This is a genomic window from Streptomyces sp. JH34, from assembly GCF_029428875.1.
Taxonomy (GTDB): domain Bacteria; phylum Actinomycetota; class Actinomycetes; order Streptomycetales; family Streptomycetaceae; genus Streptomyces.
This window is the reverse complement of sequence record NZ_JAJSOO010000001.1, coordinates 4386297-4615888: the sequence shown is the minus strand read 5'-3', so window position 1 is coordinate 4615888 and position 229592 is coordinate 4386297. Positions and strand designations below refer to the sequence as shown.

Sequence of the window (229592 nt, the reverse complement as noted above, 5' to 3'; positions counted from 1 at the left end):
CGTTGCCACGCCCGCTGTCCTCCGGAAGTTCGAGGCCACATTCGACGCGTACTGGAGCGAGCAGGCGTTTGAGCCGTATGACCCCGATACCGATGCCAAGCGGCTCGACGAGGCCCTGTCCCACGCTGGCGGTTCACAGCAGGACCGCGGCACGATCACACTTTCCGGTCTAGAAGTTCGCCCCTACCCGCATCAACGCGACATGCTCGAACGCCTTGAGGTTGAGCGAACCGTTCATGACCGCCACCGCAATCTTCTCGTGGCTGCGACAGGCACGGGAAAGACCGTGATGGCGGCTCTGGACTTCAAGCGTCTACGCCAGACACTGGGCCGGGAGCCCCGACTGCTGTTCGTGGCCCACCGCAAGGAGATCCTCGAACAGTCGCTGCGGGTTTACCAGAACGTATTGATCGACGCCAATTTCGGCGAACTCTTCTACGCGGGTGAGATACCAGACAACTGGACTCATGTCTTCGCCAGTGTCCAGTCTCTGAACACTCCTGTGCTCGAGCGCTTCGATCCTGGTCATTTCGACGTCATCGTGATCGATGAGTTTCATCACAGCACTTCACCCACTTACCGCAGGATTCTCGACCACTTCGTCCCGCGGGAGATGCTCGGTCTCACGGCGACACCTGAGCGCATGGACGGACTGAACGTCCAGGATGAGTTCTTCGACGGAAGAATCGCGGCGGAGATGCGCCTCTGGGAGGCGCTGGAGAACGAACTACTCAGCCCTTTTCACTACTTCGGTGTCGCCGACAACACTGACATGCGCGCGATCGGGTGGAAGCGCGGAGCATACGACTCATCTGCCCTCAGCAATCTTTTCACCGGCGACGACGCCCGCGCACGCCTGGTCGTACAGGCAGTGATCGACAAGGTGGCCGACCCGGGCTCCATGCGGGCCCTGGGATTCTGCGTCTCGGTGGCGCATGCGCACTTCATGGCCAACTTCTTCCACCGTTCCGGACTCAATGCGCGCGCTCTCTCCGGTGAAACCTCACGCCACGAGCGGAAGGCGGCCCTCGACGATCTGCGATCGGGTCGGCTGCAGGTGATCTTCTCGGTGGACCTTTTCAATGAAGGGCTCGACATCCCCGATGTCGACACCTTGCTCTTGCTGCGTCCCACCTCCAGCGCCACCGTCTTCCTGCAGCAACTGGGCCGCGGACTTCGCCGCACCGAAGACAAGGCCGTACTCACGGTTCTGGACTTCATCGGGCAACACCGCAGGGAGTTCCGTTTCGAGGAACCGTTCCGCGCGCTCACCAACCTCACCAGGAACCGCCTACTGAAGAACATCGAGCAAGGCTTCCCGCAGCTCCCCTCCGGCTGCCAGATCATACTTGAATCCAAAGCAAAAAATCTGATCATAGAGAACATTCGCAACCAGATCAGCGTCAACGTAACGCAACTGGCCAAGGAGGTGTCTCAGTACGCTGAGCCACGTATCACCGAATACCTCAAGGAGAGTGGCCGAGAAATCAAGGAGCTTTACCGAGGCAGCGGGAATTCCTGGACGGGTCTGCTCCGCAGGGCAAATATCCTCAACGGCGTGGCTCCAGATGGCGAAGCCGCACTCTTGAAGCGCGTCTCTGCCTTTCTGCATGTAGACGATCCTCTGCGCGTCGCCGCGTACAGCAAGCTCCTGGCCGACGAGGCCCCGACCTACGACCAGCTCTCTGAGCAAGAACAGGCGTATGCGCGCATGTTCTTCTTCTCGCTCTGGCCGCTGGGCGGAGGTTTCACCAGCTATCAGGAGGGGTTCATCACTCTCGCCACCCAAAAGGCCTTCCGTGACGAGTTGCACCAGGTACTCGCGCACGTCCTCGAACAGGCAGACCACGTCCCCCTCCCCCTCCTTGGGAGGCACACCGGTCTCCCCTTGACTGTTCACGCGTCGTACAGTCGCGAGGAGATTCTTCCTGCTCTTGGCCAGTCCACCGTAGGCGGCTTCATGCCGGGGCACTTCCGCGAAGGGGTGAAGTGGTGCGAAGGTATCCAGACGGACGCCCTTCTCATCACCCTCGAGAAGGACGAGAAGGACTTCTCCCCCGAGACCCGGTACAAGGACTACGCCAGGAGCGACTTCCTGTTCCACTGGGAGTCTCAGAACCAGACCTCAGAGTCTTCACCCACTGGCATCCGTTACCAGACACACAAGGAACGGGAAACACACGTCCTGCTGTTCGTCCGTCGCTACAAGAAGACGGATATAGGGGGCCCACAGCCATGGATGCTGCTCGGTCCAGCTGACTACGTGGAACACAAGGGCAGTAAGCCCATGGGAATTGTGTGGGAGCTTCGTCACCAGATGCCTGCCGACGTACTGGCGTACTCAGCTATCGCCGCCGGGTGACCACTCGGTGCTACGTGCCTCAACTGGCAGAAACCACCGCGGTCACCCTGTCACGCCGTGCGTCGGAGTCACTCCGAGGCCAATAAATGGAATCTGGCTGTCCAGGGCCTCGAAAAGGCTCGTGGCCGCGCACTCATGAACCGTTCCTAGCTTTGCAGCAAGCCGATGGCTATCGCTGTTCGGAGTTTCAGTCGCTGATGGCGTCCGAGTGCTCTTAGACCCGGCAGATCGCCCCTTGCGCCTGTCCCGCGAGAACGAATAAATCAGGCAACGATTGCGCTGTCGCTTACTTCGTGTAGGCGTTCTTCGGCCGCAAGCTCCGTGAATGCGGACCATGCCCGAGGAGAGACCATCAGCGCCGGCCGCCGCGTGTCCTTTGAATCCCGGACCCGTACAGCCTCAGGGCCAACCGCGATCTCGACGCAGTTGCCTCCGCCGCCACCGCTGTAGCTGCTCTTGAACCAAGCAAGTTCAGTGGTGCTCATAGCGCTCCTCGCATCTGCTCCAGCAGGCTCGTGGTGGCTTGATGGCTCAGAGCCTGCGAGCGCATCTTGCCATAGCGCTGGAGCATGGCGCCTGCGGCTTTCGGGTCCGTGATCAGCCTGCTGCTGTCATGCGCCTCGACGTATCCGACCCATCGGTTCTCCACCGTCTCGGCAAGTGAGAGTGGGCCTTCGAAGCCCGAGTGGTCCTCCTGGATCAGCGGCATCGCCTGGACCTCAACGTTCCGCAGGCGGCCCACCCTGAGCAGGTGGTCGAGGAGCGCCCGTGTCACCTCGTCGCCTCCCATGCGGCGTTCCAGCAGGGCCTGTTCGATGATGAAGCTGAATGTGGTGCCCGGCCGCTCCACCAGCAGGCGTTGCCGCTCCAGTCGGGCACACACCTGGTGCTCGAACTGCTCGTCCGCGAGAGGTGGGAGACGCCTGTCGAAGAGCGCACGGATGTACAACTCGGGTTGCAGGAGTCCCGGAATCACGCTGGATTCGTACGAGAGGAGTGAGATCGCCTCCTCCTCGACAGCCGCCCACTGCTGGAACCATGACGCCAGCCCCACCTTCCGCGTCAGGCTTCGTGACGCCGCCGCGAGCACCCGCGCCGCTGTCGCCCCAAGCACCTCCTCCGAGCGGTCGAGCAAGTCTCGTGGAGGGAACCGTTTGCCCTGCTCGATCTTCGCGATGTACGCCGTCGAGTACTGCACCAGCGGGGCGAACTGCTCCTGCGTGAGGCGGGCCTCGTCGCGCAGGGCCTTGAGCACCGCCCCGAACGTCCTGAGGCTGTCGGACATCTCCGGCTCACCGCAGTTTCCGCCGACGCCCCCACCAACGTTGCCCGAAGTCATTCGCAGCCGCCTCTCCCTGCGCCGCGCCCGTCGCGCGGGTCACCGTGCCATGCCGTGCATCGCCGACGCTGTTCGTCGACCCCGACCGCACCCATGATTACGCAAGGTGAAGGTTCAGCTCCAAGGAGTGCACCAGTACAGGCCGATCTGTATCGGCTCCGTGCCTGCCGCCAGGATTTGACGGCCCTCCAGGCTGAGCCCATGTCAGCTCCGGACAACCAGACCGCCGCCGGGTTCCACGTGTTCGCCCAGCGCTTCTCCGCCACCCGCCGCGGAGCCCGCCTCGCTCGCCTGCTCAGCGCACTCCAACTCGTCGAGTGGGGCCACCCACGCGGCACGGGCGAACATGACACGGCGACGATCGTCGTGGCCGAACTCGCTGCGAACGCGGTGTCGCACGGGCGCGTCCCCGGCCGCGACTTCGCTCTGCTGTTGATGCACGACAGCCACCGGGGGGTCATCCGTATCGAGGTGTCCGACACCCACCCCGGCCGGCCCGCCCTCCTCACGCCCTCCCCGGAGACGGTCTCCGGCCGTGGGCTGGTCATCGTCGATGCCGTCGCCACCCGTTGGGGCGTCCGAGAGCGTGTCGGCCCGGGCAAGACCGTCTGGGCGGAGTGTGCGTTGTCCGCGGCCCCCACCACGCCCGCGTGCGGAACCATCGCCGCCAGGAGCGCCTCTCGCCATCACACCGTGGGCCTGTGATGCGGGCCCGGGATCCTCGGCAACCTGGGCGAGGCCGAGAAGCTCGGGGAGGTACCGGGCAGGCGCTTCGCCGGCCGGGCGTGGGCTCGCGGCCCACCCGGTCCCGCCTAACCCCGCCCGGCCGGTCCGAAGGTGGGTGGCCTCAGGTCGTCTCCCGGAAGGCCGAGGTCGCTGTCCTTCCACTTGGGGTCGTAGGCGCAGGGCACACTGGCGCCGCCCCTGAAGTACTCACGGTCCGGGGCCCAGGTGAAGGACATCCGCTCGTCCCCGTCGTCCCGCTGGACGAGCAGGTCCCAGTCGCCCTTCGCGCCGCCCTCACGAAAGGACGTGATCTCCCAGCCGTCGTCCTCGAGGTGCTGGTGCAGCCGTCGTATGCCGGGGACGGCCTGGCTCGCCGGCACGTGGTCCAGCGCCCAGCTGTGGCTCATCCGGTAGGCGCCGTCGACGGTCTCGTCGCTGATGCCGCCGCCGTAGCAGTAGCCGGAGCCGAGCGTGTTCTCCGTGCTCACGCCGTGGTCCTCGACTCCCGGAGCCACGGTGCGGGTGAACTCCAGGACGTCGTAGGCCTCCTGCGAACGCTGGAAGGCCCGGTCCGCCATGTCCTCCGGCGCCGCGCGGGGGAAGTCCGTCGATCCTCCTGCGAGGTTGAGGACCAGGACGGCGCATGCGACCAGGAGCACGGCACCGCCCCATCCGAGGGCCTTGAGGACGGGGGTCCGAGGCCTGGGCTCGTTCGGTACGGGGGTGGCTGAGGCGGTCTCTGTGGGCATACGAGGACGGTATGCCCGTGGAGAGCGCAGCGGATGGGTGCGGTGGCTCTACAAGGAGTGGGTACGCGTACTCAGTTGGCCAGCGGGTTCCCCCGGGGACACCGGCGCCCCGCACACCTCGACGCCCCATCGGCGCCGGAGCGGCCCGCCCCGTGACCGCAGGTCGGCATCCGCGCCCGCGTCCAGGAGCACCCGGGCCGTCTCGTAGGAGTCCGCGGCCACCGCCGCTCCCAGCGCGGTGATGCCGTCCCCGCCCGTACTGTTCACGTGCGCTCCGGCTTCCAAAAGCTCCCTCACCGCCTGCGGGTCGTCGCCGCGTGCGGCCGTCAGCAACCGTGCGTCGAGCCCCTCCGACGGTTCGCGGCCCCGTTCACGATGCTCCATACCTGTCCCCACCTGTCCCCCCGTGATCGACCGTGCTCATTCCCGTACGCGCGTGGCCTGGACAGCTGTCGATCGTGGCCATGGGCCGGTCACCTCGTCATCTGCCCGCGAGCGACGCCATGGCGGAGGACGGACCGCCTGTACGTCGTTCCCTACGGCCCGCGACGGCCGAGGTACCCCACGCGAGTATCCTGCTGCGGAAGTTGTAGGTGACACGGACGAGCGGACGCAGTTCCGGCCGGGGGGGGCGACGTGGTACGCATGCTGAGGACGGTGATCCCGGCCCTCGCGCTGGTGGCGGTGGTGGCAGGGTGCTCCTCGTCCGAGGGCGACGACGAGCAGCGGCTGACCGAGCAGCAGCGGAGCTACTGCACGCAGTTGGGGAAGTGGCAGAGGGCCCAGAGCACCGCGGACACCGAAGCACCGGATGCGTCGGGGTACGACGAGGTCGGGGACATCGCTCAGGACGTCTTCCTCGCCATGCGGCCACTCCGGGACGAGACCGTCGGCGAAGGCGGCGCCCTGGGGGACGAGACGGTGCTGGCGATCAACAACGACGACGGCTACGCGGAGTCGCACATCTCGAAGTACTGCGATGACGCCGGCTTCGAGACGTTGATGCGCTAAGGGCTGTCCGCCGGATGAACCCAGGCGGCAGGCCGGCCCCGGTGCATTCCTCCCTCAGGTCCGGGCCGTGCAGCCGCTGTGTCAGAGCCAGCCGTGCTCCCTGGCCATGCGCGCCGCCACGTGCCGGTTCTCCGCGCCGAGCTTCATCGCGGCGGAGGAGAGGTAGTTGCGGACCGTCCCGCTGGACAGCGAGGCGCGGGTGGCGATGTCCGCGACCGGTGCTCCGTCCTCGGCGTACGACAGGAGTTCCGCCTCGCGGGGGGTCAGGGGTGATTCGCCGGCGGCGATGGCGTCGGCGGCGAGTTCCTGGTCGACGTAACGGCCGCCGGTGTGCACCGTGCGGATGATCTGGGCCAGCTCGTGCGCCGACACCGTCTTGGGCACGAAGCCGCGCACCCCCACACTCAGCGCGCGTTTCAGGGCTCCCGCCCGGGCGTGGCTGGTGACGATCATCGAGGCGCAGGCCGGCAGCGAGTCGCGCAGTCGCGTGGCGACCGCGATGCCGTCGAGGCCCGGCATCTGGAGGTCGAGCACGGCGACGTCGGGGCGGTGCGCGACGGCCATGGCCAGTGCTTCGTCACCGGTTCCGGCCTGGGCGACGACGGTGATGTCGTCCTCCAGGGTGAGGAGCGAGGCGAGCGCACCGCGGATGAGGTGCTCGTCGTCCGCGAGCAGGACCGTGATCATGCGTCTTCTTCCCAGGGGATGCGTGCGGTGAGGCGGAAGATCCCGCCGGGTCGTTGTTCGGTGGTCAGCGTGCCACCCGGGCCGGTCAGCCGTTCCCGCAGCCCCGCGAGGCCCGTGCCGCCACCGGGTGGGCCGTCGGACGCGCCGTCGTTCTCCATCACCAGCAGCGCCGTGCTCGGGCCCGCAGTGCGCAGTGCCATCGTGCAGCGGGTCGCGGCCTGTGCGTGGCGCAGGACGTTCGTGGTCCCCTCCCGCACCACCCAGCCGAGGGCGGACTGCGCGTCGGGGGGCAGGCGGTCCGCGGGGCCGTACTCGATGCTGCAGTCGATGCCCGCGGCCTCCAGGACGGAGCGTGCTCCGACGAGTTCGGTGTGGAGGTCGGCGGTGCGGTAGCCGCGTACCACCGACCGGATCTCGCGCTGCGACTCCCGCGCGATGCGCTGCACCTCCACCATGTGCTCCTCCGCCTCGGGCAGTCCGCGCCGCGCGAGCTGTGCCGCGAGTTCGCTCTTGAGCGCCACGACAGCGAGGTTGCGGCCCAGCACGTCGTGCAGGTCACGGCCGAAGCGCAGGCGTTCCTCGGCGACGGCCAGGCGGGCCTGTGTCTCACGTGCGGCGGCCAGTTGCTCGATCAGCCGGACGCTCCAGCCGGACGCCCGGGACGCGACCGCCATGAACGGCACCATCAGCACGCTGGCGCTGACGGCGAGGACCAGGGACGGGCCGGGCAGCCCCGCCACTCCCGCCCCCACCAGGGCGGCGGCCGCGACGACCGCCACCAGGGCCGCTCCCCGGCGGGGCGACAGGGCGAGGGCGGGCGGTCCGGCCCAGAACATCAGCAGCCACACCAGGTAGGACGTGAGGTCGCCGTCGTCGATGCGTCCGGACGACAGCAGTACGCATCCCAGAGCGGCCATGACCACGGTCAGGGCCGTGTACAGCGCCACGAGCCGGGCGGGCCGTGGCCCGGCGGCCAGGTAGTGGCGCAGGGCGCGGCGCCACAGTACGAACTGGGTCGCGGCGTGTACCGCGCCCAGCACGGCCACGGTGGCGAGCACGGCGGCCTCGCCGTCCGACTGGGCCACCCAGATCGTCCAGAGACCCACTTCGCTCAGGGCGAGAAATCCGACGCTGCCCACCGCGTACCTGCGGTACCGCTCGGGGCCGTCCCGGCCGCCGAGCCGCTCCACCCAGTCCTCCACGCTCACGCTCATGATCCCCGACTTCCCCGTCCGGCGGCCGTCGCACCACGTGGGCGGCACCGGGTGCGCGGGGCTCAGCCGCGCGGGCCCCAGCGGAACCACCGCCGCACGCCGAGGGCGGCCAGTCCCGTCCAGGCCAGGGCAAGGAGCAGGGCGCGGCCCTGGTCAGCGGCGCCGAGGTCGCCCGTCCAGCCGCCCCGCAGCAGGTCCATCACCGGTGAGAAGGGCAGCCAGGCGCTGATGTCGGCCACGACACCCGGCAGTACCTCACGCGGTACGAACATCCCGGAGCCGGCCATGCTCAGCAGCCAGAACGGCAGGAACGTCAGCTGCGCGCTCTCCGCCGTCCGGGTGACCGCGGCGGTCAGCGCGCCCGCGGCCACGAGCATCGCGCCGCCGGTCAGCAGCCCAAGGACCATCAGGTGCGGGGCCGCCGGTGCGGGGGCGTCCAGGAACACCGTCAGGCCGATGACCAGGAGTGCGCACTGCACGTACGCGAGCAGCAGGGCGGGGAGCGCTCCCCCGGTGAAGATCTCCCAGTCGCGCACCTCGCCCGTGCGCAGCCGCTTGAGCACGAGGCTCTCGCGGCGTGTGACGTAGACGCCGACGAGGTTCGTGTAGACGGAGAAGATCAGGGCCAGGCCGAGCGAGCCGGGCAGGAGGACGGTGGCGATCGACAGGCCTGTGCCGTCCAGGTCCAGGCCGTTGACCAAGCCTCGCATCGAGAAGGTCGTGATGGCCGGGACGAGGAGGGCGGTGATGAGTGCGGCCCGGCTGCGCAGGAGCAGGGTCAGTTCGGCGCGGCCGAGGGCGGCCATGCGGGACGCGGAACCGCTTCGCACGGACGGGGCCGTGTCCACGGGGCGGGAGGGCGCGGTGGTCGTCATCGTGTCTCCTCGTGGTCCAGGCCCTTGGCGATCTCCATGAAGGCCTCTTCGAGTGATGCGGACCGGGCGTCGAGGCCGTGCAGCGTGACGCCGGTGTGGTGGGCCCAGGTGAGCAGTTCGGTGGCTGTGCGCTGGAGGTCCCTGGTCTCCAGGCGGACCGTCCCGCCCACGGTCTCGTGCCGGGTCACGCCCATGGCCGGGAGCGGGGGGAGCTCACCGAGGAGGCGGTCCTCGGGCAGCCGGAAGCTGATCCGGGCGGGCCGTTCGGCCACCACGTCGGCCACACGCCCGGTGGTGGCGATGAGCCCCTGGTGCATGATCGCCAGCCGGTCGGCGAGCTGTTCGGCCTCCTCCAGGTAGTGCGTGGTGAGGAGCACGGTCGTGCCCTGGAGCTTCAGTTCGCGGATCAGTTCCCAGGTGTCCCGGCGGGACTGCGCGTCGAGGCCGGTGGTCGGCTCGTCGAGGAAGAGCACCTCGGGGCGTCCGAGGAGGGCCAGCGAGAGGTCGAGGCGCCGGCGTTCGCCACCGGAGAGCTGCTTGACCCGGACCTTGCGCCGGTCGGACAGGTTGGTCAGTTCGAGGGCCTCGTCGGCGGGGCGTGCGCCGCTGGTGCAGCCCGCCCACATCCGCACGGTCTCCAGGACCGTCAGCTCCGGCGGGAAGCCGCCTTCCTGCAGCATGACGCCGATGCGGTGCCGCACCGCCGACCGGTCACGGTACGGGTCGTGCCCCAGCACCCGGACGGATCCGCCGGTGGGGGTGGCCTGGCCTTCGAGGAGTTCGAGTGTCGAGGTCTTACCGGCGCCGTTGGTGCCCAGCAGGGCGAACAGCTCTCCGCGAGCGACCGAGAAGTCGATGCCGCGTACGGCGTCGAAGTCGCGATAGCTCCGTTTCAGTCCGACGGTTTCGATGACGGGGTTCATACACTCCACACTCCCGGCGATACGGGGCCGGGGGCAGTGCGCTCTGTCATCGGACGTGCATGACACCTGTAATGCAGGTCCATGACATACGGCACCCCGTGGGCGCGGCAGCCGAGCGGTCGGGAGAAGCCGCGGGCCCGGTGGTCCCGGTGCCGGCGTGGGACCTCAACGCCGCGCGTGGCGGATCCGCAACCGCCCGAACCCCATGGCCCCGGTGATCCGGATCCTCGGCCCACCGGGCCGGGAGGGCGGCCGGAATCGATAGCGGACGTCTTTCCATCCGGTGTGCAGATCGCCGACATCGACGACCGCGTCGCGAGGCACCGTGATCTTCGCCCTGCCGGTGCCGAGCTGCAATTCGATGTCCACCTCGGGATACTCGATGACCGCCCGGGAAAGGTCGAGGTGCACCTTTCCGAATTCGGACGCGACTTTGAGGATCCGCGGCACCTGCCACGCGCCGCGCCGCCGGATCCGCCCGGAGGCGGCCGCGATCGTGGAGGTGGTGGGCGCCTTCTCCGCCGGCAGCGAGGCCAGGGGCGCCGCCAGCTCGCTGTTCGTCCTGGCGGAGAGCACCTGATGGAGGCCCTCGTCGAGTGCCTGGTGGGAGATGTGCCCTTCGGCGTAGGCCTCCTGGAGGCGCCGCGTGGCACCGTCGCGGTCGTCTTCGCTGATCAGCGAGGACGGGTCTTCCGGAAGAGTGGGCACCGTCTCACTCTAGCGCCGCGCCGACCATGCAGACATGGCAAATCCCATGGATCACCGGCCAGTTGGGCCGCTGCGAGCCAGGAGTGAGATCCAGGAGCCGTCGAACACGACAAATCCCCGGCCGTAATTGCGGACCGGGGATTTCCTCACGTATATTGGGTCGTTCTGTGCACCCACAGAAAAGGCCCCTCAAAGGGGGCCACTAGAAACACCATATCCGGCAGGGAGCGATTTTGTCAACTCGCGAAAACGTCGAATTGCAGAAGGAGCAGGAATTCATCGACCGGCTCTACGACCGTGTCGACGCGCTGCGCGGGGACACCGCTCAGCGCATCGAGGACGCGTTGACCCCGGTGGGGAACGGCTTGCAGGCCCGGCTCGAACGCGATGTGCTCGTCGCCGAGCGTTCCGGCCTGCTCGCCGCCCTGAACGCGGTGGACGGCTCGCTGTGCTTCGGCCGGATCGATCTTCGCGACGGCGCCGCGCACCACATCGGCCGGATCGGTATCCGCGAGGACGACACCGAACACACGCCCCTGCTGATCGACTGGCGTGCACCGGTGGCACGGCCCTTCTACCTCGCCACCGGGCACACGCCCATGGGGCTGCGCCGGCGCAGACACCTCACCACCGAGGGCCGCGCGGTGACCGAGCTGCACGACGAGATCCTCGACCTCGGGGACCGCGAACGCACCGGCTTCGAGGACCCGAGCGGCGACGCCGTGCTGCTCGCCGCCCTGAGCTCCGCCCGCACCGGCCGCATGGGCGACATCGTGCGGACCATCCAGGCCGAGCAGGACCGCATCATCCGTGCCCCGCACCGCGGTGTCCTCGTCGTCGAGGGAGGGCCCGGCACCGGCAAGACGGCGGTCGCCCTGCACCGGGCGGCCTTCCTGCTGTACGAGCACCGGGAGCTCCTGGCCAAGCGCGCGGTCCTGGTCGTGGGCCCCAACCCGGCCTTCCTGCGCTACATCGGCGAGGTACTGCCCGCGCTCGGTGAGACCGGAGTCATGCTCGCCACGCAGGCGGAACTCTTCCCGGGCGTCCACGCCCGCGGCACCGACACCCCCCGCGCGGCGGCGGTCAAGGGCGGTGCGGGCATGGCCGAGGCGCTGGCCCTCGCCGTGCGCGATCGGCAGGCGCTGCCCGAGCCCGGCGCGCCGCTGATCGTCCCGCACGACGACGGTGACCTCGTCCTGGACTGGGAGATCGCCTACGAGGCACGGCAGGCGGCCCGCGAGACCCGGTTGCCGCACAACCTGGCCCGGCCGTACTTCACGTTCCACGTCATCGACGCCCTCACGAAGCAACTGACCGAACGCATCGGCGCGGACCCGTACGGCGGCCCCAACTTCCTCGGCCCGGACGACGTCGCCCAGCTCGGCAAGAGCGTCGCCACGAGCGAGGAGGTGCACGCGGCCGTCGGCGGACTGTGGCCGCTGCTCACCCCCGAGGGGTTCCTCGCCGACTACCTGGACGAGCCGGTGTACGTACCCGACGAGGACGCCGAGGCCATCCGGCGCGCCCCCGGCGACGGGGAGTGGACCCCGGCCGACGTTCCGCTGCTCGACGAGGCGGCCGAGCTGCTCGGCGACGACGACAGCGCCGCGCGGGCCGCCGCCGAGGCGGAGCGCCAGGAGCGGGTCGCCTACGCGCAGGGTGTGCTGGATCTGTCCCGGGGCTCGGAGACCTACGAGTTCGAGGACGAGGAGGACTCGGAGGTCCTCGCCGCGCACGACATCATCGACGCCGAGCGGATGGCGGAGCGGCAGGAGGAGGCCGACCACCGGAGCGCCGCCGAGCGTGCCGCGGCCGACCGGACCTGGGCGTTCGGCCACATCATCGTCGACGAGGCGCAGGAGCTGTCGCCGATGGCCTGGCGGCTGCTGATGCGCCGGTCACCGACCCGGTCGCTGACCCTGGTGGGTGCCCCTGCGCAGACCTCGGAGGAGGCGGGCATCGGCTCGTGGGACCGGATCCTGGAGCCGTACGTCGGTGACCGCTTCGAGCATGTGCGGCTGGGGGTCAACTACCGTACGCCCGCCGAGATCATGGACCTGGCGGCGAAGGTCGTGCGCGCCCAGGACCCGTCGTTCGAGCCGCCCGGCTCGGTGCGCTCCACCGGTGAGGCGCCGTGGACGCGGGACGCCGGCGCGGATCTCGCGGGCGCGGTGGTCCGGGCCGTCGAGGAGCTGACGCCCGAGGAGGGGCGTCTCGCGGTGATCGCGCCGCGGGAACTGCACGAGGAGATCGCGGCACCGCTCGACGGGATCACGGCCGGCGCCGAACCCGACCTCACCCGTCCCGTGGTGCTGCTCGGCCCGCGCGAGGCCAAGGGGCTCGAATTCGACCACGTCCTGGTCGTGGAGCCCGGACGCTTCGGGACGAGCGACCTGTACGTGGCGTTGACCCGGGCCACACAGCGCCTGGGCATCGTCCACCGGGAGGACCTGCCCGAGTCGCTGCGCTGAGGGCGAGCCGGGGAAAAGGGTGCGGGTCCGGGCGGCATACACCGCCCGGACCCGCGTCGATCAGGCCGTCAGCGGGCCATCAGTGCGAAGACCCCCCAGCCGAGGTATTCGCGCTGGTACCGCGTGTAGCGCGCGGGTTCGGTGGTGAGCTCGGAGCGCACCTCCGCGGCCAGCTCGTCATCGGGATTCCGGTCGAGCCAGCGGCGGAGGTTGAGCCACTGAGCCGCCTGGTAGCGGTCCCAGCTGTGCCCGTCGGCCAGCACCATCTCCACGACGTCGTACCCGAGGTCGCCGAACTGCTCGACCAGCTCCGGAAGCAGCCGGAACTCGGCCTTGCTGCCGGCGTGGCAGGCCCGGGCGGTCTCCTCGTCCGGCACCTCCCGGCGCCAGTAGGGCTCGCCGATCAGCATCAGGCCGCCGGGGCGCAGACTCCTGCCGAGCAGCTCGATCGTGCCGGCCGCGCCGTTTCCGATCCAGGTCGCGCCGAGGCAGGCGGCGAGATCGACCGGCTCGTCCGAGACATGGCCGACGGCGTCGCCGTGTACGAAGCTGACCTGGTCCGCGACACCGAGTTCGGCGGCGCGGGCGCGGGCCTGCTCGGTGAACACCGTGCTGATGTCCACCCCCGTCCCGGTGACACCGTGGTCACGGGCCCAGGTGCACAGCATCTCGCCCGATCCACTGGCGAGATCGAGCACACGGGTCCGGGGCGCCAGGTGCAGCGCCTGGCCCAGGGCGGCGAGCTTGCCAGGGGTGAACGGGTTGTGGATGCGGTGGCTACTTTCGCGAACGGTGAAAATGCGTGGAAGATCCACGAGAGGTGTTCCTTCGGTTCGATGAGGTCATGGCGTCTTCGGAGGACAGCCGACCGGAGTCGACCGCCGCGGATCGGACCGTCATCAAAAACACCTCGTTCGAACGTACGGATCTACGACCCGGCAACCGTAGACCTTCCGGATGCACGTCTCCACCGGTTTCCGCGAGGTCGCACGGCGCGCCTTCCCCGGACGTGCCGCTCCGCGGAACCGGCCGACCCGCGCCCTCCCGGGGACGTGCCGCTCCGCGGAACCGGCCGCCCGCCCCGGCGCTCGGAGCTCGGGTCCCGGGATCCGAGCTCCGCCCCGAGGAGGTTCACTCGTCCGGGGCCCGGAATGAGGTGTTCCGCCCGGCACCCGAGCTTCGGGACCCGGGCGCCGGGATCCGAGGTCCGGGATTCGAGCGATGCCTTCAACCGGTAGGGAAAAGAAGGGTTTCGGGAAAACCTCCCCACCCTCCCCGACCCGTCACGGCCAGCAAGTATGACTAATCGTGACCAACTTGCGGCGGAGCGTGGCGACTGCCTACGGTGCGAGAACAGAACGACCCCGACGAGGTGTTGGTCGCACCGGGCCGGGGTCTCACCGCAAGATCGAAGGACGACGATCCCGTGGCTGTTCAGCACAGTAGCCCCGCCCTGCGCGCCCCCGCATCCTCGCGCCCGTACCCGATGGCCAAGTCCGGCTACGGCAAGCGCTCCATGCCGGACCAACGCCCGCGCAGCGCCGTTGACTTCTCCCTGCTGCCCGCCCGCGAGCGGTACGTCGCCGGGTTCGTCGACCAACTGCCCGACGGCGCCTCCATGGACGTCAAGAGCCTCGCCAAGCAGCTGCCGCTCTACGGTCAGCAGGCCGTCGGCTCCGCCCTCAGGGCTCTGGCCGCCGCCGGGCATCTGCGCCGAGTGCGGTGCCTCGTCGGCGAGTCGGGCCAAGTGCGCTGGGTGTCCCGGACGTTCTGGTCACGCACGGCCCGCGACAACGAGTGGTGGGCCGCCACCGAGGTCACCGCCACCCTGGCCGCCGCGCCCGCGATCGCCCCTGCCCCCGCGCCCACGCCTCCCTTGGTCGCCGTGGAGGACGCTGAGCCGGTGCACGCCGAGCCCACGCCCCCGCCGGTGCCGCCCGCAGCCCCGGCGCCCGCCGCGCCTGTCGCCCCCGCCGCGCACACCGTGCCGCAGCAGCGGGCCCCGGGAAGCGGCGAGGGCCGCGAGGCCCCCTCCCCCGCCTATCTCGCGCTGGCGCGGCTCGGCCGGGTCGACTCCCGCCTGGCCCTGTCCGCCGCCGACTGCGCCGCCCTGGAGGCCAAGGCGGCCGAGTGGCTCGCCCGTGGCGTCGACACGGACTACCTCACGCAGGCCCTGACCGCCGGACTCCCCGACCGGGTCGACTTCCCCGTCGGCCTGGTCCGCCGCCGCCTCGCCGACAAGATCCCGCCGCACGCGCCCACCGCACCGACACCTCCCCGCCCTGGCGCGCCCGTACACCGCGTGATGCTGGAGTGCACCCGGTGCGGCACCCCGGGCCGCCCGGAAGCCCTCCCCGACGGTCTCTGCCGCCCGTGCCGCCGCCCGGGCGGGGACACCGCACCCGAGGCGTCCGTCGCCCGCCCCACCGAGGAGGACGTCCGCGCCTTCGCCGCCGGGCTCAGGGACATGCTCAACTCGCCCTGACCAGCCAGCCGTTCACCGGTCTCGGCAGCCGCGTCAGCCGCCGTAGGGGCGGGGCTGGACCAGCCCGCTCTGGTAGGCGACGACGACGAGCTGGGCACGGTCGCGGGCGTGGAGCTTGTTCATGGCGCGCTGGATGTGGCTGCGGACCGTCAGCGGGCTGACGACGAGCCGGTCGGCGATGTCGGCGTTGGACTTCCCGTGGGCCGCCAGCGCCATGACCTCGCGTTCGCGCTCCGTGAGAGCGGCCAGGCCCTCGGGCGGGGCGAGCGGCGTGTCGTCGGGGGTGGCGAGGAAGCGGGTGATGAGCGCGCGGGTCGCCGTGGGGGAGAGCAGGGAGTCACCCGCGGCCACGGTGCGGATGCCGGTCAGCAGGACGTCCGCTCCGACGTCCTTGCCGAGGAAGCCGCTGGCACCGGCGCGCAGGGCCTCGGCGACGTTCTGGTCGTTCTCGAAGGTGGTGAGGATCAGGACGCGGGTGGCCGCCAGTTCGGGCCGGGAGCAGATGTCGGTGGTGGCGGCCAGACCGTCGGTGCCCGGCATGCGGATGTCCATGAGGACCACGTCGGGACCGAGTTCACGGGCCAGGTCGATCGCCTCCCGGCCGTCGGCGGCCTCGGCGACCACGGTCATGCCGGGGTCCGAGTCGATGAGGATGCGGAACGTCGCCCGCAGCAGGGCCTGGTCGTCGGCGAGCAGGACACGGATGGTCATGAGGCGGTGCTTTCGTCGTGGGTGTCCGGGGGGAGTGAACCGTCCAGGGGCAGGGTGCAGGTCACGTCGAACCCGCCGTCGGGGAGCGGCCCGGCGTGGAAGGTGCCACCGGCGGCGAGGGCCCGCTCGCGCATCCCGAGGAGCCCGAAGCCGTGACCCGGGCCGGGCCGGTCCGCGGGGCGGGCGGCGGGGGCGGTGCCGTTGGCGACCGTGACGGTCAGAAGACGGGGGGTGTACCCCAGCCGTACCCGGGCCGTTCGGGTGACGGCGTGCTTGGTGACGTTGGTCAGGGCTTCCTGGACGATCCGGTACGCCGTCAGGTCGAGGCCCGGCGGCAGGGGCTGCGGCTCTCCCTCCACGGCGACGGAGACCTCCAGGCCGGCCGTCGCGCAGGCGGCCACGAGGTGGGGCAGTTGTTCCAGACCGGGTGCGGGAGCCAGACCGTCGTCGGTGTCGGCATCGCTGTCCTGACGCAACAGGCCCACGGTGGACTTGAGTTCACGCAGAGCGGCGGCCGTGGTCCCGGAGAGCTTGTCCAGGATCGCGTACGCCTGTTCCGGATCGGTCCGCGCCAGGTGGGCGGCGGTACCCGCCTGCGCGTTGGCCAGGGCGAGGTGATGGGCGACGACGTCGTGGAGTTCCCGCGCGATGCGCATGCGCTCCTGGACGACGCGGTGCCGCGCCTCCTCCTCGCGTTCGCGGGCCGCGTGCTCGGTGCGCGCCGCGGCGTAGTCGCGACGGACGCGCACGTAGCTCCCGAGCGCGGCGGAGAGCAGGATCCAGGCCGCCGGGTTGACGACGCCGATGATCCAGCCGCTGTGGAGTTCGCTGTGCCCGACGACGGACACGATCGTGGCCGCCGCCGCCGCGACCGCCGTGCTCCAGGCGGTCACACGGTTGACCCGCAGGTTGGTGGTGTACTGCGCGGTCAGCAGCGGGCTGAACAGGAGGGGCGTCATCAGGTAGCCCATGGTGCCCTCGGTGACGGCGCACAGGGTGGTCAGCGCGAGGACCGGAAGAGGGTGACGACGGCGCCGGATCAGCGCCGCGGCGCCGACGGCGGAGAGGACGACCACGGGCCACAGGGAGCGCGAGCCCGGCATCGTCCAGTGGCTGAGGAGGCCTCCGCCCACGGCGGTCACGAACACCAGCACGATCTTCGCGGCCTCGGTGGTGCGGGGGCTGCTCGTCGCCCGGCGCTGCCAGGTGGTGCTCATCGTGTGCTCTCCGGGGTCATGTCCAGGTGCGGCCATCGTGACAGACACGGACCGCGGAGCCGCCGAAGACGGCTCCGCGGTCCGCCGGGCGCGGGCCCGCTCAGGTGCGGGCGGGTTCCTGCGGGCGGGTACCGGTGCCCGTGGGGTCCTGCGCGGGCGGGGCCGGGGTCCGGGTGAGACCTGCCCCCTCGACGTCGACGTGGGGCAGGATCCGGTCGAGCCACCGGGGCAGCCACCAGGCCTTGTCCCCGAGCAGCGCGAGGACGGCGGGCACGAGCGCCATGCGGACGACGAACGCGTCGAACAGCACGGCGACCGCGAGGCCGAAGCCGATCGTCTTGATCATCGACTCGCCGGCTCCGACGAACCCGGAGAAGACCGCGATCATGATGACCGCCGCGGCGGTGACGACACGGGCGCTGTGCCGGAAGCCGGTCACCACCGCCTGCGGCGGCCGCTCCCCGTGGACGTACGCCTCCCGCATCCGGGCGACGAGGAACACCTCGTAGTCCATGGCCAGTCCGAACACGATGCCCACCAGGAAGATCGGCATCAGGCTCATGATCGGCCCGGCCTGCTCCACGCCCAGCAGTCCGGCGCCCCAGCCCCACTGGAAGACGGCGACGACCGCGCCGAGCGACGCGAGCACCGACAGCAGGAACCCGAAGGCGGCCTTGACGGGCACCAGCACCGAGCGGAAGACGACCATCAGCAGCACCAGCGACAGGAGCACGATCACGATCAGGTACGGGACGAGGGCGTCCTGAAGTGCCTGGGCGACGTCGATGTTCATCGCGGTCGAACCGGTGACCTCGAAGGTCGCCCCGGTCTCCGCCTCCAGCGCGGGCCGCTCGGCCCGGATGGTCTGCACGAGGTCCTTCGTGGTCTCGTCGCTCGGCCCGGTGGACGGCACGACCGAGAGGAGCGCGGCGTCGCCCGCGGGGTTGAACCGCGCCGGGGACACGGACACGACACCGTCGGTGCCCTTGATCTGCTCGGCGATCGTCGCGGCGGCGGCCTTCGGATCGGCCGCGCCCTCGACGTCGGCGACGACCGTCAGCGGGCCGTTGAAGCCCGCGCCGAACCCGTCGGCGAGCGCGTCGTAGGCCCGGCGCTCCGTCGAGGAGACCGGCTTGGCCTCGGCGCCCGGCATACCCATCTGCAGATCGGCGGCGGGCAGGGCGATCACGCCCAGGCCCGCGACGCCGGCCAGCAGCACCGGCACCGGGCGGCGCAGCACGAAACGGGCCCACCTCGTACCGCCGTTGCTCTCGGCCCCCGCGGAACGGCCGGCCGGTCGCCGCCGCGCCTTCCGGGACAGGACGGCGTCCGGCCACATCCCGAGCAGCGCGGGCACCAGCGTCAGCGCGACGAGGACAGCGAGGACGACGGCCCCCGCGGCGCACAGGCCCATCTTCGTGAGCATCGGTACGCCGATCACGGAGAGCCCGGCCAGCGCGATGACGACCGTGAGACCGGCGAAGACCACGGCGGACCCCGCCGTGCCGGTCGCGACTCCCGCCGCCTCCCGGGGCTCGTGTCCGTTCGCCCGTTCCTCCCGGTAGCGGGACACCACGAGCAGGGCGTAGTCGATGCCGACGGCGAGGCCGAGCATGGAGGCGAGCGTGCCGGTGGTCATCGACAGCCCGAAGGCGCTGCCGAGGGCGAGGATCGCGCACATGCTGATCCCCACGCCGACGACGGCGGTGAGCAGGGGGAGCCCGGCCGCCGCGACGGAACCGAAGGTGATCAGCAGGACCACGGCGGCGAGTCCGATGCCGACGGCCTCCCCCGCCCCGCCCGCGGCCGGCTGGGTGGCGAGCGCGGTTCCGCCCGTCTCCACGGTGAGACCCGCGTCGCGGGCCTCTTCGACGGCGCTCTCCAACGCCTGCTTGTCCGCGTCGGTGAGATCGCCCGCGGCGACCTTGTAGCTGACCGTCGCGTACGCCGTCGAGGCGTCCTCGCTCACCGCTCCGGCCTGGAAGGGACCGACGGCGCGGGCGACCTGCGACTGGCCGGCGGCCTCCTCGACCAGTGTGTCGATGGCGGCGCGAGGGCCGGCCGCGGTGACCTTCTGCCCCTCGGGCGCGATGAACACGATCCGCGCGTCGGCACCGTCGGCGTCCGAGCCCGGGAAGCGCTCGCCGATGAGGTCGAAGGCCTTCTGCGCCTCGATGCCCGGCATGAAGGAGGTGCCGTCGTCGCCACCGGCGGGTGCCTGGGCGGCGCCCGCTCCGACGGCGCCGAGGAGCACCGCCCACAGCAGGACGACGAGGCCGCGCCGCCGGAAGGCGGCGCGGCCCATGCGATACAGGAAGGTAGCCACGAGTCTGAGATCTCCGCATCCGATGTGGGGTACTGCTCAAGACTCGCGAAACGGGACGTCCCCGGCGTCGTGCGCCTACCGTCACTTCTGCCTGGTGCCGTGGCACGAGGCGGGGAGCCCGGTCGTCCTCCGGGACGAGGAGAGCCCCGCCGTGCGGCCGCGCGGTCGGGGACGGTGTCGGCGCCACCTGCATCGCCGCGGGTGCCTGCTCGCGCGGCCCCCTCGCAGGGCCCCGCCGACCCCACCGCACCGGGCACAGGATGTCGGGTCAGGCGGGGTGGGCCCCTCCTACCGTGAGGAAGGACAGGGGAAGGAGTCCGGAATGCTGGAACGGCTGAACCAGGCCATGGAGCACATCGAGTCCCACCTCGACCAGCCGCTCGACGTGGCCGGCCTGGCACGCGTCGCGATGACGTCGGAGTACCACTTCCGGCGCATGTTCTCCGCGCTGGCGGGCCTACCGCTGTCGGAGTACGTACGGCGCAGACGGCTGACCGTGGCGGGCGCCGAGGTGCTCGCCGGTGAGCGGACGCTGCTCGACATCGCGACGCGCTACGGATACGGCTCGGGTGAGGCCTTCGCCCGCGCGTTCCGCGCCGTGCACGGTGTGGGGCCGGGCGAGGCCCGGCGCACGGGTGCGGCACTGCACTCCCAGCAACGGATGTCCTTCCGTCTCATCGTCGAAGGGACCAGCAGCATGCGATACAGGATCGTGGACAAGGCCGCATTCCGCGTGGTCGGCAGGAAGGCCCGCGTACCACTCGTCCATGAAGGGGCGAACCCGGCGATGGCGGACTTCATCCGGGGCATCGGCCCCGACGTGATGCGCCGCATCGCCGCACTGGCCGACCAGGAGCCGTCCGGGATCGTCGGGGTCAGCGACCAGCTCGACCCGAGCCGGGCCGAAGGGACCGAACTCGACTACTACCACGGGGCGGTGACCGGCGCCGAGGTGCCCGAGGACATGGACGCCCTGGACGTCCCGGCCGGTCAGTGGGCCGTCTTCGAGAACTCCGGCCCGTTCCCGCAGTCCCTCCAGTACCTGTGGCGCGACGTGTTCACGCAGTGGTTCCCGTCCAACCCGTACGGGAGCAGGCCGGGGCCCGAGATCCTGAGCGTGCGGCTCTCCCCGGACGGGGACCGGGCGGACGCCGAGCTGTGGATCCCCGTGGAGCGGTCCGCGGCCTGAGGTGCACCGGTCCCGGGCTACCCGTCGTCGTCACCCAGCTTCCCCCTGAGCCAGGTGAGTCCGAACTCCACGACCTCACCCGCTTCGAAGAGCAGGCTGTCGGCGGCGCCGACCCTGCCCCGGCGACCGGCGCCGGTGGCCAGCAGGTCCCGGACGATCGTCTCGAACGAGTCCTGGCCGGCGGGCGTGACGGAGGAGTAGTCGAAGGCGCCCTGAGAGGAGTCGATGTCGCGGAACCGGCGCCAGACCCGCCGCCCGCCTTCCAGGACCGGCTGCTCGTACTCCACGAAGCGCTTGCCCGGCACGTCGGACAGCGCCTCCGCGTGATGCAGCAGGGTGAGGGTCTCCAGCGGTGCGCCCAGCATCAGCACCCTGCCGCCCAGGGCGACCAGCCGGGCGAACGGACTGCCGGGGCCGTGCGGGTCGTCCCACGGGTGGTCGGCCGTCAGCTCGACGGCCGCGGCACCCAGCGCGGCCACGCTGACGTCGGGGTGCCGGCTGCGGACCGCGCCCGGCCACCGGCGCAGTGCCTCCGGGAGACGCCCGTTGTCGTGGTCCGCCTCGCTCAGCACCGGGTCGTACGCGAAGGGTTCGGCCCGTACGGCGTCCTGCCAGGGGCGCGGCCAGTCGGAGAAGCCGTACGGCAGGGCGTCGTTCCAGCCGCAGGTCACCATCAGGGTCCCCCGCTCCCCCACGGCCTCGCCCAGGGCGCCGATGAGGGTCGGGGGGCCACCGACCACGTATCCGATGGCGGACATCCGCGTATGGAACATCACGGTGTCGCCCTCGGCGAGCCCGAGCGCGCGCAGGTCGGCGACGAGCCGGCTCCGGGTGACGGGGCCGTCCGCGCGGGCGAGCAAGGCGGCCTGATCCGGGTGTGGTCCGTCCATGGTGGCGACGCTACCGGTCGCAGCGGCGGAGGTCAGCCGGCCGCACTGCACGTGGGCCCCGGGGCGCCGGGCGTCCGTGCGGTCGGCTGTCGGTGGAGCCCCGCAGAATGCGTCCATGAGGCACGGGCGCGCGGCCTGCCGTCGCCGGAACCGATCTCGAGGGACCGCCGGGCGGGTGACCCGTGCCGGAGCCCGCGAACGAACGGAGAGACCTGCCCGCGCCGCACCCGTCGGCGCGGGGCGGGCAGCGCACCGCGCAGGACCCCGAAGTATGCGCGATCTCTTGACGTGCCCCTGCCGAGATGGCTTTATGGGAGCGCTCCCACGTCCCCATCCGATGCGTGCGTCACCCGGCACCCACTTCTGGAGTCGCAGTGAGATCAGCAACGAAAACGGCACGAACGAGCCCCTTACCCCTCCTCCTCAGGGCCATGGCAGCCCTTCTCGGAGTCGTCCTGCTAAGCGCGCTCGGGCCGGCGGCCGCCCAGGCCCGGCCGGCGCAGGCTGAGGCAGCGGCGACCGGTCTGCACATCAGCGACGGCCGCCTGCTGGAGGGCAACGGCAACGACTTCGTCATGCGCGGCGTCAACCACGCGCACACCTGGTACCCGGGCGAGACGCAGTCGCTGGCCGACATCAAGTCCTTCGGCGCGAACACCGTCCGCGTCGTCCTCTCCGACGGCCACCGCTGGACGCGCAACGGCCCCGCCGAGGTCGCGGGCATCATCGCCGACTGCAGGACCAACCGGCTGATCTGCGTGCTGGAGGTGCACGACACCACCGGCTACGGGGAGGACGCCGCCGCGGGCACCCTCGACCACGCGGCCGACTACTGGATCAGCCTCAAGGACGTCCTCGCCGGCCAGGAGGACTACGTCATCGTCAACATCGGCAACGAGCCCTGGGGCAACACCGACCCCGCCGGCTGGACCGCGCCGACGACCGCAGCGGTGCAGAAGCTCCGCGGCGCGGGATTCGCCCACACGATCATGGTGGACGCGCCCAACTGGGGTCAGGACTGGCAGGGCGTCATGCGGGCCAACGCCCAGGCCGTGTACGACGCCGACACCACGGGCAACCTGATCTTCTCGATCCACATGTACAGCGTCTACAACTCGGCCCAGGCGGTCACCGACTACCTGAACGCCTTCGTCGACGCCGGACTGCCCCTCCTCATCGGCGAGTTCGGCGGCCCCGCAGACCAGTGGGGCGACCCGGACGAGGACACCATGATGGCCACCGCCGAGCAGCTCGGCCTCGGCTACCTGGCGTGGTCCTGGAGCGGCAACACCGACCCGATCCTCGACCTCGCCGTCGACTTCGACCCGAGCCGGCTGAGCTCCTGGGGCGAGCGCGTCTTCCACGGCGCGAACGGCATCGCCCAGACCTCCGAGGAGGCGACCGTCTTCGGTGGCGGCACCCCGGGCGACACGCAGGCCCCGACCGCCCCCGGGACCCCGACCGCCTCCGCGGTGACGGCCACCTCGGCCACCCTGTCCTGGACCGCCGCGACCGACAACGTTGCCATCGCCGGTTACGACGTCGTCCGCGTCAACGGGGCCTCCGAGACCTCCGTCGCCTCCTCCACCACCACCGCCGTCACCGTGACCGGCCTCACCGCGGAGACGGCGTACTCGTTCGCCGTCTACGCCCGCGACGCCGCCGGCAACCGCTCGGCACGGTCCGCCACGGTGGGCGTCACCACCGACAGGACCACCCCCACGCCGGGCGTGGGCTGCTCCGTCGGATACCGCGTGGTCGGCGAGTGGCCGGGCGGGTTCCAGGGTGAGATCACCATCCGTAACACCGGTACCGCCGTCATCAACGGATGGAACCTCGGCTTCAGCTTCGCCGACGGGCAGACCGTGTCGAACATGTGGGGCGGCACCCCCACGCAGAGCGGGGCCGAGGTCGGTGTCGCCCCCGCCGCGTACACGGCCCAGATCGCCGCGAACGGCTCGGTCACGGTCGGCTTCACCGGCACCAGGGGAGCCACCAACACGACCCCGACCGCCTTCACGCTCAGCGGCACCGCCTGCACGACGGCCTGACCCGCTCGTCGCACCGCCCGGCAGGGGCCAGCACCCCTGCCGGGCGGCCCTTTTCCCGGACCCCGCCGCCACGGTCACCCGCCCGCGACGGGCCACCCCAAAAACGTCCCACGCCCCCACCCGAGGGCCATGATGACGGCATGACCTCCCGAGCAGACCATCCGCACCCGACTCACCTCGAAGCCCTCATCGTTGTCGACGTCCAGCGTGCCTTCGTCCGTGGTGACGGGGCGCTGCCCGAGGCGGCGCGTCTGGTGGACCGGACGGCGCAAATGATCGCTCGGGCACGGGAGGCGGGGGCCCTCGTCGTGCACGTCCAGAACGACGGGCCCGCCGGGGCGGCCGACGAGCCCCACACCGCCGGCTGGGAGCTCCACCATCCCGTCGAGGCGGGACGCGGGGACGTGGTGATCCGCAAGACGCACGACGACGCGTTCCAGGAGACGTCCCTGGAGGGGCTGTTGACCTCGTCCGGGGTGCGGTCACTGGCCGTCTGCGGCCTGATGTCCGAGATGTGCGTCCAGGCGACGGCGCGCACGGCCGTGGCGCTGGGACACCGCGTGGTCCTGCCGTACGACGCCCACGCGACGTACGACATACCGGCGGAGCCCGGAATCAGCGCGGTGGTGCCCGCGGCCATGGTCTCGCGGGTCGCCGCGTGGCCTCTCAGCAGGGACGCCGATGTCACCGCCCGCTCCGCCGACGTCGGGTTCACGGCCCCTGCGGCCCCGGGCACCTGAGCTGTCGCACACCGTCGCGCCACAGCGCTCCCAGCGGCTGCCGCACGTGTGCCTTCCAGCAGCGGACGGCCTCGCTGACCCCGCCGGGCGCGAGGTGGTCGCGGCTCAGCTCCAGCCGGGTGATCTCGGCCAGGGTGCGCGAGGACAGGCCGTCGGTCACGGTGCTGCCACGACCGCGCACAGCCGTCCCCGGCATTTCCGGTGTCCCCAACTCGTCTACAGCGCACACCGATTACTTTCTCGGTGTGCGGCGGTCTTCACAGCCGTACACCAGAGCGGAAAGAGGACCGAGGATCATGCGCATCGTCATCAGTGAGTTCATGAGTCTGGACGGCGTCGTACAGGCCCCCGGCGGGCCCGAGGAGGACACCGAAGGCGGCTTCACACAGGGCGGCTGGTCGCACCCCTTCTTCGACGAGGTGGTGGGCGGCGCGTTCGACACCGCGCTGAAGGACGCCGACGCACTGCTCTTCGGGCGCCGTACGTGGCAGACGATGGCCGCTGCGTGGCCGGAGCGGGCGGGCGACCCCTTCGCCGACCGGATGAACGCCATCCCCAAGCACGTCGTCTCCGGCACCCTGGGCGAGGACGAACTGACCTGGTCCCACACCACCCTCGTCCCGGGCGCGACGGCCCTCACCCGTATCCGGGAGCTGCGCGCGGCCGAGGGCCGCGACCTGCTGGTCATGGGGAGCGCCACGCTCGCGCGGACCCTCCTGCGCGAGGGGCTGGCCGACGAGCTGCGGCTGATGGTCATGCCGGTGATCGTCGGCGGCGGCAAGACGATCTTCCCCGGCGACGGTGCGCTGCGCCCCCTCGAACTCGTGTCGACGGCGATCAGCGGCACGGGCGTGCACGTGTGCACCTACCGTGCGGTCGACCCGGCGTAGGGGTGGTGCCACCGGGCCCCGTGACGTGACGGCGTAGGCGTGGTGTCTCCGGGCCCGGTGACGTTACTGCTGAGAGGCTGCGGCCATGGCCTCTCTGCCCCTGATCGCCCCGATGCTCGCCACCCCCGGTCGTCTGCCGCCCGCCGCCGTCGACGAGCAGTGGGCGTACGAGGTGAAGCAGGACGGTCAGCGTGCCATGGCCTATCTGCCGGGGGACGGCTCGCTCAGGCTGCTGGCCAGGTCGGGAGCCGTCATCACCCCGGCGTATCCGGACCTGGCCGCCCTCGGGCCCGCGCTCCGGGGCGTGCCGGCGGTACTGGACGGTGAGATCGTCGCGCTGGACGACCAGGGGCGCAGCGACTTCGAGCGGCTGCAATCGCGCATGGGCCTCTCGGGGTCGCCCGCGAAGGCCGCCCGCATGGCGCAGCGGGTACCGGCGCACCTGGTGCTGTTCGACGCCGTGTTCCTGGGCGACCGGAACCTCGTCCGGCTGCCCTGGACCGAGCGGCGGGCGGCGCTCGAAGGGCTCGGGCTGGACGGTCCGCACTGGTCGACGCCCGCCGTCGTCGTGGGGCACGGCGAGCAGGCGCTGACGATGACGCGGGAGGCCGGTCTCGAGGGGCTGGTCGCGAAGCGGCTGAGCTCGGTGTACGAGCCGGGGGTCCGCGCCCGTACGTGGATCAAGATCCGCCATGCCCACACGGTGGACGTGGTCGTCGGTGGCTGGGTGCCCGGGCGGGGCCGGCTGGGCGGTCTGCCGGGGGCGCTGCTGGTCGGTGAACGGCACCCGGGCGGCCTGCGCTACGCGGGCAGCGTCGGCACCGGGTGGAGCGACGCCGAGAGGACCCGGCTCGCCGGGCTGCTCCGCGTCGCCGCCGTCGACACCTGCCCGTTCGACGAGAAACCCCCGGTCGCCGGTGCGCGGTGGGTGCTGCCCCGACTCGTCGGCGAGGTGCGCTACTCGACCCGGACGAAGGCGGGGCGGCTGCGGCAGCCCTCCTGGCACCGGCTGCGGCCGGACCTCGCCCCGGACGACCTCGGGTGACGGACCTCCCCCGGGGCGCACGCCGGCCCCGGGGCGCTCAGGAGGCGGTGCGCTTCTTCGCGGCCGTCTTCGCGGCCGGCTGCTTCCTCGCCGCCGTCGTCTTCTTCGACGCGGTCTTCTTCGCCGCCGCCTTCTTCCCCGCCGTCCTCTTCGCCGCCGTCTCCTTGCCCGCCGGGGCTGCCTTCTTCCGGGCGCGGGGCTTGCCCGGCGTCATCTCGTGCACGGTCGCGTCCTCGCCCCGCGTCTCCCTGGCCTCCTTCACGGACGCGTTCAGGGCGGCCATCAGGTCCATGACCTTCCCCGGTTCCTCCTCCTCGGCCCCCGCGGCAGCCGGAAGGGCCTTGCCCTCGGACTTGGCCGCGAGCAGTTCCTCCAGCGCCTCCCGGTAGCGGTCGCGGAAGCCGGAGATGTCGTCCAGGGCCATGCTGTCGGTGAGCTGCACGGCACGCTCGATCTCGTCCTCGTCCAGCTCGGTCTCCCGCGGGGCGAGGGTCTCCGGGCTGCGGATCTCGTCCGGCCAGCGCATCGAGTGGAGCACGATCGCGTCCTCCCGCACCCGGAGCAGACCGAGGCGCTCACGGTTGTGCCAGGCGAACTTCGCGACGGCGACCTTGTCGCTGCGCTCCAGTGCCTTCCGCAGCAGCGCGTACGGCTTCGCGGCGACCTGGCCGTCGACAGCGAGGTAGTAGCTGTCGCTGATCCGCACGGGGTCGATGCTGTCGGCCTCGACGAACGCGACGATCTCGATGGCCTTCGCCGTGGGCAGCGGCATCCGGTCGAGCTCCTCGTCCGTGACGGGCACGGTCCGGTCCTTGGCGACCTCGTAACCCTTGCCGATCTCCTCCTGCGACAGGACCTCGCCGTCGAGCTCGCACACCTTGCGGGTGCGGATCCGGCCCATGTCCTCGCGGTGGTACTGGTGGAAGGAGATCGAGTGGTTCTCGGTGGCGGACACCACCTTGATCGGGATGGTGACCAGCCCGAAGCTGATCGCTCCCGTCCACAGGGGCCGTGGCATCCGTCACCTCCAGACCCCCCTGACCGTCAGGCCGGGAGGCGGACCGGTGCGCCTGGAAGGGAGAACCGGCCCGAGAGGGCCTTGGCGCGAACCGGGCCACCGCCCGTATCCCCGATCCTCGCGCCCCCGGCCACGGACCGCATGTGGATCACCGGGGACGGGTCACCCGCGGGGCAGGTCCAGCTCGCCGACGACCTCGTCCTCGCTCATCTCGCCGGTCTTCCGGAACCCGAGCCGCAGATAGAACTCCTCCGGCCCGTGCTCCCCCTCCCCCCAGGTCACCGTCACCCGGCTCCCGCCGCGCCGCCTGATCTCCTCGCACACCGCACCCACCGCGAAGCGGCCGTACCCACGGCCCTGCTCCCCGGCGGCGACGGCGAGGCGCCAGAGTCCGGAGCGGGGCCGGTCCTCCGGGTCCGCGGGATCGAACCGGACGTCGAAGAAGGCCATCACGAAGCCGACCAGCCGCTCGCCGTCGAAGATCAGCCGGGGCCAGGCCGTGCCGGGATCGGCGTAGGCCTCGGCCAGGGACCTGGCCACCGGCGAGACGAACCGTTCCTGCTCGGGTGCGACCTTCAGCCGGCAGGCGTCGAGGACGTTGGCCGGGGTCACCTTCTCCAGGCGGAGCTGCGTAGTCATGCGCGCACCGTACGGGCGCACCCTGACGCCCGGCCATCGAAATACCGGCCCGGCCCGGGCACCGGGTTCACCAGGCGGCGGGGCCGGCCGCGTCGAAGAACCCGCCGGTCGGGCCGTCCGCCCCGATCAGGGCCATGCGCACGATGATGTCCGCTCCCTCCTCGACCGTGTTGTGCCCGGTGTGACCGTTGAGGTCGGTGGCTGTGTAACCGGGGTCCACGGCGTTGAACCTGATGCCGGGGTAGGCCTTCGCGTACTGCGAATTCACCATGACCAGGGCGGTCTTGGACGAGTTGTAGTCCAGCGCCGCCACCGTGTACTCGATGCGGTTCGGGTCATTCGTCGCCGCCAGTGAGCCGAGACCGCTCGCCACGTTGACGACGACCGGAGCCTGACCCGCCTCCAGCAGCGGAAGGAACGCCCTGGTCACACGTACGGCGCCGAAGACGTTGGTCTCGTAGGTGTTGCGCATGTCCGTCCCGGTCATCTCGCCCACCGGCTTGCGGGCACCGCTGATCCCCGCGTTGTTGACCAGGACGTCCAGCCGGCCGGCGTCCTTCTCCACGAAGGCCGCGGCGGCCTCGACGGAGTCCTCGTCGGTGATGTCGAGTTGCACGAAGCGCGCCCCGAGCCGTGCCGCGGCCTCCTCGCCGCGCCCGGCGTCACGGGCCCCGGCGTAGACGGTGTGCCCCGCCTCGACGAGGCGGCGGGCGGTCTCGAAGCCGAGGCCCTTGTTCGCTCCGGTGATGAGGGTGGTGGTCATGGCGGCGCTCCTGTGTCCGTCGGAAGAGGTCGTGCCTCCACCGTCCTCGTGTCTCCGGGGCACAGGGAGTACCCGCCGCATCGGGTGGACTGCCGGTACCAGGCTGTGCGGCGGCCCCGCGCGGATACTGGAGGGGTGAGCGCATCCGAGGAGTCACCGCCCCGGGCCCCGGCCGGGAACCGGTCGAGAGGCCCTGGCACCAACGACCTGGGCAACGCCCTGCACGGCTGGCGCGACCGGCTCTCCCCCACCACGGTCGGCCTGCCCGCCGGCGGGGTCCGCCGGGCTGCAGGGCTCCGGCGCGAGGAGCTGGCCCAGCTCGCCGCCCTGTCCGTCGACTACATCACCCGCCTCGAACAGGGCCGGGCCACGTCCCCCTCGCCGCAGGTCCTCGCCTCCCTGGCCCGCGCCCTGCGGCTGACGGCGGACGAACGCACCTACCTGTACCTCCTCGCCGGACAGCCCGAACCCGGGCCCGGCCACGTCCCGACCCATATCCCGCCCGGACTCCGCAGGCTGCTCGACCAGCTGAACGGTGCCCCGCTGAGCGTCCACGACGCCGCGTGGAACCTCGTCGAGTGGAACCCCTCCTGGGCGGCGCTGCTCGGCGATCCGTCCGCACTGCGCGGCCGCGAACGCAACATCGCCTGGCGGCACTTCACCGGTCGCCACGGCCGGATCAGCCAGACCCCCGAGCAGCGCTCCGCCTTCGAGGCGGCCGTGGTCGCCGACCTCAGGGCGGCGACCGCCCGCTACCCCGCCGACCTGGGACTGCGCTCCCTGGTCAAGGAACTGCGGGAGACCGGAGCGGTGTTCGCCGAGCTGTGGGACTCGGGCATCGTGGGCACCCACGAGTCGGCCACCAAGACCGTCAACCACCCGGAGGCCGGGGCGCTCACCCTCGACTGCGACGTCCTGGTCGCCGCGGGCAGCGACCTGCGGGTCGTCGCCTACACCGCCGCCCCGGGCAGCGAGGCCGCCGCCCGGCTCGCCCTGCTCGACGTCATCGGCACGCAGGCCATGAACTGAACCACCCCGGGGTGCTCCGATGCACCGGGGGCACGCGGACGGCCGGGCCGCAGGATCTCCACCTCCAAGACGCCCACACCCCTCCTCCACATCTTCATCACAATTTCGCCTCCTTTTCGTGGAGGACACCGTCCGGCCCGGCCGCCGCTGCGAGCATCCCCTCGGCTGCACAGCACCACAGAGCACCTTGGGGGGCACATGAACACACGCGCGACACGGGGCAGGCTGACGACGTCGGCGGGGGCCGCGGTCCTGGCACTGGTCCTGGCGGGATGCGGGAGCGACGGGGGAACGGGCCCGGACGCGAAGCCCGCGGCCGCGACGGCGTCACCCACCGCGGAGCGGACGCTCGCGCTCGCCGACGACACGGCGGGCGCGGAGGCCGGGCAGGAGATCACGATCGCGGCACTCGCCAACGACCTCGTGAAACTGGAGGACGGAACCGACGCCGCGCTCCTCGCCACGTACGGGGCTGCCGACTTCACCCTGACCACGAAGAGCCCGGCCGCGCACGGCACCGTCACCGTCGAAGGGAGCGCCTTCGCCTACACCCCGGCCGACGGGTACGCGGGCGAGGACGAGTTCACGTACGAGGTGGCCCTGAAGGGCAGGAGCAAGGGCCCGGCGGATGACAGTGCCGTCGTACGGATCACCGTCTCCGAGCCGACTCCCACACCCACCCCGACGCCCACGCCCACGCCGACCCCGACGCCCACGGTCGCGCCGGCTCCCAAGGCGAAGGCCACGAAGCCCGCCGAACCGTCCGTGTACTACGAGAACTGCGACGCCGCACGGGCCGCCGGGGCTGCGCCAGTCCGGCGCGGTGAGCGCGGTTACGCCGCCCACCTGGACCGGGACGGCGACGGCGTCGGCTGCGAGCCGTACGGATCGTCGGGTTCGAGCGGCGGATCCTCGGGCGGGAGCTCGGGCGGCGGTTCCACCGGCGGTGGCAGCACCTCCTACGCCAACTGCACCGCCGTGCGCGCCGCGGGGGCTGCCCCCATCCACCGAGGGGATCCCGGATACGGATCCCACCTGGACCGGGACGGCGACGGAGTCGCCTGCGAGTAGCCCGCTACTCGCTCGCCACCACCGCAGAGCAGCCGCCTCCAGTTCACCGGAGGCGACTGCTCTGCTCCCTGGCCCCTGCGGGGCGCTCCGTCAGCCCTTCAGGGCGTAGGCCGAGTTCGGCCCCGCCTCGATGGAGCTGACGCCCGACTGCACGGAGCTCGGAGCCGTCCGTCCGCTGCCCCAGGCGATGACCTTGCCGTTCTTCAGCGCCAGGCTGTACCACTCGCCGGCGGAGATCGCCGAGACTCCGGACTGGGCCTCGACGGGCACGGTGGTCTGCTTGTAACGGTTGTCGCCCCACGCGATGACCTTGCCGCCCTTGAGCGCCAGGCTGTGGAAGATGCCGGCGGCGACGTCGTCCACACCGGACAGCGCCTCCGCGGGCACCGTGGTCTGGCCGAAGTAGTTGTCGCCCCAGGCGATCACCCCGCCGTTCTTCACGGCGAGCGCGGTGTAGACGCCTCCGTCCAGCGCGGTGACGCCCGACTGGGCCTCGGCGGGCACGGTCGACTGTTCAGCGCTGTGCTGCCCGAACACGATCACCTTCCCGTCCTTCAGCGCCAGACTCACCCAGGCCCCGGCCGCTATCGCGTCGACACCGGACCGGGCCTCGGCGGGCACGGTCGACTGGCCGTACTCGTTGCCGCCCCAGGCGATGACCTCGCCGTCCTTGAGCGCCAGGCTGTGGTCGTTGCCCGCCGCGATCGCGTCCACGCCGGACAGCGCCTCGGCGGGCACCGTCCGCTGACCGTCGAAGTTCGCCCCCCAGCCCAGCACCCGGCCGTCCTTCAGGGCCAGTCCGTGGAAGTAACCGCCGGCGATCGCGTCGACGCCCGACTGGGCCTCGGCCGGGACCGTTCCTTCGCCCCAGTCGTTGTTCCCGCCCCAGGAGACGACCGAGGTCGCCGCCGACGGCGCGGCGGACGGTTCGGCCGCCGTCGCGGGGACGGCGGACAGCGCGGACAGGAGACCGCTCATCACCAACGCCGCTCCGAAGCGGTGGAGTCGGACGATTCCGTTCGGCATGGATCAACCCTCGCAAGGTCGTCGTGGAACCCGTGTGTGATCGCCATCCAAGTACAACGTCCGCCCTGTCAGGGGGAGTTAATCAGCCAACCACCGGCGCGAGAGAGGACCGAGAGCGTGCGGGCCGCGCCTTCACGACCGCACGGACAGCGCAACCGCTCTTTTCCAACATGCTTCAAACAAGCTATCAATGAGCAACTTCGAGCACCATTCGCCGGGGTTCACGCAGCCCGCACCCGCGAAGGACGCCCATGCCGCTCATATCCACCGGCGAGATCACCCACGGTGCACGGACCGACGCGACCGGCGTCGGGGCCTTCAACGTCGTGCAGATCGAACACGCGCAGGCCATCGCGAGCGGGGCGCACCGAGGCGGCCGACCCCCGCAAGCACCTCGGGCCGGCGCGCGACGCCGTCGCCGCGGAGGTGGCACGCCTGCTGGACGTCCTGGCCCGTCCCGGGCGATAGGGTTCACTGCGAGCCAGGGCGTGCGAGCCCAGCCTGATCCGCACGAGAGGCCCCGGGGAGGACCAGGTGGCGGCACACACACGATGGACCCGGCTGCTGGAGATCCTCGGCGACCAGGGCCAGATCGACGTGCTCGAAGCCGCCGAGCAGCTCGGCTGTTCCGCGGCCACCGTCCGCCGCGACCTGGACGAGCTCGCCCGGCAGAACCTGCTGACGCGCACCCGGGGCGGGGCCGTCGCGAGCACCGTCGCCTACGACCTGCCGCTGCGCTACAAGGCGGCGCGCAGGGCCGACGAGAAGCAGCGCATCGCGAAGGCCGCGGCCGAGCTGATCCCGACCGGCTCCACGGTGGGGCTCAACGGCGGGACCACGACATCCGAGGTCGCCAGGGAGCTGGCGCTGCGGCCGGAGCCCCCGGGCGGCGGCGTGGCGCTGACCGTGGTGACCAACGCGATCAACATCGCCAACGAGCTGGCGGTCCGACCCCAGGTGAAGATCGTCGTCACCGGCGGGGTCGCCCGGCCGAACTCGTACGAACTCGTGGGCCCGCTGGTCGACTCCGTCCTGCGCACCCTCGCCCTGGACTACACGATCCTCGGCGTGGACGCCGTGCACGCCCGGTTCGGTGCGGCCACCCACGACGAGTCCGAGGCCGGTGCCAACCGTGCCCTCGCCGAGTGCGCGGGCACGGTCGTGGTGGTGGCCGACTCCTCCAAGCTCGGCCGCCGCGCCTTCGCCCAGGTCTGCGAGACCAGCGCGGTGTCGGTACTGGTCACTGACCGGGACGCGCCCGAGGACGTCGTCGAGGAGTTCACCGCCCTGGGCATCGACGTCCTGCGGGTGTGATCCTTCGCAGGTGTCAGCGGTAGTCCTCCGGGTGGCCCTGCATCCAGCTGTTGACGCGGTCCCGCGTGCCGGTCAGCTCGGTGCGGTGCTTCTCCAGATTGGGCGTGGACACGTCGCCGTCCAGCGTCGTGCGCAGCGTGCCGATCCAGGCGACGGGCTCCTCGAAGTGGCCCGGGCCCTTCTTGTCGGCCTTCATCGCCCTGTCGAGACGGTTCAGTTCGCTGTTGACCCGGCCCAGGAAATAGGCGCAGTTCCCGTCCCCGGGGGTGCAGCCGTCCTGGTAAGTGGCCTGGAGCCCGGCGAAGGCGTCGCGGACGAGCTCCGGCGCGTCCGGGTCCTCCTGGATGACGAGTGCCGGCGTCGGTGAGGGCGTGGCCATCGGGGACGCCTTGTCGGCCTCCGCCGCCGCCGCGACCGCCGCGGAGGGGTCCACGTACGGGACGCCACCCCCCGGGCCGTCTGTGGTGCTCGCCGCGCCGCAGCCCACCAGGAACGCCGCCAGTGCGGCGGCCGGCATCACGGCACGCAGGCCGGTACGGATCAACATGAGGCCCCCCTCGTCGCTTCGGAGTCGGACCATACCGCTGCCGGTGGGTCAGCCCGCCACCAGAGCCTGCAACGCGGGGGCGTACAGGTCGGCGAGGTGCTCGGGCGTCGCGAGGGGGCCGGCCCCCTCGCGGTGGAGGCTCAGGGTGGCGCCCAGGCCGATGAGATGACCCGCGATCAGCTCGGCGCGCAGGGCGGGTTCGCGGCCGGGGAGGCGGGCGGCCGGCGGCCGGCGGCCAGGAAGGTCGGCAGCGGGACGACGATCGTCTGCATGATCGCGACCACGACTCCGCAGAAGGCGAGGACGCCGGTGGCGAGGCGTGGGTGGTGCGGGGCGGCGGCCGGTGCGGGTGCGGTCATCGGGGCCCCATGACGGCATTTGCATATACATGCGAGCGAGTGCATACTCTTCCTATGTCTAAGGTCCTCACCTCCCTGCCCACCGGCGAGCGCGTCGGCATCGCCTTCTCCGGCGGCCTCGACACCTCGGTCGCGGTCGCGTGGATGCGCGACAAGGGTGCCGTCCCGTGCACCTACACCGCCGACATCGGCCAGTACGACGAGCCCGACATCGCCTCGGTGCCCGGCCGCGCCAAGGCCTACGGTGCCGAGATCGCGCGCCTGGTCGACTGCCGTGCGGCGCTGGTCGAGGAGGGCCTGGCAGCACTCGCCTGCGGCGCGTTCCACATCCGCTCGGGCGGCCGTGCCTACTTCAACACCACCCCGCTCGGCCGCGCCGTCACCGGCACCCTGCTGGTGCGGGCGATGCTCGAGGACGACGTGCAGATCTGGGGCGACGGCTCCACCTTCAAGGGCAACGACATCGAGCGGTTCTACCGCTACGGCCTCCTCGCCAACCCCCACCTGCGCATCTACAAGCCGTGGCTCGACGCCGACTTCGTCACCGAGCTGGGCGGCCGCAAGGAGATGTCGGAGTGGCTGGTGGCCCACGGGCTGCCCTACCGCGACAGCACCGAGAAGGCGTACTCCACCGACGCCAACATCTGGGGCGCCACCCACGAGGCGAAGACGCTGGAGCACCTCGACACCGGCGTGGAGACCGTCGACCCGATCATGGGCGTCCGGTTCTGGGACCCCTCGGTCGAGATCGCCACCGAGGACGTCACGATCGGCTTCGACCAGGGCCGCCCCGTCACGATCAACGGCAAGCCCTTCGCCTCCGCCGTCGACCTGGTGATGGAGGCCAACGCCATCGGCGGCCGCCACGGCCTGGGCATGTCGGACCAGATCGAGAACCGCATCATCGAGGCGAAGAGCCGCGGCATCTACGAGGCGCCCGGCCTCGCGCTCCTGCACGCCGCCTACGAGCGCCTCGTCAACGCGATTCACAACGAGGACACCCTCGCGCACTACCACAGCGAGGGCCGGCGCCTCGGGCGGCTGATGTACGAGGGCCGCTGGCTGGACCCGCAGGCGCTGATGGTCCGCGAGTCGCTGCAGCGCTGGGTCGGCTCCGCCGTCACCGGCGAGGTGACGCTGCGGCTGCGGCGCGGCGAGGACTACTCGATCCTGAACACCACCGGCCCCGCGTTCAGCTACCACCCGGACAAGCTGTCGATGGAGCGCACCGAGGACTCGGCGTTCGGCCCGGTGGACCGCATCGGCCAGCTCACCATGCGCAACCTCGACATCGCCGACTCGCGCGCCCGGCTGGAGCAGTTCGCCGGCCTCGGCCTCGTCGGCGCGGCCCAGCCGTCCCTGATCGGCGCGGCCCAGGCGGCGGCGACCGGTCTGATCGGCGCCATGCCGGAAGGCGGCGCCCAGGCCATCGCCTCGCGCGGCGAGGTCTCCGGCGACGACGAGCTGCTGGACCGCGCCGCGATGGAGTTCGGCACCGACTGACGGGTGCCCCGGCCGGCACGCCGGCACGGAACCGTATCCTCGGATCCACGGCGGACACGCCGGCGTACCAGGCAGGAAAGCGAAGGTGGCGGCAATGGCGAAGGTCCCGGCAGCGGCAGTGGCGGCGGGCGGTCTCCTCGGCGGTTACGGAATCGCCCGCTGGACCGGGAAGCGCCCGCTGGGCGGCGTCGCCCTGGCCGCCGCCGGGTCGGTGGCGGCGTACGAGTGGAACCGGCAGGCCGGGGCCCGCGCCGCCACCGGGCTCACCGTCGCCTACGTCGCCGCCTTCGCCGGCTCGCACCCCCTGGCCAAGAAGGTCGGCGCCTGGCCCGCCGTGTTCACCGTGGCGGGCGGGGTCGCCGCCGCGTCCTGGGCGGTCACCCGGCGCAGCGCGCGATAGCCCCGGCACGGCGTCCCGGCCGGGCCCCCGGACGGGGCCCCGCGGGAAGAAGTCCGGGCCCCGGGGATCGGACACCGGCGGGGTGCGTACTGAAGGACAACTCCCCGCGTGACCCGGGGGTGTGCCCGTACGACAGGACGGACATGCCCCCGGTCAGCCCCCGAGCGCGTGCGACACCGAATAGATCGCCAGCCCGGCCAGCGCGCCCACCACGGTCCCGTTGATCCGGATGAACTGCAGGTCACGCCCGATGTGCGCCTCGATCTTCTTCGACGTCTGGTCCGCGTCCCAGCCGGCCACCGTGTCGCTGATCAGCGAGGTGATCTCCGTGCGGTAGGTCGTGACGACATACGCCGCCGCGTCCTCCAGCCAGCCCTCCAGCTTGGCCTGCAGCCGCTCGTCGGAGGCCAGCCTGGCGCCCAGGGACATCAGTGACGACCGCGCCCGCGTCCGCAGCTCGCTCCGCTCGTCCTCGGCCGCCGCGATGATCATCGAGCGGACGGACGACCAGGCGGACGCGATGACGTCCTGGACCTCACCACGCCCCAGGATCTCCGACTTCAGCCGCTCCACCCGGGCCCGGGTGTCCGTGTCCGTCTGGAGGTCCGCGGCGAAGTCCGTCAGGAACGTGTCGATCGATCCACGCGCCGGATGGCCCGGCATGTCCCGCATCTCCGTGACGAAGCGCAGCAGTTCCTTGTAGACCCGCTCCCCCACCCGCTTGTCCACGAACCGCGGCGTCCACCCCGGCGCCCCGCCCTGCACCGCGTCCATCACGGAGTCCCCGTGCAGGACCAGCCAGTCGTGCGCCCGTACGCAGACGAGGTCGACGACCCTGCGGTGACCGCCGTCCGAGACGATCTTCTCCAGCATCTTCCCCATCCCCGGACCCACTTCCGCCGCGTCCGCCCGCCGGGTGATCGCCTCCCCGACGACCGCCTGCACGTCGGAGTCCCGCAGGACCGTCAGCGCCCCGCGCAGCGCGGTGGCCAGCTCGGCGGTGACCCGGTCGGCGTGTTCGGGCTCCGCCAGCCAGGTCCCGAGCCGCGAACCGACGCCCAGAGCGTGAATTCGGTCACGAACGACGTCTCCGGAGAGGAAATTCTCGCCCACGAAGGAACCGAGTGACTCCCCCAACTGGTCCTTCTTGGTAGGAATGATGGCGGTGTGCGGGATGGGCAGGCCGAGCGGACGCCGGAAGAGCGCCGTGACGGCGAACCAGTCCGCCAGCGCACCCACCATTCCGGCCTCGGCGGCCGCAGCGACGTAGCCCGGCCAGCCGCCCACACCCTCGTTCTTCGCCCAGGTGGCGAGGACGTACACGAGCGCGACGAGCAGGAGCAGACCCGTGGCGGTGGTCTTCATACGGCGCACACCGCGCCGCTTCTCCTCGTCGGCGGCGGTGTACGCGAACCCGCCGAGCGTCGGCCTCGGCCGGACGGCCCCGGGGCCGTCCGTCCCGGGCGCCGTTCCCTGTCCCGCGTCCTGTTCCATCCGCTCCACCCGTCCGCGTACGCGTCACGCCGTGCCGTACGCATTGTCCCTACCTCACCTACTCCCGGGCCGCACGTCGAGTTCCCCGCGGCCTGTCGCATCATGAGAGCAACCCGGACACCGGGCCGAACACCGCAAGGAGAATCACCGCAGATGCCCAGGCGCCAGGGCTACGCCCTGCTCATCGCCCTCGTAGCAGGCACCGCGACGCTCGCCACCGCCGTCGCGTTCGGCACATCGCTGATCACCGACGAGCGGCGGACACCGCTGAGTGGACCCCAGAGCCACACGGCGGCCCGCAACCCCGCCGCACCGGCCAACTCCACCGGCACCTGGGTCGCCACCTGGACCGGTGCACCCGTCAGTGCGGAGCCCGACGCGGGACGGGGCTACCCCGGCCGCGTCATCCGCAACATCGTGCACACCAGTGTCGGCGGTGACGCCGCCCGCATCACCGTGTCCAACCTCTTCGGCACCGCACCGCTCGTCATCGACCGGGCCGCCGTCAACACCCGCCCGGTGACCTTCCAGGGGCGGCCCACCGTCACCGTCGCGGCGGGCCGGCAGGTCGTCAGCGACCCCGTCGTCGTGCCCGTCGCACCCGACGCCGACCTGGAGGTCACCTTCCGCACCCCGTACGCCGCGGGGCCCGTCACCCAGCACCCCAACACCCACCAGACCTCCTTCCTGGCCGACGACCACGGCACGTGGAGCACCACCCGGTGGCGCTACCTGACCGCCGTCGACGTCCGGAACACGACCTCGCCCGGTGCGATCGTCGTGATCGGCGACTCCCTCACCGCCGGCAGCGGCTCCACCACCGACGCCAACGCCCGCTGGACGGACGTCCTCTCCGACCGCCTCCGGCACGCCTACGGGATCGCCAACCAAGGCATAGCGGGCAACCGCCTCCTGCGCGACAGCCCGCTCGCGCTGAGCGGTGTGAAGAACCTGGGCGGCCTGAGCGCCACCCACCGCTTCGAGCGGGACGTCCTGTCCGTCTCCGGAGCCAGGACCGTGGTCATCGCGCTCGGTATCAACGACGTGCAGCAGTTCCCGCAGGAACCGGACCCCGAGCGCATCACCGCCGGGCTCCGCGCGCTCACCGAGCGCGCGCACGCCCAGGGCCTCCGGGTCGTCGGCGCGACACTGACGCCCTTCCAGGGCTATGCGACCTGGTCGCCCGAGCGCAACGACGTGCGCCTCGCGGTCAACAGGGAGATCCGCTCCGGCCGGATCTTCGACGCGTTCGTCGACTTCGACCGGGCCGTCCGCGACCCGTACGCGCCCAACCGGATCCTGCCCGAGTACGACTCGGGCGACCGGCTGCACTTCAACGACGCCGGCTACCGCACCCTGGGCCGCGCCATCGACCTCGGCGCCGTCGACGGGACACCGAAGGCGGACGCCTTCTGACCCACGCACGACGCGAAGGCCCGGCGGGCGCCCGGCCTTCGCGCACCGCCGGGATCAGCCGAGCTCCTCGCGCCCGTCCCCCGTGTCCGGCTTCCGCAGCCGCTCCTGTTCCTGGAGCCGCCGCTTCTCCGCCCTGCTCCGCTTGCGCTCCACACCGACCCCGCCCATCAGCGCGAACCCGGTGATCCTCACCCGGGGCGCGTCCGGGGCGGGCTCCGGCTCCTCGTCCAGCTTCGAGTGCTCCCCGAAACCACCCATGATGCCGAGGCCGTTGACCTGGACGTTCAGGTCCGGTGGCACCGTCACCTGCATACCACCCATGATCGTGAAGCAGCGGATCACGACGTCCCGCTCCGCGAAGTGCGCCTCACGCAGATCGATCTCCCCACCGCCCCACATCGCGAACGCGGTGAACCTCGGCCCCACCGTCCAGCGGCCCTTACGGCTGAAACCGCCCCAGAAGGCGAACGCCCCCGAGGACGTGGGGGCCCCACCGATCCGCGCGGGCCACCCGGCGGACGATCCCTTCCGCCCGGCCACCGCACCGGCCACCGGCCCGGCCGGCACCGGAAGATCGCGTACGAGCGGCACCAACTCCCCGTGCGTACGCGCCTTGAACGCCGCGTCGAGCCTCTGCTCGAACTCGTCCATCTCCAGCCGGCCCTCGGCCACGGCCTCCCGCAGGGTCTCGGCGACCCGCTCGCGTTCCGCGTCGGAGGCACGCATGTCCGGGTTCTCACTTGTCATACGGCGCACCCTATAGAGCAATCACGGGACGAGCCCAAGGGTTGTCCCGTCACGAATCACGGATTCGCCGACGGCCCACGCCGGCCGTGCTCCCTCCGGCAGGAGTGGCGGCAATTCCCCGCAAGGAATGGCCCGTGGCCCCCCGCCACCGTTACAACAGGCCGGTGGACTTCCCTCGCACGCTTCGCGAACGCCGTACCCGCCGTCATGTCAGCCAGCTCGACCTGGCGTTGCGGGCGGGCACCACCCAGCGCCACCTCAGCTTCATCGAATCCGGCAGGTCCGTCCCGGGACGGAACATGGTCGTGCGCCTGGCCGAGTCCCTGGAGCTGCCGCTGCGGGAACGCAACGAGCTGCTGCTGGCCGCCGGGTACGCGCCCGTCTACCCGGAGAGCTCGCTGGACGATCCGGTGCTGGCCCCCGTGCGCACGGCCATCGACCACATCCTCCGCGGGCACCTGCCGTATCCGGCGCTGGTCGTGGACCGGAGCGGAGACCTGATCGCCGCGAACACCGCGTTCGACGTCATCACCGAGGGCGCGGCCCCCGAGCTGGTGGGCCCGGGAACGAACGTGTACCGCCTGGCGCTGCACCCCGACGGCCTGGCCCGCCGCATACTCAACCTCGCCGAGTGGGCGCGCCACATCCTGGTACGCCTCGGCCACCTCCAGGAGTTGCGCGCCGAGCTCACCGGATACGTTCCCGAGCTGGAGCAGTCCGCCGGGCAGCTCGGTTTCGCGGTGCCACTGCGCCTGCGGTCCCCGTACGGCGAACTGCGCCTGATGACCACGGTGACGACCTTCGCCACCGCCGTCGACGTGACGCTTGCCGAGCTGAAGCTGGAGGCGTTCCTGCCGGCCGACCCGGCGACGGCCGAGGCTCTCTCAGCAGCAGCCGCGACCAGGGCTCGCACCGCCGCCGGTCACGAGCCCGGGAACATGTAATCGGCCTTGATACGGCCGTCGTCGTCGAGTACCAGCATGTCCGAACCACCACCCACCACGTCGCCGGTCCCGGACACCACCTCCCAGCCGATCCTGACCACGCCCTCGAGACGTGTCGCGCCCGGTCGCGCCCGGAAGACCAATCCCTGCTCCTCGACGAACCGCTCGTAGCTACGCGCCACGCGGATCTCGATGGCGTCGTGTCCCCGGGCCCGCAGAGTCGGGTGGTCGAAGCCGAGTTCCGCGGCGGTCCGTCGCATCTCCGCAGGGGGGTGAAGGACGTGGGTGCCGTCCTCGGCCCAGAGTCCCTCGACGGCCGCGCGGCGCTCTGCGGCGTCGCGCACATTCCATTGAGCGATGTAGCGGTCGGCCAGTCGCTGCGGGTCGGTCTCGGCCATGTTCGTCTCCTTGCCCGGCGGTTCCGTCGGGACCAGATCCTGCGGGGCGCGGTGGAGACCGGCAATTCCCTCCCGGGAATGGCCTTCAGGCGGCGGGATCCGACACGTACATCTTCGCGATGACGGACTCGATGTCCGGCTCCCGCACCGAAAGGTCGACCAGCGGATAGTCCGCCGCGATACGCGCCACCAGCGGAGCGGCCGACGCCGCGGCCGGGAACGCCAGCCACTGCCGGGGGCCCTCCACCTTCACCACCCGCACCGAGGGCTCCGACCCCAGCTCGATCGGCGGCAGTTCCCGCTCCAGGTCCACCACCAGCGTGCGCTCGCTCTCACCCACCTCGTGCAGCCCGGCCAGCGCACCGTCGTACATCAGACGCCCGTGGTCGATCACCATCACGCGCTTGCACAGCTGCTCGATGTCGGTCAGGTCGTGCGTCGTCAGCAGCACCGTCGTCGAACGCTCCGCGTTCAGGTCCCGCAGGAACCCACGCACCTTGGCCTTCGACACCACGTCGAGCCCGATCGTCGGCTCGTCCAGGTACAGAACCTCCGGATCGTGCAGCAGCGCCGCCGCGATGTCCCCCCGCATCCGCTGCCCCAGGGACAGCTGACGCACCGGTACCTCCAGCAACGCGCCCAGATCCAGAAGTTCGACGCACCGGTCCATGTTCTCCCGGAACCGGCTGTCCGGGATCCGGTACATCCGGTGCATCAGCCGGTACGAATCACGCAACGGGAGGTCCCACCACAGCGTCGTACGCTGCCCGAACACCACACCGATCCGGTGCGCGAGCTTCGTACGCTCCCGGGTCGGGTCGATGCCCGCGACCCGCAGCCGGCCCCCGCTCGGCGTGAGAATGCCCGTCAGCATCTTGATCGTCGTCGACTTGCCGGCCCCGTTCGGCCCGATGTAACCGACCATCTCACCGCGCGGCACCCGGAAACTGATCCCGTCCACCGCCCGCACCTCGCGCCGCTCACGGCGCATGAAGCCCGTCCTGCGACGCACGTCGAAGACCTTCTCGACACCGTCGAGCTCGATGAAGTCCATGTCGTCCACGCCCACTCCTCAGCTTCCCGTACTGCGGTACGCCCGCAGTCCCACCCGCCACGCCAGCCCCGCGATCACCCAGCACCCCACGGCCACCACCGGCGGCAGGAACGCCACCCACCGCGGCAGATCCAGCGGATAGTCCCGGCCCAGCACGTACAGGGCCGGCAGCCAGCTCACGAACGCCAGCGGCACCACGAACGTCACCCCACGCACCAGGTCCTTCGCGAACACCGACGGCGGATACTGCAGCAGCGTCGTCCCGCCGTACGTGAACGCGTTCTGCACCTCGGAGGCGTCCTGGGCGAAGAACTGGAACGCCGCCCCCACCACGAACACCGCCCCGAAGACGGCCGCCCCGCTCAGCACCATCATCGGCAGCATCGCCACCTTCAGGGGCGTCCACTCGATGTCCAGCACCAGCAGCGCGTAGCCCAGTACCAGCAGCCCCTGGGTGATCCGCCCCAGCCTGCGCAGCGCGAACCGGTCGGCGGCCACCTGCGCCAGCACCGGCACGGGACGCACCAGCAGCGTGTCCAGCGTCCCGTCCCGCACCCGCCGCCCCAGCCGGTCCATCGACCCCAGCACCAGGTCGGCAAGCCCGAACGCGGTCGCCGACGCGCCGTACAGCAGCGCGACCTCCGGCAGCGTGAAGCCGCCCAGCACGTCGACGTGCGTGAACATCAGCATGATCGTGACGAAGTCGAAGCCCGTCGCCACGAAGTTCCCCACGGCCGTCATCACGAACGACGCGCGGTACGCCATCGTCGAACGCAGCCACATCCCCACGATCAGCCCGTACCCGCGCACCCCCTCGACCAGCCGCGACCTCTCGGCGGACACGATGCCCTGCTCCGCCGCGACGACGCCCTCCACCCGGACCTCAGCCACCCTGGACCACCACCCTCCTCGTCGCCACCGACTGCAGGAGCCGTCCCGCGAGCAGCAGCACCACCGCCCAGCCGGCCTGGAAGGCGTACGCACCCGCAAGGTCCCAGCCCGCGTACGTACCGAGGAACACATCGGCCGGAACCTGCAGCAGGGACGACCACGGCAGTGCGCGGGCCACCTCACCGAGCGCACCGGGAAACAGGTTCAGCGGCAGCAGCATCCCCGAGAAGAACAACCCGGCCAGCCAGGCGATCTGCATCGCCCCGGCCCCGTCCATCAGCCAGAAGGCCGACAGCGCCACGAGGAAGCGCACCGCGAAGCTCACCACCACCCCCAGCACCACCGACACCAGGAAGGCGAGCCAGGTCCACGGGGAGCCCGGCAGCGCCAGATCGAAGGCCAGGGCGCCCAGCACCATCGGCACGATCCCGCGCCCCAGCAGATGGAACGCGGCCCGGCCCAGGTCCCCCGCCATCCACCACAGCTGCAGGTCGGCGGGCCGGTACAGGTCGACCGCGATGTCGCCCGTACGGATCCGCTCCATCAGCTCGTCCTCGAAGCCGCCGCCCATCATCGCGCAGGTCATCAGCAGGGCCTGACCCAGCCACACATAGGTCAGCGCCTGCGACATGTCGTACCCGCCGAGGTGCGGACGCTCGTCCCACAGGGCGATGTAGGTGTACGCCATGATGAAACCGAAGACGGTGTTGGTGAACACCCCCGCGAGCGTGGCCACCCGGTAAGTGGTGTACCGCCGGAATCCCCCGGCCGCCACCACGGCATAGAGCCGCACCTCGCTCCCCCCCTCTTTCCGCCAAAGCGCACGACCTTAGTCGAGGCCCATCGGCCGCCGCGACCCTATTTCCGTCGAAGGGATCCGAGGGTTATCCGCCCGAAAAGTGCACTATAGGAAAATCATCCGCAGTCGAGGAGCCTCACAGTCATGAGCCAAGAGCCACCGCAGGACGGCGGAGACCCTGGTCAGCAGGGCTCCCAGGGCTGGGCCCCCCGAGACCACTCGGCCACGGCCCCCACCCCGGACCCCCAGCACCCGAACGGCGCAAAGGACTCCAAGGGGCGCACGAAACGCCCCAAGCGGCCCAAGCGCACCGGCTGGCGACGCGCCGTCCCCACCTGGCGCATGGTCCTCGGCGGCGTACTCCTCCTCGCACTGCTCCTCGTCGGCGGATTCATCGCCGGCTACCAGATCGTCGACATCCCAGCCGCGAACGCCAGCGCGACCGCCCAGTCCAACGTCTACCTGTACGCGGACGGGAAGACCGTCATCGCCCGCGACGGCGAGATCAACCGCGAGAACATCCCCCTCCGCCGCATCCCCCGCACCATCCAGCACGCCGTACTCGCCGCGGAGGACCGGGACTTCTACTCCGAGGACGCCATCGACGTCAAAGCCACCCTCCGCGCCGGCTGGAACACCGTCACCGGCAAGGGCAGGCAGGGCGGCTCCACCATCACCCAGCAGTACGTCAAGAACTACTACCTCGGCCAGGAACAGACCGTCGTCCGCAAGGCCAAGGAATTCTTCATCTCCATCAAGCTCGACCGCGAACAGAGCAAGGACGAGATCCTCGAGGGCTACCTCAACACCAGCTACTTCGGCCGCAACGCCTACGGCATCCAGGCCGCCTCCCACGCCTACTACGGCAAGGACGTCGAAGACCTCGGCGCAGGCGAAGGCGCCTACCTCGCCTCCCTGCTCAACGCCCCCAGCTCCAACGACGTCGTCGCCCACCCCGAGAACAAGAAGGCCATCCTCGCCCGCTGGGACTACGTGCTCGACGGCATGGTCCAACACCACTGGCTCACCCCCGACGACCGCGACGCCATGACCTTCCCCGTCCCCGGCAAGGCCAAGCCCGCCACAGCGCTCTCCGGCCAGCGCGGCTACATCGTCCAGGCCGTCGACCACTACCTCGCCGCCAACAAGATCCTCGACGAGAAGACCCTCGCCACCGGCGGCTACCGCATCACCACCACCCTCCAGAAGAAGAAGCAGGACGCCCTCGTCGAAGCCGTCAAGGACAACGTCCTGTCCCGAACCAGCGACGAACGCGACGCCGACCGCAACGTCCGCGCCGGCGGCGCCTCCGTCGACCCCGGCACCGGCCACGTCGTCGCCCTCTACGGCGGCGTCGACTACACCAGACAGTTCGTCAACAACGCCACCCGCCGCGACTACCAGGTCGGATCCACCTTCAAGCCGTTCGTCCTCGCCGCCGCCCTCGCCAACGGGTCCACCACCCAGAAGGACCGCGCGATCACCCCCAACACCCGCTACGACGGCACCAACGAACGCACCGTCCAGAGCGCCACCGGCTCCACCGACTACTCCCCCGCCAACGAGGACGACGTCGACTACGGCCACATCACCGTCCGCGAAGCCACCGACAAATCCGTCAACGCCGTCTACGCCCAGATGGCCCAGGACGTCGGCCCCCAGGAGGTCAAGGACACCGCGATCGCCCTCGGCATCCCCCAGGACACCCCCGACCTCACCGCCTCACCGTCCATCGCACTCGGCCCCGCCACCGCCAGCGTCGTCGACATGGCCTCCGCCTACGCCACCCTCGCCGACCACGGCAGGCAACGCCCCCACACCCTCGTCTCCGAGATCAGCAAGAACGCCGAGGAACTCGACCTCCCCGAGAGGACCACCCGGCGCGCCGTCAGCCGCGAAGCCGCCGACACCACCACCTCCGTCCTGCGCAGCGTCGTCGACGGCGGAACCGGCACCGCGGCCCAGGGCTCCGGCCGCCCCGCCGCCGGCAAGACGGGCACCGCCGAGGAGGACAAGGCCGCCTGGTTCGCCGGCTACACCCCAGACCTCGCCACCGTCATCGCCGTCATGGGCCAGGACCCCGAGACCGGCGTACAGAAACCCCTCTACGGCGCACTCGGCCTCGCCCGCATGAACGGCGGCGGCGCACCCGCCGAGACCTGGGCGGACTACACCAGAGCCGCCCTGGAAGGCAGCCCCGTACAGGACTTCGACCTGGAGGCCGACGAAGGCCCCGAGGAACCCGACCCCGAGGAGAGCGGAGAGCCGGACGAGAGCGGGGACCCCGACGACACGGAGGAAGCCGGAGGCACCCGGAAACCGAGGGACCGCGAGGACACCGACGCACCCGGCACCGCGGACTCCCGCGAGGAACGACGCGGAACACGCACCCCCGACTCCCCCTCGGAAGCGACCCGCGCCCCCGACGGGCCCCGCGCCACCGACCCCGCCGCCGCACCCCCGCACACCGACGGCCGGGACCGCCGGACCGACGCCCGCGCCCCCGGCACCCACCGGCCCGGAAAGGAACCCGCCCACCGCGAACCGGTCCGCCCCGGCGCAGGCCCCCCGGCCGACCCGCACGACAGGGACGGGCAGGACCCCCAAGGCCCCACCCGCCCCTGAACACACGACGGCGGCGCTCCCGGACCCGGGAGCGCCGCCGTCGCCGTACAGCTCAGTGACCGGACGTCGCCTTCAACCCCACCACCGCCACCAGCAGCAGACAGACGAAGAAGATACGGGCGGCGGTCACCGGCTCGTTCAGCACGACCATGCCCAGCACCGCCGCACCGGCCGCACCGATCCCCACCCACACGCCGTACGCCGTACCGATCGGCAGCGTCTTCGCCGCCTGCGACAGCAGCATCATGCTGGCAACGATCCCGAGGCCCGTGAACACACTCGGCCACAGCCGCGTGAACCCCTCGGTGTACTTCATCCCGATCGACCAGCCCACTTCCAGCAGACCGGCCACGACCAGCAGAACCCACGCCACGACGGCACCTCCACGACGAAACACGCGAAACGCGTGACCAACACGGGTGCGTCGTCTTTGCGGAAACCCGGTACGGCGCGTCTCGTCGGGGTCCCACCACCGTAGCAAGCCCACAGAACAGCAAAAAGGCCTGGTGACCACAGTCACCAGGCCCACTCGACCCACACCTGCCTACAGATACAGCCCCGTCGAATCCACCGAACCCTCGAACCGGTCCGCCGCCACCGCGTGCAGATCCCGCTCACGCATCAGCACGTACGCCACACCCCGCACCTCGACCTCGGCACGGTCCTCGGGGTCGTACAGCACCCGGTCACCCGGCTCCACGGTCCGCACGTTCTGGCCGACCGCGACCACCGCGGCCCACGCCAGACGCCGGCCGACCGCCGCCGTCGCCGGAATCAGGATCCCGCCGCCCGACCGCCGCTCACCCTCGGGTGAATCCGACCGGACCAGCACACGGTCGTGCAGCATCCGGATCGGCAGCTTGTCATCGGTGTTGCTCATGCCGTTGTCGCTCACGCGCAGAAACCTACCTGCCCCGAACCGCTCCACACGCCCGGGGCCGCACGGAGACCGCCCTCAGCGCCTCTTGCGCCACCCGGACCGCGAGGGCCCGGACGACCGGGAGGTCGACACCGTCAGCAACGCCACCGCACCGACCACCACCAACGCGGCCGGAATCACCCGCTCCAGCCGCGGCGAACCGTCCTCCGCGACGAACTGCGCCTTCACGTCCGAAACCGAACGATTCACCGCGACGTACGCACGCCCCGCCGTCCGGTCCACCGTCGACGCGACCTTGGCCTTCGCGTCACCGATCATCGTCTTCGGGTGCACCCGCACCCCGATCTCGTCCAGCACCACCGCAAGCTGCGCGCGCCTGCTGATGATGTCCGCCTCGATCTGCGCAGGGGTCCTGGTATCCGACACTGCGCCGCCTCCGTGGTCGTCTCGGGTAAACCTTCATCGACAGTCTGTCAGCTCGGCCGCCCCCGCACCCGGCGGCACCCCCTATTACGCTCGGTGCCACACAGCACACGTGCCACTCGAGGAGAGACATGAGCGAGCGACTCCAGACCGGCGACACCGCCCCCGCCTTCACCCTTCCGGACGCCGACGGCAACGATGTCTCGCTCGCAGACCACAAGGGCCGCAAGGTCATCGTCTACTTCTACCCCGCCGCGCTTACCCCAGGCTGCACCAAGCAGGCCTGCGACTTCACCGACAACCTGGAGCTCCTGACCGGCGCCGGCTACGACGTCATCGGCGTGTCGCCCGACAAGCCGGAGAAGCTCGCGAAGTTCCGCGAGAAGGAGAACCTCAAGGTCACACTGGTCGGCGACCCCTCCAAGGAGACCCTGGAGGCATACGGCGCGTTCGGCGAGAAGAAGCTCTACGGCAAAGTGGTGACAGGGGTGATCCGCTCCACGATCGTGGTCGACGAGGAGGGCAAGGTGGAGAAGGCCCTCTACAACGTCAAGGCGACCGGGCACGTCGCCAAGATCATCAAGGACCTAGGGATCTGACTCGATCCAGGGGGTCCTGGCCGAAAAACGTGTGACCGAGGTCGCAATCTCCCGTTGATTCGGTTTGCAACCGCCATGTCTGCGCAGAAGCCTTTCCTGGAACACCGTTCGACGAAAGGAACCGGCCATGGCGGCCTCCGACCCCCACCAGGCGGCCGACCCTGATGCGGTCAAGCGCCACCCGGCACTCTTCCGGGCCATCCGGAAGCGTCAGAACCCCCGGCTCCGTCGGACGGACATCACCATCACCGACGACCAGGCGGTCAAGCGTGCCGTGAAGGCGGCGTCGCTCGGTAACGCCATGGAGTGGTTCGACTTCGGCATCTACTCCTACCTGGCCGTCACCATCGGGCACGTGTTCTTCCCTTCCGGGAACGACACCACCCAGCTCCTCTCGTCGTTCGCGACCTTCGCCGTGGCCTTCCTCGTCCGGCCTCTCGGCGGCATGTTCTTCGGCCCCATGGGCGACAAGATCGGCCGCAAGAAGGTCCTGGCCCTCACCATGATCCTCATGGCGGTCGGCACCTTCGCGATCGGCCTCATCCCCTCACACGACACCATCGGCGTCTGGGCCGCGGTCCTGCTGATCTTCTTCCGGATGCTCCAGGGCTTCTCCACCGGCGGTGAGTACGGCGGCGCCTCGACCTTCATCGCCGAGTACGCCCCCGACAAGCGCCGCGGCTTCTTCGGCAGCTTCCTCGAATTCGGCACGCTGGCCGGATACGTCGGCGCCGCCGGACTCGTCACCCTGCTCTACGCCGTCCTGGACACCGGCCAGATGGAGTCCTGGGGCTGGCGCATCCCGTTCCTCGTCGCCGGCCCCCTCGGCCTCGTAGGCCTCTACCTGCGGCTCCGCCTGGACGAGACCCCCGCCTTCCAGAAGCTCGAGGGCGGCACCGCCCACGCCACGGAGGCCGCCGACCACGTCGAGGCCACCGCCAAGGGCGACCTCGCGAAGATCTTCCGCCAGTACTGGCCGACGCTGATCCTCTGCATCGCCCTCGTCGGCGCGTACAACATCACCGACTACATGCTGCTGTCGTACATGCCGACGTACCTCTCCGACGAACTCGGCTACAGCGAGACCCACGGCCTGCTGATCCTGCTCGGCGTCATGGTCTTCCTGATGCTGATCATCAGCCGGTTCGGCAAGCTCTCGGACCGCTTCGGCCGCAAGCCGCTCCTGATGACCGGCATGCTCGGCTTCCTCTTCCTGTCACTGCCGGCCTTCCTCCTGATCCGCCAGGGCAGCATCCCGGCGATCATCATCGGCATGCTGATGCTGGGCCTCTCCCTGGTCTGTCTGCTGGGCACGATGTCCGCCGCGCTCCCGGCCCTGTTCCCGACCAACGTGCGCTACGGCTCCCTGTCGGTCGGCTACAACCTCTCGGCGTCGATCTTCGGCGGCACGACCCCGCTGGTGATCACCGCCCTGATCAGCTGGACCGGCTCGAACCTCATGCCGGCGTACTACGCGATGGCCGCGGCCCTGGTCGGCGTGATCGCGGTGGCCTGCATGAAGGAGACCGCCAACCAGCCGCTGGCCGGCTCCCCGCCCTCGGTGGAGACGGAGGAGGAAGCGGCGGACCTGGTCCACGCGCAGAGCCCGGAACCGAAGTTCTGACGCACGCTCGGTGCCGGAGGGCCGTATCGGGGAGTACCCGGACGGCAGGGCTTCCCCCCGCGCCTGCGGCCCTCAGCCGCGCATGAGGTCCTGATTGACACGTTCGACGTGTGCGTGCAGCGGCCCCTCGGTGACGACACGCTCGCCCTGGCCGCGCCTCCAAGGATCCACCTCGATCACCGTGACCAGTGCGTTGCCCAGCCCGATCACCACCCACCAGTCCCGGCCATCCGCATGGACCCGCCAGGTCGACTTGACCCACTTGCCGGTATCGGTGCGTACGTCGGCCGAGACCAGGTCCCAGTTGTCCGGGTCGAACGCCGTCAGCTCCTCGACGGGCGCGTTGCGCTGCTGGAGACGCTCGATCACGTGAGCGCCCTGGGCCTTCAGCCGCGTCGGCTCGCGCAGGATGTGGCGCACGCGGGTGAACAGGGAAGCCGGCCCGGACTCGGAGTGGAAACGGGCTGTCTCGAAGCGGGGTGCCATGGTGATTCCTTGGGCAGGTCGGTCAGGTGCTGTGTTGGAAACGCACCGGCGCGCCCAGCGCGGACCGGGCGCCCTCGAAGCCGGCCGGACGGGCCGCCACCGTGGCGACGGCGAGGCGTTCCGGCAGGGCGGCGGAGAACTTCAGGCCGCGTACTGCGCGGGGGTCGACGTCGGGCAGCACGAGCTTCTCACGCAGGCGTAGTCAGCAGTCGGTGGGCGTTGCAAACGACCAGGACGGCGGGGCCGGGGCGGCGGCCGGTCAGGTGGTCGAGGACCAGTTCGTGAACGGCCGGCAGCGATGGGGCCGCGGCGACGCCGCCCGTCTTGTCCTCGTCCGGCGGAGCCGTCTCACTGGGGCGTGGACCGCAGCAGTACGACGCGGCGCCTGCCCCCGCCGTCCCCCGTCAGGGAGTCGGCGAGGGAGGGGGTTGTGCAGCAGCTCGACCAACTGACGCAATGGTGTTGATCCCATTGCCCTATCGACTTGTCGAGTGTCCGGGAACTGCCTGGGCTTACGAACTCGTCGCATGGCATGCTCATTGATCTTGCTACAACGCGGTTATCTGCTGAATATCGGGGGTTGAGGCATCGTGGGGTACACGATTCCTGACGGCGTCGACACGATGCTCGATGTGGTTGGTGTGGGCTGGCCGAACGTCGACGAGGACGCCTACCGCGACATGGCGGACGCACTGCGGGAGTTCGGGGACGACGCGGACGACGACGCGTACGCCGCCTACCAGCACATCCAGAAACTTCTGGCGACCGGGCAGAGCGAGTCGCTGACCGCGCTCGACAAGCACTGGTCGAAGGTGCAGGGCAAGCACAAGGATCTGGCGAAGGCCGCGCGGCTCGTCGCGGGTGCGCTGGACCGGGTCGCGGACATCATCGTGGCCCGAAAGATAGCCGCCGTGGCCGAACTGGCTGACCTGTGCGCGACGGTGGGAATCACCCTGGCCTTCGCACCGCTGACCGCCGGGCTGTCGACGCTGCTCGCCGGCGCGAAGATCGCGGCGACCCGTATCGCCTTCAAGCGGATCCTCAAGGAGATGGCTGAAGCCGCCGTATCGGAGATCGTCGCGACGCTCACCGAGCCGGCGGTCGCCGCGATCGAGAACATCGTGGCGGATCTGGCGGTCCAGACGGCGCTGAACGTCGCGGGTGTGCAGGAAGGCTACGACCCAGGCCAAACGGCACAGGCGGGCAAGGACGCGCTGCAGATCAACTCGGTTGGCGGGTCCGGTGGCCCGGGTCCGCGCGGTGGCCCGGTGATCGACCACGATGCGCACAGCAAGGCCGGGATGCACCTGGCCGGTGTGCAGATCACGATGCGCGAGAAGACGGGCGGCAAGCTCGGCAAGGCCAAGGGGCACCACGGCCGGGCCAAGGGCAAGGACTCCCTGACCGCTGTACTCGACACCACGATCGAGGGGGTGGTGGAGAAGCTCGGCAAGGCACTGGGTGATCTTGGCGACCACGTCGGCAAGACGGTTCCCGACGGCATCACCAGGAGTTCCAAGACGCACAAGGACACCGACCACGACATCCGCGACGGAGTCCAGAAGATTCATGCCCGGGTAGGCGAGGACAAAAGCGGCTCCGGCGGGGGCGGTGGAGGCGGAGGGGGAGGGGGAGGGAGAGGGGGCAGGAATGGCGGCGGAGACCCCGACGGGAAGCCGATAAGTCCTCAGCCGGGCTGGCACGGGAAGAGCGCCGGTAAAATGAAGCACCACCGACGTGACGCGTTGGACGTGAGCCACCTGAGCCCGGAACAGCAGCGAGATGCCCTCCGTCGGGAAACGCGCGGACTTGCGGACGATGCCCAGAAACAGGCACCTGGCCATCACCCGACCGGCAAGGATCGCCTGGTGAAATCATGTGCAGGAGCTTTGCTGCACGAGGGAACTCTGACGAGCCACTCGAGCTCCACCAAGCGGCACGGTCAAGTGCTCCTCGACACCCACCCGGCGCTCAAAAATGTCGTCGATCAGGTGGAGAGAGACATCCGAGCAGATAACGAGAACCCGGGCGCAGGGCATGGCAAATGTGCCGAGGTTGCACTCATATCCGACCGTCTGCACGGCATAGAGAAAAGAGACAACATAAAGATCAGTACACCCGACGACATTCGCAGGGCCATGAGCGGCGCACTCGCATACTCCCTGCAGATCGGGGAGCAGGATTCTCCCACCGGACTCAAGAAGCACGGGGACTACAAAGAGCCCTGCCGGTCATGTTCAAGAATTCTTCCGCTGGTCGGCGTCACAGCACACACATAGGCAAGGGAAATATGTCAATTCTTTCCACAGCAGAAGAAGTGGATGCGTGGCTGTCAGAGGCCGGATGGCATCCGGGGCGCAACGTCGGAGACGAGGCATCCGAAGCAGTTTCGGCCGTCGTCGAGCGATATCGCTCCTACGGCGTGGAGATCGAACCTTCTGCCCCCGCCCTCGCCTTCATTCGGGAGCATGCATTCCTTCGGGCGGTCATCGATACCGCACCAGAGAATTTCGCCGTATTTACCCCGCATCTCGTATTCAAAGGGGATGCCGAGGAAATCTCCGAACTCGCCACAGACCTCGGTGTACAGCTTTTCCCGGTCGGGTACGACACCTACGATGGTTCCACCCTGCTCATTGACACGAACGGGCGATTCTTTTTTTCGCATCACACAGGAGCCTACTATCTGGGGCGCGAAAAATACGAGGCACTGATGAGCCTCATGAGTAGCGAGATGGAAGATGCGGAGAACTACTTTGTCTGACCTCGTCCCCGGAGTGGCGGCTTCACTACTCGTCAACGGCCAGATCTTCAGTCAGACCAATCTCGGTGGTGATGGACTGCCTGACCTTCACCCTGCGGTGCGGGACTTCTTCGACGCCCTCCCCACGGAGAACCGCGAGTACTTCGTCGGGCACTGCGCCGAGTCCGCCTTGGTCTCGGACCAGTTGTGGGGGCTGGACCGTAAGCGCCCCGACGGGGGGACGACAACCCTCGACGAGGCCGCATCCCACTTCACCGGGGCTGCCCTCGTCGCGAAGAAGATTCGCAGCCAGGGCGACCCCGACCACGGCTCCCCGGCTCAGGTATGCCGTTCCTGCTCGGCGCTGCTCGAGCGGCTCGGCATCGACGTCATCAGCTCATGACACGCGGCGAGGATGTACTGGCATCCGCCGGGTGGCACCAAGGCCGTGATGTCGAATCGGAGGCCTTGTCAGCTGTCTTCAGGGCTGTCGCGCTCATAGAGCCGGCGCCCGGCACCTCGCCGTGGGTGCTGTTCCCCGCTGCCGAGCAGGCACTGCGCGCATTTCACGGACTGCGCTCGCGTCCGGCCGGGCCTGGTCAACAGGTCGCGCCCACGGGATGGGTGATCGACCCCGTGGTGGTCCGGCATGCCGGACATCCGCTGTCGCGTCTCACGGAGAGCACGGGATCCCGGCTGTTTCCGCTCGGACGCACGGACGCCGACGCAATCCTCGCCGTAGACGAAGAGGGGCGACTCTTCTCGATCGATCACGGAGGACAGTGGCAGCTCGGTGACACGGTCCGTGAAGGCCTCGCCGCGTTGACTGAAGGACGTGCCCCGTACAGGATCGCCGCCCGGCAGTGGACTTGGACCGTCTCGTCGCCGAACGGGGAGCCGCTGGCCGACGTCATACACATGGCGCTTGTCGCTGTCTACGTGCTGCACCACCGGCAGGTATTCAGCGCCCGACACCTTCGGCTGATCGTCACGCCCCTACGTGGCATAGCTCCGGTCGCCCTGGACCGTACTGTCCCCTTGCCTGGCGGTTCTCTGGAGGACGGTGCAGTGCCCCTTGCGGCAAAGATGGAAGCCCTGATCGAGGCTGAGGGTGTGACGACACGAGGAGCAGAACTCAAGGTGGAGGTGCCTGCTCCGCGTAACGCCACCGCTCAGCAGTCGTCCGTCAGCTGCGCTGTGCGCACGGGACACCTCGCGAAGACCCCTGCGACCGTGGAGCTGCATCTCGCCGCAGGTGCGGCTGCCTCGATCGGCCGTCTCCGGACAGCCGTTCAAGCGTGTTCCGAGGACCTGGCCCGACAAGCCCCGGCCCTCTCTGCCTGAGAGAGGCCCGTCACCAGCCGCGAGTCCGAACACGGCCAGGACCGGCCCGCCCATGGGACGGCCAACCAGGCAGGTCAGCGAGTTCCAGAACAGGGCCTGGTGTGGTGACTGCGTCGGTTCACCGGGTTGCTCGTTGTGCTGGTGGAAAGTGACGATGCTTTCGACCAGCAGGGGAGGCGGAATGGCAGCACCGGTCAGGGCCCAGCGGCTGACGAAGCAGGCCCTCATGACCCGCACCACCCCGCCACGCCCCCTCGACGTAGAAGCGATCTTCCCTGCCCTGGCAGCCCACTGGCGCACAACCACACGGCTCCACCCTCGCCACGGCTCTCCCAGGCCCCAGGAAGCTGAGCGACGGCCGCATGGAGAATCTGCGGCTCCTGTGCCCGAACTGCCATGCGGTGACCAGTACGTGGCGCCGAGGGGCGCACGCCGAACGGGGGCCCTGGAGACTCCCTCACCAGCTGAGCCGGCAGGCCGGTACGATGACAGACGGCTAGCGGCGGTGGTGCAACTGGCGACACAGCAGACTTAGGATCTGTGGCCCGTGAAACGGCTTGAGGGTTCGAATCCCTTCCGCCGCACCGCAAACGGCCTGCGAATCGAAGGATCGATGCGCAGGCCGTTTTTGCGTCCAGCCTCAGCCCACCAACTCCCGCACCACCGGCACCAGCGCCCGGAACGCCTTCCCCCGGTGGCTGATCGCGTTCTTCTCGTCCGGTGTGAGCTCCGCGCAGGTCCGGGTCTCGCCGTCCGGCTGGAGGATCGGGTCGTAGCCGAAGCCGTAGGCGCCGGCCGGGGAGTGGCGCAGGGTGCCCGTGAGGCGGCCCTCGACCACGCATTCCGTGCCGTCGGGGAGGGCCAGGGCCGCAGCGCACGCGAAGTAGGCGCCGCGGTGCGGGCCGTCGATGTCGGCGAGCTGGGCGAGGAGCAGGTCCAGGTTGGCCCTGTCGTTGCCATGGGCGCCCGCCCAGCGGGCCGAGAAGATGCCGGGGGCTCCGCCGAGCACGTCGACGCAGAGGCCGCTGTCGTCGGCGACGGCCGGGTGGCCGGTGGCCCGGGCCAGGGCGTGGGCCTTGAGGAGGGCGTTCTCGGCGAAGGTGACGCCGGTCTCCTTGACGTCGGGGACGTCGGGGTACGCGTCCGCGCCGACGAGGTCGTGGTTCAGGCCCGCGTCGGCGAGGATCGCGTGGAGTTCGGTGATTTTCCCGGCGTTGCGGGTGGCGAGGATCAGGCGCGTCATGCGTCGATTATCGCCGCCCGGTCAGGGGGTGCAGACCTTGCCGATCTCGGTGGCGGCGTCGGTGACGGGGGTGATGTCGGGGGTGGCGTCGCCCTTGTCGATGGAGTCCCGGACGGTGGTGACACCGGCCTGGAGGTCGTCGACGGCCTTGCTGAGGTCGGCGTTGTCTGTGGTGTCGCCGAGGTCCTTGAGTTCCTTGTCGATCTGGTCCAGGGCTTCCGAGGCCTGCGTGGGGTCGTCGGAGGCTGTGGATATCGCCTGCTGGAGGTTGTCGACGCTGGTGGCGATGGCGTCGGCGGTGCGGACGCAGTCGAGGGCCTTGTCGACGGCGCCGCAGCCGACGGCTGCGGTGAGGGTGAGCAGGGTGGCCGTGACGGCGAGTGCGGTGCGGTGGTGGCGGCGCGAGGCCATGGTGCGGTCCCTCCCCGGGGGCGGATACGTGGACGGACGCACGGTTCGACCCGTGCGCCCGTATCCGCTACGACGCTGTGCGCTGCGTGTTTGGTTGCTTCTTTACCCGCCTTTACTCGCCGAGTGTGCGGGCGAGTGCCTCTTCCTGGAGCTTGGCGAGGTCGGTGCAGCCGGCGGTGGCGAGGTCGAGGAGGGCGTTGAGCTCGTCGCGGTCGAAGGGCTCGGCCTCGGCGGTTCCCTGGACCTCGACGAAGCGGCCGTCGCCGGTGCAGACGACGTTCATGTCGGTCTCGGCGCGGACGTCCTCCTCGTAGCAGAGGTCGAGGAGGGGGGTGCCGTCGACGATGCCGACGCTGATCGCGGCGACGGTGCCGGTGAGGGGCTTGCGGCCGTGCTTGATGATCTTCTTGCCCTGGGCCCAGGCGATGGCGTCGGCGAGGGCGACGTAGGCACCGGTGATGGCGGCGGTGCGGGTGCCTCCGTCGGCCTGGAGGACGTCGCAGTCGAGGACGATGGTGTTCTCGCCGAGGGCCTTGTAGTCGATGACGGCGCGGAGCGAGCGGCCGATGAGGCGGCTGATCTCGTGGGTGCGGCCGCCGATCTTGCCGCGTACGGATTCGCGGTCGCCGCGGGTGTTGGTGGAGCGGGGCAGCATGGAGTACTCGGCGGTGACCCAGCCCTCGCCGCTGCCCTTGCGCCAACGCGGGACGCCTTCGGTGACGGAGGCGGTGCAGAAGACCTTGGTGTCGCCGAAGGAGATGAGTACGGAGCCTTCGGCGTGCTTGCTCCATCCGCGTTCGATGGTGACGGGGCGGAGCTGTTCGGGGGTGCGGCCGTCGATACGAGACATGGCGTCGAGCCTATCGGCTGAGGGGGCCGGGTCCGTTCGGGTGTGCGGCGGACGGACGGCAGGTGCGGGGCCGCTGGGCGGCGGGGGTGGGGAGCTGGTGCGGAGCGGACGCACGGCAGGCCCCGCTCCGTGCCGGTCGGGGGCGGAGCGGGGCCTGCGCGTGGGATCTTGGTGGGCCGGCCGGGTCAGCCGGTCACATCATGTCTTCGATGTCCGCGGCGATCGGGTCGGCGTCGGTGCCGATGACGACCTGGATCGCGGTGCCCATCTTGACGACGCCGTGGGCTCCGGCGGCCTTGAGTGCGGCTTCGTCGACCTTGCTGGGGTCGTGGACCTCGGTGCGGAGGCGGGTGATGCAGCCTTCGATCTCGTCGATGTTCTCGATACCGCCGAGGCCGGCGACGATCTTCTCAGCCTTGCTGGCCATGTCCTTCTCCCTGGTCTGTGCGTGCGTGGGGCGGCCCACCGTGGGTCCGTTTCGTCACGGTAACGCACGGTTGGCCCAACTTCACGGGCGGGTAACCGCGCTGTCCCCAATGATGACGATCACCGGCGCCCCGCCTTACGACGGGGCTCCGCACCGTATCGCAACTGGTCTACACCAGTTTGCGACAACCTCCAAACCTCGTGTGTGCCGGGAGGGCTTGCCGATGAGTTCGAGCGCGGCTGCAGCACCGCAGCGGAAGTGGTGGAACGGGCCGGTCCAGGGCTTGCAGAAGGTCGGCCGGAGCCTTCAGCTGCCGGTGGCCGTGCTGCCCGCGGCGGGCCTTCTGGTCAGTCTGGGCAACCTCTTCGACTCCTCGCTGCACGGCGCCTTCTGGGACAAGTTCGCCAAGGTCCTCCTCAACGGCGGGACGGCGATCCTCGACGGCGAGGTGGGGCTTCCCCTCCTCTTCTGCATCGGTGTCGCGATCGGGTTCGCGAAGAAGGCGGACGGCTCGACGGCGCTGGCCGCCGTGGTCGGCTTCCTCGTCTACCGGGGCGTGCTGGCGGCCTTCCCGGTGGACGGCACGATGACCGCGGCGACGCCCGACGGGGTGCCGCAGAACCCGGGGGTCCTGGGCGGCATCATCATCGGGCTGTTGACCGCGGTGGTCTGGCAGCGCTACCACCGCACGAAGCTGGTCGACTGGCTCGGTTTCTTCAACGGGCGCCGCCTGGTGCCGATCCTGATGGCGTTCCTCTGCGTGATCCTGGGAGTGCTGTTCGGCCTGCTGTGGCAGCCCGTCGGTGACGCGCTGACCTGGTTCGCCAAGCAGCTGATCGATCTGGGTGCCTGGGGTGCGGCGATCTTCGGTTTCGCGAACCGGCTGCTGATCCCGATCGGCATGCACCAGTTCCTGAACACCTTCTTCTGGTTCCAGGCGGGCGAGTTCACCGGGTCCGACGGCGGCACGGTCCAGGGCGACATCTCCCGCTTCTTCGCCGGGGACCCGTCGGCGGGCCAGTTCACCTCGGGATTCTTCCCGATCATGATGTTCGGCCTGCCCGCGGCGGCGCTGGCGATCGCCCACACCGCGCGCCCGGAGCGGCGCAAGGAGGTGTCCGGGCTGATGCTGTCCGTGGCGCTGACGTCGTTCGTGACGGGGGTGACGGAGCCGCTGGAGTTCTCGTTCCTCTTCGTCGCACCCCTGCTGTACGGGGTGCACGCGATTCTCACCGGCGTCTCGATGGGGGTCACCTGGGCGTTGGGCGTGCACGCGGGGTTCAGCTTCTCGGCCGGACTGATCGACTACGTCGTCAACTGGCACCTGGACACGAAGCCTTGGCTGATCATCCCGATCGGGCTGTGTTTCGCGGTGGTCTACTACGCGATCTTCCGGTTCGCGATCACGAAGTTCAATCTCCAGACCCCGGGGCGCGAGCCCGTCGAGGAGGAGGAGAAGATCGAGGAGGACCTCACGAAGTAGGGCCTCCCAGGCTCTCGGTGGAGCCCCCGGACCGCGAGGTCCGGGGGCTCCTCGGCGTCACCGAGGGTGGTGGAGGCGCTACGGGGCAAATTGAAGGTTCCTTATCCAACCCTCACCGTGCTAAAACTGGTCTACACCACTCAGTGGTCCAGACCACGCGGCCGTTCCTGCCGCCGCGTTCCTCGAGTCGCCGCCCCCCACCAACTGTCCCCGGCGGCGCCTTGCCTACTGGAGGAAGTTGATGAGTACGGACACCGCTGCCCCGGCGGCACCCGCGAAGAAGCGGGGTTCCGGCGTGTTCCAGGGCCTGCAGAAGGTCGGGCGCAGCCTCCAGCTGCCGATCGCCGTCCTGCCTGCGGCGGGCATCCTGCTCCGCCTCGGCCAGCCCGATGTCTTCGGGGCCGAGGGCCTCGGCTGGGGCAAGGTCGCCACGGTCTTCGCGACCGCCGGTGACGCGGTCTTCGCGAACCTGCCGCTGCTGTTCTGCGTCGGTATCGCCATCGGCTTCGCCAAGAAGGCCGATGGTTCCACGGCGCTCGCCGCCCTGGTCGGCTTCCTGGTCTACAAGAACGTGTTGACCGCGTTCCCGACCTCCGACGCCGTCGTCAACACCACGGCCAACAAGGGTGTCGACGTCGCTGCGACGTACAACGACCCCAAGGTCTTCGGCGGCATCATCATGGGCCTCCTGGCCGCCGTCATATGGCAGCGGTTCCACCGCACCAAGCTGGTGGACTGGCTCGGCTTCTTCAACGGCCGCCGTCTCGTCCCGATCATCATGGCCTTCGTCGGCACCGTCATGGGTGTTCTCTTCGGTCTGGTCTGGGAGCCGATCGGTGACCTCATCACCAACTTCGGGGAGTGGATGACCGGTCTGGGGGCTGTCGGCGCCGGCGTCTTCGGCGTCGTCAACCGCGCTCTGCTGCCGGTCGGCATGCACCAGTTCGTGAACACGGTGGCCTGGCAGGAGATCGGTTCCTTCAAGGACTCCGCCGGTGGCATGTGGCACGGCGACCTGCCGCGCTTCTTCCACGGTGACCCCACCGCCGGTCAGTTCATGTCCGGCTTCTTCCCGATCATGATGTTCGCGCTGCCGGCCGCCGCTCTGGCGATCACGCACTGCGCCCGCCCCGAACGCCGCAAGGCTGTGGGCGGCATGATGATGTCCCTGGCGCTGACCTCGTTCGTCACCGGCATCACCGAGCCGATCGAGTTCGCGTTCATGTTCATCGCGCCGCTGCTGTACGTGATCCACGCGTTGCTGACCGCCCTGTCGATGGCCGTCACATGGGGCCTGGGCGTACACCACGGTTTCAGCTTCTCCGCAGGTGCGATCGACTACTTCCTGAACTGGAACCTGGCGACGAAGCCCTGGATGATCATCCCTATCGGCCTGGTCTTCGCGGCGGTCTACTACGTGGTCTTCCGGTTCGCCATCACGAAGTTCAACCTCACCACCCCGGGCCGTGAGCCCGAGGAAGAGGTCGAGGACCTCACCAAGGCGTAACCCCTGGCAGGCGCACGGCACGACGAAGCCCTACCTCCCGCGGGAGGTAGGGCTTCGTCGTGTCGGAGTTCCGGCTCCTAGACCTCGTACACCGCGCCCGGGGCCGCCAGCTCGACCGGGCCGTCGTAGACCTCGCGGGCGTCGGCGAGGTTGCGGTCGGCGTCGGTCCACGGCGGGATGTGGGTGAGGACGAGGCGTCCCGCTCCGGCGCGGGCGGCGTACTCGCCTGCCTCGCGGCCGTTGAGGTGGAGGTCCGGGATGTCCTCCTTGCCGTGGACGAACGATGCTTCACAGAGGAACAGGTCGGATCCCTCGGCGAGTTCGGCCAGCGCCTCGCAGGTGCCGGTGTCGCCGGAGTAGGTGAGGACACGTCCGTCGTGCTCGATCCTGATGCCGAAGGTGTCGACGGGGTGGCGGAGCTTCTCCGTGCGGACCGAGAAGGGGCCGATCTCGAACGACCCGGACTTCAGCGTGTGGAAGTCGAAGACCTCGCTCATCGCGTGGTCGGACGGGGTGTCGGCGTGGGCCGTGGTGAGCCGCTGCTCGGTGCCCTCGGGGCCGTACACGGGGATGGCGGCGGGGCGTCCGCCGTCGAAGCGGTAGTACCGGACGACGAAGTACGCGCACATGTCGATGCAGTGATCGGCATGGAGGTGGCTGAGGAAGATGGCGTCGAGGTCGTAGAGACCTACGTGGCGCTGCAACTCGCCCAGGGCGCCGTTGCCCATGTCGAGGAGCAGCCGGAAGCCGTCGGCCTCTACGAGGTAGCTCGAGCATGCCGAACCCGGTGAAGGGAACGAGCCGGAGCAGCCGACGACGGTGAGCTTCATGGAGCGTGAACCTCCGAGGCGTGGGAACGGGGAGGGTTCGTGCGGTCCGTCGAGCGTAAGGCGCGAAACCACTGGTCGCTCCTCCACGGCCTGCCGTTGTGGGGGAACTCACCTGTGGTGTCACCGGTTCGATGGAAGGCGGGGTGCTGTGCGGCGCGCCGGTACGGTCGGTGCATGAACTCGTGGTGGTGGGCGGCACTGGCCGTCGTTGTCCTGCTGGCGCTCGTGGCGACGGTCTCCGATGCGCGGGGCCGGGGCGGGCGTGGTCCGCGGCGTCCTGGCGGGCGGACGCGTCCGCCGGGGCGTGCTCCGGAGAGGAAGAAGAAGGGCAGGCCGCACGGTGGGCCGCGGCCCGGGGAGATCTGGTGGGCGGACGTGCCGTTCGAGGACGGGCCGGGGTCGAAGGACCGGCCGTGTCTGGTGCTGTCGGTGCGGGGCGGTACGGCGGTCGTGGCCAAGATCACCAGCAAGCACCATGAGGAGCGGCCGGGGGTGATCGCGCTGCCCGCGGGTTCGGTGGGTGACGCGCGGGGCCGGCAGAGCTTTCTGGAGACGGACGAGTTGCGGGACGTCGCGCTGTCGGGGTTCCGGCGGAAGGCGGGCGAGCTGGATCCGGGGGTGTGGGGGCGGGTGCGCGACCTGGGGTGAACGTGCGTGAGGCGCGGGCGGGGTGTTCTCCCGTCCCGCGCCTCCGGTGCGCGTGGCTGTTGTTCCCGCGGGTGGCCCGGGGGCCGTCAGGCCCAGAGCTGGCCGTGCAGGGTCTCGATGGCGGCTTCCGTCGTGGGGGCGGTGTAGACGCCGGTCGACAGGTACTTCCAGCCGCCGTCGGCGACGACGAAGACGATGTCGGCGGACTCCCCCGCCTTGACGGCCTTGCGGCCGACTCCGATGGCGGCGTGGAGTGCGGCGCCGGTGGAGACGCCCGCGAAGATGCCTTCCTGCTGGAGGAGCTCGCGGGTGCGGGTGACGGCGTCGGCGGAGCCGACGGAGAAGCGGGTGGTGAGGACGGAGGCGTCGTAGAGCTCGGGGACGAAGCCCTCGTCGAGGTTGCGCAGGCCGTACACGAGGTCGTCGTAGCGGGGTTCGGCGGCGACGACGCTGACGTCGGGCTTGTTCTCGCGGAGGTAGCGGCCGACGCCCATGAGGGTGCCGGTGGTGCCGAGGCCCGCCACGAAGTGCGTGATGGAGGGGAGGTCGGTGAGGATCTCCGGTCCGGTGGTGGCGTAGTGGGCGCCGGCGTTGTCCGGGTTGCCGTACTGGTAGAGCATGACCCAGTCGGGGTGCTCGGCCGCGAGCTCCTTGGCGACGCGGACGGCCGTGTTGGAGCCGCCTGCCGCCGGGGAGGAGATGATCTCGGCGCCCCACATGGTGAGCAGGTCGCGCCGTTCCTGCGAGGTGTTCTCCGGCATGACGCAGACGATGCGGTAGCCCTTGAGGGTGGCTGCCATGGCGAGCGAGATGCCGGTGTTGCCGCTGGTGGGTTCGAGGATGGTGCAGCCGGGTGTCAGCCGGCCGTCCTTCTCCGCCTGCTCGACCATGTGGAGCGCGGGGCGGTCCTTGATCGAGCCGGTGGGGTTGCGGTCCTCGAGCTTGGCCCAGATGCGGACGTCCTCGGACGGGGACAGCCGCGGGAGGCGGACCAGGGGGGTGTTGCCCACGGCCGCCAGCGGGGAGTCGTACCGCATCAGCGCATGCCGCCGGCGACGGCCGGGAGGATGGTGACGTTGTCGCCGTCGGTGAGCTTGGTGGAGATGCCGTCGAGGAAGCGCACGTCCTCGTCGTTGAGGTAGACGTTCACGAAGCGGCGCAGCTGCTCGCCGTCGACGATGCGCTCGCGGATGCCGTTGTGGCGGGTCTCCAGGTCGGTCAGGAGGTCGGCGAGGGTCTCCCCGTTGCCTTCGACCGCCTTGGCGCCGTCGGTGTAGGTGCGGAGGATGGTCGGGATGCGGACCTCGATGGCCATGGCGTGGGCTCCTGTCGAAAGCGGGGAGGTGGCGTGGGGCGCGCGTTTGTGTGCCCCCGCGCGGGGGTGGTGCGTACGTGGTGCGCTCGGGCCGCGGCTCAGGCCGGGCGGTTCACGGGCAGGCGGCAGCCGGACACATCGCGCTGGAAAGTCTGCACAGGTCGACGTGCAGCCGCGCGACGAGCAGCATGCCCGGCGTCTTGTCGCTCACGTCATGGAGAACCATGGGCTCATCGTATCGATTCCCGACCCGGTTTCCGGAGTGTGATCCCACATCGTGGATGGTGAGCGTTCGCGATGTGGACAGACGGTGGGGGCGGGGGGTGTCCTGGGCCGCCCCCGCGCGTCACACCGCGGCGGGGTAGGCCTCGACGATCTCGACCTCTTCCTCGGTGATCTCGCCGTCCACGATGCGGTAGGAGCGGAACTGGAAGGGGCCGGCGTCGTCGGCGTCCGCGGTGGAGACCAGCACGTAGTGGGCGCCGGGTTCGTTGGCGTACGTGAGGTCGGTGCGGGAGGGGTAGGCCTCGGTCGCGGTGTGGGAGTGGTAGATGATCACCGGCTCCTCGTCGCGGTCGTCCATCTCGCGGTAGAGCTTCAGCAGGTCCGTGGAGTCGAACTCGTAGAACGTGGGTGAGCGCGCGGCGTTGAGCATGGGGACGAACCGTTCGGCGCGGCCCGTTCCGGCCGGACCGGCGACGACGCCGCACGCCTCGTCGGGGTGGTCCGCGCGGGAGTGCGCGACGATCTGGTCGTGGAGCGCCTGGGTAAGGGTCAGCATGGCCCCCAGGATAAGCAGAGGGGCCCCCGCGTACCGAGGAGTGGTACGCGGGGGCCCGTATGCCGGACAGAGCCGTTGGGGCGGCGGTGTCCCGGGGGCTGCCGTCGCGCGGGTCAGCGCTTGGCGAAGGCCTTGTTGTCGGGGTTGCGGGCCTTGAGCACCAGGTAGGAGACGCCCAGGATGAGGCCCCACAGCGGTGCGCAGTACAGCGAGATCCTGGCGTCCTTGTCGATGGCCATCATGGCGATGACGAGGCCGATGAAGGCGAGGGCGAACCAGCTGCTGAAGGGCGCTCCGGGTGCCTTGAAGGTGGACTGGGGCAGCTCGCCCCGGTCGGCCTTGGAGCGGAAGCGGATCTGGCAGACCAGGATCATGATCCAGGCCCACATGCCGGAGATGGTCGCGAAGGAGACGACGTAGTTGAACGCTTCGCCGGGCCACTGGTAGTTGATCCAGACGCCGACGAGCATCAGCGCGGCGGAGAAGGTGGTGCCGACCAGCGGGAGGCCGTTCTTCGTCAGCTTGGTGAAGGCCTTCGGGCCCTGGCCGTTGATCGCGAGGTCGCGCAGCATGCGGCCGGTGGAGTACATGCCGGAGTTGCAGGAGGAGAGCGCGGCGGTGAGCACGACGAAGTTGACGATCGCCGCGCCGATCCCGAGGCCCATCTGCTCGAAGGCGGCGACGAACGGGGAGACGCCCGGCTTGAAGGTGCTCCAGGGGACCACCGAGAGGATCATGATCAGCGCGCCGACGTAGAAGACCGCGATGCGCCACGGCACGGTGTTGATGGCCTTGGGCAGGACGGTCTTGGGGTCCTTGGACTCACCGGCGGTGACGCCGACGAGCTCGACGGCGAGGAACGCGAACATCACGATCTGGAGGGTCATCAGCGTGCCGCCGATGCCTTCGGGGAAGAAGCCGCCGTCGTTCCACAGGTTGGCGACGGTCGCGGTGTCACCGGCGTCGGAGAAGCCGACCGTGAGCACACCTGCGCAGATGAGGATCATGCCGAGGATCGCGGTGACCTTGACCATGGAGAACCAGAACTCGAGCTCGCCGAAGAGCTTCACGGAGATCAGGTTGGCGCCGTAGAGAATGACGGTGAAGACCAGTGCGGACAGCCACTGCGGGATATTCCACCAGTACGTCATATAGGTGGCGGCAGCGGTGACTTCGGTGATTCCGGTGACGACCCAGAAGAGCCAGTACGTCCAGCCGGTCACGAATCCGAAGAAGGGGCCGAGGAATTCGCGTGCGTACTCCGAGAAGGAGCCGGACACCGGGCGGTACATGAGGAGTTCGCCCAGGGCGCGCATGATGAAGAAGATGACCAGGCCCGCGATGGCGTAGGCCAGGATGAGACTGGGTCCGGCCCTGTCGATGGCTTTGCCCGCACCGAGGAAGAGCCCCGTGCCGATGGCCCCGCCGATGGCGATCATCTGGATCTGACGGGCTCCCAGGCCGCGCTGGTAACCCTCGCCCGCCGGGGCGTCGACGGCCTTCGGGCCGTCCGCCTGTCCGTTGTCGACCTGCGCCGATGTCATGGTGGTGCGCCTTTCTCCACGCCGATCCGCGCCGTCGTCGGCGTCGGATCAGGTCCTGATCCCCCCGGATATGGATGGAGTGCCGCCGGCGTTCGGCCGGCTTGTAGCGCCCCCGGGGACAGGGGTGGCGTCCCCGGGCGGTCGTGAAGATTTATCACGGCCGCCGGGCGAGCCCGACGGACATTATGTGGCGCACACCACAGGAAAAAGCGGACAAGCGTTTCCAGGCGCTGCAAAGAACGCCATTCAGGTGACGGGATCGTTATTCGGATTTGAGCATCCGTTGAGCGAAGCCGCGGACCCCGGTGACCTCAGTCGGGCATCAGCGTTTCGATGAGGGTTTCCTGGAGCGCGCCGAGCCAGAGGTAGGCCATGACCATCGGCTTGCGTGGATCGCTGTCGGGGAGCCGGTAGAGCGAACCGTCCTGGCCCTCGTCCTCGTCGGACACCTCCAGGCGGGTGCCGATGGTGAGCCGGAGGTCGTTGAGGGTACCCAGCCAGTGGTGGCACTCCTCGGCGGCGAGGGAGAGCACCGCACCGCCGTCCGGCACGGGCGCGAGGGCGTCGAGCGACCGCACGACGGCGACGGCGTCCTCGCGCTTGCGGGTGCGCAGGTCGTTCTCGGTGAAGCGGCGGAACTCGGCGGACGCCTCGCGCAGCTGCTTGTCCTCGTCGCCGTACGCCTCGGGGAAGAGCCTGGCCAGGGCCGGGTCGGAGGGCGGTTCGCTCGGTCCCTCCGCGAAGAGCGCGGCGAGCGGGTCGTCGCCCTCGGCGGGTTCGTCGCCGGGGCCGATCAGTTCGAGCAGCTGGACGGCGAGCGAACGCAGGATGGCGATCTCGACCTCGTCGAGTGCGACGGACGCGCCGCCGCCTGGGGTGGCCTCGAAGTGGCCGGCCATGAATTCTCCGATGACGGTTCGGACGGAGGGCAGCGGTGGTGGGTCAGTTGCGGTCCTGGGTCAGCGTGGCCCAGAGCCCGTATCCGTGCATGGCCTGGACGTCGCGTTCCATCTCCTCGCGGCTGCCGCTGGAGACGACGGCGCGGCCCTTCTGGTGGACGTCGAGCATCAACTTGTGCGCCTTGTCCTTGGAGTAGCCGAAGTAGGCCTGGAAGACATACGTCACGTAGCTCATGAGGTTGACCGGGTCGTTGTGCACCAGCGTCACCCATGGGACATCGGGCTCAGGGACGGCGAAGGTCTCCTCGGCCGATTCGGGACGTTCGATCTCTACGGGGGAAGCAACGCTCACCTACCCCATGCTGCCACCAGAGAGGGGCCCGCGCACAAACGGCGCCCCCATCTCGTCACTTTGACGAATAGGGAGTAGCATCCCTGGCATGAACTCAGCGGACCTTGGGCGACGGGTCGGTGTGCCGTCGACCGCGCTCTTCACCGACCAGTACGAGCTCACGATGGTGCAGGCCGCACTGAAGGCCGGCACCGCGGACCGGCGCTCCGTCTTCGAGGCCTTCACCCGCCGGCTGCCCGAGGGGCGGCGCTACGGCGTCGTCGCGGGCACCGGACGCGTGCTCGACGCGGTGGAGAACTTCCACTTCGACGACGAGATGCTCGCCTTCCTGCGCGACCAGAACGTCGTGGACGCCCCCACCGTCGACTGGCTGGCGGACTACCGCTTCAGCGGCGACATCTGGGGCTACCCGGAGGGCGAGGTCTACTTCCCGGGCTCGCCGCTCCTGCGGGTCGAGGGCTCCTTCGCGGAGTGCGTGCTGCTGGAGACCGTGATCCTGTCGATCCTGAACCACGACTCGGCGATCGCCGCCGCCGCGTCCCGGATGTCGGCCGCCGCGGGCGGACGCCGGCTCATCGAGATGGGGGCCCGGCGCACGCACGAGCTGTCGGCGGTGGCGTCGGCCCGCGCCGCGTACGTCGGCGGCTTCCACACCACATCGGACCTCGCCGCGGGCTTCCGCTACAACATCCCGACGGTCGGGACGAGCGCGCACGCCTTCACCCTGCTGCACGACAGCGAGCGGGACGCGTTCCAGGCCCAGGTGGACTCGCTGGGCCGGGGGACCTCGCTGCTGGTCGACACCTACGACGTGACCGAGGCGGTCCGAACGGCGGTGGAGATCGCGGGGCCGGAGCTCGGGGCCGTACGGATCGACTCGGGCGACCTGCTGCTCGTGGCGCACCGGGTGCGTCAGCAGCTGGACGAGCTGGGCGCCACGGAGACGAAGATCGTGGTGACGTCCGACCTGGACGAGTACGCGATCGCCTCGCTGGCCGCCGCCCCGGTCGACGCGTACGGGGTGGGCACGCAGCTGGTGACCGGGAGCGGCCACCCGACGTGCTCCATGGTCTACAAGCTGGTGGCGCGTTCGCGGTCCGCCGATCCGGCGGATCCGCTGCTGCCGGTGGTGAAGAAGTCGCTGGGCGCGAAGTCGTCCAGGGGCGGCCGCAAGTGGGCGGCACGCCGGCTGGACGAGCACGGGGTCGCCGAGGCGGAGGTGATCGGCACAGGTGACGTCCCGGCGGAGCTGGCCGACCGGCAGCTCCTGGTGGAACTGGTCAGGGGCGGCGAGGTCGTCGCCCGCGAGCCGCTGGAGGCCGCGCGGGAGCGCCACATCGCGGCGCGCGCCGGGCTGCCGATGTCGGCGATGCAGCTCTCGCGCGGGGAGCCCGTGCTGCCGACGGAGTACGCCTGAGCCCCACGGGGTACACGTGGGACCTGCCCACCCCGTCCCCGGGCGCCGGTCCGGTTCCGGGGAGTCCGCCGGCGCGTGCTCCCCGGAACCGGTGCCGCACCGTCGGGCGTGTCGGGAGGCAGGGGAGCCGATGCGTGCACCCCCTCCCGCAGGGTGCGTCGAGTCTCTAGGCTCGGTGGTATCCCCACCGCACCGGTCCGCAGAACATGCCGAACCCCCACCGAAGGACAACCGTCATGCATCGCGCCTTGATCGTCGTCGACGTTCAGAACGACTTCTGCGAGGGCGGCAGCCTCGCGGTGGCGGGCGGCGCCGATGTCGCCGCCGCCATCACCGACCTGATCGGCGAGGCCCAGCCCGGCTACAGCCACGTCGTGGCCACCCGGGACCACCACATCGATCCCGGTGACCACTTCTCCTCGGCTCCCGACTTCGAGCACTCCTGGCCGCCGCACTGCGTCGCCGGCACGGAGGGCGTGGGCTTCCACCCCAATTTCGCCCCCGCCGTGGCCTCCGGAGCGATCGACACCGTCTTCGACAAGGGCGCGCACGCCGCCGCGTACAGCGGCTTCGAGGGCGTCGACGAGAACGGCACCGGGCTCGCCCAGTGGCTGCGGGACCGGTCCGTCACCGCCGTGGACGTCGTCGGCATCGCCACGGACCACTGCGTGCGGGCCACCGCGCTGGACGCCGCCCGCGAGGGTTTCGCCACCCACGTGCTGCTGGACCTGACGGCGGGAGTCGCCGAGGGGACCACGGGACGGGCCCTGGAGGAGATGCGCACCGCCGGGGTGGAGCTGTCGGGCAAGCCGGTCGTCTGAGCCCCGCCGGGCGCGCTCAGGCCGCCGGGCGGGCGGGCCCGGCGTATCCGGCGGACCCCAGCAGTGCCCGTATCGGATGCCAGAGCTCCTGGGCGGTCTGGGGCGCGGTGCGCCAGAGCAGCCCGTCCGGGTGGTGCAGGACCGCGGTGACCTCGTCCGGGGTCGGCGGCTGGGCGTTGCCCCGGAGGTAGACGGCGCGCATTCCGAGGTTGCGCAGCCTGGTCAGGGCGCGCGCCCGGTTCGCGGCGTGCACCAGCACCCGCACCTGCTCTCCGGGGCCCGTGCCGCCCGCCGGGCCGTTCAGGGTCAGTGCCACCACCACGGTGCCGTTGGGCAACCTGCAGAAACCTCCGCCTGCCATGCTTCGTGCTCCCCCGTAAGACTTCGTGTCAATAAGGATCCGGTAGGACGCACCTAAACACGATCGGCCGCCGCCCGCTAGAGGGCGACGGCCGATCATGCTGTGACCTGGTGCTTCGGCGACTACTTGCCCGAGGGTCCGACCTTCACGGTCATCGTCGAGCCGCTGAGCGGCTCGTTCACGATGCTGATCCGGGTGTTCGTGTCAGAGACCTTGACACTTCCGGTCGGGTTCTCCTCGTACCAGTAGGTGCCCTTGCGGTCGTCGAAGGCGGGGACGCCCAGCGACGGCTTGATCTTCAGCGCGACGTCCGCGTTGTGCAGCGTGAAGCCCTTGTTCGGGTACCAGCTGAACGGCGCGTCGAAGGGCTGGATCTTGTTGCGCAGGAGCGAGCCGTTCGTCCACTTCAGCGGCTTGGCGTGGGAGTCCACCGGAAGGATCAGGCCCTGGCCGTGGTGCTGCGAGGTGTTGTTGTCCTTCTGGGAGGTGTCCCAGAGCCACACCATCAGGCCGTTCTGGTACGAGTAGTGCTCGACCCAGTCCGGACGGGTGGTGGAGAAGCCGAAGTTGTACGGGCCGACCTCGAGGGTCTTGTCGTACGAGACGTACTGGCGGTTCTCGGCGATGTAGTACTGCGGGTAGTCGTTGGTGAACGACTCACCGATCCGCGAGAAGCCCTTGGCGGTCCAGCCGTTGTCGTCGCCCTCGGCGTCGTCCGTGAAGAGCACGGCGCCGTCGGCGGTGACGGTGATGGCGTCGGCGGTGAAGCCCTTGCCGCCCGCGCCGCCGTCCGTCTGGTAGCGGAAGCGCAGGTCGATCTTCTTGCCCGCGTAGGCGTCCAGCGGGAACGAGAGCTTCTTGACGGCGCCGGACACGTCGGTCAGGGCCGGCTTGTCGCTGGCGTCACGCGGGATGGCCTTGCCGTCCGCCGTGCCGTCGAGCGCGGTCCAGCTGGTGCCGCCGTTGTCCGAGACCTCGGTGTAGAGGTAGTCGTAGTCGGCCTCGATGTCGTACCAGCCGGACAGGTCCAGCGACGCGGACGTCTTGCCGGTCAGGTCGACCGAGCGCGTCAGGGTGTTCGACAGGTCGTCGCCCATGTCGCTCCACCACTGCTTCGAGCCCTGCGCGGGCTTCGTGACGGTGGTGGTGACTTCCTTCTCGGGCAGCTCGACGACGAGCGCCTGCTTGTCCTTGGTGTTGTACTCCGACACACCCAGCTTGTGCGTCGACTTCGTCGCGGCCTTGGCCGTGTCGTAGTCGAGCCAGCCGAGCTGCAGCTTGTCCCAGGCGGTCATGTCGCCGGGGAGGTTGCCGATCTCGCCCTGGCCGGTGCCGAGCCAGGAGCCCGCCGACATCAGCGACCAGAAGCCGACCGAGTTCTCGCCGCCGCCGGAGGTGTCGTACAGGTCCGGGAGGCCGAGGTCGTGGGCGTACTCGTGGGCGAAGACACCCAGGCCGCCGTTCTCGGGCTGCGCGGTGTAGTCACCGACCCAGATGCCCGTGTCGCCGATCTCGGCGCCGCCGGCCTTGTTGTTCGCGGGGCCCGTCGCGCCGGCGTTGGTGCCGTACGCGTACCAGCGGTGCGCCCAGATGGCGTTGGTGCCCTCGGCGCCGCCGCCCGCGGACTCGTCCTCGCCGGCGTGGACCAGCTGGAAGTGGTCGATGTAGCCGTCGGGCTCGTTGAAGTCGCCGTCACCGTCGAAGTCGTAGCGGTCCCACTGGTCGTACTGCGCCAGGTCGGCCTTGATCTCGGCCTGCGTACGGCCCTTCGCCTTCTGGTCGGCGACCCAGGCGTTGACGCCGTCGCGGACCGTGTCCCAGACGTTGGCGCAGTTGGTCGAACCGCAGTAGTTCGAACCGTAGCGGGCCTCGTTGTACGGGACCTTGACCCAGTCGGAGACCTCGCCGTCGACGGAGTAGCGCCCGGAGGACGTCTTCTCGTAGTACGTCTTGAGCGAGTCCTTGCCCTTGCCCTCACCGAAGTAGAGGTCCTGGAAGTGGGCCTGGTCGTAGTCGGCCTGCCAGGCGGTGCTGTTGTCCTTCGCCGGGTCCGGCTCGGCTATCTCGTTGTGCAGCGGGCCGGGCGTGCCGCCGTACTTCTTGACCGGCGGCTTCGGGCCGTCGCCGTCCGGGTCGAACATCGTGGTGTCGTCGACCTGGTCGCCGAACTCCACGAGGATGGTGAAGATCTTGTCGGTCTTCTCCCGGCCGAGCTCGACGTACTTGCTCTTACCGAGCTTGACGACCTTGGAACCGCCCTTGGCGGTCACCTTCTTCTCCCCGGACAGGACCTGCTCCAGCGCGGCCTGACGCTGGGCGTCCTGCTCCTTGCTGAAGGGGCCTTCGAGGTCGTGCTCGTGGGCCTTGACCGGTGCGGGGTCGCGCCGGTCCACGGTGGTGGCGCCGGATGCCGGCGCCTTGTCGTCCGCCTGCGCCGTGGCGAAGGCGGAGGCCGTCGCGGCGGTGGCGGCCAGGCACACGGCTACGGCGGTTGCGCGCAGCGCCCGTCTCTGAGTGGTCACTTGATGCAGTCCTCCCCAGCGTTCGCGTCCGCGGCCAGGGGGTATCACGGGGCCGCGCGCGTTCAACGCGTCACAAGTGACGACATTCGATCGGAGTTATGAGAGAAAAGACAGATCTTGACTTGCACATACCAAGTGCACTATGCGGGAGCCCTCTTCCGGTATGCGGACGCACCTCCGGGTCGGCCGGTCCGCCGACCGGCGCGTCGGCAACTCCCGTCGGCAGGAACGTGATTCAGTGCGCCCCCCGTGCACCGGTACCGCGGGTTAGGTCACGCTTACTACCGGTTCCTCACGGGCATCCACCGTCGTAGAGTCGATTGACAGTGCGAACGTGTTGAGCGACTCCCCCATCCGACACCCCGAGGACGGATACCGCCATGCCGCGTCCGACTGCCGCACAGTTCTCCTACGGTTCGGCCACCGTCGTCTTCTCCGCCCTCGCCATGCTGCTGCTGTTCCGCACGGAGTCCGGCATCGGTGTCGCCGCCGTCGGGACCACGGCGATGGTGCTCGGCCTCCTGGTGGCGACGGCCCTCCCGGCCCGCACGAAGACGGTCCGGAAGGCAACGGCGCCGCCCACCGCCGCCCGAACGCACCGCACGATCGAGGACATCGAGATCGCCGCCGCCCAGCGCCGCCGTGTCGGTGAGCACTCGCTGCGCCGCTGAACTCCCGCCGCTCATGGGGCGGTGACGACCACGGTCTTGCCCGCCTTGTCCTGCAGACCCTGCCGGTAGGGCTTGTCCGTGAACATCAGCACGATGTTGATGAGCCACCACAGGCACGGGCAGCACAGCAGCGCCGGGAGCCAGAGCACGACGGCACGCATCAGCGCGGAGCTCGTATCGGGGACCGAGCCGTCGTTGAGCATCGCGACCCGCATCTTCAGCAGGCGCTTGCCCGGTGTCCGGCCGTCCTTGTGCGTGAAGTACGTGTCGTAGGCGACGTACACGACGAGGCCGATCAGCGACCAGACCAGCTGGTGCCCGGTGTAGGCGTTGCCCACCGCGTTGCCGAAGTCGTCGTTGCCTCCGCCGTCCGAGACGTCGACCGCACCGCCGAAGGGCAGCGAGATCAGGTACAGCGGGATCGAGACGATGAGGAAGTCGATCAGCCGGGCGAGGATCCGCTTGCCCGGTTCGGCGAGCGGAGGCATGCCGGCCAGTGGATCGGCACCGCCGTAGGGACCACCGCCGCCGTACGGGTCGTTCGGCGGCGGGGGCGGAGGCGGCCCGCTGTCGTAGGGCGAACCGCTCGGAGGCCCCTGCGGCGGCCTCTTCGAGAAGGGGTCGTCGTCGGGCGGCGGAGGCGGTGGTTCAGTACTCATGGGGGCAGTGCACCCCGGCCCGTGAAGGCCCGCAACGGCTGAGGTCCCTTCGGGGGACGGGGCGTCAGCACACGGGCGTACCGGGTCGTTACCGGCCCGCCACGAAGGTCCGGGCCGCCTTGTCGTGCCAGCACTGGCGCCACGGGCGGTCGATCAGGCACCAGAGCACGTTGACCACACCGACGACGGCCAGGCCCAGCACCCCGTACACCAGCCACCGGCGCAGGGCGGCCCCCAGGCTCGGCGCGTCGTGGGACTCGATGTCCCGTACCTCGATGCCGCACAGCTTCTTGCCCAGCGTGCGGCCCCACTTGGAGGTGGGCACGGCCTCCAGGAGAAAGCCGAGGACCAGGAAGGCCGCGAGCACCCCGCCGAACAGGCCGGCCGTGGTGGAGTCCAGGAGCCAGACGGTCACCGTCTCACCGGACAGCTTCGCCGCTTCGATCTTCTGGTCGATGTGCTCCAGCGCCTGGGTGACCAGCGGGAAGCCGACCGCGCCGACGACCGCGCCGAGAACGACCGTGTCCAGGAGCCGTGCGGCCAGACGCTTGCCGAGCGCCGCGGGTCTGGCGGACGCCTGGGACCGGACGAGCTGCTGGAAGGGATCCTCCGCCACGGGCTTCCAGGGCACCACGGGCTGCTGCTGCTCGGGCCTGACGCCCTGCTGCTGCGCGGGCATCGGGCTCTGCTGCTGCGGCCGGGGCTGCGGAGGGCGCGCCGTCTGCTCGGGCCGGGCGAGCTGGTGGGGCTGCTGCGGCCAGGAGGCGGACCCGCCGCCGGGTCCCGGTGTCAGAGGCGTGTTCGACCCCTGCGCATGGGGCGGGGCCGGCGCCGGGGCGGCGGGGGGCTGCGCGGTGGCGCCGGGCTGCACGGCGCGGATCGCCATCGTGCCGTCGGCGTGGGCGGGCCCCTCCTCAGGCGGACGGGGAGGGCGGCCGGCGGCGGGGCCGACCGCACGGATCGTGACCGTGCCGTCGGTCGGCGGGCGGCCGCCGCTCCCGGGCCGGTCCGCGCGGATGGTCACGGTGCCGTCGGTCGCCTCGCCGTTGCCGTCGCGCATCCCGGGCAGGGCGCCGCGCGTCGGGTCCGGGCCGCCGGGCCGCCGGGGGTCGGCGGGCGCGGCGTCGGCCCGGGCGGAAGCGGCGGGCGGAGTCCCGGCCTCGGGCGTACGGGCCTCAGGCGTACGGGCCTCAGGCGTGCGGGCCTCGGGGGCGCGGGCCTCGGGGGCGCGGGCCTCAGGCGTACGGGCCTCGGGCGTGCGCGGGTCCTGGCCGCCCCACGAGACGCGGTTGTCGCGGTCGCCGCCGAAGCCGGTCTGCCGGGAGGTGTCCGCCTGCCAGGCGGTCGCCGGCAGGGACCTGCCGGGGGGCGTGCCGGCCTCACCGGCGGCTGAAGGGCCGTCCCCGCGGGGCGCGTCCGCCCCGTCGACCTCATCGAGGTACATCGGACCCGTCTCGTCCACCGGGGCGGGCCTGCCCGGGGCCGCTTCGGTCGCCGGGGCGGGCGGCGTCGCGGGAGTCGTCTCGCCCTGCTGGGGCGCGGGCCGGCTGGTGCCGGGGACCCACGAAGCGCCGTTCCAGTACCGGACGTATCCGGGGATGGACGGGTCGGGGTAGTAGCCCTCGCTGGGGCTTTCGTCACCGGGTGCCGGGGTTGGGGCGCTCATCACCGTGGTCCCGTATCTCTTCGAGGCCTCAATACAAGGGTCCACATCTATCAGACCGCCGAGCACCCCCGGGCCCGTCCTGCCGTTTGGACCACTTTCAGGGTCCGGACAAGTTTTTCTGGGAAGTCGCGTCATAGACGTCCGGGAGGGCGCTCTCGCCTTGTGAGGACCGGTCACGGGACCGGCCCCGGGCATCGGAAGGTCGTGCACCCTCATGCAGAACACCGTGGAACGCGAGCTGGAAGTGAAGCTGGTCCTGTCGCCCGAGCGGTCCGTGCCCGTGCCCGCGCGGCTGTCCTACTTCACCGACGACCCGTACGCCGTGCACATCACCTTCCACATCGGCTCCGAATCGCCCGTGCACTGGACGTTCGCCCGTGAGCTGCTGGTGGAGGGGGTGTTCCGGCCGTGCGGACACGGGGACGTACGGATCTGGCCGACGAAGGTCGAGGACCGCGGCGTCGTCTGTGTCGCGCTCACCTCCCCCGACGGCAACGCCCTGCTGGAGGTCCCGTCGGTCGCCCTGGCCGCCTGGGTGGAGCGCACCCTGCGGGTGGTCCCCCCGGGGACCGAGAGCAGTCTGCTGGGCTTGGACGGAGCCCTCGCCGAACTGCTCACCCCGCTGCCGGCCGACGACCTGTGGCTGGGCGATCCGTGGTCCCAGGAGGAGCAGCAGGACGGCGAGGGGTGAGCGGTGGCAGGCCGCCTCAGAACAGCTTGCCGGGGTTCAGCAGCCCGAGCGGGTCGAAGGCGGCCTTGATGCCCCGCTGCAACTCGAGTCCCACCTCACCCAGTTCTCGGGCGAGCCATTCCTTCTTCAGTACACCGACCCCGTGTTCGCCGGTGATGGTGCCGCCCAGTTCCAGGCCGAGCGCCATGATCTCGTCGAAGGACTCGCGGGCCCGGCGGGACTCGTCGGGATCCGTGTGGTCGAAGCAGACGACGGGGTGGGTGTTGCCGTCGCCCGCGTGCGCGCAGACGCCGATGGTCAGCCCGAACCTCTCGGCGATCGCGGCGGTCCCCTCGATCATCGCGCCCAGCCGGGAGCGCGGCACGCACACGTCGTCGATCATCGTGGCCGACTTGACGGTCTCCAGGGCGGGAAGGGCCGTCCGGCGTGCCTGCAGCAGGAGTTCGGACTCGGCGACGTCGTCGGCGGGCACGACCTCGGTGGCCCCGGACGCCTTGCACAGGTCCCCGACGGCGGCCAGGTCGGCCGCCGGGTCGGGTGTGTCGAACGCGCAGAGCAGGAGGGCCTCGGTGGACTCGGGGAGTCCCATGGAGGCCATCGCGTTGACGGCACGCACGGTCGTACGGTCCATCAGTTCGAGGAGTGACGGGGTGTGTCCCCGCTCCATGATCCGGCACACCGCGTCACAGGCCGCCGCCGCGGAGGGGAACTCCGCGGCGAGCACGAGCTGCTGCGGCGGCTGCGGACGCAGCGCGAGGACGGCCTTGACGACGATGCCGAGGCTGCCTTCCGAACCGACGAAGAGCCGGGTGAGGTCGTATCCGGCGACGCCCTTCGCGGTGCGCCGCCCGGTGTTCAGCAGCCGCCCGTCGGCCAGCACGACCTCGAGGCCCAGCACGTACTCGGCGGTGACGCCGTACTTCACGCAGCACAGTCCGCCGGACGCCGTGCCGATGTTGCCGCCGATCGTGCACATCTCCCAGCTCGACGGGTCCGGCGGGTAGCACAGGCCGAGTTCGCCGACCGCGCGGGACAGTGTGGCGTTGACGACGCCCGGTTCGACGACCGCGATCCGGTCGACCGGGCTGATCTCCAGGATCCGGTCCATCTTGACCAGGGAGAGCACGATGCAGCCGTCGGAGGCGTTGGCCGCGCCCGACAGGCCGGTCCGCGCGCCCTGGGGGACGACCGGGACCCGCAGGGCGGTGGCGGTCCGCATGACGTGCTGGACCTCCTCGACCGTGCGCGGGAGCACCACGACGGCCGGGGTGCCGGCGTCGCAGAAGCCGGCCATGTCGTGGGCGTACGAAGCGGTGATGTCCGGGTCCGTGATCAGTGCCTCGGCCGGAAGACCCGCGCGCAGTCGTTCGAGAAGTGCGTCCATGATCCGAGCCTGGCACCCGGGGCCAAAGGTGTGAACCCGTCTGCGTCGGCCTTCACGGAACGCGATGCGATCTTCGTACTGACGCAGAGTGATGGCCATGGATGCCAAGCCGCAGCAGCACCCGGAGCAGCCTTACTCCACCCTGCCGCCCCAGGGTGCGACGTCCGTCCCACCGCCCCCCGCGCCGATGCGCACCACGTTGCGCAGGGCGGCTTTCGGTGCGGTGGCGGGGGCCGTGCTGGTAGCCGGTGCGGTGATCGCCGTACCGGACGACGAGGTGGCCGCGCCGCCCGCGCCGGGGCCCGTGGCCCGGGCCGAGGCCGCGGCGGCTGCCGGGTCCCCCGCGTCCCTGTCCGATCTGACGGCGCTCATCGGCGACCGGCAGAAGTTCGTGGAGACGCACCCCGCCGACGCCCCGTCGTGGGCCTCGCTGGGCACGGCGTACGTCGAGTGGGGGCGGCGGTCCGCGGACGCGGCGTACTACTCCCGGGCCGAGCAGGCCCTCCAGCGGTCGCTGGCCGCGCAGCCGGGCGAGCGCGGGAACACGGTGGCGTGGGTGGGTCTCGGGGCGCTCGCCAACGCCCGGAACGACTTCCTCGCCGCGAAGAAGTGGGGCGAGACGGTCCGTTCGCGGCAGCCGAAGGACTGGGCGGCGTACCCGGTGCTGATCGACGCCTACAACGGCCTCGGCGACCACGCGGCGGCGGCCAGGGCCACGGAGAAGTACGGCACGCTGCGCAAGGGTGTCCCGGCGCTGGCCAGGACGTCCGAGATGTACCGCAACCAGGGCTGGCGCGAGGACGCCCTGGCCACCGCCCAGGAGGCGGCGGACCGTGCCGCCACGGCGGCCGAGAAGGCTGCGGCACTGCACCGGCTCGGGGACCTCGCGGCGGAACGGGGGGAGCCGGCGGAGGCCCTCGCGCAGTACGACGCGGCACTGCGCACCGACCGCAGCCATCTCGTGTCCCTCGCCGGCCGGGCCCGTTCCCTGGCCGCCCTGGGGCGCACGGACGAGGCCCTGGCCGACTACCGGACCGTGACGACGAAGCTGCCCCGCCCCGAGTACGTGCTCGAACTCGGCGAACTCTTCGAGTCGCTGGACCTGGACGGCGACGCCCGCACCCAGTACACCAGGCTCCGCGGCCTCCTCTCGCAGGCGAGGACGGCCGGGGTCGACGAGTCCCTGACGGAGGCCCGTCTCGAGGCCGACCACGGCGACCCGGAGGCGGCGGTGGAGCTGATGCGCACCGCGTGGGAGGCGCAGCGCCGCAGCCCGGCGGTCGCGGACACCCTGGCCTGGTCGCTGCACCGGGCGGGCCGGAGCGAGGAGGCCGTGCAGTACGCGGACCAGGCGGTCGGGACCGGGGTGCGGAACGCCTCGTACGCCTACCACCTGGGGGTGATCGAGAGTTCCCTCGGGCAGGACGGCCCGGCCCGTGGTCATCTGGCGGAGGCCCTCCGCACGAACCCGGACTTCTCGCCGCTGGCCGCCCCGCTCGCGCGGAAGGCCCTGGACTCCCTGGGTGATCCGGCGGCGGGGGGCCCGGCGCAGATGCAGCCGCCGTCCGCGGAGCCCTCCGCCGAGCCGGAGCCCTCGCGGGAGCCGTCGCCGGAGCCGGAGGCGGTCGCCTCGCCCGAAGCCTCGGTGAAGCCGTCGCCGGACGACGCCGGGAGGGGGAGCCAGGAGCCCTCGGCCTCCCCTGCCCCGGCCCCTCGGACGAAGGACGGCGACGGCGCATCCGCCACGGCGGCCCCGTAGCACGGAACGCGGACGGGCCCCTCTCCCGCCGGGGAGAGGGGCCCGTCCGTGCTGTGGTCAGATGTGCGGCTGTGGTCAGAGGTTGCCGCGCTTCTCCTGCTCGCGCTCGATCGCCTCGAAGAGGGCCTTGAAGTTGCCCTTGCCGAAGCCCATCGAGCCGTGCCGCTCGATCATCTCGAAGAAGACCGTCGGGCGGTCCTGGACCGGCTTGGTGAAGATCTGCAGCAGGTAGCCGTCCTCGTCGCGGTCGACGAGGATCTTCAGCTCGCGCAGCGTCTCCACGGGCACCCGGGTCTCGCCCGCCCACTCCCCCAGGGTGTCGTAGTACGAGTCCGGGGTGTCCAGGAACTGCACGCCCGCGGCCCGCATGGCGCGCACGGAGGCGACGATGTCGTTGGTGGCGAGCGCGATGTGCTGGACGCCCGCGCCGCCGTAGAACTCCAGGTACTCGTCGATCTGCGACTTCTTCTTCGCGATCGCCGGCTCGTTGATGGGGAACTTCACCTTGAGCGTGCCGTCGGCGACGACCTTCGACATCAGGGCGGAGTACTCGGTGGCGATGTCGTCGCCCACGAACTCCTTCATGTTGGTGAAGCCCATGACCTTGTTGTAGAAGGTCACCCACTCGTTCATCCGGCCGAGCTCGACGTTGCCGACGCAGTGGTCGACGGCCTGGAAGGTCCTCTTGGCGGCAGGCTCGACGATCGGGTCGGCGGCGGCGTAGCCGGGGAGGTAGGGGCCGTCGTACCCGGAGCGGTCGACCAGCGTGTGGCGGGTCTTCCCGTACGTGGCGATGGCGGCCATCACGACCGTGCCGTGCTCGTCCTTGACCTCGTAGGGCTCGGTGAGGCCGGTCGCGCCGTGCTCGACGGCGTAGGCGTACGCCTTCCGGGCGTCGGGGACCTCGATGGCGAGGTCGACCACTCCGTCACCGTGGGCGTTCACGTGGTCGGCGAGGAAGGTGCCCCACTCGGTGGACGCCTTGATGACGGAGGTGAGGACGAAGCGGGCGGAGCCGTTGGTCAGGACGTAACTCGCGGTCTCGCGGCTGCCGTTCTCCGGTCCGGAGTAGGCGACGAGCTTCATGCCGAAGGCGGTCGAGTAGTAGTGCGCCGCCTGCTTGGCGTTGCCCACGGCGAAGACCACCGCGTCCATTCCCTTGACCGGGAAGGGGTCGGCCTGCCTGGCGGTGTCCGGGGTGGTGTGCACAGTCTCAGTCATGTCCGAAGGTTCCCGCCGCTCCGCAAGGTGCGCAACAGTTCGCGCGTTCACTGGTCAATACGTACAGCCTGGAGCGAGGATGAGCGGGCCATCTGTACAGGCTGACCATCGGGAGACGGATCATGGCGATCGATCATCTGGACGGCCGGCTCATCCTGCTGCTGGCCCGCGAGCCCCGCATCGGTGTACTCGAGGCGTCGAGGCGTCTCGGGGTGGCGCGCGGGACCGTGCAGGCGCGGCTGGACCGGCTTCAGTCGAATGGCGTCATCCGCGGTTTCGGACCCGAGGTGGATCCGGCGGCGCTCGGCTACCCCGTCACCGCGTTCGCCACGCTGGAGATCAAGCAGGGCCAAGGCGCCGACGTGCGGTCCCATTTGAGTGGTGTGCCGGAGGTGCTGGAACTGCACACGACGACCGGGCACGGGGACATGCTCTGCCGGCTCGTCGCCCGCTCGAACGCCGATCTCCAGCGGGTGATCGACCGCGTGGTCGGCTTTGATGGCATCGTCCGGGCCTCCACGGCGATCGTCATGGAAAACCCGGTGCCGCTGCGTATTATCCCGCTGGTTGAGCAGGCTGCAGAGGACGCCGACTGAGCCTACGGAGCAACATGTGAACTTCTGGGAGTATCTGGGCACCCGCCACCAGCAACTGCTCACCGACACGTATCAGCACGCCAGCGCCGTCTTCCAGTGCATGGTCATCGCCACTCTCCTCGGCGTACTGATCGGTGTCGTCAGCTATCGGAGCAACTGGGGCGGCTCGCTGGCGATCACGTCCACCTCGGCGATCCTCACCATTCCGTCGCTCGCCGCGATCGGTCTGCTGATCCCCCTGGTCGGCCTCGGGGTCCCGCCCACCGTGATCATCCTGACGCTGTACGGGCTGCTGCCCATCGTCCGTAACTGCATCGTCGGGCTGCGCGGGGTCGACCCCGCGCTCGTCGACGCGGCCAAGGGCATCGGAATGTCCCGGACACGACGGCTCCTCAAGGTCGAACTGCCCCTCGCATGGCCTCCCATCCTCACCGGTATCCGGGTCTCCACCCAGATGCTGATGGGGATCGCCGCCATCGCCGCCTACGCCTCGGGCCCCGGACTCGGCAACGAGATCTTCGGTGGCCTCGCCTCACTGGGAAGCGCAAACGCCATCAACAAGGTCCTCGCCGGCACGATCGGCATCGTCATCCTCGCTCTGCTCTTCGACGCCGCCTATGTGCTCCTCGGACGGCTCACCATCCCTAGGGGGATCCGTGCCTGAGACCGCCATCGGGTCGACGGAGTCGGGTCCGCCCCGCCCCGCCTCCACCTCCGGCGCCACCATCCAGCTGGAGAACCTCAGCAAGTCCTACCCCGGCAGCCCGGCCCCGGCCGTGGACGAGGTGTCCATGGACATCAAGGCCGGTGAGACCGTGATCCTCGTGGGCCCCTCCGGCTGCGGGAAGTCCACCACCCTCAAGATGATCAACCGTCTGATCGAGCCGACGTCCGGGCGGATCAGGATCAACGACGAGGACGTCACCGACATGGACCCGGTGAAGCTGCGCCGCAAGATCGGTTACGCCATCCAGTCCTCCGGTCTCTTCCCGCACATGACGGTCGCGGAGAACATCGCCCTCGTGCCGAAGATGACCGGCTGGTCGAAGTCCGGGGTGAAGGACCGGGTCGAGGAGATGCTCGACCTGGTCGGGCTGGACCCCCGGGAGTTCCACGGACGCTACCCGCGCCAGCTCTCCGGCGGCCAGCAGCAGCGTGTGGGGGTGGCGCGGGCGCTGGCCGCGGACCCGCCGGTGCTGCTGATGGACGAGCCGTTCGGGGCGGTCGACCCGATCACCCGCGACCACCTCCAGGACGAGCTGATCCGGCTCCAGCACGAGCTGCACAAGACGATCGTCTTCGTCACCCACGACTTCGACGAGGCCATCAAGCTGGGCGACCGGATCGCGGTGCTCCGGGAGCGCTCGCACATCGCGCAGTTCGACACCCCCGAGGCCATCCTCACCAACCCGACGGACGACTTCGTCTCCGGCTTCGTGGGCGCGGGCGCCGCACTGAAGCGGCTCAACCTGACTCGTGTCCGGGACGTCGGGATCGCCGACTTCCCCACGGTGACCGTCGAGGACCCGCTCCAGTCGATCTTCAACAAGTTGCGGGACGGCCGGCACAGCGAGCTGCTGATGCTCGACCGCCGCAACCGCCCCTACAAGTGGCTGCGGCGCGGCGACCTGATGCGGGCCAAGGGTTCGCTCGCCAGGGCCGGGCAGCTGGTGCACGACACCGTGACCCGGGACGCGACGCTGCACGACGCGCTGGAGGCGGTGCTGACCGACAGCGGCGGGCGGGTCGCCGTGACGGGGCGGCGTGGCGAGTTCATCGGGGTCGTCGACATGCACACCCTGATGAACTCCGTCCAGGAGCTCCTGGAGGCCGACCGCCTCGCCGCCATGGAGCACGAGCACGACCTGGAGGAGCTGCGCGTCCACCGGACGGAGCAGGAGCAGGAGGGCGGTGGCAGCGGGCTATGACCCCCAGTCATCAGGCTCCCCCCAAGGGAGCGCGACCGCCCGGAGAGCACGACGTCGGGGGCCATGCCTTCCGTGACGAGGAGACGGAACCCTCCCCGCCGCAGTCCGCGCCGGCGCGCCGGGTCACCTGGCAGAAGCTCGTGCTGGTCCCGGCCGTCTGCACCGTCGTCCTGGTCGCCACCTATCTGTGGATCTCCCAGGTCGAACTCGACTCGATCGCGAAGAACTCGCTGGCCGGGGACATCGTCGAGGTCCGCTGGTGGCAGCACGTCAGGCTGACCGCGATCTCCACCTTCTGGGTGCTGGTCATCGCGATCCCGCTCGGCATCGCGATGACCCGGCGCGGCCTGAAGAAGGCTGCCCCCGGGGTCACGACCCTCGCGAACATCGGGCAGGCCACACCCGCCATCGGGCTGCTGGCCCTGCTGGTGATCTGGCTGGGCATCGGGCCGTCGACCGCGATCATCGGCATGGTGATCTACGCGGTGCTGCCGGTCTTCTCCAACACGGTGGCGGGGCTGAACGCCATCGAGCCGACCCTGGTCGAGGCCTCCCGGGGCATCGGCATGTCTGCGATGGGCACCCTCACCAAGGTCGAACTGCCCCTCGCCGTACCGCTGATCCTCGCGGGCGTGCGGACGGCGCTGGTGCTCAACGTGGGCACGGCGACGCTCGCCACCTTCGGGGGCGGCGGCGGACTCGGCGACCTGATCACCTCGGGGATCCAGACGCAGCGCATGCCCGTGCTGGTGCTCGGCTCCGTGCTGACGGTGGTGCTCGCCCTGCTGGTGGACTGGCTGGCGTCGCTGGCCGAACTGTGGCTGACGCCGCGCGGACTGGAGGAAGCGTGAGGGTACGTACGGGCCTGGCATCGGCGGCCGCGCTCGCCCTCCTGCTCACGGGGTGCGGGCTGAAGAGCGGGTCGCCGCTGGTGGACGACGTGGAACCGGGATCGATCGGGAAGGGACAGCCGCTCAAGGGCGCGTCCCTGACGGTGACGTCGAAGAACTTCAGCGAGAACATCATCCTCGGGCAGATCATGGGCCTGCTCTTCAAGGCGGCCGGCGCCGAGGTCCTGGACCGGACGAACCTGCCGGGTTCGATCAGCGCCCGCGAGGCCGTCGTGAAGGGCGAGGCCGACGCGCTGTACGACTACACGGGTACGGCGTGGATCACCTATCTCGGCCACGCCGAACCGATCGTGGATCCGCAGAAGCAGTGGAAGGCCGTCCGCGACGAGGACATCGGCAACGGGGTGACCTGGCTGCCGCCGGCCACCCTCGACAACACGTACGCGCTGGCCATCAGCAAGAAGAACAACGCGAAGTACCACCTGAAGACGCTGTCGGACGTGGCCGCGCTCGCGAAGAAGGACCCCAAGGCCGTGACGGTCTGCGTGGAGAACGAGTTCGCCTCCCGCGACGACGGGCTGCCGGGCATGCAGAAGAAGTACGGGATGAGTCTGCCCGCCTCGAACATCCAGAAGATGGACGCCGGGATCATCTACACCCAGGTCTCGAAGTCCGACTCCTGCCTGCTGGGCGAGGTGTACACCACGGACGGCCGGATCAAGGCGATGGACCTGGACGTCATGGAGGACGACAAGCAGTTCTTCCCCAACTACAACGCGGCTCCCGCCATCCACACGGCGACTCTGGACGAGTACCCGGAGATCGCGGATCTGCTGGCGCCGGTCACCGAGAAGCTGACGACCCAGCTGGCGCAGGAGCTGAACTCCAAGGTGGACGTGGACGGCCAGGACCCGCACGAGGTGGCGAAGGACTGGCTGCTGAAGGAAGGATTCATCAAGGAGGGCTGAGCGGAACCCGGAGTCCCGGGGAAGTCGTTGCAAAAAAAGCGTTGCAAAGCAGTCTTTGCAACTCTATGGTCGTGCCATGCCCTCGAACGAGCCCGCAGACCGGCCGACCCCGTACACCGCTGACGACCCGAGGCTCCACCACGTCGACACCCGCACCCTGCGCGGCCTCGCGCACCCCCTGCGGATCCGGCTGCTGAACGCCCTCCGGGAGTTCGGCCCCGCCACCGCCTCTGGACTCGCCGACCGGCTCGGCGAGTCCAGCGGCGCCACCAGCTACCACCTGCGCCAGCTCGCGACGTACGGCTTCGTCGAGGACGACCCGGAACGCGGCAAGGGGCGCGAGCGGTGGTGGAAGGCCGTCCACGCGGGCACGATCCTCGAGCGCAGCGAGAACTTCCTGCAGCACCCGGATCCCGAGGTGCGCGGCGCCATCGGGGTCGTCCTCCACGAGGTGGCGACCACCCACACCCAGGAGCTCAACACCTGGCTCGGGACGATCGGGGAATGGCCCGAGGAATGGCGCCGGACCTTCGACATCAGCGACTTCAAGCTGCGCCTCACACCGGAACTCTCCCTGGAACTGACGGAGAAGATCCACGAGCTGGTGAACAGCTACCGGGGCCGCGTGCCCGAGGACGCCGAGGGGTCGGCCGTGGTCCGCACCCACCTCCACATGTTCCCGCGCCCCACCGACTGAGGGGATCACCGTCATGCACAGCGACGTCCACTTCCTGTTCCATGCCTACCGATCCGTCGAACTCCAAGAGAAAGCCGCCGAGTCCCGCGCCGTACGCCCGGGAATGCGACACCGGATGGGCTGGGCGATGGTGGAGCTGGGTCTCCGCCTGGCCCAGGCAGGGCCCTCCCCCGCCCCCACCGCGCGTACGGCCTGACGGTGGGCGGGGGGAGACCGGCGGGGCGGCGTGCACCGCTCGCCGCCGTCCTGGCTGCCAACTCGATTTCCACGGCGGGTACTTCGCTCACCCTCATCGGCGTCCCGTGGTTCGTCCTGGAGACCACCGGGAGCGCCGGCCGGGCCGGTGTCGTCGCGTTCTGCGCGACCCTCCCGATCGTCGTCGCCGCCCTGATCGGCGGGCCCGTCATCGACCGGATCGGCCGGCGCCGTGTCTCGGTCGCCTCCGACGCCGTCTGCGGAACCGCCGTCGCGGCCGTACCGCTGCTGCACCAGGCGGGGGCGCTCCACTTCTGGATCCTCTGCGCGCTGATGGCGCTGAACGGGCTGGCCCACACACCCGGCAACACCGCGCGTTACGTCCTGGTCCCCGACCTGGCCGGACACGCCGGCACCACCCTCGCCCGCGCTGCCAGCCTCTTCGACGCGGTGTCGCGCGGCGCGCGCATGGTCGGCGCGGCCCTCGCCGGTGTGCTGATCGCCGTCGCGGGGGCCGAGACGGTACTGCTGCTCGACGCCGCCACGTTCCTGTGCTCCGCCCTGCTGGTGGCGGCCGGTGTACGCGGGGTCCGCGCGGCCGAGCCCCGCAGGGACGCGGCCCCCGTCTCGCCGCGCACGTACCGCGCCGAGCTGCGGGAGGGCTACGCCTACCTGCTGGGCAACAGGCTGCTGCTCGCCGTCGTCGTCATGGTGATGTTCATGAACGGCACGGACCAGGGCTGGAACGCCGTCCTGCTGCCCGTGCACGCCGGGAGCGAGCTCGGCGGCGCGACCGATCTGGGTCTGCTCACCGCACTGTTCGGGGCGGGCGGACTGACCGGGGCCCTGCTCTACGGGGCGGTGGGCCACCGGTTCTCCCGGCGGACCGTCTTCACGGTGTGCGTGCTTCTGTGCGGCGCACCCAGGTTCCTGGTCGCCGCGCTGACGGGGACGACCCTGCCGCTCGCGGTCACGATGGCGCTGGGCGGCGTCGCCGGCGGCATGCTCAACCCGATCCTGACGACGGTGACGTACGAACGCGTTCCCGAGGAGCTGCGCAGCAGGGTGTCCGGCGCGCTCACCGCGGGCTGCGAGCTCGCCATGCCCGTCGGCGGCCTCGCGGCGGGCATGCTGGTGGAGGGGGCGGGCGCGACGGGGGCACTGCTGGCGATGGGCGGTGTCTACTTCCTCGCGACGCTGAGCCCGCTGGTCTTCCCGGCGTGGCGCGGCATGGAGGAACCGGAACCGCGGGTCAGCAGCTCGGGACCTTGCCCCCCTGGTCCAGGGCCCGCAGCGAGGACACGGCGCTCGTCAGTGTCGTGACGGGGATCAGGCGAAGGCCGTCGGGCCGCTCGGCCTCCGCCTGCTTGCACTCGGCCTTCGGCACCAGGAAGACGGTGGCACCGTCGCGGTGGGCGGCCTGCGTCTTGAGCGAGACCCCGCCGACCGCGCCGACCGCGCCGTCCGCCTGGATCGTCCCCGTACCCGCGACGGTACGGCCACCGGTCAGGTCACCGCCGGAGCCGTTGCCGACCAGCTTGTCGATGATGCCCAGGGAGAAGAACAGGCCCGCGCTGGGGCCGCCGACATCGGCGAGGTGCAGGGTGACGTCCACCGAACCCGGCTTCTTGTCCAGGTACCCCAGGGCCGCGTCGACGGCGACGTTCTGCGACTTCTCCATGTCCTGGAGGTTGTGCCGCTCGATCTCCTTCTCCGAGCCGCCGGTCGGGTAGACCGAGTCGCGCGGCATGACCGCCCGGTCCGTCCTGAACCAGCTGTCGACGATGTCGCCGACGCCGACGTCGGCCGTGGGCGAGGTCGCCAGGATCGTCGTCATCCGCAGCTCGCCGTCCGTGGTGCGCGTGGGCGCGCCCTTGATCGTGATGACCGGCTTCCCCTTGTCGTCCCCCAGGACGTCGGCGGTACTGCCGGGCTGTGCCACGGTGAACGGCAGGGGCGCGAAGGCCGCCGTGCCGAACAGCGCGAGGACGGGCAGCGCGCAGAGGGCGAGAGCACGGGGGCGGGAGAGACGAATGGCCACCCGACCAATCTAACGGCCGTGGGGCGCCGGTTCCTACCGCCCTGGCGGTAGGAACCGGCGCCGCCGGACGGTGTGCCTAACGCAGCGCGTCGGCGACCTCACGGGCCGCGTCGAGAACGCGTGGGCCGACCCGTTCCGGCACGGCGTCCGCGAGCATGACCACGCCCACGCTGCCCTCCACGCCCGACACCCCGACCAGCGGCGCCGCCGCCCCACGGGCACCGGCTTCGAGCTCGCCCTGGGTGAGGGTGTAGCCGGGGTGGTCGACCGTCTTCTGCCGGGCGGTGAGGATCGCCCGGCCCGCCGCGCCCCGGTCCAGGGAGTGACGGAAACCGGCCCGGTAGGCCACGTGGTAGTCGGTCCAGGTCGGCTCGACGACGGCGACCGCGAGCGCGTCCGACCCGTCGACGAGCGTGAGGTGCGCGGTGGCCCCTATGTCCTCGGCCAGGGAGCGCAGCGCGGGCAGGGCCGCCTCCCTGACGAGGGGGTGCACCTGCCGGCCCAGGCGCAGCACGCCCAGGCCGACTCGGGCCCGGCCGCCCAGATCGCGCCGGACGAGCGCGTGCTGTTCCAGGGTGGCGAGCAGTCGGTAGACCACGGTGCGGTTGACCCCGAGTTTGTTCGACAACTCGGTGACGGTCAGACCGTGATCGGTATCGGCGAGCAGTTTGAGGACACGCAGTCCCCGGTCGAGCGTCTGAGAAGTCTCCGCGGTCACGACGCCCTCTCCCTCGTGGTGAGCGGGGCGGTTGTCTCCGGGGTGTCGACGCCGGTCCCACGGCGACGCACCGAGAGGCCGCCGACTGGCCATGGCACCGGCTGCGCTCCGCGGCCACATTGCCACGGGGCGTTCATATTTCGGGGACATTAGCGAGAGGGTCCGCTCAGCGGAAGACCTCGTCCAGAATCCGGTCTCCGTCCGGAACGGCCCTGCATAACCGCCGGTCAGCGGCGGACCGTCCGGAACGCGGACATCTACGCGCGTTCTAGTCGGGTGACGCGGCAACGACGCTCTGTGCATCAGGCGTGAACGATTGTTAACTCACCGTAAAACAAAGTGCCGAAAATTCACCCCTCCCCGGCGCCCGCCACGCCTGCACGCGCCCCCACCTGACCGGAGGGGTGCGCGCCGCCCGGGGCCGGAGAGGGAAGCCAAGGGCCAACACACGGCAGTCGGGCTTCACTCTCCGTGACGGAAGTCCCCTCGGGGCTTCGCGCTCTCACCCGCTTCCATCACCGGTGCTGCAGTTCTTCCATGCGCCACCTTCGATTGATCATTCCGGTCCGTGGTCAACTCCCACGGCAACTGCCGGACCCAATAGGTAGGTTGGGTTACCAGTTGCCCGCAACACGAGGGCATAGGGAATGGTGGACAACCACGGGGAGGATCACCACAAATGGCGTGGGACGAATGGGAACAGCTGAAATCCGAGGCGGCGGGGAGGGGGCCCGCGCAGATGCAGTTGAACCAGCTGCCACCTGAAGCGGGCGGAGGGCCACCGCCTCAAGGTGACCTGAAGGTCAACCAGCAGGACCTGGCCGCCATCGGCAATTCCGCGTACAGGCTGTACGGCGATCTGGAGAAGGCCGGCGACCACGCCCGCGCCTCAACTCAGAAGGCCGCAGGAACCCTGAAGACGCAGACGTTCGCCCTGGGTGGGGCCCTTGACCACGTGGCCTCTCGCTGGATCGACCAGGTCCGATCCTTGATGGACGCCTGCGCCCACATCTCCAACCACCTCGACTACACCAAGGGCGCCCACGCCGGCGACGAGGTCTACATCGCCACGGTGGTCAGCAACATCGACACCCTGGACAAGGGCTTCGACGAAAGGTCCGGCAGCTGATGGATCTCGACTCCTTGCGCTTCGCGAACTTCTCCGACCTGGACGCCGCGATCACTGACTGGGAACAGATGGCCGCCAGGCTCAAGGTTCTCCAGGGCGACGCGAAGGACGACCTCGCAGTCAAGGCCGGCAAAGCGGACTGGGCCGGCGAAAACGCAACAGTCACCCGCGCTTTCGTGGACAAGACAGCAGGCGAGTTCGCCGATGCCCACACCCAGGCTGAAACGATCAAGAAAATCGTCTCGGACACCCGTGGCGAACTGGTCGCCTATCGCACCCAGCTGAACACGGCCATCGAACGCGGTCTGAAGAACAGCCTCATCGTGCGTGACACGGGCGAGGGCTCCTTCACCGTAAGTGCCCGCCCCGATTCGGCGGCAAAGGCCGGCACGGCACCCGAGCCCACACAGCAGGACGTCGATGTGTTCCGGAACGAAATCCAGAACATCATGAAGAAGGCCACGGAGAGCGACACCTCGGCGGCAAAGGTGCTCACGCTCCTGGTTGACCAGGCCAAGCACGGCTTCTCCGACGCCAGCTACGCGGACCGGGACTCGGCGGCCAAGGCTGTGGCGGAGGCGGAGAAGATCGCCAAGATCCTCAAGAAGGATCCGCACGACGTCACGCTGACCGAGCTGAACAGCGTCAACACCACCCTGGCCGCCTACAAGAACGACCCGCTCTTCGCCGAGCGCTTCGCCACTCAGGTGGAACCGAAGAAACTCCTCGAGTTCTACGCAGGAGTTGCCGACCCGTACCAGGGCATGGGGAGGGACCCCAAGTTCCACGAACAGGCGAAGAAGCTCCAGAAGAACCTCGGCATCACGCTGGGCACGGCCACGCTCTCCGACAGCGCCAAGATGCAGGGCTGGGAGGAGAAGATGGTGAAACTGGGCCCGGGCAGGCTCGGCATCGACGACGCCGGCGACCCCACGGGCTTCGGAGTCATGAGCAACCTCATGCGATTCGGCGACTACGACGACCAGTTCCTCAACTCCTACGGCGACAAGCTCATCGCCTACGACAAGGAACGCAACGTCGAGGACATGAGCCCCTGGGTCAACAACTGGAACAGCGGCGACCTCAACTTCTACGGCAAGCACGATCGTGGCCGCGACCCGATGACGGGCTTCATGGAGGCCCTGGGCCACAACCCTGACGCCTCCACCCAGTTCTTCGCACAGCCCGAGGGCGCAGGGAAAGCGGTCGACAAGGACGGTGAGATCAACGAGCACCTCAAGTACCTCACCCAGGACCGCATCTGGCTCGCGGACCCGACGCTCGACGGCGACAGCAAGATCAACGCCGGCAAGGACTCGCTGGGCCACGCGCTGGAGTCCGCCACCACCGGTTACGCGTACGACTCCGACCCGATGACCGGCAAGGACCCCCTGCACCCCGGCAGCGGGGACCACCGCACGGCGGCGACGGCAGGGGTCATGGAGCAGGTGGCGTACCTGTACGGGAGCGAGAAGGGCCCCGAAATGCTGCACAAGCAGTCGGAGCTCGCGGACAGCCTGGGCAAGATGGGCGCGGCGTACATCGACGACATCGACTACAGCCTGTCGGGCCTTGGCGACTCGGCGACGGACGCCGAAGCGTTCCCCCCGAAGTATGCCGGGCGGGCGAACTTCACCGATCAGGGCGCCATCAATTTCCTCAGCGTGCTGGGACAGAACGAGACGTCCCACGGTGTGGTCTCGGCGGCACAGCACCTGTACACGCTCAGCGCGATGGACGCCTTCCCTGCGACCGATGCGGCGAGCATGGACCACGCGCACGATGCGATGACCACGGGTGCCGAAGCGCGCGGCATTCTGGACCAGGCACGCGTGCAGCAGGCAGAAACGACATACACGGCCGACTCCGAAGAGGCCAACAAGTCCTTGGCACGATCGGGGGACTGGATCGGTCTGGGCGCCGGCATCGTGGTGGGAGGAGGCATCGCCGCCCTACCCGTTCCCGGCACCGCTGTCGCGGGCGTGGCGGTCGCGCCGCTGGTCACCGACACCGTCGGTGAGGCCGTCAACACCTTTATCGGGCACGAGATCGACAAGGGTGTCGACGCGGCGGAGGAGGACCCGACGGAGAAGGCGCAGACCACGAGCAGCGAGTTCTACCGGCAGGGAACCGCCCAACTCGGCGATTCGTACCAGACATATCTCGACCAGAATCCGAAACAAGCCGACGCCATCAACCGTGCGCAGTGGAAACAGGATATCGAAGGCGGCTATCTCGGCACCGGAACAATTCAGGGCGACTATCGCGGGCGTCCCGCCTACAAGGACTGACCGGGCCGACCGGAGGATCGAAGATCAGGAGTCCGATGAGGAAAAGACTACTCATGGCTGCATCCGGAGCACTGTTGCTGGCCGCCGGTGGCACTGCGTGCGGCAACGACGGCGACGGCGTGGAGAAGCCGGATGTGCTGTCCGCGTCCCAGGTCTGCGACGGGACACTGGACAAGACGGCGGCGACAGCCCTGGAAAGTTTGGGCGGCACGGAGCGGTTCAACGAGTTCCAGGGGACCGACAAGTCTGTGGCCCTACGCCCTTTCTCCCTGGAGCTCGCGGCGAAGACTCTTCGTGCCAAGCCGACCGAGAAGAACACGTGCGTCATCTACAAGGCCGACGGGAGTGACTTCCCGCTGCTCGACATCAGCTTTTCTGCGTGGCACAGCCACCCTGACCTTGCTCAAGAGAACAAGGCGAGCGACGCGGGTGAAATGTTCTTTCCTTTGGGCCTGTTCGCCACGGCAAGTGGTGACCAGGGCACCTCGCTCTACTTCGCGTGCCCCACGGAAGGGTCCGACGGCAAGAAGCCCTATGTCAAAGCGGACATGTATTCCGCCCGGGGCCAGGTCAACCCCGACGGAAAGGGACGCATGGCCATCCTCAACGCCGTATCCCGCGCCGTGGCGGAGGAACTCGGCTGCGCCTCACGGGCACAACTCCCCGCCGAAGTGCCCGACGCTCTGCCCCGATGACACCGCGGCCCCGGCGCGGAGGCGGATCACGCCGCTCCCGTGCCGGGGCCTGCCGGGTCCGTCCGGCCGGGCTCACCGCATCCGCGTGGCCCACTCCTGGACCTTCTTGATCCGGTCCTGGATCTGCCCGGCCGTGGCCTCCGCACTCGGCGGGCCACCGCACACCCTCCGCAGCTCGGTGTGGATCACCCCGTGCGGCTTGCCGCTCTGGTGCGTGTACGCCGACACCATCGTGTTGAGCTGCTTGCGGAGCTCCAGCAGCTTCTTGTGCGTGACCACCGGCCGCTCCTCCGCGGCCTTCTCCAGGAGATCGGCCTCCGCGGCCGGCTTCTGGCGGCTGTGCGCGATCTGCCGGGTCTGCCGCTTCTGGAGCAGGAGCTGCACCTGGTCGGGCTCCAGGAGGCCCGGGATGCCCAGGTAGTCCTGCTCCTCCTCGCTCCCCGGGTGAGCCTGCATACCGAATTCGGCACCGTCGTAGAGCACCCGGTCGAAGACCGCGTCGGACTCCAGCGCCTCGAAGGGCAGCTGGTCCTCGGTCTCCTCGTCCTCGAGCTTCTCCGCGTCGGCGAGGAGCTGGTCCTCCTCCGCGAAGGGGTTCTCCTCGTCGCTGCCCTTCTTGGGCTTGTCGAGCACGTGGTCGCGCTCGACCTCCATCTCGTTCGCGAAGTCGAGGAGCATCGGGATCGTCGGCAGGAACACCGAGGCGGTCTCGCCGCGTCTCCGCGACCGTACGAAACGGCCGACGGCCTGGGCGAAGAACAGCGGCGTCGAGATGGTCGTCGCGTACACACCGACCGCGAGGCGCGGCACGTCGACGCCCTCCGACACCATCCGGACCGCGACCATCCAGCGCGACCCGTCCTGGCTGAACTTGTCGATGTTCTTGGACGCGGCCTTCTCGTCGGAGAGGACCACCGTCGGCTTCTCACCCGTGACCGACTTGAGGATCTTGGCGTACGCACGCGCCGACTCCTGGTCCGTCGCGATCACGAGCCCACCCGCGTCCGGAATGCCCTTACGAACCTCGGTCAGCCGCTTGTCGGCGGCGGCCAGCACGTTCGGGATCCAGTCACCGGTCGGTGCGAGCGCGGTGCGCCAGGCCTGCCCGATGGCGTCCTTCGTCATCGGCTCGCCCAGCCGTGCCGCGATCTCGTCGCCGGCCTTGGTGCGCCAGCGCATGTTGCCGCTGTAGCTGAGGAAGATCACAGGACGCACGACGCCGTCGGAGAGCGCGTTGCCGTAGCCGTACGTGTAGTCGGCCGAGGAGCGGCGGATACCGTCGTTGCCCTCCTCGTACGCCACGAACGGGATCGGGTTCGTGTCGGACCGGAACGGCGTACCCGTGAGCGCGAGGCGCCGGGTCGCCGGATCGAAGGCCTCCTGGCACGCCTCGCCCCAGGACTTCGAGTCACCGGCGTGGTGGATCTCGTCGAGGATCACGAGCGTCTTGCGCTGCTCGCAGCGGTTGCGGTGCAGCATGGGGCGCACGCCGACACCGGCGTACGTGATCGCGACCCCGTGGTACTCCTTGCTCACGGGCCCGGCGCTGTACTCGGGGTCCAGCTTGATCCCTATGCGTGCGGCTGCCTCCGCCCACTGCTTCTTGAGGTGCTCGGTGGGCGCCACGACGGTGATCTGCTGCACCACGTGGTGGTGCAGCAGCCATGAGGCGAGGGTCAGCGCGAAGGTCGTCTTGCCCGCGCCGGGGGTGGCGACCGCGAGGAAGTCCCGCGGCTGCTCCTGGATGTACTTCTCCATGGCACCCTGCTGCCAGGCACGCAGCTTCCCGGCGGTCCCCCAGGGGGCGCGGCCGGGAAAGGCGGGTGAGAGGTGGTGGGAGGCGGTAGTAGTCACGGTCTCCGGTTCGGGGCACTCGGGTACGTGGGGCGTTGTCCGTGCGGGCCGCGGGCAGCCCGTACGCGATACGACAACCGGGCCACCCTACCGGCGGGCGGGGCCGGACCTCGTACGGAACAGCCGCGATCCGATGCCGCTGAGACCCTCTTCACAGGCGAGGCCTACGGGGTACCGCACGGTACCTGGGCTTCCCTCACCCGGCTCGCCACCCACACCCCGACCAGCGCCACCGCCGCCATCGGCAGGAAGACGACCGTGAACGCGCCCGGATGCGCCGCCGCACCGCCACTCACGGCCCCGTGCGCCGCCGCTCCCACCGCGCCGCCTCCCAGGGCGGCGAACGCCGCACCCCCTGCCGCGAGCAGCAGCACGTTGGCGAGCCCGTCGGAGATCTGCAGGGCGGCGGAGTTCGCCCCCGCGTCCTGCGGCGCGGACAACTTCAGCAGCAGCACGCTCGTCGACGCGATCACGATGCCCATGCCGAAGCATCCGACACCCCAGACCGCGGCCAGGGTCCACACCGGCACCGCCTCGACGAGCACGCTCGGCGCGGCGACGATCGCCGCCGTCACGAGCACCATGCCCATCACCATGAGAGCGCCCCGGTGCTGCTCCAGTCGGGGCCGGGCCAGGACCCATGAGCCGAGCGCCCAGGTCAGACCACCGGCGGCCAGGGAGAGGCCGGCGAGGGTCGGGGACAGCCCGCGCTGGGTCACCAGCATCAGCGGGACGAAGGATTCGGCGACGATGAACGAACCGGCGGCGATCCCTCGGAGCAGGATCACCGCGGGCAGTCCCCGCGCGGCCCGCATGGTGCCCCGGGGCAGCAGCCCGCGCACCGCGGGGACGAGCAGGACGATGCCGGCGAGCGCCGGGACCAGGGAGAGCCACCTGAGCTCCTGCCCCGCGTACTGGAGCAGCCCGGCACCGGCCGAGATCCCGAGCGCGAGCCGGATGCGGCGGGCGTCGAAGGGCTGCGCTGCGGCCTCGGTGTCGGTGGGGCCGCCCGCCATCCGCCGGATCGCGGGCAGGGCAAGGCCGAGGGGCAGGAGTATGAGCACCGGGATGCCCACGAAGACCCAGCGCCACCCGAGATGTTCGGTCACCGTCCCCGAGGCGAGCGGCCCGACGACGGACGGCACGATCCAGGCGGCCGAGAACGCGGCCATGATGCTCGGCCGGATCCGCTCGGGATAGGCGCGCCCGATGACCACGTAGAGCGCCACGATCACGAGACCGCCGCCGATGCCCTGGACGGCCCGGCCCGCGATGAACGTCCACATGCCACCCGCGGTACCGGAGAGCAGCAGTCCCGCCCCGAACGCGCCGATCCCGGTGGCGAGCGGCGCGAGCGGCCCGCGCCGGTCGGCCCACTGCCCGGAGAGCACCATGGCGAAGAGGCTGGTCGTGAAGTACGCGGAGAACGCGAACGCGTAGAGCGGGATGCCGTGCAGCTCCCGGGCGGCGACCGGCATGGCCGTGCCGACGGCGGTCGCCTCGAAGGCGATGAGCAGGACGACGGACACGATGCCGATGCTGAGAGCCCTGTACGTACGCCCGAGCACGCCCTCCGCGGGAACGGGTGCGGTGGTCGTCTCCACGAGGGCGGCCGTGACCTCGGCGTCACGGGGTTCCAGGGCAGTCATGAGCCCCAGAGTAAGGGCCACGACGGTGTGTGACCCCTGTCGATGGGCGGGATCCGGCTGGTCCGTCGGTCGTACGACCACGGCTCGCCCGGACCGTAAACGCGGTATGGCAGTCGTATTGTGCCGCGCCCGCTGCCCTGGACTTCGCAGCGATCCGGAGCCGTCCCCCGGAGAGTAGGCGTCGCCTATTTCGGCTGTAGAACCGGGGTTTCAGGAAGCCCGGCTCTGTCCTTGCAGTCCAGCTCCTTGACGAGGGCAAGCGCTCCGGCGTGGAGGATCTCCATGTTGGCGTTGCGGAATCGACGGCTGTCAGGTGCACTACTCTCGCCGCGATCGAAACCTCCATGGATACGCAGCGGGATCTCTTCCGATCCCTCGATCTGCGGGCTCACGCACTCCAGGTAGAGCGACGCGCTCCTCTCCCCCACCTCAGATCTCTTCCCCATGGTGTACAGCTCCGTAGCGGCCTGGTCCCTCGAATCTTCCACATCCTGCGGCGCATACATGGAGACCTTGATGTCTGCCCCCTCCCCCAGCCTTCCGCCCTTCGGATCCAGCTCACACAGATCCCCTCCGGTGGCCCAGCTACGACCGGACGCGTATCCGCGTTTCAGGGCGTCGACAACACTACTCATCGCCCCACCTTCGGCGCCCATCGCGAAGAACTCGGTGTCACCTGTGACCAACTCAACCTGCTTCGCCAACGGACCATCGAAGAGACCGTCACATACCTCGTCGGCACCTACGAACGTCTCCTCTTCCCTTGCCTCGTCAGCTCCGCAGGAAACCAACCCCAGACTCACGGTCAATGCCAGGACCACGACAACAAACGAACGTCCCACTCGCACGACTCCCGCACCCTTCATTTATGTGCCTTACCTCCTGCCTCGTCAGCCGGTCTCCGGAGCCCTGCCCTGCTGGTTCTCGCGATCGTTGCCCGCCGAATAGCCGCTCCTCATCGACTCTTTCAAGTCAATATCGAATTCACTCGCCGGAGCGATACCGTTTCGCGTCATAAACGTTTCCATCGGGGCCTCAGCCAGGGACTCACCGGAACGGTAGATACTGTTCCACTCCGTCAGAGTCAACTCCTCCTCTTTCTCCTTGCTCTTTTCGACAGAGTTGTCCGAGATGTCCCCGACGACCTGACCGATGACTTGCTCCACAGCGCCGCTCGCCGTATCGGTCGCCAAGGGGATGAGTACCGCAGCCGTGCCCACTGCGGCCGTGGCAGGCAGGAAAGCGACGCCCGCCGCAACTCCGGCCGCTGCGCCGAACTCGATCCAGCCCGCACGCTTGGCCACCGCCTTCTCGTAGTCCTCATGCGTTTTCATGTGCTCCGCCTCGACCTGGTCGGCACGGGATTGGTCGAGCATTCCCTGCACCTCGGCACCGACATGGACGATGGACCGCGCGGCTCCCTTGTCGATCTGACCTTCGGCACCTACTTGACCTTCCAGGGCACTTCTGGTGTAGACCTGCTCCGCGGCCGAGACCGTCGCATAGGCGTCCGGATGCTGGCCGAGGGCGCTGAGGAACCCGCGTGCGACGCTCCTCTGCTCCTCCCCCTCCGCGAAAGGCAAGTGACCTTCAGAGTTCTGTCGGGGAGCGAAGATGCTTTCCGATCGCCCCTTGTCCAACGCCCAATTGATGTCGTCGATGTAGCCCGCACCCATGATTCCCAGGCTGTCGGTCATTGCCTCGTGTTTCTTCAACAAGGCGGCGTCAGCACCGTACTTCTCCATGACCTGCTGCATCACCACAGCGTTGTCCGCGTCCCGCGCCACGCCCGCATCCGGGCGACCGGCCGGATACCCAAGTGTCGCAGCCTCCAGGGCCTCGCCCAGCGCATCTGGCATATAGCCCAGTGCCGTTTCGCGCTTAGCCTCGTCGCCCCGATCAATGTCCCCGAACGACTCCCACTTCTCGTTGCCGAAGAATTCGAGGTAGTTGCTGATCGGACCGCCATTCTCGTCTTTCCCGAGGTCAGCCTCGCCACTCTTCTTGATCGTACCGTCTTCGTTGTACGCGGTCGGAGCGTCAGCGAAGAAGCGCTTGGCTGCGTCCGGGCTGTTGCCGAGCGCTTCCAGCATGGAGACGGTCGGGTCGTATCCCGCCCCGTTCACACCCGAGGGGTTAAACGGGTTCTTGAGCGAATTGTTCGACTCCTTGTTGCCGCCAAACCTGAACGGATCCTTCTGGTGCAATTGTGCGACGTGCTCGGCAATCGGGTTCAGAAACTTGGCATCGTAGTTCCCGTAGCGCATGATCCCGCCGAGGAGCTGGTAGCCGAACGGCCCGCCGTAGTCGTTCTTTGCCAACGGAATTCGTTCCGTACCCAGCTTGCGCAGGTCAGGTCCCCACTCGGCGGTAAATGCCTTGTCCTGAGAGGCCGTGGCAAGGTTGAGCCCCAGATTTTTCTGCAGCGCCTGAACATCCTTGAGCCGCTCACTGTCGACCTTGGGGTACACGTACGTACTGGTCGAGAGCTGACCAAAAAAGGTAAGCGACTTCTCCGGGCCAAGCTTCTCGTAAAAGTTCTTGGAGAACTCAACAGACTTACTGTTGTCGCGAAGTAGTTCGTTGAGCGCCTGAAGTTCGGTGTGCGTGAGGTCGCGCCCCTTGGCAGCCAGGCCGGCGGCCCTGTGCGCCTCCTCCTGGTCCATCTTCGTGTACTTCGGGGCTCTGAAGTCCTTGCGGCTGGTTACGTTGGCCTCAAGTGAGTTCTTGAAGGACACATCGGTATCGTTGCAGTTGTCGACGATCAGGTCGATCTTCTTCTGCCAGGCGGCGATGTTCTCCTTCTGCTGCCGCGCCATCTCGGCATAGTCGGGGTCGTGCGCGCGCTGTGCAAGAGGAATGTCCTCAGCCGGGTGGCGCGCGGAGACCTTGCCGTTGCCGTCCACACGGATCCCGGCCGCAGGTCCTTCGTGGTCCCTGATGTTGACCAGATCATCCTTGGCCCTCTTTATAGCCGCGTGACCCTCTTCGAGGATTATCTTCACTCCCTTGGCCTCGGCTGCGGCATCCGAAAATTCCTTGGCGGTCTTACTGACGAACGCCTTGGTGACACCCGCGTTCAGGCCTTCCCAGTCCGCCTTTTCCGCCTTGACCTTCATCCCGTCAGCAGCTTCGGTCGCAAGCTTGTCCAGCTTGCCAGCCATTTCCGACCAGCCGTCGGCCGCGGCCTTCAACTTCGCCACCGGGGCATCGACAATGTCACCGTAATTCAGCACGCGCGTTTCCCCCGAGTCCTACTTCATGTATTCCGTGAGCTTGGAGATCGGCGCCAGACCTCCCTCGATCCTCACTTCGTCCTTCGCATGCTGGGCCTTGGTGTAATCCAGGTGATTCGAAATGTGCGCACAGGAGTCGAGGAGCGTCTTCAGATGCGTCTGCCAGAAGTCGTGCACCTTGAGCACCGCCGCACCACTCGCGAAGTTACCGTTGGTGAGCGCGATCGCCGCATCGAAAGTGGCAGGCCGAGCGAGGTCACCTTCCTTCGACAACCTCACCCTCAGGCCATAAGCGTCGTTCCCGATAGCCCCGAGGTCGTCCCGATTGACCACAAGGTCGGCAGCCCCACTCCGCCCGCCCTCCTCGGCCGGAACGCTGTTGATCTGCATGGCGCTCCGCTGGACTGCCGCCGCGCGCAGTTCAGCCCATTCTTCCTCGAACGACACGAATTCCCCCAAGTCCCTCTGCGTAGACCGCTTCGCCCTATTCTCGCGGCCACCGACCTACCTCACCGTATCGCCCCCATATCCACCGAGGGCGACGGACAGCGCACTCGCCGAAACTCCGGACGAACGCGACGGCCGCATCTCGGCCACACAGTCACGGCTCGGTTCCGCCACTGTTCATGAACGCCGTATGGCAGTCCCGTTGCGGCAGGCCATCGTCCCTTGATGGCATCCATGTCGCAGCCGTACGGTCTTGAGCAGAGGAAAGGGACACCACTCGACCGTGTGCCCGAGAGGCTCAGGGGCTCGACTGCAACTCGAGTTACACCGGTTCGAATCCGGTCACGGTCTCCACATGCGGCGCCGGCGCGGAACACCCGCCCGGCGCCGCAGCGTTGCCGCGCCCCCAAGACACCGCCGTATGATCTGGCCCCTTGCGCAAGCACGGGCCCGAAGGACCGGGATCATGGGGAGCGCGCGTGGCAGTCAGCATCTTCTTGTTCGTCATAGCCGCGGCGTTTCTCGTCGTGGCGTTGGTCGGCCCTTATCGGCTGTACTGGCAGGCCCGGCCGCACGCGGCGCGGCAGCCGTCGGACGCGGCTCTTGCGGTGCCGGTCGCCGCGTTCGGGGTCGCCGGGATGTTCGCCTTCGGGGGCTGCCAGGTCTGGATCGCCATCGACAAGGGTGTCTGGAACGCGAGCGAGAGGTACGGGATGCCGCCGAGGACGCAGCCGATTCGACTGCTGCCCTGGTGCGGGGCGGACGGCCAACCGACCCTCCTTGTCACCGACGGCGCGCATAGCCACCTTTCACGCCTGGCCGACAGCGTCGAAGCTACTCAGCTCGACACAGGAAGAGAGGTTCTCAAGCTCTCCCGCACCGTGATCCGAAGCCTCGAACGTCCCACGCGGGATGAGCTGCTCTACGTGACTCGGCGGCTCGCGGAGTGCCTGACCGACGCCCTCCGCGTCGCCGACAGCCGAGGCCTGAGGCTTCCCGGGTAGGGAGCCTGGCGGGCTATCACCAGGCGGATTCAGGCGGTGGGGCCTTGGCCTGGAGGGCCGCCGTACGGTGCACCGGATCCAGGAGCGCCGGGCGGGGGCCCGTACGACGGGTACGGCGGCTGTGGTTGCTGCTGGTACGGATGCGAGTGCGGGGCAGTGCGCGCGGCGCTCCGGCGGCGGGAGCGGATTGCCATGACTGCCACTGCGGCGCCGATGAGGGCGGCCGCACCGATGCCCAGACCGATCCAGAGAGCCGTGTTGCCGCCGTCGTCGGTGGTCGGCGCTGCAGCCGCCGGCTTGTCGCTCTCCTCGGAGCCGCCCACTGCCTTGGTGGGTTCGGCGGAGGGCGTCCGGGACTCGGCCTCCGCGAGGTCGGGGAGGGGGTACTCGTCGGCGGGGCCCGGGTCGCCAGGGGTCTTCAGGGCGATCCGGGGGCGGACGATGCCGTAGCCGATGTCGTCCGCGCGCTCCTCACCGGTCGTGGGGCCACCGGCCGTGTTGAGCAGGACCCGAAGGACTTGGTTGTTGGTCCAGTCCGGGTACTTGGACCAGATGAGCGCGGCGGAGGCGGAAGCGAGGGCGGAGGCATCGCTGCTCCCGTGCGACTCGCACAACCCAGTGTCACCGCCACAGGCATGAATCATCTCTTCGCCCGGCGCAGACAAGTCCACCTGAGGGCCGAACTGCGATTCATCTGTCTTTTGGAGATCTTTTCCGATGGCGCCAACGCCCACGACACCAGGTGTTCCTGCAGGGTACTCAACAAAGTTTGTGTCGTCGCCAGAGTTTCCGGCTGCAGCAAAGATGAGCGATCCCTCGGCTAGAGCGTAGGCGACTGCGTCATTCAATTGGTCCGAGCCAGCACTAGATCCCAACGAGACATTGATGATCTTGGCGTCACGGTCCACAGCGTAGCGAATTGCCTTCGAAAGGCTCTCATTGAAGCGCCTTTCCCCCTCAGCCTGGGTCGCCCCCCCTCCCCCCTTCGGCATACGAATAGGAAGAATCTTGGCGCCCGGAGCCAATCCGAAAGCACCGTTCCCTGCAATAGCTTTGCCAGTGCCGGAGATCAAGCCAGCCATGCCTGTGCCGTGGCCGCTGTAATCGTCAAGTTCGTCGCCCGGAAGGGTTTCTTCGAGGTTCAACCCATTGAGGACCCGACCGACCAGATCAGCATTGGTCGCGTCCACACCTGAGTCGACAACGGCGACAGTGACTCCCTCGCCGGTACTGTCCTGCCACATCTCCTCAGCCTTCATGGCATCGAGATGCCACTGCTCGGAGCGAGCAGAATCGGCTTGAGCACGTGCGGAGAGACCCACGGCAAGCAATAGGCCTAGCACAAGGGGCAAAGCGACTCGACGGGGGGCACCCCCGGTGCTGCTGGTACGCATCCGATTCCTCTGTTGTCTACGGCTCAGTCAATAACAGGCGGCACAGCCCGCCGACCACCTTGCTGCCACGTCTCCTCGTCCTCCACGAGGTAGTCCGGACGCTCGCGGTCCTCACGCCGCGGGTCTCCTGGCCTCTGCGGAGCACTTCCCGCTCCGCGTCCTGCACCACCGGCGCCACGAGTGCCCTCGCCTGCAACTCCTCGAACCAGACCGGTGCCCCCGGGAGTAAAGGGCCGACCGAGCGAGCGTCCAGCCTGCTGAGGACGGCCGCCTACCACGCCTCCGGCCTCGCCTGTCGAGCGGCGGCCACCGACAATGCCACTCCGGCCGCCCGAGCTCCCGCCATGCTCCATGGGCGGTCGGCCGCCAGGTGTTCCTTCGCTACCGATGACATTGCCGCGGGCCAATCCGCTTGCCGGGTGGCCGGTGGATTGTGCAACAGGTCGGCCTCCGACAGTTCCTCCATCTTGGGAAGGTCTGCCGACGATACCGCTCCCCGGATTTCCTCCGCCTGGCGAAAGAATCGGCAGGCGCACATTGCCTGCCGTCCTTCCACCCCTGGTGCTGGGCGGAAGGACTGTTCCTCCAACTGCAAGAGGACCTGTGAGGGCAGGAGCGCCATCTGGCTTGCCTCCCACGGCAGAGGCGTGCGGCACAGCAGTTGGCGTGTCGGGCAGCGTGGCTACCCCAGCAATCTCCATCGCCACCGGCCGCGAAACCGGCGGCCCGGCCACGGTGGGCTGATCCACCACCACTCGTGCGGCAGTCGTGGTACTGCCCGGACTGTCCACGCCATTACCCTCACTCACCGGAACATGGGCGGTCGCACCGTCACCCGCCGGCCCGGACGTGAAGTCGCGACTATTGCTTGTGTTCAGCGCCCTATCGTCGCGCTCAGGCACGATCGCCCCCGGCGGAGGCGGGAACGCCGGCTTCTCCAGGCCGTCCAGCTGCGAGGCCGACAACGCGTACGACTGCGCCAGCTTCCGCATCTGTGCCGCCGCCTCCTGGCGGTTCGACTCCTTGGCGGCGAGCAGGGTCTCCAGGGACTTCTTCTCTACCGCCGACGCGTCCGGGTCGTTCCGCGCCGCCTTCGACGCATCCAGGTTCGCCTGTGCGCTCGCGTCCGTACGCGGGATGGACACCTGGGCCAAGGCGAGCGAGTCGGAGGCCTGCGCCAGCCACTTCGACGCGCCTTCGCTGTAATCGCCGAGGCGCAGCGTCGCGTTGGCCAGGTCCGCGCTCCAGGTACGGAAGGCTGTGGCGCCCTCGCCCTTCCACTCGACCGTCTGCGGACGGGCCTTCAGCTCCTCCGCGATCTCGCGGATCTCCTTGGCAGCACTGATCAACCGGTCCGACGCACCCTGGATCGCCCCGCTGTTGGCCATGTCCAACCAGGCCAGCATGGTCTCGTGAGTCATGCTGTCGAAGGGTGTGCCCTGTCCTGCTTCCCCGTGGTCCATCCCCAGCCCCCTCCGTCCCCCGTGCAGTACTTGCGTTAGTCGTCGTCAGATCGCTCCGGTGGTCGGCTCCGGCTTGGGTGTGTCCGGAGTCGTGTCCCCGTTCCGCCGGCCCGTCGGGTCGTACTCGCCCCCGTACTGCTCCTTCACCCCGTCCGAGATCTCGAGCATGCGGCGCCGGATGTCGATGTCCAGGTTCTCGTAGCCGTTGTGCGAGGCCAGGACCGCGATGCTCAAGCCCTCTATGGAGTCCGAGAGGGTCTTCGAGAGCGTCTCCAGCTCTGTGATCACCGTCTGGTACGACATGAACAGGCTTGCGGCCTCGGCCCAGTGGTAGTCGCCGCCGCCGAACTGGGCGCGCTTCATCGGGTCCTGGCCGAGCTGGGTCGCGTCGGCCGGGGACTCCTTTAGCGCGATCAGTATCTCGTCGATACGATTGCGAAATTTCTTGAACGACGTGAGCTCGGTGGCCAGTTCGGCTGCCGCGGCAGCTGACGTGACACCCATGAACGGCACAGCCGCCATACCCCCTACGGAACCCTCAGTCGGCAGCACAGCACACTCCCCGTATCCGGCCGGCCACTGCTTCAAGGGCCACAGTAGTCAGCAACGGTGACACTCCGCATGCACGGGCCACGGGTGCAACGCGCATCACACGTCACGGCCGCAGCGCCGCCCCGGCTCAGGACTTGGTTGTGGCCACCGCCGCCTGAGGGCGGATCGGGAGGCGGTTGACCGGGCGGCCCGTCGCGGCGCGGACCGCCGAGGCGACCGCGGCCGGGGACGTCACGACCGGGACCGCCGAGACCGGCTTGGCGCCGAAGGGGGCGACCACGTCGCGTTCCTCGATCAGCTTGACGATGTGGATGTCCGGGGCGTCCAGTGCCGTCGGAAGGGCGTAACCGGTGAGGTCCGGGTGCCGGATGAGTCCGCGGGCGGTACGGAGGTTCTCCGTGAGGGCCGCGCCGATGCCCTGCGTGACGCCGGCCTCGATGCGGGTCGCCAGCTGTGACGGGTTGAGGATCCGGCCGACGTCCTGGGCGACGGCCATCTCGACCACCCGGACCGAGCCGAGCTCGATGTCGACGTCCACCACCGCGCGGACCGCGCAGAAGGCCAGACCCACGAACGCGTCCCCCTGCCCGGACTCGTCCAGGGGTTCGGTGGGGTGGGGGCGGCACTGGGCGGTGGCCCAGAGTTCCTTGCCGTCCATCGCCTCCATGACCGTCGTGGACAGCACACCGTCGTATGAGGTGATCTTGCCGTCGGCGATCTGGAGGAGCTCGGTGGACATGCCGAACTTGTGGGCCAGCGGCTGGAGGAGCTGGGTGCGGACCATCTTGGCGGCGCGTTCGACCGCACCGCCCGAGACCCAGGTGTGACGGCCGTGCGTCGCAGGGCCCGCGGGGGGCTGGTCGGTGTCCACCGCCGCCACGTGTACCTCTTCGACGCCCAGGGTCTCCTGGACGATCTGCCGGGCGAGCGTGGTGAAGCCCTGCCCGGTCTCGACGGCCGCGCAGATGACGGTGGCGACGCCGTCGTGGACCCGCACCGTGGCCGTGGAGACCTCGTCGGCACCCTCGGCGCCCAGCATGTGGACCATGCCCAGGGCGTAGCCGACGCCCCTTCGCACGGCACCGGGCTCGCCCGCGCCCTCCGGGCCCCCGGGGAGCAGCCAGTCGTCCTCCGGGGCGTCCTTGGGGAGCGCCGGCAGCGGGAAGTCGCGGAGCTCGCCGAGGAGTTCGGCGACGGGGGCGGGGCAGGTCACCGTCTGGCTGGTGGGGAGGATGTCGCCCGTGGACAGCGCGTTGCGCAGCCGGAGTTCGACCGGGTCGATGCCCAGTTTCGCCGCCAGCTTGTCCATCTGGCCCTCGTAGGCGGCGCAGACCTGCATCGCGCCCTCGCCCCGCACGTGCCCGGACGGCGGGTTGTTCGTACGGACCGCCCAGCCCTCGATGAAGGCGTGCGGGACGACGTACGGACCGCAGGCGAAGGCCACGGCGGCGGCCAGGGACTCGGACGAGGAGTCGGCGTACGCGCCGGCGTCGAGGAGGATCTGTGCCTCGACCTTGACCAGCCTGCCCTCGGCGTCCGCGTGGTGGCGGTAGCGCAGCAGGGTCGGGTGGCGGTGGGCGTGCCCGAGGAAGGACTCCTCGCGGGTGGCCGCCAGTTTGACGGGGCAGCCGGTGTGCAGCGCGAGGAGACCGAGCGGGATCTGGAAGCCGGGGTCCTCCCGGTCGCCCGTCGCACCGGGGACACCGGTCACGACGACCTTGACCCGGTCGGGGTCCAGGCCGAAGCAGGCGGCGGCCAGATCGCGGTCGGTGTGCGGGTCGGTGGACGCCGTGTACAGCTCGACGCCCCCGTCGGGGCGTGGCACGGCGAGGCCTGCCTCGGCGCCGATCGGGGCGGGGTCCTGACGGCCGATGCGGTACAGGCCCTCGACGATGACCTCACCGAGGGCGTCCGGGTCGCCGTAGCGCAGCGGGATGTGGCGGATGAGGTTGCCGTCGGGGTGCAGGGGTTCGGCGGCGAAGGCCTTCTCGGGGTCGGTGACCGGTTCGAGCAGCTCGTACTCGACGGCGATCGCCGCGGCGGCCAGCCTGGCGGTGTCGGGGTGGTCGGCGGCGACGGCGGCGATCGCCTCGCCGTGGTGGCGGACGAGATCGGAGGCGAACACGGGCCGGTCGACGACCCGGCGGCCGTACGAACCGTCGCCGGGGATGTCCTCGTGCGTGACGACCGCGCGGACACCCGGCATGGCGGCGGCGGCCGTCGTGTCGATCGACAGGATGCGCGCGTGCGGGTGCGGGGAGCGCAGCATCGCCGCCCACAGCAGCCCCTCGGCCCACAGGTCGGCGGCGTAGGGGAAGGTGCCCTCGGTCTTGGCGCGGGCGTCGGCGGGCGGCAGCGAGGTGCCCAGCCCGAGCGCGGGCACTTCCTGTTCCGGTTCGGCGCCCTCGGACTGCGGTGTGGTCCGTGTGGCGCTGGTCGCGGTGGCTGCGTCGCTGGTCACGCCGCCTCCTTGTCGTTCGCTCCGCTGCTTCGGCTGTCGTCGGGGGTGACCGGTCGTTCGGGGGACGGCACGGAATTCACCGGACGTCTCCCTCGTGGGTCTGGACGCCGCCCTCGCCGGGGGCGGCCTGGTGCGGGATGCGCGGTTCGGCGTCGTCCGGGGCGGCGGTGACCGTCCCGTCGGCCGCCTCCCGGGCCGCGACGACGTCGCGTACGGCGTCGAGTACACCCCGGTAGCCGGAGCACCGGCAGAGGTTGCCGCACAGCGCCTGACGGGTCTCCAGCTCGCTGGGGGCGTGGTTGCCCTCCAGGAGGTCGTGGACCGTCATCGCCATGCCCGGGATGCAGAAGCCGCACTGGACGGCGCCGCACTCGGCCAGGGCCCGCTGGACGTCGGACGGTTCGCCGTCCACCGCGAGGCCCTCGACGGTGCGGACCTCGCTGCCGGCCGTCGTGGCGGCGGGAACCAGGCAGGAGGCCACCAGACGGCCGTCGACCTGGACGTTGCAGGCACCGCACTCGCCCTGCGAGCAGCCGTCCTTGGCGCCCGCGAGACCGAGGCGTTCACGGAGCACGTACAGGAGCGACTCGCCGATCCAGGCGTCGCTGACGGGGCGGTCGGCGCCGTTCACGTGCAGGACGTACGAGGTCGAGGGGTGCTCGCTGGGGCCGTCCGGAGGGGCGGCAGGAGCCGTGGCCTCCTCCGGGGGCGCGAGCCCGTGCTCGGGAGCGGGTTCGAGGCCCGGGGTGGCTTCGGGCTCCGGGGCGGGTTCCGCCCCGTCAGGCTCCGGGGCGGGTTCGGTCCCGTCGGGCTCGGCCGCCGCCTCCGGTGCCTCGGCCGCAAGCTCCACGTCCTGCGGCGCCGGGTCCTCCGCGACGGGGGCGACGGGGGCGTCCAGGGAGGCCTCCGGGGCCTCCTCCGGGGCCGCGTCCGCCTCCTGGGCGTCCTCGGTGGACTCCGGGACGTCCAGGGCCTCCACGGGCTCCGAGGGCCCGGCCGGGGCCTCTTCCGCGGCGGGCCCGGGTGCGACCGGCTGTTCCTGCGTCGCCCACGGCGCGGGGGCACCGCCCGGCAGGGTGGCCGGGGGCGTGTCCGCGTACCACTGGGAGGCCATCGCCGACGCCGAGAACTCGCCGGACTCCTCCGGGAGGTCGCCTTCGGCGACCGGGATGGTCCACTGGCCGGTGTGCCCGGCGGGCTCGGGGGCCGGCTCCGGGTCGGGGACGGCCTCGGTGAAGTGCCACTGGGCCGTCGTGGACGACGTCTGCGCGTACTGCGAGGTGTCCGGGTACGGCTGCTGGTACGGGTCCTGCCGCGCGTACGGGTCCTGCTGCTGGTTCGGGTCGGGCCAGTGCACGGCCTCGGCGTTCGCGGACCGCTCGGCCGCCCTCTCCTGCTGGCTCTGCGTCTGCGTGACCCAGCTGCCCGTCGCCGCGGGGTCGAGTCCCGCGGCCGGGGTCAGCGGCAGGATCATCGGCGGCACGTAGCTGTGGCCGGGGGCGGCCAGCGGGTCGTTCCCGAGGGCGGCGAGGTCCTCCGGGGGCAGGTGGACGAAGGCGGTCGCCTCGGCGTCGTACTCACCGCCCTGCGGGGTCGGTGTCCAGCCGGCGTACGGGTCGGGCTGCCCGTGCTGCTGCTCGGGGTTCTCTTCATTGCTCACGACAGTGCCCTCCCCAGTGCGCGTCGGGCGAGCGCGGCGACCGTGCGCCGCAGGTGCAGGACGGCGGGCGACAGCGGAGGTGCCTCTCCCCCGTCGTCCGGTGGAGCCTGGTCCGGGATGCAGGCGGCCGCGACGTACTCGCCGAAGGCGGCCAGCGCGTCGGGGGCCAGGCCCCGTTCGCCGTCCCAGTCGATCAGGGAGGCGATCCAGCGTTCGGCCTCCAGGGGCCGCAGGGGCATCGGGGCGATCGCGCCGACCGCGCAGCGCACTCCGCGGCGCGCCGGGTCCAGGACGACCGCGACGGAGGCGGTGGCCCGGCCGGGGCCGGTGCGTCCGGTCGCCTTGAGGAAGACCTGGGGGGCGTGCAGGAGCGGTACGCGGACGAAGCCGATCAGCTCGGCGGGTTCGAGCATGTCGCGGCCCGCCAGCAGGTGCGAGACGGGGATCTCACGCCGGGAGCCTCCGGCGCCCGCGATGACCAGCTCGGCCTCCAGGGCGGCCAGCACCGGGAGGGAGTCACCGGTCGGCGCCGCGGTGGCGATGTTGCCGCCGAGCGTCCCGGCGTTGCGGATCTGGGGCGGGCCGGCGGCGCGCGCGGAGGCGGCCAGCGCGGGGATGAGGGCGGCGAAGTCGGGCCGCCCCATGCGCGCGTGGGTGAGGCCGGCGCCGAGCAGGGCGTGACCGTCCTGGTAGTGCCAGCCGCGCAGCTCGCTGATCCGGCCGAGACCGACGAGCCCCGAGGGCCGCAGCAGGCCCTTGTTGACGGCCGACATGAGGTCTGTGCCGCCGGCCACGGGGACGGCGGCGGGCATGGCGCCGAGAGCCGCCACGGCCTCGTCGAGCGAGGCCGGCAGCGTCACCGACTGCGTCGCCTGCGGTGCGTGCGTGGTCAACCCAGCTGCCCCTTCCCGGTGTCCCGGCAGTCCCGCCTGTCCGCCGTACGGTACGTGCTCACGGCCGGGACGTGGCAACTCTGGCACATCTTCCGGGCTGTCCGACGCGAGGGTCCACGAAGGGAGATTCCGTCCCCGACCAGGGGATAAGTCACCTTTGGCAGAGCTTCTGCCAGGCGTACGAATTGCACCTCTTCAGAGAGTTCGTACGACTTATTCGGTTCCCCTGGCCGGGGCGTGGGGCGTTGGTCACACGACCGGGGGCGGTCCCTCGATCGGGCGACCCAGGACGCCGGGCCGGCGTTGCCACGGCAGCGGGCCCGCGGGCGGCCGGTAATCGACGCCCAGGGCGTCGAGCCGGGCGTAGTGGGTCTCCATCCTGCGCGCGAAGTCGGTGAAGTCCCGCTCGCCGGGGGCCGGGAGCCGGGACCAGGCGACCTCCGCGAAGGCGGCGAGCCGCGGGAAGACCTGGTAGTCGACGCGCTGTCGGTTCTGCATGACCTCGGTCCAGACGTTGGCCTGGGTGCCCATGACGTGTCCGGCCGCCTCCTCGGAGAGGCCGGGGGGCACGGGCTCGAAGCGGTAGACGTCCTCCAGCGTGCGGACGAACCCGATGGGCATCGGCTCGTCGGGGCCGCCGTCCTGACGGTGGTCCAGGTACACCTGCTGCTCGGGGCACATCACCACGTCGTGCCCGGCCTCGGCGGCTGCGATCCCACCCGCGTAGCCCCGCCACGACGACACCGCGGCGCCGTCGGCGATGCCACCCTCCAGGATCTCGTCCCAGCCGATGAGGCGGCGGCCCCGGTCGGTGAGCCAGCGGTCGAAGTGGCGGATGAACCACGACTGGAGCCCGTCCTCGTCCTTCAGACCGAGTTCCGCGATGCGGGCCTGCGCGACGGGCGACCGCTTCCACTGTTCCTTCGGGCATTCGTCACCGCCGACGTGGATGAACGGCGAGGTGTCGGCCGGGAAGAGGTCGAGCAGTTCCTCGAAGACGCCCTCGAAGAAGCGCAGGGTGTTGTCGGTGGGGGCGAGTACGTTCGGATTGACACCCCAGGTGTCCCACACGGAAAGGGCGGAGGTGTCGACGACGTCGGTGTTGCCGAGTTCCGGATACGCGCTGATGGCTGCCTGCGAGTGGCCCGGGATGTCGATTTCGGGGACGACCCGGATATGCCTCTCGGCGGCGTAGGCCACGATTTCGCGGATGTCGTCCTGGGTGTAGAAACCGCCGTGCGGTGTCTCGTCCCAGAGTTCCGAGGCGCGGTGGCCGTATTTGGTCCGTGCGCGCCAGGCTCCGGTCTCCGTGAGCCGGGGGTGGCGCTTGATCTCGACGCGCCAGCCCTGGTCGTCGGTGAGGTGGAAATGGAAGACGTTGAGTTTGTGCGCGGCCAGCAGGTCGAGCATGCGCAGCACGCCGTCCTTGGGCATGAAGTGCCGTGCCACGTCGAGCATCAGACCGCGCCAGCCGAAGCGCGGCCCGTCCTCGATCTCCGTGGCGGGGATGACGGGCCGCACGGCGGGGCCGGCCGGCGCCCGGCGGAACGCCTGGGGGCCGAGGAGCTGGCGGAGGGTCTGAGCACCCCAGAACACCCCTGCGGCGCTCCCACCGGTGATCAGCGCGCCCCGGACGGGCACCACGGCGAGACGGTAGCCCTCGGGCTCCAGCGCGGGGTCGACGCGCAGCTCGACGGTGTTCGCGGCCTCCTCGGCGCCCGCCGTGCCGGGTGCGAGCGGCAGGCCGAAGGCCGCCCCGAGGGTGGAGCGCAGCCAGCGTTCCGTGCCCTCGGTACCGGGGCCCGCCGTGATCGTGGTGGCGGCGTCCAGGGGGAACCCGCGGCGGCCCTCGTCGCCGGTGCGCAGGGGCGCCGGAATCAGATGACGCATGTCAGTCCTTCACCGCCCCGCCGAGTCCGGAGACCAGGCGGCGCTGTACGAGTACGAAGAAGACCAGCACGGGAACGGTCATCACCGTCGAGGCGGCCATGATCCCTCCCCAGTCGTTCTCGTCGGGCTTGAAGAAGACCAGCAACGCCATGGGCAGCGTCGACTGGGAGGTGTCGCTGATGATGAACGATTTCGCGAAGAGGAAGTCGTTCCAGGTCGAGATGAACGAGAAGACACTGGTCGCCACGAGGCCGGGGAAGACCAGCGGGAAGAGGATCTGCCACAGGAATCGGGTGCGGCTCGCCCCGTCGATGTAGGCGGCCTCCTCCAGGGCGTCCGGGACGGCCTTGACGAAGCCGCGCAGCATCCAGATGGCGAACGGCAGCGAGAACGCGAGATGCGGCAGGATCAGTGATCCCAGCGTGTTCAGCTGGCCGAAGTCCCGCATCAGGAAGAACAGCGGGATGGTCAGCGCCTCGACCGGCACCATCTGCGCCACGAGGAACATGATGAGCAGCGTCGTGCGGAACTTGAAGCGGAACCGTGTGACCGCTGTCGCGGCGAGGAAGGCGATCAGCGCGGAGGCGATGACCACCGTGCCGGCGACGACCAGGCTGTTGAGGAAGTAACGGCCGAATTCCTGTTGTTCGAAAACCCGGCGGAAGGAGTCGAAGGAGGGCGCCAGGGTCCAGGGACGGGCCTCGGTGGACTGGATCTCGCCCGCCGGTTTGAAGGCGGACAGCACCATCCAGTAGAGCGGGAACGCGACCGCGGCGGCGATGACGAGGGCCGCCGCCTCCGCCGCCAGCCTCCCGGGCCGGCGGACGCGCAGCAGGGCACGTGCACTCACAGTTCCTCCCCCTGGCGCCGCACCAGGCGCAGATAGACGAGCGTCACGGCCAGCAGGATCACCAGCATCACGACGCCGATCGCCGATCCGAGGCTGTACTGCGAGGACGCGAACGCCTTCTGGTACGCGTACACGTTGAGCACCAGGTTCTGGCCGGCGATGCCGCCGCCGTTGGTCATGACGTAGATCTGGGTGAAGACCTTGAAGTCCCAGATGACCGACTGGATGGTGACGACGATCAGGATCGGCCGCAGCATCGGTGCCATGACCGACCGCCAGATCCGCCACTGCGAGGCACCGTCCAGCGAGGCCGCCTCGAGCACCTCGGTGGGGATCGCGCGGATGCCGGCGTAGACGGTCACCATCACGAACGGGAACGAGCACCAGAGCACTTCGAGGAGCACCAGGGCGAAGGCGCTGTAACGCCCGTACGTCCAGGAGAAGTCGCCGAGTCCCAGCACCTTGTTGACCGGGCCGAAGTCCGGGTCGAAGAGGAAGACCCAGACGGTCGACCCGGTGATCGCCGGCGTCGCCCAGGCGCCCAGCGCGGCCAGCATGAGGGCGAGCCGCGGCACGGCGCGGATCCGGGTCAGCAGGACGGCGAGGGCGCAGCCGGTGAAAAGGGTGGCGAGCACGCAGGCCGCGGCGAAGACCACGGTCGCGAGGAGCACCTGCCAGAACTGGCTGTCGCCGAAGAGCGTGGCGTAGTTGCCGAAGCCCTGGAAGGTGGTCGGTTCGCCGCCGCTGACCTGGGCCTGGGTGTACTCCAGGAAGGAGATCAGGCCCAGTTGGTAGATCGGGTAGACGAGGAGTCCGCCGAGGAGGACGAGCGCGGGCAGCAGGTAGAGCCAGGGGGTCCAGCCGGAGCGCCGCGCCGGTGACGCCGGGCGGCGCCGGGGCGCGCGGGTCGTGACCCCGCCCGCCCCGGACCGCGCGGAGGTCTTGCGCAGTGTGGTGTCCGCGGTCATCGTCAGCCCGCTTCGGCGAACGCCGTGTCCATCTTCTTCGCCGCGTCGTCCGAGGCGGCGGCCACGTCCTTACGGCCGCTGACGATCTCCTGGAACATGGTCGGCAGGACCAGCGAGGCGTCGATCTGTCCCCAGGCCGGGGAGGCCGGGACGAACTTCGCGCCCGAGCCGAGCGTGTCGACGAAGGGGCCGACGAAGGGCTCCTTCTCGGCCGCGGTGTCCAGCACGTCCGTGTAGGTCGGCAGGAAGCCCATGGCGTCGAACATCTTGGCCTGCGTCTTCTTGCCGGTCAGCGACTTCATGAGGTCGACGGCCAGGGTGCGGTGCGAACTGCTCCTGAGCACACCGATGTTGTTGCCACCCGCGAACGCCGGGGCGATCGACCCCTCCTTCACGCCGGGCAGCGGCACGACCGCGTACTTGCCCTTCACGGTGCCCGCCTCGACGGCGGCGTGGCTGAAGTCGCCGCCGATCGCCATGGCCGCCTTGCCTGAGGCGAAGGCGGTGACGGTCGCGTTGCCGCCCATGGCGGCGCACTTGGCCGCCGGGCAGTTGTCGTCGCCGAACAGCGAGGTGTAGGCCTCGATGCCCTTGCGTGCCTTCGCGCTGTTGATGGCGGACCGGTAGGTGACCCCGGTCTCCTCGGCGAGTTCGCCGCCCTGCGCCCAGATGAAGGGCATGGCGCCGTAGGTGTACGCACCGCCCACCGCGAGACCGTAGAGGTCCGGCTTCTCCTTGTGGATCTTCTTGGCGGTGGAGATCAGCTCGTCCTGGGACTTCGGGGGCTCGACGCCGAGTTCCTCGAGGACGTCGGTCCGGTAGTAGAGCGCGCGTACGCCGACGAAGAGAGGCGCCCCGTACACCGAGCCGTCCACCGTCACGGACTGCTTGGCCGTCGGGTCGGTGTCCTTGGCCTCGTCCCAGGCCGCGAACTCCTTGCTGATGTCGGCCAGTCCGCCGTCCTTCACGTAGCCGGCGGTGTCGGTGTTGCCGTACTCGATGAGGTCGGGGGCGCTCTTCGGGTCGTTGAAGGCGGCCTTGATGCGCTGGGCCCGGGTGTCGACGGGTATGTACTCGACCTCGACCTCGGCACCCTCGTGGGACTTCTCGAAGTCGGCGACGGCGGCGTCGACGACCTTCTCCTTGGGCTTGTTGCCGACCTCCTGGAAGAGCCAGACGCGGAGCGTCCCGGTCTTCTTGTCGCCCTCGGAACTGGTGTCGGAGGTCTGCGGCGCGCAGGCGGTGGCGGTGAGGCCGGCGAGCACTAGAGCCGCGGCCGGAGCGGCAATTCGGGCAGAAAGCTTCATCCGGAACCCCTACCGGTCAATCGTTGCATTCCATGCAACGTGCGTTTCGTTCTGCACAACTGGCAGGAGACTAAGGGCGCCCCAGCGGACGGACAAGTGGTCTCAACCACTCTGTGACCGTGCGATGCACCCCGTGCAACGCACGCACCCCGCGCCCGGCACGCGAACGGCCCCCGGGGTACGCGTCGCCGCGCACCCCGGGGGCCGGAGTCGGAATCAGAGAATCAGAGAATCAGAGAAACGGAATAAAGGGATAAGAGGCCGGACGGGCTACTTCTTGCCGCCGTCCTTGCCGCCCTTGCCCTTGTCCTTGTCGCCGCCTGCGCCCATGGACTCGTAGATCTCCTTGCACATGGGACAGACCGGGTACTTCTTCGGGTCACGCCCCGGGACCCAGACCTTGCCGCACAGTGCCACCACGGGAGTGCCCTCCAGGGCGCTCGCCATGATCTTGTCCTTCTGGACGTAATGGGCGTAGCGCTCGTGGTCACCGTCGCCGTTCGACACCTGCGGCGTCGGCTCTACGAGGGTCCCCGTACCTGCCCCGCGCTCGGGCTCAAGAGTGCTCATAACTGCCAAGCGTACTGAAAGCCCCGTGCATCAGTTCAGCGAAGGGTCGTCCGGATACGTCGCGATCATCGCCAGTTCGCTGCGCTGCCGCCGCAGGACCGCACGCCAGAGGTTCTCCGGGTGCGGGGACGAGACGTCACCGGGCTCGGACTCGACCACGTACCAGGCGCCCTCCTTCAGCTCCGTCTCCAGCTGGCCGGGCCCCCATCCCGCGTACCCGGCGAAGATCCGCAGGGAACCGAGCTCCGCCGCCAGCAGCTCCGGCGGGGCGTCGAGATCCACCAGGCAGATCGCCCCGTGCACCCGCCGCCAGCCGAGGGGCGCCGCTCCCCCGCCCGGACGGTGCACGGAGCCTTCGCGGGCCCCCTCGTCCCCGGGGATCAGGGCGACGCCCAGCGCCGAGTCGAGCGACACCGGGCCTCCCTGGAAGACCACCTCCGGCCGTCCGGTCAGGCCCGCCCAGGACTCCAGGACGTCCCCGACGCCCACCGGGGTCGGGCGGTTCAGGACCACGCCCAGCGAGCCCTCCTCGTCGTGGTCGAGGAGCAGCACCACCGCGCGGTCGAAATTCGGGTCCGCCAGGGCGGGTGCGGCCACGAGCAGCCGTCCTGTGAGCGAGGACACCTCCGTCATGGCACAGATGATCCCGCATCTTCGCCCTCCGCGGGGGCCAAGTGGCCCGCCCGGTCCCGGCGGACACCCGTCCGCAGCTCAGGGCGCACGGAGGCGGCACGGGCGCACCGGGAGCGCGCGGCCGCGGGACGTCCGCACGGGCCGTGCGGACGGTTACCCTCCGCAAGATCCTGCGAGCACAGCGTGTTGTGGCGGATTCATGACGTTCGCATACCCCCTGGCGCCTTACGGAAGGGGGGGCGGGAGCCCATTACCCTTTTGATGGCCCCCTGCCCGACCACTCCGGAACGCGAGATACATGACCGGCACAGACGATGTCCTGCTTGTCCACGGCGGCACCCCGCTGGAGGGCGAGATCCGCGTCCGAGGCGCCAAGAACCTGGTGCCGAAGGCAATGGTCGCCGCGCTGCTCGGCAGCGGGCCCAGCCGGCTCCGCAACGTGCCCGACATCCGCGATGTGCGGGTGGTCCGGGGACTGCTGCAGCTGCACGGCGTGACCGTCCGGCCCGGTGACGAGCCGGGCGAACTCATCCTCGACCCGTCGCACGTCGAGAGCGCGAACGTCGCCGACATCGACGCCCACGCGGGCTCGTCGCGCATCCCGATCCTCTTCTGCGGCCCTCTGCTGCACCGTCTCGGCCACGCCTTCATCCCGGGCCTGGGCGGCTGCGACATCGGCGGCCGGCCGATCGACTTCCACTTCGAGGTGCTCCGCCAGTTCGGCGCGACCATCGAGAAGCGGGCGGACGGCCAGTACCTGGAGGCCCCGCAGCGGCTCCGGGGCACGAAGATCCGGCTGCCGTACCCGTCGGTCGGCTCCACCGAGCAGGTGCTGCTGACCGCCGTCCTCGCCGAGGGCGTCACCGAGCTGTCCAACGCGGCCGTCGAGCCGGAGATCGAGGACCTCATCTGCGTACTGCAGAAGATGGGCGCGATCATCTCCATGGACACCGACCGGACGATCCGGATCACGGGTGTCGACAAGCTCGACGGTTACACCCACCGGGCGATCCCGGACCGTCTGGAGGCCGCCTCCTGGGCTTCCGCGGCCCTGGCGACCGAGGGCAACATCTACGTGCGCGGCGCCCAGCAGCGCTCGATGATGACCTTCCTCAACACCTTCCGCCGTGTCGGTGGCGCCTTCGAGATCGACGACGAGGGCATCCGCTTCTGGCACCCGGGCGGCGCGCTGAACGCCATCGCTCTGGAGACGGACGTGCACCCCGGCTTCCAGACCGACTGGCAGCAGCCGCTGGTGGTGGCCCTGACGCAGGCGGCCGGACTGTCGATCGTCCACGAGACGGTCTACGAGTCCCGGCTCGGCTTCACCTCGGCGCTGAACCAGATGGGTGCCCACATCCAGCTCTACCGTGAGTGCCTCGGGGGCTCCGACTGCCGCTTCGGGCAGCGGAACTTCCTGCACTCGGCGGTCGTGTCCGGGCCCACGAAGCTCCAGGGCGCGGACCTGGTCATCCCCGACCTGCGGGGCGGTTTCTCGTACCTGATCGCCGCCCTGGCCGCCCAGGGGACGTCCCGGGTGCACGGCATCGACCTGATCAACCGCGGCTACGAGAACTTCATGGACAAGCTCGAGAAGCTCGGCGCCAAGGTCGAACTCCCCGGCGGCTCACTCGTCTGACGCACCGCCCGGCGCGCTCCGGCGCGCGCACAGTGCTGCCGCACACAGCACTGCGCACCCGCGCACCACAGCCCGCCGCCCCGGCCCCCGTGAGGGACCGGGGCGGCGGGCTGTTCCGTGCGCGACGGACACCCGTCGCACAGCTGACGGGCGGTCGACGGCCGCCCGTCAGCTGCGCGACACCTGTGCAGGCGCCACAGAACGCCCGTACAGAGCCGAACGGGGCGGACCGGCCTCCCCGGACCCACCGGGGGGCGCCGGGCGCCGCAGCCCGCCTCACAGCGTCCGCACGGGTGGTGTGCGCCCGTGACGAGGCGTCGGCCGCGGCTGCGGCTACGCCGAAGGGCGGCCGTCCCGGTCGGGACGGCCGCCCTTCTTTGCTGCCCAGGGGGCCTTACTTGCCCTTGGCGGCTTCCTTGAGCTTGGAGCCCGCGGAGACCTTCACGCTGTAGCCGGCCGGGATGTTGATCGGGTCGCCGGTCTGCGGGTTGCGCGCGGTACGAGCGGCACGGTGGGTGCGCTCGAAGGTCAGGAAGCCGGGGATGGTGACCTTCTCGTCGCCCTTGGCGACGATCTCGCCGACGGTCTCGGCGAGCGCGGCCAGAACGGCGTCGGCGTCCTTGCGGGTCACCTCGGCACGGTCGGCCAGGGCGGCCACCAGCTCACTGCGGTTCATGTTTGTACTCCCGTGTTCTTCTTGCCTGTGAGGCGTGAGATCGAAGCCGATGCTGCCAGGGCCCTCTGACAGTCCCCGGACCCGGGTCTGATGTCAGACCCTCGCGCCCGAATACGCATCCTGCCCCCACCTGCGGCGCTAACGCCAATCCGGAACCTCTCGACGTCACACGAAAAGCACCACCGAATGCCTGTGATGACGTTCCGTCGACTTGTTGGAGCGGTCCGCAGCGGATGCCGGGCCTGTGGGGCTCGCTGCCCGCCCACCCTAAAGGGGCGTTTGGGACGCCGCGACCCGCGACGCGCCGTACGGACCGCCCGGACGTGAGCTACGGCACCGTCCGCGGCGGCCGTGGCCGGCCCCCGCGGACGGCGTGTGGCGGGGCCGTCCGGACGTACGTGCCTACGCGGGGTCGGACGCCGCCTCGGCGACTCCGGCGGCCTTGGCGGCTTCCCGGACGGCGCCGGCGACGGCACCCGCGACCTTGTCGTTGAAGACCGACGGGATGATGTAGTTCGCGTTCACCTCGTCCTCCGCGACGACGTCGGCGAGGGCGCGCGCCGCGGCGAGCATCATCTCCGTGTTGACGGTGCGGGACTGAGCGTCCAGCAGGCCGCGGAAGACGCCCGGGAAGACCAGCACGTTGTTGATCTGGTTCGGGAAGTCGGAGCGGCCGGTGGCGACAACCGCCGCCGTCTCACGGGCGATTGCCGGGTCCACCTCGGGGTCCGGGTTCGCGAGCGCGAACACGATCGCGCCCTCCGCCATGGCCGCGACGTCGCCGCCGTCCAGGACGTTGGGTGCGGAGACCCCGATGAAGACGTCGGAGCCGGCGACGGCCTCCTTGAGGGTGCCCGTGACTCCCTCGGGGTTGGTGTTGTCGGCGATCCAGCGCAGCGGCGAGTCCGGGGTGGCGTCCACCAGGTCCTCGCGGCCCGCGTGCACCACACCGTGGATGTCGGCGACGACGGCGTGCTTGACGCCGGCCGCGATGAGCAGTTTCAGGATGGCCGTACCGGCGGCTCCGGCGCCGGACATGACGACCCGTACGTCACCGATCGCCTTGCCGACCACGCGCAGCGCGTTGGTGAGCGCGGCGAGGACGACGATGGCGGTGCCGTGCTGGTCGTCGTGGAAGACGGGGATGTCCAGGGCCTCGCGCAGCCGCGCCTCGATCTCGAAGCAGCGGGGGGCGGAGATGTCCTCCAGGTTGATCCCCGCGAAGCCCGGGGCGATCGCCTTGACGATGGAGACGATCTCGTCGGTGTTCTGCGTGTCCAGGCAGATCGGCCAGGCGTCGATGCCCGCGAAGCGCTTGAAGAGGGCCGCCTTGCCCTCCATCACCGGGAGCGACGCCATCGGGCCGATGTTGCCGAGTCCGAGCACCGCGGAGCCGTCCGTGACCACCGCGACGGAGTTCCGCTTGATGGTCAGGCGGCGGGCGTCCTCGGGGTTCTCGGCGATCGCCATGCACACCCGGGCCACGCCCGGGGTGTAGATCATCGAGAGGTCGTCACGGCTGCGGATGGGGTGCTTGGACGCCATCTCGATCTTGCCGCCGAGGTGCATCAGGAACGTACGGTCGGAGACCTTTCCCAGCACGACGCCGTCGATGTCGCGCAGGCCTTCGACGATCTCGTCGGCGTGCGAGGTGGAGGAGGCCGCGATCGTGACGTCGATCCGCAGTTTCTCGTGGCCGGAGGCGGTCACGTCGAGGCCGGTGACCGAGCCACCGGAGGACTCCACGGCCGTGGTCAGCTGGGAGACCGCTGTGCCGCTCGCGGGCACCTCCAGCCGGACCGTCATCGAGTACGAGACGCTGGGCGCCGTTGCCATGGCCGAGTCCTTCGCTTTCCTGAGCTTCGTTGCCGCACGCGAATGGGGCTCGGCCCCGCACGTGCGTTCCGATCGTCGCACCTACCGGCCGGTAGCAGGTAATGACTGCCACCTTTCGGAAATCTTTTTCCACCATACGAGAACTAACCGTTCGGCGTAACCCCGATCCGCTGTGGAACACGGCAGGGCGCCGCAGGTTTCCGGCCTCCCGGAGAACCCCGTGAACAGAAACAGACCCGCGCCACCATCAGGTGACGCGGGTCTGTCTTCTCGCGGTCAGGTGGCACCGGCCCGCCATGCTCGCCTCGCGGCAAGTGGTCGCTCGTAGCGACGAAGGTTGGGCCCGGGGGCTTGGATCGAGCCGGTGCCGAATCCAGGCTAACAAACACCCCGGAGAAGTGACTCCCGTGCGACGGGTTGACTCGGAAAACCGCTTCCCGCGCCGGAGACCCGCCCTCCGCACAGTCCGTTCGCTCAGTCCCTCGGCTCAGTCCCTCAGCAGGTCCGGAACCCCGTCCCCGTCCGGCATGTCGCGCTCCCCCGAGACCACGGTCAGCTGTTGCGTCGCACGGGTGAGTGCCACGTACAGCACCCGCAGGCCGGCCGGTGACTCGTCGGCGATCTCCGCCGGGGAGACCACCACCGTGGCGTCGTACTCCAGCCCCTTCGCCTCCAGGCTCCCCAGGGCCACGACCCGCTCCCCGAGCTCCTCGAGCCAGGCGCGGGCCTCGACACGGCGGTTCATCGCGACGACCACGCCGACGGTGCCGTCCACCCGGGCGAGGAGCCTGCGGGCCTCCTCGCGGACGGTCGAGGCGAGGTCCCCGTCCCGTACCGTCTCGAAGCGCGGCTCGACCCCCGTCGAACGGACCGCCGCCGGGGACTCCATCCCGGGCATGGCCAGCGCCAGCACCTTGGCCGCGAGCTCGGCGATCTCCGCCGGGTTGCGGTAGTTCACGGTGAGGGTGAAGTGGCGGCGCGGCCGGTTGCCGAGCGCCTCGTCGCGGGCGGCGGACGCCTCGTCCGGGTCGGACCAGGAGGACTGGGCCGCGTCCCCGACGATCGTCCAGGTGGCGTGCCGGCCGCGGCGGCCGACCATCCGCCACTGCATCGGCGTCAGGTCCTGCGCCTCGTCGACGATGACGTGGGCGTACTCCGTGCGCTCCGCCGCCAGCCGCTCGGCCCGCTCGCGCTGTGTCTCCTCACGCTGCGGCATCAGCTCCTCCAGACCCGTGAGCTGGTCCAGCGGATCGGCCTCCCGCTTCCGCTTCGGACGGGCCGGGGTGCCCAGCAGGGTCTGCAGCTCGTCCAGGAGCGCCACGTCGTGGACGGAGAGCGGACCCTTGCCGTCCTCGTCCAGCCGTCTCAGCGAACGGGCCAGACGGCGCACCTCGCCCTGGTTGAGGATCCGGCGCGCCCACCTGTTCAGGCGCCGCTCGTCGGACATCGCGGCCAGCACCCGGCGTGGGGTGAGCTCCGGCCACCAGGCGTTCAGGAAGGTGAGGAACGGCGTCTCGGTGGACACGTCCTCGTCGAACGAGGAACGCAGCTCCGCCGCCAGCTCGGGGTCGGTGTAGCGGCCCCGGCCCGACGACTTGTTCCAGAGGGCGTCCAGGAGCAGTTTGCGGGCGCGCGGGCGCAGCAGGTTGACCGGTGCCGTGCCGCCGAGCACGTTGTGCCGGATCCGCCGGAGCTCGTCCGCCTCCAGCTCGACGCGGGCGCCGAAGGCCACCACCCTCAGCCGGGTGGGGGTGCCCGCCTCGGCGGGGGCCTCCCCGAACTCCAGCTGCCCTTCTTGGGGGGGCGGGTCCGGCCGCGGGCCGCTCGAGCGCTCCGCGGGCGGCCTTGCGCAGCACGTGGAGCATCCGGGACGAGCCCTTGATGCGGGCGACGGCGGGCTCGTCGTACGTGGTCGCCCCCTCCACCCCCGCGGCGTCGTCGGACAGCGACCCGACGGCGCGGATCGCGACCTGGCCCTCCTCGCCGAGCGAGGGCAGCACGCCTTCGGTGTAAGCGACGAGGAGCGGGGTCGGCGAGACGACGAGGATGCCGCCCGAGTACCGCCGCCGGTCCTGGTAGAGGAGGTACGCGGCCCGGTGCAGGGCCACCGCCGTCTTGCCCGTGCCGGGTCCGCCGGACACCTCGGTGACGGAGGCGGCGGGGGCACGGATGACCATGTCCTGCTCGGCCTGGATCGACGAGACGATGTCCCGCATCGTGTGGCTGCGGGCCTGGCCCAGCGCGGCCATCAGGGCGCCGTCGCCGACCACGGGAAGGGCCTGGCCGTCCAGGGTGGCGGTCAGCTCCGGGCGCATCAGGTCGTCCTCGACGCCGAGGACCCTGCGGCCCTTGGAGCGGATCACCCGGCGGCGTACGACCCTGCCGGGCTCCTTCGGCGTCGAACGGTAGAAGGGCGCGGCCGCGGGTGCCCGCCAGTCGATCACCAGCGGGGCGTAGTCGGAGTCGAGTACTCCTATGCGGCCGATGTGGAGGGTCTCGGCGATCCCGGCGGTGCCGTCCTCGGCCACGGCGTCGTCGGCCGCCTCCACGGACGTGAAGGCGCCGTCCGGACCGCGTTCGCCGTCCTTGCCGCGCAGCAGGTCGATCCGCCCGAAGAGGAAGTCCTCGAACTCGCTGTTCAGCCGGTTGAGGTGGACTCCGGCGCGGAAGACCTGCGCGTCCCGTTCGGCGAGTGCCCCGGGGGTGCCTACCTGGCCCCGTTTGCTGGCGTCCTGCATGAGAAATTCCGCCTCGTCGATCTTCTCTTCGAGACGGCGGTAGACCCGGTCCAGATGTTCTTGTTCGACACCGGTCTCCCGGTCCCGCAACGAATCGACAGCGGCATCCTGCGCGGCCACCGGGGCCCCCTTCTGACGTGCATCGGGCAGCCGTCAACCGTACGCGAAAAGAGGGCCCCCGCGCACCTGCCGCTCGGGTCACGTTTCGGGTGGTGAGGCCTCCGGTCCACACCCGACCGCCCCTCAGGCGTCGATCTCCACCAGCCGCTCGCCGTCGAAGGCGCGCACCTCGAAACGGTCGATGTCCGAACGGGCCATCGCGGCGCCCCCGTGCACGTACAGCGGGAGCCGCGCGCCCTCGTGGGCGGAACCCTCGATGCCGTACCCCCATTTCGGTACGGACCGCAGGGGCGCGGGTTCATTCACATGCCGGGGCTCTCACACGGCGGCGGTGCCGGGCCACCCGCTCCCGGTTTCCGCAGACCTCGCTGGAGCACCAGCGGCGCCGCATCCCCCGTGAGGTGTCCAGGTAGAGCCGTCGGCAGGCAGCGCCCTGGCACCGGCGCAGCGCCGCCCGCGCGACCGGGTCCGTCAGCAGGTCCACGGCGTCCCGGGCCACCGCGGCGAGCAGCGCCCCGCACACGGGGTCGGCGCTCAGCACCCGTACGAGCGCGCCACCCTGCCCCCGTACGGCCCGCAGGCCCGGCGGCGCGCCTGCCGCCAGCGCGTTGACCCGTTCCAGGTCGTCGTCCGCGCTCCCGCCCGTCAGTTCTGCGGCCATCAGCCGGTCGATCCCCGTCCGCAGCTGCAGGAAGCGGGCCACCCAGGTCTCGTCGACCGTCTCCAGCGGGGTTCCGCGCGGGACCAGCCGGGATGCCACCAGCCATGCGGCGAGGCGCGCGGGACGGTCGATCCGCTCGCGGGCGCCGGAGGGCGCTCCGGTCGCCACCAGGTCCAGACAGACCCGGCCCGAGTCGAACCGCCGGCTGTTCGTGCCCGTGCCCTCCGCCATGAGCTGTCACCGCCTCGGGGGTCACCTGTGGGGGAGAGTCACCCACAGAGTGCCCGCATCCGGCCCGGCCCGGTACCCCTCCGGCCGGCCGGGGCCACCGCCGTGCGGGTGTCCCCACGAACGACGGAGCGGTCACCCGTCACCCTGAGGCCGGGCACCTCCTGCTGCGCCGGTGGCGGCGGGACGACACAGCGGACTCAGGTCAGCCCTGCGGCGGGCCGTCGTGCAGGATCCGCTGGAACATCCGGTGGTCCTGCCAGGCGCCGTTGATGTGGAGATAGCGCGGCGCCGTGCCGTACAGCTCGAACCCGCACTTGGCCAGGACACGCTGGGAGGCGATGTTGTCCAGGACCGTCCCGGCCGCGATCCGGTGCAGTCCGAGCCCGTCCCGGGCCAGTTCGCAGACCTTGGTGACGGCGGCCGTGGCGAGACCCCGGCCCGCCCGGTCGACGTCGATCCAGTAGCCGAGCCGGGCGTTGCGGAAGGGCCCGCGCTCGATGGAGGCCAGCGTCATCGCCCCCACGACCCGGTCCTCCTCGTCGGCCAGCGCCCAGGGCATCGCGCGCCCCGTGTCCCGGTCGGCCAGCAGCCCGGTGAGCCGCTGGACCTGGCCTTCGACGGTGTAGAAGGCGTCGGGGCGCACGGGCTCCCAGCGCCGCATGTAGGCGCGGCTGCGGGTCATGGCCCCGGCGAAGGACTCCGCGTCGGCGAGGGTCACGGGCCTCAGCGCGACCCCGTCGGTCAGGGGATGGATGTCATCGGTCATCCCCGCACGCTAGCGACCGGGTCAGGACCCGTCGTACTTGGTGTCCGCGGAGGGGTCCAGGGCCAGCCGGTAGCCCCGCTTGACGACCGTCTGGATCAGCCGCGGCACCCCCAGCGCCGTACGCAGCCGGGCCATCGCCGTCTCCACCGCGTGCTCGTCGGTACCGCTGCCGGGCAGCGCCCGCAGCAGGTCGGCGCGGGAGACCACCCAGCCCGGTCTGCGGGCCAGCGTGTGCAGCAGTGCCATGCCGGCCGGGGGCACCGGTCGCAGGGCCCCGTCGACAAGTACGGCGTGGCCACGGATCTCGACCCGGTGGCCGGCGACGGGGAGCGCGCGGGCGCGGGCGGGCAGCTGGGCGCAGAGCAGCTGCACGAGGGGGCCGAGCCGGAAGCGCTCCGGCTGGACGGTGTCGATGCCCTTGGCCTGCAGGGGCAGGGCCGTGACCGGTCCGACGCACGCCGTGACGACGTCGTGGCTCAGGGCGTCCAGCACCTCCGGGAGCATGCCGCGGGCCTCCGCGCGGTTCAGGTAGGAGGCGGCGGCCGGAGCGCTGGTGAAGGTGAGGGCGTCCAGACCGCGGGCGACGGTGGTGTCGAGCATGCGGTCGAGCGGCGCGATGTCCTCCGGGGGCATCCACCGGTAGACGGGTACGCCGACGACCTCGGCGCCGGCCGCCCGGAGCGACTCGACGAAGCCGGGCAGCGGTTCGCCGTGCAGCTGGAGCGCGATCCGGCGGCCCTGGACGCCCTGCTCCAGCAGCCGGTCGAGGACCTCCGCCATCGACTCCGACTGCGGCGACCACGCCTCGGTGAGTCCGGCCGCCCGGATGGCTCCCTTGACCTTCGGGCCACGGGCCAGCAGCTCCGTGCCGCGGAGCAGTTCGAGGAGTCCGTCCCCGATGCCCCAGCCTTCGGCGGCCTCCACCCAGCCCCTGAAGCCGATGGCGGTGGTCGCGACCACCACCTCCGGTGCGTCGTCGATGAGTTCCTTGGTCGCGGCCAGGAGTTCGCTGTCGTCCGCGAGCGGAACGATCCGCAGGGCGGGCGCGTGCAGGACCGCGGCGCCCCTGCGCGTGAGGAGCGTCCCGAGCTCCTCGGCGCGACGGGCTGCGGTCACCCCGACCGTGAAGCCCGCCAGGGGCCCGTGCTGTGCGTCGTCGTCGTGCATGGCGTGATACCCGGCTCTCGTCCCGCTGTTGCTCGATGATGCGGAGGACCGAGAGTGTCAACCCTGCGTGACAGTCTCGGTCCTCCCGTATTTCCCGGCCGTTACGTCCTGCGACGCCTCACGGTCGTTCTCACACCTCGGCATAGCTGAGCTGGGGCTTCGCGGCGACCGCTTCGGTACGCCGAAGGTATACCGCCCACGTGAGGGTGAAGCAGACGGCGTAGAAGCCGAGGAAGCACCAGAACGCGGCCGTTCCGGTGCCCGACGTGGCGAAGGACTGACGGAACGCGAGGTTGATCGCGAGGCCGCCCAGGGCCCCGACCGCACCGATGAGTCCCATGGCCGCGCCCGAGAGGCGCCGCCCGTAAGCCGCCGCCTCCTCGCCGCGCAGCCCCTTGGCGAGCCCCTGTGCGTGGAAGATGCCGGGAATCATCTTGAACGTGGAGCCGTTGCCCAGTCCCGTCAGCACGAACAGGGCGATGAAGCCGACGAGGAACACGGTCAGCGACTCGATGCCCGAGGCGTACACGACCACTCCGGTCGCCGCCGCCATGGCCGCGAAGTTCCACAGGGTGATCCGGGCGCCGCCGTGACGGTCGGCGAGCCAGCCGCCGGCGGGCCGGATCAGGGAGCCCAGCAGCGGGCCGATGAACGTGAGCGAGGCGGCCTGCAGCGGGGTCCGGCCGAACTGGGTCTGCAGGACGAGTCCGAAGGCGAAGCTGTAGCCGATGAACGAGCCGAAGGTGCCGATGTAGAGCACCGACATGATCCAGGTGTGCGGCTCCCGGACGGACTGGAGTGCCGCCCCCGTGTCGTTCTGGACCGGCCGGAGGTTGTCCATCCTCAGCGCCGCGCCGAGCGCGGCGACGACGATCAGCGGCAGGTACACCCCGAGCACGATCCGCGGGTGCGCGGCGCCCGCCGTGCCGATCACGAGCAGGCCGACGAGCTGGACGACCGGGACGCCGATGTTGCCGCCGCCCGCGTTGAGACCGAGCGCCCAGCCCTTCCTGCTCAGCGGGAAGAAGGCGTTGATGTTGGTCATCGAGGAGGCGAAGTTGCCGCCCCCGATGCCGGTGAGCGCGGCGACGACGAGGAACGTGGTGTACGACGTGCCGGGCTCCATCACCCAGAAGGCGGCACCGGTCGGCACCAGGAGCGACAGCGCGCTGACGATGGTCCAGTTGCGCCCGCCGAAGAGTGCGACCGCGAAGGTGTACGGCACCCGGACGATGGCGCCGACCAGGGTGGCCGTGGAGATCAGGAAGAACTTCCCCGCCGGGTCGATGCCGTACTCCGGCCCCATGAACAGGACCATGACGGACCACAGGGACCAGATCGAGAACCCGATGTGCTCCGAGAGAACGGAGAACCACAGGTTCCTGCGGGCGGTCCTCTCGCCCGTCTCCCGCCAGAAGGTCTCGTCCTCCGGCTCCCACTTCTCGATCCAACGACCGGCCATCACGCGCCTCCACAGGGTCGGGGTGTTGTCCTGCCGACCCTAAGGAGCCCGCGTTTCGGCGCGGTGCCAGGAGGTGACCGGTGCGCAACCTTGCTCTCACTCGGACCCCGGGGTCGCGGTGAGCTGGGCCCGTAGGGGCGCGGCGGGCCGTGCCCCCGCGCCCCTCTCCGGCCGGATCAGGCCCCGCGTGTCCGGCCGGCCCCGTTCGGCCACAGGCGCGGGCGGCGCTTGGCGGCGACGTCCTCGACCCAGCCGAACGCCAGGATCGCGAGCCCTGTCAGCGGCCAGATGGTGATCAGGATCAACACCTCGTACGACTGTTCGATCTGCGTGTCGAAGGTGTCGCCGAGCCAGGGCACGGACCAGAGTTCGTCCACGAGGTGCGCGGCCGCCATCAGCAGCAGGTTGTGCCACAGATAGATCGTCACGGCCCTGTTGTTGGCCAGCGTGACCAGGCTGTCCCAGCCCGCGAGCCTGCCGGGGAGCTTCTGCCAGGACGGGGCGTAGACCAGGAGGATCGCGCAGAAGCCGAGGGACCAGGTGGCCTGGGCGAGCGGGATCTCGTCGAGGTTCCAGCCCTCCTCCGTGAGGTGCCCGGAGGCCCACCACAGGCCGAAGCCCATGACCATCGCGGCGGACGACACCGCCAGGTAGCGCGGGACCTCCTTCAGGAGGCCGTCGTTGTGGGCGAATCCCAGGACCCAGCAGGACCCGAACACGGCGAAGTCGACGAGGCTCTCACCGAAGGTCCCGGGCACCTTCACGAGGCCGGTGCCGATGACTGCGGTGAGGGCGACCGGGGCCAGCAGCGTGACCCACGGCAGCCTGCGGAACGCCTTGAGCAGCAGGGGCGACGCCAGCACGAACCAGAGGTAGGCCCTGATGTACCAGAGCGGTCCCGCCGCCTGGTCCGCCCAGCTCAGCTCCAGCCAGCCACCGGCCGAGCCGTTCTCCTCGGGAAAGGGGGGCGCGCCGAGCGGGAACAGGTAGCTGCCGAGCTTGATGAACCACCACAGCCCCTCCTCCCGGACGGGCTTCCAGCTCAGCGCGAACATCACCGGCACGACGACGAGCGAGAACGCCCACATCGGGGGGAGCAGCCTGCGCAGCCTGCCGCGGATGACGCTCACGGCCGGCCGGGCCAGCGAGCGCGCCATCAGCGAACCGGCCAGGGCGAACATCACGCCCATGGAGGGGAAGAGGATGGTCAGCCAGGCCCAGCCGAAGAGGTGGAAGACGACGACCCGGACGAGGGCCACGGTCCTGAGCAGGTCGAGGTAGCGGTCCCGGCCGGGCTTGGCACGGGCCTCGGGGACGTCACCGGCGGTGTCCGGGGCGCCGGCCGCCGGTTCCGGGTACGCCGCGGGGGCGGGTACGGAGCCCGCGTACTCCGGGTACGCCGGGGCCGGCACGGTACCGGCGGGCACGGGTGAGTGCCGGACGGACGGCGGTGCGGTGTGCGCGGCACGGGCGGGCGCCCGGTGGGCACCGCCCTGCGACGGCCGGGTCTGCGATCCGGCGGGGTCGCCGTATCCGGCGCCGTCCTGCCTGGGCGGTTCGGGGTAGGTCATGCCACCGGCCTCCGGTCCGTGTCCTTGCGGCGGGTCGTCGTACCGCCGGGCGCCTCCACCACGCCGGTGCGCCGCAGCTTCTGCCAGCGCAGCCGTCCGCCGGTGAGAGCGGTGATCCAGGACTGGAGCAGCACGACGTACATCAACTGCCGGTAGAGGATCTGCTGGAGCGGCAGGGAGATCAGATGGGTCATGCGTTCCCGGTCGAGCCGGAAGGCGTACGCGGCGCAGACGGCCTGCACCAGCAGGACCCCGAACCAGGCCGCGACCGTCTTCCCCGTCGGGCCGAAGACCAGGCCGTACAGCAGGAAGACGTCGATCAGGGGCGCCAGCAGCGGGGCGACGACCATGAACAGGGAGACGAACGGCAGTCCCACGCGCCCGAAGCGGCCCGACGGCCCGCGCTCGACGACCGCGCGGCGGTGCTTCCAGATGGCCTGCATGGTGCCGTACGACCACCGGTAGCGCTGCGACCAGAGCTGCTGCACGGACTCGGGGGCCTCGGTCCACGCCCGGGCGTTCTCCGCGTAGACGACGCGCCAGCCGTCACGGTGCAGCGCCATGGTGACGTCGGTGTCCTCGGCGAGGGTGTCCTCGCTCATGCCGCCGATGCGGTCAAGCGCGTCCCGGCGGAAGGCGCCGACCGCACCGGGGATGGTGGGCATGCAGCCCAGGAGGTCGTACATCCTGCGGTCGAGGTTGAAGCCCATCACGTACTCGATGTGCTGCCAGGCGCCGATCAACGAGTCGCGGTTGCCCACCTTCGCGTTACCCGCGACCGCGCCGACCCGGGGGTCGGCGAACGGCTGCACGAGCTCGCGCACGGTGGAGGGTTCGAAGACCGTGTCGCCGTCCATCATGACGACGATGTCGTGACGGGCGTTCGCGATGCCGTTGTTGAGGGCCGCGGGCTTGCCGGCGTTGCGCTGGCGGACGACCCGGACGTTCGGGATCCACATCGCCTCGACGAGATCGGCCGTGCCGTCCGTCGAGCCGTCGTCGATGACGATGACCTCGATCGGGTGGTCGCTGGCCACCAACGACCGCACGGTGGCCTCGATGCACTCGCGCTCGTTGTACGCCGGCACGAGGACCGAGACCGGGCGGGTGAACCGCTCCCCCCAGCTGAAGCCCTTGCGGCGCACCTTCCTGGCGTGCAGGAAGGAGAGCAGCAGCATCAGCCCGAAGCGCACCATCACCAGGACGCCGATGGCCGCGAGACCGACCACCAGGACGCCGGTGACGTGCTCGGAGATCTCCACCGCCCCTATGAACGCCTTGCCCTTCCAGAGCGCGAAACCGGTGGCCGGGGTGTGCGCGCTGGAGGCGCCGAGCGCCGAGGTCAGGTTGGTGAAGTCGTAGCCCTGCTCCTGCATCTGCGGCAGGAACTTCCCCAGGGCGGCCACGGTCTGGGAACGGTCGCCGCCGGAGTCGTGCATGAGGATGATCGCGCCCTTGCCGTGCTTCGGCGTGGCGCGCTCGATGATCGCGGGGACGCCGGGGCGCTTCCAGTCCTCACTGTCGGTGTTGTTCACGACGGTGAGGTAGCCGCGGCTGCCGATGTACTGCGTGACCGGCCAGGACTTGTCGTCCATGGCGTCGGAGAACGAGGAGTACGGCGGCCGGAACAAGGACGTGCGGATGCCGGCCGCGCCCGCCAGGACCAGCTGGTTCTGGGCGAGTTCCCAGTCGATGCGGTTGGTGGTCTGGAACGAGAGATCGGGGTGGTTGAAGGTGTGCAGCCCGATCTCGTGCCCCTCGTCGACCATCCGCTGCACGAGCTCCGGGTAGCGGGAGGCCATGGTGCCGGTGACGAAGAAGACGCCGTGCGCGTGGTGCTTTTTGAGCTCGTCCAGGACGCGCGGGGTCCAGACCGGGTCCGGGCCGTCGTCGAAGGTCAGGACGATCTTGTGGTCGGGTATCCGGAGCGTCCTGGCGTTCTCGCCCGCGGTGCGGGCGTCGATGACCGGGCCGCCTTCGAGCACGTCGTCCGGCACCTGGGTGGTGGGAGCGGGTGCCTGGACGCGGTGGTCGGCGAGGATCTCGCTGTGCACGTATCCGCGCAGCATGAGCATGGCGAGCAGGGCCACAAGGAGGAGCGACGGAAGCAGGTAGCGCATGGGAAGTCTGCGCCGGACGGTCCGCTTCTTCTTCCGGTTGTGCCTGCCCCGCGAAACGGGGATTGTCATCCTAGTGAGGACCTTCTTGAGGTTGCACCGGTGATTCGGAGGGGTCCGGAGACGTCGGCGGACTCTCCTCGACGGGCGGATCGGGGCTGACCGACGGCGACGGCTGGCCGCTCGGCTGCTCGGAGACCGGGGTGCCGGGGGCCGGGGCCGAGGACGAGGAACCGCCCTTCGCGGGCTTGCCGGACGGGGTGGCCGACGCGCTCGTGCCGGGCTCGGCCGATCCTGACGCGGAGGCGCCGACCGCCGCGGGGGCCGTGGTGGGCACGTAGGCCGATACGGAGGCACCGGGCGTGGCCCCGGGGCTCTCGGACACGATGTCGCCGCTCGGCGCGGGCCGTACCTCGATCTCCTCCGCGTGCTTCTCGTCCTGACCGGAGAGAGGCAGCCAGGGAGCGGCGGAGTTCCCGCCGAGCACGGCGACGACGAGCGTCACCGCGTACACGGCGCAGATCGCGGCGAGCACCCAGCCCACACGCCGGTACGTCTTGCTGCGACGGCCGCTCTCATCGACGAAGACCGGACCGTCCGCAGGGTCCGGAGGGCCGGGTTCAGCTGGTAGTTCGGAGAGCTGACGCCCCAGACCGTCCAGTTGGACGGTGACGTCGCTCGGCTCATGCGTGTGCCCGGTTCGGGTACCTTCGCGCCAATTTTCCACAGGTGTTCGCACATCCCCCACTCAATGAACCGGGTGCGCGTGGAATGACTGGAATCGTGCCATCGAACCGGGCCCCCACCCCGTCCGCGCGCCACCTGCCACCGAGCACCCGAAGACCTGAATGTAGCGCACGACGGGGGCAGAAAGAGGGCTGTATCACCTGTTGTTCATGAACAGTGATCCATGAGTGAAGCGTCGGTTCCGGGTAGCCACGAGGTAGCTGGCCTTGCCATCCATCCTTCTGCCCCTGCGAGTTCGGCCACTGCGGCACGCAACGCGGACAGACCCGGGTGATCGAGCCCCTTACGCCACACCATCAGCAGCGGGGACAGCGGCACGGGCCGCACGAGTGGGCGCAGCACCGTCCCGGGTAGCGGCGGAAACCCCACGACGGCCAGCACAGGGTCACCTCTCTTCGCCATGACCCGTTGGAATTCGGCCACTCCGACGGCGAGCGGAGCCGGTGGAGCCAGCACGATGTCCCATTCCGAGAAGAGCAGGGATGCGAGATCCGTCCACTCGCGCGTGCGCGCATTGCCTGCCCCCGCGTAGACGGTTTCACCGGCCAGGTCACTCATGGCGACCGCCTCGCGCCCCGCCAGAGGATGATCGCGCGGCAGGAGTACGGCCATCGGCTCGTACCGCACCGGCTGTACGGAGAGCTGGGCGAGGACCGCGGGGTCGAGTCCGGCGGCCCGGCCGAAGGAGACGTCCAGCCGCCCGGCGAGCACCTCACCCGCCGCCCAGGTCAGCCCGCTCTCGAAACGGGCCATCAGCTCGCACTCGGGCGCGAGTTCACGCGCCCGGGCCAGCACCCGGGCCGCTGTCATCCCGTCGGTGTTGAGGTCGACGAGCAGCGGACGGTCCGCCGGGTCGGTGAAGGCGGCGCGGAGCGCGACGTGCGCGTCGAGCACCTGGCGGGCGTACGGGAGGAGGCGTTCCCCGTCCGGGGTGAGGGACACCTGCCGGGTGGTACGGACGAACAGTTCCCTGCCCAGCTCACGCTCCAGCCTGCGGATGTCCCGGCTCAGCGCCTGCTGCGCGACGTAGAGCCGGGCGGCGGCACGGGTGAAGTGCAGTTCCTCGGCCACGGTGACGAAGGCGCGGAGGATGCGGGGATCGGTGTCGACGGCGGCCACCGGCCGAATTTACAACAGAAGTGCGTCAGTGGCCTCCGATCAGGTGTTGGACAGCGCGGACCACACGATCCGAGGCTGGAGCACGTGCCTCTCGAAACCGCTGCCCCGGCTCCCGCCACCCCTCCTGCCGCCGGCCCGTCCAATCCGTACCTCCGACTGCTCGCCACTCCCGGCGCGCGTGCCTTCACCGCGGGCAATCTCCTCGCCCGGCTGCCCATGGGGATGTTCAGCGTCAGCGCCGTCATCATGATCGCCGGGGCCCACGGTTCGTACGCCCTGGCCGGGGCAGTCACCGCGACCGGGCTGGCCGCGACCGCCGTCGTCGCCCCCTGGACGGCCCGCCTCGTCGACCGGTACGGCCAGGCCAGGATCGCGGTGCCCGCCACGGCGGTCGCCGTACTCGGCTCGCTGGCCCTGGTGCTCTGCGTACATCACGACGCACCGGTCTGGACGCTCTTCGTCGCCTATGCCGCGACGGCCACCACCCCGAACACCGGCGGTATGTCCCGGGCCCGCTGGGCCCATCTGCACCGGGGCGACCCGGCGGCCCTGCACACCGCCAACTCCTTCGAACAGGCCGCGGACGAACTGTGCTTCATGCTCGGCCCCGTCCTCGCCGCGTCCCTGTGCGGGGCCCTCTTCCCCGAAGCCGGCACGCTCACCGGCGCGATCCTGCTGATGACCGGCGTCCTGGTCTTCGCCGCGCAGCGCGCCACCGAACCACCGGTGACTCCCGGCACCCGGGCCGCCTCGCCCCTGCGCACCCCCGGCATGGCCGCCCTGCTCGCCGTGTTCCTCGCGACCGGGGCGGTCTTCGGTTCGATGGAGGTCGTGTCCATCGCGCACGCGGGCGGCGCGATCCTCGCGCTCCAGGCCACGGGCTCCTGCGTCGCCGGGCTGCTGTACGGATCGCTGCGCCCCGCAGCGCGGGTCGGCCGGCGGCTGCTGCTCTGCCTGACGGGGATGACCGCGCTGATGTCTCTCCCCCTGCTGGCCACGGCCACGACCGGCTCGCTGCCCGTGCTGGCGGTCTGCCTGCTGCTGGCGGGGGCGGCCACCGCGCCCACCATGGTCACCGGGATGACCCTGATCCAGCGTCTCACCCCGCAGGCGCAGCTCAACGAGGGGATGACGCTCGCGGTCACGACGCTGCTGGGCGGGGTGGCCGCGGGCTCGGCCGTGGGCGGCTGGGCGGTGGAGCACGCGGGGACGGTCGCCGGATACGCGGCGCCGATGTGCGCCGCGGCCCTCGCCCTGGCCGTCGCGGCCGCGGGAACACGCCGGGCCTGACGGGACCGGGCGGAACACGGGAAAAACGAGGACCCCGCTGCCAGGGGCAACGGGGTCCTCGTTCACATGGGAATTGTGGAGATGGCGGGAATCGAACCCGCGTCCAACGGTGCGGAACCAGGGCTTCTCCGAGTGCAGTTCGCTACGCTTTTCTCGGCCCCGGAGGTCACGCGAACAAGCCTCCGACAGGCCCAGCCACTGTTTGATTTCCTTCCAGGCCCCGTGACCGGGCTTAGAAGTTTAGATCCCTAGTTGATGCCAGGATCCGGGTCGGGATCACCCCCGGGCTGACACTCCGCAGAGTCTTCGCTTAGCTGCTAATTAGGCAGCGAGGGCGAAGGCGGAGGAATCGCGCTTGGAATTGGCGATTATTGTTTGCGACATATGGTTTACGAGATCATTGCCGCTTCCTCGACTCGCTTCCCCTGCTTCGACATCCGCTGTCGAAACCGATCATCCCCATGTTGTTTTTTCAAATGCGCGCACCCTCTGTGAGGTGCACGGCCCATCGTACGTGACCAACGCCCGCGGATGCCACCGTATTCCTGCGGCTCCGGGGCGCGGGCCCCGGACGCGGGTGGCGGCTACGCGCTGCGCTGGCGCCGGCGGACCGCCGAGATCGCGCGGTTCGTCTCCCGCGTGTCCTGCTTCTCCCGCAGTGTCTGACGCTTGTCGTACTCCTTCTTGCCCTTCGCGAGCGCGATCTCGACCTTGACGCGGCTGTCCTTGAAGTACAGCGCGAGCGGCACGATCGTGTGGCCCGTCTCCTGCGACTTGGCCTGGAGCTTGTCGATCTCGGCCCGGTGCAGCAGCAGCTTGCGCTTGCGCTTGGCCGAGTGGTTGGTCCAGGTGCCCTGCACGTACTCCGGGACGTGGATGTTGTGCAGCCACGCCTCCCCGTCGTCGATCTGGACGAAGCCGTCGACCAGCGACGCCCTGCCCATCCGCAACGACTTGACCTCGGTACCCATCAGTACGAGACCGCACTCGTAGGTGTCGAGGACGTGGTAGTCGTGCCGCGCCTTCTTGTTCTGGGCGATCATCTTGCGCCCGGTGTCTTTTTCCTTGGCCATAGTGTGGTCATTTTCGCACTACGACCCACCCCCGAGGCCACTCAATACCGTTTCGGCCCGCCGCTGGGCCTCCGGACCCGCCCCGACGTCCGGTGTGATGCCGCTTCCCTCGACGCTCCGGCCCGCCGGAGTGCGGTACTGCCCGACGGTCAGCTCGGCCACCGAGCCGCCCGGGAGCTTGCTGGGCATCTGCACGGATCCCTTGCCGAAGGTGCGTGACCCGACGGTCACGGCCCTCCCCCGGTCCTGCAGGGCGCCGGTCAGCAGCTCGGCGGCGCTCATCGTGCCGCCGTCCACCAGGACGACCACGGGCCGGTCGGTGTCGCCCCCGGGGTCGGCGTAGAGGGCGCGCTGGTCACCGTGCACGTCGTAGGTGGCGACGAGCCCGCCGTCCAGGAAGGCGGAGGAAGCGGTGACGGCCTCGGTGACCAGACCGCCCGAGTTGGCCCGGAGGTCGAGCAGGATCCCGGCGTCCCCGGGCACCTCGTCCACGGCGTCACGGACCGCGGTGCCCGCGCCCTTGGTGAACGCGGCGACCTTGATCAGCACGGCGGAGGAGGGGTCCTGCCCGAGCCGCCGGACGCTCACCGGGTCGGTGCTGAGCCGGGCCCTGCGCAGCGTCGTGGTCCACGAATGGCCACCGCGGCTCAGCCCGAGGACCACCGAGGAACCCTCGGGCGCCTTCGTCCGGTCCCCTCGCAGCAGCGCGACCACCTCGGCGACGGGGCGCTTCCCGACCGGACGGCCGTCCACGGTGCGCAGCAGGTCACCCTCGCGCACACCGGCCCGCTCCGCCGGTCCCCCGGGCTGGACCCTGCTCACGGCGACCTCGCCGCGGGCCGAGCGGCGGGCGGAGACGCCCACCCCGGTGTACGAGCCGTCGAGGGCCTGCTCGAACTCCTCGTACTCCCGCTCGTCGTACACCGCGCCCCAGCGGTCACCGCTGCGGCTGACGACCTCCTCGGCGGCGTCCGTGCCGGACTTCCCGTCGGCCTCCGCGTCGGCGGCCGCGTCCGCGATCTCCTCACGGTCCACCGGACCGACGGTGGAGGACACCGCCCGTGTCCTTATCTCCGTGCCCGGGTCGTCCTCACGGGGCAGCGACCCGGTGGCCGCGGCAGTGGCCAGCACGCTCGCGAACACCAACGTCAGGGCCGCCCCGCGGTGGATCCCACGGGGTTTCAAATGGTACGTATGGCCCAGCATGTGGCCGAGTGTAGGACAACGCCCCGTCCGCACACGGCTCGTTCGCCGCATGCGGGACGGGGCGCTCGTCACACCTTGAGGTACTTGCGCAACGCGAAGAGAGCGGCAACGGCGGGCATCAGCAACCCGATCGCGATGACCAGCGGAAGCTTCGTGAGCACCGCTTCCCAGCCGATGAAGTCGATCAGGTTCAGCTTCTCCTGGAGCGCCAGACCACCGTCGATCAGGAAGTACCTGGCGGCGATCAGGATCACGCAGGCCAGCAGTCCGCCGATCAGGCCGGCGAACGCGGCCTCCATGATGAACGGCATCTGGATGTAGAAGCCCGAAGCTCCCACCAGCCGCATGATGCCCGTCTCCCGTCTCCGGCTGAACGCCGAGACGCGGACGGTGTTCACGATCAGCATCAGGGCGATGACCAGCATCAGCCCCATCAGGAAGATCGCGGCCACGTTCATGCCGTTCATCAGCCCGAAGAGGTTGTCCAGGATGCTGCGCTGGTCCTGGACGGACTGCACGCCGTCACGGCCGGCGAAGGCCGTAGCGACGACCTTGTACTTCTGCGGGTCCTTCAGCTTGACCCGGAAGGACTCCTGCATCTGGTCCGGCGTGATGTTGCCGGCCATCGGCGAGTCGCCGAACTGCTCCTGGTAGTGCTTGTACGCCTGGTCGACCGTCTCGAAGAGGACCGGCTTCTCCACGGCCTCCATCTTCTCGAGGTCCGCCTTGATCTCCTTCTTCTGCTCCGCCGTGACGGCACCCTTGGCGCACTTGGGCACGTCCTTGGCGTCGTTCTTGTTGCAGAGGAAGATCGAGACGTTGACCTTGTCGTACCAGTAGGTCTTCATCGAGCTGACCTGTTCGCGCATCAACAGCGCGCCGCCGAACAGGGCGAGCGAGAGGGCGACGGAGACCACGACCGCGAAGGTCATCGTGAGGTTACGACGAAGACCGACGCCGATCTCCGACAGGACGAACTGGGCGCGCATGGCGTCCTTTCAGTACTCGATGCTCGTGCAGAGGCCCGGAGGGCCGGCGGGTCGATCCGCCGGCCCCTCTCAGTGCTGGTAGCCGTAGACGCCGCGCGCCTGGTCACGTACGAGACGGCCCTGTTCGAGCTCGATGACGCGCTTGCGCATCTGGTCGACGATGTTCTGGTCGTGGGTCGCCATGATCACGGTGGTGCCGGTCCGGTTGATCCGGTCCAGCAGCTTCATGATGCCCACGGAGGTCTGCGGATCGAGGTTTCCGGTCGGCTCGTCCGCGATCAGCAGCATGGGGCGGTTGACGAACGCCCTCGCGATCGCGACACGTTGCTGCTCACCACCGGAGAGCTCACCGGGCATGCGGTCCTCCTTGCCCCCGAGACCCACGAGGTCGAGCACCTGCGGCACGGCCTTGCGGATCTCACCGCGGGGCTTGCCGATGACCTCCTGCGCGAAGGCCACGTTCTCGGCCACGGTCTTGTTGGGGAGGAGCCGGAAGTCCTGGAAGACGGTGCCCAGCTGGCGGCGCATCTGCGGCACCTTCCAGTTGGACAGCCGCGCCAGGTCCTTGCCGAGCACGTGGACCATGCCCTGACTGGCGCGCTCCTCGCGGAGGATGAGCCGCATGAAGGTGGACTTGCCGGAGCCTGAGGAGCCCACCAGGAAGACGAACTCGCCCTTCTCGATGTCGAGTGAGACGTCCCGGAGAGCGGGGCGGCTCTGCTTCGGGTAGGTCTTGGAGACGTTGTCGAATCGGATCACGGATGCACCACGGTCGGCCGGGGGTAGGTGAGCGTGACCATACGCGAACCGGGTGAGCGCGTGCAGTCGGCGTACGACTATGAGGGATTTGTGACGGAAAGCGGCATGGAACGAAACGGGGCGTGCCGGACCTCACCCGGCGGGCCGCGCCGAAACCCGCCCGAGCTGGCACAGTGGTAGAGGGAACGGTTGCGTTTCCCTGAGCGTTGTGCGGAGAGAACGTGAATGCGGCTCCCGCCGCGCGGGAGGAGGACTGCGCATGACCTACGACCGACTGGTGTGCGCGAACTGCGCGGCGCCCGTGAACGAGGGCCGCTGCCGTGTCTGCCGGGCGAGCAGGGAGCGCATGCAGGAGCAGGGGCTCTTCGCGGGGCTGAATCCCGCGATGCTCGTCGCACTGATGGTGATCCTTGTGGCCGCTCTCGCGCTGCTCGCGCACCAGGCCATCTGAGCCGGAGGGCGCACCTCGCCGCCCGGCGGGGCTGAGACGTGGACGTACGGCCGCAAGAGCGGCCCGGTACGCCGAAGGGCCCGGGAAGGCCGTAAAGGCTCTCCCGGGCCCTTCTACGTGCGCTTACGGGCGTCAGGCGACCGTACGACCGCCGCCGACCAGACGCGGCAGGATGCGGAAGCCGATGCCACCCGCGATCATCGTGGCGGCGCCGAGCAGCAGGAACGTGGTCTCGGCCGCACCGGTCTCGGCGAGCTCGTCCTTGCCCTTGCCCTGCTCGACCGGCTGGTTGCCGACACTGTCCGTGTCGGTGTTGTCGTCGGCGTCCGGGTAGACCGGGTCGGGCGCCTGGGTGGACCCGCCGTCGGTGGACCCGCCATTGGTGGACCCGCCGTCGGTGCCACCGTTGGCGCCACCGCCGTTGGTGGACCCGCCGTTGTCGGACCCGCCGTTGGCGCCACCGCCGTTGTCGGACCCGCCGTCGGTACCGCCGTTGGTGGACCCGCCGTCGGTACCGCCGTTGGCGCCACCGCCGTTGTCGGACCCGCCGTTGGTGCCGCCGCCGTTGTCGGACCCGCCGTTGGTGCCGCCGCCGTTGTCGGACCCGCCGTCGGTACCGCCGTCGGCACCACCATCGGTGCCACCGTCGGTGCCGCCGTCAGTACCACCATCGGTACCGCCGTCAGTACCACCGTCGGTGCCGCCATCGGCACCACCGATGATGCCGCCGATGACACCACCGATACCGCCGCCGTCGGTGCCGCCCTCGGTACCGCCCTCGGTACCGCCCTCCGTACCGCCCTCCGTACCGCCCTCGGTACCGCCCTCGGTACCGCCGGCGCCGCTTTCGCCGCCACCGTCGACGCCGCCGGCATCGCTGCCGCCGTCGCCGAGGGTGACCTGGGTCGCGACAGCGGCCTCATCGGCGTCCACACCGATGGTGACGATGCCCGTGGCCTGGGCCGCACCGGCGGCCGTGAGCGAGGCACCTGCTGCGATAACCGCACCAGCGGCTATACGCGCGACGCGGATTCGCGTCTTCTTCGTCATCTGTTGCTACCCCCAGTAGCTGATCTCGTCGATGGAGCAGCCATATGCGGTCCTCGGCCCTGCGGGGTCACACTCTCTGCAGGGCCACGCCGTACGTGGTCATCCCGCCCGCCCCCGTTCAAACCTGTCCCAGACATACGCGTGCTGCTCTAGCACCCTGTCCAGAGATAAGGGCCACGTCAAGGCCGTTCCGGGGGCATACAGGCTGCTATGGGGGGTCTTGACGGCTATTCGGAATCACGACTGTGACTCATTCAGCACACCCTCCCCCAACCACCCCGCGCCCGCAGCGGGGTGGAACGCCGGCGGGCCCGGACAGAAGGATCTGTCCGGGCCCGCCGGCCTTACGGGTGAGGCTACTTCTCGTTCTGCTTGCGCCAGCGGATGCCGGCTTCGACGAAACCGTCGATCTCGCCGCCGAAGACGGCCTCCGGGTTGCCCATCTCGAACTCCGTACGCAGGTCCTTGACCATCTGGTACGGGTGCAGGACGTACGAACGCATCTGGTTGCCCCAGGAGTTGCCGCCGTCGCCCTTGAGCGCGTTCATCTTCGCCTGCTCCTCCTGGCGGCGGCGCTCGAGGAGCTTCGCCTGGAGGACGTTCATCGCGGACGCCTTGTTCTGGATCTGCGAGCGCTCGTTCTGGCAGGAGACGACGATGCCGGTGGGCAGGTGGGTCAGGCGGACCGCGGAGTCCGTGGTGTTGACGCCCTGGCCGCCCGGGCCCGAGGAGCGGTACACGTCGACCCGGAGCTCGGACTCGTCGATCTCGACGTGGTCCGTCTGCTCGACGACGGGCAGCACCTCGACACCCGCGAAGGACGTCTGGCGGCGGCCCTGGTTGTCGAACGGCGAGATCCGGACGAGTCGGTGCGTGCCCTGCTCGACGGAGAGCGTGCCGTAGGCGTACGGCACCTCGACCGCGAAGGTGGTCGACTTGATGCCGGCCTCCTCGGCGTACGCCGTCTCGTAGACCTCGGTCTTGTAGTTGTGCCGCTCGGCCCAGCGGAGGTACATGCGCTGGAGCTTCTCGGCGAAGTCGGCGGCGTCGACGCCCCCGGCCTCGGCACGGATGGTGACCAGGGCCTCGCGCGCGTCGTACTCGCCGGAGAGGAGCGTGCGGACCTCCATCTCGTCCAGCGCCTTGCGGACGGACTCCAGCTCGCTCTGCGCCTCGGCGAGCGCGTCGGCGTCACCCTCGTCCTCGGCGAGCTCGAAGAGGACCTCGAGGTCGTCGATGCGGCCGCGCAGGGTCTCGGTCTTGCGGACCTCGGCCTGGAGGTGCGAAAGCTTGCTGGTGATCTTCTGCGCCGCGTCCGGGTCGTCCCAGAGGGACGGCGCCGCCGCCTGCTCCTCGAGCGCGGCGATGTCGACCCTCAGCGCATCGAGGTCCAGGACGGCCTCGATCGACCCCATGGTCGAGGAGAGGGACTTCAGCTCTTCGGAAATATCGACGACTGCCACGGGTCCAGCGTAACGGCTGGACGAGTGAACCTGTCCCTCCCCCGGATTCCGAGGCCTCCTGGACGCCTCTCAGGGGGTCGTGGGTGCCGAGTTCCGTGTGTCCTCGGGGGACGATCCCGGGTCGTCGCCGCTCGCGGCGAACCAGCCTCCCACCCCTATCGCGGCACACAGGGCGACGGTCGCCACACCCAGGGTGATCCTGCGCTTGCGTACGGCCGCGGACTTGTTCCGGGCCGAACCGGGGCGCGGCCGACCTGGGGCACGCGGGGCGCGGGCCGTGCCGAGGGGGCCGCCGGAGAGTTCGTCGGGGGCGGGGACGCGCATGCTCGTGTGGGTGTCCCGGTTGGAGTCCGGGGAGGATCCGGGCACCAGCGGGACCGCGCCCCGACGGCGGGGCTCCTCCGGCGCCGGCGTGTACTGCTGCTCGTCGTAGGCATGCGGTTCGGCCTCGTTGTCCGGCTCGTCGACGTCGAGCGGGGGTATCCCGGACAGGAGCGGGAGCAGCTCCCGCAGCCGGGTCGCGAGCTCCGAGGCCCGCAGGCGGGAGGCCGGGGCCTTGGCCAGGCACTGGACCAGCAGCTGCCAGAGCTCCTCGGGGATGCCCGGGAGCGGGACGACCGTCTCGGTCACGTGGCGGCGCAGGACGGCCCCGGGGTGGCCGCCACCGAAGGGGGTGAAGCCCGCGAGGAGCTCGTAGAACACGGTCGCGAGGGCGTAGATGTCCACGGCGGCGCGGGGCGGGAGCCCCTCGACGATCTCGGGGGCCAGATAGTCCGGCGTACCGATGATCTTGGTGGCCTTGGTGCGGCGCGGGGTGTCGATGAGCTTGGCGACGCCGAAGTCGGTGAGCAGCGCGGGGTGTGAACCGCCGGGGCCGAGCGGGCCCTCCATGTCGAGCAGGATGTTCTCCGGCTTGACGTCGCGGTGGACCACTCCCGCGCGGTGCGCGGCGGCGAGGCCGTCGGCGACGTCCGCGACGATCGCCGCGGCGGCCTCGGGCGCGAGACGGCGCTCCCGGTCCAGGCGGGTGCGCAGATCGGTGCCCCGCACGAGGTCCATCACCAGCGCCAGGTCGGTGCCGTCCACGACGAGGTCGCGGACGGCGACGACGTGCGGATGGCTGAGCCCGAGCAGCGCGGTGCGTTCCTGTACGAAGCGGCCCACGAGCTCCTGGTCGGACGCGAGGTCCTCGCGGAGCAGTTTGATGGCGACCGGGCCCTCGGGCCCTTCGCCGAGCCACACCGTGCCGGCGCTGCCGCGCCCCAGGATCTGGTGGGCGGTGTACCGGCTGCCGATATTCCGTGCCAAGACTGCTCCCTCAGCGGCTGGCGTTGACCCCCGCCCGACAAAGTTACGCGGCGAACGGGGTGCCGCGTGCCCGGGATGACGCCAACCTCGACTTCTGCGGGCGAATTGGGCCCGCAGAAGTCGACAAAGACACAGAGTGGGGGCTCCTACTGGCCGGTAGTGCCGCCCGAGTCGCTCCCGCCGAGTTCCTGGAACCAGTCGGTGACCTTGCCGATGCCGTCCCCTATGGCGTCCCAGAAGCTCTGCCCCTGGGCGATCCAGTCCTGAAGCGGCGTCAGTTCCCAGATGAGCCAGGCGGCGACGACCAGCAGCACCACGGAGAACAGGCAGCCCTTGAGGCAGCCGAGGCCGGGGATGCGCATCGGGTTGGCGCTGCGCTGCCTCGGCTGCCGCGGGGCCGGCGGCTGGGGTGCCGGCTGCTGCGGGGGCGCGTACTGCTGCCGCTGCTGCCGCTGCTGCTGCTGCTGGGGCTGCTGGTAGCGCTGAGGCTGCTGGGCGCGCTGGGGCTGCGGCTGCTGGCGCTGCTGGGGCTGCGGCTGCTGACGCTGCTGGGCCTGGGGCGGCTGCTGGCGCTGGGGGCGACGGCGCAGCGGGTCCTGGCTCGGGTCGAGGTACTGGACCTGCGTCTGCTCGTTGCGGTCCCGGGCGGCCCGGAGCTGGGACTGCCAGGGGTGCGGCTCGTCGGGCTGCGGGGGGCCGTCGGGGCGCGGCGGTACGGGCGGCATCATCGCGGTCGGGTCGGCCTGGCCGCCCACGCCCGCGGTCTGCTGCATCACGCTGGTCGGGGCCGCGGGGTCGTACGAGCCCGCGTTGCTCGGCAGCACCTGGGTCCGGTCCGCGGCACCGGGGGTGTCCGGGACGGCGGCGGGCGCCGGGTCGGGGGCGAGCAGGGCGCCCACACCCTCGGCGGCGGCGATCTGCGCCGAGTTCGCGTGCACGCCGATGCCCTGCCCGACGGTGCGCAGCGCACGGGCGAGGTTCACGGCGCTCGGCCGCTGGTCCGGGTCCTTGCGCAGGCAGCGTTCGATCACCGTCCACAGCGGCTCGGGGACGCTGCCGGGGCGGCTGGGCTCCTCGCTGAGGTGCCGGTGCAGGACCTCCAGGGCGGTGCCCCCGGCGAACGGCGGACGGCCGGTGACCAGTTCGTACAGCAGGATGCCGGCGCCGTAGACGTCCACGGCGGAGGTCTGCGGACGGCCTTCGGCCGACTCGGGCGCCACATAGGCGGGTGTGCCGACGAACTCATGGGTCCGGGTCAGGCCCGGGGAGTCCGCGAGGCGCGCGATGCCGAAGTCGGTGAGCATCGGGTGCATCTCGCCGTTGCGCTCGTCGAGCAGCACGTTGGCGGGCTTCAGGTCGCGGTGCACGACACCGTCCGCGTGGCTCGCGGCCAGCGCGTCCGCGATCTGCGCGGTGAGCAGCGCGGCGGCGACCGGGGTGAGCGGACCGTTCTCGCGGAGATAACGGTGCAGGTCGGGACCGTCGACCAGGTCCATCACCAGGGCGAGCAGATCGCCCTCGACGACCAGGTCCCGGGTGCGCACGATGTTCGCGTGGGTGAGCCGCAGCAGCACGGAGCGCTCACGCAGGAACCGCATCACGACATCCGCGTCGTTGGCGAGCTCCTCCTTGAGCACCTTGATCGCGACGGTCTCGCCGGGCTGCCCGGCGACGGCCGCCTCGGCGCCCGCGGTCTCCCGCTGGCGGGCTCGCCAGACGGTGCCCGTGGCGCCGCGTCCGAGCGGCTCCTCGAGCAGGTACTTGCTGCCTACCGGCCGCACGTCATGCGCTCCCTGCTGGTCGTTGTGCTTGCGGTCCCCCGGGCCCGCCCGGATGTCCCGGCCCACTCTAGTGCCGCCGCACGGGGCACCGGTCGGTCGTCCTCCGGTCGTGTTGCCGCCGTGTCAGCGGGAAGACGCACACTCGGAAGGGTTGGTTGCCGAACGAGTGTGCAGCACGTCGTCGGCAGGACCAAGCAGGCACTTTTACACCCACACTCGGCCATTCAAGATCACTAAGCGGTCACTCCCGGGCGTGTTGTCAGTGGCAGGTGCGAGGATGCCTCCAGCACAGAACCGTGGGGTCGGGAGCCTCGCGTTCCGTGACGACCTGTACCGGACGACGCGTCCGTGCCGGGTGGGGGGAATCACAGGGCTTTTCCCCTGCCGGGCACCCCGCGCAGAAGGGACCGCTGACGGCGATGCAGATCCGGCTGACCGTCCTCGCGCCGCGCAGCGGCCAGACCCCGGCGCGCGCCTGCGACGTGCTCGTGACCGCCCCGGCCGGGACGGCTCTCGCCGCCGTCGCCTCCGGCCTCGCCACGGCGGTCTCGGGCCCCGAGGGCTCACTGGGCGGCGGCGCCACCGTGCTGTACGCGGGGCGCGAGCGGCTCGACCCTCAGCGCTGCTCCCTCGGCGAGCCGCCCCTGGTGGACGGCGCGGTGCTCTCGCTCCAGACGCCCGGGGACGACGAGGCGGCCGACGACGCCGTTCCCGCGCAGCTGCACGTGATCGCGGGACCGGACGCCGGCGGAGTCCATCTGCTGCACGGCGGACAGATCCGGATCGGCCGCTCCGCCGAGGCCGACGTCCCGCTCGACGACCCGGACGTGTCACGGCTGCACTGCGCCGTGACCGTCTCGGAGGACGGCCGGGTGTCCGTAGCCGACCTCGGATCGACCAACGGCACCTCCCTGGACGGCACGGACGTCCACGACCGCCCGGTCCGGCTGACCCCGGGCGCCCTGCTGCGGCTCGGGGAGTCCACGCTCCGGCTCACGGCCGGCGCCCGTACGCCCGCGCTGCCGGCCACGCCCGACGGCGAGGGCCATCTCCGGGTGGCCCGCCCGGAGGCCCAGGACGCCCCCGGGAGGGGCCGGGAACCCGCCGCGGGCCGGTCCGCCGGCGGACACGGCCACACGTACGGCCCCGCAGCATCCGGGAACACGACGCTCCGGACGTACGACGACGGGCCGGACGGCCAGGACGCCCCCCAGGGCCACCCCTGCCCCCAGGACACCCACGGCCGCGGCGCCCCGCTCACCCACCCGGAGTCCTCCAGACGCGGCGGCATAGGCGCCTGGGCGCGGCGGCTCACCGGCAGCAAGGGTGAGCAGGCGCTCGGGACGGTGGCCGGTGACCCGCCGGTGGCCGGTCCGGATCCCGCATCGGCCGCGCACGCCCCCTCCGCACCACTTCACTCCTCCTCCGCCCCCGCGGGGACCTGGCCGGACCCCGCGACCGTGCTCCTCACCGCGCTCGGCCCGGGCCCCCGCCTGTGGGAGCGCGGCACCACGCACCCCGAGGCCCTGGTCGTACGGCTCGGCACGACGGAGCGGGCCGACCTGCCCGCCGTGCCGGTCACCGTCGGCCTGCGGGAGGCCGGCTCGCTCGGACTCGCGGGCCCGCGGGCCCGGCTGTCCGGGCTGGCCCGGTCGACGGTGGCGCAGCTCGCCGCTCTGCACTCCCCGTTCGACCTGGAGATCGTGCTGATCAGCACGGACCGGTCCCGCAGCCTGGAGGAACGGCGGCGCGAGTGGTCCTGGCTCGGCTGGCTGCCCCATCTGCGCCCGATGCACGGCCAGGACTGCCGCCTGCTCCTGGCGTACGACCGCGAGCAGGCGGACGCCCGGGCGGCGGAGCTGGAACGCCGCATGCAGGAGGGCCCGCTGGGGCCCGGCTGGGCGAGCGCCGACCGGGCCGCCGTCGCCGACGCGGCCCGCGACCACACCGGGCCGTACACCGTGGTGATCGTGGACGGCGATCCCGGCTCCGCCGCCCTGCGCGGGACGACGGCCGGGCTGGCCGGTGCCGGAGCGGCCTCCGGGATCCATCTGATCTGCCTGGCCGAAGCCCCGGCCGCCTCCCCGACGTCCCCGGTCGCCGCGACCTACGACACCGCGTGCCGGGCCTCGATCGCCTTCCGCGAGTGCGGTGCCGTCGCCATGCTCAGCGGCGACGTGGCGACGGCGCTGCGGCTGCTGCGCACGGCGGGCGGCCAGGCGGCGGGCCACGGCACCGTCGCCGCGGTGGACGCCGTGTCGGTGGCCTGGGCCGAGCGGTTCGGACGTGCCCTCGCCCCGCTGCGCGACGAAGGCGCGGCCTCGCTGCCCGGCCGGCCCACGGCTGCCGCACTGCCCCCGTCCGCCCGTCTGCTGGACGAGCTGGGCCTCGCCAGGGCCACACCGGCCTCCCTGATGGCCCGCTGGGCCTCCGCCGCCGAGGACCAGCCGGGCGCCACGGTCCGCTCGGCCGCCCCCGGTGCGGCGGACCTGGACACGACCGGCTCCGGCCGCACCCTGAGCACCGGGCCCCGGGTGGCCGCGCAGCGCGAGTCCCCCGACTCCGGCCGCACCCCGTTCCGGGGCAGCGGGCCGACCAGCGCGGGCTCGGGCCGCTCCGCCTACCCCGTGCCGGGAAGCGGCCCCACCCGGATCGGCGCGCAGCGACGTGACGGCGGGACCGCGGAGGCCGGGCCCCCGGGTGCGTCCGCCGGCCGCGCGGGACGCCCCGTCATCGTGCTGGGCGCCGGCCCCAGGGGCCCGCTCTCCGTCGATCTGGCCGACGAGGGCCCCCACCTGCTGGTCGAGGGCCCCGCGGGCAGCGGCCGCACCGAGTTGCTGCGTGCCGTCGCCGCCTCCCTGGCCTCCGCCACGCGGCCCGACCGCCTCGGCATGGTCCTCATCGACGGGGCGGGCGGCGAGCACGGGGAGCGCGGCGAGGGACTGCGCCCCTGCACGGAGCTCCCGCACGTCTTCAGCCACCTGGTGGCCTCCGACCCCGTACGCATGAGGGAGTTCGCGCAGGCGCTGGGCGGCGAGCTCAAACGCCGGGCGGAGCTGCTCGGCACCCTGGACTTCACCGAGTGGCACGCCCGGTACGAGGAGTCGCAGGCGCTCACCGGCCGCCGCCCTCCGACCGCCGCCGAACAGTGCGGGGACCTCGAGTCACCCGCGAGCGGCACCCTGCGTCTGAGAACCGCCGCGGCGCGTCCGGCGGATCCCGGCCCCTCGCCGCTTCCCCGGCTGGTCGTCCTGACCGACGACTTCGACGCGCTGGTCGCCCCGGCGCTCGGCAGCCCTGGACGCCCGTCAGCCGGGTCCGTGGTCCGCGTCCTGGAGGCCGTGGCCAGGGACGGCGGGCGCCTCGGTGTCCATCTGGTCGCCACGTCCGCCCGCCCCGACCGCACCGAGGACACGGAACTGGCCCGGGGCGCGCGGCTGCGCATCGTTCTCGACCCGCCCGTCGTCCCCCCGTCCCCGGACGAGGCCGCGCCGGGCCGGGGACGGCTGGGACATCCGGACGGCCGGGTGACACCGTTCCAGGGCGGCCGGGTCACCGGCCGCATCCCGCGCACGGCGACCCTCCGCCCCACCGTCGTACCGCTGGAGTGGGAGCGGATGGGCGATCCGCCGACCCGTCGGCCGGTCCGCGAGCTGGGCAACGGCCCCACCGACCTGGCCCTGCTGGCCAGCGCCCTGGAGAGGGCCGCACGTTCGGTGAACGCGGAGCCCCTCCCCCCGCTGATCCCCTGAGCGCCGGTCCACGCCCCGGCAGGCCACTCCTCCCGGGCGACGGCCTCCGGGCCGGCCTCCGCCGCGGCATCGAGCGGTCGTCGGCGGCCCGGGCGGCTCGTTTCCGACGGGACGTCACGAGCCGATCACGATGACGGAGTTGGCCCGGACGGCGGTATTGCGGCCCCGGTGCGCCGGGCATAGGACTGTGCGCACGGACGATGTGAACCGCACGATGTGAGACGTGAACGGCACTGCGGGGTCCCACCGTTGGTGCCGGACCGCGCTCATGCGCGCGCAGGAGAGACGGGGCAGGGATGCGCAGAACCCTTCGAATGCGTAGGGCCGCACTGGTGTTCACCGCGATCGGGGCACTGGCCCTCACCGGATGCGGTGACGACGGCGCCGGTAAGGACAAGCCGGGCGACGACGCCGGCAAGGGCGAGGGCAGTGCGCCGAGCGTCACGCTGCCGAAGCTCGACGGCGAGAAGATATCGGTGGCCGCGGTCTGGACCGGGCCCGAGCAGGCCAACTTCACCAAGGTCCTCGACGAGTTCGAGGCACGGACGGGTGCCACGGTCACCTTCGTCCCGGCGCAGGACCCGATCGTCAACTTCCTCGGTACGAAGATCGCGGGCGGCCAGCCCCCGGACGTCGCGATGATCCCGCAGGTGGGAGCGATCCAGCAGGCCGTGGCCAAGAAGTGGGCCAAGCCGGTGGGCGCGGAGGCGAAGGCCCAGCTGAGCAAGAACTACGCGAAGGTGTGGCAGGACCTCGGCGCGGTCGACGGCACGCAGTACGGCGTCTACTTCAAGGCCGCCAACAAGTCCCTGGTCTGGTACAACACCAAGGCGTTCGAGAACGCGGGCGCGAGCGAGCCGAAGACGTGGAAGGACTTCATCGCCACGGCCGAGACGGTCTCCGCCTCCGGTGTCACCCCGGTCTCGGTCGGCGGCGCGGACGGCTGGACGCTCACCGACTGGTTCGAGAACATCTACCTGTCGCAGGCCGGGCCTGAGAAATACGACCAGCTGGCCAAGCACGAGATCAAGTGGACGGACCCGTCCGTGAAGGACGCCCTCACCACGCTCGCCGAGCTGTTCGGCAAGCCGAGCCTGATCTCCGGTGGCGCCGACGGGGCCCTGCAGACCGAGTTCCCGGTCTCGGTCACCCAGACCTTCACCGGCGGAGACCAGCCCAAGGGCGCGATGGTCTTCGAGGGTGACTTCGTCTCCATCAACATCGCGCAGACCGAGGCCAAGATCGGCACGGACGCCAAGGTGTTCCCGTTCCCCGCGGTCGGCTCGGAGTCCCCCGTGGTGACGGGCGGCGACGCGGCGGTGGCGCTCAAGGACGGCAAGGGCGCCCAGGCGCTGCTGACCTGGCTCGCCTCGACCGACGCGGCGAGGATCTGGGCCGAGGCCGGCGGGTTCATCTCGCCCAACAAGGCCCTGGACGCGGGCGCGTACCCGAACGACGTGCAGCGCAAGATCGCCGAGGCGCTGATCGCCGCCGGTGACGACGTCCGGTTCGACATGTCCGACCAGGCCCCGCAGTCGTTCGGCGGGACGCCCGGCAAGGGTGAGTGGAAGACCCTCCAGGACTTCCTGAAGAACCCGAAGGACATCGCGGGGACTCAAGCGAAGCTGGAGTCCGACGCGGCCAAGGCGTACACGAGCTGACGGGATGACCACAGCGACAGCGGGGGGCGCCGGCAGCGCGCCCCCCGCCGACAAGCGTCCTGACACGGGTACGGGCACCGACAGGCGGCCGCGCGGAAGGGTCACCGGAACGAGGAAGGCCGTCGCAGCGGCGTTCCTGCTGCCGGCCCTGGTGCTGCTCGGCTCACTCGTCGTCTATCCGATCGTGTACTCCGTCTACCGCTCGTTCCTCGACCAGTCCGGCACCGGTTTCGCCGGTCTCGACAACTACAGGGCACTGTTCACGGACGAGACCATCCGGACCGCGGTGAAGAACAACGCCATCTGGGTGGTGTTCGCACCGACGGTCGCCACCGCGCTGGGGCTGATCTTCGCGGTCCTCACCGAGCGGATCCGGTGGGGTACGGCGTTCAAGCTGATCGTCTTCATGCCGATGGCGATCTCCATGCTGGCCGCGGGCATCATCTTCCGGCTGGTGTACGAGCAGGCGCCGGAGCGCGGTGTCGCCAACGCCGTCGCGGTGGGGGTGCACGACACGTTCGCCGAGTCCTCGGGCTTCCCGAAGGCGCATCCGCTGCCCGTCCATCCGCTGAAGGCCGGCGGTGGCGGTTCCTTCGTGACGAAGGAGACCGTGCGGGCCGGTCAGCCGGTGAACCTGCCGCTGGTCGGTGTGGCGCCCGGGAAGATGCCGGGCGACGCCGAGCCCGCGAAGGCGGCAACCGCGTCCGGCGACGGGATCACCGGGACGGCCTGGCTCGACTTCACCAAGGGCGGCGGCGGCAAACCGAACGTCGTCGATCCGAAAGAGCTCGGCCTCAAGGGCATCACCGTAGAGGCGGTGAAGGACGGCGAGGTCGTCGCCACGGCCCAGGCCGGCGCGGACGGCGTGTTCACCCTTCCCGCCTCGGCCGACGGCTCCCTGCTCCGGCTGCCGGCGGACAACTTCCGGGAGCCGTACAACGGCGTGGACTGGCTGGGGCCGTCCCTCGTGACGCCGGGGATCATCGGCAGCTACGTCTGGATGTGGGCCGGGTTCGCGATGGTGCTGATCGCCGCGGGGCTGGCCGGTCTGCCGCGCGAACTCCTCGAGGCCGCACGGGTGGACGGCGCGAACGAGTGGCAGGTGTTCCGCCGGATCACGGTCCCGATGCTGGCGCCCGTGCTCGCGGTGGTCCTGGTCACCCTGATGATCAACGTACTGAAGATCTTCGACCTGGTCTTCATCATCGCGCCGGGCTCCTCCCAGGACGACGCGAACGTCCTGGCCCTCCAGCTGTACCGCTCCTCGTTCGGCACGGACGCGGACCTCGGGGTCGGCAGCGCCATCGCCGTACTGCTGTTGCTGCTGGTGATCCCGGTGATGCTGTTCAACATCCGCCGGATCCGGAAGGAGGGGCGCCGGTGACGTCTCGGGGTCGCACCGCACCACCCCCCTGCCGGGGGTCCGGGGGTCGCCCCCCGGAAGAGCACAGCAACATCCGCCGGATCCGGAAGGAGGGGCGCCGGTGACGTCTCGGGGTCGCACCGCACCACCCCCCTGCCGGGGGTCCGGGGGTCGCCCCCCGGAAGAGCACAGCAACATCCGCCGGATCCGGAAGGAGGGGCGCCGGTGACGACGACCGAGACCTCACAGGCCGGGCGGAACCGCCCGGCGGGCAGGACCGCCGGGGGCGGGGAATCCCTCGGCGCGCGGATCGCCGCCCGCGCCGGCGGCGGAGTCATGCGGGTCTTCCTCGTCCTGGTGGGCCTGTTCTGGCTGATGCCCACCATCGGACTGCTGCTCTCCTCGCTGCGAGGGCCGGAGGACATCGCGGCGACCGGGTGGTGGAAGGTCTTCACCGTCCCCTCGGAGCTGACCTTCTCCAACTACCAGCGGCTGCTCGACAACTCGACCATCACGGATTCACTGCTCAGCACGGTCCTGATCACCGTTCCGGCCACGTTCCTGGTGGTCGTCATCGGCTCGCTCGCCGGTTACGCCTTCGCCTGGATGGAGTTCCCCGGCCGCGACTGGTGGTTCCTGGTGGTCGTGGGGCTGCTGGTGGTCCCGGTACAGGTCGCCCTGATCCCGGTGTCCGAGCTCTTCGGCACCATCGGGATCTTCGAGACGACCTTCGGTGTGATCATGTTCCACACGGCGTTCGGCCTGCCGTTCGCCATCTTCCTGCTGAGGAACTTCTTCGCCGAGATCCCGCGTGAACTGCTGGAGGCCGCGCGGCTGGACGGTGCGGGCGAGATCCGTCTGTTCACCCGGGTCGTGATGCCGCTCGGCGGCCCCGCGATCGCCTCTCTCGGGATCTTCCAGTTCCTCTGGGTGTGGAACGACATGCTGGTGGCACTGATCTTCGCGGACTCCGGGTCCCCGCCGATCACCGTCGCGCTCCAGCAGCAGGTCCGGCAGTTCGGCAACAACATCGACATACTGGCGCCCGGCGCCTTCGTGTCCATGGTGATCCCGCTGGCGGTGTTCTTCGCCTTCCAGCGGCAGTTCGTCTCCGGCGTGATGGCCGGGGCGGTCAAGTAGCCGAGCCGGCACCGCACAGCACACGCGTTCGTCAACACCAGGGCGGCCCGCTCACTCGCGAACGGGCCGCCCTACCTCGCACTTCCCCCGAATGCCACATCCGGCGTAACCATGTCACTCCTTCGGCCGTTTGCGGGCCACCTGCCCGCCCGCGAGCGACCCCTGGATGTGTTGTGCCCCGGTTCAGTGTCATCGTGCCCGCGTACCGGGTCCAGGCGTATCTGCACGCGTGTCTCGACTCCGTGCTGAACCAGTCCTTCAAGGACTACGAGATCATCGTGGTCGACGACTGTTCACCGGACGCCTGCGGCCCGATCGCCGATGAGTACGCCGTACGCGACCCCCGGGTCAGCGTCGTGCACCTGCCGTGCAACTCCGGTCTCGGCCCGGCCCGCAACGCCGGGGTGGCCAGGGCCACCGGAGACTACCTGCTCTTCCTCGACGCCGACGACACCTTCGCCCCCGAGGCGCTCCAGGCCATCGCCGACCGCCTGGAGGCCACCGGCGGCCCCGACGTCCTGGTCTACGACTACGCCCGGACGTACTGGTCGGGCGAGAGCGTGCGCAACACCTTCGCCGAGCACCTCTCCGAGGCCGGTCCGGCCTCCTTCCGGCTCGCCGACCGGCCCGAACTGCTCAAGGTCCTGATGGTCGTCTGGAACAAGGCGTACCGCCGCGAGTTCATCGAGGCCGGCGGGTTCACCTTCCCGCCGGGCTACTACGAGGACACCCCCTGGACCTACCCGGTGCTGATGGCCGCCGGGTCGATCGCCGTGCTCGACACCGTCTGCGTCGGCTACCGCCAGCGGCGCCGCGGCAACATCCTCTCCACCACGACCCGGCGGCACTTCGACGTCTTCGACCAGTACGACCGCGTCTTCGCCTTCATCGACGCGCGCCCCGAACTCGCCGTCTGGCGCCCGGTGATGTTCCGCAGGATGCTCGACCACTTCTCGACCCTCTTCACCTCCAGGGACCGGCTGCCGCGCGGGACCCGCGTCGAGTTCTTCCGGCGGGCCCGCGCGCACTGCCGCCGCTACCGCACGCCGGGCGCCCCCGTGCCCCGCAGGGCGCGGCTGCGGCACGCGCTGTTCCGTCTGGGCGCCCACCGCACCTACCGCGCCCTGTGGACCGCCCAGCGGCTGCGCGGCCGGCTCGGGCGCACCGCCACGTCCGTGAACCGAACGGTGCGCGCTGCGGCGCTGCAGCTGCACTACCGCGTCCAGTTGCTGCTGCCCGTCCGAAGCGGTGACGCGGTCTTCGCCGCGTACTGGCACCGGGGCTACACCTGCAGCCCCGCCGCGCTGGAGGCCACGGCCAGGGCCCTCGTGCCCGGGCTGCGCACCTCGTGGATCTGCCGTCCCGAGGACGCGCACACCGTGCCGGACACGACCCGTGTGCTGCACCCGGGGACGGCCGCGTACTGGACGGCCCTGGCGCGTTCCAAGTACCTCGTGAACAACGTCAACTTCGACCGCAGACTCGTCAAGAGACGAGGGCAGGTCCTCCTGCAGACCCATCACGGCACGCCGTTGAAGACGATGGGCACCGACCTCGTGCACCACCCGGCGGCGGCCGGCGACATGGACTTCGAACAGCTCCTGCGGAACGTCGACAAGTGGGACTTCTCCCTGTCGGCCAACCAGCACTCCACCCTGGTGTGGGAACGCACCTACCCGTCGGGCTACACCACGCTGGAGTACGGCAGCCCGCGCAACGACGTCTTCCACCGCGCGGACCCCGGCAGGACCGCGCGGCTGCGCGACCGACTGGGCGTCCCGGAGGGGAGCACCGCCCTGCTGTACGCACCGACCCACCGCGACTACCGCCGAGCCCAGCAGCACTCCCTGGACCTCGGTCAGCTGGTCCGTGTCCTCGGCCCGCACTTCGTGATCCTGGCCCGCTCCCACTACCTCGACGCCGCGACCCGGGCCGCCGCCGGGCACACCCGGCACCCGAGGATCATCGACGTCAGCGCGCACCCTTCCGTCGAGGAGCTCTGCCTCGCCTCCGACGGACTGATCACGGACTACTCGTCGCTGATGTTCGACTACGTCAACCTGGACCGGCCGGTGGTCCTGCACCTGGAGGACGCGCAGGCGTACGAGGCGTCCCGGGGCACGTACTTCGACCCGGCGGCCTTCCCTCCCGGGGCGGTGGCCAGGGACCAGGAGGAGCTGCACGAGATCTTCGCCACCGATCACTGGCGCGGGCCCCGGGCGGCGCAGCGCCGGGCGGCGTTCCGCGCCCGGTTCTGTCCGTACGACGACGGGCACGCGGCGGAGCGGGTGGTGCGGCGGGTCTTCCTGGACGACACGTCGGACATGCCGCGGCCCGCCCAGCCCGCGGGCCGCGGACCCACCGGGGTACCGCGGCAGGTGCCGGTACGGGAGTACACCAACGGGTGACGCCCGGGCCCGCGCGTCCCCGGCACGGGCCCGGGGCGCCCGGGCCCGTGCCGGCGGCGCGGCGGCCGGGTCAGCGTTCCAGGAGGGCGAACAGCTCTTCCCAGCGGCCCATGGTCTCCGCCTCGGAGAACCGCTGGACACCGGTCCGCGCCCGGTCGCCCATCGCGTCCCGCATCCGGGGATTGCCGGTGAGCCGGAGCAGCCGGTCGGCGAGGGCCCCGATGTCACCGGCGGGCGCGAGCAGTCCGTCCTCGCCGTCGCGGATGATCTCCCGCACGCCCGGCGCGCAGTCGAACGCCGCGCACGGCACGCCGCTCGCCATGGCCTCCAGCAGCGCGAGCGGGAAGCCCTCGCCGCGCGAGGACTGGACGAAGACGGAGGAGTCCGCGAGCGCGCCGGGGACGTCGTCCGTGCGCCCCCGCCAGGTGACGGAGGCGTCGAGGCCCAGGGTGGTGCACTGCGCCCTGAGGTCCGCCTCGTCCTCTCCCGTGCCGTACACGTCCAGCCGCCAGTCGGGACGCCGCGGAGCCACGAGTGCCCAGGTGTCCAGGAGCATGTCGATGCCCTTCTGGTCGGTGAGCCGGCCGATGCTCGCCACCGACTTCTCGCTGCGCGGGGAGGGCACGTCGGGCAGCCCGGCCAGGGCGTTGGGCATGAAGCCGACGTTGTTCATCCCGTCGCCCGCCCACTTGTCGGCGTCCTCCTCCGTCAGGACGAGCCAGTGGTCGAGCGACGGATAGTGGTTCCTGATCCAGCGGTAGCGGTGGCTCGCCCGGGAGTAGTCGTAGGACTCGTGGCTCATCCCGACGACCCGGAGGCCTCCGGTGTCCGCCTCCGAGACCCATTCCATCGCCCAGACCTGGCTGACGATCACCACCCCACCGGGCCGGGCCGCCCGGAAGACCTGCGAGAGCTGGTCGACGGCACGCCGCTTGCGGACCACACGGCGGGCCTCGGCCCGCCGGGCTGCGATCCGGAAGCGGTCACGCGGGCCCTTGGGGGTCCAGGGCGTCGGGGGGTGCGCGGGGTAGAGGGCCGTCACCGGGTAGCCGGGCGGCTCGGGCAGGGCCATCTTCCGCTCGGCGGCGTGGACGCCGACGGTGTGCACCCGGTGGCCCGCCTCCTGGAACAGTTGGGCGGTCCGGTGCATCCAGCCCGTCACACCACCGAGTTCGTCGGTGCTGTTGGACACGATGAAGATGTCACGGCTGCGGCTCATCGGCCGGCCTCCCCGGCAGGGACGGTGCGGGACGGGGCGATGTGCCGGGCGAACACGGTGTCGACCACCGCACGGGCCGCGTCCCCGCGGTCGTAGGCGCCGAACTCCTCGGCGAAAGCCGCACGTCGCTCCTGGAACCCGGTGTCGGCGGTCTTCAGTCGTGACAGCACGGCGAACAGTTCCTCCTCGGTCGCCGTGACCGGTCCCGGCGCCTTCTCCCGCAGGTCGAAGTAGCTGCCCCGCTCGGCCGCGTAGGCATCGAGATCGGGGGCGAAGAGGACGATGGGGCGGTCCAGGAGGGCGTAGTCGAACATGATCGACGAGTAGTCCGTGACCAGCACGTCGGAGAGCGCGAGGAGTTCGCTGACGTCGTGGTGGCGCGAGACGTCCACGACCGTCCCCGGCGGACACGCGGGCAGACTCGCCGCCTCCAGGTAGTGCGCCCGCACCAGCAGCGTGCAGGTGTCGCCGAAGCGCTCCGCGAAGCGCGCCACGTCGAACAGCGGCCGCTGCCGCTTGCGCTTGCCCGGCCCGCCCCGGAAGGTCGGCGCGTACAGCACGACCTTGCGGTGGTCGGGCAGGCCGAGCTCCGCCGCGAGCGCCGGACGGGGCAGCCGCCCCTCGGTCTCGTCCCTGGCACGCGCGGCGAGCAGGGTGTCGTTGCGTGGGTAGCCGGTGCGCAGCAGCGTCCGCTCGGGCAGCCGGTAGGCGCGGGCCAGTGTGCGCTCGTCGTGCCCGGACCGTACGAGGAAGTGGTCGAAGCGGTGCACGGCCCGCTGGAGCCGTTCGCGCTGCGGGGTGTTCTGCAGACGCACCCGGGTCTCGTCGAAGCCCATGCGCTTGTACGCCGACCCGTGCCAGGTCTGGAGGTAGGTCGTGCCGGAGGGCTTGTCGAGGTTCTGCGGGAACCCCTGGTTGTCGACCCAGTACTCCGCCCGGGCGAGGGCCCACAGATAGCGCCAGGACCAGCGGCGCACGAGCCGGGCGTCCGTGGGGAAACCGTCCGTGGAATCGGCGTAGGCCCAGACGCTGCGCAGCCGGAGCCCCCGGGCGCGCACCTCCTCGTGGACGGCGCGGGGGCTGTCGCCGTAGCAGGTGCCCATGTGGCTCTCGAAGACCACGGACCCCTTGCGCACGGGCAGCCGGAGCAGCCAGGAGCGGTAGACCGCGGCCTTGAAACCCCGCGATCGCAGTCGGTCCCGGCGCCTGCCCAGGGCGCGCAGCACCAGCCTCATCCGGCGTGCGGGACGGAAGTGGGTGGCGTAGTGGACGAGCCTGCGGGCCGTACGGGCGGGAGGCAGGCGTGCTTCGAGCCTGAGTGCCAGATGGTCCCTGAGGGTGATGTAGGGCTGCCAGGTGTCCCCGGTCGTCCTGCCCAGCCGCGGCCGGGCGGGGGAACGGTCCCCGGGCCCGACGAGGTCGTGCGGCGCGAAGAGGTCGCTCACCGAGCGGGTCCGGCCGTCCTCGAGCACCATCCGCGCGTCCCACACCGTGTCGCGCGGACCGAAGGGGCGCAGCAGACGGGTCACGTCGATGCCGGTGGACCAGCTGATCCCGGTGGCGTCGGGCCTCAGTGAATCGACCGGGGCGCGGAAGGTGCGGGAGCCGTCGCGTACGCGGAACTCCAGACGGGCGGTGAGGGTGCCGTCCGGGCCGGGCCCGGTGTGCGAGGGCAGGACGAGCCGGCCCGCGAGCAGGACCCGGCTGCCGCGGGCCTCGTAGCGGGTGACCCTGTTCATCAGTTTCAGCTCGTCGAACGGCCGGTACTGATGGCCGAGTTCGGTGACGTCCAGCACGGGGTCGGGCCCGCCCGGCCAGAACACCCGGCCGTCGTCCCGCACGGAGAGTGCCGCTGCCACGACGTTCCGCCGCCGCAGCGCGTACGCCGCCGTGAGCACCCCGTCCGCGTCGCCCCGCTCCAGCAGCCGGACGCCGACGCGCTCGACGGGCGGCAGGGTCAGCAGGACCGGCTCGGGGACGACCTCGGGCAGCACCCGGGCCGCCGTCGCCGCGACGTTTTCGCGTGCGGCGGCGGGCCGTTCGGGGAAGGTCCGCACGAGCGGCACGAGGTGGTCCAGCAGGAAGGCCCGGTCCCTCTCCTCGCGCAGTTCCGTCAGCCCCTGGGCCACCAGCACATGGCTCACCCGCCGGTGCGCCTCGACGAGCCCGGCGAGGTCCCGGCCGGCGTCGGGCAGCGCCCGCCCCGAGACGATCCGGCGGCGTACGAGTGCGATCCGGCCGACCACGGCCGCCACCAGGGGGCCGAACAGGACCTCGCTGCGGGTCAGGTCCTCGTCGTAGCGCAGGGCACGACGTTCCAGAGCCGCGCGGCGGACGCAGAATCCGGTCAGCAGGGCGTCGCGCACGGCCAGTTCGGGGGCTTCGGTGAACCGGGCGACGGTGCGGGAGCGTGCGAACAGCGTTTGCTGCCAGGAGGGTTCGCGTTCCTTCGTCCCGTCACCGGTGAGCCGGCTCCAGCCTCCGGCGACGAGGTCGGCACGGGTACGGGTCCCGGCCTCCCAGAGGTTGCGGCAGGCGTGGCGTTGGAGACGTTCACCGGCGTCGAGCACGACGACGTACGTGCCGCGCGCCGCGTCCAGGCCCGTGTTGCGCAGCGAGGCGACGCGGTCCGTGCCGGGGTCGAGCACCCGGACCCGGTCCGGGAAGCGCCCGGCCTGTGTTCCGGCCGCCGTCCGCAGTGCGGCGGGGGCCCCGGCGGGCAGCACGACGAGGGCCTCGACGGCGCGCAGGCTCTGGTCCAGCACGGACTCCAGGGACGCGGCCAGGGCCTCCTCCCCGCCCTCGCCGGCGGTGATCACGCAGCTGAAGTCGGGCGTGTTCATGCCTGTGCCCCCTTCAGCATCAGGTCCACGACCCGGGCGGCGGCGGTCCCGTCGTCGAAGTCGCAGAACGACTCCCGGAAGCGGGCGTACGCCTCACGGTGGCAGGCGGTCGCGGCGTCCGGGTCGCGCAGTGCCTCGACGACCGCCGCCGAGTCGGTGATCAGCGGGCCGGGCGCCCGGTCCTCGAAGTCGAAGCAGAAGCCGCGCAGGGTGTCGCGGTAGTGCTCCAGGTCGTAGGTGTGGAACAGCATCGGCCGGCCCGTATGGGCGAAGTCGAACATCAGGGACGAGTAGTCCGTGACCAGCACATCGCTGATCAGCATCAGTTCGGCGACGTCGGGGTGGCGCGACACGTCGCGGACGAAGTCGCTCTCCGGGACGCTCCCGCCGACCAGGTAGTGGCGGCGGACCAGCAGGACGTGGTCCTCGCCGAGCGCCTTCCGGGCTTCCTCCAGGTCCAGTTGGAGGTCGAGCCCGTAGCGTCCGCCGCGCTTGGGCCGGTCCTCGCGCCAGGTCGGTGCGTACAGGACGACCCGTTTCCCGTCGGGCACGGCGAGGGACCGCCGGACCGCGTCGGCCGTCTTCGCCCGGTCGGGGGCGTACAGCAGGTCGTTGCGCGGGTAGCCGCACTCGAGCACCTCGCCCGTGTGGCCGAAGGCGCGGCGCAGGACGGGTGTGGAGAAGCTGTTGGGCGACACGAGCACGCTCCACTGGGCGGCCCGCCGCGGCATGGACTCCATGTACGCGGTGTCCGCGAAGGCGGTGCCCGCCAGGTCGCGTCCGATGCGCTTGAGCGGGGTGCCGTGCCAGGTCTGGACGACGAACTGGCCCTCCGCGCGTTCGAACCACTCGGGCAGCTGGGTGTTGGTGACGATCCACCGGCTCGTGGCCAGCGCCTCGTGCCACTCCGCGCTGTGCAGGGCGACGGCGCGCACCCCGGCGGGCACGGCGGCCTGCTGGTCCCGGACCACCCAGAGGTGTTCGACGCCGGTGCCGCGCCGGGCCAGCTCCTCGTGGACGGCGCGGGGCGAGTCGGAGTACTGCCGCCCGTCGAAGCTGGAGTACAGCACGGCGTCGCGGAGCTCCTCCCCGCGCGCGCCCGCCCGGCGCTCACGCAGCAGCCGCTGCCCGTACGCACCCCGCTCCGCCGGCGCCAGGGCGCTGCCGGACCGCAGGGAGAGCCGGTCGTGGAAGCGCCGCTCCAGGGTGAAGCGGCGGCCTCCCGCCTCCCGCCACAGCGGCAGCCCGGCGTGCAACTGGGGCACCACCCGCAGCGGGAGGTATCGCTCCGGGTCGGTCTCGCCCACTTCCCTGAGGAAGGGGTACCACCGGCCCTCGGCGAGCGGCAGCACACCCCCGGCCCCGTCGACGGCCCCGGGGGACAGCGCCGCACGGAACCGGGCGCCCGTGCGTTCCACGGCGAAGGTGTGCTCCTCCTGGTGGCCGCTGTGCCGCAGGACCAGCTCGTCGGTGTGGTACCGCACCGCCGGGAAGGTCCCTTCGAGGACCAGGCCCGTGTCGTCGGCCCAGGACGTGCCGGTGACGACGGGCCGCACGTCCCGGTCGGTGAGCACCAGGTCACCGGACGGGTTCGCGGCGGCGTAGACCTCACGGCCGCCGGGCAGCGGGTACCGCGCGGCGTCGGTCTCCGGGCGGGCGGCGACCGGAAGCCGGCGCGTCCCGCCGGTGAGCTGGACACCCCAGTCGCCGTCGGAGCCCCGGAACGTCATCAGCGGCACCTCGGCGACGACGGTGCGGCCGTCCGAGCCCTCGTCCGCCGTCAGGGGGAACTCGCGGACCTCCTTCGTACGCCACTCCTGGAGCCTCAGGGCCGTCGGCGCGTCGTCCCCGCACAGCAGCCGCACCGCGATCCGGATCCCGTCACCGGCGTCCGTCGGCCCGTGGCCGGCGAGCACGGCGTCGATCCGCTCGGCGCGCAGCTCCAGCTTGTTCCCGGAGAGCAGCGGGACGACCCGGGTGCGCTCGTCGACGTACCGCACGGCGGGCGCGGCCGGATTGCCGAGCAGCCGCATCGGCCCACGGCGCGGCCGTCCGGCGCCGACGACGACGGCTTCCAGCTTCCACAGGGTCCGCGTGCCCCGGGTGGTCGCCCGGGTGACGAGCCGTCGCGGGTCGAGGACCGTCTGGAAACCGGAGCGTTCGTAGCCGTGCAGCGAGCGGCCCGATCCGGCGGCCGCGTCGTCCGTCACCGTCCTGCGCAGCCGGAGCGGGACCAGCCGCCGGCCCGACCTCAGCCAGCCCGCCGCCACCGGCCCGCCCGGGGCATTGCGGACGTACGCGTAGCCCTCGAGGTGCAGCAGCCCGTCCCGCCACACCGCCTCGGTGAGGTGCGCGTGCACGGGGAGGTCCGCGGCGGACAGCGCGGCGACCTTGCGAGGGAGGGGGCCGGCGACGCCCGGGTACTGGGCCCGTGGCCGCAGCAGCCCCCGGACGTGGAAGGTGTCGCGGTCCGTGGACTCGTGGGCCAGGAGTGCGAGCAGCTCCGCGGTCCTGCGCTCGCGGATCAGCTGCCACTTGACCCTGAGGTGCAGGGGCAGCCCGTCGAGGACGGCGGGGTCGACCGTGTCGGCGAAGGCGTTGGTGTGGGTGAGGAAGGCCTCGTGGAAGTCCTCGTCGCCGTCCGGGAGTGCCTCGATGAACAGCCACAGGTCGCCCGAGAGCGCGTGCTCGTCGTAGCGCCGCTTCCCTTCGGTCATGCCCCGGTCCGCGAGGAAGCGGCTCACCGTGGACACCGCCGTGACCCGGTCGCGGATGCCCCGGGCCACCGCGCGCCGGGTGGTGATCGAGCCGGCGCGGTCCCGCCAGTGGTAGACCGGCTCCTCCACGACGTCGACGCTCCGCGCCAGGAAGTGGGCGGGCAGGACCACCGCGATGTCCTCGTACAGGACACCCGTCGGGAAGGTGAAGGCGTGCTGGTCCCAGAAGGACCTGCGGAACACCTTGTTGCACGCGATGCGGTCGCCCAGCAGGATCCAGTCCCGGGTGACGTGGGTGGCCCGGCGGGGCTTCTCCATCGGCCTGCGGAACATCGGGGACTGTTCGAGCAGTCCGTCCGCCCGGAGCCTGAGGACGTTGCCCGTCGCGAAGTCCGAGCCGGAGGCGTCGAGTTCGCCGAGCATCCTGGCGAAGGCGCCCGGCGGCACGACGTCGTCGCTGTCCACGAACGTCAGGAACCCGCCGTCCGGGTGTGCCTGGGCGGCCCCCGCGTTGCGCGCGGCCCCCAGCCCCTCGTTCCTCTGCCGGATCAGCCGGAATCGTGGGTCCCGCCGGGAGAACTCCATGGCCACATCGGCACTCCGGTCCGTCGACCCGTCGTCGACCATGACGACCTCCAGGTCGGCCATGGTCTGCCCGGCGAGCGATTCCAGGCAGGCTCCGAGGTACTCCTCGACGTTGTAGAGCGGGACGACGACGGTGAGACGGGGTGCCATGGCGCTGCGCACGATCCTTCCGGGCGGACGAACATACTTCCTCTGGTGGAACGAGCCCCGTGCCGGAGAGGCACGGGGCTCGCGACGGGGCACCGCCCGCTCAGGGTTTGACGGCGATGCGGCCCTCGTCCATGCGCAGCAGCAGGAGCTGCTCGCCGGTCTCCTCCAGGAACTCGTCCACGGCCTGGCGCGATCCCTGCCAGTAGCCGTAGTCGTCGATCAGCAGCACCCCGCCGCTCACCAGGCGTCCGTACAGGTGCTGCAGTTCGTGCTTGGTCGACGCGTACCAGTCGGTGTCCAGCCGGAGGATGGAGATCCGCTCCGGCGCACGCTCCGGGACGGTGTCCTCGACCTTCCCCTGCACGTAGTGGACGCGGTCCTTCGGGTACGGGACCTGCTCGAACCCGGTCCGTACGTCCTCGAGGGAGGCCACGGCCCAGATCGGCCGGTCCTTGCCCTGCGCGTCCAGCAGTTCCCTGGCCGGCCTGCCGTCCCGCCGCAGGTCCTCCGCGGTGGGCGGGGTCATGCCCTCGTAGGTGTCGAAGAGGTAGAGGTCCCGGTCGGTCTCGCCGAGCGACAGGAGCGTCTTCGCGCAGGCCTGCATGGAACCGCCGCGCCAGACACCGCACTCGACGATGTCTCCCGGGATGCCGTGCCTGACGATGTGCCGGGTCGCGAGGACGAAGGCGTTGAGGCGTTCCGGCGAGGTCATCGTGTACGGCTTGACCGCGCGGATGATGTCCTTGGCCTCGTCGTCGTAGTCCGCGGGGAGGGCCGGTTTCCTCGCCACGACGGGCTTCACCACGGGCGGGGCCTGTGCGGCCGCGGGGGCGGACCGGGGAGCGGGTACGGTCGCACGCCTGAGCTGGTATCCGGTGAGTTGCTGAAGGACGCCGTTGACGGCGTTGCGCCAAGCCATGGGGCCGGACAGTACGCACGTTTTGCGGCTCATGTCATCTTTCGTCAACCTGTAGTTGATGGAACCGTACGGCTGTCCGGGCGCCCGCAGCGCTCCCGCCCGTCCAGCGGGCGCGGCAGCGGGACCCGGTCCACTCCCCCGGCCCGGTTGGCCCACCACACCGCCGTCTCGCGCACGGCGAAGTCGGCCACCACGTTCTTCAGCCGGGTCACCGGCCGCCGGTGGGGCCGCGGGCGGCGGAAGACGCCCACCGAGTCGCCCCAGTAGGCGGCCTTGGAGTCGATGGCGGCGTAGTCGTGCCAGATGCCCTTGGCCGGAGGGAAGTCCGTGTACGCCTCGCAGAGTTCGAGACGCGAGTGGGCTGCCATCGCGCGGAAGCCGTCGGGGTAGTAGCGCCAGCAGTCCTGCGCGTCGTGGGCGTGCCCGCGCGAGGGCGCGGTGATGAAGGCGTAACCGCCGGGCCTGAGCACGCGGGCGATCTCCATCATCGACACCCAGAAGAAGGGGATGTGCTCGAACGCCTGCCCGGACAGCACCACGTCGGCGCTCCGCGACTTCGCGGGGATCCGGTAGGGGCGGGTCATGACCGCGTCCACGTTGGGTCCTTCGAGGACGTCGACCCCGAAGTAGTCGATGTCGTGGTCCGCCAGCAGCCCCCGATGCGTGCGGGTCTGCTTCCCGGAGATGCGTGAGCCGAGGTCCACGACGCGGTGCCTGCGCGCCCTGGGCAGGTACTCCTCGATGCAGAGCTGCATCTGCTCGTAGGCGGACCGGTGCATGAGCTTCTCCCAACGTTGCCTGTTGCGCGCGCTGTTGAGCACAACGACGGCGGGGTTCGGAGGAATCGCCCCGTACGGGTGACCCCGCGGTTCAGCCCGGACCCACCGGGAAGATCCGCCGCACCACCCGCTCCGCCGCGCGCCCGTCGTCGTACGGGCAGAAGCGGTCGCGGAACGCCGCGCGCAGCGCCTCTGCCTCCGGGGACCTCCAGGTGCCGCCGCGCAGTACGCCGACGAGCTCGTCCTCGGTGGTGGCGACCGCCCCCGGGGTGTCGCCTGGACGGCCGGACAGCAGGTCTATGTACGTGCCGCGAGCGGCGCGGTAGGCCTGCCAGTCGGGGACGTAGGCGATGATCGGGCGGTCCAGGCAGGCGTAGTCGAACATCAGGGACGAGTAGTCGGTGATCAGCCCGTCGGCCGCCAGGAAGAGGTCCTCGACGGCGGGGTGGGCGGTGACGTCGATGACCCGGTCCCCCGCAGCCGTCCCGGCCGGACGCCCGTAGAAGTAGTGGGCGCGTACCAGCAGCGTGAAGCCGGGGCCCAGTTCGCGGCTGAGGCGCTCCAGGTCGAGCCGGGGGACGAAACCCCTGCGGTAGTCGCGGTGGGTGGGCGCGTACAGCAGGACGGTCGATCCGGGCGCGACACCGAGTTCCGCCCGGATCTTGCCGGCCCGCTCGGGGCCGGCCGTGCACAGGACGTCGTTGCGCGGGTAGCCGTACGGCAGTTGCTCGTAGGAGGAGGGGTAGACCCGGTCCCAGACCTCGGTGCTGTGCGGGTTGGCGGAGAGGCTGAAGTCCCACTGGTCGGCGTGGGCGACGATCCGCTCGAAGCTGACGCCGCCGGTGAGGGCGGGGTACGGGAGCTGGTCCAGGCCCATGGTCTTCAGCGGGGTCCCGTGATGGGTCTGGAGGTAGGTCTGGCCCGGCCGTTTGGTGAAGCCGCCGGGGAAGCTGGAGTTGTTGACGAGGTACGTCGCGGTGGCCATGGTCCGCCAGTAGGCGCGGGAGCCCTCGATGACGTACGGCACTCCGGGCGGCATCCGCTCGCGGTGGCGGGAGGAGACGACCCAGACACCCCGGACGTGCGGGACCAGTTCGCGGGCCTTGGCGTAGACGGCGGCCGGATTGCAGGCGACGCCTCTGTTCCAGTAGGCCCCGTAGACGGCGAGGCGGGGATCCAGCGGCCGGAGCAGGTCGGCGCGGTAGAGGACCTTCAGCACGCGGGCGCGCAGCGATTTCCTGCCCGCGCGCGCGACGGCTCGCGCCCGGGCACGTCCGGCGCGCAGCACCGTCCGGACCAGGTGCGCGGTGTAGCGGCCGGGGAGCCGCGCCGCCCGGAAGAAGGCGGCGCGGTCGCCCGGGGCGATGCGGGCCGGGTCGTCGAGCACGGCCGTGAGGTGCGCGGCGCGAGCGGCCCGGATCCGCGGGTCCCCGCCGGTCTCGGCGGCCAGCCGTTCGTAGGCGTGGACGACGGCGAAGTGCGTGCGGCCCGGTGGCGCGGCGGAGGTGCCCGTGCGGCGCAGCCGGTGGCGTACGCAGATCCGGTCGAGCTCGGCGAGGGTTCCCGCGTCGGACGCGAGGAGGGCCGCGCGGTGGACGGGCACGACGTCGTCGTAGGGGCCCTCGGTGAAGCGGAGTCCGTGGGCCTCCCAGAAGGCGCGGCGGAAGAGCTGGTTGCGGGCCGCCGGCAGGGTGGCGTCGCCCGGCCGGACCGTGCCCCACCAGTCGACCCGGTCGTGGCCCAGGCGCACCACGTCGGGCGGGTCCTGCGGCAGGCGCGCGCCGGGCGGGTCCTCCGGCGCCCGCCCGTCCGGCCGGTCCTCCCCCGGCCGCGCCTCGGACCGGTCGTCCGACAGGCGCTCGGAGATCTCCGCCACCGCTCCGGGAAGGAGCAGGTCGTCCCCGTCGAGGAAGAGCAGATAGGTCCCGCGCGCCGCCGCCGCACCTGCGTTACGGGCCGCACCCGTGTCCCAGGGGCGGTCGAGGACCAGCACCCGCACCCGGGGGTCCCGCCCGGCGGCCTCCCGCGCGACGTCGAGCTCCAGCGGGCTGTCGGGCGTGCAGACGGCGATCAGCTCCGGCTCGGCCCGGCCGTCCCCGGCCGGCGCCTGCCCGGTCACGGACTCCAGGGCCGCTCTCAGGTACCCCTGAACACGGTGGGCGGGTACGACGACACTGAGGAGCATGGCAGCCGAGCGTAACGGGGACCCCGGCGCCCGCCCTAGCGATCTTCACCCGTTCGGGTCAGCCGCGTGACCCGGGGCGCTCCCCCGGGTTGATCAGTACATGAAGCCACTCCTCAGTGTCGTAGTCCCGGTGCACAACGTCGAGGACTACCTGGCGGAGTGCCTCGAATCGCTGGCCCGGCAGTCCCTCGACGCCCTCGAGGTGGTGATGGTCGACGACGGTTCGACCGACGGGAGCCGCCGGATCGCCGAGGAGTTCGCCGCCCGGGACGACCGCTTCCGCTGCGTCCACCAGCCCAACGCGGGCCTGAGCGCCGCACGGAACACGGGGATCGCCCGCACCACCCCCGGCGTCCCGTACCTGGCGTTCGCCGACAGCGACGACGTCCTCGTCCTCGACGCGTACGAACGGATGCTGGCCTCACTGGAGTCGACCGGCTCCGACCTGGTGACGGGCAACGTGTGGCGGCTCGACGAGCAGGGACGGCGACAGGCCTGGCAGTACCGCTGGCTGACCGGCGACCGCCTCCGCACCCACATCACCCGCGACGCCCGGCTGCTCGCGGACCGCGTCGCGTGGAACAAGGTGTTCAGGCGCTCCTTCTGGGACCGGCACGCCTTCTCCTTCCCGGTGGGCAAGCTCTACGAGGACACCCCGGTGATGATCCCCGCCCACTACCTCGCCAAATCGGTGGACGTACTGCACGAGCACGTCTACCACTGGCGCGTCAGGGAGGGTTCGATCACCCGGCGGCGTACGGACGTGCGGGGGGTAAGGGACCGGATCGCCGCCTGTGAGCAGGTCAGCGCGTTCCTCTCGGACCGCGGCGCGGGGCAGCGGCTGCGCTACGACGCTTCGTGCCTGCGCGACGACTTCGTGTACTTCCTGGAGGGCCTGCCGATGGGCGGTCCCGCCTACCGCTCCGCGTTCATGGCGGACGCCGGCGCGTTCCTCGACCGGGCGGGCGACGCGGCCCTGGCCGGGCTGCCGGCCGAGGCACGCATCCGCTGGCAGCTGGTGCGGGAGCGCAGGGTCCACGAACTGCTGGCCGTCCTGGAGTTCGAACGGGCCAACGGGACAGGCACGTTCGCCGTCGCGGGCCCCCCGGGCCGGCGGCGGGCCGTGCACCCCCGGGTGGCGGACGGCAGGAGCGTCTCGGCACGCCTGGGCAAGGGCGACCTCCCGGTCGTGGCGCGGCTGGTGGAATCGTCGTGGGCCGACGACGGCACGCTGCGGCTGCGCGGATACGCGTACGTCCGCAACCTGCCGGCCGAGTCGGCCCGGCAGTCGCTCAAGGGCGGTCTGGTGCGGGAGGCGGGGGGCGGGAGGATGCGGCCCGTTCCCGTGCGCACGGTCAGGACCGACCGGGCCACCGCCGACTCCGGTCAGGAGCTGCACCGTTACGACCACGCGGGCTTCGAGATGGTCCTCGACCCTGGACGGCTCGGCCCGGGCAGCTGGCTGGTGGGTGTGGTGGTCGCCGGCCACGGCGTCGTCCGGCGGGCGGCCCTGCGTGCGGTGGAGGCGGCCGCGGCGCAGCCGCTGGTGCGCGACCTGGGCGGGGGACTGCGCGCGGTGCTCGGCTACCGGGACGGCCGGCTGGAGCTGACGGTGACCAGGCTGTCCGCGATGGCCACCGGTCACGACCGCGGACCGGACACCCTGGAGCTGACCGGGCGGCTGTACGGGGGCGCCGGGCCGACCGCCCTCGTGCTGTCCCGCGACGGGTCCGAGGAGCGAGTCTGCCCGGTGCGGTGCGGGGAGGGCGGGGAGGGTTTCGGCGTGCGGCTCCCGCTCGCCGCTCTCGCGGCCGGGTCCGGGCCGGGGCGGGAGGGCCGGTGGCGGGCGGCGCTCCTCGCGGACGGCGTCCGCGTGCCGCTCGCCGCGGCGCCGGACCTGCCCGCGCCGGCCTTCGCCGACGCCGGGGGCCACCTGGTCGTGGACCTGTCCGGCGAACCGTGTGTGGACCGTGCCGGGGCCGCTCCCGGCGGCGGGCTGCGCATCGACGGGACCGGGGCCGGCGTGCTCGAACTGCGGCACAGCACCCTGGGCGGGCGGGTGACCGTCCCCGTCTCGCGGCAGAAGTCCGTCGAGCGGCACGAGCCCGCAGGACGGCGGGAGCAGCGCTTCGCCGCGGTGCTCGCCCGGCCTCCCCGCGAGGGCGACTGGGAGGTGTTCCTGGGCGGCCGGCCCGTGCGCGTGGAGGCGGCGCTCGCCGCCCGCCTGCCGCTGGGCGCCGCCGGGTCCGGGTTCCGCCTCGACCGCCGCCACGGCGACCGGCTGACCGTGCGCTGCGCGCCTCCGCTCGGCGACGCGGAGCGGAGCGCGTACCACCAGAGCCGTCTGCGGACGGGGCACCACCCGGCGCAGCGCCGGCTTCCCCTCCGGGACGCCGTGCTCCACACCGGGGACGGCCCCGTGCGCGCCGTGCACACCGAGCTCGTGCGCCGGAGCACCGATGCCGAGCACCTCTGGGTCACCGACGGGTCCGAGGGCACCGCCTCCGGCGTCCCGTCCACCGCCGTCCCCGTCGTGACGCACAGCGCCGCCTGGTACGAGGCGCTGGCACGGTCGCGTTGGATCGTCGCGGCCGGCCACCTGCCCGCGTGGTTCGAGCGCCGTCCGGGCCAGACGGTCGTACAGACCTGGCACGGCTCCCCGCTCGGCCGGTTCGGCCTGGACCTCTCCGGCTCCCTGTACGCCGACCACCAGGACCTCGCCACGCTGGCCCACCGCTCCGCGCAGTGGTCGGTCCTGGTCTCCCCCGGCGCGTTCGCCACACCGCACCTCCGCCGGGCCCTGGCCTACCGCGGCGAGGTGCTGGAGGCGGGTTCGCCGGCCGACGACCTGCTGTTCGCCCCCGGCCGGGACAAGACGGCGGAACGGGTACGCCGGCAGCTGGGCGTCCCCGACGGCCACCGGGTGGTGCTGTACGCGCCGACGTACCGCGACCATCTCGCGCACCCGCCGGAGGACGTCCCCCTCGGCTCCGCGCCGCTGTACCGCTGGGACCCCGCGCTCGACCTGGCCGCGCTGACACGTTCGCTGGACCGGCGCACCACCGTGCTGGTCCGGAGGCACCCGCGGGTGACGGGCAGCGTCCCGGTCCACCCCGCGCTGCGCGACGTGTCCGCGCACCCGGACGCCACCGAGCTCCTGCTGATCGCCGATGTGCTGCTCACCGACTACTCGGGCCTGGTGTTCGGCTTCGCGCACACGGGCCGCCCGGTGCTCTTCCACACCTACGACCTGGAGCACTACCGGGACACGGTGCGCGGCTTCTGCCTGGACTTCGAGACCCGGGCCCCCGGGCCCCTGCTCGTCACCACCCAGGAGGTGGCTCAGGCCCTGCGGACGACTCCGGCCTCCGCGGCTCTCCACGCCGAGGCGTACGAGAGCTTCCGGCGGGACCACTGCGGGCCTGCCGGCGGCGGGGCGGCCCGTCGCGTGGTGGACCGGCTGCTCTGCGGGGACCCCGGTCCCGGGGAGCGCGTCAGGCCTTGAGAGCGCGGACCGCCGACGCCGCGAGGTCGTCGAGGTACCCCTTGGGGAGATCGCCGCGGACCACGACGAGGCGCCAGTAGAGCGGTCCGACGATCAGGTCCAGCGCCCGGTCGGGGTCGCTGCCCTCGGGCAGTTCGCCCCGCGCCACCGCGGCCCGTACGACCACGGCGGCCACCCCCTGCTGCTGGTCGAGCAGGGCGGCCTTGATGGCGTCGGAGATCTCCGGGTTGCGGGCCGCCTCGACCAGCAGGTCGGGGATCACCTGCGAGGCCACGGGGTGGCGGAGGGCGTACGCGGCCAGTTCCAGGACGGCGCGCACGTCCCCGTACAGCGAACCCGTCACGGGCGCGGGCATGCCCTGCGCGGCGACCGCCGCGACCAGGTCGAGGACGAGGTGGAGCTTGGACTTCCAGCGGCGGTAGACGGCGGTCTTGCCCACCCCCGCGCGCCGGGCGATGCCCTCGATCGACATCCGCGCGAATCCCACGGCGGCCAGCTCCTCGAAGACGGCGCCGCGGATCGCGTCGGTGACGTCCTCGCGCAGCACCGCGGCACCTGCCGGGGTGCGGCGCCCGGTTCGCCGTTCGGTGGTCATGGCCCGAATGATAGACCGTAACGACGAAACGGTTGCGTTGCGACGCACAAACGTCCTATCGTCTGCGTTGCGACGATACGGTGCCGTCCCATCGACCCGGATCTCCGCGCACCGACATCCCCGACCCCCCGTCGAAAGCGATCGTGGTGAGTCAGACAGCAGCGCCGCCGGCCCAGGCGGACACCGCATCACCCGCCCTCCTCCCCGTGTACGAACCCGGCGAGCTGGCCGCGCTCGCGGCCCGGCACGGTCTGACCGTCAGCGGGGCACGGCCGACGCTCGGTGAGTACGTCCGGCAGCTCTGGGGGCGCAGGCACTTCATCACGGCCTTCGCCACGGCGAAGCTGACCGCGCAGTACAGCCAGGCGAAGCTGGGCCAGATCTGGCAGATCATGACCCCGCTGCTCAACGCGACGGTCTACTACTTCATCTTCGGCGTCCTGATGAACACCAAGCACGGGGTGGCCGACTTCGTGCCCTTCCTCGTCACCGGCGTCTTCATCTGGACCTTCACCGCCAGCTCGATCACGGCCGGAACCCGGGCCATCAGCGGCAACACCGGACTCGTCCGGGCCCTGCACTTCCCCCGGGCGTCCCTGCCGATCGCCCTGGCCATCCAGCAGCTCCAGCAACTGCTGTTCTCCCTGGGCGCGCTGGTCCTGATCCTGCTGGTGTTCGGCCAGTACCCGCAGCCCTCCTGGCTGCTGGCGATCCCCGCGCTCATGCTCCAGGCCCTGTTCAACACCGGGCTCTCGATGGTCATGGCCAGGCTGGCGGCCAAGACCCCCGACATCGCCCAGCTGACCCCCTTCATCCTGCGCACCTGGATGTACGCGTCCGGCGTCATGTGGAGCCTGGACACCCTGCTCTCCGCCGACCGCGTCCCGCGGCTCGTCCTGCTGGCCCTGGAGTGCAACCCGGCAGCCGTGTACATCGACCTGATGCGCTACGCCCTGATCGACAGCTTCTCCGGCACGCAGCTGCCCCCGCACGTGTGGGCCGTCGCGACGGGCTGGGCACTCGTCTGCGGCATCGGCGGATTCGTGTACTTCTGGAAGGCCGAGGAGAGGTACGGACGTGGCTGACACCCCCGACACCCGGGTACCCACCGTCGTCGTCGACGACGTCCACATCACCTACACGGTGAACGGCGCGCGCACCGGAAGGGGCAGCGCCACCTCCGCCCTGAACAGGATCGTGTCGCGCCGGCAGCCCCGGGGCGCCCGCCAGGTGCACGCGGTGAAGGGCGTCAGCTTCGCCGCGTACAAGGGCGAGGCCATCGGCCTGATCGGCTCCAACGGGTCCGGGAAGTCGACGCTCCTCAAGGCGATCGCCGGACTTCTCCCCCCGTCGAAGGGCCGGGTCCACACCCAGGGCCAGCCCTCGCTGCTCGGCGTGAACGCCGCCCTGATGAGCGACCTGACCGGGGAGCGCAACGTCGTGCTCGGCGGCCTGGCCATGGGCATGACTCGCGAGCAGATCCGAGAGCGCTACCAGGACATCGTCGACTTCTCCGGCATCAACGAGAAGGGCGACTTCATCACCCTGCCCATGCGGACCTACTCCTCCGGCATGGGTGCCAGGCTGCGTTTCTCCATCGCGGCCGCCAAGAGCCATGACGTCCTGCTGATCGACGAGGCGCTGTCCACCGGCGACGCGAAGTTCCAGCGGCGCAGCAAGGACCGGATCATGGAGCTCCGCGAGGAGGCCGGCACGGTCTTCCTGGTCAGCCACAGCAACCGGTCGATCACCGAGACCTGCGACCGGGCGATCTGGCTGGAGGCGGGCACCCTGCGGATGGACGGCCCGGCCAAGGACGTCGTCGCCGCGTACGAGGAGTTCACCGGGCCCGCGAAGCCCGGGAAGCCCGGGAAGCCCGCGAAGAAATGACGCCGTGACGTCATGAAGCCGTCCGCCGGACGGGCCGGTGGGCCCGTCCGGCGGACGGCTCTCGTCGCGGCCCGTCCGGCCGCGCCGGGTCAGGCGTGCGTACGCAGCAGGGTCCGCATCGTCCGCATGGCCACCGACAGGTTCGCCAGGTCGAAGGACTCCGACCCCCGGATCTCCTCCAGGGTGGCGCGCGAACGGGCCAGGATCGCCGCGTTCTTGTCCTCCCAGTCCGTGAACCGCTGCTCGGGCGACGCGGTCCCGTTGCCGACGGACAGCACGTCGGACGTGAGCGCCGCGTGCGCGGCGTACAGGTCCTCACGGATGGAGGCGCGGGCCATGGACTGCCAGCGGTCGGCCCGCGGCAGCTCGATGATCCGGTCCATCAGCTGGGTGATCCCCAGCCGGTCCGCGAGGTCGTAGTACACCTCGGCGACGGCCAGCGGGTCCTTGTCCGTGCGGTCCGCGATCGCCACGATGTCCAGCGCCGGGAAGGCCGACGAGAATCCGGCCACCCGCACCGCCAGCTCGTCCGGCACACCCACCGAGGTGAGCTCGTCGAGGATCGACCGGTACCACTCGGCGTCCGCGCCCTTGAGCAGCTTGGGCAGCTCGTTCCAGACGCGTTCGACGCCCTCGCGGAAGAACCCGATGGTCTCCGCGATCTCGACGGGCTGCGGCCGGTTGCCGAGCAGCCAGCGCGAACCGCGCTCGACGAGCCGGCGCGAGTGCAGCCGGATCCGGGTCTGCACATCGGCCGCCACCGTGTTGTCGAGCGCCTCCACGGCGTCCCACACGGCGGACAGGCCGAAGATCTCACGGGCGGCGAACTGGGCCCGCACGATCTCCTCGAGCGACGCCCCGGTCTCCTCGCGCAACCGGTGCAGGAACGTCGAACCGGCGGTGTTGACCGTGTCGTTGACCAGGACCGTCGTGATGATCTCGCGACGCAGCGCGTGTCCGTCGACCGCCTCCGGGAAGCGCTCGCCGAGCTGCTTCGGGAAGTAGGCGTGGACCAGCTTCTGCAGGTGCGGGTCGTCCGGCAGGACGGTGGAGACCAGCTCCTCCGCCGCCGTGATCTTCGTGTAGGCGATCAGCACGGCCAGTTCCGGCTGGCTGAGGCCCTTGCCGTGGTTCAGCAGTTCACGGATCTGGCGGTCGTTCGGCAGGAACTCCAGGGCCCGGTCCAGGTGCCCGTCGCGGCCGAGCCTGCGCATGAAGCGCTGGTGGGCGTGGAGGAGCGACGGCGCCTGGGTGCAGGCGTTGGCGAGCGCGGTGTTCTGCGCGTAGTTGTTGCGCAGCACCATCTGACCGACCTCGTCGGTCATCTCCGCCAGCACCTTGTTGCGCTGCTTCACGGTCATGTCGCCGTCCCGGACGAGACCGTTGAGCAGGATCTTGATGTTCACCTCGTGGTCGGAGGTGTCCACACCGGCGCTGTTGTCGATCGCGTCGGTGTTGATCCGCCCGCCGGCCCGGGCGAACTCGATCCGGCCGAGCTGGGTGGCCCCGAGGTTGCCGCCCTCTCCGACGACACGGGCGCGCAGGTCCGCGCCGTCGACCCGGATCGAGTCGTTGGCCTTGTCGCCGACGTCGGCGTTCGACTCGGCCGACGACTTGATGTACGTGCCGATGCCGCCGTTCCACACGAGGTCGACCGACGCCTTGAGGATGTTCTGCATCAGCTCGGCGGGCGTCATCTTCGTGACCTTCGCGTCGATGCCGAGCGCCGCGCGGATCTGCGCGTTGACCGGGATCGACTTGGCGGAACGCGGGTGGATGCCACCGCCCGCGGACAGCAGGTCCTTGTCGTAGTCCGCCCAGGAGCTGCGCGGCAGGTCGAACAGCCGTCGCCGCTCGGCGTACGAGGTCGCCGCGTCCGGGGTCGGGTCGATGAAGATGTGCCGGTGGTCGAAGGCGGCGACCAGCCGGATGTGCTCGGAGAGCAGCATCCCGTTGCCGAAGACGTCACCGGACATGTCACCGACGCCGACGACGGTGAAGTCCTCGGTCTGGGTGTCGTGGCCCAGTTCGCGGAAGTGCCGCTTGACGGACTCCCAGGCGCCGCGGGCGGTGATGCCCATGCCCTTGTGGTCGTAACCGGCGGAGCCGCCGGAGGCGAAGGCGTCACCGAGCCAGAAGCCGTACGCGACGGCCACGTCGTTGGCGATGTCGGAGAAGCTCGCGGTCCCCTTGTCGGCGGCGACGACGAGGTAGGTGTCGTCCCCGTCGTGACGGACGACCTCCGTGGGGTGCACGACCTCGCCGACCACCATGTTGTCGGTGATGTCGAGGAGCGCCGAGATGAAGATCCTGTAGCAGGCGATCCCCTCGGCGAGCCAGGCGTCACGGTCCACCGCCGGATCCGGCAGCTGCTTGGCGACGAACCCGCCCTTGGCACCCACCGGCACGATCACGGTGTTCTTGACCATCTGCGCCTTGACCAGGCCGAGGATCTCCGTACGGAAGTCCTCCCGGCGGTCCGACCAGCGCAGCCCGCCGCGGGCGACCTTGCCGAAGCGCAGGTGGACGCCTTCGACGCGCGGCGAGTAGACCCAGATCTCGTACGCCGGGCGGGGCGCCGGAAGATCCGGGATGGCCTGCGGATCGAACTTCATCGAGACGTAGTTGTGCGGCTCGTGGTCGTCGGCCAGCTGGAAGTAGTTGGTCCGCAGCGTGGCCTTGATGACCGTGAGGAAGGACCGCAGGATCCGGTCCTCGTCCAGCGAGGCGACCTGGTCCAGGGCTCCGTCCAGCTCCTCCAGCAGCCCGTCCGTCAGCTCCGTGCCGGCCTTCTGACGGGTCGGGGACATCCGGGCCTCGAAGAGGGAGACCAGGAGCCGGGTGGTGTGGACGTTGTTGCGGAGGGTGTCCTCCATGTAGTCCTGGCTGAAGGTCGAACCCGCCTGGCGCAGGTACTTCGCGTAGGCGCGCAGCACCATCGCCTGGCGCCAGTCGAGCCCGGCGCCCAGGACGAGCGAGTTGAAGCCGTCGTTCTCGGCCTCGCCGGTCCAGATGGCGGCGAACGCCTCCTGGAAGCGCTGGCGGGCGTCGTCGGCGAGGTGGTCGCCGTTGCCCGTGGCTTGGGGCAGGCGCAGCCCGAAGTCGTAGATCCAGGCGTGCGTGCGGTCCGCGCAGCGCAGTTCGTACGGACGCTCGTCGACGACCTCGACACCGAGACGCTGGAGCGCGGGCAGGACCGCCGAGAGCGAGACCTGCTCCCCGGTCCGGTAGATCTTGAAGCGGCGCTCGGCGGGGCCGGCGCCGACCGGCTCGTACAGGCTGAGCGCGAAGTCCTCGCGCTCGCTCTTGAGCTCTTCGAGGTGGACCAGGTCGGCCACCGCGGCACGCGGCGAGTGGTCGGCCTTGTAGCCCTCGGGGAAGGACTGCCCGTAACGCCGCAGCAGCTCGGCGGCACGCTCCTCGCCGCACTCGGCGTTCAGCGCCTCCTGGAAGCCGTCGGCCCAGGAGCGGGCGGCCTCGACGAGGCGGGCCTCGATGCGGTCGGCGTCCGCGTCGGTGAGGTGCGGGAGCTCGGTGCCCGGCGGGACCCGGACGACGAAGTGCAGCCGGGAGAGGATCGACTCCGTGTTCCAGGCCGTGAAGTCGACGCTGGTGCCGCCCAGTTCCTCCTTGAGGATGTCGATCAGGCGGAGCCGCACGCCGGTGGTGTAGCGGTCCCGCGGCAGGTAGACGAGGGCGGAGTAGTAGCGCCCGTACTCGTCCTGGCGCAGGTAGAGCCGCAGCCGGCGCCGCTCCTGGAGGTACAGCACGGAGGTCACGATGGAACGCAGCTGGTCGACGGGCGTCTGGAAGAGCTCGTCGCGCGGGTACGTCTCGAGGATCTGGAGCAGGTCCCGGCCGTCGTGGCTGTTGGGCGTGAAGCCCGCGCTCTCCAGGACCTCGGCGACCTTACGGCGCACCACGGGCACCCGGCGCACCGACTCGGTGTAGGCGGCGGAGGAGAACAGGCCGAGGAAGCGCCGTTCACCGATGACGTTGCCGTCGGTGTCGAACTTCTTCACCCCGACGTAGTCCAGGTAGCTGGGGCGGTGCACGGTCGCCCTGCTGTTCGCCTTCGTCAGGACGAGGAGCTTGTGCTCCCTGGCCTTGGCCCGGGCGTCCGCCGGCAGCCGGTCGAAGGACGGGCTCACCGGGTGCGCCTCGTCCTCGCTGTGCTGCGGGTCGGAGCGCAGGACGCCGAGACCGGAGCCGGGGACGGCCGTCAGGGCGTCGGAGTCACGGAGTTCGTACTCGCGGAACCCGAGGAAGGTGAAGTGGTCGGCGGCGAGCCAGCGGAGCAGCTCGCGGGCCTCCTCCACCTCCTCGTCGGCCAGCTCGTCGAGCGGCTCGGAGGGGAGGTCGTCGGCGATCCGCAGGGCGGTGTCGCGCATCTTGTCCCAGTCCTCGACGGTCTCCCGCACGTCGGACAGGACACGGAGGAGGTCGGCGGTGATCTGCTTCAGGTCCGCGCGGTCGGTCTCCCGGTCGATCTCGACGTGGATCCAGGACTCGACGAGGGCGTCGTGCGGCAGTTCGGCCCCGGAGTCCTTGCGGGCACGCTTCGCGCCGTTGCCCCTGGCCCGGTCGTCGGCCAGCACCTCGATCAGCTTGCCCGCGACGTCGCGGCGCACGACGACCTGCGGGTGGATCACCAGGTGGATGCCGCGGCCCTGCCGGGACAGCTCGTTGGTCACGGAGTCGACCAGGAAGGGCATGTCGTCGGTGACGACCTCGACGACGGAGTGGCTGCTCGTCCAGCCGTTCTCGTCGACCGTCGGGGTGTGCACCCGGACGTTCGCGGTGCCCTGCGGGCGGTCCTCGGCGAGACGGTAGTGGGAGCAGGCAGCGCCGAAGATGTCGACCGGGTCGCGGTCGGTGATGTCCTCCGGAGCGGTGTGCAGGTAGTAGCGCTGGAGATAGGCGAGCAGCGTCTCCCGGCCCGACCGCTCGTCCTGGCCGGTCTCCGCTTCGGTACCGGTTGCTCCGGCGAGGTGCACCCGGAGGCCGCCTCCCGGGCCACCGACACCACCGCCCGGACTGTTGTCAGCTACCCGGGCCGCCCGTGCGAGCAACTCGGCCTTGGCTTCGTCCAGCTTGGTCTGCATGTCCTCTGGCTCCTGTCGCGCGCCGTTGCGTGACGTAGGTGAGAAAGACGACGTACCGCCACGACGCGGGGTTTCCGGTCTGGTTCGACGCTATGCCGCCTGGGGAGATGCCCGGGACCGTATCGGCCATGTTCGGCGGACGGCCCGGGACGCGGAGATCGCGCATGGCCCGGGTGCTGTGGCACTCCGGGCGCAGGCCGGGGGCTTCGCTGCCCCCGAGGCATATCGCGCTGATCACGGGACCAGGCTATCCCTCCCGTACCCACAACCGTCATGAGCCGCTTATGTACAAAAGAACGCCTCGAACTTTGACACTCTGGACATCGCACGGGATCACCTCTGCGCGTAAAGGCGCGTATGCGTACAGACGCGCCCGTCCCGTTGCCCGCGCGGACCTTCGGCTCGATCCGCCCGGTCGCCCCCGGCCCGGCCGGCCCTCAGTCCGCCATCAGTTCGGCCAGCGCCACAGCCTCGGCCAGGGTGTCCACCACGGGCACACCGGCCGCCTCCAGACTGCTGCGGCTGTGCGAACCGCCGGTGTAGAGCACGGCGCGCGCGCCGACGTGCGCCGCGGCCACGGCGTCGTCCACCGCGTCACCGATGACCACCGCGGATTCGGGGGCGATGCCCCCGAGCACCTCGAAGTGGCGCTCCATGTGCAGCGCCTTGCTGCCACCGGAGGGACCGGTCCGCCCGTCGACACGGACGAAATGACCCTCGATGCCGTATCCCCGCACCACCGGGACCAGGTGCTCGTGCCCGTACATGCTGAGCAGCGACTGGCTGCGGCCGCCGCGCAGCCACCGGGCCAGCAGCTCCTCGACGCCCTCGGTCAGCCCGCAGGCGGCCCGCTGCTCGGTGTAGTGGCGGTGGAAGAGGCCGTCCATGCGCTCCCACTCGGCGGGGGTGGGGAGCCTGCCCATGAGCCGCTCGTAGAACTTGGGTATCGGCACGCAGTACGTCTCGCGGTACTGCTCCAGCGTGAGCGGCGCCAGGTCGACCTCCGCGAAGGCGGCGTTCGTGGCCCCGAGGACGGCATGGATGTCGTCGAGCAGTGTGCCGTTCCAGTCCCAGACCAGATGCGTGCGGTGCTTCCCCGTTGTCGCCATGCAGAAAAAATACCCGGCCGCTACGACAGTCACCCCGGCGCAGCCTCCGCGGGGCCAGGACCTCAGGCGATGAGACCGGGGATCTCCTGGATCCCGAACCACAGCAGCTCGTGGTCCTCCGCCCCGTCCACGGTGGACCGGGCGTCGTCGTCTCCGAGGTCCGCCGCGCCCAGAGCCGCGGCCGCCGCGGCGACGTCCTTCCCGGCGTCGTCGGCGTCCACGTGCACCGCGGCGGCCCTCGACAGCGCCACCGCGTCCGCGACGCGCACCTCGCCGAGCGAAGACGCGTCCAGGACGTGGTCCGGATCGGCGACGACCGCCCCGTCCGGCACGTCGAGGGCGACGACGACCCGGCGCCGGGCCTCCTCCGGCCTGCCGGCGATCAGCCGCAGCGAGGCGGAGGCGGCACGGGTGAGCGCCGCGTACTCCAGTTCCTCGATGTCGTCGGAGACGTACCACTCACGCAGGCCGGGCGTCACGGCATAGGCGGTGAGCGGCCCCGGACCGATCTCGCCCGCCCCGTGCACCGTGGCGAGACCGGAGAGGGTCAGAGGGACGTACACACGCATGGATGACCGCTTCCGTAGTCGATGGCGCCCTCAGGATACGTGCGACGTCCCCCTTCGGGGTTGCCCATCCGCCCTCCCCCGTCCACCGCGCGAGGCCCGTCACCCTCGCCGTTCCCTTGCGGCGCCGGGCCCGCCACCCGGATAGGTGATCCCGTCGGATGCCCGGCCGGCCCACACGGCCGGTTGCGGGGCCTGCGACCGGCCCCGTAGAAGATCCCCAGCAGAAGTTACCGCCCGGTATCGCCCGGGCTCCGGACAGCAGCCACGGGGGCTATGAGCATGAGCACGGACAGGACGAGGCCGACCGGACGACACGACCGCAGCAGGCCGGGCACGGTGCCCCCGCAACGGCCCCGGCGGCCGCTGCGCCCGCACCAGTGGTTCGCGGAACGCCTGCTCACCGTCCTCAGCGGCCAGCGCCCGGTGCACTGGATGCTCGGCCACACGATCGGCGAGGCGTACGACCAGCTCGCCCAACTCGCGCCCGACGCCCCGCTCGGCGCCGGCGGCAGGCGCCCGGTCGTGCGCGCCTGCCGCGGCACCCAGCCGGCCAACGGCGTGGTCGAGGCCTTCGCCAGCATCGCCGCCGGCGAACAGGTCCGCGCCATGGCCTTCCGCCTGGAGCAGGGCCCCGACCTCCGCTGGCGCTGCGCGGCGGTCGACCTGGGCGGCGAGCGCCTCCCGGCGGTCAGATGACGGGACCTCGTCCGGCCGGATGACGGGACCTCGTGCGGCCCTCGCGAGGACGAACCCCCACGAGGACCGTACGAGGGCTCCAGCGGGCCGCGGACCCTGCCCGCCCGCAACAGGTCCGGAGCGGTCCGGAAGGGCCGCGCAAGGGGCCTGGGGAGGGGCGTGAGAGGGATCTGGGAAGGGGCGTGAGACGGGCAAGAGAAAGGGGGCGTGCGAGGGGGCCTGGGAGCGCTGCGGGCCCCTCACCGCCCCCGGGAAAGGCCCCGCACGACGCTCCGGCCCGGACACCGAGCGGTGTCCGGGCCGGAGCGTCGTCCTACGACGGCGTGCGCGCTACTTCTTGCGGCGACGGCCACCCGTGCTCTTCTGCGCCTTGCGGCGCTCCGCACGCGTCATCCCGTCCGCCTCGGACCGCGCACCGTCACCGTTGGAGAAGTCGCCCTCGACGACGCCGCCCTCCCCGTCCACGGTGGGAGCGGAGAAGTGGAGCCGGTCCGGACGCTGCGGCGCGTCCAGGCCCTTGGCCCGGATCTCCGGCCGCCCGCCCGCGGCGGCCGCCACCGGCGCGTCCTGCTTGTCGAGCGAGGGGCGCTCCGCGCCCTCCGCCACAGGAACCTCTTCGACCTGCTGCTCGACCTGGACCTCCAGGTTGAACAGGTAGCCGACGGACTCCTCCTTGATGCCCTCCATCATGGCGTTGAACATGTCGAAGCCCTCGCGCTGGTACTCGACCAGCGGGTCCTTCTGCGCCATGGCCCGCAGGCCGATGCCCTCCTGGAGATAGTCCATCTCGTAGAGGTGCTCACGCCACTTGCGGTCCAGGACGGACAGCACCACGCGCCGCTCCAGCTCGCGCATGATGTCCGAGCCGAGCGTCTTCTCCCGCTCCGCGTACTGCTCGTGGATGTCGTCCTTGACGGAGTCCGCGATGAAGTCCGCGGTCACGCCGGCCAGGTCGCCGGCGGCCTCCTCGAGCTCCTCGACCGTGACCTTCACCGGGTAGAGCTGCTTGAAGGCGCCCCACAGCCGGTCGAGGTCCCACTCCTCGGCGAAGCCCTCGGCCGTCTCCTGACGGATGTAGTCGTCGATCGTGTCGTCCATGAAGTGGCGGATCTGGTCCTGCAGATCCTCGCCTTCCAGGACACGGCGACGCTCGCCGTAGATCACCTCGCGCTGCCGGTTGAGCACCTCGTCGTACTTCAGGACGTTCTTACGCGTCTCGAAGTTCTGCTGCTCCACCTGCGACTGCGCGGAGGCGATCGCGCGGGTCACCATCTTGTTCTCGATCGGCACGTCGTCGGGAACGTTGGCCATCGACATGACGCGCTCGACCATCTGCGCCTTGAACAGCCGCATCAGGTCGTCGCCCAGCGACAGGTAGAACCGGGACTCGCCCGGGTCGCCCTGACGGCCGGAACGGCCGCGGAGCTGGTTGTCGATGCGCCGCGACTCGTGCCGCTCCGTGCCCAGCACGTACAGCCCGCCGAGATCCTTGACCTCTTCGAACTCCGCCTTCACGGCCTGCTCGGCCTTCTCCAGCGCGGCGGGCAGGGCGGCCGCCCACTCCTCGACGTGGTCGACGGGGTCGAGACCGCGCTGACGCAGCTCCGCCTCGGCGAGGTCGTCCGGGTTGCCGCCGAGCTTGATGTCGGTGCCTCGGCCGGCCATGTTCGTGGCGACCGTGACCGCGCCCTTGCGGCCGGCCTGGGCGACGATCGTCGCCTCACGGTCGTGCTGCTTGGCGTTGAGGACCTCGTGCTGGACACCACGCTTGGAGAGCTGCTGCGAGAGGTACTCGGACTTCTCGACCGAGGTGGTGCCGACCAGGATCGGCTGCCCCTTCTCGTGCTTCTCGGCGATGTCGTCGACGACGGCGGCGAACTTCGCCACCTCGGTGCGGTAGATCAGGTCCGACTGGTCGGCGCGGACCATGGGCCGGTTCGTCGGGATCGGGACGACACCGAGCTTGTAGATCTGGTGGAACTCGGCGGCCTCGGTCATCGCCGTACCGGTCATGCCGGAGAGCTTGCCGTACAGGCGGAAGAAGTTCTGCAGGGTGATCGTGGCGAGCGTCTGGTTCTCGTCCTTGATGTCCACCCCTTCCTTCGCCTCGATGGCCTGGTGCATGCCCTCGTTGTAACGGCGGCCGGCGAGGATACGGCCGGTGTGCTCGTCGACGATCATGACCTCGCCGTCGATGACGACGTAGTCCTTGTCCTTCTTGAAGAGTTCCTTGGCCTTGATCGCGTTGTTCAGGTAACCGACGAGCGGGGTGTTCACCGACTCGTAGAGGTTGTCGATCCCGAGCCAGTCCTCGACCTTGGAGACACCGGGCTCGTGGATGGCCACGGTCCGCTTCTTCTCGTCGACCTCGTAGTCGCCGGTCTCCTCGATGCCCTTCAGCGGGTTGCCCGCCTCACCCCTGGTGAGACGCGTGACCAGCTTCGCGAAGTCGCCGTACCACTTCGTGGCCTGGTCGGCCGGGCCGGAGATGATCAGCGGGGTACGGGCCTCGTCGACGAGGATCGAGTCGACCTCGTCGACGATGGCGAAGTTGTGGCCGCGCTGGACGAGCTCGTCCTGGGACCACGCCATGTTGTCGCGGAGGTAGTCGAAACCGAACTCGTTGTTCGTGCCGTACGTGATGTCGCAGGCGTACTGCTCGCGGCGCTGCGCCGGCGTCATGTTGGCGATGATGCAGCCGACCTCGAGACCGAGGAACTTGTGGACGCGCCCCATCAGCTCGGAGTCGCGCTCGGCGAGGTAGTCGTTGACCGTGATCAGGTGCACGCCCTTGCCCGAGAGCGCGTTGAGATACGCGGGCAGGGTGCCGACGAGGGTCTTGCCCTCACCGGTCTTCATCTCGGCCACGTAGCCGAGGTGCAGGGCTGCACCGCCCATCATCTGGACGTCGTAGTGGCGCTGTCCGAGGACACGCTTGGCGGCCTCACGGACCGTCGCGAACGCTTCGGGAAGCAGGTCGTCCAGGCTCTCGCCGTCCGCGTACCGTTCCTTGTACTCGTCGGTGAGCGCCCGCAGCTCGGCGTCGGAGAGGTTGACGAAGTCCTCTTCGATGGAGCTGACCTGGTCCGCGATGCGGTGCAGTTTGCGCAGGATCTTGCCTTCGCCTGCACGCATGAGCTTGTTGAAGACGGACACTGAGGCTGGTCTCCTTGCCGGTCGGGCCTGGCACTGGGTCGTTTTATGGACTCTGGCGCGGGCACGGCAGGTAGGCCCCACCGCAACGGCCATCGTAAGCGAGGACCACGCCGCGCCGGGAGGGCTGCCGCCGCGTTGCCCCCACCGCACCCTCACAGGACAACGGCCGGAGGGTGCGGAAGGTGCCGGGAAGCCCGAAAAGTGCTCGCATCCCACGCACGGGATCCCCAGAATCCCTGCATGGAGCCGATCACCCTCACCACCGAACGCCTGCTGGTGCGTCCCTTCCTTCCGCAGGACGCCGAAGCCGTGTACCTGGCCTGCCAGGACCCCGACATCCAGCGCTGGACCGTCGTCCCCTCCCCGTACTCCCGCGCCGACGCGGAGCTGTGGACGGAGAAGCTGGCACCCGCGGGCTGGCAGGAGGACACGATGTACAACTTCGCGGTGGTGGGCCGGGACGGCGGGCCGCTCCTCGGCGCGCTCGGTGTCAACCGCTGCAACCTGCCGGGCACCTTCGAAGTGGGTTTCTGGACCGCGAAGCAGCACCGCGGCGCCGGTTACACGACGGAGGCGGTGCTCGCGGCGGCCCGCTGGGCCTTCACCGCCCTCGCCGCCGACCGTCTCGAGTGGCGGGCGGAGACCGGCAACGGCCCGTCCAGGGCGGTGGCCCTGCGTGCCGGCTTCCGCATGGAGGGTGAGCAGCGGTCGGCGCTGTTCAACAAGGGAACACGGCGTGACACCTGGACCGGCGCGCTGCTCCCGGCCGATCTGGGCCTGCCCGGCACGTATCCGCACCGGCCGTCCCCGGGTGTCAGTGGCGCGCTCTAGGGTTCCACGCATGACGTCTGTGCCGCCCCCCGTCCTGGAACTCTCCGCCGACCAGGCACGCCGTATCGCCCTGCGCGCCCAGGGCCTTCTCGGTGCCCCGGACCGCCGGGGCGGGGTCCCGGGCGTCCTGCGCGGCCTGGGGGCCGTCCAGCTCGACACCATCTCGGTCCTCGCCAGGTCGCACGAGCTCGTGCCGTACGCCCGCCTGGGCGCGCTCGGCCGCCGCACGGTCGACGACGCCTACTGGTCCAGGGGCCGCTCGTTCGAGTACTGGTCGCACGCCGCGTGCATCCTGCCGGTCGAGGAGTGGCCGCACTTCGCGTTCCGCCGCCGCGCCTACCGGTCCCGGCCGCACTGGAACCACGACCTGCCCGACGGGGCCTACGAGACGGTGATCAAGCAGCTGCGCACCGAGGGCCCGCTGACGGCGACGGAGCTCGGCGGCGCGAAGAACGGCGGCGAGTGGTGGGACTGGTCCGCCTCCAAGGTCGCCGTCGAGCGGGCCCTGATGTACGGCGAGGTGGTGTGCACCGAGCGGCGCGGCTGGAAGCGGGTCTACGACCTGGCCGAGCGCGCGATCCCGGAGGCCGTGCTCCACGACGACCTGGACGACACGGAGTGCCTGCGCCGGCTCGTGGCCCTGGCGGGGCGTTCGCTGGGCGTCGGCACCCGTGCCGACATCGCCGACTACCACCGGCTCAAGGCCGAGCAGTTCGACGCCGTCGTGGCGGACTCCGGACTGGTCCCGGTGTCGGTGCGGGGCTGGGCGAAGCCCGCCTGGGCACACCCCGGGGCCCTGGCCTCGGAGCCGCGCGGACGGCACCGCACGACGCTGCTGTCGCCGTTCGACTCACTGATCTGGGAACGGGCGCGCACGGAGCGGATCTTCGGTTTCACCCATCGGCTGGAGGCATACGTCCCCAGGCACAAGCGGATCCACGGCTATTTCGCCATGCCCCTGCTGGCGGGGGGCCGGCTGCGGGGCCGCGTCGACCCGGCCCGGGAAGGAACCACCCTGGTCGCCCGCCAGGTGTCCCTGGACGGCGGGAAGTCCGTTCCGCCGATGGCCGAGGCCCTCGTGGAGGCGGCGTCCTGGGTCGGTTGCACGGACGTACGGCTGGAGCGCGTGGACGCACCGGAACTGCGTGAGCCGCTCATGGCGGAGATCGCCCGCGCCCTTCCCTGACGGTGTCCCCGGTCGCGGGTCGGACCGTGGCCGCTCGGCGGGCGCGCCGCGTCACCTGATCTCGAGGATCTTCTCCCGCATGGCATAGACCACCGCTTCCATCCGGGAGTGCAGCTGGAGCTTCTCCAGGATATTGCGGACGTGGTTCTTCACCGTGTTCTCGGAGATGAACAATTCCTTGGCGATATCACGGTTGTTCATGCCCGTGGCGACGAGCTTGAGCACTTCGAGCTCGCGGTCGGTGAGCCGCGGCGCGGGTACCAGCCTGCGCTCGTCGGTCCTCTGGATCATCGACTTGAACTCGGTGAGCAGCTTGGAGGCCATCGACGGGCTGATCTGGGACTGGCCGTCCGCGACCGCGCGAATGGCCGTGGCCACCTCGTCCGTCGAGATCTCCTTGAGCAGATAGCCCGTGGCGCCCGCCTTGATCGCCTCGTAGAGGTCGGCCTCCTCGTCGCTGATCGTCAGCATGATGATCTTCGCGCTGGGGGCCACCTCCTTGATGGAGGTGCAGGCCTCGATGCCACCACGTTTCGGCATCCGGACGTCCATCAGAACGATGTCGGGCAGCAGGTCCGCGGCCTTGTCGACCGCCTCGGCCCCGTCCCCCGCCTCACCGACGACCTGGATGTCCTCCTCCTGCGCGAGGACGATCTCCAGGCCCCTGCGGAACAGGGCGTGGTCATCGACCACGAGAACCCTGATGGGCTCCTTGCGGGGGCTGTCGTCGTCCTCGACGGGTTCCGCACCGGCAGCCTTGCCGGCGTCGCGCGTCCCGCGCACGGGCCCGAAGGTGTCCGCCATCGTTCCTCCCCCTGAAGCCACTGCCTGAGGTCACAGGCTGCCCGCCAACAGCAGTGCGCACAGCACTGGTTGGCATGGAACGCCCATGCTTTCATGCCTGGCCGCCGAAGCGGTGCCCCTGAGGTCGCACAGACACTTCAGGGGCACCGCGCACCGGCTGTGGCGGGTGGGTGTCAGCCGCCGAGAGCGCCGCCCGCGCCGCCCGCCTCGTCGGAGGCCAGCGGGTCGGTCCTCAGGTGGATGACACCGTAGTCGTAGGCGTGCCGTCGGTAGACGACGCTGGGCTCCTTGGTCTCGGAGTCCACGAACAGGTAGAAGTCGTGCCCGACCAACTCCATCTCGTAGAGCGCCTGGTCGAGTGTCATCGGCGCTGCGACGTGCATCTTCTCGCGCACCACGAGCGGTCCTTCACCCTGGACCTCGAGCGAACCGATCCTGGTGGTGGGCACGGACGGTGCGGTCTCCTCGGGGATGAGTTCACCGTCCCCGTTGAAGGAGGCGGCCCCAGGCACCACCTCCGCCACCTCGGACGCCGACAGCCGGCCGTTGCCGCGCCTGCTGTAGCGCTTGTCGTGCTCCTTGCGCAGCCTCGCATCCAGCTTGTCGGTGGCCAGGTCCAGCGCTGCGTACGGGTCGCCTGCCGCCGCTTCCGCCCGGATGACCGGCCCACGCGAGCGGAGCGTGATCTCCACCCTTGCCGCACGGTCCGCCTGACGGGGATTCGGCTCCTTGGACACCTCGACGTCGAGGCTGATCACCTTGCCGTCGAACTTCTGGATCTTGTCCAGCTTCAGCTTCTCGGCCACGTGCTTGCGGAACCGCTCGGGCACCTCGGTCTTGCGGCCCTTGACGACGATGTCCACGCAGAACTCCGTTCCCGGATCGCTCCGCTTCGGCGGCGGAGCATCTCCCTTTTGCACCAGGCTCCGGTGATCGCCGGAGCCGCGGACTCGGTGGCTTTCACCTCCTCCTCCCCCGTCGGTGGGGACTCCACCCCACCGAATTCCAAGCTTCTGGCCTACCGGTGAGTTACCTGCCCGAAACCTGGTGGTGCATTCGTCGAGGTGCGGAATTCACCGCCCCTCACAACCGAACATAGCCTGCCCACCACCGTGTCGGCACCCGCTACTCGCGCGTACCTCCGACCGGGGCCCTTTACCCACTCACTACCTGCAACGATGCAAGTTATCTGTCAGTTCCGGTTTATTTCGAAAGCACTCGGAGAAGCCGCGACAACCGCGGCCCGGAGGCTCTCCGCGGTGGCGCGGCCGGCCGCGCCGACCGCGCGTGCGGCCTCCGCCAGCGTCGACCCCGTCGTCAGGAGGTCGTCGACGAGCACGACCCCGCCCCCGTCGAGCAGCCTCCGGGCGCCGTCCGCCACCACGAGCGCGCCCGCCAGATTCGCCCGCCGGTCCCTGGCCCCCAGCCCCGCCTGGTCCGCCACCGCGCGCCGCTGCCGCAGCGCCACGAGCACCCGGGCCCGCGTGCCTCCTCGCCGCAGTTCCGCCGCGGCCGCGGCGGCGATCCTGCGCGCCGGATCATGCCCGCGCCGCGCCGTGGCCCGCCGTGCGGAGGGTACGGGTACCAGGAGCAGTGGCCCCTCGTCGCCCGCATGCCCCGCTCCGGCCCGCACAGCCGCCGCCAGCGCCCCGCCGAGTGCCCCGGCCAAGCCAAGCGCCCCACGCTCCTTGTGGGCCAGCAGCATCGCGCGTACGGCGTTCTCGTACGCCGCCGCCGCGTGGACGACGGGGAGTCCCGCGGGCTCGGGCGCGGGTCTCACACGGCGCGGCCCGGCCTCCAGCACGCGGGCGCACTCCTCGCACAGCTCTGTCCGCGGACTGCCGCAGCCCCCACAGGCCACGGGCAGCACCAGCCCGACGATCTCCCGCCACCAACTCCGCACCGTCCCACTGTGCCCGGGCGTCGGGGCACCCGGCCACCCCTGTGGAAAACCCCTGTGGGCAACCGGAGGACACGCACCGACGGGCGGCCCCGTGCCCCGTGGAGGCCCCCACCGGGCGTCTCCACGGGGCAGCACGGGCCGCCCGTCGGTTCAGCCCGGGTAGACCAGCGAGGTGCCCCCCTTGAGGACCGTCTGCCAGTTGTCCCCCGGCGACAGCTTCACGATCCCGTCACCCTCGGTGTCCGCCATCAGCGGCAGCTGCTCGTCGTCCGCAGCGGCGACGGCCGTCACCTGGTTCACGCCCGGCAGGACCCCGGAGGACGAGGTGGAACCGTCCGCCTGCACATAGCGCACCTGCTGCACACTGCCCTCCTCCTTGCCCACCACCACGAGACGGCTGCGGCCCGACCAGGAAACAGCCGTCACATCGGCCAGCTGAGGTGCGGCCTGGCGCAGGTCCTCCACCGAGACTCGCTCGGCATCCCCCGAGCCGTCCCGCTCGACCCGGCCGATGTTCAGAGTCGTGTGCCCGTCCCTCGACACCCGCAGGGCGATCCGGACCCCGTCGGCCGACATCCGCAGGGACTCGATCCGGCCCCCGTTCAAGCCCGGCACCGAGACCTCCTGCGGATCACCGGCACCGTCCACCAGACGCAGCAGCCGGGGATCCGACGGATCGCGGTCGGCGACCCACAGGTCGCCCCCGCCGTCCCAGCTCGGTGCCGACAGCCGGTCCGCAGTCCGCTTCGCCCGGCTGGTCACCACGGGGGCAGCGGGCTCGCTCTCCTCGACCAGGGAGGACACGTAGAGGTGCGTCTGATCAGCAGAGACCGCGGCAGCCTTCTGCTCGTCCCGGGCCACGCCCACGGCGCCCATGGCCACCGTCCCGCTGCCCAGCGGACCGGTCACCGGCTCCGGAGCACCGCTGCCCTTGCTGCTTCCGGGGATCCGCTGCACATGCCCCTCGTCGTCGACGAAGTACTGGCTGGCGGGGCTCTGCGACTCGTGGTCCGAGGCGAACTCCTCGGCCTCATCGGTCCCCAGCGAACACAGCGGTCCGCGCTCCCCCTGCAGCTCCACCTGCCCCACCCGGGCGGACGTCAGGTCCCGAAGGGTGAAGAGCACCTGGGCGGCCATCATCCGGCAGGTGCTCTGCCCGGCCTTGTCGGCCTTCTTGTTGAGCGGCACCTTCAGCACGTTCTGGTCGTCCGGCGCCAGCGAGGTGACCCCGGCCTTCAGCGCCGTGCCTGTGGGGAAGCGCGAGTCCACCACCGGCCGCAGCCAGTCCGAAGGGCCTTCCAGCAGCGTCCGCACGGTCTGGGTGGCCGTGTCCATCCGCGTGACGGGATCCGTGCGGTTCCGCACGTAGACGGGGTCTGCGACCAGCGCGGACTCGTCGTCCGCCCGCCCGGCGGCGAAGTAGTACTTGTTCACGGACCGGTAGAGGCGCTTGAAGTCGGACTGCCCGAGCACCAGGCCGTCCGGCACGATGTCGATGCGCCATTCCTGCTTGCCGTCCGCCCCCTTCTCACGGACCAGATGAAGCATCTGGGAGTACTCCGACGGGGCGAGGGGCCGGTAGGAACTCTGCGCGTCGACCGCCGCCACCTGTTCGCCGGTCAGCGTGTAGGTGGTCTCGGTGGTCCTGCGCTCCTTGTCGTGGATCGTGGGCCCGTTGCGGTTGGGCGCCTTCGCGAGCACCGTGGTGCCCTCGGTCGGCTGCCAGGTGTGGGCAGCCTCCGCGGTCAGGTACTTGCGGGTGGTCCGGAAGTCGGGGTCGTCGCTGGTCATCGACTCCAGGAAGCCGTCGACGACCTCGATCGGCGAGGCGCCCTCCCTCGGAGCCACGGCGTACACCTGGACCTGTGAATCGCCCGGCTGCGAGGCGTCGACCGCCTTGACGTCGCCGGTGACCGGCATCGCTCCGCACCCGGCGAGCACCAGGACGCCGCAGCCCAGCAGCACGGACAACCGCACCGTCCGGCCGCGGCCGCCCCGTCGGCGGTCAGTGTCCACGAGTGGTGCCCTCCTGCTCCGGATCCTGTGTCCCGGGGTCGTTGCCCGTGTCCGCCCGGTCCACCGCGGGACGCGACACCACACGTGCCCCGTTGCCAGGCAGCGCCGCCGGATGGACCGACACCGGCGTCCGCGCCGCTGCCGGACCGTGTGCCGGCACACCCAGGTGGGAGCGTCCGGTGGAACCCGTCTGGTTCGGTACGGACATCAGCCTGTGCTCGTCCGCCGCCGGCACCGCCTGCTCACGCTCGCGGTTCTCACGGTTACGCCGGGAGTCCTCGGGCTCCAGCGGTATCGGCGACCCGCGCAGCGGCTCGTCCGCCGTCCTCGGCAGGGTCAGCCGGAACTGCGATCCCCCTCCGGGCTCGCCCCAGGCCTGCAGCCAGCCCCCGTGGAGACGGGCGTCCTCGACCGCGATCGACAGCCCCAGGCCTGTGCCGCCCGTGGTCCGGGCACGGGCCGGGTCCGCCCGCCAGAAGCGGTTGAAGACCCGGGTCGCCTCGCCCGGCTTGAGCCCCACGCCGTAGTCCCTGACCGCCACGGCCACGGCTCCCTGCGCGACACCCATACTCACGACGACGTCCCGGCCCTCGCCGTGTTCGACGGCGTTGACGACGAGATTGCGCAGGACCCGCTCGACACGGCGCGCGTCGGCCTCCGCGACCACGGGCTGTTCGTCACCCACCACACGGATCCGGGTGCCCTTGCGCTCCGCCAGCGGCTCGGCGCCGCCGATCACCCGCCGGACGACCGTGCGCAGATCTATCGGTTCGGCTTCCAGCGCCGCGGCCCCCGCGTCGAACCTGCTGATCTCCAGCAGATCGGAGAGGAGCGACTCGAAGCGGTCGAGCTGGTCACCCAGCAGCTCCGCGGAACGGGCCGTGACCGGGTCGAAGTCGACACGTGCCTCATGGATCACGTCGGCGGCCATCCGCACGGTCGTCAACGGGGTGCGAAGCTCATGGCTGACGTCCGAGACGAAACGCCGCTGCATGCGGGAGAGCTCCTCCAGCTGCTGGATCTTCAGCTGCAGGTTCTGCGCCATCTTGTTGAACGCCTCGCCGAGGCGCGCGATGTCGTCCTCACCTGTGACCTTCATCCGCTCCTGGAGCCGGCCGGCGGAAAGCCTCTCGGCGATCCCCGCCGCCATCCGTACGGGCGTGACGACCTGGCGCACCACGAACCAGGCGATGGCACCGAGCAGCACGACCACGAACAGACCGGCCGTGGCCAGCGTCGTCGTGACCAGGGTCAGGGACTTCTCCTCCTGCGTGAGCGGGAAGAGGTAGTACAGCTCGTACGGGTTGTGGTCGATGTCGTAGAGCCTCTTGCCGACGACCAGCCCGGGCTCCGGGTCCTTCCCGTACGAGTACCGGATCAGCGAGTACGTCTGGAAGGCGCCTGCACCCTTGCCGACGTCGTCCCGCAGCCTCTGGGGAATGCTCGACGCCTCCACGCTGCCCGAACCGCGGGGGGCGCGGCTCGTGGTGTCGTGGCCGACCGAGTCGGCGCTGAGCGCCACCACGTTGAACGCGTTCGTGCCACCACTGGCGAGCTGATCGACGAGCTCCGTGCGCCAGGAGGTGTTGGCCGTCATCCCGTCGGCGCTCTCCTCGCTCTGGTCCCCGGGGACCAGAGGCGCGTTCGCGTTCGTCTGCGCGGCCGCGAAACCGCCGGCCGCCTGTGTCTGCGCGGCCTTGCCCTTCGCCTCGAGCAGGCCGTTGCGGACCTGACCGATCACGACGAAGCCGAGGAGGAGCACCACGGCGATCGACATCAGCAGCGTTCCCGCCACGACACGCAGCTGGAGATTCCGCCGCCACAGCCGGACAGCCGGCAGCAGCGGCCCGCTGATCCACCGCATCAGCAGCCGCGGCACGGGCCCGCCGGGCGTCCGGTCACGGAACAACCGGCCACCCAGCGGGACCCTGCCGAAACGGGGAGTGCTCCGCGCCGGACCGGCAGCCCGCTCCGTACGGGCCCCGGGCACCCCGGGTGGCGGAGCAGCGCTGCCAAGGGTCATGTCAGCTCGGCCCGGCCTTGTAACCGACACCGCGGACGGTGACGACGATCTCCGGCCGCTCAGGGTCCTTCTCGACCTTCGAGCGAAGCCGCTGGACATGCACGTTCACCAGGCGGGTGTCGGCGGCGTGGCGGTAGCCCCACACCTGCTCGAGCAGCACCTCACGGGTGAAGACCTGCCACGGCTTGCGGGCGAGGGCGACCAGCAGGTCGAACTCCAGCGGGGTGAGGGCGATGGACTGCCCCTCCCGCTTCACCGAGTGACCCGCCACATCGATGACGAGGTCCCCGATCGCCAGCTGCTCGGGCGCGGGCTCCTCGGACCTCCGCAGACGTGCCCTGATCCGGGCGACCAACTCCTTCGGTTTGAACGGCTTGACGATGTAGTCGTCGGCCCCGGATTCCAGGCCCACCACCACATCCACCGTGTCGCTCTTGGCAGTGAGCATGACGATCGGCACTCCGGACTCGGCCCTGATCAGCCGGCAGACCTCGATGCCGTCCCTTCCGGGCAGCATGAGGTCAAGCAGCACCAGGTCCGGCTTGGCCTCACGAAATGCAGCCAGTGCCTTGTCACCGTCCGCTACGAACGACGGCTCGAAACCTTCTCCACGCAGCACGATGCCGAGCATCTCGGCCAGTGCGGTGTCGTCGTCGACGACAAGGACGCGTCCCTTCATAAACGACATCATCCCATTAGCTAATCGTTACCTGCGATGACCTGGCACACAGCTCTGCCAGTCCGACCCCCGTGACCGGGGAAATGACACCCTCCTCCGTGACGATCGCCGTGACCAGTTCGGGCGGCGTGATGTCGAATGCGGGGTTGTACGCCTTGGCTCCCGGTGGTGCGACGGCAGTGCCGCCACCCCCGCCTCCCACCGGCACACCCGGTTTCGGTGTGATCTCCGTCACCTCCGTCGCGGAGCGCTGCTCCACGACGATCGATGTACCGTCCACCGTCTCCAGATCCACCGTGGTCGTCGGCGCCACGACGAGGAACGGCACATGGTGGTACTTCGCGAGCACCGCCAGCGGATAGCTCCCGACCTTGTTGGCCACCGAGCCGTCGGCGGCGATGCGGTCCGCACCGATGAGTACGGCATCCACCTCCCCCGCCGCGAACAGGGAACCCGCGGCGTTGTCCGTGAGCAAGCTGTACGGCATCCCGTTGCGATCCGCCTCGTAGGCCGTCAGCCGGGCACCCTGGAGCAGCGGCCGTGTCTCGTCCACCCACAGCTGCCCCAGGCGTCCCTCCCGGTGCGCCCGGAGAGCCACCGCGAAGGCCGTCCCCGAACCGCCGGACACGAGGGCTCCGGTGTTGCAGTGGGTCAGCAACCGGTGTCCGCCTCCTTCCGGCAGGAGTTCCGCCAGCAGCTCCAGACCGTACTGCGCCATGCGCCCACTGGCCGCCGCGTCCTCGCGGTGCAGAGCCCGCGCCTCGGCGAGTGCCACCGCCGCGGAGGCCTCCCGGCCGACCCCGCTCTCCACAGCCGCCTGATACCCCCGGGCCACCCGACGTGCGCCGTACCCGAGGTTCACCGCGGTGGGCCGCGCCCGCTCCAGCAGCTCCGCGGCCAGTGCGACGTCCTCGCCCCGCACCGCGGCCAGTGCCACTCCGTACCCCCCGGCGATACCCAGCAGAGGCGCCCCGCGTACCGCAAGCGTCCGGATCGCCCGCACCAGCGACGGCACATCGGCACACACGAGCTCAGTCTCCTCGGCGGGCAGCCGCGTCTGGTCGAGGAGCACCACCGCGGGACCGTCCGGCGACTCGTCCCAGCGGAGTACGGAGAGGGCCGGAGGCTCGATACCCACCGGCGTTTGCGCGTCCTGATCAGCCATCTGCCCAGTCTGCCCGCTGAACCGCCCGCGCACGAAGGAGAGAAGGAGATACGACCCCCGACCCGCGCCGCACGGCCGCGTGGCACGATGGCTGGCAACCTGCCGCCCCGATGAGCGGGCAGGACTGTGAAGGAGCGACGATGAACGACTCTCCGGGCTGGGCTTCGCCCGGATCCGCCCCCTCCGACGGCCAGGAGACGGGCATCCCCAAACCCTCCTCGCCCGTTGACGGAAGCGGACAGTGGTCTCCCGCACAGCCGCCGCCGGGCCAGTGGTCCCCTCCGAGCGCCCCGGGCAGCGGGCCGGGCGCACCGCCACCGGCTCCCGGCTGGGGCGGCGTGCCCCAGGGCCCCGGCTGGGGCCGTCCGCCCATGGCCGCCAAGCCCGGCGTCATTCCGCTCCGCCCTCTGGGCGTCGGCGAGATCCTCGACGGCGCCGTGTCCACCATGCGCACCCACTGGCGCACGGTGCTCGGCATCAGCCTTACCGTCTCCGTGATCGCCGAGATCGCGATCATCCTTCTGCAGCGTTACCTCCTGCCCGAACAGGAATCCCTCGACCCGAACGCGACCGGCTCGGAGGCCATCCGTCAGGCCACCGACTCCGCACAGTCGCAGCTGATCAACAGCACCCCGGGCACGGTCATCGCGATGATCGCCACGCTCTTCACCACCTCGATCCTCACCGTCGTGATCAGCCGCTCCGTGCTGGGCCGTGGAGTGACGCTCTCCGAAGCGTGGTCCGAGGCCCGCCCCCGCCTCCTTCCACTGCTCGGACTCACCCTTCTGCTCAGCCTGATGAGCGCCGGGATCATGGCGGTGGGCCTGCTTCCGGGCCTCGCCCTGGGCAGCGGAGCGGGCGGGCTCGCCCTGACCTTCCTCGGCTTCCTCGCCTCCGTCCTCGTCGCGCTCTGGCTGATGATCCGCTTCACGCTGGCAGCGCCGGCCCTGATGCTGGAACGGCAGCCCGTACTCACCTCGCTCCGCCGGTCCGCCAAGCTGGTCAAGGGCAACTGGTGGCGGACCTTCGGCATCCTGGCCCTCACCTACCTGCTGGTCATCGTCCTGGCCCTGATCATCACGATCCCGTTCGGCATCATCGCGGTGACGCTGGACAGCGGCGGCCTGAGCGAGTTCCTCGACAACAACCCGACGAACTTCGGCTGGCCCTTCCTGATCGTCACGGGCATCGGTGAAGTGATCGTCTCGACGCTCGCCTACCCCTTCATGGCGGGTGTGATGGCACTGCTCTACGTCGACCAGCGCATCCGCCGCGAGGCACTCGACCTGGACCTCGCCCGGGCGGCGGGCGTGCCCGGTTACGACACCCCCAGGAGCTGATGCGGTGACGGGGGCAGGGGGAACCGCGGCGATACGGCTCATCCGGTCGGGCGAGGACATACCCGTGGACACCCCACGCGTCCCCGCCCGTGAGGCAGCGCGGGACGAACTGTCCGACCCGATGTACCACGAGCACGATCCGAACCTTCTCGAACGCGGCCTCGACCGCTTCTGGGACTGGATCGGCGATCTCTTCGCCGGGGCCGCCGGGGCCGCTCCCGGCGGCCCGCTCGGCCTCGTGGTGCTCGTCCTGGCCGTCGGCGGGCTGACGGCCGCGCTGTGGTGGCGGCTCGGCACACCGCGGCGCACCGCCCGCTCCCCGGAGACGCTCTTCGGCAGCACCACCCGCGGCGCGGCGGACCACCGCGCCGCAGCCTCCGCGCACGCCGAGGCCCACCTCTGGACCGAAGCCGTCCAGGAACGGATGCGCGCCCTCGTGCGCGCCCTGGAGGACCGGGCCGTACTCGACCCACGCCCCGGACGCACCGCGGACGAGGCAGCCGCCGAGGCCGGACAGGTGATGTCGGCGCACGCCGACCGTCTCCGCGCGGCCGCCCGGGTCTTCGACGACGTCACCTACGGCGGCCGCGCCGCGAACGAGGCCACGTACCTGACTCTTCGCACGCTCGACCTGGACCTCGAGGCGACCAAGCCGACACCCGCCGCAGGCACAGCCCGGGAGGACGCCGGATGACCGCCACCGCGGCCGATCCCACCACCGCGGAATCCCGCACTCCCCAGCAGGTCTGGCAACGCGTGCGAGGACTGCTGCTCGCCGTCCTCATCCTCGTCGTCGCCGGGGTCGCCCTCGCCGCCGTGCGCACCGGTGGTCAGCACGGCCGGCTCGATCCCCGCTCCGCAGACCCCTACGGCAGCCGGGCCGTCGCAGAACTCCTCAAGGACCGCGGCGTATCCGTCGACGTCGTCACCACCCTGGACGAGGCCACCGCGGCGGCAGACCCCGGCACGACCCTGCTCGTCACCGGCCCCAACATGCTGACCGCGCACCAGCAGCGGCTCCTCCACATCGCGACCTCCGGCTCCGCGGGCCGTACCGTCCTCGTCTCCCCCGCCGGCCCCTCCGTGGCCCGCCTCGCCCCCGGGGCACGCCCGGAAGCACACGGTCCTGTGACGGCACGCGCCCCACGCTGCGCGCTTCCCGCAGCCCGCGTCGCCGGAAGCGCCGACATGGGCGGGGTCCACTACGGGACGGACGAACGGGATGCCACCGCCTGCTATCCGGACGGCGGACTCGCCTCGCTGCTCGTCCTGCCGGAACAGGGAACCGAAACCGGCGACACCGTGCTGCTCGGATCCCCCGACATCCTCCACAACGACCGTCTCGACCAGCAGGGCAATGCCTCGCTGGCGCTGCAACTCCTCGGCTCCCGGCCGCATCTCGTCTGGTACCTCCCCTCGCTCGATGATCCTTCCGCAGCCGGAGGCCGGGACGGCGGCACCGACCGCCGGGACGGAACCGGTGGCGAAGAAGGCGGAGAGAGCGACTTCGTCGGCCTCATCCCTCAGGGGTGGCTCTGGGGCACCCTCCAACTCGCTCTGGCCGCCGTGCTCGCCGCCATCTGGCGCGGGCGCCGCTTCGGACCTCTGGTCACCGAACAGCTGCCTGTGGCTGTCAGGGCGTCCGAATCCACCGAGGGACGCGCACGCCTCTACCGGAAGTCCGACGCCCGCGACCATGCAGCCGCCGCACTGCGGTCCGCCACACGCATCCGCATCTCCTCCGTCCTCGGCATGTCCGCACGCGACGCCGACTCACCCGCCGCACTTCTTCCTGCCGTCGCCGCACGGCTCGGCACGCCTGGCAGCGACCCCGGCGTCCTTCTCTTCGGCCCGGCTCCTGCCGATGACGCAGCGCTAGTCCTTCTGACCGATCAACTCGACGCCCTCGAAAGAGAGATACGTACCTCATGAGCGCCCCGACACCGGAGACCGCCGAGCGTGCGGCAGCCGCCGATGCCCCTGTGGCCGACGCGAACTCCGACAGCGCCCGCGCATCCCTGGAAACTCTGCGTTCCGAGATCGCGAAGGCCGTGGTCGGCCAGGACCCGGCAGTCACCGGACTGGTCGTCGCGCTCCTGTGCCGGGGCCACGTGCTCCTGGAAGGCGTCCCCGGAGTCGCGAAAACTCTCCTCGTCCGCGCACTGGCCGCCTCCCTGGAACTCGACACCAAACGTGTCCAGTTCACCCCCGACCTGATGCCGAGTGATGTCACGGGCTCACTCGTCTACGACGCCCGCACGGCAGAGTTCTCCTTCCAGCCCGGGCCGGTGTTCACCAATCTCCTGCTCGCCGACGAGATCAACCGCACGCCTCCCAAGACCCAGTCGTCCCTGCTGGAGGCCATGGAGGAGCGTCAGGTCACCATCGACGGGTCACCTCGGCCGCTGCCCGACCCCTTCCTGGTCGCGGCCACGCAGAACCCTGTCGAGTACGAGGGCACCTACCCGCTGCCCGAAGCCCAGCTGGATCGCTTCCTTCTCAAGCTGACCGTCCCCCTGCCCTCGCGCGAGGACGAGATCAACGTGCTCACTCGCCACGCGAGCGGATTCAACCCCCGTGATCTGAAGGCAGCAGGCATTCGGCCTGTCGCAGGCCCGGCCGACCTCGAAGCTGCGCGAAACGCGGTAGCCAGGACTTCCGTCTCCCCCGAGATCGCCGCCTATGTAGTGGATATCTGCCGCGCCACGCGTGAATCCCCCTCACTCACCATGGGTGCCTCTCCCCGAGGCGCCACCGCACTGCTTTCCACCGCACGAGCTTGGGCCTGGCTCACGGGCCGGGACTATGTCACCCCGGACGATGTGAAAGCCCTTGCTCTTCCCACGCTCCGTCATCGCATACAGCTGCGAGCTGAAGCGGAGATGGAAGGAGTCACTGCAGACTCCGTCATCACTGCTGTTCTCGCCCACGTCCCCGTCCCCCGGTGAGGCGGTGACCATGGCCCTCACCGGACGGGCCGCCTTGGTGGCGGCTCTGGGGTCACTCCCCGTAGGCATTCTGGCCCCGAGCTGGACGGGCATGCTCGCGGTCAATGTCCCGCTGTCATTGGCAATTCTGTGCGACTACGCCCTGGCCGCGCCAGTGCGTAGCCTGCGGTTCACCCGAACCGGTGATACATCCGTTCGACTCGGTGACACCGCATCCGTGCAACTCACCGTGACCAACCCGTCCAGACGCAGGCTCCGCGTCCACCTACGAGACGCCTGGCCACCCAGCAGTTGGACGTCGGAGACCGAACAGGCCTCGTCCAGGCACCGGTTCGACCTGTCCGGCGGGGAGCGCAGACGCCTCACGACACTCCTCCGTCCGTCGCGTCGGGGAGACCGCCAAGCGGACCGCGTCACCGTCCGGTCGTACGGCCCCCTCGGTCTCGCGGCCCGTCAGGGGTACCACCGTGTCCCCTGGACGGTCCGGGTCCTGCCCCCGTTCACCAGCCGAAAGCACCTGCCGTCACGGCTCGCCCGGCTGCGTGACCTGGACGGCCGAACCAGTGTGCTCACCCGCGGCGAAGGCACGGAATTCGACAGCTTGCGCGCCTACGTACCGGGGGACGACACCCGCTCCATCGACTGGCGTGCCACCGCGCGCCAGTCCGCTGTCGCTGTCCGCACCTGGCGCCCCGAACGCGATCGCCACATCCTCGTAGTACTGGACACCGGGCGTACATCAGCGGGCCGGGTCGGCGATGTGCCGCGACTCGACGCCGCCATGGATGCCACCCTGCTTCTCACGGCTCTCGCGACCCGCGCCGGCGACCGTGTGAACCTGATCGCCTACGACCGGCGTCTCCGAGCCCAGGTGCAGGGCAGGACGGCGGCAGGAAACGTCCTGTCGACGCTGGTCGCTGCCCTGGCCACTCTGGAGCCCGAGCTGGTGGAGACCGACGCGCGAGGTCTTGCCACAGCCGCCCTGGCCAACGCCCCTGGCGGTTCCCTGATCGTCCTGCTCACCGGTCTGGATGCCGCGCCCGTAGAAGAGGGCCTGCTGCCGGTCCTCCCGCAACTCACCCGGCGCCACACCGTACTGGTCGCGGCTGTCGCGGACCCACACGTGGAGGTAATGACCCAGGCACGGGGCACGGTGGACGCGGTCTACGAGGCGGCGGCCGCCACTCAAGCGCAGATTCAGCGCCGTCGCACAGCGGACCAGCTTCGACGTCATGGCGTCACGGTCGTCGATGCCTCACCCCAGAGCCTGGCCCCTGCACTGGCCGACGCCTACCTCGCGCTGAAGGCAGCTGGCCGGCTGTAGATGTCCGTCGGACCGTGACCGGGGCCTTGCGCGCACCGGTCCCGCGCTCCTCCGCTTCGAGGGGGGCCGCAGTCCCGCGCCGGCTGTCCGGGAGACGAGGGCGTTTCAAGGCGTCGACATGGTTCGTGTGCCCGGCTCGGCCGGGGTGCTGTCAGCACCGGATCGAGGGCCGGCCACGGATGCGCCACGCGATCCGCGCTGCTGAACCCGCGTGGCTCCTCGCCTGCCCAGGGAATCGGATCAATCGGATCACATCTCCCGTGAACGCAGAAAAGCCCCGTGCCACAAAGGCACGGGGCTTTCCCGGAATAATTGTTCGGCGGCGTCCTACTCTCCCACAGGGTCCCCCCTGCAGTACCATCGGCGCTGAAAGGCTTAGCTTCCGGGTTCGGAATGTAACCGGGCGTTTCCCTAACGCAATGACCACCGAAACACTATGAAATTAACCAACACCGGGCAAAAACACGGCCGTTCGTTATTTCAGAACTAACACAGTGGACGCGAGCAACTGAGGACAAGCCCTCGGCCTATTAGTACCAGTCAGCTCCACCCGTTACCGGGCTTCCACATCTGGCCTATCAACCCAGTCGTCTACTGGGAGCCTTAACCACTCAAGGTGGTGGGAATACTCATCTCGAAGCAGGCTTCCCGCTTAGATGCTTTCAGCGGTTATCCTTTCCGAACGTAGCCAACCAGCCATGCCCTTGGCAGGACAACTGGCACACCAGAGGTTCGTCCGTCCCGGTCCTCTCGTACTAGGGACAGCCCTTCTCAATATTCCTACGCGCACAGCGGATAGGGACCGAACTGTCTCACGACGTTCTAAACCCAGCTCGCGTACCGCTTTAATGGGCGAACAGCCCAACCCTTGGGACCGACTCCAGCCCCAGGATGCGACGAGCCGACATCGAGGTGCCAAACCATCCCGTCGATATGGACTCTTGGGGAAGATCAGCCTGTTATCCCCGGGGTACCTTTTATCCGTTGAGCGACAGCGCTTCCACAAGCCACTGCCGGATCACTAGTCCCGACTTTCGTCCCTGCTCGACCCGTCGGTCTCACAGTCAAGCTCCCTTGTGCACTTACACTCAACACCTGATTGCCAACCAGGCTGAGGGAACCTTTGGGCGCCTCCGTTACTCTTTAGGAGGCAACCGCCCCAGTTAAACTACCCATCAGACACTGTCCCTGATCCGGATCACGGACCCAGGTTAGACATCCAGCACGACCAGAGTGGTATTTCAACGGCGACTCCACAACCACTGGCGTGGCTGCTTCAAAGTCTCCCACCTATCCTACACAAGCCGAACCGAACACCAATATCAAACTATAGTAAAGGTCCCGGGGTCTTTCCGTCCTGCTGCGCGAAACGAGCATCTTTACTCGTAGTGCAATTTCACCGGGCCTATGGTTGAGACAGTCGAGAAGTCGTTACGCCATTCGTGCAGGTCGGAACTTACCCGACAAGGAATTTCGCTACCTTAGGATGGTTATAGTTACCACCGCCGTTTACTGGCGCTTAAGTTCTCAGCTTCGCCGACCCGAAAGTCAGCTAACCGGTCCCCTTAACGTTCCAGCACCGGGCAGGCGTCAGTCCGTATACATCGCCTTACGGCTTCGCACGGACCTGTGTTTTTAGTAAACAGTCGCTTCTCGCTGGTCTCTGCGGCCACCCCCAGCTCAGGAAGCAAGTTCCCTCACCAGTGATGGCCCCCCTTCTCCCGAAGTTACGGGGGCATTTTGCCGAGTTCCTTAACCATAGTTCACCCGAACGCCTCGGTATTCTCTACCTGACTACCTGAGTCGGTTTAGGGTACGGGCCGCCATGAAACTCGCTAGAGGCTTTTCTCGACAGCATAGGATCATCCACTTCACCACAATCGGCTCGGCATCAGGTCTCAGACTTATATGCACGACGGATTTGCCTACCGTGCGTCCTACACCCTTACCCCGGGACAACCACCGCCCGGGCTGGACTACCTTCCTGCGTCACCCCATCGCTTACCTAGTACAAGTCTGGTTCGTCGGCTCCACCACTACCCTCAACTCCGAAGAGATCGGGCCGGCTTCACGGACTTAGCATCGCCTGATTCAGTATTGGGCGTTTCAAAGCGGGTACCGGAATATCAACCGGTTGTCCATCGACTACGCCTGTCGGCCTCGCCTTAGGTCCCGACTTACCCTGGGCAGATCAGCTTGACCCAGGAACCCTTAGTCAATCGGCGCACACGTTTCTCACGTGTGTATCGCTACTCATGCCTGCATTCTCACTCGTGAACCGTCCACAACTCGCTTCCGCGGCTGCTTCACCCGGCACACGACGCTCCCCTACCCATCCACACAGGCGTTGGCCCTATATGTGTGAATGACACGACTTCGGCGGTACGCTTGAGCCCCGCTACATTGTCGGCGCGGAATCACTTGACCAGTGAGCTATTACGCACTCTTTCAAGGGTGGCTGCTTCTAAGCCAACCTCCTGGTTGTCTCTGCGACTCCACATCCTTTCCCACTTAGCGTACGCTTAGGGGCCTTAGTCGATGCTCTGGGCTGTTTCCCTCTCGACCATGGAGCTTATCCCCCACAGTCTCACTGCCGCGCTCTCACTTACCGGCATTCGGAGTTTGGCTAAGGTCAGTAACCCGGTAGGGCCCATCGCCTATCCAGTGCTCTACCTCCGGCAAGAAACACACGACGCTGCACCTAAATGCATTTCGGGGAGAACCAGCTATCACGGAGTTTGATTGGCCTTTCACCCCTAACCACAGGTCATCCCCCAGGTTTTCAACCCTGGTGGGTTCGGTCCTCCACGAAGTCTTACCTCCGCTTCAACCTGCCCATGGCTAGATCACTCCGCTTCGGGTCTAGAGCGTGCAACTCAATCGCCCTATTCGGACTCGCTTTCGCTACGGCTTCCCCACACGGGTTAACCTCGCTACACACCGCTAACTCGCAGGCTCATTCTTCAAAAGGCACGCAGTCACGACTGTTGCTCCGAAGAACAACAGCGACGCTCCCACGGCTTGTAGGCACACGGTTTCAGGTACTATTTCACTCCGCTCCCGCGGTACTTTTCACCATTCCCTCACGGTACTATCCGCTATCGGTCACCAGGGAATATTTAGGCTTAGCGGGTGGTCCCGCCAGATTCACACGGGATTTCTCGGGCCCCGTGCTACTTGGGTGTCTCTCAAACGAGCCGTTGATGTTTCAGCTACGGGGGTCTTACCCTCTACGCCGGACCTTTCGCATGTCCTTCGCCTACATCAACGGTTTCTGACTCGCCTCACAGCCGGCAGACTGTGAAAAAGAGATCCCACAACCCCGCATGCGCAACCCCTGCCGGGTATCACACGCATACGGTTTGGCCTGATCCAGTTTCGCTCGCCACTACTCCCGGAATCACGGTTGTTTTCTCTTCCTGAGGGTACTGAGATGTTTCACTTCCCCTCGTTCCCTCCACACTGCCTATGTGTTCAGCAGCGGGTGACAGCCCATGACGGCTGCCGGGTTTCCCCATTCGGAAACCCCCGGATCAAAGCTTGGTTGACAGCTCCCCGGGGACTATCGTGGCCTCCCACGTCCTTCATCGGTTCCTGGTGCCAAGGCATCCACCGTGCGCCCTTAAAAACTTGGCCACAGATGCTCGCGTCCACTGTGCAGTTCTCAAACAACGACCAGCCACCCATCACCCCACCCTTACAGGTGAGTGCACTGGGGCCGGCAACCGAAGGCGACCATAACCGGCCGTACCTTCAGATACCCAACAGCGTGCCCGACCCGATCAACCCAATCCTGTGTTCCACGCCGAAGCAGTACTAACAAAACCGTGCTCATCGTGCCGAATAGTCAACGTTCCACCCTTGAGCAACCACCGTCGAACATTTGCCGACGAAATGGCCTCTGGACTCCCCGAAGAGAATCTAGATGCTCCTTAGAAAGGAGGTGATCCAGCCGCACCTTCCGGTACGGCTACCTTGTTACGACTTCGTCCCAATCGCCAGTCCCACCTTCGACAGCTCCCTCCCACAAGGGGTTGGGCCACCGGCTTCGGGTGTTACCGACTTTCGTGACGTGACGGGCGGTGTGTACAAGGCCCGGGAACGTATTCACCGCAGCAATGCTGATCTGCGATTACTAGCAACTCCGACTTCATGGGGTCGAGTTGCAGACCCCAATCCGAACTGAGACCGGCTTTTTGAGATTCGCTCCGCCTCGCGGCATCGCAGCTCATTGTACCGGCCATTGTAGCACGTGTGCAGCCCAAGACATAAGGGGCATGATGACTTGACGTCGTCCCCACCTTCCTCCGAGTTGACCCCGGCAGTCTCCTGTGAGTCCCCATCACCCCGAAGGGCATGCTGGCAACACAGAACAAGGGTTGCGCTCGTTGCGGGACTTAACCCAACATCTCACGACACGAGCTGACGACAGCCATGCACCACCTGTATACCGACCACAAGGGGGGCACCATCTCTGATGCTTTCCGGTATATGTCAAGCCTTGGTAAGGTTCTTCGCGTTGCGTCGAATTAAGCCACATGCTCCGCTGCTTGTGCGGGCCCCCGTCAATTCCTTTGAGTTTTAGCCTTGCGGCCGTACTCCCCAGGCGGGGAACTTAATGCGTTAGCTGCGGCACCGACGACGTGGAATGTCGCCAACACCTAGTTCCCAACGTTTACGGCGTGGACTACCAGGGTATCTAATCCTGTTCGCTCCCCACGCTTTCGCTCCTCAGCGTCAGTAATGGCCCAGAGATCCGCCTTCGCCACCGGTGTTCCTCCTGATATCTGCGCATTTCACCGCTACACCAGGAATTCCGATCTCCCCTACCACACTCTAGCTAGCCCGTATCGAATGCAGACTCGGGGTTAAGCCCCGAGCTTTCACATCCGACGTGACAAGCCGCCTACGAGCTCTTTACGCCCAATAATTCCGGACAACGCTCGCACCCTACGTATTACCGCGGCTGCTGGCACGTAGTTAGCCGGTGCTTCTTCTGCAGGTACCGTCACTTGCGCTTCTTCCCTGCTGAAAGAGGTTTACAACCCGAAGGCCGTCATCCCTCACGCGGCGTCGCTGCATCAGGCTTTCGCCCATTGTGCAATATTCCCCACTGCTGCCTCCCGTAGGAGTCTGGGCCGTGTCTCAGTCCCAGTGTGGCCGGTCGCCCTCTCAGGCCGGCTACCCGTCGTCGCCTTGGTAGGCCATTACCCCACCAACAAGCTGATAGGCCGCGGGCTCATCCTTCACCGCCGGAGCTTTTAACCCCGCCCCATGAGGGACAGAGTGTTATCCGGTATTAGACCCCGTTTCCAGGGCTTGTCCCAGAGTGAAGGGCAGATTGCCCACGTGTTACTCACCCGTTCGCCACTAATCCACCCCGAAGGGCTTCATCGTTCGACTTGCATGTGTTAAGCACGCCGCCAGCGTTCGTCCTGAGCCAGGATCAAACTCTCCGTGAATGTTTTCCCGTAATCGGGATCACAACACGAGAGCGGAACAACCAGGTCGGAATATGACCGGTTGTTCACAGCGTCCTCGCTGTTGTTGCCTACCCGACCCGAAGATCGTGCAGGACTTTTCAAAGGAACCACCAACCTGCGTGATGCAGGCCGGGGTATCAACATATCTGGCGTTGACTTTTGGCACGCTGTTGAGTTCTCAAGGAACGGACGCTTCCTTCGGTCCCGTTTCACCGGGGCCCTCCGGGCGCTTCCCTTCGTTCTTGCGTTTCCGACTCTATCAGACTCTTTCGTGTCCGATTCCCGGTCGAAGCGGGTTACTGCTTGGCGGTTGATTTACCACCGTGCTTTCCAGTTCTTCGCTTTCGCGTTTCCCTTTCCGGCGAGTCCGACTTTACCAGACTCTTTTCCGTTCCGTTTCCGGTCCGGATTTAGATTCCAGCGGCCTTTGGAGTGGCCTTTGCCTTTCGGCTGACTCGACTTTATCAGAAGCATTTCGGCCGAAGCGAATCCGGCTGTCTGCTCGAAAGAGAAGAATCGATCGGCTCGGCGAAGATCACGTCCTCTGCACGAGCGAGTTGAACTTTAGACGTTCCCGTGCGAGCTGTCCAGCTCGTTGGAACCGTTAAAATCTACCTCCCCACGCGGACTGTGTCAACAGTTTTTGTGGGCGACCAGGAGACTAGCAGGTCAGCGCCCTCTGACGCACATCGGCTCTCAGGCAGCGGCGGGAAGTTCCGCGCTTCGCCCCTCGGCTTCGAGGTCTCCGGTGTCCCCTGCCCTGGCGGCCCGGCCTCCGAGGACGTAGACGTAGGCAAGAAATGCCAGCTCAGCCGCTATCCCGATGGTGATGCGCGCCCAGGTGGGAAGGTCCGAGGGCGTCACGAAGCCTTCGATGACGCCGGAGACGAACAGGACCAGCGCCAGACCGATGGCCATACCTAGCGCTGCTCGGCCCTGCTGAGCCAGCGCCGAGCGCCGGGTCCGTGGGCCCGGGTCGATGACCGTCCAGCCCAGCCGGAGGCCTGTTCCCGCTGCGACGAAGACGGCGGTGAGTTCGAGCAGTCCGTGCGGTAGTACGAGCCCGAGGAAGGTGTCCAGGCGGCCGGCGGAGGACATCAACCCGATCCCGACGGCCAGGTTGAGTACGTTGACGAAGAGGATCCAGATGACCGGTACGCAGAGGAACGCGCCCAGCACCAGGCACATGGCTGCCGCCTGGGCGTTGTTCGTCCAGACCTGCGCGGCGAAGGACGCTGCCGGGTGGCTGGAGTAGTACGTCTCGTACTCACCTCCTGGCCGGGTCAGGGCGCGCAGGTCCTCGGGGGCGGCGATCGATGCCTGGACCTCAGGATGCGTGCCGATCCACCAGCCGAGGACGGCCGCCAGCAGGGTGGAGAGCACGGCCGTGGGTATCCACCAGTGCCGCGAACGGTAGACCGCCGCAGGGAAGCCGGCGGTCAGGAACTGGGCGGCGTCACGCCAGGAGGCACGGCGCGTGCCCGTCACCGTGGAGCGCGCACGGGCCACGAGCTGGGTGAGGCGGGCGGTCAGCACGGGGTCCGGCGTGCTGGACCGGATCAAGGACAGGTGTGTGGCTGTGCGCTGGTACAGGGCGACGAGTTCGTCCGCCTCCTCACCGGTCAAGCGCCGTCCTCGGTGCAGAAGATGGTCCAGGCGGTCCCACTCGATGCGGTGGGTGGTCACGAAGACGTCGAGATCCATGGTCGGCTGCTGCTCCAGGCATGGTGCGTACGGGTCCGTACTACGGCGGTGCGCTGCGGGTCAGCTTGGCAGACTGTGCCTTCGAGGGGCAGTGAAGGGCGGCGAGGGGTGGGTGGCGATGGATGAGCTCGTGACCGGGGACGCGGTCGTACTGGGGTTGCAGCCGGCGAGGCTGCCCAGCCGGGCGTTGGCGATCGCCATCGACCTCGCGGTACTTCTGGCTGTCTTCGTACTGATTTCCATCGGTCTTGCCGTGGCGGCCGCGACGCTCGACGAGGCGGCCGCTGCCGCGATCGCCGTCGCCTCGTTCCTTCTTGTGCTGGTAGGCGGGCCGATCGCTGTCGAGACGCTCAGCCACGGCCGTTCGCTCGGAAAGCTGGCATGCGGGCTCCGCGTGGTGCGGGACGACGGCGGCCCGATCCGCTTCCGTCACGCACTCGTGCGGGGAGCGATGGGAGTGGTCGAGATCCTGGGCACGTTCGGCGTGGTGGGCTGTGTCGCCTCACTGGTCTCCGCCCGTGGCCGGCGGCTCGGTGACGTGTTCGCCGGCACGCTCGTCGTGCGTGAGCGGGTGCCGGCCGGGCGTGCTGCGGCCGCGCCCCCGCCCCCGCCCTGGCTCGTGGGACGCTTCGCCCAGTTGGACCTCTCGGGTGTCCCGGACGGTCTGTGGCTGGCGATACGGCAGTACTTGACGCGGATGAACCAGCTGGATGCGACGGTGCGGGGAGTCATGGCCGAACGGCTCTCCGCGGACCTCGCGGCGTGCACCGGCGCTCCGGCGCCTCAGGAGGTGCCTGCGGCTGCCTACCTGGCGGCCGTGGTGCACGAGCGCCAGGTGCGCGACGTCCGGCGGGTGACCGCGGCCGTGGGCCGGGGCAGCCGCCCCTCGGCACCCTGGCCCGCACCCGTGCGCCGGGAGGTCGTCGCCGACCGTCCGACAGAGCTGCGGAAGCCGGATCCCGGCCTGCCGACGGCGGCCGCCCCGGGCGGGAGTCGGGCCGAGGTGCAGGCCGCCACCGGGTTCGCACCACCGGCCTGAGCGTGAGCACGGGCTCCGGACCGGCTGAGCGTGACCCGGGATGCTGAGCGTGCCCCGGCCTGAGTGGCACCGGCTGAGCCACCGGGCGGCCCGGCCCCGCCGTCCTTGTCGCTGCTAGGCGCCGTCCGTCGCCCGGGGCATGGCCGAGGGCGGGGATTCGAGGTGCTCGAGTTCGATGCCCGGAGCCGCCAGCACCACGTCACCCGCGATGTGCACGGCGTGCTGTTCTCCGGTGTCCAGCGCGTTGACCTGGTACTCGTCCACGATCAGAGGACCGTTGTCAGTGGCGTGCGCTTCACTGTTCAGCAGCGACCAGGACTGGTCGACGGTGCGGGGGGCGAGAACCGGGTCCGTGAAGGTGACCACACGGACGCGGGTCGAGGGGGAATCGGGGGTGAGGCGCAGGAGCCGGGCGGTGGCGACCAGAAAGGCGGGGGACGTGCCGGAGAAGGTGTGGGCGCGGACATTGCCTTCGGTGGCGTGAGCTCCGGTCGGGTCGTTACGTACCCAGGTGACCCCGTCGAGGGCGGCGCCGCGGACCTGCCAGCTGGCGGCGTGCAGTTCGAGGCGGATGGGGCGGCCGAGTTCGTCCAGCGCCAGATCGACGGATCCCAGGTGGGCGCCCGAGGGCCCGGTCGTCTGGGAGACATAGCGCCAGCCGGAGGGGCCGGGCGCGCAGTGGAAGTGTTCTTCGCCGAGGGGGGTGTGGTCGTGGACATCGTGGAGCGAATAACGGCCGCGGGGCATGGGGTCCTTCGGGTTCCTCGGGCTGTGCGGGTGCGGTACGGGGCAGGCCCCCGACACGGGGGTGCGGGGGCCTGCGCTCGGACCTGCTGCTGAGAGCTGTGCCGGCCGTCGGCCGACGGCCGGCTCAGTAGCGGTAGAGGTCGGACTTGTACGGGCCTTCGACCGGGACACCGATGTAGTCGGCCTGCTCCTGGCGCAGGGTCGTGAGCTTCACGCCCAGCGCGTCGAGGTGGAGGCGGGCGACCTTCTCGTCCAGGTGCTTCGGCAGCACGTAGACATCCGTCGGGTACGCCTCGGGCTTGGTGAACAGCTCGATCTGGGCCAGGGTCTGGTCCGCGAACGAGTTGGACATGACGAACGAGGGGTGGCCGGTGGCGTTGCCGAGGTTCAGCAGACGGCCCTCGGACAGCACGATCAGGACCTTGCCGTCCGGGAACGTCCAGGTGTGGACCTGCGGCTTGACCTCGTCCTTGACGACGCCGTCGATCTTGGCCAGGCCGGCCATGTCGATCTCGTTGTCGAAGTGGCCGATGTTGCCGACGATGGCCTGGTGCTTCATCCGGGCCATGTCGGAGGCCATGATGATGTCCTTGTTGCCCGTCGTCGTGACGAAGATGTCCGCGGTCTCCACCACGTCGTCCAGCGTCGCGACCTGGTAGCCGTCCATCGCGGCCTGAAGTGCGCAGATGGGGTCGATCTCCGTGATGATCACCCGGGCGCCCTGGCCGCGGAGCGACTCCGCGCAGCCCTTGCCCACGTCGCCGTAGCCGCAGACGACGGCGGTCTTGCCGCCGATCAGGACGTCGGTGGCGCGGTTGATGCCGTCGATCAGCGAGTGACGGCAGCCGTACTTGTTGTCGAACTTCGACTTGGTGACGGCGTCGTTGACGTTGATCGCCGGGAACAGGAGGGTGCCGTCACGGTGCATCTCGTACAGCCGGTGCACACCGGTGGTGGTCTCCTCGGTCACGCCGCGGATCTCGGACGCCAGCTGGGTCCACTTCTGCGGGGACTCGCCGAGGGTGCGGTTCAGCAGGGTGAGGATGTACGCGTACTCCTCGCTGTCCGCGGTCGACGGGTCCGGGGCCTCGCCGGCCTTCTCGAACTCGACGCCCTTGTGGACGAGGAGAGTGGCGTCGCCACCGTCGTCGAGGATCATGTTCGGGCCGCCGGTGGGCGTGTTGGGCCAGGTCAGAGCCTGCTCCGTGCACCACCAGTACTCCTCCAGGGTCTCGCCCTTCCAGGCGAAGACCGGGACGCCGGCGGGGGCGTCCGGAGTGCCGTTCGGGCCGACCGCGATGGCGGCCGCGGCGTGGTCCTGGGTGGAGAAGATGTTGCAGGAGGCCCAGCGGACCTCGGCGCCCAGGGCGACGAGGGTCTCGATGAGCACCGCGGTCTGCACGGTCATGTGCAGCGAGCCGGTGATCCGGGCGCCGGCCAGCGGCTGCGCGGCGGCGTATTCCTTGCGGATCGACATCAGGCCGGGCATCTCGTGCTCGGCGAGGGTGATCTCCTTGCGCCCGAAGGGGGCGAGGGAGAGGTCGGCGACCTTGTAGTCCTGGCGATTGGCGGCCGTCGTCATAACGGGCTGCTCCTCGTAGTGGGTCGAGGGTGGGCTGGCTGGCTCTGCGGCGGCCACGGGGCACACGAATGCCCGGGCGATCCGCAGTGCAGTCCGTCGGAGGCCCTCTCTCCCTCGGCCGGCCCGCTTCCGCGAACCGATCGACCGCCATCAGCAGCGACGTCTGGTACTCCCCCGAATCTACACCGAACGGCCCAGCGTGCCCCAGTCCGCCTGGGCGGCGGTGTGGGTCGCGGGGCCGTTCGGGGCTGATCCTCAGTGGGTCAGTGGCCTGATCACTTCGGTGTGTCGCCGGGGGACGAGCTGCCGTCGGGAGCAGCGGTGCCGTCCGGAGACGAGCTGCCGTCGGGAGAGGCGGGGCCGCCCGGGGTCTTGCCGGGGTTCGCGCCGGCCGCGGCGGCGGCCTCGTCGTAGATGTCGGGCTCGAGGTAGATGACACGGGCGATCGGGACGGCCTCGCGGATCCGCTTCTCGGCGTCGTTGATCGCGTCCGCGACCTCTGCGGCGGACTCCTCCGCCCGCACCGCGATCTTCGCCGCCACCAGCAGTTCCTCCGGACCGAGGTGGAGGGTCCGCATGTGGATGATGCGGGTGACGGTGTCGCCGTCGACCACCGCGGTCCGGATCTTCTCGACGTCCTCGACTCCGGCGGCCTCACCGAGCAGCAGCGACTTCGTCTCGGCGGCGAGAACGATCGCGATCACGATCAGCAGGATGCCGATGCACAGGGTGCCGATGCCGTCCCACACCCCGTTGCCGGTGCCCAGCGCCAGGCCGACGCCTGCGAGGGCCAGGACCAGGCCGACGAGCGCGCCGAGGTCCTCGAGGAGGACGACGGGGAGCTCAGGTGCCTTGGCACGGCGGACGAACTGCGTCCAGGACAGCTTGCCGCGGGTCTGGTTGGACTCCGCGATGGCCGTACGGAAGGAGAAGCCCTCGGCGATGATCGCGAAGACCAGTACGCCGACCGGCCAGTACCAGGCCTCGATCTCGTGCGGGTGCTTGATCTTCTCGTAGCCCTCGTAGATGGCGAACATGCCACCGACGGAGAACAGCACGATGGAGACGAGGAAGGCGTAGATGTAACGCTCGCGCCCGTATCCGAAGGGGTGCTGCGGGGTCGCCTCGCGCTGGGCCTTCTTGCCGCCGAGCAGCAGGAGACCCTGGTTGCCCGAGTCCGCCAGCGAGTGGACGCTCTCCGCCAGCATCGATGACGAGCCGCTGAAGAGGAACGCCACGAATTTGGCCACTGCGATCGCGAGGTTGGCGGCGAGTGCCGCCACGATCGCCTTGGTTCCGCCTGACGCGCTCATGGGTGCCTGGTGTCCCTTCCTCGGTGCTGCGGCACGGGCGCCGCGTTACGGCCGGACATTGTTGCAGCCGCCGGTGGGGACCGTACGTCAGACCACCACGGTCGCGCGGAAGAGTGTTCCCGTACCGGCCACTTCGACTCCTTCGTCCGCCGGGACGAACACGGATTCGCCGGGTGCGAGGTCGATCCGGCCCGCCCGTGGGGCGCCTGCCGTGCAGAGCAGGATCTGCGGGGTGGCTGCCGTGAGGTCGACGGGTGCGCCGCCGGGCGGCAGGACGTAGCGGGAGAGCCGGAACTCGTCGACCGGCGTCTCGTACAGCTCCTCGCCGGTGGGCGCGGCCTCGGGGCGCAGGACGGCGGGCTCGGTGGCCTCGAAGCGCACGATGCGCAGCAGTTCGGGTACGTCGACGTGCTTGGGGGTCAGACCGCAGCGCAGCACGTTGTCGGAGTTGGCCATGATTTCGACGCCCAGACCGCCGAGATAGGCGTGCGGCACGCCGGCGCCGAGGAACATGGCTTCGCCGGGCTGGAGTTGTACGTAGTTCAGCAGCATGGCCGCGATGACGCCCGGGTCGCCGGGGTAGTGGTGGGCGATCTGGGCGTACGGGGCGTGCGCGCCGCCGAGGCGTTCCGCGGCCTCGGCCGCCTCGGCGACCGTGTGCGTCATCTCGTCGGGGTCCGCGGTGAGGATCGCCGTGAGGACCTCGCGCAGGGCCCTGTCCTCGGGGCTCGCCCGGAGGAGGTCCACGTACGGCTTGAGGGAGTCGACGCCGAGAGCCGCGATGAGGTCGGCGGCCTCCGCGGGCCTGCGGAACCCGCACAGTCCGTCGAAGGGCGTGAGCGCGCAGATGAGTTCGGGCTTGTGGTTCGCGTCCTTGTAGGTGCGGTGGGGTGCGTCGAGCGGGACGCCCCGGCGCTCCTCGTCGGCGTAGCCCTGCTGTGCCTGTTCGAGGTCGGGGTGGACCTGGAGCGACAGGGGTGCGCCGGCCGCGAGCAGCTTGAGCAGGAAGGGGAGGCGGGGTCCGAAGGTGCGGACCGTGGCGGAGCCGAGTTCGCGTTCGGGGTCGGCGTCGATGACGTCCGTGAGGGTCTGTTCACCGGTCGCGGGGCCCGCGGAGCCGGTCGCGGGGCCCGCGGAGCCGGTCGCGGGGCCCGCGGAGCCGCTCTCGGCGGGGCGGGTGAGGCGTGAGGGGGCGCCCGGGTGGGCTCCCATCCACATCTCGGCCTGCGGTTCGCCGGTCGGGGCTGTTCCGAGCAGTTCGGGTATGGCCGTGGTGGACCCCCAGGCGTAGGGGCGCACGGTGTTGGAGAGCCGGTCCATGGAGATGTGTCCTCGTGTGGTGCGCGGGGCTGGGTGCCCGGGGGATTGCGGGCCGTCAGGCCCGGTTGTCGGAGGCCAGGGAGGCGTAGACGGCGGCGAAGTCGGTGACCGCGAGCAGTTCGGCGAGGGCTTCGAGCTCGCTGCCCTCCTCCGGTTCGAGTTCGCTGATGGCCGTGTCGTGGCTCAGGGCCAGTTCACGGGCGGCCGGGCCGGCGGTCAGGCCACCGGTCGGGCGGTCGCGGAGGAGGACGACGCGGGCCCGCATGGCCTCGGGCTCCTCCACCCGGTCCCGGAAGAAGTCGTCGGGGTCGGCCCCCGCGGCGAACGCCCCGGCGAGCAGCCCGCCGTGGGAGGGCAGCGCCTCCGGCAGCTCGGCCACCAGGGCGGGGCGGCCGGCGAGCTCGGCCAGGACGGCGGCGAACCGGCGCCCGACGGGGCCCGCGGCGTCTCCTTCCGTCCAGAGGAGGGGCAGGCTGTCGGCGAGTTCCGAGGCGAGGGTCTTGGCCGGGTTGCTGTACGTGGCGATGGCCGGTCCGCAGCGCTCGGCGGTGCGGTCGAGGCGGTCGGCGACCTTCTGCAGCATGTCCGGGGACGCTTCGATCAGCCCGACCCGGTCCAGGAGGGCGAGCAGCGGGGTCAGCAGGGCCCAGAGCGTTCCGGGGCCGGCGGCGGAGGTCTCGGCGTCGTACTCACCGTGCGGGGCGGCCGCCATGGGCACGACGAGCCCGTGGACCCCGTCGACGGCTTCGCGCAGGGGCGACCGGACGGGGGCGACGGCGACGACCGTGCAGCCACGGCGGTATGCCTGCTCGGCGAGGAGCGCGAGACCGGGTTCCGATCCGTCGGCCGTGGCGATGAGCAGCAGGTCCACGGAGCCTGCCCATCCGGGCAGCGTCCAGCGCAGTGCTCCGGCGGCCGCCGCGACGCCGGTGGGGCGGATCGCGGTGACGGGGGCGGAGGCACCGGCGAGGGCACCGACCAGGTCGGCGACTCCGGCCGCGGCGGTGCCCGGGCCCGCGACGAGGACGGCGCGTGGCCGGCCCTCGGGTGCCAGCGCGCCGATTCCGGCCTCGGCAGCGTGCCGGGCGGCGGTGCGCACGCGGGCCCCGGCCTCGGCGGCACCGCGCAGCAGACCTCGGCGGTCTGCTCGGGCCAGGGCGTCCGGTGCGTCGAGCAGCGACTCGTCGAGCATGGTGGTGGGCCTCCGATCGCCGTGCTGATCAGGGTGCGGGTCAGGCGGGGCGGCGGGCCTCGTCGACGAGGAGCACCGGGATGCCGTCCCGGACCGGGTAGGCGAGACCGCAGTCGGTGCCGGTGCAGACCAGCTCGGGGCTTTCGGCCGCGGACCGGTCGTCGAGCCCTGCGTGGCAGGCCGGGCAGGCGAGGATCTCCAGGAGGCCGGCTTCGAGCGGCATGGGGTGGGTCCCTTCAGGCATGCGGTGCGGTTCCGGTCCGGACCCGGTCGGGTCCGCGGAGCTTGGGGCGTGGTCAGCCTACCGCCGGGCCGAGAGGGTCGCGGCCCGGCAGGCCCCGCGCGACGGGGCATGCGTCGGGCGGCATGCTCGCGGCGGGCGGTACACGCACCGTGGCGCTCATGAGCACCAGGGGCCCACACGGTGCCTGTGCCACGGGTGCGTGTGCCCCGGTGCGCGCCGGTGACACGCGGAGGACGGGTGCGGGGCACCCCGGACCCGCCGTGCACGGAGACGAGGAACGGGAGCGAGGCCCCCTGCACCCCGCGTGACCGGGAGTGAGACCCCTCGCACCCCGGGTGCGCGGGAGCGAGGCGCCTCGGGCCGTCACGCCCGGACGACTGCGAGGACCTCGTCGCGGACGGCCGTCATCGTCTTCTCGTCCCTGGCCTCGACGTTCAGGCGCAGCAGCGGCTCGGTGTTGGACGCGCGGAGGTTGAACCACCAGTCGGGGCCGGTCACCGTGAGTCCGTCGAGCTCGTCGAACCGCACGTCGTCGCGACCCTCGTACGCCGCCCTGATCGCGGTGAGCCTGGCCGTCTGGTCGGCCACGGTGGAGTTGATCTCGCCGGAGCCCGTGTAGCGGTCGTACCGGTCGAGGAGCCCTGAGAGCGGGCCGTCCTGGCCGCCGAGGGCGGCGAGGACGTGGAGGGCGGCGAGCATCCCCGTGTCGGCGTTCCAGAAGTCGCGGAAGTAGTAGTGCGCGGAGTGCTCGCCTCCGAAGATCGCGCCGTGCTCGGCCATCTCCGCCTTGATGAAGGAGTGGCCGACACGGGTGCGGACGGGGGTTCCGCCGTTCTCGCGGACGACCTCGGGGACGGACCAGGAGGTGATCAGGTTGTGGATGACGGTGCCCTCGCCGCCGTTGCGGGCCAGCTCCCGGGCGGCGACCAGCGCCGTGATCGCGGAGGGGGAGACGCCTTCGCCGCGCTCGTCGACGACGAAGCAGCGGTCCGCGTCGCCGTCGAAGGCGAGGCCGAGGTCGGCGCCCTCGGCGAGGACGCGGGCCCGGAGGTCGACGATGTTCTTCGGGTCGAGGGGGTTCGCCTCGTGGTTGGGGAAGGTGCCGTCGAGCTCGAAGTACATGGGCACGAGGTCGAGGGGGAGGCCCGCGAAGACGGTGGGGACGGTGTGGCCGCCCATGCCGTTGCCCGCGTCCACGACGACCTTGAGCGGCCGGATCCCGTCGAGGCCGACGAGGCCCAGCAGGTGGGCGGCGTAGTCGGTGAGGGTGTCGCGTTCGGTGACCGTGCCCGGGGTGGTCGCGGTCACGGCGGGGAGGCCGTGTTCGGACCACTGTTCGACGAGCGTGCGGATCTCGGTCAGGCCGGTGTCCTGGCCGACCGGCGCGGCACCGGCGCGGCACAGCTTGATGCCGTTGTACCGCGCCGGGTTGTGCGAGGCCGTGAACATCGCTCCGGGCAGGTCCAGCGCCCCGGACGCGTAGTACAGCTGGTCCGTGGAGCAGAGCCCGATGAGGGTGACGTCGGCGCCGCGTGCCGTGGCCCCCCGGGCGAAGGCGGCGGCCAGACCGGGCGAGGACGGCCGCATGTCGTGACCGATCACGATCGCGTCCGCCGCGGTGACCTGCACGAAGGCGGCGCCGAACAGTTCCGCGAGCGGCTCGTCCCACTGGTCGGGCACGACTCCGCGCACGTCGTACGCCTTCACGAGCTGCGACAGGTCAGCAACCACGGCCGGTCCTCCTGGGGTCTTTACGGACCGCCCAAACTACCCGGCGGCGCGGAGCCCCCGGTCAGGGGAGCATCCAGCCCAGCACCGCCGTGCTCTGAGCCATCACGACCAGGCACATCACCAGCAGCAGGCCGAGGCTCCAGGGCAGGACCTTGCGCAGCAGATCGCCCTCGCGGCCGGCGAGGCCGACGGCCGCGCAGGCGATCGTCAGGTTCTGCGGGGAGATCATCTTGCCCAGTACTCCCCCGGAGCTGTTGGCGGCGGCGAGGAGCTCCGGCGAGAGGCCGGACTCCCTCGCGGCGGACACCTGGAGGGCACCGAAGAGGGCGTTGGCGGAGGTGTCGGAGCCGGATACGGCGACGCCGAACCAGCCGAGCACCGGGGAGAGGAACGCGAGTCCGGCGCCGGCCGCCGCGACGGACTGGCCGATGGTGGCGGCCTGCCCGGAGAGGTTCATTACGTAGGCGAGGGCGAGGACGGACGTCACGGTGAGGATCGCGTACCGCAGTTCGTACACGGTGGCCGCCCATTCCCGTGCCGCGGCCCCGGCCCGTACGCCGATCACGGCGGCGGTGACGAGGCCGGCGAGCAGGACGAGGGTGCCGCCGGTACCGAGGAGCGGGAGGGTGAACACGTTGGCTCCGACCGGTTCGCCGTCGGGGCCCGCGACGTCGAGGAACGGCCAGTCGAAGACCTGCGTCGCCTCGGCCAGCAGCCGCTTGACGGGCGGGATCTGGGCGATCGAGAACACCGCGACGATCAGTGCGTAAGGGGCGTAGGCGCGCAGCACCTCACGGCGCGGGTCCTCCTGGTCGAGGTCCTCGCTGCGGGCGCCGGTCAGCACGGCCGCGCGTACGGGTTCGTCGGCGGGCCTGCGGGCGCCGGGGACGGCGATCAGCGCGCCCGCGCCGACGAGCGCGGCGGCGATGTCGGCGAGCTGCGCGGAGACGTAGTTGGACGCGGCGAACTGCGCGACGGCGAAGGCCACTCCGCACACGAGGGCGGGCATCCAGGTCTCCCGCAGCCCTCTCCTGCCGTCCACCAGGAAGACCAGGATCAGCGGGACGACGAGTGCGAGCAGCGGGGTCTGCCGGCCGACGACCGTGGCGACGTCGTCCAGCGGCAGGCCGGTGACCTGAGCGAGTGTCACCACGGGTGTGCCCATGGCGCCGAAGGCGACGGGCGCGGTGTTGGCGACCAGCGAGACGACGGCGGCCTTCACCGGGTCGAAGCCGAGAGCGACGAGCATGACCGAGCAGATCGCGACGGGCGCGCCGAAGCCGGCCAGCGCCTCCAGGAGCGCGCCGAAGCAGAAGGCGATGACCAGCGCCTGGATGCGGGGGTCGTCGGAGACCCGGCCGAAGGACCGCCGCAGGATGTCGAAGTGCTGCGTGCGGACGGTCATCCGGTACACCCAGAGGGCGTTGACGACGATCCACATGATGGGGAAGAGCCCGAAGAGGACGCCTTGGGCCCCCGCGGACAGGGTCTGCCCGAGAGGCATGCCGAATGCCAGCCAGCCGACGAGCACGGCGACGGCGAGCCCGATGAGCCCGGCGCGGTGGGCCTTCATGCGTACGGCGCCGAGCAGGATCAGAACGGTCACCAGGGGCAGGGAAGCGACAAGGGCGGACAGGGCGAGCGAATCGGCTACGGGTTCGAGTTGCTGGACAAACACACAGACCTCCCCGGATTCCGTGATGCGGAAGCGATCTCTCACGGGTGGGGGAATGGTCGTGTCCGCGACAAGCCGACGTCAATGCTCCGTACCGGAAAACTTCCCGCGGGCGGCAAGCGGGCGGAGGGAGGGCAGGCGTGAGACGGGTGGGACGGACGAGACTGAAGGTGCGTCAGGAATCCGGGGAGCGCAGCACCCGGAGATGTCCGCGGCGCGCGACCTCCACAGGGTCCGCCGCTCGCGGTCCTCTGCCGCCCTGCTGCCGGTCCTGGGGACGGGCCGCCTCGCGTACGGCGTTGGCGAGTGCTTCGAGATCGTCACCGCTCGGGCGGGTGGGAGCCGAGGGGTCGGAGAGCCGGACGACTTCCCAGCCGCGTGGCGCGGTGAGCCGCTCGCCGTGCTCGGCGCAGAGGTCGTAGCAGTGGGGCTCGGCATAGGTGGCGAGCGGGCCGAGGACCGCGGTCGAGTCGGCATAGACGTACGTCAGTGTCGCGACGGCGGGACGGCCGCACGCGGTTCGCGAACAGCGACGTACAGGGCTCACGATGTTGGACGGTACCGCACTCTTGAGCGGGCTGCGACGACTCTCCCCCGGCCCACCCCTCGTGTCGCCCCTCGGGCGGGCCCCCGCACGCCTGCCGCACAACCGTTCCGACCTGCGCGGAAGCCGTTGGGAGCGGGTGCGCGCGGGCGGGTTCGCGGTCGCCGGGAAGAACATGAGCGGTCACTCGGCGCGCGCTCCGCGATCGGAGCAGGGCCCGAAATGGCACTCGACCATGGCCTGAATGCTCATCTCGGGTCATCCGGCGGGCCGGAGGAGAAGCCGTGATCGTCGCGCCCCGAGGAGCGTTACGCTGCGTCGGTGATGGACAGTTCCGTACCGCCCCACCTGCCCGAGCCGCGGCCCCGCCGCCGCGACCGCCACGGCCGCGGTATGCGCGGACCGCTCGCGCCGCCCCAGGTACCGCTGTCCGTGAGCAGAGCCGAGAGCTTCCGCGATCTCGTCCAGGACTCGGTGGAACGGCTGGAGCGGCGCTGGCCGCAGCTGGCGGAAGTCGACTTCCTGGTCCTCGACGTACCCGGGTCGCTGGAGGACACCGTGCCCCTGGGGCGCGCGCTGTCCGCCGTGAAGGGGCAGCCCGCGCAGATCGTCGTCTACCGGCGGCCCGTCGAGATCCGCACCAAGAGCCGCGACGAGCGGGCCCTGCTGGTGCACGAGGTCGTGGTGGAGCAGGTCGCGGAGCTGCTCGGTCTCGCCCCCGAGTCGGTCGACCCGCGCTACGGGCAGGACTGAGCCGCCCGCAGCGCCCGCCCTCAGTCGTCCAGGACCGTCAGGTCCTGCTCCACCGCGGGCACCTCGACCGTGCCCCCGTCGTCCGGCAGCGTCTGCACGGTGAACATGTCGATCCCGCCCTCCTTCAGCGTGAGCGTGCGGGCGGCGTGCACCGGCCCGCCCGACTCGCTCTCCACCGTCAGCGCGTAGCCGCCCTTCAGACCGGCGGGGACCTCGGGGGTGACCTCGAGCGTCGTACCGCTCTTGACGGTGTACGTCTTGACGGCGGCCTCGCCGCCCTCGCTGCCCGCCGACGCCGTGACCTTGACCTCGGCCGTTTCGCCCGGGGCGGTCAGGGAGAGCACCGAACCCTTCGCCCGGTTGTCGGCGACGGTCGCGCGTTCGCCCACGGGTCCGGTCGCGGGAATGAACGCGACCTCCTGCTTGGCGCCGGTGCCGCGCACCACGCGCAGCGCGGCGACCACCGGAGTTCTGCTGCCGTCGGCGGGGGACAGCCGGAGCGATCCGGGCTCGCCCCGTGTGACGTCCTTGAGGTCGACGCTCGCGGTCATCCGGGACTTGATGTGCAGGGTGTCGTTCCCCGCCGGGGAGAACGTCGCGTTCTTGCCCATGAGCTGCACCTTCACATCGGCGTCGTCCTCCCCCGGCGCGAAGGCCACCAGGCGCACCGAGGTGGCGTCGGCCGGGATGCCGGGCAGGACCTGGGTGCTCGCGGGGTCGGCGGAGGCGGCCAGCCAGTCGCTGCCCACCTCGTCCTCCGCGGCGCTCACCACCGCGCCGACACGTCCTGTCCTGGTGGTGACGTGGACGGTGACGTTCTCGGCTGCCTCGCTGGTCAGCGTCGAGATCAGCATGGGGACACTCGACCTCGCCGGGACCGTGATGCCCTCCCCGACGTCGGACTTGAGGGCACCCTCGGCGCCGTACAGCTCGATGTCGGCGACGGCGGCGGTGTCGTCGGGGTTGGTCAGGTGGACGTAGTCCTGACGGGACGCCCCGGTGCTCGCGCCGGGGAACCAGAAGTCCGTGTCGGGGGCGGTGCAGCTGACACCGAGCAGGCCGCGGGCACCGCCCGCCTCGGCGACGGTGGTCTGCTGTGCGGCCCAGCCGGGGGCGAAGCTGCCGGTGGCGGTGCCGACCAGGGCGGGGGCGTCGGACTTCGAGGTGTCGGCGGTGGACGGCTTCCCGAGCTCCTTGAGGGAGATGACGGGCTTGGTGTCCGCCGCCTCGTCCTTGTCCGCGTCGTCCTGGTCCTTCTTCTTGCCGGCGTCCTCGTCCGCCGGGAGGGGCTCCGCCGGCGTCAGCTCGGCCGCGCCGGCCTCCCCGCCGCCCTCCCCCGCCGGGGTGAAGGACGTGTACGTCGTCTCCGCGAGGTCGGATGTGCTCGGCGCCGGGCAGAGCAGGCTGGAGCGCTCGACGGGAAGCCGGGCAGCCGCCTTCGCCTCCGTCACGCCCTCGTCGCCGGGCGCGGTGAGCGCGGCGAAGCCGGTGACGGCGGCGAGGGCGACGACGCCCGCGATGAGGGACAGGGGGGTGGACTTCACTCGGACTCGCCTCGCGATGCGTTGCCGTTGCCGTTCGGCCACGGGCCCTGGCCCTGGCCCGGGGTCGTGTTCTCGTCGTGCCCGTCATGCCCGTCATGCCCGTCGTACGGGGCGGCTTCGCCCGTCCCCGTGGCGTAGGGCTGCTGCTGGGGGTAGCCGTACGGGTCGTAGGCGCCCTGCTGCTGGTACGGGTCCTGCTGGTACTGGCCTTGCTGGTACTGGCCCTGCTGGTAGGGATCGGCCTGGTAGTACTGGCCGGCGTCCTGCCCGCCCTGGTACTGGCCGTAGTCGGCGCCCTGGTACTGCTGGGCGTCCCACTCCCCGTAGTTCTGCTGCGGCACCGCGGCGTACGTGCCGGTGCCGTCCTGATCCTGCGGGACGGCGGCGTAGGTGTCCGTCGCGTCCTGATCCTGCGGGACGGCGGCGTAGGTGTCCGTCGCGTCCTGATCCCCCGGAGCCGCCGCGTACGGGTCGGTGTTCTGCTGGGCCGGGATGTACTCCCCCGGCGCCTGCTCCCCGGCGCCGTCGGCCTCGTCGCCGTGCCCCGGAACCGTGCCGTCCTCGGTGTGGGCCGCCCCCGCCGGGTCGTCGCCCGTCGCGGCGGCTTCGGCCTGGGCGGCCGCGCGCAGCCTGCGTGCCCGGCGGCCCTCACCGGCGACCGGTTCGGCCGGAACGGTCTCGGGCTCCTCGGGCAGGTCGTCGTCGATGTCCCGGCGGCGGCCCGGCAGGGCCATGACCACCAGGACGACGCCGAGTGCCACCTGCGCCCAGATCCACGCGGTGTGCGTGAGGGGCGCGTCGTAGGTCAGGTCCAGGGTGCCGCCCTCGGTGGGGAGCTCGAAGCCCTGTGCCCAGCCGTCCACCGTCTTCGGGGTCAGCGCCCGGCCGTCGAGCGTGGCCTGCCAGCCCGGGTCGGCCGCGTCGGCGACGCGCAGGATCCGGCCGGTGTCTCCCTCGGGGATCTCGGTGTGCGCCTCGACGGCCAGCGAGCCGACGGGCACCGGTTCGGCACCCTTGCCCGAGGGGACGATCGCGAGCCTGGAGACCTGGCGGTCGACCCGCCACAGGGCGCTCCCGTCCAGCTGGCTGAGCCTGCTCAGGCCCGGGGTCGAGTCCAGCACCCTGCTCATCTGCCGGGGCGCCCCGTCCCGTACGAGGACGTAACGGATCGCGAAGCCGCTCAGCTGGCTCCCCTGGTCGGCGCCGGAGCCCGCGACCAGGTTGGCGACGACCTTGTCGAGGTGGCTGTTGCCGCCGCCCGTCTCGGTCAGCTCGGCATCGCCCAGACGGGCGCCCGAGCCGCGGACCAGGGTGTAGGAGACGGCTTCCGGTGACGTGCCCCCGAGCACCAGCGTGCGCGCCTGGTCGCGGGTGCTGCTCTCCTCCGCGACGAACGCGGGCACCTGCACGGGGTCACGGCGTTCGACCGGGCCGGCCGCGCCGCCGATCATCCAGCCGATCGCGGCCAGGGCGGGCGCGAGCCCGGCGGCCAGGGCGATCAGCGCGGCGACGGGCTGACGCCAGCCGAAGCTCAGGGCGGCGACCCGGACCCGGGCGCCGTCGGCGCCGAGCAGTGCGGCCGCCAGCAGCGCGATGCCGTAGACGAGGGTGGCGGGACCCGCCCAGGTGGAGCCGTTGGAGATCGCCGCGAAGAGCAGCGAGACCAGCACCACGACCCAGGCGGTACGGATCGCGAACTGCCGCTCCCCGCGCAGCAGCGCGGCCAGCGCCGCCAGCACGATGCCCAGCAGCAGGACGCCGCCCGCGGCCTTGGGGCCGCCGGGGCTGACGCCGAGCAGGTCGAGGGCGGAGGCGGTGCCCGCACCCATGTCGAGCCCCGCCTCCCTCAGGAAGTCGGACGGGCTCGACAGCAGGGACAGCGACCAGGGTGCGAGGACCAGCATCGGGGTCGCGACGGTGGCCAGGAAACGCAGTCCGTACGCGGTGATGTCGCCCCTGCGCAGCACGAGTACCCCGATACCGAGGACCACCGCGAGCGGCCAGACGACCGGCGTGAAGGCGGTCGTGAGGGTGAGCAGCAGGGTGTAGGCCCAGGTGGCGCGCCAGCTGCCGCGTGCGGTGGAGTCGTCGCCCCGCAGCCCGTGCGCGGCGACGGCGGCGCGGGCGATCAGCGGGAGCAGGACGGCCAGGACGGCTGTGCCGAGGCGGCCGGTGGCGAGCGCGCCGGTGGCGGCGGGCAGGAAGGCGTACGCGACGCTCGCCCAGGCCCGCAGCAGCCGGGACTCGATCAGCGGCCGGGAGGCGAAGTACGCGGTGAGCCCGGCGAGGGGGACCGAGCAGACGAGCAGGAGGGTCAGCGCGAAGCCCGTGGAGCCGAGGAACAGCGCCGACAGGGCGGCGAGGACACCGAGGTAGGGGGGTGCCGTCTGGGTTCCGCCGGTACCGACGGTGTGCCAGCCGTCCGCGTAACGGCCCCAGAGGTCGGAGACGTCGGCGGGGGCGGGCAGCAGCGCACCGCCCGCGAGGGCTCCGCCGGCCAGAAGGTCCCGGCAGGCGACCAGCGAGACGACGAGGAGGAGGGCGAAGAGCACGGGGCCGGGCTTGCGGCCGACCTTCTTGAGCCGTGCGAACTGTTCGACCTCCAGGAAGTCGGCGTCGTCACCGCCCGGCCCTGACTCGACCGCCCCGTGCCGCGAGCCGCCGGCGTCGGAGTCGGTGCGGCTGCCGAAGTTGCCCGCGACCTGCTCGGCGGTGGCGCGGACCGTGGCCCCGGGCGGCGGGAAGAGCGACCTCAGTTCGGACGCGTCCACCGTGCCTCTGCCGCGCGCGCGGCGGGCGGCGAGGATCCGACCGGGGCGCAGCAGTGTCCCGAAGAGCCCCGCGACCTCGTCGAGCGCCTGGCCGGGCACCTTTCCGACGAGGTAGGCGAGGGTGCGGAGCAGGGTGCCGACGAGAAGGCGCACGAGGGCCCACGGCAGCTGTTTGCCGCGGGCGTTGACGAGCATCGTGTAGACGGCACCGGCCTTGTCGACACGGTGCGGGCTGGCGACCGAGCGTCCGGCGCAGTCGATGGGGCGGCGTTCCCTGGCGGAGGCCTCGGCGTGCCGGAGGACGGCGTCGGGGGCGACGAGCACCCGGTGGCCGGCCATGTGGGCACGCCAGCAGAGGTCCACGTCGTCACGCATCAGCGGGAGCCTGCGGTCGAAGCCGCCGAGCTCGTCCCAGACGTCGCGGCGCACCAGCATGCCCGCGGAGGAGACGGAGAGAACGGTACGGACCTGGTCGTGCTGGCCCTGGTCCTGCTCGCGACGGTCCAGTCCGGTCCAGCGGCGTCCGCTGTTCGCGATGGAGACGCCGACCTCGAGGAGCTGCTTGCGGTCGTACCAGCCGCGCAGCTTGGGTCCGACGATCGCGGCGTGCTTGTCGTTGTCGACGACGCGGAGCATCTCGGCGAGCGCGTCCGGCTCCGGGGCGCTGTCGTCGTGCAGCAGCCAGAGCCACTGGACGGGTTCACCGTGCGGGAGTTCGGGCAGGTCGTACGCGTCGTCGCGCCAGCTGCGGGTGACCGGGTCCCAGCCGCTGGGGCGCTTCAGGTAGGGCAGGTCGTCGGGGGTGAGGACACCTGCCGAGCGAATCGCCTCGTCGACGGCGGTGCCGAAGCTCGTACGCCGTGCCAGGTGGAGGACGCGCTCACCGCCGAGCGCCTCGGTCACCAGGTGGGCGGAGTCGTCGGCGCTGCCGGTGTCGGCGGCGACGACGTTCTGTACGGGGCGCTCCTGCCCGAGCAGTCCGCCGAGCACGTGGGGCAGCCAGCGTGCGCCGTCATGGGAGACGAGCACTGCGGTGACGACGTGCCGGGGGAACTCTGGGGCGGCGGCGGCCTCGTTCGGCGCCGCCGGGTGGCTGTGCACGGACATCGGGGTTCGGGCCCTCCGGCCGGGTCCGGAGGGGGTTCCCCCGGGGGCTGCATCGGTGTACACGCGCGCCGCGGCGGGGCGTTGGCGCGTCTCTCGGACGGGGCCCCACACTAACGGTACGGATGTCCGCCCCGCGCCGAGCGGTTGACCAGCGGGAACCGGGGGCCGCCGGAGATGCCGGAGATGGCCGGACATGCCGATGGCCTGGGGGCCGCGCCCTGCGTACGGGGTGCGGCCCCCAGGCCATCGGGGTCCTGGCGTCGTCGTGCGGCGTCAGATGGCCGCCTTCTTCAGGCGCCGCCGCTCCCGCTCGGAGAGGCCGCCCCAGATCCCGAACCGTTCGTCGTTGTTGAGGGCGTACTCGAGGCATTCGGAGCGCACTTCGCAGGCGAGGCAGACCTTCTTGGCCTCCCGGGTGGAGCCGCCCTTCTCAGGGAAGAAGGACTCGGGGTCGGTCTGGGCGCACAGCGCGCGCTCCTGCCAGCCGAGCTCCTCGTCCGCGTCCTCGACCAGCAGTTGCTGGAACAGCTCGGTCATGTGCGCCCCTCGTCTGTCTCTTGCGTCCCCGTGATCCGGCCGTTATCGAAGCGGCCGAACGACACGAGTGAAATTACAAGTGTGTAGCTTCGGGCCAGTCAAGCGAAGATCTGCTATTGGCCTGGGTATTCACTCTGTGGAACCAAGCGTATGCGGAAAGTGTCTAAATCGCCAAAAACCTGACATATGCCACGGGTGTCGGCGCCTGCCGCCCCACACTCGGCGAGACGGGCGGGCTTGCTTCGATGTTTCGATTCGATCACTGAAGCGACCAAGATCACAGTAGGGTCACGGCCCCGAACCGCGTTTCGGCACACGGTTGATGCGCCACCTTGCCGCTCCGACGGCAGGTAAAACCTTTCTCCACCCCCTTCAACCGGATGGGGTGAAACATTGCCGCCAAACCGGGCATTGAGTTGACAGAACGCGCATCGGGCCGGTCTCCTTGACATCATGCAAGCGACCGCAGCGATGTACACGACCCACGTCCGTGGGTTCCGTACCGCTGTCCAGGCCCGCTGTTGCTGTTCCAGCTGTCACAGCTGTTGAAGCCGTAGCGCTCCAGCTCTGATCCAGCCTTCTCCACCGCATTCCGGTCTTCGCGACACCCTCACGTACGCGCTTCCACATGCCGAGGAACCACCGCACCCATGAACAGCGACAGCGACCTCTCCATCGCCGGCGACATCCTCGAGGTCCAGCACCTTCTCCAGCCGGCCCGCCCCCACCCGTCCACCGTCTCCGAGTTCGTCGGACTCGCCCGCTCCATCGCCGCCGACCGTGACCTCTGGGCGCCGCTCGTCCGGTACGACACCACCACCCGCTGGTACCACCGGCTCCGGGCAGTTCCCCAGGACCTCGGCTCCGCCGGATCCGGGGAGGCCCCGATCGGCTACGAGGTGTGGCTGCTGAGCTGGGTCCCCGGCCAGGGCAGCGGACGCCATGACCACGGCCTCTCCTCCGGTGTACTCACGGTCCTGGAGGGCGAGTTGACCGAGCGGACGGCACGCGGAGCACACTCCCTGGGCTCCGGCTCCCAGCGCGTCTTCGCCCCCGGGTACGTCCACGAGGTCGTCAACGACTCCCTGGAGCCCGCGGTCAGCCTGCACGTCTACTTCCCCGGCCTGACCGAGATGCCGATGCACGCGGCCCGGTGCGCCCCGGCCGCCCACAACCCGGTACCGGCCTGACCGGCAGGCTCCGCCTGACAGACTGTTGTGCATGCGCATTGTGGTTCTGGCCGGCGGTATCGGTGGTGCTCGTTTCCTGCGTGGCCTCAAACAGGCCGCGCCCGACGCGGACATCACGGTGATCGGCAACACCGGCGACGACATCCATCTGTTCGGGCTGAAGGTCTGCCCCGACCTCGACACCGTGATGTACACCCTCGGTGGTGGCATCAACGAGGAGCAGGGCTGGGGGCGTACCGACGAGAGTTTCCAGGTCAAGGACGAGCTCGCGGCGTACGGCGTGGGGCCCGAGTGGTTCGGGCTGGGCGACCGTGACTTCGCGACCCACATCGTCCGTACGCAGATGCTCGGCGCCGGCTATCCGCTGAGCGCGGTCACCGAGGCCCTCTGCGCACGCTGGAAACCGGGGGTCCGGCTGATCCCCATGTCCGACGACCGGGTCGAGACGCACGTGGCGGTGGACGCCGACGGCGAGAGCAGGGCCGTCCACTTCCAGGAGTACTGGGTGAAGCTGCGTGCCTCCGTACCGGCGCAGGCGATCGTGCCGGTCGGCGCCGACCAGGCCAAGCCCGCGCCCGGCGTGCTGGAGGCCATCGCCGAGGCCGACGTCATCGTCTTCCCGCCGTCCAACCCCGTCGTCTCCGTCGGCACCATCCTCGCCGTGCCCGGTATCCGTGAGGCGATCGCCGAGGCCGGGGTCCCCGTCGTCGGGCTCTCCCCCATCGTCGGCGACGCGCCCGTGCGGGGCATGGCCGACAAGGTGCTGGCCGCGGTGGGCGTCGAGTCCACCGCCGCGGCCGTGGCCCAGCACTACGGGTCCGGGCTGCTCGACGGCTGGCTCGTCGACACCGTGGACGCCGGAGCGGTCGACGAGGTCGAGGCGGCGGGCATCCGCTGCCGCGCCGTCCCGCTGATGATGACGGACGTGGACGCAACCGCGGAGATGGCCCGCCAGGCCCTGGCCCTGGCCGAGGAGGTACGGGCATGAGCGGCGGACCCACCGAGGGGGCGCCCTCGTACCGGGTGTGGGCGCTGCCCGGGATGCCCGAGGTGCGGGAGGGCGACGACCTCGCGAAGCTCATCGCCGCGGCGGAACCGGGCCTGGTGGACGGTGACGTCCTGCTGGTCACGTCGAAGATCGTCTCCAAGGCGGAGGGCCGGATCGTCGAGGCCGGGGACCGGGAGGCGGCGATCGACGCCGAGACCGTCCGGGTGGTCGCCCGGCGCGGGACGCTCAGGATCGTGGAGAACCGGCAGGGGCTCGTGATGGCCGCCGCCGGGGTCGACGCCTCGAACACCCCGGCGGGGACGGTCCTGCTGCTGCCCGAGGACCCGGACGCCTCGGCCCGGACGATCCGCGACGGTCTGCGGGCCGCACTCGGGGTCGAGGTCGGCGTCGTGGTCACCGACACCTTCGGCCGTCCCTGGCGCAACGGCCTGACGGACGTGGCGATCGGAGCCGCCGGGGTCAGGGTGCTGGACGACCTCCGGGGCGGCACCGACGGATACGGCAATCCGCTGAGCGCCACCGTCGTGGCCACGGCCGACGAACTGGCCTCGGCCGGTGACCTCGTGAAGGGCAAGGCGTCCGGGCTGCCGGTCGCGGTCGTGCGCGGCCTCCCCCATGTGGTGGCGGACACCGGCACGTCCGGGGACGACGGTGCCCGGGCGATGGTGCGGGTCGCGGCCGACGACATGTTCCGGCTGGGCACGTCCGAGGCGGTGCGGGAAGCGCTGAGCCTCCGGCGCACCGTGCGGGAGTTCACCGACGAACCGGTCGACCCCGGCGCCGTACGCCGTGCGGTGGCGGCGGCGGTCACGGCCCCCGCGCCCCACCACACGACACCGTGGCGGTTCGTGCTGCTGGAGTCGAAGGACGCGCGGACCCGGCTGCTGGACGCCATGCGCGACGCGTGGACCGCGGACCTGCGCCGGGACGGCCGAAGCGAGGAGTCGGTCGCGAAGCGGGTGCGACGCGGCGACGTGCTGCGCGACGCCCCGTATCTGGCGGTGCCGTGTCTCGTCATGGACGGCTCGCACACCTACGGGGACGAGCGCCGGGACACCGCGGAGCGCGAGATGTTCGTGGTCGCGGCCGGCGCCGGCGTGCAGAACTTCCTGGTGGCGCTGGCGGGTGAGCGGCTCGGTTCCGCGTGGGTGTCATCGACGATGTTCTGCCGGTCCGTGGTGCGCGAGGTACTGGACCTTCCGGACACCTGGGATCCGCTGGGCGCGGTGGCCGTGGGACACCCGAAGGGCACGGCGCCGCCGCGGGCCGCACGCGACGCCGAGGCGTTCCTCACCGTGCGCTGAGGACGAACCGCGCGCCGGGACCGGGCCGGCCCTGAGGAGAACGGGCCCGGTCCGGAGGCGGCCGTCTACAGCCGGGCGATGTCGCGCGGCGTCATCTTGGGGGCCCGGCGGGCCGGGGTGTGCCCCGAGAGCATGATCAGGCGGGTCGCGCGGTGGCGCTGGCCCTCGTACGGGGCGAGGAGCTCCAGCATCTCCTCGTCGTCGGCGTTCCGGTTGCCCGCGAGCGCGTGGCCGACGATCCCCGGCAGGTGGAGGTCCCCGACCGTGACCGCGTCGGCCGCGCCGTTCGAGCGCTGGAGGGTCTCCGCCGCCGTCCAGGGACCGATGCCCGGGATCAGCTGGAGCCTGGCCATCGCCTCGGGGAGCTCCATCGCGGCCGCCTCCTCCATGCGCCGGGCCACCCGGACCGCGCGGAGGATCGTGGCGGAACGCTTGGAGTCCACACCCGCGCGGTGCCACTCCCAGGACGGGATGAGCGACCAGGTCCTGGCGTCGGGCATGACGTACAGGCCGTACGTGCCGAACGTGGTGCCGGACGGGCCGGGCGCGGGGGTGCCGTGGGTGCGGACCAGCAGTCGCCAGGCGCGGTACGCCTCGTCGGTGGTGACCTTCTGTTCCAGGATCGACGGGATCAGGGACTCCATGACCAGCCCGGTGCGCAGCAGGCGCAGACCGGGCCGCCGGTGCCGGGTCAGGGCGAGCAGCCGGTGGCGCGGCCGGAATTCGTCCGGGGTGTCGCCCGCGCCCAGCAGCGCGGGGAGTCCGTCGAGGAGCCACTGTGCGCCCGGGCCCCAGGCCGTGGCCGAGACGGTGCCGTCGTGGGCCGCCGAGACGCGCAGGGTGCCGGGGCCGGCCGGGGTGCGGGTCGCCCGCCAGAAGGTCCCGTCGGGCAGGGCGCGGTAGGCGGGGTCCGCCGGGCCGCGCCGCAGCGGGCTGAGCACCAGCCGCAGGTCGAGCGGCCCCGGCGGGGTCCAGGTCCGGGTCCGCGACGCGTCGGAAGCGCGACCGGCACCGGCACCGGGCTCCTGTCGGGGCACGGCGGCGGTGCGGGGTACGAAGCGTCCTGCCACGGCTGGGGTCCTCGGTCGTCGGGGGTGCCTATCGAGGGTAAGGCCGACGGGACCCGTACACCGTCCGGTGGGACACCCGCACGCGCGGAAGGTGCCCGTTCACTGGTCGGACGAGAAGCGGACCGAGGCGTCCGGCAGGACCGCGCCGCACCAGATCCGGATCCCGTCACGCAGTTCGTTGTCGGCGCCGACGTGGGCGCCGTCACCGATGACCGCGCCGGTGAGGACCGAACGGCTGCCGATCCGGGCCCCCGCGCCGACCAGCGAGTCCGTGACCACCGCGCCGGGTTCGACGACGGCGCCGTCCAGCACGGTGGATCCGGTGATCCTGGCGCCCTCCCCGATCAGCGCGCCCTCGCCGACGACCGTGCCGCCGGTGAGCTTGGCGTCGGCGGCGACGGACGCGGTGGGCAGGACGAGCCGGTCGCCGCAGCGGCCGGGGACCGCGGGGGACGGTGCCCGGCCGAGGACAAGGTCGGCCGAGCCGCGGACGAACGCCTGCGGGGTGCCGAGGTCCAGCCAGTACGTGGAGTCCACCATGCCCTGGAGATGGGCTCCGGAGTCCAGCAGCCCGGGGAATGTCTCCCGCTCCACGGAGACCGGCCGGCCGGCCGGGATCGTGTCGATGACCGACCGTCGGAAGACGTACGCCCCCGCGTTGATCTGGTCGGTGACTATCTCCTCGGGTGTCTGCGGCTTCTCCAGGAAGGCCGTCACCCGGCCCGTGTCGTCGGTCGGCACGAGACCGAAGGCACGCGGGTCCTCCACCCTGGTGAGGTGCAGGGAGACGTCCGCCCCGGAGGTGGCGTGCGCCGCGACCAGGGCCCGGATGTCGAGGCCCGTGAGGATGTCACCGTTGAACACGATGACGGGTTCGTCCGGGCCCGAGGCCAGCCGCGACGCCACGTTCCGGATGGCACCGCCGGTGCCGAGGGGTTCGTCCTCGGTGACGTACTCGATCGAGAGGCCGAGCGACGAGCCGTCACCGAAGTACGGCTCGAACACCTCCGCGAGGTAGGACGTCGCGAGCACGATGTGCTCCACCCCGGCGGCCCTCGCACGCGCCAGCTGGTGCGTGAGGAACGGCACGCCCGCCGCCGGAACCATCGGCTTGGGGGTGTGCACCGTGAGCGGACGCAGCCGGGTGCCCTTGCCACCGACCAGGAGGATCGCTTCTCTTGCCTCTGTCACAGCACCGTCTCTGCTTCCTGCTGGGGCCGGGCCTCGTATCGGCTGGCCAGTGTATGCAGACCGTTCGGAGCCTCCCGGTCAGCGGCCCTGCAGCTTCGCCGAACTGGTCCGGGCCGTGCCGAGCTTCTTGTAGAGACGGATTCCAGGGCATTCGGTTGCGAACCCGTCGCGGTGCCCGGAGATGACGTTGAGTTTGGCCTTCGCACCCTTCTTGTACTTACCGCTGCCGCCGGAGACAAGCGTGACCTTGCCCTTGGGGTTGCGGCCGAACAGACCGAGCTTCCAGGCGGTGAGCTTGGCGATGGCGGTGACCGCCGCGGCGGGCGGGTTCTTCGAGCTGTACGACCCGAGTACCGCGATGCCCATGCTGTTGGTGTTGAAACCGAGGGTGTGGGCCCCGAGGACCGCCTTCGTCACACCTCCGGCGCGGCCTTCGTAGATGTTCCCGCACTTGTCGACGGCGAAGTTGTAGCCGAAGTCCCGCCAGCCGCTGCTCTTGACGTGGTAGCGGTAGATACTGCGCAGGACGGAGGGCGCCTGGGCGCAGGTGTAGTTGTTGCCGGTGGCGCTGTGATGGATGAACGCGGCCTTGACGGTCGAGGTGTAGGCG

At 70.4% G+C, this 229592-nt stretch carries 190 protein-coding genes, 2 tRNA genes, 3 rRNA genes, 1 other RNA gene, 2 pseudogenes and 1 riboswitch (2 of these 199 cut by a window edge); of the genes and pseudogenes, 70 read left to right on the top strand and 128 right to left on the bottom strand.

Annotated features, from left to right (window positions below; genetic code table 11):
- Positions 1-2362 carry the 3' portion of a DUF3427 domain-containing protein gene (locus LWJ43_RS20620; protein ID WP_277333696.1) on the top strand. The gene continues 776 nt to the left of window position 1, outside the view, so only the last 2362 of its 3138 coding nucleotides appear in the window; its start codon lies off the left edge, out of view; its stop codon occupies positions 2360-2362.
- Positions 2363-2625: 263 nt separating this feature from the next.
- On the opposite strand, the gene LWJ43_RS20615 is transcribed toward LWJ43_RS20620, so the two are convergent.
- Both LWJ43_RS20615 and LWJ43_RS20610 read right to left on the bottom strand, forming a co-directional pair.
- Positions 2626-2847, bottom strand: coding sequence for a DUF397 domain-containing protein (locus tag LWJ43_RS20615; protein ID WP_277333695.1), 222 nt, complete (start codon positions 2845-2847; stop codon positions 2626-2628).
- On the bottom strand, positions 2844-3647 hold the full coding sequence (locus LWJ43_RS20610) for a helix-turn-helix domain-containing protein (protein ID WP_277333694.1): 804 nt from the start codon (positions 3645-3647) through the stop codon (positions 2844-2846). Before LWJ43_RS20610 ends, LWJ43_RS20615 begins: the two co-directional genes overlap by 4 nt.
- Positions 3648-3902: 255 nt before the next feature.
- On the opposite strand from LWJ43_RS20610, the gene LWJ43_RS20605 reads away from it, so the two are divergent.
- Complete coding sequence (locus LWJ43_RS20605; protein ID WP_277333693.1) at positions 3903-4406, top strand: ATP-binding protein; 504 nt, start codon at positions 3903-3905, stop codon at positions 4404-4406.
- A 107-nt stretch (positions 4407-4513) separates the two neighbouring features.
- On the opposite strand, the gene LWJ43_RS20600 is transcribed toward LWJ43_RS20605, so the two are convergent.
- Together LWJ43_RS20600 and LWJ43_RS20595 are read right to left on the bottom strand one after the other, a co-directional pair.
- A complete protein-coding gene (locus LWJ43_RS20600) occupies positions 4514-5176 on the bottom strand; it encodes a hypothetical protein (protein WP_277333692.1) in 663 nt (220 codons plus the stop codon).
- 48 nt (positions 5177-5224) lie between these two features.
- Positions 5225-5560: an ankyrin repeat domain-containing protein gene (locus LWJ43_RS20595; protein WP_277333691.1), complete on the bottom strand. Its 336-nt coding sequence runs from the start codon at positions 5558-5560 to the stop codon at positions 5225-5227.
- 261 nt (positions 5561-5821) lie between these two features.
- Here LWJ43_RS20595 and LWJ43_RS20590 point away from each other — a divergent pair, with 261 nt between their 5' ends.
- A complete protein-coding gene (locus LWJ43_RS20590) occupies positions 5822-6187 on the top strand; it encodes a hypothetical protein (protein ID WP_277333690.1) in 366 nt (121 codons plus the stop codon).
- 81 nt (positions 6188-6268) lie between these two features.
- Here LWJ43_RS20590 and LWJ43_RS20585 read toward each other — a convergent pair whose 3' ends face one another.
- The 5 genes from LWJ43_RS20585 to LWJ43_RS20565 form a co-directional block, all read right to left on the bottom strand.
- Positions 6269-6874 (bottom strand): response regulator transcription factor, encoded by a 606-nt coding sequence (locus LWJ43_RS20585; RefSeq protein WP_277333689.1) that lies wholly within the window; start codon positions 6872-6874, stop codon positions 6269-6271.
- Positions 6871-8088, bottom strand: a complete 1218-nt coding sequence (locus LWJ43_RS20580) for a sensor histidine kinase (RefSeq protein ID WP_277333688.1) — start codon at positions 8086-8088, stop codon at positions 6871-6873. Before LWJ43_RS20580 ends, LWJ43_RS20585 begins: the two co-directional genes overlap by 4 nt.
- A 62-nt stretch (positions 8089-8150) precedes the next feature.
- Positions 8151-8963, bottom strand: a complete 813-nt coding sequence (locus LWJ43_RS20575) for an ABC transporter permease (protein ID WP_277333687.1) — start codon at positions 8961-8963, stop codon at positions 8151-8153.
- Positions 8960-9886: an ABC transporter ATP-binding protein gene (locus LWJ43_RS20570; protein WP_277333686.1), complete on the bottom strand. Its 927-nt coding sequence runs from the start codon at positions 9884-9886 to the stop codon at positions 8960-8962. The genes LWJ43_RS20575 and LWJ43_RS20570 overlap by 4 nt, the downstream gene beginning before the upstream one ends.
- A gap of 165 nt (positions 9887-10051) precedes the next feature.
- Positions 10052-10594: a DUF1707 SHOCT-like domain-containing protein gene (locus tag LWJ43_RS20565; RefSeq protein WP_277333685.1), complete on the bottom strand. Its 543-nt coding sequence runs from the start codon at positions 10592-10594 to the stop codon at positions 10052-10054.
- A 257-nt stretch (positions 10595-10851) separates the two neighbouring features.
- On the opposite strand from LWJ43_RS20565, the gene LWJ43_RS20560 reads away from it, so the two are divergent.
- Positions 10852-13065, top strand: coding sequence for a HelD family protein (locus LWJ43_RS20560; RefSeq protein WP_277335951.1), 2214 nt, complete (start codon positions 10852-10854; stop codon positions 13063-13065).
- A 68-nt stretch (positions 13066-13133) separates the two neighbouring features.
- Here LWJ43_RS20560 and LWJ43_RS20555 read toward each other — a convergent pair whose 3' ends face one another.
- Complete coding sequence (locus LWJ43_RS20555) at positions 13134-13880, bottom strand: SAM-dependent methyltransferase (protein WP_277333684.1); 747 nt, start codon at positions 13878-13880, stop codon at positions 13134-13136.
- Positions 13881-14491: 611 nt separating this feature from the next.
- On the opposite strand from LWJ43_RS20555, the gene LWJ43_RS20550 reads away from it, so the two are divergent.
- Entirely contained in the window at positions 14492-15550 is a 1059-nt protein-coding gene (locus tag LWJ43_RS20550) for a MarR family transcriptional regulator (RefSeq protein ID WP_277333683.1), read from the top strand.
- Positions 15551-15583: 33 nt separating this feature from the next.
- Here the strand turns inward: LWJ43_RS20550 and LWJ43_RS20545 are convergent, their stop codons facing one another.
- The 3 genes from LWJ43_RS20545 to LWJ43_RS20535 all read right to left on the bottom strand — a co-directional run bounded on the left by LWJ43_RS20545 (position 15584) and on the right by LWJ43_RS20535 (position 19804).
- Entirely contained in the window at positions 15584-16261 is a 678-nt protein-coding gene (locus tag LWJ43_RS20545; RefSeq protein ID WP_277333682.1) for a response regulator transcription factor, read from the bottom strand.
- Positions 16258-17478, bottom strand: a complete 1221-nt coding sequence (locus LWJ43_RS20540; RefSeq protein WP_277333681.1) for a sensor histidine kinase — start codon at positions 17476-17478, stop codon at positions 16258-16260. Before LWJ43_RS20540 ends, LWJ43_RS20545 begins: the two co-directional genes overlap by 4 nt.
- 100 nt (positions 17479-17578) lie before the next feature.
- Positions 17579-19804 carry an MMPL family transporter gene (locus tag LWJ43_RS20535; protein WP_277333680.1) on the bottom strand — a complete coding sequence of 742 codons (2226 nt, stop codon included), beginning with the start codon at positions 19802-19804 and terminating at the stop codon, positions 17579-17581.
- A 322-nt stretch (positions 19805-20126) separates the two neighbouring features.
- Between LWJ43_RS20535 and LWJ43_RS20530 the strand changes: the two genes are divergently transcribed.
- Positions 20127-20993, top strand: a complete 867-nt coding sequence (locus LWJ43_RS20530; protein ID WP_277333679.1) for an AraC family transcriptional regulator — start codon at positions 20127-20129, stop codon at positions 20991-20993.
- Between the two features lie 17 nt (positions 20994-21010).
- On the opposite strand, the gene aac(3) is transcribed toward LWJ43_RS20530, so the two are convergent.
- Positions 21011-21883 (bottom strand): aminoglycoside 3-N-acetyltransferase, encoded by an 873-nt coding sequence (aac(3), locus tag LWJ43_RS20525; RefSeq protein WP_277333678.1) that lies wholly within the window; start codon positions 21881-21883, stop codon positions 21011-21013.
- A gap of 431 nt (positions 21884-22314) precedes the next feature.
- On the opposite strand from aac(3), the gene LWJ43_RS20520 reads away from it, so the two are divergent.
- A complete protein-coding gene (locus tag LWJ43_RS20520; RefSeq protein WP_277333677.1) occupies positions 22315-23934 on the top strand; it encodes a cellulase family glycosylhydrolase in 1620 nt (539 codons plus the stop codon).
- A gap of 140 nt (positions 23935-24074) precedes the next feature.
- On the top strand, positions 24075-24674 hold the full coding sequence (locus LWJ43_RS20515) for an isochorismatase family protein (protein WP_277333676.1): 600 nt from the start codon (positions 24075-24077) through the stop codon (positions 24672-24674).
- Here the strand turns inward: LWJ43_RS20515 and LWJ43_RS20510 are convergent.
- Positions 24646-24834 carry a hypothetical protein gene (locus LWJ43_RS20510; RefSeq protein WP_277333675.1) on the bottom strand — a complete coding sequence of 63 codons (189 nt, stop codon included), beginning with the start codon at positions 24832-24834 and terminating at the stop codon, positions 24646-24648. The two genes, LWJ43_RS20515 and LWJ43_RS20510, sit on opposite strands and share 29 nt — an antisense overlap.
- Positions 24835-24970: 136 nt before the next feature.
- Between LWJ43_RS20510 and LWJ43_RS20505 the strand changes: the two genes are divergently transcribed.
- Positions 24971-25564 (top strand): dihydrofolate reductase family protein, encoded by a 594-nt coding sequence (locus LWJ43_RS20505; RefSeq protein ID WP_277333674.1) that lies wholly within the window; start codon positions 24971-24973, stop codon positions 25562-25564.
- A gap of 85 nt (positions 25565-25649) precedes the next feature.
- On the top strand, positions 25650-26609 hold the full coding sequence (locus LWJ43_RS20500; protein ID WP_277333673.1) for an ATP-dependent DNA ligase: 960 nt from the start codon (positions 25650-25652) through the stop codon (positions 26607-26609).
- 37 nt (positions 26610-26646) lie between these two features.
- Here LWJ43_RS20500 and ku read toward each other — a convergent pair whose 3' ends face one another.
- From ku to LWJ43_RS20485, 3 genes are all read right to left on the bottom strand, one after another.
- Positions 26647-27627 (bottom strand): non-homologous end joining protein Ku, encoded by a 981-nt coding sequence (gene ku / locus LWJ43_RS20495; RefSeq protein ID WP_277333672.1) that lies wholly within the window; start codon positions 27625-27627, stop codon positions 26647-26649.
- Positions 27628-27789: 162 nt separating this feature from the next.
- Positions 27790-28266, bottom strand: coding sequence for a GNAT family N-acetyltransferase (locus tag LWJ43_RS20490; RefSeq protein ID WP_277333671.1), 477 nt, complete (start codon positions 28264-28266; stop codon positions 27790-27792).
- Positions 28267-28333: 67 nt separating this feature from the next.
- The gene (locus LWJ43_RS20485) at positions 28334-29029 is read right to left on the bottom strand and encodes an SDR family NAD(P)-dependent oxidoreductase (protein WP_277333670.1); all 696 of its coding nucleotides are present in this window, start codon (positions 29027-29029) and stop codon (positions 28334-28336) included.
- A 135-nt stretch (positions 29030-29164) separates the two neighbouring features.
- On the opposite strand from LWJ43_RS20485, the gene LWJ43_RS20480 reads away from it, so the two are divergent.
- Positions 29165-30058 carry a helix-turn-helix domain-containing protein gene (locus tag LWJ43_RS20480; protein WP_277333669.1) on the top strand — a complete coding sequence of 298 codons (894 nt, stop codon included), beginning with the start codon at positions 29165-29167 and terminating at the stop codon, positions 30056-30058.
- A gap of 198 nt (positions 30059-30256) precedes the next feature.
- A complete protein-coding gene (locus tag LWJ43_RS20475; RefSeq protein ID WP_277333668.1) occupies positions 30257-31129 on the top strand; it encodes an excalibur calcium-binding domain-containing protein in 873 nt (290 codons plus the stop codon).
- Positions 31130-31219: 90 nt separating this feature from the next.
- Here the strand turns inward: LWJ43_RS20475 and LWJ43_RS20470 are convergent, their stop codons facing one another.
- The gene (locus tag LWJ43_RS20470) at positions 31220-32155 is read right to left on the bottom strand and encodes an RCC1 domain-containing protein (RefSeq protein ID WP_277333667.1); all 936 of its coding nucleotides are present in this window, start codon (positions 32153-32155) and stop codon (positions 31220-31222) included.
- Positions 32156-32689: 534 nt separating this feature from the next.
- Here LWJ43_RS20470 and LWJ43_RS20465 point away from each other — a divergent pair.
- Positions 32690-33469 (top strand): DeoR/GlpR family DNA-binding transcription regulator, encoded by a 780-nt coding sequence (locus tag LWJ43_RS20465; protein WP_277333666.1) that lies wholly within the window; start codon positions 32690-32692, stop codon positions 33467-33469.
- Between the two features lie 13 nt (positions 33470-33482).
- Here the strand turns inward: LWJ43_RS20465 and LWJ43_RS20460 are convergent, their stop codons facing one another.
- The 3 genes from LWJ43_RS20460 to LWJ43_RS20450 are packed head-to-tail and all read right to left on the bottom strand — an operon-like array spanning position 33483 to position 34375.
- Positions 33483-34016 carry a hypothetical protein gene (locus tag LWJ43_RS20460; RefSeq protein WP_277333665.1) on the bottom strand — a complete coding sequence of 178 codons (534 nt, stop codon included), beginning with the start codon at positions 34014-34016 and terminating at the stop codon, positions 33483-33485.
- Positions 34017-34064: 48 nt separating this feature from the next.
- Complete coding sequence (locus LWJ43_RS20455; protein WP_277335950.1) at positions 34065-34193, bottom strand: hypothetical protein; 129 nt, start codon at positions 34191-34193, stop codon at positions 34065-34067.
- Complete coding sequence (locus LWJ43_RS20450; protein ID WP_277336074.1) at positions 34193-34375, bottom strand: hypothetical protein; 183 nt, start codon at positions 34373-34375, stop codon at positions 34193-34195. The genes LWJ43_RS20455 and LWJ43_RS20450 overlap by 1 nt, the downstream gene beginning before the upstream one ends.
- Positions 34376-34429: 54 nt before the next feature.
- On the opposite strand from LWJ43_RS20450, the gene argG reads away from it, so the two are divergent.
- Positions 34430-35878: an argininosuccinate synthase gene (argG, locus tag LWJ43_RS20445; RefSeq protein WP_147963620.1), complete on the top strand. Its 1449-nt coding sequence runs from the start codon at positions 34430-34432 to the stop codon at positions 35876-35878.
- A gap of 94 nt (positions 35879-35972) precedes the next feature.
- Positions 35973-36278, top strand: coding sequence for a hypothetical protein (locus LWJ43_RS20440; protein ID WP_277333664.1), 306 nt, complete (start codon positions 35973-35975; stop codon positions 36276-36278).
- 153 nt (positions 36279-36431) lie between these two features.
- On the opposite strand, the gene LWJ43_RS20435 is transcribed toward LWJ43_RS20440, so the two are convergent.
- On the bottom strand, positions 36432-37772 hold the full coding sequence (locus LWJ43_RS20435; RefSeq protein WP_277333663.1) for a DUF445 domain-containing protein: 1341 nt from the start codon (positions 37770-37772) through the stop codon (positions 36432-36434).
- Between the two features lie 153 nt (positions 37773-37925).
- Here LWJ43_RS20435 and LWJ43_RS20430 point away from each other — a divergent pair, with 153 nt between their 5' ends.
- On the top strand, positions 37926-39188 hold the full coding sequence (locus LWJ43_RS20430; protein ID WP_277333662.1) for an SGNH/GDSL hydrolase family protein: 1263 nt from the start codon (positions 37926-37928) through the stop codon (positions 39186-39188).
- 54 nt (positions 39189-39242) lie between these two features.
- Here the strand turns inward: LWJ43_RS20430 and LWJ43_RS20425 are convergent, their stop codons facing one another.
- On the bottom strand, positions 39243-39914 hold the full coding sequence (locus LWJ43_RS20425; protein ID WP_277335949.1) for a DUF1707 domain-containing protein: 672 nt from the start codon (positions 39912-39914) through the stop codon (positions 39243-39245).
- A 185-nt stretch (positions 39915-40099) separates the two neighbouring features.
- On the opposite strand from LWJ43_RS20425, the gene LWJ43_RS20420 reads away from it, so the two are divergent.
- The gene (locus tag LWJ43_RS20420) at positions 40100-40879 is read left to right on the top strand and encodes a helix-turn-helix domain-containing protein (RefSeq protein WP_277335948.1); all 780 of its coding nucleotides are present in this window, start codon (positions 40100-40102) and stop codon (positions 40877-40879) included.
- On the opposite strand, the gene LWJ43_RS20415 is transcribed toward LWJ43_RS20420, so the two are convergent.
- The 4 genes from LWJ43_RS20415 to LWJ43_RS20400 all read right to left on the bottom strand — a co-directional run bounded on the left by LWJ43_RS20415 (position 40858) and on the right by LWJ43_RS20400 (position 44015).
- Positions 40858-41277, bottom strand: coding sequence for a hypothetical protein (locus LWJ43_RS20415; protein ID WP_277333661.1), 420 nt, complete (start codon positions 41275-41277; stop codon positions 40858-40860). The two genes, LWJ43_RS20420 and LWJ43_RS20415, sit on opposite strands and share 22 nt — an antisense overlap.
- A gap of 85 nt (positions 41278-41362) precedes the next feature.
- Complete coding sequence (locus LWJ43_RS20410) at positions 41363-42331, bottom strand: ABC transporter ATP-binding protein (protein ID WP_277335947.1); 969 nt, start codon at positions 42329-42331, stop codon at positions 41363-41365.
- 18 nt (positions 42332-42349) lie between these two features.
- Entirely contained in the window at positions 42350-43207 is an 858-nt protein-coding gene (locus tag LWJ43_RS20405) for an ABC transporter permease (protein WP_277335946.1), read from the bottom strand.
- 7 nt (positions 43208-43214) lie between these two features.
- Entirely contained in the window at positions 43215-44015 is an 801-nt protein-coding gene (locus tag LWJ43_RS20400; protein WP_277333660.1) for an ABC transporter permease, read from the bottom strand.
- A gap of 150 nt (positions 44016-44165) precedes the next feature.
- Here LWJ43_RS20400 and LWJ43_RS20395 point away from each other — a divergent pair, with 150 nt between their 5' ends.
- Positions 44166-46646: a transglycosylase domain-containing protein gene (locus tag LWJ43_RS20395; protein ID WP_277333659.1), complete on the top strand. Its 2481-nt coding sequence runs from the start codon at positions 44166-44168 to the stop codon at positions 46644-46646.
- Positions 46647-46698: 52 nt separating this feature from the next.
- On the opposite strand, the gene LWJ43_RS20390 is transcribed toward LWJ43_RS20395, so the two are convergent.
- The 3 genes from LWJ43_RS20390 to LWJ43_RS20380 form a co-directional block, all read right to left on the bottom strand.
- Positions 46699-47019: a DMT family transporter gene (locus LWJ43_RS20390; protein WP_014046245.1), complete on the bottom strand. Its 321-nt coding sequence runs from the start codon at positions 47017-47019 to the stop codon at positions 46699-46701.
- A 45-nt stretch (positions 47020-47064) separates the two neighbouring features.
- Positions 47065-47130, bottom strand: a riboswitch (guanidine-III (ykkC-III) riboswitch).
- Between the two features lie 60 nt (positions 47131-47190).
- Positions 47191-47526 carry a GroES family chaperonin gene (locus LWJ43_RS20385; protein ID WP_033298980.1) on the bottom strand — a complete coding sequence of 112 codons (336 nt, stop codon included), beginning with the start codon at positions 47524-47526 and terminating at the stop codon, positions 47191-47193.
- A 75-nt stretch (positions 47527-47601) separates the two neighbouring features.
- Complete coding sequence (locus LWJ43_RS20380) at positions 47602-47952, bottom strand: DUF3618 domain-containing protein (RefSeq protein ID WP_277333658.1); 351 nt, start codon at positions 47950-47952, stop codon at positions 47602-47604.
- Between the two features lie 128 nt (positions 47953-48080).
- Here LWJ43_RS20380 and bcp point away from each other — a divergent pair, with 128 nt between their 5' ends.
- A complete protein-coding gene (gene bcp / locus LWJ43_RS20375; protein WP_203186520.1) occupies positions 48081-48548 on the top strand; it encodes a thioredoxin-dependent thiol peroxidase in 468 nt (155 codons plus the stop codon).
- A gap of 127 nt (positions 48549-48675) precedes the next feature.
- Positions 48676-50172 (top strand): glycine betaine/L-proline transporter ProP, encoded by a 1497-nt coding sequence (gene proP / locus LWJ43_RS20370; RefSeq protein WP_277333657.1) that lies wholly within the window; start codon positions 48676-48678, stop codon positions 50170-50172.
- A gap of 72 nt (positions 50173-50244) precedes the next feature.
- Here the strand turns inward: proP and LWJ43_RS20365 are convergent, their stop codons facing one another.
- Both LWJ43_RS20365 and LWJ43_RS20360 read right to left on the bottom strand, forming a co-directional pair.
- On the bottom strand, positions 50245-50658 hold the full coding sequence (locus tag LWJ43_RS20365) for a hypothetical protein (protein WP_277333656.1): 414 nt from the start codon (positions 50656-50658) through the stop codon (positions 50245-50247).
- A 22-nt stretch (positions 50659-50680) separates the two neighbouring features.
- Positions 50681-50839, bottom strand: coding sequence for a hypothetical protein (locus LWJ43_RS20360; protein ID WP_277333655.1), 159 nt, complete (start codon positions 50837-50839; stop codon positions 50681-50683).
- 409 nt (positions 50840-51248) lie between these two features.
- Between LWJ43_RS20360 and LWJ43_RS20355 the strand changes: the two genes are divergently transcribed.
- The 5 genes from LWJ43_RS20355 to LWJ43_RS20335 all read left to right on the top strand — a co-directional run bounded on the left by LWJ43_RS20355 (position 51249) and on the right by LWJ43_RS20335 (position 55329).
- Positions 51249-52937: a YwqJ-related putative deaminase gene (locus tag LWJ43_RS20355; RefSeq protein ID WP_277333654.1), complete on the top strand. Its 1689-nt coding sequence runs from the start codon at positions 51249-51251 to the stop codon at positions 52935-52937.
- Complete coding sequence (locus LWJ43_RS20350) at positions 52892-53422, top strand: SUKH-3 domain-containing protein (protein WP_261988994.1); 531 nt, start codon at positions 52892-52894, stop codon at positions 53420-53422. Before LWJ43_RS20355 ends, LWJ43_RS20350 begins: the two co-directional genes overlap by 46 nt.
- Entirely contained in the window at positions 53415-53804 is a 390-nt protein-coding gene (locus LWJ43_RS20345; RefSeq protein WP_277333653.1) for a YwqJ-related putative deaminase, read from the top strand. The genes LWJ43_RS20350 and LWJ43_RS20345 overlap by 8 nt, the downstream gene beginning before the upstream one ends.
- On the top strand, positions 53801-54745 hold the full coding sequence (locus LWJ43_RS20340; protein ID WP_277333652.1) for an SUKH-3 domain-containing protein: 945 nt from the start codon (positions 53801-53803) through the stop codon (positions 54743-54745). Before LWJ43_RS20345 ends, LWJ43_RS20340 begins: the two co-directional genes overlap by 4 nt.
- Positions 54746-55244: 499 nt before the next feature.
- A tRNA-Leu gene (locus LWJ43_RS20335) sits at positions 55245-55329 on the top strand.
- Positions 55330-55385: 56 nt separating this feature from the next.
- Here LWJ43_RS20335 and rdgB read toward each other — a convergent pair.
- The 4 genes from rdgB to LWJ43_RS20315 form a co-directional block, all read right to left on the bottom strand.
- Complete coding sequence (gene rdgB, locus LWJ43_RS20330; RefSeq protein WP_277333651.1) at positions 55386-55988, bottom strand: RdgB/HAM1 family non-canonical purine NTP pyrophosphatase; 603 nt, start codon at positions 55986-55988, stop codon at positions 55386-55388.
- Positions 55989-56009: 21 nt separating this feature from the next.
- Positions 56010-56399, bottom strand: coding sequence for a hypothetical protein (locus LWJ43_RS20325; protein WP_277333650.1), 390 nt, complete (start codon positions 56397-56399; stop codon positions 56010-56012).
- A gap of 112 nt (positions 56400-56511) precedes the next feature.
- The gene (gene rph, locus LWJ43_RS20320) at positions 56512-57249 is read right to left on the bottom strand and encodes a ribonuclease PH (protein ID WP_104786209.1); all 738 of its coding nucleotides are present in this window, start codon (positions 57247-57249) and stop codon (positions 56512-56514) included.
- Between the two features lie 193 nt (positions 57250-57442).
- Entirely contained in the window at positions 57443-57715 is a 273-nt protein-coding gene (locus LWJ43_RS20315; RefSeq protein ID WP_078597797.1) for a glucose PTS transporter subunit EIIB, read from the bottom strand.
- A gap of 184 nt (positions 57716-57899) precedes the next feature.
- Here LWJ43_RS20315 and LWJ43_RS20310 point away from each other — a divergent pair, with 184 nt between their 5' ends.
- Complete coding sequence (locus tag LWJ43_RS20310; RefSeq protein WP_277333649.1) at positions 57900-59159, top strand: PTS transporter subunit EIIC; 1260 nt, start codon at positions 57900-57902, stop codon at positions 59157-59159.
- A gap of 241 nt (positions 59160-59400) precedes the next feature.
- Positions 59401-60666: a PTS transporter subunit EIIC gene (locus LWJ43_RS20305; RefSeq protein ID WP_277333648.1), complete on the top strand. Its 1266-nt coding sequence runs from the start codon at positions 59401-59403 to the stop codon at positions 60664-60666.
- Positions 60667-60743: 77 nt separating this feature from the next.
- On the opposite strand, the gene LWJ43_RS20300 is transcribed toward LWJ43_RS20305, so the two are convergent.
- On the bottom strand, positions 60744-61496 hold the full coding sequence (locus LWJ43_RS20300; RefSeq protein ID WP_277333647.1) for an MBL fold metallo-hydrolase: 753 nt from the start codon (positions 61494-61496) through the stop codon (positions 60744-60746).
- 174 nt (positions 61497-61670) lie between these two features.
- On the opposite strand from LWJ43_RS20300, the gene LWJ43_RS20295 reads away from it, so the two are divergent.
- Positions 61671-62144, top strand: coding sequence for a type II toxin-antitoxin system PemK/MazF family toxin (locus tag LWJ43_RS20295; RefSeq protein ID WP_277333646.1), 474 nt, complete (start codon positions 61671-61673; stop codon positions 62142-62144).
- An 86-nt stretch (positions 62145-62230) separates the two neighbouring features.
- Here LWJ43_RS20295 and LWJ43_RS20290 read toward each other — a convergent pair whose 3' ends face one another.
- From LWJ43_RS20290 to clpS, 7 genes are all read right to left on the bottom strand, one after another.
- The gene (locus LWJ43_RS20290; protein ID WP_277333645.1) at positions 62231-63181 is read right to left on the bottom strand and encodes a PLP-dependent cysteine synthase family protein; all 951 of its coding nucleotides are present in this window, start codon (positions 63179-63181) and stop codon (positions 62231-62233) included.
- Positions 63181-63459 (bottom strand): MoaD/ThiS family protein, encoded by a 279-nt coding sequence (locus tag LWJ43_RS20285; RefSeq protein WP_277333644.1) that lies wholly within the window; start codon positions 63457-63459, stop codon positions 63181-63183. Before LWJ43_RS20285 ends, LWJ43_RS20290 begins: the two co-directional genes overlap by 1 nt.
- 112 nt (positions 63460-63571) lie before the next feature.
- Positions 63572-63685: a putative leader peptide gene (locus tag LWJ43_RS32915; protein ID WP_346771991.1), complete on the bottom strand. Its 114-nt coding sequence runs from the start codon at positions 63683-63685 to the stop codon at positions 63572-63574.
- A gap of 120 nt (positions 63686-63805) precedes the next feature.
- Complete coding sequence (locus LWJ43_RS20280) at positions 63806-64240, bottom strand: M67 family metallopeptidase (RefSeq protein WP_277333643.1); 435 nt, start codon at positions 64238-64240, stop codon at positions 63806-63808.
- 113 nt (positions 64241-64353) lie between these two features.
- Positions 64354-65784 (bottom strand): amino acid permease, encoded by a 1431-nt coding sequence (locus LWJ43_RS20275; RefSeq protein ID WP_277333642.1) that lies wholly within the window; start codon positions 65782-65784, stop codon positions 64354-64356.
- Positions 65785-66095: 311 nt separating this feature from the next.
- Complete coding sequence (locus LWJ43_RS20270; RefSeq protein ID WP_277333641.1) at positions 66096-66683, bottom strand: DUF2017 domain-containing protein; 588 nt, start codon at positions 66681-66683, stop codon at positions 66096-66098.
- A gap of 43 nt (positions 66684-66726) precedes the next feature.
- Positions 66727-67035: an ATP-dependent Clp protease adapter ClpS gene (clpS, locus tag LWJ43_RS20265; protein WP_109879765.1), complete on the bottom strand. Its 309-nt coding sequence runs from the start codon at positions 67033-67035 to the stop codon at positions 66727-66729.
- Positions 67036-67123: 88 nt separating this feature from the next.
- On the opposite strand from clpS, the gene LWJ43_RS20260 reads away from it, so the two are divergent.
- On the top strand, positions 67124-68452 hold the full coding sequence (locus LWJ43_RS20260) for a nicotinate phosphoribosyltransferase (RefSeq protein WP_277333640.1): 1329 nt from the start codon (positions 67124-67126) through the stop codon (positions 68450-68452).
- Between the two features lie 236 nt (positions 68453-68688).
- A complete protein-coding gene (locus tag LWJ43_RS20255; protein WP_277333639.1) occupies positions 68689-69273 on the top strand; it encodes an isochorismatase family protein in 585 nt (194 codons plus the stop codon).
- A 16-nt stretch (positions 69274-69289) separates the two neighbouring features.
- Here LWJ43_RS20255 and LWJ43_RS20250 read toward each other — a convergent pair whose 3' ends face one another.
- Both LWJ43_RS20250 and LWJ43_RS20245 read right to left on the bottom strand, forming a co-directional pair.
- Positions 69290-69634: a hypothetical protein gene (locus tag LWJ43_RS20250; RefSeq protein WP_277333638.1), complete on the bottom strand. Its 345-nt coding sequence runs from the start codon at positions 69632-69634 to the stop codon at positions 69290-69292.
- A gap of 122 nt (positions 69635-69756) precedes the next feature.
- Complete coding sequence (locus LWJ43_RS20245) at positions 69757-72156, bottom strand: immune inhibitor A domain-containing protein (RefSeq protein ID WP_277333637.1); 2400 nt, start codon at positions 72154-72156, stop codon at positions 69757-69759.
- 380 nt (positions 72157-72536) lie between these two features.
- Here LWJ43_RS20245 and LWJ43_RS20240 point away from each other — a divergent pair, with 380 nt between their 5' ends.
- The gene (locus tag LWJ43_RS20240) at positions 72537-72827 is read left to right on the top strand and encodes a hypothetical protein (RefSeq protein ID WP_277333636.1); all 291 of its coding nucleotides are present in this window, start codon (positions 72537-72539) and stop codon (positions 72825-72827) included.
- Between the two features lie 11 nt (positions 72828-72838).
- Here LWJ43_RS20240 and LWJ43_RS20235 read toward each other — a convergent pair whose 3' ends face one another.
- Both LWJ43_RS20235 and LWJ43_RS20230 read right to left on the bottom strand, forming a co-directional pair.
- Positions 72839-73486 carry an RDD family protein gene (locus LWJ43_RS20235; RefSeq protein WP_277333635.1) on the bottom strand — a complete coding sequence of 216 codons (648 nt, stop codon included), beginning with the start codon at positions 73484-73486 and terminating at the stop codon, positions 72839-72841.
- 88 nt (positions 73487-73574) lie between these two features.
- Positions 73575-75152: an RDD family protein gene (locus LWJ43_RS20230; protein WP_277333634.1), complete on the bottom strand. Its 1578-nt coding sequence runs from the start codon at positions 75150-75152 to the stop codon at positions 73575-73577.
- Positions 75153-75366: 214 nt separating this feature from the next.
- Between LWJ43_RS20230 and LWJ43_RS20225 the strand changes: the two genes are divergently transcribed.
- On the top strand, positions 75367-75843 hold the full coding sequence (locus LWJ43_RS20225; RefSeq protein ID WP_277333633.1) for an SsgA family sporulation/cell division regulator: 477 nt from the start codon (positions 75367-75369) through the stop codon (positions 75841-75843).
- 16 nt (positions 75844-75859) lie between these two features.
- On the opposite strand, the gene LWJ43_RS20220 is transcribed toward LWJ43_RS20225, so the two are convergent.
- Complete coding sequence (locus LWJ43_RS20220) at positions 75860-77227, bottom strand: FAD-binding oxidoreductase (RefSeq protein ID WP_277333632.1); 1368 nt, start codon at positions 77225-77227, stop codon at positions 75860-75862.
- A gap of 97 nt (positions 77228-77324) precedes the next feature.
- Between LWJ43_RS20220 and LWJ43_RS20215 the strand changes: the two genes are divergently transcribed.
- The gene (locus tag LWJ43_RS20215; RefSeq protein ID WP_277333631.1) at positions 77325-78986 is read left to right on the top strand and encodes a tetratricopeptide repeat protein; all 1662 of its coding nucleotides are present in this window, start codon (positions 77325-77327) and stop codon (positions 78984-78986) included.
- 75 nt (positions 78987-79061) lie between these two features.
- Here the strand turns inward: LWJ43_RS20215 and hppD are convergent, their stop codons facing one another.
- Complete coding sequence (gene hppD / locus LWJ43_RS20210; RefSeq protein WP_277333630.1) at positions 79062-80207, bottom strand: 4-hydroxyphenylpyruvate dioxygenase; 1146 nt, start codon at positions 80205-80207, stop codon at positions 79062-79064.
- Between the two features lie 122 nt (positions 80208-80329).
- Between hppD and LWJ43_RS20205 the strand changes: the two genes are divergently transcribed.
- The 8 genes from LWJ43_RS20205 (at position 80330) to LWJ43_RS20170 (ending at position 86765) form a co-directional block, all read left to right on the top strand.
- Positions 80330-80803: an Lrp/AsnC family transcriptional regulator gene (locus LWJ43_RS20205; protein WP_277333629.1), complete on the top strand. Its 474-nt coding sequence runs from the start codon at positions 80330-80332 to the stop codon at positions 80801-80803.
- A 16-nt stretch (positions 80804-80819) separates the two neighbouring features.
- Positions 80820-81467, top strand: a complete 648-nt coding sequence (locus tag LWJ43_RS20200; protein WP_277333628.1) for an ABC transporter permease — start codon at positions 80820-80822, stop codon at positions 81465-81467.
- Positions 81421-82731 carry a betaine/proline/choline family ABC transporter ATP-binding protein gene (locus tag LWJ43_RS20195; protein WP_385452246.1) on the top strand — a complete coding sequence of 437 codons (1311 nt, stop codon included), beginning with the start codon at positions 81421-81423 and terminating at the stop codon, positions 82729-82731. Before LWJ43_RS20200 ends, LWJ43_RS20195 begins: the two co-directional genes overlap by 47 nt.
- A complete protein-coding gene (locus LWJ43_RS20190) occupies positions 82728-83582 on the top strand; it encodes an ABC transporter permease (protein ID WP_277333626.1) in 855 nt (284 codons plus the stop codon). Before LWJ43_RS20195 ends, LWJ43_RS20190 begins: the two co-directional genes overlap by 4 nt.
- Complete coding sequence (locus LWJ43_RS20185; protein ID WP_277333625.1) at positions 83579-84550, top strand: glycine betaine ABC transporter substrate-binding protein; 972 nt, start codon at positions 83579-83581, stop codon at positions 84548-84550. The genes LWJ43_RS20190 and LWJ43_RS20185 overlap by 4 nt, the downstream gene beginning before the upstream one ends.
- 76 nt (positions 84551-84626) lie before the next feature.
- Complete coding sequence (locus tag LWJ43_RS20180) at positions 84627-85247, top strand: ArsR/SmtB family transcription factor (protein WP_277333624.1); 621 nt, start codon at positions 84627-84629, stop codon at positions 85245-85247.
- A 13-nt stretch (positions 85248-85260) separates the two neighbouring features.
- Positions 85261-85443 carry a hypothetical protein gene (locus tag LWJ43_RS20175; protein WP_277333623.1) on the top strand — a complete coding sequence of 61 codons (183 nt, stop codon included), beginning with the start codon at positions 85261-85263 and terminating at the stop codon, positions 85441-85443.
- 2 nt (positions 85444-85445) lie between these two features.
- Positions 85446-86765, top strand: a complete 1320-nt coding sequence (locus tag LWJ43_RS20170) for an MFS transporter (protein ID WP_277333622.1) — start codon at positions 85446-85448, stop codon at positions 86763-86765.
- Here the strand turns inward: LWJ43_RS20170 and LWJ43_RS20165 are convergent.
- On the bottom strand, positions 86695-87483 hold the full coding sequence (locus LWJ43_RS20165; RefSeq protein WP_277333621.1) for a S16 family serine protease: 789 nt from the start codon (positions 87481-87483) through the stop codon (positions 86695-86697). The genes LWJ43_RS20170 and LWJ43_RS20165 overlap by 71 nt on opposite strands.
- Positions 87484-87559: 76 nt before the next feature.
- Positions 87560-88201 carry an IclR family transcriptional regulator gene (locus LWJ43_RS20160; RefSeq protein ID WP_277333620.1) on the bottom strand — a complete coding sequence of 214 codons (642 nt, stop codon included), beginning with the start codon at positions 88199-88201 and terminating at the stop codon, positions 87560-87562.
- Positions 88202-88880: 679 nt separating this feature from the next.
- Here LWJ43_RS20160 and LWJ43_RS20155 point away from each other — a divergent pair.
- The 3 genes from LWJ43_RS20155 to LWJ43_RS20145 are packed head-to-tail and all read left to right on the top strand — an operon-like array spanning position 88881 to position 92316.
- Positions 88881-89330, top strand: a complete 450-nt coding sequence (locus tag LWJ43_RS20155; protein ID WP_277333619.1) for a hypothetical protein — start codon at positions 88881-88883, stop codon at positions 89328-89330.
- Positions 89330-91621, top strand: a complete 2292-nt coding sequence (locus LWJ43_RS20150) for a DUF6571 family protein (protein WP_277333618.1) — start codon at positions 89330-89332, stop codon at positions 91619-91621. Before LWJ43_RS20155 ends, LWJ43_RS20150 begins: the two co-directional genes overlap by 1 nt.
- A gap of 53 nt (positions 91622-91674) precedes the next feature.
- Positions 91675-92316: a hypothetical protein gene (locus LWJ43_RS20145; RefSeq protein WP_277333617.1), complete on the top strand. Its 642-nt coding sequence runs from the start codon at positions 91675-91677 to the stop codon at positions 92314-92316.
- A 72-nt stretch (positions 92317-92388) separates the two neighbouring features.
- Here the strand turns inward: LWJ43_RS20145 and LWJ43_RS20140 are convergent, their stop codons facing one another.
- The 5 genes from LWJ43_RS20140 to LWJ43_RS20120 form a co-directional block, all read right to left on the bottom strand.
- On the bottom strand, positions 92389-94170 hold the full coding sequence (locus tag LWJ43_RS20140; protein WP_277333616.1) for a DEAD/DEAH box helicase: 1782 nt from the start codon (positions 94168-94170) through the stop codon (positions 92389-92391).
- A gap of 164 nt (positions 94171-94334) precedes the next feature.
- Complete coding sequence (locus LWJ43_RS20135) at positions 94335-95819, bottom strand: MFS transporter (RefSeq protein WP_277333615.1); 1485 nt, start codon at positions 95817-95819, stop codon at positions 94335-94337.
- Positions 95820-96004: 185 nt separating this feature from the next.
- Positions 96005-96640, bottom strand: coding sequence for a hypothetical protein (locus LWJ43_RS20130; RefSeq protein ID WP_277333614.1), 636 nt, complete (start codon positions 96638-96640; stop codon positions 96005-96007).
- 69 nt (positions 96641-96709) lie between these two features.
- Entirely contained in the window at positions 96710-99055 is a 2346-nt protein-coding gene (locus tag LWJ43_RS20125; RefSeq protein WP_277333613.1) for a hypothetical protein, read from the bottom strand.
- Positions 99056-99073: 18 nt separating this feature from the next.
- On the bottom strand, positions 99074-99502 hold the full coding sequence (locus LWJ43_RS20120) for a hypothetical protein (protein ID WP_277333612.1): 429 nt from the start codon (positions 99500-99502) through the stop codon (positions 99074-99076).
- Between the two features lie 279 nt (positions 99503-99781).
- On the opposite strand from LWJ43_RS20120, the gene LWJ43_RS20115 reads away from it, so the two are divergent.
- Both LWJ43_RS20115 and LWJ43_RS20110 read left to right on the top strand, forming a co-directional pair.
- Positions 99782-99856 (top strand) — tRNA-Cys (locus LWJ43_RS20115).
- A 125-nt stretch (positions 99857-99981) separates the two neighbouring features.
- Entirely contained in the window at positions 99982-100506 is a 525-nt protein-coding gene (locus LWJ43_RS20110) for a hypothetical protein (protein WP_277333611.1), read from the top strand.
- Between the two features lie 29 nt (positions 100507-100535).
- Here the strand turns inward: LWJ43_RS20110 and mycP are convergent, their stop codons facing one another.
- The 12 genes from mycP to LWJ43_RS20050 all read right to left on the bottom strand — a co-directional run bounded on the left by mycP (position 100536) and on the right by LWJ43_RS20050 (position 115147).
- Positions 100536-101900, bottom strand: a complete 1365-nt coding sequence (mycP, locus tag LWJ43_RS20105; RefSeq protein ID WP_277333610.1) for a type VII secretion-associated serine protease mycosin — start codon at positions 101898-101900, stop codon at positions 100536-100538.
- A 23-nt stretch (positions 101901-101923) separates the two neighbouring features.
- A complete protein-coding gene (locus LWJ43_RS20100; RefSeq protein WP_277333609.1) occupies positions 101924-103363 on the bottom strand; it encodes a WXG100 family type VII secretion target in 1440 nt (479 codons plus the stop codon).
- A gap of 45 nt (positions 103364-103408) precedes the next feature.
- Positions 103409-103885 (bottom strand): hypothetical protein, encoded by a 477-nt coding sequence (locus LWJ43_RS20095; protein WP_277333608.1) that lies wholly within the window; start codon positions 103883-103885, stop codon positions 103409-103411.
- A gap of 157 nt (positions 103886-104042) precedes the next feature.
- Complete coding sequence (locus LWJ43_RS20090; protein ID WP_277333607.1) at positions 104043-106376, bottom strand: xanthine dehydrogenase family protein molybdopterin-binding subunit; 2334 nt, start codon at positions 106374-106376, stop codon at positions 104043-104045.
- A 76-nt stretch (positions 106377-106452) separates the two neighbouring features.
- The gene (locus LWJ43_RS20085) at positions 106453-108036 is read right to left on the bottom strand and encodes a 2Fe-2S iron-sulfur cluster-binding protein (RefSeq protein ID WP_277333606.1); all 1584 of its coding nucleotides are present in this window, start codon (positions 108034-108036) and stop codon (positions 106453-106455) included.
- Complete coding sequence (locus LWJ43_RS20080; RefSeq protein WP_277333605.1) at positions 108033-108929, bottom strand: FAD binding domain-containing protein; 897 nt, start codon at positions 108927-108929, stop codon at positions 108033-108035. The genes LWJ43_RS20085 and LWJ43_RS20080 overlap by 4 nt, the downstream gene beginning before the upstream one ends.
- A 249-nt stretch (positions 108930-109178) precedes the next feature.
- Complete coding sequence (locus tag LWJ43_RS20075; protein WP_277333604.1) at positions 109179-110819, bottom strand: beta-N-acetylhexosaminidase; 1641 nt, start codon at positions 110817-110819, stop codon at positions 109179-109181.
- A gap of 1 nt (position 110820) precedes the next feature.
- Complete coding sequence (locus tag LWJ43_RS20070; protein WP_277333603.1) at positions 110821-111669, bottom strand: carbohydrate ABC transporter permease; 849 nt, start codon at positions 111667-111669, stop codon at positions 110821-110823.
- Positions 111666-112637: a carbohydrate ABC transporter permease gene (locus tag LWJ43_RS20065; protein WP_277333602.1), complete on the bottom strand. Its 972-nt coding sequence runs from the start codon at positions 112635-112637 to the stop codon at positions 111666-111668. The genes LWJ43_RS20070 and LWJ43_RS20065 overlap by 4 nt, the downstream gene beginning before the upstream one ends.
- Positions 112638-112639: 2 nt before the next feature.
- Positions 112640-113944, bottom strand: a complete 1305-nt coding sequence (locus tag LWJ43_RS20060; RefSeq protein WP_277333601.1) for an extracellular solute-binding protein — start codon at positions 113942-113944, stop codon at positions 112640-112642.
- A 270-nt stretch (positions 113945-114214) separates the two neighbouring features.
- Positions 114215-114514 carry a DUF3039 domain-containing protein gene (locus LWJ43_RS20055; RefSeq protein ID WP_267075389.1) on the bottom strand — a complete coding sequence of 100 codons (300 nt, stop codon included), beginning with the start codon at positions 114512-114514 and terminating at the stop codon, positions 114215-114217.
- A 30-nt stretch (positions 114515-114544) separates the two neighbouring features.
- Entirely contained in the window at positions 114545-115147 is a 603-nt protein-coding gene (locus tag LWJ43_RS20050; RefSeq protein ID WP_277333600.1) for a YqgE/AlgH family protein, read from the bottom strand.
- 298 nt (positions 115148-115445) lie between these two features.
- Here LWJ43_RS20050 and murA point away from each other — a divergent pair, with 298 nt between their 5' ends.
- The gene (murA, locus tag LWJ43_RS20045) at positions 115446-116786 is read left to right on the top strand and encodes a UDP-N-acetylglucosamine 1-carboxyvinyltransferase (protein ID WP_015608864.1); all 1341 of its coding nucleotides are present in this window, start codon (positions 115446-115448) and stop codon (positions 116784-116786) included.
- A 394-nt stretch (positions 116787-117180) separates the two neighbouring features.
- On the opposite strand, the gene LWJ43_RS20040 is transcribed toward murA, so the two are convergent.
- The 12 genes and pseudogenes from LWJ43_RS20040 to LWJ43_RS19985 all read right to left on the bottom strand — a co-directional run bounded on the left by LWJ43_RS20040 (position 117181) and on the right by LWJ43_RS19985 (position 131997).
- Positions 117181-117462: an HU family DNA-binding protein gene (locus LWJ43_RS20040; protein WP_003968811.1), complete on the bottom strand. Its 282-nt coding sequence runs from the start codon at positions 117460-117462 to the stop codon at positions 117181-117183.
- A 402-nt stretch (positions 117463-117864) separates the two neighbouring features.
- On the bottom strand, positions 117865-119298 hold the full coding sequence (locus LWJ43_RS20035; protein ID WP_277333599.1) for an NAD-dependent malic enzyme: 1434 nt from the start codon (positions 119296-119298) through the stop codon (positions 117865-117867).
- Positions 119299-119785: 487 nt separating this feature from the next.
- Positions 119786-122156 (bottom strand): annotated as a pseudogene (locus LWJ43_RS20030) (HelD family protein).
- A gap of 123 nt (positions 122157-122279) precedes the next feature.
- Positions 122280-122438: pseudogene (locus tag LWJ43_RS20025) on the bottom strand (RNA polymerase subunit sigma); the annotation flags it as partial.
- Positions 122439-122454: 16 nt separating this feature from the next.
- Complete coding sequence (locus LWJ43_RS20020) at positions 122455-123048, bottom strand: CGNR zinc finger domain-containing protein (RefSeq protein ID WP_277333598.1); 594 nt, start codon at positions 123046-123048, stop codon at positions 122455-122457.
- A 202-nt stretch (positions 123049-123250) separates the two neighbouring features.
- On the bottom strand, positions 123251-123814 hold the full coding sequence (locus tag LWJ43_RS20015; RefSeq protein WP_277333597.1) for a GNAT family N-acetyltransferase: 564 nt from the start codon (positions 123812-123814) through the stop codon (positions 123251-123253).
- Between the two features lie 21 nt (positions 123815-123835).
- Positions 123836-124981, bottom strand: coding sequence for a uroporphyrinogen-III synthase (locus tag LWJ43_RS20010; RefSeq protein ID WP_277333596.1), 1146 nt, complete (start codon positions 124979-124981; stop codon positions 123836-123838).
- Positions 124982-125111: 130 nt separating this feature from the next.
- On the bottom strand, positions 125112-126443 hold the full coding sequence (locus LWJ43_RS20005; RefSeq protein WP_277333595.1) for a nitrate/nitrite transporter: 1332 nt from the start codon (positions 126441-126443) through the stop codon (positions 125112-125114).
- A 176-nt stretch (positions 126444-126619) separates the two neighbouring features.
- Entirely contained in the window at positions 126620-128014 is a 1395-nt protein-coding gene (locus tag LWJ43_RS20000; protein ID WP_277333594.1) for an acyltransferase family protein, read from the bottom strand.
- Positions 128011-130203: a glycosyltransferase gene (locus LWJ43_RS19995; protein WP_277333593.1), complete on the bottom strand. Its 2193-nt coding sequence runs from the start codon at positions 130201-130203 to the stop codon at positions 128011-128013. The genes LWJ43_RS20000 and LWJ43_RS19995 overlap by 4 nt, the downstream gene beginning before the upstream one ends.
- 1 nt (position 130204) lies before the next feature.
- The gene (locus LWJ43_RS19990; protein ID WP_277333592.1) at positions 130205-130858 is read right to left on the bottom strand and encodes a hypothetical protein; all 654 of its coding nucleotides are present in this window, start codon (positions 130856-130858) and stop codon (positions 130205-130207) included.
- A gap of 167 nt (positions 130859-131025) precedes the next feature.
- Entirely contained in the window at positions 131026-131997 is a 972-nt protein-coding gene (locus tag LWJ43_RS19985; RefSeq protein WP_277333591.1) for a LysR family transcriptional regulator, read from the bottom strand.
- 84 nt (positions 131998-132081) lie between these two features.
- On the opposite strand from LWJ43_RS19985, the gene LWJ43_RS19980 reads away from it, so the two are divergent.
- Complete coding sequence (locus tag LWJ43_RS19980) at positions 132082-133287, top strand: MFS transporter (RefSeq protein WP_277333590.1); 1206 nt, start codon at positions 132082-132084, stop codon at positions 133285-133287.
- A 73-nt stretch (positions 133288-133360) separates the two neighbouring features.
- Here LWJ43_RS19980 and ssrA read toward each other — a convergent pair.
- The 5 genes from ssrA to ftsE form a co-directional block, all read right to left on the bottom strand.
- Positions 133361-133748, bottom strand: a transfer-messenger RNA (tmRNA) gene (gene ssrA, locus LWJ43_RS19975).
- Positions 133749-133871: 123 nt separating this feature from the next.
- Positions 133872-134360, bottom strand: coding sequence for an SsrA-binding protein SmpB (gene smpB, locus LWJ43_RS19970; RefSeq protein WP_277333589.1), 489 nt, complete (start codon positions 134358-134360; stop codon positions 133872-133874).
- 18 nt (positions 134361-134378) lie between these two features.
- Positions 134379-135566, bottom strand: coding sequence for a S41 family peptidase (locus tag LWJ43_RS19965; RefSeq protein WP_277333588.1), 1188 nt, complete (start codon positions 135564-135566; stop codon positions 134379-134381).
- A gap of 68 nt (positions 135567-135634) precedes the next feature.
- On the bottom strand, positions 135635-136555 hold the full coding sequence (gene ftsX / locus LWJ43_RS19960; protein WP_031100677.1) for a permease-like cell division protein FtsX: 921 nt from the start codon (positions 136553-136555) through the stop codon (positions 135635-135637).
- Between the two features lie 69 nt (positions 136556-136624).
- On the bottom strand, positions 136625-137314 hold the full coding sequence (gene ftsE, locus LWJ43_RS19955; RefSeq protein WP_014046319.1) for a cell division ATP-binding protein FtsE: 690 nt from the start codon (positions 137312-137314) through the stop codon (positions 136625-136627).
- Between the two features lie 259 nt (positions 137315-137573).
- Between ftsE and LWJ43_RS19950 the strand changes: the two genes are divergently transcribed.
- Entirely contained in the window at positions 137574-137765 is a 192-nt protein-coding gene (locus tag LWJ43_RS19950; protein ID WP_277333587.1) for a hypothetical protein, read from the top strand.
- Positions 137766-137897: 132 nt separating this feature from the next.
- Here LWJ43_RS19950 and LWJ43_RS19945 read toward each other — a convergent pair whose 3' ends face one another.
- From LWJ43_RS19945 to LWJ43_RS19930, 4 genes are all read right to left on the bottom strand, one after another.
- The gene (locus LWJ43_RS19945; RefSeq protein WP_277333586.1) at positions 137898-138815 is read right to left on the bottom strand and encodes a hypothetical protein; all 918 of its coding nucleotides are present in this window, start codon (positions 138813-138815) and stop codon (positions 137898-137900) included.
- Positions 138816-139171: 356 nt separating this feature from the next.
- Entirely contained in the window at positions 139172-140278 is a 1107-nt protein-coding gene (gene prfB, locus LWJ43_RS19940; protein WP_277333585.1) for a peptide chain release factor 2, read from the bottom strand.
- A 69-nt stretch (positions 140279-140347) separates the two neighbouring features.
- Complete coding sequence (locus tag LWJ43_RS19935) at positions 140348-141586, bottom strand: serine/threonine-protein kinase (protein ID WP_277333584.1); 1239 nt, start codon at positions 141584-141586, stop codon at positions 140348-140350.
- Between the two features lie 146 nt (positions 141587-141732).
- On the bottom strand, positions 141733-143367 hold the full coding sequence (locus LWJ43_RS19930; RefSeq protein ID WP_277333583.1) for a serine/threonine-protein kinase: 1635 nt from the start codon (positions 143365-143367) through the stop codon (positions 141733-141735).
- Between the two features lie 419 nt (positions 143368-143786).
- Between LWJ43_RS19930 and LWJ43_RS19925 the strand changes: the two genes are divergently transcribed.
- From LWJ43_RS19925 to LWJ43_RS19905, 5 genes are all read left to right on the top strand, one after another.
- A complete protein-coding gene (locus LWJ43_RS19925) occupies positions 143787-147119 on the top strand; it encodes an FHA domain-containing protein (protein ID WP_277333582.1) in 3333 nt (1110 codons plus the stop codon).
- Positions 147120-147415: 296 nt separating this feature from the next.
- On the top strand, positions 147416-148780 hold the full coding sequence (locus LWJ43_RS19920; RefSeq protein WP_277333581.1) for an ABC transporter substrate-binding protein: 1365 nt from the start codon (positions 147416-147418) through the stop codon (positions 148778-148780).
- Positions 148781-148784: 4 nt separating this feature from the next.
- Positions 148785-150164: a carbohydrate ABC transporter permease gene (locus LWJ43_RS19915; protein WP_277333580.1), complete on the top strand. Its 1380-nt coding sequence runs from the start codon at positions 148785-148787 to the stop codon at positions 150162-150164.
- A 204-nt stretch (positions 150165-150368) separates the two neighbouring features.
- Positions 150369-151283, top strand: coding sequence for a carbohydrate ABC transporter permease (locus LWJ43_RS19910; protein WP_462100897.1), 915 nt, complete (start codon positions 150369-150371; stop codon positions 151281-151283).
- A gap of 173 nt (positions 151284-151456) precedes the next feature.
- On the top strand, positions 151457-153691 hold the full coding sequence (locus tag LWJ43_RS19905; protein WP_277333579.1) for a bifunctional glycosyltransferase/CDP-glycerol:glycerophosphate glycerophosphotransferase: 2235 nt from the start codon (positions 151457-151459) through the stop codon (positions 153689-153691).
- Positions 153692-153761: 70 nt separating this feature from the next.
- On the opposite strand, the gene LWJ43_RS19900 is transcribed toward LWJ43_RS19905, so the two are convergent.
- The 6 genes from LWJ43_RS19900 to LWJ43_RS19875 form a co-directional block, all read right to left on the bottom strand.
- Positions 153762-154910: a glycosyltransferase gene (locus tag LWJ43_RS19900; RefSeq protein WP_277333578.1), complete on the bottom strand. Its 1149-nt coding sequence runs from the start codon at positions 154908-154910 to the stop codon at positions 153762-153764.
- The gene (locus tag LWJ43_RS19895; protein ID WP_277333577.1) at positions 154907-157753 is read right to left on the bottom strand and encodes a bifunctional glycosyltransferase/CDP-glycerol:glycerophosphate glycerophosphotransferase; all 2847 of its coding nucleotides are present in this window, start codon (positions 157751-157753) and stop codon (positions 154907-154909) included. The genes LWJ43_RS19900 and LWJ43_RS19895 overlap by 4 nt, the downstream gene beginning before the upstream one ends.
- Positions 157750-161205: a bifunctional glycosyltransferase/CDP-glycerol:glycerophosphate glycerophosphotransferase gene (locus LWJ43_RS19890; protein WP_277333576.1), complete on the bottom strand. Its 3456-nt coding sequence runs from the start codon at positions 161203-161205 to the stop codon at positions 157750-157752. Before LWJ43_RS19890 ends, LWJ43_RS19895 begins: the two co-directional genes overlap by 4 nt.
- A 100-nt stretch (positions 161206-161305) precedes the next feature.
- Positions 161306-162157, bottom strand: coding sequence for a TylF/MycF/NovP-related O-methyltransferase (locus LWJ43_RS19885; protein WP_277333575.1), 852 nt, complete (start codon positions 162155-162157; stop codon positions 161306-161308).
- A gap of 11 nt (positions 162158-162168) precedes the next feature.
- Complete coding sequence (locus LWJ43_RS19880; protein ID WP_277333574.1) at positions 162169-162903, bottom strand: methyltransferase domain-containing protein; 735 nt, start codon at positions 162901-162903, stop codon at positions 162169-162171.
- Between the two features lie 91 nt (positions 162904-162994).
- Positions 162995-165088: a CDP-glycerol glycerophosphotransferase family protein gene (locus LWJ43_RS19875; RefSeq protein WP_277333573.1), complete on the bottom strand. Its 2094-nt coding sequence runs from the start codon at positions 165086-165088 to the stop codon at positions 162995-162997.
- A 100-nt stretch (positions 165089-165188) separates the two neighbouring features.
- On the opposite strand from LWJ43_RS19875, the gene LWJ43_RS19870 reads away from it, so the two are divergent.
- Positions 165189-168593 carry a CDP-glycerol glycerophosphotransferase family protein gene (locus LWJ43_RS19870; RefSeq protein ID WP_277333572.1) on the top strand — a complete coding sequence of 1135 codons (3405 nt, stop codon included), beginning with the start codon at positions 165189-165191 and terminating at the stop codon, positions 168591-168593.
- Here LWJ43_RS19870 and LWJ43_RS19865 read toward each other — a convergent pair.
- A complete protein-coding gene (locus LWJ43_RS19865; RefSeq protein ID WP_277333571.1) occupies positions 168583-169188 on the bottom strand; it encodes a TetR/AcrR family transcriptional regulator in 606 nt (201 codons plus the stop codon). The two genes, LWJ43_RS19870 and LWJ43_RS19865, sit on opposite strands and share 11 nt — an antisense overlap.
- 143 nt (positions 169189-169331) lie before the next feature.
- Between LWJ43_RS19865 and LWJ43_RS19860 the strand changes: the two genes are divergently transcribed.
- Both LWJ43_RS19860 and LWJ43_RS19855 read left to right on the top strand, forming a co-directional pair.
- Positions 169332-170273 carry an ABC transporter permease gene (locus LWJ43_RS19860; protein WP_277333570.1) on the top strand — a complete coding sequence of 314 codons (942 nt, stop codon included), beginning with the start codon at positions 169332-169334 and terminating at the stop codon, positions 170271-170273.
- Positions 170266-171078 carry an ABC transporter ATP-binding protein gene (locus tag LWJ43_RS19855; RefSeq protein WP_277333569.1) on the top strand — a complete coding sequence of 271 codons (813 nt, stop codon included), beginning with the start codon at positions 170266-170268 and terminating at the stop codon, positions 171076-171078. Before LWJ43_RS19860 ends, LWJ43_RS19855 begins: the two co-directional genes overlap by 8 nt.
- A gap of 89 nt (positions 171079-171167) precedes the next feature.
- Here the strand turns inward: LWJ43_RS19855 and LWJ43_RS19850 are convergent, their stop codons facing one another.
- From LWJ43_RS19850 to LWJ43_RS19840, 3 genes are all read right to left on the bottom strand, one after another.
- Positions 171168-176183: an NAD-glutamate dehydrogenase gene (locus LWJ43_RS19850; protein ID WP_277333568.1), complete on the bottom strand. Its 5016-nt coding sequence runs from the start codon at positions 176181-176183 to the stop codon at positions 171168-171170.
- Positions 176184-176620: 437 nt separating this feature from the next.
- A complete protein-coding gene (locus tag LWJ43_RS19845; RefSeq protein ID WP_277333567.1) occupies positions 176621-177292 on the bottom strand; it encodes an HAD family hydrolase in 672 nt (223 codons plus the stop codon).
- A gap of 62 nt (positions 177293-177354) precedes the next feature.
- Positions 177355-177861, bottom strand: coding sequence for a DUF6912 family protein (locus LWJ43_RS19840; RefSeq protein ID WP_277333566.1), 507 nt, complete (start codon positions 177859-177861; stop codon positions 177355-177357).
- Positions 177862-178140: 279 nt separating this feature from the next.
- On the opposite strand from LWJ43_RS19840, the gene LWJ43_RS19835 reads away from it, so the two are divergent.
- Positions 178141-178557, top strand: a complete 417-nt coding sequence (locus LWJ43_RS19835; protein ID WP_277333565.1) for an Rv3235 family protein — start codon at positions 178141-178143, stop codon at positions 178555-178557.
- A 330-nt stretch (positions 178558-178887) separates the two neighbouring features.
- Here LWJ43_RS19835 and secA read toward each other — a convergent pair whose 3' ends face one another.
- Positions 178888-181713, bottom strand: coding sequence for a preprotein translocase subunit SecA (gene secA / locus LWJ43_RS19830; RefSeq protein ID WP_277333564.1), 2826 nt, complete (start codon positions 181711-181713; stop codon positions 178888-178890).
- Between the two features lie 240 nt (positions 181714-181953).
- Between secA and LWJ43_RS19825 the strand changes: the two genes are divergently transcribed.
- Together LWJ43_RS19825 and LWJ43_RS19820 are read left to right on the top strand one after the other, a co-directional pair.
- Positions 181954-182544 (top strand): GNAT family N-acetyltransferase, encoded by a 591-nt coding sequence (locus LWJ43_RS19825; RefSeq protein WP_277333563.1) that lies wholly within the window; start codon positions 181954-181956, stop codon positions 182542-182544.
- 10 nt (positions 182545-182554) lie between these two features.
- Positions 182555-183730 (top strand): winged helix-turn-helix domain-containing protein, encoded by a 1176-nt coding sequence (locus LWJ43_RS19820; protein ID WP_277333562.1) that lies wholly within the window; start codon positions 182555-182557, stop codon positions 183728-183730.
- Between the two features lie 51 nt (positions 183731-183781).
- On the opposite strand, the gene LWJ43_RS19815 is transcribed toward LWJ43_RS19820, so the two are convergent.
- The 7 genes from LWJ43_RS19815 to mtnA form a co-directional block, all read right to left on the bottom strand.
- Positions 183782-184534 (bottom strand): response regulator, encoded by a 753-nt coding sequence (locus LWJ43_RS19815; RefSeq protein WP_277333561.1) that lies wholly within the window; start codon positions 184532-184534, stop codon positions 183782-183784.
- A gap of 173 nt (positions 184535-184707) precedes the next feature.
- Complete coding sequence (hpf, locus tag LWJ43_RS19810) at positions 184708-185397, bottom strand: ribosome hibernation-promoting factor, HPF/YfiA family (protein WP_277333560.1); 690 nt, start codon at positions 185395-185397, stop codon at positions 184708-184710.
- A 329-nt stretch (positions 185398-185726) separates the two neighbouring features.
- Entirely contained in the window at positions 185727-186437 is a 711-nt protein-coding gene (locus LWJ43_RS19805; RefSeq protein WP_277333559.1) for a ComF family protein, read from the bottom strand.
- Positions 186438-186587: 150 nt separating this feature from the next.
- A complete protein-coding gene (locus LWJ43_RS19800) occupies positions 186588-188453 on the bottom strand; it encodes an LpqB family beta-propeller domain-containing protein (protein ID WP_277333558.1) in 1866 nt (621 codons plus the stop codon).
- Positions 188443-190476, bottom strand: a complete 2034-nt coding sequence (gene mtrB, locus LWJ43_RS19795; protein ID WP_277333557.1) for an MtrAB system histidine kinase MtrB — start codon at positions 190474-190476, stop codon at positions 188443-188445. Before mtrB ends, LWJ43_RS19800 begins: the two co-directional genes overlap by 11 nt.
- A gap of 1 nt (position 190477) precedes the next feature.
- Complete coding sequence (mtrA, locus tag LWJ43_RS19790) at positions 190478-191167, bottom strand: two-component system response regulator MtrA (protein ID WP_187281934.1); 690 nt, start codon at positions 191165-191167, stop codon at positions 190478-190480.
- Positions 191168-191171: 4 nt separating this feature from the next.
- Positions 191172-192320, bottom strand: a complete 1149-nt coding sequence (mtnA, locus tag LWJ43_RS19785) for an S-methyl-5-thioribose-1-phosphate isomerase (protein WP_277333556.1) — start codon at positions 192318-192320, stop codon at positions 191172-191174.
- A gap of 140 nt (positions 192321-192460) precedes the next feature.
- Here mtnA and LWJ43_RS19780 point away from each other — a divergent pair, with 140 nt between their 5' ends.
- The 5 genes from LWJ43_RS19780 to LWJ43_RS19760 are packed head-to-tail and all read left to right on the top strand — an operon-like array spanning position 192461 to position 197932.
- Positions 192461-193660 carry a glycerophosphoryl diester phosphodiesterase membrane domain-containing protein gene (locus LWJ43_RS19780; RefSeq protein ID WP_277333555.1) on the top strand — a complete coding sequence of 400 codons (1200 nt, stop codon included), beginning with the start codon at positions 192461-192463 and terminating at the stop codon, positions 193658-193660.
- A 4-nt stretch (positions 193661-193664) separates the two neighbouring features.
- Positions 193665-194354 (top strand): DUF4129 domain-containing protein, encoded by a 690-nt coding sequence (locus LWJ43_RS19775; RefSeq protein WP_277333554.1) that lies wholly within the window; start codon positions 193665-193667, stop codon positions 194352-194354.
- Complete coding sequence (locus LWJ43_RS19770; RefSeq protein ID WP_277333553.1) at positions 194351-195592, top strand: DUF4350 domain-containing protein; 1242 nt, start codon at positions 194351-194353, stop codon at positions 195590-195592. Before LWJ43_RS19775 ends, LWJ43_RS19770 begins: the two co-directional genes overlap by 4 nt.
- Positions 195589-196608 carry an AAA family ATPase gene (locus LWJ43_RS19765; RefSeq protein WP_277333552.1) on the top strand — a complete coding sequence of 340 codons (1020 nt, stop codon included), beginning with the start codon at positions 195589-195591 and terminating at the stop codon, positions 196606-196608. The genes LWJ43_RS19770 and LWJ43_RS19765 overlap by 4 nt, the downstream gene beginning before the upstream one ends.
- Positions 196609-196618: 10 nt before the next feature.
- Positions 196619-197932: a DUF58 domain-containing protein gene (locus LWJ43_RS19760; protein WP_277333551.1), complete on the top strand. Its 1314-nt coding sequence runs from the start codon at positions 196619-196621 to the stop codon at positions 197930-197932.
- Positions 197933-198246: 314 nt separating this feature from the next.
- Here the strand turns inward: LWJ43_RS19760 and rrf are convergent.
- The 4 genes from rrf to LWJ43_RS19740 all read right to left on the bottom strand — a co-directional run bounded on the left by rrf (position 198247) and on the right by LWJ43_RS19740 (position 205119).
- A 5S ribosomal RNA gene (rrf, locus tag LWJ43_RS19755) occupies positions 198247-198363 on the bottom strand.
- 79 nt (positions 198364-198442) lie between these two features.
- Positions 198443-201568: ribosomal RNA gene (locus LWJ43_RS19750) — 23S ribosomal RNA — on the bottom strand.
- A 300-nt stretch (positions 201569-201868) separates the two neighbouring features.
- Positions 201869-203394 (bottom strand): 16S ribosomal RNA (locus LWJ43_RS19745).
- Together the 16S, 23S and 5S rRNA genes form the textbook arrangement of a ribosomal RNA operon.
- Before the next feature lie 717 nt (positions 203395-204111).
- A complete protein-coding gene (locus LWJ43_RS19740) occupies positions 204112-205119 on the bottom strand; it encodes a stage II sporulation protein M (protein ID WP_277333550.1) in 1008 nt (335 codons plus the stop codon).
- A 118-nt stretch (positions 205120-205237) separates the two neighbouring features.
- Here LWJ43_RS19740 and LWJ43_RS19735 point away from each other — a divergent pair, with 118 nt between their 5' ends.
- Positions 205238-206158: an RDD family protein gene (locus LWJ43_RS19735; protein WP_277333549.1), complete on the top strand. Its 921-nt coding sequence runs from the start codon at positions 205238-205240 to the stop codon at positions 206156-206158.
- A 114-nt stretch (positions 206159-206272) separates the two neighbouring features.
- Here LWJ43_RS19735 and LWJ43_RS19730 read toward each other — a convergent pair whose 3' ends face one another.
- The 9 genes from LWJ43_RS19730 to LWJ43_RS19690 all read right to left on the bottom strand — a co-directional run bounded on the left by LWJ43_RS19730 (position 206273) and on the right by LWJ43_RS19690 (position 216509).
- Positions 206273-206905, bottom strand: a complete 633-nt coding sequence (locus LWJ43_RS19730; protein WP_277333548.1) for a hypothetical protein — start codon at positions 206903-206905, stop codon at positions 206273-206275.
- Between the two features lie 124 nt (positions 206906-207029).
- The gene (gene ahcY, locus LWJ43_RS19725) at positions 207030-208487 is read right to left on the bottom strand and encodes an adenosylhomocysteinase (RefSeq protein ID WP_277333547.1); all 1458 of its coding nucleotides are present in this window, start codon (positions 208485-208487) and stop codon (positions 207030-207032) included.
- 275 nt (positions 208488-208762) lie between these two features.
- The gene (locus LWJ43_RS19720; protein WP_277333546.1) at positions 208763-209800 is read right to left on the bottom strand and encodes a cation diffusion facilitator family transporter; all 1038 of its coding nucleotides are present in this window, start codon (positions 209798-209800) and stop codon (positions 208763-208765) included.
- A gap of 87 nt (positions 209801-209887) precedes the next feature.
- Positions 209888-211120 (bottom strand): mannose-6-phosphate isomerase, class I, encoded by a 1233-nt coding sequence (manA, locus tag LWJ43_RS19715; protein WP_277333545.1) that lies wholly within the window; start codon positions 211118-211120, stop codon positions 209888-209890.
- 55 nt (positions 211121-211175) lie between these two features.
- Positions 211176-212312: an SIS domain-containing protein gene (locus LWJ43_RS19710; protein WP_277333544.1), complete on the bottom strand. Its 1137-nt coding sequence runs from the start codon at positions 212310-212312 to the stop codon at positions 211176-211178.
- A gap of 40 nt (positions 212313-212352) precedes the next feature.
- Positions 212353-212535 (bottom strand): Trm112 family protein, encoded by a 183-nt coding sequence (locus tag LWJ43_RS19705; RefSeq protein WP_015577430.1) that lies wholly within the window; start codon positions 212533-212535, stop codon positions 212353-212355.
- A 384-nt stretch (positions 212536-212919) separates the two neighbouring features.
- Positions 212920-214287: a phosphomannomutase/phosphoglucomutase gene (locus tag LWJ43_RS19700; RefSeq protein WP_277333543.1), complete on the bottom strand. Its 1368-nt coding sequence runs from the start codon at positions 214285-214287 to the stop codon at positions 212920-212922.
- A gap of 61 nt (positions 214288-214348) precedes the next feature.
- Positions 214349-215965 carry an L-lactate permease gene (locus LWJ43_RS19695; protein ID WP_277333542.1) on the bottom strand — a complete coding sequence of 539 codons (1617 nt, stop codon included), beginning with the start codon at positions 215963-215965 and terminating at the stop codon, positions 214349-214351.
- A gap of 172 nt (positions 215966-216137) precedes the next feature.
- Positions 216138-216509, bottom strand: a complete 372-nt coding sequence (locus LWJ43_RS19690; protein ID WP_053929176.1) for a DUF3499 domain-containing protein — start codon at positions 216507-216509, stop codon at positions 216138-216140.
- Positions 216510-216830: 321 nt separating this feature from the next.
- Between LWJ43_RS19690 and LWJ43_RS19685 the strand changes: the two genes are divergently transcribed.
- Positions 216831-217259 carry a metallopeptidase family protein gene (locus LWJ43_RS19685; RefSeq protein ID WP_277333541.1) on the top strand — a complete coding sequence of 143 codons (429 nt, stop codon included), beginning with the start codon at positions 216831-216833 and terminating at the stop codon, positions 217257-217259.
- A gap of 20 nt (positions 217260-217279) precedes the next feature.
- Here LWJ43_RS19685 and LWJ43_RS19680 read toward each other — a convergent pair whose 3' ends face one another.
- The 3 genes from LWJ43_RS19680 to LWJ43_RS19670 all read right to left on the bottom strand — a co-directional run bounded on the left by LWJ43_RS19680 (position 217280) and on the right by LWJ43_RS19670 (position 223218).
- Positions 217280-218803: a DUF5719 family protein gene (locus LWJ43_RS19680; RefSeq protein ID WP_277333540.1), complete on the bottom strand. Its 1524-nt coding sequence runs from the start codon at positions 218801-218803 to the stop codon at positions 217280-217282.
- Positions 218800-222681: a glycosyltransferase family 2 protein gene (locus tag LWJ43_RS19675; RefSeq protein ID WP_277333539.1), complete on the bottom strand. Its 3882-nt coding sequence runs from the start codon at positions 222679-222681 to the stop codon at positions 218800-218802. Before LWJ43_RS19675 ends, LWJ43_RS19680 begins: the two co-directional genes overlap by 4 nt.
- A gap of 273 nt (positions 222682-222954) precedes the next feature.
- On the bottom strand, positions 222955-223218 hold the full coding sequence (locus LWJ43_RS19670; protein ID WP_031093859.1) for a WhiB family transcriptional regulator: 264 nt from the start codon (positions 223216-223218) through the stop codon (positions 222955-222957).
- 650 nt (positions 223219-223868) lie between these two features.
- Here LWJ43_RS19670 and LWJ43_RS19665 point away from each other — a divergent pair.
- The 3 genes from LWJ43_RS19665 to LWJ43_RS19655 are packed head-to-tail and all read left to right on the top strand — an operon-like array spanning position 223869 to position 226721.
- Entirely contained in the window at positions 223869-224408 is a 540-nt protein-coding gene (locus LWJ43_RS19665; protein WP_277333538.1) for a cysteine dioxygenase, read from the top strand.
- A gap of 31 nt (positions 224409-224439) precedes the next feature.
- Entirely contained in the window at positions 224440-225396 is a 957-nt protein-coding gene (cofD, locus tag LWJ43_RS19660) for a 2-phospho-L-lactate transferase (RefSeq protein ID WP_277333537.1), read from the top strand.
- Entirely contained in the window at positions 225393-226721 is a 1329-nt protein-coding gene (locus LWJ43_RS19655) for a coenzyme F420-0:L-glutamate ligase (RefSeq protein WP_277333536.1), read from the top strand. Before cofD ends, LWJ43_RS19655 begins: the two co-directional genes overlap by 4 nt.
- Positions 226722-226786: 65 nt before the next feature.
- Here LWJ43_RS19655 and LWJ43_RS19650 read toward each other — a convergent pair whose 3' ends face one another.
- From LWJ43_RS19650 to LWJ43_RS19640, 3 genes are all read right to left on the bottom strand, one after another.
- Positions 226787-227791, bottom strand: a complete 1005-nt coding sequence (locus LWJ43_RS19650) for a DNA-3-methyladenine glycosylase family protein (protein ID WP_277333535.1) — start codon at positions 227789-227791, stop codon at positions 226787-226789.
- A gap of 99 nt (positions 227792-227890) precedes the next feature.
- Positions 227891-228982 (bottom strand): mannose-1-phosphate guanylyltransferase, encoded by a 1092-nt coding sequence (gene manB, locus LWJ43_RS19645; RefSeq protein ID WP_277333534.1) that lies wholly within the window; start codon positions 228980-228982, stop codon positions 227891-227893.
- Positions 228983-229060: 78 nt separating this feature from the next.
- Positions 229061-229592: the 3' portion of an N-acetylmuramoyl-L-alanine amidase gene (locus LWJ43_RS19640; RefSeq protein ID WP_277333533.1), read on the bottom strand. 899 nt of this gene lie beyond the right edge of the window; only the last 532 of its 1431 coding nucleotides appear in the window; its start codon lies off the right edge, out of view; it ends in the stop codon at positions 229061-229063.

What these genes read in the sequence shown, in the direction of transcription:
- LWJ43_RS20615 (WP_277333695.1), bottom strand. Translation starts at nt 2,847, where the DNA reads ATGAGCACCACTGAACTTGCTTGGTTCAAGAGCAGCTACAGCGGTGGC.
- LWJ43_RS20610 (WP_277333694.1), bottom strand. Translation starts at nt 3,647, where the DNA reads ATGTCCGACAGCCTCAGGACGTTCGGGGCGGTGCTCAAGGCCCTGCGC.
- LWJ43_RS20605 (WP_277333693.1), top strand. Translation starts at nt 3,903, where the DNA reads ATGTCAGCTCCGGACAACCAGACCGCCGCCGGGTTCCACGTGTTCGCC.
- LWJ43_RS20600 (WP_277333692.1), bottom strand. Translation starts at nt 5,176, where the DNA reads ATGCCCACAGAGACCGCCTCAGCCACCCCCGTACCGAACGAGCCCAGG.
- LWJ43_RS20595 (WP_277333691.1), bottom strand. Translation starts at nt 5,560, where the DNA reads ATGGAGCATCGTGAACGGGGCCGCGAACCGTCGGAGGGGCTCGACGCA.
- LWJ43_RS20590 (WP_277333690.1), top strand. Translation starts at nt 5,822, where the DNA reads ATGCTGAGGACGGTGATCCCGGCCCTCGCGCTGGTGGCGGTGGTGGCA.
- LWJ43_RS20585 (WP_277333689.1), bottom strand. Translation starts at nt 6,874, where the DNA reads ATGATCACGGTCCTGCTCGCGGACGACGAGCACCTCATCCGCGGTGCG.
- LWJ43_RS20580 (WP_277333688.1), bottom strand. Translation starts at nt 8,088, where the DNA reads ATGAGCGTGAGCGTGGAGGACTGGGTGGAGCGGCTCGGCGGCCGGGAC.
- LWJ43_RS20575 (WP_277333687.1), bottom strand. Translation starts at nt 8,963, where the DNA reads ATGACGACCACCGCGCCCTCCCGCCCCGTGGACACGGCCCCGTCCGTG.
- LWJ43_RS20570 (WP_277333686.1), bottom strand. Translation starts at nt 9,886, where the DNA reads ATGAACCCCGTCATCGAAACCGTCGGACTGAAACGGAGCTATCGCGAC.
- LWJ43_RS20545 (WP_277333682.1), bottom strand. Translation starts at nt 16,261, where the DNA reads ATGACCATCCGTGTCCTGCTCGCCGACGACCAGGCCCTGCTGCGGGCG.
- LWJ43_RS20540 (WP_277333681.1), bottom strand. Translation starts at nt 17,478, where the DNA reads ATGAGCACCACCTGGCAGCGCCGGGCGACGAGCAGCCCCCGCACCACC.
- LWJ43_RS20530 (WP_277333679.1), top strand. Translation starts at nt 20,127, where the DNA reads ATGCTGGAACGGCTGAACCAGGCCATGGAGCACATCGAGTCCCACCTC.
- LWJ43_RS20520 (WP_277333677.1), top strand. Translation starts at nt 22,315, where the DNA reads ATGGCAGCCCTTCTCGGAGTCGTCCTGCTAAGCGCGCTCGGGCCGGCG.
- LWJ43_RS20515 (WP_277333676.1), top strand. Translation starts at nt 24,075, where the DNA reads ATGACCTCCCGAGCAGACCATCCGCACCCGACTCACCTCGAAGCCCTC.
- LWJ43_RS20505 (WP_277333674.1), top strand. Translation starts at nt 24,971, where the DNA reads ATGCGCATCGTCATCAGTGAGTTCATGAGTCTGGACGGCGTCGTACAG.
- LWJ43_RS20500 (WP_277333673.1), top strand. Translation starts at nt 25,650, where the DNA reads ATGGCCTCTCTGCCCCTGATCGCCCCGATGCTCGCCACCCCCGGTCGT.
- ku (WP_277333672.1), bottom strand. Translation starts at nt 27,627, where the DNA reads ATGCCACGGCCCCTGTGGACGGGAGCGATCAGCTTCGGGCTGGTCACC.
- LWJ43_RS20490 (WP_277333671.1), bottom strand. Translation starts at nt 28,266, where the DNA reads ATGACTACGCAGCTCCGCCTGGAGAAGGTGACCCCGGCCAACGTCCTC.
- LWJ43_RS20485 (WP_277333670.1), bottom strand. Translation starts at nt 29,029, where the DNA reads ATGACCACCACCCTCATCACCGGAGCGAACAAGGGCCTCGGCTTCGAG.
- LWJ43_RS20475 (WP_277333668.1), top strand. Translation starts at nt 30,257, where the DNA reads ATGAACACACGCGCGACACGGGGCAGGCTGACGACGTCGGCGGGGGCC.
- LWJ43_RS20470 (WP_277333667.1), bottom strand. Translation starts at nt 32,155, where the DNA reads ATGCCGAACGGAATCGTCCGACTCCACCGCTTCGGAGCGGCGTTGGTG.
- LWJ43_RS20460 (WP_277333665.1), bottom strand. Translation starts at nt 34,016, where the DNA reads ATGTTGATCCGTACCGGCCTGCGTGCCGTGATGCCGGCCGCCGCACTG.
- LWJ43_RS20450 (WP_277336074.1), bottom strand. Translation starts at nt 34,375, where the DNA reads ATGACCGCACCCGCACCGGCCGCCGCCCCGCACCACCCACGCCTCGCC.
- argG (WP_147963620.1), top strand. Translation starts at nt 34,430, where the DNA reads ATGTCTAAGGTCCTCACCTCCCTGCCCACCGGCGAGCGCGTCGGCATC.
- LWJ43_RS20440 (WP_277333664.1), top strand. Translation starts at nt 35,973, where the DNA reads ATGGCGAAGGTCCCGGCAGCGGCAGTGGCGGCGGGCGGTCTCCTCGGC.
- LWJ43_RS20435 (WP_277333663.1), bottom strand. Translation starts at nt 37,772, where the DNA reads ATGGAACAGGACGCGGGACAGGGAACGGCGCCCGGGACGGACGGCCCC.
- LWJ43_RS20430 (WP_277333662.1), top strand. Translation starts at nt 37,926, where the DNA reads ATGCCCAGGCGCCAGGGCTACGCCCTGCTCATCGCCCTCGTAGCAGGC.
- LWJ43_RS20425 (WP_277335949.1), bottom strand. Translation starts at nt 39,914, where the DNA reads ATGCGTGCCTCCGACGCGGAACGCGAGCGGGTCGCCGAGACCCTGCGG.
- LWJ43_RS20415 (WP_277333661.1), bottom strand. Translation starts at nt 41,277, where the DNA reads ATGGCCGAGACCGACCCGCAGCGACTGGCCGACCGCTACATCGCTCAA.
- LWJ43_RS20410 (WP_277335947.1), bottom strand. Translation starts at nt 42,331, where the DNA reads ATGGACTTCATCGAGCTCGACGGTGTCGAGAAGGTCTTCGACGTGCGT.
- LWJ43_RS20395 (WP_277333659.1), top strand. Translation starts at nt 44,166, where the DNA reads ATGAGCCAAGAGCCACCGCAGGACGGCGGAGACCCTGGTCAGCAGGGC.
- LWJ43_RS20385 (WP_033298980.1), bottom strand. Translation starts at nt 47,526, where the DNA reads ATGAGCAACACCGATGACAAGCTGCCGATCCGGATGCTGCACGACCGT.
- bcp (WP_203186520.1), top strand. Translation starts at nt 48,081, where the DNA reads ATGAGCGAGCGACTCCAGACCGGCGACACCGCCCCCGCCTTCACCCTT.
- proP (WP_277333657.1), top strand. Translation starts at nt 48,676, where the DNA reads ATGGCGGCCTCCGACCCCCACCAGGCGGCCGACCCTGATGCGGTCAAG.
- LWJ43_RS20365 (WP_277333656.1), bottom strand. Translation starts at nt 50,658, where the DNA reads ATGGCACCCCGCTTCGAGACAGCCCGTTTCCACTCCGAGTCCGGGCCG.
- LWJ43_RS20350 (WP_261988994.1), top strand. Translation starts at nt 52,892, where the DNA reads ATGTTCAAGAATTCTTCCGCTGGTCGGCGTCACAGCACACACATAGGC.
- LWJ43_RS20340 (WP_277333652.1), top strand. Translation starts at nt 53,801, where the DNA reads ATGACACGCGGCGAGGATGTACTGGCATCCGCCGGGTGGCACCAAGGC.
- rdgB (WP_277333651.1), bottom strand. Translation starts at nt 55,988, where the DNA reads ATGACGCGCCTGATCCTCGCCACCCGCAACGCCGGGAAAATCACCGAA.
- LWJ43_RS20325 (WP_277333650.1), bottom strand. Translation starts at nt 56,399, where the DNA reads ATGGCCTCGCGCCGCCACCACCGCACCGCACTCGCCGTCACGGCCACC.
- rph (WP_104786209.1), bottom strand. Translation starts at nt 57,249, where the DNA reads ATGTCTCGTATCGACGGCCGCACCCCCGAACAGCTCCGCCCCGTCACC.
- LWJ43_RS20310 (WP_277333649.1), top strand. Translation starts at nt 57,900, where the DNA reads ATGAGTTCGAGCGCGGCTGCAGCACCGCAGCGGAAGTGGTGGAACGGG.
- LWJ43_RS20305 (WP_277333648.1), top strand. Translation starts at nt 59,401, where the DNA reads ATGAGTACGGACACCGCTGCCCCGGCGGCACCCGCGAAGAAGCGGGGT.
- LWJ43_RS20300 (WP_277333647.1), bottom strand. Translation starts at nt 61,496, where the DNA reads ATGAAGCTCACCGTCGTCGGCTGCTCCGGCTCGTTCCCTTCACCGGGT.
- LWJ43_RS20295 (WP_277333646.1), top strand. Translation starts at nt 61,671, where the DNA reads ATGAACTCGTGGTGGTGGGCGGCACTGGCCGTCGTTGTCCTGCTGGCG.
- LWJ43_RS20290 (WP_277333645.1), bottom strand. Translation starts at nt 63,181, where the DNA reads ATGCGGTACGACTCCCCGCTGGCGGCCGTGGGCAACACCCCCCTGGTC.
- LWJ43_RS20285 (WP_277333644.1), bottom strand. Translation starts at nt 63,459, where the DNA reads ATGGCCATCGAGGTCCGCATCCCGACCATCCTCCGCACCTACACCGAC.
- LWJ43_RS32915 (WP_346771991.1), bottom strand. Translation starts at nt 63,685, where the DNA reads ATGGTTCTCCATGACGTGAGCGACAAGACGCCGGGCATGCTGCTCGTC.
- LWJ43_RS20280 (WP_277333643.1), bottom strand. Translation starts at nt 64,240, where the DNA reads ATGCTGACCCTTACCCAGGCGCTCCACGACCAGATCGTCGCGCACTCC.
- LWJ43_RS20275 (WP_277333642.1), bottom strand. Translation starts at nt 65,784, where the DNA reads ATGACATCGGCGCAGGTCGACAACGGACAGGCGGACGGCCCGAAGGCC.
- LWJ43_RS20270 (WP_277333641.1), bottom strand. Translation starts at nt 66,683, where the DNA reads ATGGCCGGCCACTTCGAGGCCACCCCAGGCGGCGGCGCGTCCGTCGCA.
- LWJ43_RS20260 (WP_277333640.1), top strand. Translation starts at nt 67,124, where the DNA reads ATGAACTCAGCGGACCTTGGGCGACGGGTCGGTGTGCCGTCGACCGCG.
- LWJ43_RS20255 (WP_277333639.1), top strand. Translation starts at nt 68,689, where the DNA reads ATGCATCGCGCCTTGATCGTCGTCGACGTTCAGAACGACTTCTGCGAG.
- LWJ43_RS20250 (WP_277333638.1), bottom strand. Translation starts at nt 69,634, where the DNA reads ATGGCAGGCGGAGGTTTCTGCAGGTTGCCCAACGGCACCGTGGTGGTG.
- LWJ43_RS20240 (WP_277333636.1), top strand. Translation starts at nt 72,537, where the DNA reads ATGCCGCGTCCGACTGCCGCACAGTTCTCCTACGGTTCGGCCACCGTC.
- LWJ43_RS20235 (WP_277333635.1), bottom strand. Translation starts at nt 73,486, where the DNA reads ATGAGTACTGAACCACCGCCTCCGCCGCCCGACGACGACCCCTTCTCG.
- LWJ43_RS20230 (WP_277333634.1), bottom strand. Translation starts at nt 75,152, where the DNA reads ATGAGCGCCCCAACCCCGGCACCCGGTGACGAAAGCCCCAGCGAGGGC.
- LWJ43_RS20225 (WP_277333633.1), top strand. Translation starts at nt 75,367, where the DNA reads ATGCAGAACACCGTGGAACGCGAGCTGGAAGTGAAGCTGGTCCTGTCG.
- LWJ43_RS20220 (WP_277333632.1), bottom strand. Translation starts at nt 77,227, where the DNA reads ATGGACGCACTTCTCGAACGACTGCGCGCGGGTCTTCCGGCCGAGGCA.
- LWJ43_RS20215 (WP_277333631.1), top strand. Translation starts at nt 77,325, where the DNA reads ATGGATGCCAAGCCGCAGCAGCACCCGGAGCAGCCTTACTCCACCCTG.
- hppD (WP_277333630.1), bottom strand. Translation starts at nt 80,207, where the DNA reads ATGACTGAGACTGTGCACACCACCCCGGACACCGCCAGGCAGGCCGAC.
- LWJ43_RS20205 (WP_277333629.1), top strand. Translation starts at nt 80,330, where the DNA reads ATGGCGATCGATCATCTGGACGGCCGGCTCATCCTGCTGCTGGCCCGC.
- LWJ43_RS20195 (WP_385452246.1), top strand. Translation starts at nt 81,421, where the DNA reads ATGTGCTCCTCGGACGGCTCACCATCCCTAGGGGGATCCGTGCCTGAG.
- LWJ43_RS20190 (WP_277333626.1), top strand. Translation starts at nt 82,728, where the DNA reads ATGACCCCCAGTCATCAGGCTCCCCCCAAGGGAGCGCGACCGCCCGGA.
- LWJ43_RS20180 (WP_277333624.1), top strand. Translation starts at nt 84,627, where the DNA reads ATGCCCTCGAACGAGCCCGCAGACCGGCCGACCCCGTACACCGCTGAC.
- LWJ43_RS20175 (WP_277333623.1), top strand. Translation starts at nt 85,261, where the DNA reads ATGCACAGCGACGTCCACTTCCTGTTCCATGCCTACCGATCCGTCGAA.
- LWJ43_RS20155 (WP_277333619.1), top strand. Translation starts at nt 88,881, where the DNA reads ATGGCGTGGGACGAATGGGAACAGCTGAAATCCGAGGCGGCGGGGAGG.
- LWJ43_RS20150 (WP_277333618.1), top strand. Translation starts at nt 89,330, where the DNA reads ATGGATCTCGACTCCTTGCGCTTCGCGAACTTCTCCGACCTGGACGCC.
- LWJ43_RS20145 (WP_277333617.1), top strand. Translation starts at nt 91,675, where the DNA reads ATGGCTGCATCCGGAGCACTGTTGCTGGCCGCCGGTGGCACTGCGTGC.
- LWJ43_RS20135 (WP_277333615.1), bottom strand. Translation starts at nt 95,819, where the DNA reads ATGACTGCCCTGGAACCCCGTGACGCCGAGGTCACGGCCGCCCTCGTG.
- mycP (WP_277333610.1), bottom strand. Translation starts at nt 101,900, where the DNA reads ATGCGTACCAGCAGCACCGGGGGTGCCCCCCGTCGAGTCGCTTTGCCC.
- LWJ43_RS20100 (WP_277333609.1), bottom strand. Translation starts at nt 103,363, where the DNA reads ATGGACCACGGGGAAGCAGGACAGGGCACACCCTTCGACAGCATGACT.
- LWJ43_RS20095 (WP_277333608.1), bottom strand. Translation starts at nt 103,885, where the DNA reads ATGGCGGCTGTGCCGTTCATGGGTGTCACGTCAGCTGCCGCGGCAGCC.
- LWJ43_RS20075 (WP_277333604.1), bottom strand. Translation starts at nt 110,819, where the DNA reads ATGCGTCATCTGATTCCGGCGCCCCTGCGCACCGGCGACGAGGGCCGC.
- LWJ43_RS20065 (WP_277333602.1), bottom strand. Translation starts at nt 112,637, where the DNA reads ATGACCGCGGACACCACACTGCGCAAGACCTCCGCGCGGTCCGGGGCG.
- LWJ43_RS20060 (WP_277333601.1), bottom strand. Translation starts at nt 113,944, where the DNA reads ATGAAGCTTTCTGCCCGAATTGCCGCTCCGGCCGCGGCTCTAGTGCTC.
- LWJ43_RS20055 (WP_267075389.1), bottom strand. Translation starts at nt 114,514, where the DNA reads ATGAGCACTCTTGAGCCCGAGCGCGGGGCAGGTACGGGGACCCTCGTA.
- LWJ43_RS20050 (WP_277333600.1), bottom strand. Translation starts at nt 115,147, where the DNA reads ATGACGGAGGTGTCCTCGCTCACAGGACGGCTGCTCGTGGCCGCACCC.
- murA (WP_015608864.1), top strand. Translation starts at nt 115,446, where the DNA reads ATGACCGGCACAGACGATGTCCTGCTTGTCCACGGCGGCACCCCGCTG.
- LWJ43_RS20040 (WP_003968811.1), bottom strand. Translation starts at nt 117,462, where the DNA reads ATGAACCGCAGTGAGCTGGTGGCCGCCCTGGCCGACCGTGCCGAGGTG.
- LWJ43_RS20035 (WP_277333599.1), bottom strand. Translation starts at nt 119,298, where the DNA reads ATGGCAACGGCGCCCAGCGTCTCGTACTCGATGACGGTCCGGCTGGAG.
- LWJ43_RS20020 (WP_277333598.1), bottom strand. Translation starts at nt 123,048, where the DNA reads ATGGCGGAGGGCACGGGCACGAACAGCCGGCGGTTCGACTCGGGCCGG.
- LWJ43_RS20015 (WP_277333597.1), bottom strand. Translation starts at nt 123,814, where the DNA reads ATGACCGATGACATCCATCCCCTGACCGACGGGGTCGCGCTGAGGCCC.
- LWJ43_RS20010 (WP_277333596.1), bottom strand. Translation starts at nt 124,981, where the DNA reads ATGCACGACGACGACGCACAGCACGGGCCCCTGGCGGGCTTCACGGTC.
- LWJ43_RS20005 (WP_277333595.1), bottom strand. Translation starts at nt 126,443, where the DNA reads ATGGCCGGTCGTTGGATCGAGAAGTGGGAGCCGGAGGACGAGACCTTC.
- LWJ43_RS20000 (WP_277333594.1), bottom strand. Translation starts at nt 128,014, where the DNA reads ATGACCTACCCCGAACCGCCCAGGCAGGACGGCGCCGGATACGGCGAC.
- LWJ43_RS19995 (WP_277333593.1), bottom strand. Translation starts at nt 130,203, where the DNA reads ATGACAATCCCCGTTTCGCGGGGCAGGCACAACCGGAAGAAGAAGCGG.
- smpB (WP_277333589.1), bottom strand. Translation starts at nt 134,360, where the DNA reads ATGGCCAAGGAAAAAGACACCGGGCGCAAGATGATCGCCCAGAACAAG.
- LWJ43_RS19965 (WP_277333588.1), bottom strand. Translation starts at nt 135,566, where the DNA reads ATGCTGGGCCATACGTACCATTTGAAACCCCGTGGGATCCACCGCGGG.
- ftsX (WP_031100677.1), bottom strand. Translation starts at nt 136,555, where the DNA reads ATGCGCGCCCAGTTCGTCCTGTCGGAGATCGGCGTCGGTCTTCGTCGT.
- LWJ43_RS19950 (WP_277333587.1), top strand. Translation starts at nt 137,574, where the DNA reads ATGACCTACGACCGACTGGTGTGCGCGAACTGCGCGGCGCCCGTGAAC.
- LWJ43_RS19945 (WP_277333586.1), bottom strand. Translation starts at nt 138,815, where the DNA reads ATGACGAAGAAGACGCGAATCCGCGTCGCGCGTATAGCCGCTGGTGCG.
- LWJ43_RS19925 (WP_277333582.1), top strand. Translation starts at nt 143,787, where the DNA reads ATGCAGATCCGGCTGACCGTCCTCGCGCCGCGCAGCGGCCAGACCCCG.
- LWJ43_RS19920 (WP_277333581.1), top strand. Translation starts at nt 147,416, where the DNA reads ATGCGCAGAACCCTTCGAATGCGTAGGGCCGCACTGGTGTTCACCGCG.
- LWJ43_RS19915 (WP_277333580.1), top strand. Translation starts at nt 148,785, where the DNA reads ATGACCACAGCGACAGCGGGGGGCGCCGGCAGCGCGCCCCCCGCCGAC.
- LWJ43_RS19900 (WP_277333578.1), bottom strand. Translation starts at nt 154,910, where the DNA reads ATGAGCCGCAGCCGTGACATCTTCATCGTGTCCAACAGCACCGACGAA.
- LWJ43_RS19895 (WP_277333577.1), bottom strand. Translation starts at nt 157,753, where the DNA reads ATGAACACGCCCGACTTCAGCTGCGTGATCACCGCCGGCGAGGGCGGG.
- LWJ43_RS19890 (WP_277333576.1), bottom strand. Translation starts at nt 161,205, where the DNA reads ATGGCACCCCGTCTCACCGTCGTCGTCCCGCTCTACAACGTCGAGGAG.
- LWJ43_RS19885 (WP_277333575.1), bottom strand. Translation starts at nt 162,157, where the DNA reads ATGAGCCGCAAAACGTGCGTACTGTCCGGCCCCATGGCTTGGCGCAAC.
- LWJ43_RS19880 (WP_277333574.1), bottom strand. Translation starts at nt 162,903, where the DNA reads ATGCACCGGTCCGCCTACGAGCAGATGCAGCTCTGCATCGAGGAGTAC.
- LWJ43_RS19875 (WP_277333573.1), bottom strand. Translation starts at nt 165,088, where the DNA reads ATGCTCCTCAGTGTCGTCGTACCCGCCCACCGTGTTCAGGGGTACCTG.
- LWJ43_RS19870 (WP_277333572.1), top strand. Translation starts at nt 165,189, where the DNA reads ATGAAGCCACTCCTCAGTGTCGTAGTCCCGGTGCACAACGTCGAGGAC.
- LWJ43_RS19865 (WP_277333571.1), bottom strand. Translation starts at nt 169,188, where the DNA reads ATGACCACCGAACGGCGAACCGGGCGCCGCACCCCGGCAGGTGCCGCG.
- LWJ43_RS19850 (WP_277333568.1), bottom strand. Translation starts at nt 176,183, where the DNA reads ATGCAGACCAAGCTGGACGAAGCCAAGGCCGAGTTGCTCGCACGGGCG.
- LWJ43_RS19845 (WP_277333567.1), bottom strand. Translation starts at nt 177,292, where the DNA reads ATGGCGACAACGGGGAAGCACCGCACGCATCTGGTCTGGGACTGGAAC.
- LWJ43_RS19840 (WP_277333566.1), bottom strand. Translation starts at nt 177,861, where the DNA reads ATGCGTGTGTACGTCCCTCTGACCCTCTCCGGTCTCGCCACGGTGCAC.
- LWJ43_RS19835 (WP_277333565.1), top strand. Translation starts at nt 178,141, where the DNA reads ATGAGCACGGACAGGACGAGGCCGACCGGACGACACGACCGCAGCAGG.
- LWJ43_RS19825 (WP_277333563.1), top strand. Translation starts at nt 181,954, where the DNA reads ATGGAGCCGATCACCCTCACCACCGAACGCCTGCTGGTGCGTCCCTTC.
- LWJ43_RS19820 (WP_277333562.1), top strand. Translation starts at nt 182,555, where the DNA reads ATGACGTCTGTGCCGCCCCCCGTCCTGGAACTCTCCGCCGACCAGGCA.
- LWJ43_RS19815 (WP_277333561.1), bottom strand. Translation starts at nt 184,534, where the DNA reads ATGGCGGACACCTTCGGGCCCGTGCGCGGGACGCGCGACGCCGGCAAG.
- mtrB (WP_277333557.1), bottom strand. Translation starts at nt 190,476, where the DNA reads ATGACCCTTGGCAGCGCTGCTCCGCCACCCGGGGTGCCCGGGGCCCGT.
- mtrA (WP_187281934.1), bottom strand. Translation starts at nt 191,167, where the DNA reads ATGATGTCGTTTATGAAGGGACGCGTCCTTGTCGTCGACGACGACACC.
- mtnA (WP_277333556.1), bottom strand. Translation starts at nt 192,320, where the DNA reads ATGGCTGATCAGGACGCGCAAACGCCGGTGGGTATCGAGCCTCCGGCC.
- LWJ43_RS19780 (WP_277333555.1), top strand. Translation starts at nt 192,461, where the DNA reads ATGAACGACTCTCCGGGCTGGGCTTCGCCCGGATCCGCCCCCTCCGAC.
- LWJ43_RS19770 (WP_277333553.1), top strand. Translation starts at nt 194,351, where the DNA reads ATGACCGCCACCGCGGCCGATCCCACCACCGCGGAATCCCGCACTCCC.
- LWJ43_RS19765 (WP_277333552.1), top strand. Translation starts at nt 195,589, where the DNA reads ATGAGCGCCCCGACACCGGAGACCGCCGAGCGTGCGGCAGCCGCCGAT.
- LWJ43_RS19760 (WP_277333551.1), top strand. Translation starts at nt 196,619, where the DNA reads ATGGCCCTCACCGGACGGGCCGCCTTGGTGGCGGCTCTGGGGTCACTC.
- LWJ43_RS19740 (WP_277333550.1), bottom strand. Translation starts at nt 205,119, where the DNA reads ATGGATCTCGACGTCTTCGTGACCACCCACCGCATCGAGTGGGACCGC.
- LWJ43_RS19735 (WP_277333549.1), top strand. Translation starts at nt 205,238, where the DNA reads ATGGATGAGCTCGTGACCGGGGACGCGGTCGTACTGGGGTTGCAGCCG.
- LWJ43_RS19730 (WP_277333548.1), bottom strand. Translation starts at nt 206,905, where the DNA reads ATGCCCCGCGGCCGTTATTCGCTCCACGATGTCCACGACCACACCCCC.
- ahcY (WP_277333547.1), bottom strand. Translation starts at nt 208,487, where the DNA reads ATGACGACGGCCGCCAATCGCCAGGACTACAAGGTCGCCGACCTCTCC.
- LWJ43_RS19720 (WP_277333546.1), bottom strand. Translation starts at nt 209,800, where the DNA reads ATGAGCGCGTCAGGCGGAACCAAGGCGATCGTGGCGGCACTCGCCGCC.
- manA (WP_277333545.1), bottom strand. Translation starts at nt 211,120, where the DNA reads ATGGACCGGCTCTCCAACACCGTGCGCCCCTACGCCTGGGGGTCCACC.
- LWJ43_RS19710 (WP_277333544.1), bottom strand. Translation starts at nt 212,312, where the DNA reads ATGCTCGACGAGTCGCTGCTCGACGCACCGGACGCCCTGGCCCGAGCA.
- LWJ43_RS19705 (WP_015577430.1), bottom strand. Translation starts at nt 212,535, where the DNA reads ATGCCGCTCGAAGCCGGCCTCCTGGAGATCCTCGCCTGCCCGGCCTGC.
- LWJ43_RS19685 (WP_277333541.1), top strand. Translation starts at nt 216,831, where the DNA reads ATGGACAGTTCCGTACCGCCCCACCTGCCCGAGCCGCGGCCCCGCCGC.
- LWJ43_RS19675 (WP_277333539.1), bottom strand. Translation starts at nt 222,681, where the DNA reads ATGTCCGTGCACAGCCACCCGGCGGCGCCGAACGAGGCCGCCGCCGCC.
- LWJ43_RS19670 (WP_031093859.1), bottom strand. Translation starts at nt 223,218, where the DNA reads ATGACCGAGCTGTTCCAGCAACTGCTGGTCGAGGACGCGGACGAGGAG.
- LWJ43_RS19665 (WP_277333538.1), top strand. Translation starts at nt 223,869, where the DNA reads ATGAACAGCGACAGCGACCTCTCCATCGCCGGCGACATCCTCGAGGTC.
- cofD (WP_277333537.1), top strand. Translation starts at nt 224,440, where the DNA reads ATGCGCATTGTGGTTCTGGCCGGCGGTATCGGTGGTGCTCGTTTCCTG.
- LWJ43_RS19655 (WP_277333536.1), top strand. Translation starts at nt 225,393, where the DNA reads ATGAGCGGCGGACCCACCGAGGGGGCGCCCTCGTACCGGGTGTGGGCG.